Genomic DNA, 230,686 nt, shown 5'->3' on the forward strand with positions numbered 1-230,686 from the left:
ACCAACGAGGTCCACAATAAGATGGTTCGGCGAGACTTTCCCAAAGGTGAATCCCTAGACGCTGTCAGCCCACAAGCTGTCGCCGAAACTCAAGATCGGCTCAACCGCCTCCCTCGTCGCCAACTCAAATATCGCACGACCGAGGAAGTCTTCATCGCTGAGCGCGCCCGAGCTCAGCGACGAGCTGCCAAGGTAGTCGTAGCCAGCTAACTCAACTCATCAAAGATAACAGTTCATCTCACGGTGTCGTGCCATGGGGTGGCTAACTTGTTCTTGCAATTTGCGAAAATCGCTATATGGACGCTATCGCTGAGTATTATTAAGGGTACACGTTCACGAAACTTGAAACTAGTCTGTACCAAATGGAGCAGCTCGTCTGGGCCCGCTAAGTGGATTGGTGAACGTTCAAGATATTTATTCAAGAAAGTATGTGGTTAAAATGACTGTATTTGGATATGCACGAGTGTCAACGCGAGGCCAGGATTTGGGTGATCAAATTGAACAGCTCAAACGGGAGGGGGCGACCGAAATCTTCTCAGAAAAGTTCACTGGAACCAAGATGGACAGGCCCGGGTTTGATAAATTATTAAAAGCAATCCAACCTGGAGACACGTTGTTGGTGACAAAACTTGATCGTATTGCCCGTAACGTTAAAGGTGCGCTGGGTGTGCTTGATGACCTGCAAGCCAAAAAAGTAACGCTACGTATATTAAATCTTGGAACGTTTGAGACGAATTCGGATGGTTCACTTACGCCTGTTGCCAAAATGATGCGAACCATGCTTTTGAGCTTTTCGGAGTTTGAGCGTGATTTGATTGTTGAGCGCACTCAAAGTGGTAAGGCCTATGCCAAGGAACATGACCCGAATTACCGCGAGGACAGACCTAGGCGGATTATCACGCCACAGTATCGGATGGCGTACGATTACTTAATGCAAGGGCATACTTATACGGAGACGGAACGGGCGACAAAACTGTCCCGTGGGACGATCTACAATATCAAAAAACAGATTGAAGCTGAAAAACAATCTAAGACCGGTAAAAATGTTGTATGATAAAAGTGTGATTTTGTTTTGCGCGAAAGACTATGGATGCCTTCCGGATACATGGCAATCTGGTGCACGCCTATGGCTGTTCAGAGATATAACTGTACGTCCAACCATGACTGACGTTAAAAGCTGGGGGACAATTTTGGAGGAACTTGAACATGGCAAAATTGCATATTTGTTTAGTTGGCGGGGAGGAGATTCATCCCTTTAAGAGCAACACTGGGCATGTCGTCACTGCAGAAGGCGATTGGATCTGCTCAAAGCATTGGAAAGAATTGGGATTTACCGGCTTCTTAGACGCGGGCCGTTATGGTGGCAAAATTACGAACGCACAGATTGCCGAGATACAGGCAACAGGGGCAAATGGCCAGGATTACATGAAAGGCGCGGGCCAATCCAGCAGCATTGAGCCAACGCAAGAGTTCAGCAAGAACTATGAGGTTGCTCCGTACCTTTCAGCGGATACTAATGCCAAGATTGCGCGCATTGCGTCTGGGACTTTTGCTATGAAGCCAAACATTAGTTTTGCTTATGATGATCTGTTGAGCTACAAAGTTGTTGAAGACGGCGACACAATTTCAAAAACCACTGATAACGGCGTAGGTCGAGCAATCGGGGGCGGGCTTGTTTTTGGGCCAGTAGGCGCACTGGTCGGAGTGTTGACCAAAAAGTCAAAGACTAAGTCCAAGAGCTTTGTAACCGACTTGCATATTGATGTCACCTTGAAAAATCATGAGAAGCCGTTGTATAAAATCACCTTAATCGGTTCTAAAACCAAACCCGGAATGATTTTAAATGCTTCAAGAAAGTCAGCAACGGAGATTGCCGCATTTTTCGACACCATTATCGCTGACAATCAGGCGTCTGAAGTTTCTGGACCAACAGCGTCATCAACAGATGCGCCAGCCGAACAGAGTACAGCAGATCAGCTTCGTGATCTTAAAGCGCTATTAGATGAAGGAATTATCAACCAAGACGACTTTGATGCTAAGAAGAAACAAATTCTTGGCTTGTAATCTGATCAGAATGGCAATGTCTGGCTTACATTGTTCCTCGCATATTTAGTTTTATATGACGAAAAAGAAACCCACCAAGTCAATTTTGACCTGGTGGGTTTCGCGTTATACAAGAGATTTGCAGTCGTTCCAGCGCGTGATGAGATCTAAGTTAGCCTCAACAACGTTGTATGTGGTCATCCCGGACGCAGAACGAACGGATCCAAACGCGGATTCCTTGATTGCGCCAAGTTTCGTCAGTTCGGCTACGATGTTCGCTGGCACCAGGGGATCGACTGCGAGCATCGTTTCTTCTGGAAAAGCCAAGACGTACTGACTGACGGGTAGAAGCAACTCTGGGTTGGTTGAGCAGCGCAACGCAATGGCGATACCGCCGAAATATTCGTACGTGCTGACCTCGATGGTATCGTACTGATCGATTGATGCGGGTAAAAGTTTAAGCATAGATATACCTCCTTATATAGAAGAAAAAACCATCAAGGGCGTATTATCCTTGATGGTTTTGTGGGGTTTTAAGCGACGGATTCGGCTTTACGTGGACGTGCAAAAGCGCGACGAATATCGATGTACCCGTCTTTGTCGGATTCTTTGTAGTCAATGCTCCAACGCGAGCCTTGAACGAGTTGTTCGTAGTAGGCTTCTTGGGCGGGGTGATTCTTGCGGATATACGCGCTTGCGTTGAGGTAGATGGGTCTGTGATCTACGTACGTCACAACGCGGAAACGTGCTGAACGCGACCCGTCAGCGTTGTCGGTGAGATTGTATTGCCGGACAACAGTGAAGAGCCCGTTTTTGAGGCCGGATTTTTCGCGATTGGCGTCAAGCTGTGCGATGTAGGCCGTCTTTTCGATGGCGTTCATTTCTTTGTATGATTTAGTCATGATGGGGTTCCTCCTATGGAATCTGTGTGTTAGCGGGCGATCGAGACATAAATGTCGGGTTCGTCCAAAATGTCGTAATCGAGATCAAAATTTCCAGCGTCATTACGGTGTAGTTCAATACCCAGTTCGTCGATTGTCATGATGAATTCCTCCTACGGAATACTGACTTGTGTGAATCCTACACATCAGTATCTCGCGGCGTAGCCGCCCCCGCTTGCAGAGCAAGCATCGCCCTTGGGGGTCTGAGCACTTGTGATCCGTGACAAATGGTGATTTAAGATGATTTAAGCCTAGTAGCGTAATACATTTTAGAGAATTGAATGCAAACATTTGGCGATCTGCGCCCCATGGTAGGTGCTTGCGGTAACCACGGGGAGATAGGTACCGCGTGCAGTAGGTAGCTATTTACACCAAAAAAGGAACCCTCCATCATTTTCAGATGAAGGGCTGTTTGAGTTAATCGACGTACCAGACGTCCTCGTCAGCAGGGTAGTCCGGGATCGCGGTGTTGCCCAGTTCTCGGAGCCACTCACGCCACGCGCGCATAGCCGATATGGCGATTTCCAACTGATGCTTGCGTGACGCACTCTTGGTCGTTTCCCAGTCGGTATGAAGTTGTGTGACGATCTCCCAAGGGTATGAAACCCAATCGTAGCCGAGTATCTCCAGTGAGATGTTCATGGCAACCCGATAATTGTTGAAGACGTCCTGTTTGAATTGTTGATCTGTCATGAGAACACGCTCCTTCTTAGTTGTGGCGAGACGTTTCTGTGTCTTGCCGTACGGCCAAGAGCGGAGCGACAAGGACTATATTTGACGGTAGAAAAAGCCGGCCAGCGGGTTCACTGGTAGGTTGAGTGGATCACATTTTTAAGATGGTTTGTGGTTGAATTGTTATCTATCCGCGAGGCGGATTCGGTACGCATGTAGCCCCCGATAAGCCCCCGGTAGCCTCCTAACAAGTACTTTTTAACGCATGAACAACTTTATAAAACGTTGATTTAACGTGATTTAGCTATCAAACAAAAGCTAATGAAAACAAGGTTACTTCCAATATTGGGCAAGCCGCTCTGGAAAGTAGGCCTCAGAAGCGTTGATGTACCGGCGTTTGTAACGTTGAGGATTTAGAAATATCTGAATTAGTCCCCAATTCGCCCCGATGGCCAGTGCCAACAAAAGCTAGCCTCCATTGGAGAGACACCACGTCAACGGTGGCAAGCATCGTTTTATTATTAGGAAGACCTGCTGTGCTGAGGTCTTTTTTTGTTTTTGTGCTGTCAGTTTAGCCATGGATGCGATTGATTGTGTGAAGCACAAGGCAGTGCGGTCTGCACACTGAAGCAGTTGGTGAGATTTATCGAAGAACAAAATTCCCGGTGTTAGCAGCTGCTAACACCGGGAATTTTTGTCATTTAAGCGTTGGTGAATGGCAGGAGCAGAATTTCAGCAGCAACCATTCATACAAAATAATGTTGCACGGTCAACGAAACAGTTTCGGCGGTTTGAGTTATTCGGTTGCCAGCGCTTTGATTGGGTCGAGCTTTGCGGCTTGCCGGGCAGGGGCCAATGCCGCTACGATCCCGATGACCACGGACACAATGACGATGCCGACACTGTAATCCCAGGAAGGCTGGAGAATCGCGTAGTGAATCGCACTGGCAATGGCGCTGTTAACACCTAGCGAAACGCCTAAAGCAATGCCGAGACCGAGTAAGCCGGCTAGCCCGCTGATTACCAGGGCTTCGGAAAGAAAGAGATAACATTCTCGAATGAAGGTGCGAGCTAGGTTGTCTGCCGTATGTTTACTGAGATATCGGATACGGATTAGACAAACCGGCTTGCTGCTTATCGGCTTTTGCCAGTCGCAGTTCATCTTTAACCTGAGCGATTGCGTCAGGTGAGCTGTACATGTTCAGTTTATAGTCGATCTCCTGCAGATTTTGTGCCAGTTGCGCTTGCTTCGCGACGACTTTTTCGCGGTGCTTGGCAAGGAGTGCTTGACGCTGCTTAACTGTGTCGGGGCCTTGCATGACGTAGGTAATGTAGGTCCGGATATCAGCGATCTTCATATCGGTATTCTTTAGACAGCAGATTGTGTGCAGCAGCTGCAGGTCACCATCGGTAAATTCGCGATAGCCTGAAGTGTTGCGAGCAACAAACGGCAACAAGCCTGACTTATCATAAAAACGCAGGGTGTAGATACTAAGGCCGGTCTTTTCTGCGACTTCTTTGATGGTATAGGTCAATATATTTCCTCCGTTCGCTTGCCCTAGAGTAGGCTCTAGGGTTTACGCTTTGAGCATAAGTTAAAGCATCACTTAAAACAAGAGAAGAAGGTAAAATTAATGACCAAAGCAGTATTAGTCACAGGAGGTAACGGCTTCCTGGCCTTACACTTGATCGCGCAGCTACTTGCTCAAAATGTACCAGTGCGTACAAGTTTGCGCAGCTTAGACAAACAGGGGCAAGTCATGACGTCCTTAAAGAACGCGGGTGCCGCGAATCTCGACCAGCTGACCTTCGCCGCGGCTGATCTGACCCATGACGCGGGTTGGCCAGCTGCCATGGCCGGCATTGACACTGTTTTTTCTGTTGCCGCTCCGGTTTTTGTCAACGGCAAGAGTGCCAGCGATGAGGTTGCCGAAGTTGCGACACAAGGCACGTTGCGGATTCTCAAGGCCGCAGAGAAAGCTGGTGTGCGCAGAGTCGTGATGACCGCGAATTTTGGCGCGGTGGGCTTTTCCAATCTTGATCCGCGGCGGCAGACCACTGAGCAAGATTGGACCGATCCAGATCAGCCCGGTTTATCGTTGTATGAGCGTTCAAAGTTGATTGCGGAACAGCGTGCCTGGGCTTACCTCAAGGATTCCGGCAGCAAGCTTGAGTTCACCACGATTAACGCTGGTGCCATGCTAGGTACCGCGTTGGGCGACCATGTTTCCGGCAGCTTTGGTATCGTCAGAAATCTGCTTGACGGTTCCCTTAAACGTATTCCCGATATCACTGTCAGTGTGGTTGACGCGCGCGACGTGGCCGCGATGCATATTTTGGCGGCACAGACTCCTGAAGCGGCAGGACAGCGGTTCTTAGCAGTGGCCGACCAGCGGTTGTCAATGCCTGAGATGGCGGCGTTAATCCGGCACGAGCGGCCTGCGTTAGCTGGCAGAATTCCGACTCGCAAGCTGTCAAGCTGGCTGATGCGTCTCGCTGCACACTTCAACCAGGTAGCCCGCGAAGGCAACTTGATGCGCACCATTTCTCATGATGTTTCTAACCAGAAGGCGAAGACTGTTTTGGACTGGCAGCCACAATACAGCGCTGAGCAGGCGGTCCTTGCGGCGGCTGATACGCTTGTCAGGATTGGCAAGCGGCCGGTCTGAGAAGGGGTTTCAGCTGGCTGAATATTGGTAAAGCTAACTAGGTCAGACGCTTGCAGAGACGTTTTTAGGATAACAAGACCTGGCCATAGAGAAGTGCCACCAGCACCGCACCGGTGGTTTCGATATCGATCACGATTTTCATGAGCTGCCTTCTATTGTGAGTGGTTCAGTCACGAATCTATTTCCAGTATTTGGTAAGGGGAAAGATAGAGCTCGCGCATGATGACATGAGCCAGTTCGTCGCTGGTCAGATTATCGTCATTAGTCAGCCAGACCATGATGGTGCTCACAATCGTATTGGTGACCAGGTTGATGGCATAGGCTGGCGGAATTTCTCGGCAGAAAGAGGCCGACCCTTTAACCACGCGCAGTTCGTGCAAGATGGCGGTTTGCAGTTCGTTGACGACGGTTCTATAAAATGCTGCATCACCGTTAGGCCCAAGCAGGAAAGTAAGCAAGGGCCTATTTTTTGCGACCAAAGAAAGGATATCGACGATCACCGGGTAAGGTTTACCGGTCGCCAGTTCCTGCAGGTTCATGGTATCTGCCATTTCTTGGTCGAGTGTTTCTTTCAGCTTGGTCATAAATTGACTTTTGAGCTGTTCGATCAGGTCATCTTTGTCCAGGTAGTGCAGGTAGAAAGTGCCGCGGCTGATGCCGGTTGCTTTGATGAGATCGGTGACGGTGATTTGGCTGAGTGATTTTTCGCGGCCCACTTTGACCAAGGCGTCGATGATGGCCGCCTCAGTCTGGGCGTTGCGTTCTTGATGGGTTGTCATGAAGACCTCCAGAGATTTTATGAACACTTTTTTAATATTTGGCCATAGAAATTTATGGTTGAGATGGTTTAATAATCACATAGTTTGATAAACACCGTGTTCATTATTTACCAATTGGAGGAGACATGCAATGACGAGTTTTATTTCGGTCAAGAATGAGACCAAGACATACGGCACAGGCAGTCATGCGGTGACGGCAAACAAGGACATCAGCTTTGAAATCGAACCTGGTGAGCTGACGATTATCCTAGGCGCATCGGGGGCCGGCAAATCGACCCTGCTTAACGTGCTTGGTGGCATGGATCATCTGACTTCTGGTTCTGTGAACGTTAATGGTGTGGAGCTGGGCGAGTTAGACAAGCGTGGGCTCAATACCTATCGGCGCAAGCAAGTCGGGTTTGTATTCCAGTTTTACAACTTGGTTCAGAACCTGACCACCGTTGAAAACGTCGAGCTTGCCTCAGAGATCGCGCCGGACGCCGTCGATGCGGTTCAGGCCTTGACGCAGGTGGGGCTGAAAGATCGCATCGAGAATTTCCCAGCGCAGCTTTCCGGTGGTGAACAGCAGCGGGTGGCCATTGCCCGCGCTATGGCCAAGAACCCCGACCTGTTGTTGGCGGACGAACCAACTGGTGCCTTGGATTACAAGACGGGCAAGAAGATCCTGCAGCTGTTCCAAGATTTTGCCCGCGAATCCGGCAAGAATGTGATCATCGTGACCCATAATTCAATGATCCGGCCGATGGCAGATCACGTCATTGAAATCGCAGACGGCCAGGTCAAGGCAGACGAGCGCAACGATAAGCCGACGCCTGTGGCCGAGATTGAATGGTAGGCGAGCGCGATGAAGATGCTAAATAAGAATATCGCGCGTGAGTTCAAGCTTTCCATTGCCCGGTTCATTTCGGTTTCCGCACTGTTAATGCTTGGCGTGTTCGTGCTAATCGGGCTGAATGTCACCGGCCCGAACATGCGCCGCACCGCGCAGAAGTCCTATACTGCAGAGCACCTTGCCGATGCGAAAGTGACGTCGGCCGTGGCTTTAGATGCTAATGACCGGCAGACGGTGCGTCAGTTGTCCGGTATCAAGACCGCAGAGTTTGGGCATACGACCGATGTTGTGATCAAAGGCAGTCAGCACGCGATGAGGATTCAAAGCAACCCAGTAACGCTGTCGAAGCTCACAATCACGAAAGGCCGCAAAGCCAAAGCCGCTGATGAAATCGTCTTAAGCGATAAGCTGTCTGGCAAGTATCAGCTCGGGCAGCACGTCACTTTTGCTTCCGGCAAGACTGGTAGCACAACCGGTTTAAAGAAGCAGACCTATAAGATCGTCGGCTTTGCCACTTCCACCGAATTCCTGAAGAAGGACAGCCTCGGTTCTACTAGTCTCGGCAGCGGAACACTGTACGGATTTGGTTACGTGACCAAGTCGGCGTTTTCCAGCAGTAAACCGAACGTCGCCCGGTTAGCCTTTACTAATCCTATAGGCCAGGCCTACTCAACCAGCTACGAGCACCACGCCAAGACGCTGACGGACAAGCTGCAAAAGAAGCTGAATGCACGCAACAAGACGCGCGTGGCGGACCTGCGCACAGAGCTGAATGACAAGATCAGTTCTGGAGAAAGTCAGATCCAGACGAATGAAGCAGCAATCGAGACTGCCAGCACACAGCTGACTGCAGCGCAGCAGCAGCTGTCAACGCAGCTCGCCGCAGCCAAGACGGCGAACAATGCCACGGCTGTTGCCCAAATCGATGCTAAACAACAAGCACTCGATCAACAGGCCGCTGCGTTGAAGTCTAAGCAGACAGCGCTGGCAACGGCGAAGTCTGATCTGGCAGAGGCCAAGACAACGCGCAAGCAGCTGGGTGACGTGACCTTTACTGTTGAAAGCCGTAACGATTATAACGACGGCTACAATAACTACGGCGAAGACGCCCAACGGATCGACGTCTTGGGCCGCTCCTTCCCAGCATTCTTCTTCCTGATCGCGATTCTGGTCAGCTTCACGACGATGCAGCGCATGGTCGAAGAAAAGCGTATCGAGATGGGGACCATGCGTGCCCTTGGCTACAGTACCGGCGAAGTGATGCGTGAGTTCTTGGTTTACAGCGTGACTACGGCGGTCACGGGGACAGTGCTTGGCAGTGTCCTTGGGTTGGTCGTCCTGCCGCGTATCATCTTCAACGCATACACGGCTAACTTCAACTTTTCAACGCTGCTGCTGGCACCACATCTCGGTTATGTCGCGGTGAGCCTGGTATTAGCCTTGGCGTCAACAGTGCTGGCATCATGGCTGGCGGCGCGGTCTTCTTTGAAGATCATTCCGGCCGAACTGATGCTGCCGAAGCCGCCGGCAAATGGTTCGCGAATCCTTTTGGAGCGGATTAAGCCGTTGTGGCGGAAGATGAGTTTTTCCTACAAAGTGACTGCCCGCAACCTGTTCCGATATAAGGGCCGCATGTTCATGACGATCATCGGGGTCGCCGGGGCCACTGCGCTGATGATCACCGGCTTTGGGATTCGAGATTCATTGAATACCATTGTTGACCGGCAGTTTGGCAACATCAGTCAGTACGATCTCGTGACCGTGTATAATCCCAACGCCGGCACCAGTGACGTTCACAAGGCGCAAGCAGCGGTGACGGATTCAAGCCAGGTCAAGCGCAACACTGCGGCATATTTTGCCAATGTATACGCGACTGCAAGCGATTCTGATACGCGAGAAAGTATTGCTTTGATGGTACCGAAGTCTGATAGCCAGCTAGATCATTACATCAAGCTGCGTGACTATAAGACTGGTAAGAAGCTTTCACTGACCGATAATGGCGCAGTGGTGTCCCAGAAGCTCGCGAAGTTGCAAGGGGCGAGCGTCGGCGATACGATCAGTCTTAAAGACACTGATGGCACCGCGCACAAGGTCAAGATCGCAGCGATTACCACCATGTATGCCGGGCACTACGTTTACATGAACCAGACATATTACCAGAAAGTCTACGACAAAGCGGCGACGCCAAATGCCTACCTCGTCACCTTGAAGCACAACACAAGCAAGTCAGTGAACGCCTTTGCGTCAAAGTTCAACCACCACGAAGCGGCAGTTGAGATTGTGCAGTCCAGAGAAACCAAGAAGACCATTACCAACATTCTGGGCAATCTGAGCAACCTGATCCTCGTGCTGGTGGTCAGCGCATCGCTATTGTCGCTGGTCGTGCTTTACACGCTGACAAACATCAACGTGTCCGAGCGGATGCGGGAACTCTCTACCCTGAAAGTGCTTGGTTTCTATCCGCGAGAAGTGCTCATGTACATTTATCGCGAAACCAACATTTTGACCGGTGCTGGGATCGTGGTCGGCATTGGTGTTGGCTATCTGTTCCACGCCTACATCATGGATCTACTGCCGCCAGCCACAGCGATGGTGGCGCCAGGGCTGACGTGGATCAACATCTTGATTTCAGTCGTGTTGACCATTGTCTTCTCGTTGATGGTGATGTTCATGATGAACCGGAAGATTCAAAGTGTGGATATGCTAGAAGCGTTGAAGTCAGTTGATTAGAGCTTTTGCCAAAACAAAAGACCAAGCCGATATTCGGTCTGGTCTTTTGTTTTGCAGATACTTAAATCAGTTTGTTGGCTGAGTCTTTGGTTATGTCCAATCAACACTATGAAGTGGTGCGCTTTGCGCTGTTAAAGTATAGTGGTGTTGATTTTAATGCCGGGATTAGCGGTGCAGTCGGCCAACGGGTGCCTATAATTGAACCTAATGGGAGTATCGCCGCAAATTCCATAAAATGTGCAAGTATATCTCTGGATAGCGAATTTGGGACACTTGTGATTACATGGCGGTGAAAGCATCAGGAGCTGATTGATGAACCTGGAAGAGACTACCAGTTTAATACCGGTAGAATGCGCCGCCACACTACTGGGGACTTGTCGTCAATCTAGTTTTCTGAACCAGCTTGGTACCAAGAATCCACAAAAAAGTCCGACTTTCTGGTTAGATAGAATCGCGCTAATGGCGACTTTCCACCAGGTAAGTGACAGTTATTGAATTTCTTGTGCGGATTACGCTCCAAAGCACTCGGCAAAACGGGCAATGATACTAGTGGATTGTGGGTCTGGACTAAGCTTGCTTGCTCATTGTGCATGTGTGGATTCATCGAGGTGTCCAGCGGATATAACGCCGTTGCAAGCCGAGACATAAAATAGCGCCTCTTCCTGAAGCATCGGGAAGAGGCGCTTTGTGTTCGGCTAAAACCGCACTCACTTCAACCGCTGTCAGTGGGCAATAGTTATCACCGACTGGCAAAAGCAGGGTCAGCCGCGCGATTGGCATCAGGAAACGCGGCGAGTACGGTTTGGTAAGCGGCACAAACGGCTTGCGGAATGGTCACATGCGCAATGAAACCCTTGCCCAGCGGCCCATAGCCGCTGGGTGAATCACGCAGTCGGGCAATTTCACCACAAAGCAAGGCCACATATTGCCGCAGCGGCCACATCCCCAAAGGCGGGTCGATGAAAGTCAAGTTTTCCGCTACGCGCACTTGATACGCAGCATAGTTGACGATCGACGCTTCAGGCGCGAACTTCTGTAACGTCGCAGCCATGCGCCGCTGCATGGTGGCATCTTGCACGAGCAGAAACGATCGAGGCTGATAGTGGTGCGCGCCCAATAAAGCCAGCAAATTGGTGATATTATTGCCGCAATTAGTTGACTTGCGTTCACACCAATCAACTTGCAAACCGTATTGGGCTTGTAAGAAGTTGGCAAATAAGTCAGCTTCGGTTGCGGCGGCAGGAACGCTGGGATACAACGCCTGCATCTGGGCAAACAAAGCTTGCGTGGTGTGGCCAAAGCCGCCAACAATAACATAACGCTTAGCGCATTGGTGCTTGATGGCTTCGGCAAAGACAGCTCCGCCAGCGACGATCGATCCGCCAAACAAGACCGCGACGTCGACTGGTGGTTGGCTGGCGTCAGACAGGCTCGGCCAGTCGCGCGGCCCACAAAACGCCGCCAGGGTGTTGATTGCTGCTGCAAGTGACATAATCATCCCTCCATGCCGTCATTATACCGCAGATCAATACTGCTAGTGTTTGCTGGTACGCCGTTAAGCAGTGAGCGGGAGCTGATGTAACCGCTATCTAAACCGTGCAGCAAGACTTCTTGGGTAGTCAATGGACCGCAGATACCAGCAACCACGCGTGAAAGCTTATGTTTTTTCGTTCTGAGATGGTTTATGATTGAGCAAAGAGACATTGATACCGCTTACGCATCGCTGCAAACGGATCATGTTAAACAATTGGAGGCGTACGGAATGAAAATCAAGTTGGATGACGTCATCGAAAGTATCGAACTTTCTAACGAGGACATCAGTTACGTATTAGACAGCAAAACTGGCGAAACCCTGCTGTATTCAGATGACAGCGCGGTGGATGCCGATGACTTCGATATCAACGATGAACGCTACATCACCCTGCCTGGTCAGTGGGAACGCGACGACTACCGGATCATGCAGGATTTCATCGCCGCCTTGCCAGCAGGAGAGGCCCGAGATCAGCTCGCCGATGCGATTCACGGGCGCGGCGCGTTTCGGATGTTTCGGGCTACAGTTGAGCGGCAAGGGCTATTGCAACAGTGGTATGCTTTCAAAGATGAGGCATATCGGCAACTGGCGGTGGACTGGTGCCAACACCATGGTTTTGCTTACGAATGAGCAGATCCACCAAGGCTGCATTCACTAACGAACAGATGACGTTAATAACGCAGCTTGGTCAAATCAGCCAGTGCTGGTTTACACGGCGCATATCGGACCTGGTACGGCAGTTTTCAACGTCAATAAAGGCATCTCTTACCCTAACAATCAGGGTGAGGGATGCCTTTATTTTCTTCCATCAAGTGCCTGCAGACTAGGCGTCACCATCAGGCCAGTCTTCTGGGTGATCTTGGTACCAAGAATCAACGAACAGATCGATGGCTTCATCTGGCAAAATCGCACCGATTGGAATATCCGGTTGCGTCATGTAAATCGCTTCGTGCTCGAAAAACGCCACCAGGGTCAAATCCACATCAGACTCTGGTTCGTCTGTTGGTAATGGGCCGGCAATTTCGGGTTCGTGCCAAGGCTTGAAAGGGGCAAACGCCTTGCGGAATTTACGATTCGGGTCAACGGCATAAATCCTAACTGCCGCATAGTGCATCGCATAATTCCAATAGTCGGGCCTGATCCACAAATCAATGTTGCTGCGGATCGTCTCGCGATAGTCCTCAAAAGCGCCGAGATAAGTCGGCTCATCAGCCTGGGCATCGTCTGTATCTGCAGATTGTGGATCCGTGTGTTGTTGCAAGCCGACATGCGCGGCATACGCTTGCCAAAGCAGGTGATGCAACACCCGCTGCGTCGTGGCTAAATTGGCGTAGGAAATCATGTCATTAGTTTGCGCGTCGCGGATCAAATAGCGTTTGGTTACTGGCAACTTAGTCGCGCCTCCGATCTGAATTGGCTTGATTGAGAACCTTGGCCGCGTCTTGGGCTTTGCGTGCCTGTTCTTGCCGCAAGAAAGCGGCCAACACCTCTGGTTCTGGTGCCGCAACATGGTCAATATCAGTTGGGGTTAATTTAGGTTGATCTGACATGCTCTGCCTCCTGTTAGGTGCTTGTTACCGCCAATGATGACAAATTAGACCGGCGCGGCCGAATCAATCAGCACACGCGTATACAAAAACCCAGCTCGCAAGCCGGGTTCAATGCTATCGCCTCATTGGGGGAAGCGATAGCGCCATCTGCGCCATCCCCGTCGTGGTGAAGTCGGAGGTGGTTTGATACGTCCGTCGGTTGGGGCCAACGAACGTTGACACGTTGACTGACATATCAAAGAGCTGGCAGATATCCAAAAGTCAAATCCAAACAATGCCAGGGTCGGCCATGATTTTGCGCACAAAAAAACCAGTCGCTGCTCAGACGCTTAGCACTAACCAATGGATAGTGTTCCATATATGCAACTCGCATTTGTGGAATAAGCTAATCTGAAGACCGGCCGGTCATTTTTTGAAAATATTAGACATCTAGGAAATAGTATACACGCCAACAGGGGCTACAGCAATGAGAAATTGCGCAAAGACTTGACAGGTGTTGCGTCAGCGCCGCAGCTCAATCATCAGATGAACAGTCGCTGCATGTTTCGGCAACACTGTTGGCTTGGCGCAGGCGCAAGGTCGCAATTAAAGCCAGCGCGCCCATGGCGATGCCGCCAAGCGGGGTGAGCCACAATCCCCAATGCGTCAACAACTGTCCTCCGGCAAATGAGCCGATCATGATGCCGACATTAAATCCCGAAATATTCAAGGCTGACGCCAATTGCGCATCTGCAGGCAGTTCGTCTTCGGCAATTTGCATTGTTAACAACTGCAAACCTGGCACATTCATAAACGCTAACAAACCCAGCAAGATCACCAGCACCAACCCGATAACCTGATCATGAATACCCCAAGCCATTATCAACATCAGCATGGTTAACCCGCCAAACATCCCACTCAAAGCCCGCAGCGGCTGCAGGTTACTCAAGCGGCCGCCAAGGCTATTGCCAACAGCTACAGCCGCGCCATAGCCCAACAAGATCCAGACACTGGCGCGACTTGACCAGCCTTGCTTGGTCAAGATGGCCCCTAAATATGTGTAGACGGGAAAACTTGCGCCATAGCCAAGCGCAGTGATCACCAATCCGGCGCGGATGCGCGGATTACGCAACAAGCGCCCGATCCCCCCGCGTGCACTGGGCGTAGGAAGCGGTAAATCATTAGGGACTAACCAACTATTGGTGACCAATGCCACCAGTCCTAAAGCGGCAATAAACCCGAAAGCAACCCGCCAGCTGGCATGTTGGGCAATGAAGGTCCCCAACGGCACCCCGGTTACCGTGGCTACGGTCAAACCGGTGAATATTGTTGCGATTGCACTGGCACGGCGATCAACGGTGACGACATTGGCAGCGATCACTGTGGCCACCGCCATGAACAAGCCATGTGCCAGCGCGGCGATAACCCGGCCAATCAGTAACATCGCGAAACTCGGCGCGCTTGCGGTGACGAGATTACCAACCACGAAGGTGACCATCACCGCTAATAACAACTGCTTGCGCGGCAATCTCGCAGTTGCCGCCGTTAACAGCGGTGCGCCGACCATGATTCCTGCGGCATAAGCTGACACCGTCAAACCTGCGGTACTTAAATCGACACCAAACGCGTTAACGATCAAAGGCATCACGCCGACGCTGATGAACTCGGTCATCCCAATCGCAAACGCGCTTATGGCCAACGCTAGTAAAGTCAGGGAAGCACCAAAGCGAGTTCTGTTTTGTTTCATATCTTCCTCCTGCATTCGCTTGTCTTAGCAACAGAAATTGATTATACTGGCTGAGCACCAAACAACAAGCATGCACTATAATGTGCCTTACGCACCTTTTAGTGCCTATGGAGGTAATATGGCGACTTACAATATTGGCGTTGAAGCAACGATGGAAGTCATCGGTGGTAAGTGGAAAGCCATCATCTTGTGTCACTTACGCCATCAAGCCATGCGCAACGGTGAATTGCGGCGGGCGATCCCGCAAATCACGCAGAAAATGCTAACGCAACAGCTTCGTGAACTGGAACATGACGGTATCGTCAGCCGCACTGTGTTCGATCAGATCCCGCCGCATGTTGAATATGCCTTGACGGCGCGCGGCGAAAGTCTCAATGGTTTGTTGAATCAGCTGTGTAAATGGGGAGAGGAGCTGATCGATAGCCGTTGCGCCGCAGGGGAGCAAATCACCTTGCACCATCGCGATGATGTCAGTTTGATGCCGCCGCAAGTTAAGTCAGAATAGACGCTTGGCCAACGTGACGGTATGATAGGACCAGGAGGTATGCTATGAAGATCTTAACCTTATACGCCTTGCCTAAAGCCGCCAAGCCCGACTTATTGGCGGCTCATCCTGACTGGCAAATCATCGAGCGCGATCAATACCAGCCCGCGATGGGCGCAACCATCGATGTGATTTTGGGCTGGAATGCCGATGCCCAAGCCCTGATTGAAAAACCGAATCGCGTGCGCTTTGTGCAGGCGATGTCCGCCGGAGTCGATTATTTGCCGCTGGCGAGTTTGCAAGCGCAGCACATCCAATTGGCCAACACCGCAGGCATTCACGCTGAGCCGATCGCCGAATATGTGCTTGGCGGGATCTTGGCCATGGCCCGCGGCTTCTATCCGCAAGCCACCAACTGGGACGCGCAGGCCCGCTTTAAGCAAATGTGGACCTTGCGCCACAAACAAGCCGTCGTCTTTGGCACCGGCCATATCGGCCAAGCAGTGGCGCGCCACTTAAGTGAATTTGGTGCGACGGTCATTGGCGTCAATCATTCTGGGCGCAAAGTGGCAGGCTTTGTTCAAACATTAACCAAACAAGCAGCCGCGCAAGCCGTGGCGCAAGCTGACATTATCGTCAACACCATGCCATTAACCCCTGAAACCACACATTATTTTGACGCCACATTTTTTGCGCAGCTGCAGGCTAAGCCGGTATTTGTCAACGTGGGGCGCGGGGCGTCTGTGGCAACCGACGACTTGTTACAGGCTTTGAACAGCAACCAGGTAGGCAGGGCGGTGCTTGATGTCTTTGAAGACGAACCGCTGCCGGTTGACCATCCGCTGTGGCGGCGTGCTGATGTGTTGATCACGCCGCACATCAGCGGCCAAACCGAGCAATTGCGCCGACAAGTGGCCGAAATTTTCGTGCCGAACCTTGAAGCCTTGGCGGCGACTGGTCAAATTGCGACACATATTGTGGACTTAACGCTAGGGTACTGACAAGTCGCTGCATTTTGGGTATACTGTGGTTGTAATCGGTTTCACGTGCAAAAGGAGGAACTTAAATGAGCCAACGGACCACGGAGATTATCAGCCTACTTGAAGATGCCTTGCTGACCAAACGGCCGGTGAAGGTCAAGACGATCGATAAGCAACAGTTGCACGGGGTGATCGATGCCATCGCGCCTGGGACGGTCAAACCGTATCAAGAGCGCAGCACCGTGACAATCACCACCACGAAAGGGGCAAAGCGCATCCAAGAATATGCCATTGCCCACATTGCGTGGGCGTAAATCAGCATGTTACACCGTCGAAACGACCTGATCGAACCGATTACGCCCAACCTAAACCAATAAAAAGACCCCGCAACCGTGATTGGTTGCGGGGTCTTCGTGACATCAGCTGACTAACAAATCGATGATATCATCAGTGGGAATCCCGGTGAAGTATTGGTTTAAATCGAGCTTGGCTAAAGCGGCACTGACATGTGCGCGATCATATACCACACCAGTCAAGGCTTGGGCAACTTCTGCCACATCTTTGGGCCCGAAGAAATCACCATAGAAGGTGATGCTTTGGATCTTGCCGGCGTCGGTGGTCAAGCGCGCATCGATGGTACCCATGTCAAAGTGCTTGCGCTTCTTGGTGGTGTATGCCGGTGACTTGCCGAAGTTCCAGTCCCAATTGGAGAACTGCGCGGCGTTGATTTGATCGATCGCCACTTGATCTTCTTTGGTGATGTGATATTCGCGGTCTTTGATCTCAGCCACGTCTTTGACGCCAAACAGCCGCGTCAACAGCACATCGCGAAATTCCGGTACCGTGAGGGATTGAAACTTTGGAGCCAAATACGGCCGCAGGTTGGTCACGCGGCTGCGTACGCTTTGAATGCCTTTAGAAGCGATCTTATCGGCAGGCACGTTTAAGACCTTTGGCACTTGAGACATATCCACATCAAGCATCAACGTGCCATGGCAGAACGTCTTGCCGTTGCGTGAATACATGGCAGAGCCGGAGAACTTGCGGCCGTCAACGAGAATATCGTTGCGCCCGGAAACTTCGGCAGTGGTGGCGCCCATGGCATGCAAGGCGTCGACGATCGGCTGGGTGAAGGACTTGAAGTCCCCGAATTCTTCAGAATCAGAATCCACCACAAACGAGAAGCACAGATTGCCTAAATCGTGGTACACCGCACCGCCGCCGGAAGTGCGGCGGGTGACGGTAACGTTGTGTTGTTGGATATAATCGAGGTTCAGTTCTTCTTGGGCATTCTGATTGCGGCCGATGATAACACTTGGCTCTTCATAATAGAACAGTAATAGCGGCTCATCAAAATTCTTCTGGTTCATCAGGTACTGTTCAGTTGCGAGATTCTCACGAATATCGTGTTTTGGCATGATCACATAATACATTACTGGTTCCTCCAGTCTAAACAGTGAGTTGATTACTGTTACATTGTAAACGCTATTACTGTATTTGAAAACCCTTGTGGACAAAGTATTTTGTTCACAAGTGCACCGGCTGGTGGAGTGGGGTATAATTACCCCAACGAACCGCGAAAGGGGTATTTGTGTATGACGCGATATCAAGATGATCTGTATGAAGCTGTGAATGGCCAATGGGCCGAAACTGCGGTGATCCCAGACGATAAGCCAAGCACCGGAGGCTTTGCCGATTTGGCTGACGGCGTTGAAAAACAACTGATGGCTGATTTTGACGCAGTGGCTGCTGGTACCAAACCGGCACCAGACCGCTACTTCAAAGAAGCCGTTGCCTTGTACCAAATGGCCAAAGACTTTGCCAAGCGTGACGAACTGGGCATCAAGCCGGTGCTCAAGCGCCTGGAAACCTTGCAGCAAGTCAATGACTTGCAAGCGTTTAATCAACAAGCGGCCACTTTAGACAGTCAGTTGTTCCCGCTGCCATTCAGCGCCGGTGTGGAACCGGATATGAAAGATACAGCCAAGAATGCCTATACGCTGTCTGGTCCAAGCACCATTCTGCCAGACACCACCTATTATGCCGAGGACAACCCGCAAGGCAAGCAATTGTTAGGGCTGTGGGCAGATATGGCCAAGCAGATCCTGGCGCAAACCAGCCTTTCTGAAGCCGACCAAGCCGCTTACTTAGCCGACACCGAAGCGTTTGATGCGCAAATTGCCAAGCGGGTCAAGAGTTCAGAAGAATGGGCGGATTATCCAAAAGCTTACAACCCATACGACTTTGCTGACGTGGCCAAGAAGTTTGGTGAGTTTGATTTCGCCGCTTTTGTCAAAGCCACGCTGCCTGCCCATCCAGAAACTGTGATCGTCGCCGATCCGCGCTTCTTGGATGAATTCAGCACGTTGTTTAACGCTGAAACCTTCACCCAATACAAACATTGGGCTTATGTGATCGAATTATTGAGCAACACTGGCTATTTGTCTGATGAATTGCGCAAGTTAGGCGGCACTTTCTCCCGGGCCTTATCCGGTTTGCCTGCTGCGCCGACGCAAGCCAAACATGCTTATCGCTTGGCCAATTCGGTATTTTCTGAACCGATCGGGATTTATTATGGCAAGACGTACTTTGGCGAAGCCGCCAAAGCTGACGTTACCAGTTTAGTGGAGAAAATGATCGCCACTTATAAGCGCCGGCTCGCCAACTCCAGCTGGCTATCACAAGCCACCAAAGACAAGGCGATTGTCAAACTCGACACCATGGTGCTTAAAATGGGCTATCCAGAACAAGCCAAGGCTGTTTATGACCGCTTGCATGTGGATACTGACACGGATTTAATGAACGCCTGCTTACAAATTGCCGAAGCCAAGCACGCTTACAACCGCGAACAACTGACGCAGCCAGTCAACCGCGGCGACTGGGCAATGCCAGGGCATTTGGTCAACGCTTGTTACGACCCGTCGCGCAATGACATTACGTTCCCGGCAGCGATCTTGCAAGCACCATTCTATGCTTTGGATCAATCCGACAGCCAAAACCTTGGCGGCATCGGCGCTGTGATCGCCCATGAAATCTCGCATGGCTTTGACAACAATGGGGCGCAATTTGATGAATTCGGTAACCTCAGCGACTGGTGGCTGCCGGCTGACTACGATCATTTCAAAGGCTTGACCCAAGCAATGATCGATCAATTCGACGGGCTTGAAACCGAAGCCGGCAAGGTCAACGGCAAGCTGGTCGTTTCCGAAAACATCGCCGATGCCGGCGGGCTGGCAGCGGCGCTTGAAACCGCCCAGCGCTTAGATGATACCGACTTGAAGGCCTTCTTCATCAACTGGGCTATGGTTTGGCGCATGAAGGCGCGCAAAGAATATCAACAACTCTTGCTGTCCATTGACGTCCACGCCCCAGCCAAACTGCGGGCCAATGTTCAAGTCCAAAACCTCGACGCTTGGTACGACACTTTTGACGTGAAACCAGGCGATGGCATGTACTTGGCGCCTGATAAGCGCATCACGATTTGGTAATTGATTAAAATACGCCTCAGCAGGCTTCTAAGTGAAGTCAGCTGAGGCGTATTTGTGTGGGAGGGGATTGATCGGCAATTGTGGTGGCACATATTATGTTTCACGTGAAACAATTGTGTCAAATACAGATGGGCCAAGGATCACAGGTGCTGATTGCCAGCTTCGGTAAGTGATGGGTACAAACTTGTTGTTCGGATATTACGCATGCCTCCAAAGACGTGAATTTCCAAGTGGCTGGATCAGCAATTTGATAGCGCTTCGTCAGGCAAGGGGATGTGCAAATCACGAAGGAAAGGTGTGTGTCGTGCGATCAGTCATGACAGCATTTGGGCAAAGGACGCCTCAATGTTACCATGCCTTATGCGTCATTGCTCGAGTAAAAAACGGCGCACCTGATTGGCAAGCCGCCACACGCATCCACAACAAATACACGATCAGCGTATTCGCCATCGTGTAATTGTTGCAACAGGCTATGTTTCCTTATGCCTGTTGATCGTCGAGCTGCGCAAAGCAACGCGATTGCGTATAAGCCACCCCGAGTCCATGGCCAAGACCGCCATTGACTCAGGCTGTCTTATACACATCGCTAAATGCGCTTTGCTCCGCTCTGGTATATTCAGTTAAGTACTCAGCGCCGTAAGCCTACGTGCGCTGAGGTGGTGGTACGATCTGATAACGTCCTGGCATTGCCTAGGGCTTCGGACACTAGGCTTCATGGCGCACTGGCGCTTTGAACGCACGAGCCGCGGTGCATGCCGTTACACATACACCCTCAAATCAGCTCGTGTAGGGATGCCGGGTACAGACCAACTTGTACTTTGCCAGTCTCAACACCCCACTGCAGGTTGCAACGATAATATAGCACCATCGCTAAACCTGTGCAAGCACTTTACAAACTTTTTACAATTAGATTCAATGTGCCTATTGTATGCAGTTTCTTGTACGCAAACAAACCACTTTCCTCACGCGATTACTCGCGGAAGAGAGGTGGCTTACCTTGATTCAGACCGTAACTCCAATTTTGATATCGTACCGCATGCGCGAGCAGTTTAGTAACCTGATGCGAATTTCGCAGGATTGGTGAAGCGCAGGTGCGTGGGGCCAGCAAGATGGTCAGGCCGTGAAACGTGTGGTGTCAGGTGAGCCTCGCGTACTTTGCGAGGCTTGCTCGACAGCACACGCGGCAACTTTTGAGATTTGCGAGGCGAGCCGCAGGCGAGTGCAAAGCTCAAAAGTTAGGCGTAAAACACGCGTATTTTGCGTGGTTGAAGCCGGCCGCACAGCCTGCGCCATCTTGCTGGCCCCACGCGCCGGAGCTTCACCGATCCGGGCCTTGCCCAAAAACTGGAGTCCATGCTTCAAACGCTGTGGTCTTCGTTGAGCTGCGTGGCGCAACGCGGGTGCGGCTAGCTACGCCATTGCACTTGAGGCAAAGACCGCCTCATGCGCAATGGCTAGGCTACCCGACCCGCTAGAAGCGCGCCACTCCGCTCTGGTTTCGTCGAGCTGCGCAGCCCAACGCGGCGTGATATAAGTCGTGACGCCGCCAAGGCAAAGAACGCCTTTGCGTCATCCCGCCTTATATCCACCGCTAAGTGCGGGCTGCTCCGCTTTGGGTACAAAAAAACCTCCCACAACTGGGAGGTATGCAGCGGTTTAGCTGGCTAATTGCTTCAAAGCATCTGGGCGGAAGCCGGAGAAGGCATCCAAGCCTTCTGCTTCAAGCACAGGTACCGCTTGGAAGCCTTTGTTCTTTAGGTAATCGATATATTCAGGCTCGTCGTTGATGTTGTGTTCGGTGAAGCTGATCCCGTGTTGAACCAAGTAATTCTTGGTCATGCGACATTGCGGGCAGCCGTTCTTGGTGAAAAGTGTGACATTGTTATTCATGTTAATCGCCTCGTTCTACTGATCTGATAGGACCAGTATACCGAATCTGGTAGTCGACGTCAAGCGAGAATACCATATATCGTATCTTCACCGATCACCCACGACATATGGTGCCTAATCATTATACCCACCCCAAGCCAAATTGCAAGCTACAAGATCGGGGACAACAGGCGTGAGAAGTGCTGCTTGAAGTGCAGATACCAGCCTTGAGCCGCGATCGTTTCCGGGGTCACACGAACACAATGCTTTAAATCAGCGTCAAACGCTTGCGCCAGTTGGCCGGCGATTTGCGGATCGTAAATGAAAGCATTGACTTCAAAGTTCAACTTGAAGCTGCGAATATCCATGTTGGCACTGCCGACACTGGCCAAGCAATCATCTACCACCATGGTTTTGGCATGTAAGAAGCCGTTTTGGTAATGGAACACTTTGACGCCAACGCGCGTTAAGGCGTTAGCGTAATATTGCGTCGCGCGAAAGATGAAGGGGTGATCCGGCATATTAGGGATCATCACCTGCACGTCGATCCCCGCCAAAGCCGCATTCATCAACGCATCAAACACCGTATCATCAGGGATCAAATAAGGGGTTTGGATGCGCACAGATTTGGTGGCACCAGTGATCAAGCGCACATAGCCGGCTTTGATTTGCTGCGCGTTGGAATCCGGCCCGGAAGCGACGATTTGCATGGCCTTAGCCGAGCCGTTGGCCAAGCTGGCCAGCGGCCGCGTGGGATAAGGCAGCTGGCGGCCTTGGCTGACGGTGGCGTTCCAATCCATGGTAAATTGGATCTTCAATGCCATCACCGTATCGCCTTTGATCCGCAAATGGGTATCGCGCCAGAAACCAAATTTCTTGCTGCGGGACAGGTATTGATCGCCGACATTAAAGCCGCCGATATAGCCGATTTGATCATCGATCACCACCAGCTTGCGATGCAGGCGATAATTCATGCGAAAATCCAAGATCAACCAGCGTGACGAGAAATATGCTTCCGCAGCCCCGCCGGCTTGGACCAAAGGCCGCCACCAGCGCGCATTGGCACCCATGGAGCCCCATGCATCATACACGACGCGCACCTTGACGCCTTGTTTGGCTTTCTTGACCAACAAATCGCGCAGTTGCGTGCCGATGGCGTCAGGGTAAATGGTGTAATACTCCACATCAATAAAATCCTTGGCCGCGGCAATATCGGCTAACAGCGCTGCAAATTTGCTTTTGCCATCGACATAAATGCTGACATCGCTGTTGGTCAAAACCGGCGCGCGGGCGGTGTTGAGAAATAAATTGATCAACTCGCGGCCGCTTTGGGTGAGCTGATCTTCCGGCAACAAGCGGCCATGAGCATTGGCCCGCTTTTGCAGCTGCACGAAAGCGGCGATCGCCTTGGCGTATTCGGCTTGGATCAGCTGCATTTTCTTGGCGGACAAGCGGCGGCCCACAAATAAATAGATCACAAAGCCGATCACCGGCAAGAAGATCAGCACCAACAGCCATGCCCAAGTGGTGGCGATATCGCGCACTGAGCGCAACACGGTAAAAATCGCCCCTAAAGTGTTCAGCACGATCAAGGCCAACAATAGGCCGGTAAGTAGGGACATAAGGGCCTCCTTTTGAAATTAAATTAATTATTTTTCGGTATTCTATTTACTTACAAAATGTCAGTTGCTATAATAACGCCATACTTAATGATAAAGGTGGTAACCACATGAATACTGATTTATTGACATCCTTGAAAGCTCGCCGCAGCATCTATGCCTTAAACAAAGCCGTGCCGCTGAGCCAAGACGCGATCGTGAACTTGGTCGAAGATGTGATCCAAGAAACGCCAACGGCCTTCAACTCCCAAACCACGCGCGCCGTATTCTTGTTTGGCGACAAGCATGATCAACTGTGGGACATTGTGGTCAAGCGGCTTGAAACCGAAGTCCCAACTGCCGAAGCTTACGAGAAGACCAAGCAGAAGATCGCCAGCTTCAAAGCGGCTTATGGCACCATCTTATTCTTCACCGACACGGCTGTGGTCCACCAATTAGAAAAAGACTTTACATTATATGCCGATAACTTCGCCGGCTGGGCGGAACAAGCGCAAGGTTCCGGCCAATTGAACACTTGGGTGGCTTTGGCCAACAACCAAATCGGTGCTTCTTTACAACATTATAACCCGCTGGTTGACGAATTGGTTGCCCAAGCCTTCGATATCCCGGCTAACTGGACCTTACGCGCCCAGATGCCTTTTGGCGGCATTGCCGCTCCTGCAGGCGCCAAGGATTACATGGATCGCAAGGAACAATTCAAAGTTTTAGACTAAACTTGACAAGCAGTTCAAAGCTGAGCCATCAAGCGGTGTAGCTAATAACGCAAGCGTCTCTGCACGACGATTCGAACTTTGAATCGCGGTGCAGAGACTTTTGCGTTACTGGGCGTTACCCTGGGCCTTGGGACTAGGTGATCGATGGCTTGCCCACGGTTTTTGCTGCGTTGGCTTCGGCCAGGCGCAACCCTTGTTGGGCCAGTTGATGCGCGCCATGGTTGTTGCGCTCTGGGATCCATTGCCACAACACTTGCGAGAATTGCGCGATTTCTTGAAACAAAGCGTCGAGTTGCGGCTGGTAGTGTTTGGCGTAATGCTTGTCTAACGAATCGATGACCAATTTAGAATCGGCATAATAACTCACCAATCCGTCGAGGCCTAATTCGTGCACTCGTTTGAAGCCGGCTAAAGCCGCCGCAAACTCCGCTTCGTGATTGGACATTGCTGCCAGCGCCAGATGCGTCTGGTCTTGCACGCCGCCTGCGAGGATCAAGATGCCGACGCCGCCGATCCCATGATCGCCTTTGGTGGCGGCATCGGTATATAATTTGATCATAACTGGTCCTTTCTAAGCTAACCCCTAAGCTTGACGGGTAATTGCAGACGATGCCATAGGGATATGGTAGAATGTAACACGTGTCCAAACCAAGCCGCAATGCCGCAAGAAAAGGTCGTGATCACATCAAACGCTTCTACTATCAACCGTCTTGGATCGATTTTAGCATATTTTGGGGTGGCGCAGTGGCGTTGGTGGGGTTGAGTGTCATCTTACAAATGGAATTTGGTGCCTATGACAGTGTGTTCTGGCCGGCAGTGGGGCTGCTTGCAGCCACCATTGGCGGCTGCGTGATCCAAGTGCTCGGCCGTAAATTAACGCTAAAAGCACATGCGATTACCTTAGCACGCTTCACCAGACGCCATCGTTTAACCATTCCCTTGACGTCAATCCGAACAATAACCGTCAAGACACATTCGTTATGTCTTGATACAACAACTTATGGTAAAATCACTATCGTACGTTTAGTTAATTTGCAAAAGCTCTGTTCGGCTTTTGCTGATGTTGGTCTCATTGTTGTTCACAGAAAGGGGAACCACCGTGTCTGATATTGAAATCGCACAAGCTGCCGAAATCCTGCCGATCACTGAAGTTGCTGCCAAAGTCGGGTTAACTGAAGCCGACTTGGAATTATACGGCCGCGCCAAAGCCAAACTCAGCTACCCAACTTTGAAGCGCTTGGCCAACAAGCCTTTAGGCAAATTGGTGTTGGTCACGTCGATCAATCCTACGCCTGCTGGTGAAGGCAAATCTACCGTCACCATTGGCTTAGGTGATGCTTTGAATCAGCGCCATCACAATGCGGTGATCGCCTTGCGCGAACCGTCATTGGGGCCGGTAATGGGCATGAAAGGCGGCGCGACTGGCGGCGGCTATTCCCAGGTGGTGCCAATGGAAGACATCAATTTGCATTTTACCGGGGATATGCACGCTTTGACCACCGCGGTAGACACTTTGGCAGCGTTGATCGATAACCACTTGCAACAAGGGAATGCTTTAAACATCGATCCGCGGCGCATCTTGTGGAACCGGGTGCTGGACATCAACGATCGCGCCTTGCGCCACACGATCATCGGCATTGGCGGCGCCACTTCCGGGGTGCCGCGGGAGAATCAATTTGACATCACGGTGGCTTCTGAATTAATGGCCGTGTTGTGCTTGGCGGAGAACATGCATGATCTCAAAGCCCGCATCGCCAAAATCGTCATTGGCTTCACTTACGATCGCAAACCAGTGACTGTGGCCGAATTAGGCGTGACCGGCGCCATCGCCGTTTTGCTCAAAGACGCCTTAAAGCCCAACCTCGTCCAAACGCTGGCGCACACCCCGACGTTCATCCATGGCGGCCCGTTTGCCAACATCGCCCATGGCTGCAATTCTGTCTTAGCCACCAAAACCGCGCTGCAGCTCGGCGATATTGCGCTGACTGAAGCAGGCTTTGGCGCCGATCTTGGCGCGGAGAAGTTCATGGACATCAAAGCGCCGGTGCTGGGCAAAACCCCTGATGCGGTGGTGATCGTCGCCACAGTGCGGGCGTTGAAGTACAACGGCGGCCAAAGTCTCAAAGACTTGACTGTAGAAGACCTGCCGGCTTTAAAGCAGGGCTTTGTTAACTTGAAGCGCCACATTGCCAACATGCAGCAATATGGTCGGCCAGTGTTGGTCGCGATCAACCAATTCACCTCAGATACCCAAGCTGAATTACAATATTTGATCGATGCTTGTGCTGAATTAGCGGTGCCGGCTTTTGCTTCGGATGTGTGGGGCCAAGGCGGCAGCGGTGCGTTGCCGCTGGCTGACGCGTTAGTTGAGGCTTTGAACACCCCAAGCACCTTCAACCCATTGTATGATGTCAACGCATCAGTAGAAGACAAGATCCTCACCATCGTGCAAAAGATCTACGGCGGGGCAGACGTGGCCTATGATCACAAAGCAGAATTGGCGTTAAAGACCATTTATGCCAACGGCTGGGACAATTTGCCGGTTTGCATGGCCAAGACTCAATATTCGCTGTCTGACGATCCTAAGCAGCTCGGCGCACCAACCGGGTTCACCATGCATGTGCGCGACATCATGCCTAAACTTGGCGCCGGCTTCTTAGTTGTCATGACCGGTTCGGTGTTGACGATGCCTGGCTTGCCAAAACAACCAGCGGCATTGAACATGGATGTGTCTGACGACGGTGTGATCTCTGGCTTGTTCTAATGGTGAATTGGCCGCATAATCCGTTGCCTGATGCACTTTTGGCCGAGTTTGCGGCGCAGGTCTATCCGCAAACGCAAGGCTTTGTGCCAGGCTATGGCAGTTTGACGCCGCAGCTGATCTTAGTCGGTGAAGCACCAGGCGCAACGGAAGTCACCAGCCAGCGGCCTTTTACCGGCCGCGCTGGGGTGAAGTTGGACTTGATGCTTGACGCGTTAGGGGTGATGCGCGAAATGGTGTTTATTACCATGAGCTTTCATCGCCGCCCGATCCAAGTCAAAGCCAACGGCCGCATTGGCAATCGGCCGCCGACGCGCCAAGAAATGGCCCAAGAAGCCGGTTTGTTAGATCAAGAATTGGCTGCTTTGCCGCAAGTGCCGATCTTGGCAATGGGTACTGTGGCCTTGCAGCGCTTAGGCGCCGGCTTGTTGCGCGATTGGCATGGCCAAGTGCGCCCGGTGGCGGTGATGGCGCGCGCCGATGCGGCTTGGCGGCCTGGGCCGCGCCGGCTGGTGGCTGCTTGTGCCCATCCGGCGGCGCTGTTGTATCGGCGCGCCACCGAAATTCAAACCTTGGCGGATCTGGCCGCGATCCGCACTGTACTGGAGGAAATTGTTTGTTAAGTTATTTAATTTTTGCAGTGGCGATGGTCGCTGTTGATCAAGTGATCAAAGCCTGGGTCGTGGCCCATTTGGCGATCGGCCAAACCATTACCTTCATCCCCGGGGTCATGAGCCTGACCCACATTAAGAACACTGGCGCGGCATTCTCAATGCTGGAAGGCCAGCAGTGGTTCTTCTATATCATCACCATCATCGCCATTGGCGTGGTGGTGTGGTTGTGGCGCGATTCTAAAGGCCAGCGGGTGTATCGCTTGGGCTTGGCGTTCATCTTAGCCGGCGCGATCGGCAACTTTATCGACCGTCTGCGCCAAGGCTTTGTCACCGACATGTTTCAAGTGGACTTCATGAATTTTGCCATCTTCAACTTTGCCGACGCGTGTTTAACCGTCGGGGTGGTGTTGGTGTTGATCCATTTGTTGTTCTTTGATGGGAAGCAGGCCAAGCGATGACCCGCTTTACCATTACCGATCAAAGCGGCCGCATCGATAAGGTGCTGGCAGAAACTTTGCCTGATCTCACCCGCTCGCAAGCCAAAACTTGGCTGGATCACGGCCACGTTACCGTTAATGGCCAACCAGCTGCCGCCAAATACAAGGTCCATTCAGGCGATGAAGTGGTCGTGACGCCGCCTGAACCGGTGCCGCTTGAAGCCAAGCCTGAAGCGATCCCCTTAGACATCGTCTATGAAGACGACCAAGTTATTGTGGTCAACAAGCCTCAAGACATGGTCGTGCATCCTGCACCAGGGCATCCTGATCATACCTTGGTCAATGCGATCTTAGGCCACACCACATTAACTGGCATTAACGACGTCTTGCGGCCAGGGATCGTGCACCGCATCGATAAAGATACCAGCGGCTTGTTGATGGTGGCTAAGACCCAAGTGGCGCAGCTGAGCTTAAGCGCGCAGCTGAAAGCCAAAACTTCGGCTCGCAAATATCTGGCAATCGTGCATGGCACTTTCAAAACTGCCAGCGGCACCATTGATGCGCCGCTGGCCCGCGATCCCAAAGATCGCAAGCGCCAAGCCGTCGTCGCCGGCGGCAGGCAGGCGGTGACGCATTTTACCGTACTTGAGTCGCTAGGGAATTACTCACTGGTGGAATGTGTCTTAGAAACCGGGCGCACCCATCAGATCCGTGTGCATATGGCCTATATCCATCATCCGCTGGCAGGCGATCCGTTATATGGCCCTAAGCGCACCTTGCCAGGCCACGGGCAGTTTCTGCATGCGGCGTTGTTAGGCTTTGAACATCCCACCACGCATCAGTGGCTGGAATTTACCGTTGACCCACCGGCAATATTTACCGAAACTTTGCAAGATTTGCGCCAAGGCATTGACAAAACGCGCCTGATCCGATAAGCTATTCACAACTTAACAAGCACCTTTAACTAAGTCCAGTGAGGCTTAGAAGGTATCCCATCCTGCTGCGGCAGGAGTATATCCGACTGCAAGTCGCCTTCTAACTAATCTGGCTAGAAGGCGACTTTTTTCATACTCAAAGGAGAGTGTCATTATGGCAAAAACAGTAGTCGACGGCGTCACCATGCAGCGCGCCTTAACCCGGATCACTTATGAGATCATTGAGCAGAACAAAGATCTCAAAGAATTGGTGATCGTCGGCATCAAAACCCGCGGCATTTACTTGGCTAATCGCATCGCCAAGCGCTTGGAACAACTTGAAGGCCTGAAGGTGCCGGTTGGCGAATTAGACATCCGCATGTACCGCGATGACGTGCACAAGCTTGACCATTCTTTGACGCCAGATGTGGAAGGCGCCGACTTGCCAGTTTCCATCACCGACAAGCATGTGATCTTAGTTGATGATGTGATCTTCACCGGCCGCACCATTCGCGCCGCGCTTGACGCTTTGATGGATCAAGGCCGGCCTAACAAGATCAGCTTAGCCGTCTTGGTTGATCGCGGCCACCGTGAATTGCCGATTCGCCCAGACTTTGTCGGCAAGAACATCCCGACGGCTTTATCCGAAGAGATCAACGTCGAAGTCGCCGAATTAGATGGCGAAGACGGCATCTCCATTGCCAAGTTGGAGGCCTAACATGGCATATCATAACGATGACGCCATTTTGGACATTCACGACCGACCGGCCTTCGGGCATTGGCTGGGCTTATCCATTCAGCATTTATTCGCCATGTTTGGCTCAACGGTGCTGGTGCCGATCTTAGTCGGGCTTGATCCAAGTATCGCTTTGTTTTCAAGCGGTGTGGGCACCTTGATGTACATCTTGATCACCCGCGGCAAGATCCCGGCATACATGGGCTCAAGCTTCTCGTTTATCACCGTGATGCAAGCGTTGATGAAAGGCGCCGGCTATCCAGCCATTGCCCAAGGCACCATCGCCGTTGGGGTAGTGTATCTGATTGTCGCTTTGATCGTGAACTTTGCCGGCAGCGCATGGATCGATAAGGCTTTGCCGCCGATCGTAGTTGGGCCAATCGTGATGGTAATCGGCTTAAGCTTAGCCGGTACCGCCGCAACAGACGCAACGATGCGCACCTTAGCAAACGGCAACAGCGTTTATGACATCAAGTATTTCGCCGTTGCGATGGTGACTTTAGCCGCAACGATCATTTACAACATGTATCTCAAGCGGTTCATTTCGCTGCTGCCGATTTTGCTAGGGCTGATCACCGGCTATGTGCTGGCGGTGTTAGTCGGCATCGTGAACTTCGCTCCGGTGCAACAAGCTGCTTGGTTGAGCTTACCGGCTTTTCAAATTCCTGGCCTCACTTACACCCCGAAGTTCTACTGGGATGCAATCTTATCCATGGCGCCGATCGCTTTTGTCACGATGACGGAGCATATGGGCCACATCATGGTCTTAGATGAAATGACGCATCGCAACTTCTTCAAAGATCCCGGCTTGAACCACACGCTGGCCGGTGATGGTACCGCCTCGATCATTGCTGGTTTCGTCGGCGGCCCGCCAGTTACGTCTTATGGTGAAAACATTGGGGTCATGGCCATGACCAAAGTCCACTCAGTTTGGGTCATTGGCGGCGCCGCTGGCTTTGCTGTATTGTTCGCCTTTGTTGGCAAGCTTTCTGCTTTGATCCGCACCATCCCAAGTCCGGTCATCGGCGGCATCAGCTTCTTGCTGTTTGGGGTGATCGCTTCTAACGGCTTGAAGGTCTTGATCGACAACAAAGTCGACTTTGGCCGCAAGCGCAACTTGATGATCGGCTCGACGATTTTGGTCATCGGCATTGGCAACGCCGTATTGAAACTGGGCAACTTCCAGTTCTCCGGCTTGGCTTTGGCCACGGTCATTGGGATTTTTCTGAACTTTGTTTTACCGCAGCACGCTGCTAACGAGGAGGCATAACCATGTCCATCACAGATTTCGTTTCTGCTAATCAAGTCACGCCTGACTTGGCCAATCAATTGATTGCCCGCGCCGAGGCGTTCAAGAATGGGGCGCAGACAGAACTTGCTACGCCGATGTATGCGGCGAATCTGTTTTTTGAACCAAGTACCCGCACGCACACCAGCTTTGAAATGGCCGAGCGCCGCTTAGGCATGACTGTGCTGCCTTTTGATCCGCGGCAAAGCTCCGTCACCAAAGGCGAAACGCTAGCGGATACCTTGCGGACTTTGGCGGCTATCGGGGTGCAAGTGGCGGTGATCCGCCATCCGGTGAAGTCGTATTACCAAAGTCTGCTGGCAGAACACTTGCCGTTAAGGATCGTCAATGCCGGCGATGGTGCCGGCCAACATCCCAGCCAAATGATGCTGGACTTGATGACGATCCATGAAGAGTTCGGCCATTTTGACGGGTTGAACATCGGCATTGTTGGCGACTTGACCCATTCTCGCGTCGCCAAATCCGATATGCAGCTGCTGCATGCGCTAGGTGCCAACTTGACCTTCTCTGGCCCGCGCGCTTGGTACACCAAAGAATTCGAGAAATACGGCCCATATCAGCCGCTTGCTGAAATCGTGCCACAAGTTGATGTGCTGATGCTGTTGCGGGTGCAATTTGAACGCTTAAGCGAAGCAGAAAAGGCAGAATTTTCAGAAGCGACTTACCATGAGAAGTTTGGTTTAAGCGACAAGCTTTATCCCAAACTCAAGAAATCGGCGATCATCATGCATCCTGCGCCAGTCAACCGCGGCATCGAATTAGCCGATGATTTGGTGGAATGCCCGCAATCGCGGATCTTCGCCCAAATGCACAACGGTGTCTTCATGCGCATGGCGATGCTTGAACTTGTCTTATCCCAACCGATCCAAGAAGGGAGCTACCAACATGCACTTGCTCATTAAGAATGTCCATGTCGTTGCCGCAACCACTTATGATGGTGATGTGTTGACACAAGACGGCATCATCACCGCCTTAGGGCAGCACTTGGCCGCGCCGGCCAAAACCACCGTGATCGACGCCAAAGGCAAAACGCTGCTGCCTGGGTTAGTGGATGTGCATGTGCACTACCGCGAACCTGGTTTCACCGCCAAAGAAACCATCAAAACCGGCGCCTTAGCCTCAGCCCATGGCGGCTTCACCACCGTGGTGGCCATGCCGAACTTAGATCCGGTGCCGGATAACGTCGCAGACCTCAAGGCATTGATCGCCAAGAATCACCAAGACGCCAAGATCCACGTTGAACAATTCGCCGCTATCACCCAAGGCCTGCACTCCCAAAAGCCAACCGACTATGCCGGCTTGAAGCAGGCTGGGGCATTAGGCTTTTCAAACGATGGCGTCGGGGTTCAAGACGCTGCGACAATGTTTGCCGCGATGCAAGGTGCCGCAGCCGTTGATGCGCCAATCGTGGCGCACATTGAAGATGAAGGCTTCAAAGGCGACGGGGTGATGAATGCCGGGCCTTATGCTGACAAATTAGGCTTGCCAGGCATGAGCAACTTAACTGAAACCGCCCAGCTGGCACGCGACTTGGTGTTGGCGCAAGCTTCTGGCGTCCATTATCACGCTTGTCATGTTTCTTGTGCCGAGTCGGTGCAGCTGATCCGCGAAGCCAAAGCCCGCGGGGTCCATGTGACTGCCGAAGTCAGCCCGCATCATTTGGTCTTAGCCGATGCTGATATTCCTAGCGACAATGCCATGTACAAGATGAACCCGCCGCTAAGAAGCAAAGCGGATCGCGAGGCATTGTTCGCCGGGTTGCAAGATGGCACCATTGATATGATCGCCACTGATCACGCCCCGCATACCGCCGCTGAGAAAACCGGCTCGATGAAAGCTGCTGCGTTTGGCATCGTCGGCGCTGAAACGGCGCTGGCTTTGATCTATACGCATTATGTCAAAACCGGCCGCGCCAGTCTTGCACAATTAGTGGCTTGGATGAGCACCAATCCAGCGCGCGCCTTCAACTTGCCTGCTGGCCAATTAGCAGTTGGCGATGTGGCAGATTTCACCTTGGTGGATTTTGACACACCTTATGTCATCGATGGCAAAGACTGGTTATCCAAAGGTCACAACAGCCCGTTCATCGGCGACACTGTTTATGGTCAAGTCGAATTGACAGTGGCCGGCGGACGCATTGCATACAAGAAATAGGAGGGACACCGTGAAGCGATATTTGATTCTTGAAGACGGCAGCGTTTTTGCAGGTGAGGGATTCGGGGCCGAATCTGTCACCACCGGGGAGATCGTGTTCAACACCGGGATGAGCGGCTACCAAGAAACCATCACCGACCAAAGCTACAACGGCCAGATCATCACGTTTACCTACCCATTGATCGGCAACGTCGGCATCAACCGCGACGATTATGAAAGCATCAATCCCACCGCCAAAGGGGTCGTGGTGCGCGACTTAGCCCGGGTCACTGGCAACTGGCGGGCGCAAATGAGCCTGGATGAATTCTTGCAGCGCAAACACATCCCCGGCATCACCGGCATTGATACCCGCGCGTTGACCAAGCGTCTGCGCGATGCCGGGACCATGAAAGCCAGCATTGTCGACGCCGCTGACGCGCATGCGTTTGATCAACTGCGCGCTTTAGTGCTGCCTAAGAATCAAGTGCAGCAAGTCGCTACCACGCAAGCTTATCCAGCGCCTGGCACCGGCCGCAATGTAGCGGTGGTGGACTTTGGCTTAAAGCACAGCATCTTGCGTGAATTAGCCAAGCGCCAATGCAACTTAACGATTCTGCCGCCAACGGTAACCGCCGCTGAGATCTTGGACTTAGATCCTGATGGGGTGATGCTGACTAATGGCCCTGGCGATCCTAAAGACGTGCCGGAAGCCTTGGATATGATCCGCGGCGTAGAAGGCAAGATCCCGATGTTTGGTATTTGCTTAGGCCATCAGTTGTTTGCTTTGGCCAACGGCGCCAACACTTTCAAGATGAAATACGGCCATCGCGGGTTCAACCATCCGGTGCGCGAAATCGCCACCGGCCGCATCGACTTCACCAGCCAGAATCACGGCTATGCCGTTGACGCTGACTCTGTCGATCCCGATCAATTGCTGATCACGCATATTGAAATCAATGATCACACGGTAGAAGGGCTGCGCCACCGCTTGTATCCGGCATTTTCCGTGCAGTTTCACCCAGATGCGGCGCCGGGTCCGCACGACGCTGACCACTTGTTTGACGAATTCATGGAAATGATGGACGCCCACGCCCATCGCCAAGGAAAGGAACGTACTCATGCCTAAACGCCAAGATATTCACAAGATCCTCGTCATCGGCTCTGGTCCGATCATCATCGGCCAAGCCGCAGAATTCGACTATTCTGGGACCCAGGCGTGCTTGGCCTTGCGCGAAGAAGGCTATGAAGTGGTGTTGGTCAACTCTAATCCTGCCACCATCATGACCGATAAAGAAATCGCCGATCAGGTGTACATTGAGCCTTTGACCAAAGAATTCGTTTCTCAGATTCTGCGCAAAGAATTGCCTGATGCGATTTTGCCGACGATCGGTGGGCAAATCGGGTTGAACTTGGCCATGGAATTGGCCAACTCCGGCATCTTAGATGAATTAGGCATTGAGCTGCTTGGCACCAAGCTTTCAGCGATCGATCAAGCCGAAGACCGCGAATTGTTCAAGAACTTGATGCAAAGCCTCAACGAGCCGATCCCAGAATCGACCATTGCCCACAACTTCGAAGAAGCTAAGGCTTTTGCCGAACAAATCGGCTATCCGGTGATCGTGCGCCCGGCCTTCACCATGGGCGGCACCGGCGGCGGGATCGCCCGCACTGAAGAAGAACTCGCCACCATCGTTGAAAACGGCTTGAACTTAAGTCCCGTCACCCAATGCTTGATCGAACGCTCCATTGCCGGCTTCAAGGAAATCGAATTTGAAGTGATGCGCGACGCCGCAGACAACGCCATGGTTGTTTGCAACATGGAGAACTTCGATCCCGTTGGGGTACACACCGGTGATTCGGTGGTGTTTGCGCCGGTGCAGACCTTAACCGATAAAGAAGTGCAAATGCTGCGCGATGCCAGTTTGAAAATCATTCGGGCTTTGAAGATCGAAGGCGGCTGCAATGTGCAATTGGCCTTAGATCCCAACTCCTTTAAGTATTACATCATCGAAGTCAACCCGCGGGTCAGCCGCTCATCGGCCTTGGCCAGCAAAGCCACCGGTTATCCCATTGCCAAAATGGCGGCCAAAATCGCAGTCGGTTTGTCCCTTGACGAAATCAAAAACCCGATCACCGACGCGACTTATGCTGAATTTGAGCCGATGTTAGACTATGTGGTGGCCAAGATCCCGCGTTTTCCCTTTGATAAATTCGAGAACGGCGATCGCACCTTAGGCACCCAAATGAAAGCCACCGGTGAAGTGATGGCCATTGGCCGCACTGCCGAAGAAGCGCTGCTGAAAGCCGTGCGCGGCTTGGAAGTAGGGGCCATTCACTTGTGGCGGGCCGAAGATCAGAATTTGTCTGATGCAGACTTATCGGCTAAGATCATCACGCCTAATGACGAGCGGCTGTTTTACATCGCCGAAGCCTTCCGCCGCGATTACACCATTGAAGAAATCGCTGAGCTGTCCAATATCAATCCGTTCTTCTTGGACAAGATCTTGCACATTGTTGAACTCGAACGCAGCTTGCGCGCCAATGTTAACGATGAAGACTTACTGCGCATCGCCAAGCGCAACGGCTTTGCCGATGCGACGATCGCCCAGCTATGGCACAGCGACGCTGACGCGGTGCGCGACATGCGCAAGCGCTTAGGCATCGTTCCGGTATACAAAATGGTCGACACTTGTGCCGGCGAATTTGCTTCCACCACGCCTTATTTCTACAGCACCTACGAAAGTGAAACCGAATCGGTGCGCTCAAGCAAAGAAAGCGTCTTAGTGTTAGGTTCTGGTCCGATCCGCATTGGCCAAGGGGTGGAGTTTGACTATGCCACCGTGCACTCGGTCAAAGCCATTCAAAAAGCCGGTTACGAAGCCATCATCATGAATTCCAACCCGGAAACGGTATCGACTGACTTCTCAATTTCCGACAAGCTGTATTTTGAACCGCTGACCATCGAAGACGTAATGAACGTGATCGATTTGGAACAACCTAAAGGCGTTATCGTGCAATTTGGCGGCCAAACTGCGATTAACTTAGCCGCGCCGCTGGCCGCACATGGGGTGAAGATCTTAGGTACCAGCTTGGCTGACTTAGACGCTGCAGAAGATCGGGACCGCTTTGATGAGATCATCAACGATTTGAAGATCCCGCAACCAATCGGCGGCACCGCCACTGATAAAGCCGGCGCCATTAAAATCGGCAACGAAATTGGTTATCCCGTCTTGGTACGCCCAAGTTATGTCTTAGGCGGGCGGGCGATGGAAATCGTGCATTCCGAAGCCGAATTGGCCAACTATATCGACCGGGCCGTGTCAGTATCTAATGATCATCCGGTGTTAGTCGATCAATACTTGGTTGGCACCGAATGCGAAGTCGACGCCATCACCGACGGCACCACAGTGGTGATTCCAGGCATTATGGAACACATCGAACGCGCCGGGGTCCATTCAGGGGATTCCATGGCGGTATATCCGCCGCAAGATTTCTCTGATGCCGTCAAGCAGCAAATTGAAACTTACACGATTCACTTGGCCCATGCCTTGCATTGTATCGGGATCATGAACATTCAATTCATCGTCCACAATGAGCAAGTTTATGTTATCGAAGTCAACCCGCGGGCCAGCCGCACGGTACCGTTCTTAAGCAAGGTAACCGGCGTGGCCATGGCGCAAGTGGCCACCCAAGCGATCTTAGGCAAAGATTTGGCCCAAATGGGTTACACCACCGGCATTTTGCCAGTCCGCCCAGGCGTGCATGTTAAAGCCCCGGTATTCTCCTTCTCCAAGCTCAACGCCGTGGATTCCATGCTCGGCCCGGAAATGAAATCCACCGGTGAAGTGATGGGTTCCGACACCACGCTTGAAAAGGCGCTGTATAAGGCTTTCGAAGCCAGCCACACGCATCTGCCAAGCTATGGCACGGCGTTGTTCACAGTGGCTGATGCCGACAAGCAAGAAGCCGTGGCTTTGGCCAAGCGCTTCCGCGAAGTCGGTTACCAAATCGTTGCCACCAAAGGCACCGCGCAAGCCTTAGCGGCGGCGGGTATCACCGTCACGACGATCAGCAAACTGGGTGAAAGCGGCCATGACGCGATTTTAGATGCGATTGCCGACCGCAAGCTGCAATTGGTGATCAACACCACCAGTGCCGATCGCGCCGCCACCAGTGATGGCTACCGCATCCGCCAAGCGGCAATCATGCATGGGGTCCCGCTGATGACCAGCCTTGACACTGCCAGTGCCATCGCTTCGGTATTGGAATCGCGGGCCTTCACCACCCAAGCACTATAAGCTTAAATGCCAGGCGGCTTGTCTGGCATTTTTGACAGGAAAGGACTCATGATGGAACCCATTATTGCTTTAGACTTCGCCACCGGCAAGCAAGCCCTTGACTTCGTTAGCCGCTTTGATGCTGACACCCCGTTATTTGTTAAAGTCGGCATGGAATTATATTATGCCCAAGGGCCCAGCATTATCCGCCAATTACAGGCGCTGCGGCCGTTGAATATCTTCTTGGATCTGAAATTGCATGACATCCCGCACACCGTTGAACAAGCCGCTTATCAACTCGGCCGGCTTGGCGTCTCCTTGACCACCGCCCATGCAGCAGGGGGCTCGGCAATGCTTGCAGCAGCCAAGCGCGGCTTGTTGGCAGGGGCGGCGTCAGTAGGTGCCTTGCCGCCGCGCTTGCTGGCCATCACCCAACTGACCTCCACTGATGACGCCATGTTTCACGATGAACTGCAGCTCAGCGGGGCAATCAGCGCCAGTGTCAGCCACTTGGCGCAAATGGCCCAAGCCGCCGGTGCAGATGGCGTTGTCGCCAGTGCCCAAGAAGCGCAGCTGCTGCGCCAAGTCGTTGATCCGGATTTTCTGATCATCACGCCTGGCATCCGGCCAGTTGGTGCGGCAATCGGTGATCAAAAGCGCGTGGCGACACCGGCTTTGGCCAAGCAATGGGGGAGTTCTGGGATCGTGGTGGGTCGGCCGATCACCCAAGCCAGTGATCCGCTGGCGGCTTATGCACAAATCAATCAAGAATGGAGTCAAACAAATGACTGAAATTAAAACTCAAATCGCTCAAGACTTGTTGACCATCGGTGCTGTGACTTTGCGGCCCAACGCCCCATTTACTTGGGCCTCAGGGATCAAGTCACCAATTTATACCGATAATCGCATCACGATTTCCTATCCTGAAGTCCGCGACCGCATCGCTTCAGGGTTAGCCGGTGTGATCCAAGCCCAATTTCCTGACGTTGAAGCCATTGCCGGCGTTGCCACAGCCGGGATCCCGCATGCGGCTTTGGTTGCTGACCGCATGCATCTGCCAATGGCTTACGTGCGCAGCAAGCCTAAAGATCACGGGCAAGGCCGCCAAATCGAAGGCCGCTTGGTCGAAGGGGCCAAAGTCGTCTTGATCGATGATTTATTAAGCACCGGCGGCTCAGTGTTAAGCGCAGCAGCAGCAACGCGCAAAGAAGGTTTTGAGGTGATCGGCGTGGCGGCGATTTTCAGCTATCAATTACCGGCAGCCACCACCAACTTCGCGGCAGCCAAAGTACCATTTACGACGCTGACCAACTACACCGCGCTGATTGAAGCGGCTAAGGCGTTAGGGCAAATCGATGATAACGAATTGGCCTTGCTGCATGCTTGGCGCAAAGATCCTGAACACTGGCAAGCGTAAACCACAAATGGCCTCGGCCAAACACCACCAGTTGGCGTTTGACCGAGGCCATTTTGACGCAAAAACAGTCCCGCCGAAAAAGGCGAGACCAAGTGATTAATTCAGTACTTCAACCGAAGCGGACAAAATGCCGGCGCTTGGGATCTGACTGGAAGGCATTGCCACATCTAATTGACGCGGGTTGGCTTGGGCAAAGGAGCCGGTATCATTAACCGTACGATACCATACCGTGCCGTTAGACAAGGTGATCTTCAAGCGCGTGCCTTTAGGGAAAACCGACAAGTTAGCCGCCACACCGGAGTAGCCCATGTTTGAACCTAATACTGCCGGATCGTAGAAAGATAACTTGAAGGTACCGTAGCCTTTAGCAGAAGTCGTGCTTTGCGTCGCCGCTTGCGTGTTGGTTTGTGCTTGCGGCTTAGCTTGTTGCACAGTGGCAGTGCTTGGCGTTTGCGGCTTGGCTTGTTGGACAGGGGCCGTCGTCACAGGCGCTTTAGCAGAGGCTGCAGGCGTTTGAACCGGTGTCGTCTTGACTGCGGCAGGCGTCATTTGGGTGCTGCCGGTGAGCTTCAAGATATCGCCGACGTAAATGAGGTTTTGGTTGGCCAAGTGGTTATATGCCACCAAGTTGGCAACAGAAACCTGCGTAGCGCCTGCAATCTTGGACAACGTGTCACCGGACTTCACCGTGTAGGTGCTGGCAGTCGAAGTGGTGGTCGTCACAGGGGCGGCAGCATTGCCGGCGAGTTTGAGTTGTTGACCGACTAAGATCAAATGTTGGTTCTTGATGCCATTAACGGATACCAAGTTGGTCACCGAGGTGCCATGCGTTTGGGCGATGGCGGATAAGGTGTCACCGGCTTGGACCGTGTAAGTTGCAGACTGAGTGGTCGCCGCGTCTACTTGGTTGCTGTTAACGGCATATGCGCCAGCGGTGGCTGCCAGGGCCGTTGAGAATAACCATACGAGATGTGCTTTTTTGATAATGAGTCACTCCTATATTTTGTCTGGATTGCGTTTCAACAAGACCCAGTATAACGGGGCAACGTGTCAGTCAAGCGCCATTCCCGTGACAAAATCGCCGAGATCTGCAACAATGTCATCTCGTTGTTGCATAAGTTTGTTATCTCAAAGTGTTACAAGCATTGCAATTACACAACCGGAACAAGTGTTCATGTTATTATATCGCTGTCAAGCCTGACCGTGCAGGCTTGGCGGCAATAAAAAACCCTCAACTGAATGTCAGCTGAAGGCGAATGTTCCTATAGATATGACGTGCTTAGTGCACGACTTCGACAGTCGCGTATAAGATCCCTGCACTTGGGATCTGGCTGGAAGGCATGGCCACGTCTAATTGATGCGGGTTGCTTGCGGCAAAAGTCCCAGTATCATTAACGGTCCGATACCATACCGTGCCATCAGACAAGGTGATCTTCAAATGGGTGCCTTTAGGGAATACTGACAAGTTGGCAGCCACACCAGAGTAACCCATGTTTGAGCCTAACACTGCTGGATCATAGAAGGAAAGCTTGAACGTCCCATAGTTAGTGGTGTTGGTTGAAACTGTCGGCGCTGCCTTAGTTGGGGCCGTGGCGGCTTTGGTGGTGGTGCGCTGCGTCGTCGTTGCCGGTGCAGCCGTGGCGGTTTTAGCCGCAGTATTGGTGGCTTGCGCTGCGGCTTGGGCAGTGAGCTTCAACGTTTGGCCGACTAAGATCAAGTTGGCGTCTTTGATGTGGTTGTCTGCCACCAGCTTGGCCACTGTGGTGTGGTTGGCTTGCGCGATTTCAGACAAGGTGTCGCCGGCTTTAACCGTGTAGGTGTTGTCAGCAACCACTGGGGTAGCGGCTTTGACTTTAAGCTTTTGGCCAACGAGAATCAAGTTGGCGTTTTGAATGCTGTTGGTGGTTTGCAGATCTTTAACGGTCGTGGCGTTGTCCAAAGCGATTCGAGACAGCGTGTCACCGGGTTTGACCGTGTAGTCGGTATCATTGGTATTGGTGGCAGCTTTAACTTCATGTCCTTGCGCTAAGATGGCACCAGGGAGCAGCGCCAGCGCCGGGGTGAAGAGCCATGCTAATTGCGTCTTTTTGATAATACTCACTCCTCAAGTAGTTTACGTATCTAATCGTATGTATCTAAGGCCAAGTATAGCGATTTGATGTCACAACGCCACAGCAGGAACATGACAAAATATTTTATTTTCGTAACAATGTCACGAAACCATTGCATTTGCCATGTAAGGGCTTCTAAAGCGCTGATATCAGGACCACAATGCAGTTCGTGAAACGGTTTTCCGGTCATCAGTATTCTGATATGATGCACTGTTCACACCAGGCTTGTCATATTTCGCCACTGGCTGCACATTACCACGCCAAAAAGACCTGGACCAACGTCGCATCAGGCGTTGGCCCAGGTCTTTAATGCGCTACATGGTGGGCTGCTTGCGCAGGCGCGCCACTTCAGCAGCTTGTGGGGTGACGGCCACGGTGCGCTGGCCTTCATAAACCACAAAGCCGGGTTTGGCGCCATTGGGCTTGCGGATCTTCTTGACTTCGATCCAGTCCACCGGCACATTGGCGCTGGCCCGCGACTTGGAGAAGTAAGCGGCCAGCATCGCCGCTTCCAGCAAGGTTTTGTCACTAGGATGCGGGTTTGAGATGATCACATGTGAGCCAGGCACGTCTTTGGCATGCAGCCAAATGTCGGTTTTGTTGGCGGTGTGCAAGGTGAGCTGATCGTTTTGCAAGTTGTTCTTGCCGACGTAGATCTTCGTGCCGTCTGAGGCAAAGAATTCTTCAGGCTTGGCAACTTTATGGCGCTTGGCCGGCTTCTTGCCTTTCTTTTGCACCTTCAAGTAGCCGCCTGCTTGCAGCTCGGCGCGGATATCATCAAGGTCTTTAGGCGCGGCGATTTCAATTTGCGCCATGACGCCTTCCAGATAATCCAGCTCACTTTGGTTTTCAGCCATTTGTTCATGCACATAAGCCACGGCGTTGCGCAGCTTCTGATACTTGGCAAAATACTTCTGGGCGTTTTTGGAAGGCGACAATTGATTGGACAAAGTGATCTTTAACGGCTTCATGTCGTCATAGAAATTAGGCAAGGTCACTTCAGTCATGCCGCGTTCGACTTGGGCCAAATAGGTGGTTAAGATCTCGCCGCGAATGCGGTAATCGTCGGCTTTTTCAGTGGCTTTCAACGTCGCTTGCAGTTTCTTTTGTTTCTTGGCGTCTTTGGCGATCAAGTTCTTTAACGGCTGGATCAAGTTGCTGCCAAGCTGGCGCACGCGATCGTGTTCGGCTTTTTGCGCGTAATAGGCATCAAGCATCACACTGGCGGTGGGATAGGTCTGCACCGTACCTTGCAAGGTTTGATATGGGGTCGCTGAGAAGTAAACCTTCTTGCCGGTGGTAATTGTCGGCGTCGGGTGGTCGATGGCCGCTAAGAAGTCGGCAAAAGCGGCATCTGGGTCGCCGCTTTGCAAACGGGCAGCGAGTTCTTGTGCCGAATCGCTGGCTAAGCCTTGATAATGCACTTGCAACAGCTTGGCCAAAGGCACGTCTGGAGTCTTCATCAGTTCCCGATAGCCTAGCGAATCATCGCTGAAGGGATCGACTTTGTCTTGCACCGGCGGCTGGACGTAATCAGCCCCTGGCAACAACAGGCGGTAGCGGTTTTGATCAGGGGAGACGTGATGGATCAAGTCCACGATTTTGTTGGTCGCCAAGTTGACCAAAGTAATGTTGGAATGGCGCCCCATGAATTCCACGACCATGCGCAAGTTCATGTCGTCGCCTAATTCATCGCGGGTCTTGAAGTCCAAATGCATCACGCGGTCATTGGCCACTTGCACCAAGCGCAGTAATTGCGCCGACTGCAGGTACTTGCGCAAAGTCATGGCGAAGTTGCTGGGCACATCAGGGTTGGTGAAGGGGATTTGGGTGATTTGCGCGCGGGCGTATTCCGGATGCGCCGACAACAACAACGGATAATTCTTGCGGTTGGCGCGAATGGTGAGGATCACTTCGTTTTGATAAGGCTGTTGGATCTTGTTCACGCGGCCGCCGACAAGCAAGTCGGCCAATTCATGGGCCATGGCGTGAGTGAAAATTCCATCAAATGACATGTGGTTTCGTCCATTTCTTTCATTAGTCTACTATCATTGTACCAGTTTTTGGCAATCGGCGAAAATGGCGCCCTTTACCATTTCTTAAGCGACACCATGCGGGCATCATGGCGCATGAGTTCAAAAGCGGCGCGAAATATGGTAAGGTTAATCAGTGAATTTAACGATGCAGTCCCATATTCTCGGGGCTAAATAGGAGTGAACATTATGAAGATCGCCGTCGTGACCGACAGCACCGCGTATCTTTCAGAAGAACAAGTATTGGCCAACAACATCCATGTGGTACCGATCCCGGTGATCCTCGATGGCACAGTGTATGATGAAGGCAAAGATATTGAAACCACGCAATACTACGACCTGTTGCGCAACGCCAAGACTTTTCCCAACACCTCTCAGCCGCCGTTAGGGGAAGTGTTGAAGTTATATGAAGACTTGGCGCATGAAGGCTATGACACCATTATTTCCATTCACTTGGCCAGCACCATTTCCGGTTTCGTGAACACCTTGCGCGCCGCTGTCAGCGAAGTCAAAGACGCCAAAGTGGTGGTGTATGATTCGCAAATCACTGTGATCTTAATGGGTGAATTGGTACTGACTGCCGCGCGAATGGCTAAAGCCGGCGCCACCCCTGATCAAATCGTCGCTGCCATGGATGCGCTGCGCGCCACCACTGGTGAATATTTCATTGTCAATGACTTGCAAAACCTGGTGCGCGGCGGCCGCTTGTCTAACGCGGCAGGCTTTATCGGCGGGATGTTGAAAATCAAGCCGTTATTGACGTTTGACGATGAAAGCCACAAAATCGTGGCGTTTGAGAAGATCCGCTCGCTAAAGAAAGCTTATGCGCGCATTGAAACCTTGTTTACCAAAGCCTTAGCCGACGCTGATTACCCAGTCAAAGCTTGGGTGATCCACGCCAATGACCCAGAAGCGGCGGCGGCTTGGCGCAGTGAACTTGAAGCCAAGTTCCCGCAGGTCCACTTTGAAACATCGTATTTCGGCCCGGTGATCGGCACCCACTTAGGTGAGAAAGCCATCGCCTTAGGCTGGATCAAAGATACCGATCAATAAGTTGCTAACAAGTCGCCGTTGTGGCGGCTTGTTTGAGTAGAAGGAGCAAATATGTTTATTCAATCAGATACCGCCAAAGGCCAGATCAAAGACGAAACCGTTCAATATACCGGCCACATTTTCACTATTGTGCAACAACACATTGCCACTCCAGACGGCCTCACGGTGCAGCGTGACTTGATCAAACACGCCCCAGCCGTGGCGCTTTTGGCGATCACACCAGATGATGAAGTGTTGATCAACCGCGAATATCGCGTCGGCATCAACGCTGAAGCCTTCGCCTTGCCGGCAGGGTTAATGGATCCTGGCGAAACGGTGATGCAAAGCGCCAAGCGCGAATTGGAAGAAGAAACCGGCTATATCGCCCAAAGTTTGACAGAAATGTGTGCCGTGCGCTCCAGTGAAGGCATGACTGATGAAGTGGTGCACTTGATCTTGGCCCAAGTGGACAAAACCAAGCGTACCCAGCAGCACTTCGATCAAGACGAGTTCGTCACCAGCCGCTTTGTGCCGCTTGCTGAAGTCTTGGCTGCGGTGCAAGACGGGCGCATTGCCAGCGCGCAAAGCGTCTCGGCGATCAGCTATTATATGGCGTTTATGCGCAAGCATTAATGCCCGCCAATGCGCCAGGCGCGTGTTACTGGCTATAGCGCTTTCTTGATTAGAGAAAAATGGCGAAAGGGCTTGACAACTTCTCAGAAAGGATTATTATGATAGACATATTAGATAAACATTAATCAAATGAAGTTGTGATTAGAAACCGCGTGTTGTTCAGGGTGATAAGAGAGTCCCGTTGGCTGAGAAGGGATCACTACCCAATGCGTCCACATCTATGAACTTGGCTGCTGAAATCCAGTAGGCGGTCACGCAGGAATTGCGTTATCATAGCTACTTAGTGTCGATCGCCTTTGGGCTGCCGGGATTAAGCAGTGCGAGGTCGGCGTCGTAAGGCGTTGACGAACAGAGGTGGAACCGCGGTTATTAATCGTCCTCGATGAGTGTAATCACTTGTCGTGGGCGATTTTTTTGTACCACAACTGAAAGAAGGTCCAAGATGTCTAAACGAAATTTGCCAGTTGGCACGCGCGATGAATTCGGCCCGCTTGCCGATGCTAAAGCTTCACTGACCCAACAGATCCAAACCCGCTTCATGCAACAAGGCTTCCATCCGATCAAAACTCCGGTGCTGGAATATCGCGCGGTGTTTGACGCGATGGCGCCAACCCCGGAGAATGCCTACCAGTTCTTGGAAGACACCGGCGAAACGTTGGTGTTGCGGCCTGATTTGACCTTGCCGATTGCGCGGGTGATGAGCACCACTGGCATCACGCCGCCAACCAAGTGGTGTTACACCGGCGACGTGTTCCGCATCAAGAAGCGCCATTCCGGCGGCTATAACCAAATCACCCAAGCTGGCGTTGAAATCATCGGCTATAAAAGTGTCAAAGCCGAGTGGGAATGCTTATCGCTGGCCCATGATATCTGCGCGCAGTTGGCATTAAATCAAGTGACCTTGGAACTGTCTGATGCCAGTTTCGTTGATTTGGTGTTAGAAAGCCTGCCGCAAGCCAATCGTGCCGCGATCAAAGCGGCGTTGTTTGCCAAAGACCTCACCGCTTATCAGAAGCTGCTGACACAATTGCCCAAGCAGCCGCTGTCTGAGTTCTTAGCCGAGTGGCCGTGGCTGTTCGGCGACGCTCAAGCAGTGCTTGACCGCTTGCCGGCCTTGGACCAATTACAAGAAGTGGTGGCCAACCTCAAAGCGACCGTGGCCTTCTTACAAGCCAACTGTCCAGGCTTTAACTTGACGCTTGATTTGTCCAGCCCGTCACCGCAGCCGTATTACACAGGCTTGGTTTTCCACGCTTATGCCACTGATTCTGCGGATTTCCTGTTTTCCGGTGGGCGCTATGACCGGCTGTTGTCCAGCTTCCAACAAACCTTGCAGCCGGCGGTGGGCTTTAGCTTCGATGTTGATGCTTTGTCCACCAGCGTCAAGCAGCCGGCAGTGGTTAAGCCAACGCTGATTTATTTTGATCAAAGCCAATGGGCGCAGGCCCAACGCTTAGCCGCAGACACGCCTAACGCCAGCTTGTGCTTGGCCGAAAGCTTACACCAAGCCCAGCATCAAGCCCAAGTGGCAGGGGCTGAGCTGATCGATTTAACAAAGGAGGGGCAAGCATGACGTTAAACATTGCCTTGACCAAAGGCCGCACGGAACAAGACGTCTTGCCGCTGCTGGCTAAAGCCGGCATGGACATCGCGCCAGTCCAGCACAAAGGCCGCCGCTTGATCTTCAACGACGATCCCAATTACCACATTATCTTAGCCAAAGGGCCGGATGTGCTGACTTACCTCAACCGCGGCGCCATGGATATCGGCATCGTGGGTTCGGATATCTTGATCGAACAGCGCAATCCGCAATATGACATGCTGGATCTAGGCACTGGGCGCTGCCATTTCGTCTTAGCGTCAACGGCGGATTTTGACCCAGCACAAACTCGACGCAAGATCATCGCCACCAAATATCCGAATCTGACCCAAGATTATTTTGCCACGATTGGCGAAGACGTTGAGATCATCAAGATCGAAGGCTCGGTGGAACTGGCGCCGCTGGTGGGGTTGGCGGATGCGATCGTGGATATCACCGAAACCGGCACGACCTTAAGAGAAAACAACTTACAAGTCTACGCAGAGCTGCAGCCTGTTTCGACGCATTTAGTCGTCAACAAGCTGGCCTTGAAACAAAAGCGCAACGAAGTCTTGAATCTGATCACCAAATTACAACAAGCCATTCAGGAGGGCTAATCATGAAAATTCTTACAGGTAGTTTTCAAGAACTCAAGAACCAAGTCACCAAGCGCGAACAACAAGCTGCCAACAAGCCGGAAATCGAAGCCGCAGTGGCTGCGATCATCGACAATGTGCGCACCAACGGGGATGCGGCGTTAAAGGAATATTCTGAGAAATTCGACAAGGTCAAAGTTGCTGATTTCTTAGTCGACCAAGCCACCATCGATGCCGGCTATGCCAGCTGCAGTGAAGAATTGTTGGATGCGTTGAAACTGGCCAAAGCCAACATCACCAGCTATCACAAGAAGGAAGTCACCCACGGCTTCATTGATGGCGAAAAGCCTGGTGTCATTCGCGGCCAGAAGCTCACACCGCTGGCTGCCGTTGGCTTGTATGTGCCAGGCGGTACTGCTGCTTACCCATCCACGATCATGATGGCGGCCTTGCCAGCTAAGATCGCCGGCGTCAAGAACATCGTCATGGTAACGCCACCACAACCAAACGGCATCAACCCAGCGGTGTTAGCAGCCGCAAAGCTTGCCGGTGTTGACGCGATTTATCAAGTTGGCGGCGCGCAAGCCATTGCCGCTTTGGCCTTTGGTACTGAAAGCATTCCGCGCGTGGACAAGATCATGGGTCCTGGGAACATCTTCGTGGCTACGGCTAAGAAGCAAGTCTTCGGCCAAGTGGCCATCGACATGATCGCCGGGCCTTCAGAAATCGGGATCATTGCAGACGGCAATTCCAAGCCCAAGCAAGTTGCCGCAGACTTGTTGTCTCAAGCTGAACATGACAAGCTGGCGCGGCCAATGCTGGTCACTGACAGCTTAGACTTAGCCAAAGCCGTCAGCGACGCCGTTGAAGAACAACTCAAGACCTTGCCGCGTGAAGAAATCGCCCGCGCTTCGGTCAACGACGAAGGCTTCATCGCGGTGGTCGACAACTTGGATCAAGCCTTCGAATTAATGAACTTGATCGCCCCGGAACACTTGGAAGTCCAAGTCGACGAACCGATCACTTACCTTAACCAGATCCAAAACGCCGGCTCTGTCTTCTTAGGCCGCACCGCCAGCGAACCGCTGGGTGATTACTTAGCCGGTCCTAACCACATCTTGCCAACTGCCGGCACCGCGCGCTTCTTCTCCCCATTAGGCGTGGAAGACTTCGTCAAGCGCATCCAATTCATCCAATACACCCCAGAAGCTTTAGGCAAAGAAGCCAAAGCCATCACCACCTTGGCCCGCACTGAAGGCTTGGAAGGCCACGCAAGAGCCATCGAATCCAGATTCTAGAACCAGAGCGGAGCAGCCCGATTTTAGCGATGCGGGTAAGACGGGATGACGTTTGGGCGTTCTTTGCCCAAGCGGCGTCACGGCTTACCCACAATCGCGTTGGGCTGCGGAGCTCGACGAAGACCAAAGCGGAGTGAGGCGGGTTTAGCGGCTGATATAAGCTGGGATGACGTAAAGGCGATCTTTGCCTTAACGGCGTCACAGCTTATATCACTGCCGCGTTGCCTCACACAGCTCGACGAAAGACCAGAGTATAGCTCGCCGATCACTCATCCGCATTTCCCACATCACCCACCACAGGAGGCATTTATGCGTAACGCAAAAATCACCCGTACCACTAAAGAAACCCAAATTACTGTTGAATTGAATCTCGACGATTATTCTGTGATCGATATCGACACCGGTATCGGCTTCTTCGATCATATGTTGAACGCTTTTGCCAAGCATGGCCGCTTCGGCTTGGTGGTCAAAGCCAATGGTGACTTAAACGTCGACCCGCATCACACCACGGAAGATGTGGGGATCGTCTTAGGCGAATGCTTCAAAGAAGCCTTAGGCGATAAAGCCGGCATCGAGCGCTTCGGTACCGCATTCGTGCCGCTGGACGAAACGCTCAGCCGCGTGGTCATCGACTTGTCTGGCCGCGCTTATCTGGTGTTTAACGCGGAATTTGACAACCCCAAGCTTGGCGGTTACGACACCGAAGTCACGCAAGACTTCTTCCAGGCGTTCGCTTTTGCTGCTGAATTGAACTTGCACGCGGAAGTCTTGTACGGCCGCAACACCCACCACAAAATCGAGACCTTGTTTAAGGCATTAGGCCGCGCCATGCGCGCTGCTGTGACTTTGAACCCTGAAGTGCAAGGCATCCCGTCGACTAAAGGAGTGATCTAAATGCTGGCAGTGATCGATTATGACACCGGCAACGTGCGCAACGTCAAGAAAGCCTTAGACCATCTCGGCATTGCCAACACCTTAACCGCCGATCCAGCCGTGATCAAAGCCGCAGACGGCTTGATCCTGCCAGGCGTTGGTGCCTTTGCCAAGGCCATGGCAGAACTTCAAAAGCGCCATTTGGTCAAAGTCTTACAAGAACAAGCACGCGCTGGCCAGCCGATGCTGGGGATTTGCTTAGGCATGCAATTATTGTTTGACCGCAGCGAAGAATTTGGCGAAAGCCAAGGCCTGGGCTTATTGCCAGGGGCGGTGGTGGCGATTCCGGAGAAAACCGGCCTCAAAGTGCCGCACATGGGCTGGGATGAAAACCACGGCAAAGCCAACAATCGCTTCGGTCAAGTCTTTGACGGCCAAGCCACATATTTCGTGCACTCATTCTACGTGCAAACTGCCGAGCGCAACATCGCCGCTTCCTGCGACTATGGCGTGCGCATCCCCAGCGTCGTGCAACAAAACAACGTGGTGGGCATGCAGTTTCACCCAGAAAAAAGCGGCCAAGTCGGGCTCAAAGGCCTAGAAGCTTTCAAGGAGATGGTGACTGATGCAACTTTTTCCAGCAATTGATTTGATCAACGGTCAATCAGTGCGCTTATATCAAGGCGACTATCAACAAGTCTCCACCATTAACCGTGACCCGCTGGCCCAAGCAAAGGCTTATCAAGCCGCCGGGTTGAAGCACTTGCACTTAGTCGATCTGGACGGTGCCAAGGCCGGGGCACCTAAGAACCTCGCCACCATTAAGGCGCTGCGGGAAGCGACGGACTTATTCATTGAAGTGGGCGGCGGTATTCGCACCATGGCGACCATTCGTGAATACTTGGCGCTTGGCATTAACCGCGTGATCTTAGGGTCGATTGCGTTGAAGGACCCGGCGTTAGTCAAACAAGCCTTGGCCGAATTCGGTGCTGACAAAATCGTCATCGGCATCGATGCCAAAAACGACCACGTTGCCACAGAAGGCTGGCTTGAAACCAGCAGCGTCACCACCGCGCAACTAGTTGAAGCCATGGCAGAAGTGGGCGCTGAGACTTTCATCGTCACTGACATCAGCAAAGACGGCACCTTAGCCGGCCCGAATGTTGAGATGCTGGCAAACTTGCATCAACAGTTTCCTCAGTTGACCTTCGTGGCCAGTGGCGGAATGCGGGTGCCTGACGATCTGCGGGCACTCGACCAAGCCGGCATCGATCACGCCATTATCGGCAAGGCCTTGGCTGCCGGGTCGATCACTTTAGCTGATTTGAAAGAACTGGAGGATTAGCCATGATCACCAAACGTATTATTCCTTGTTTAGACGTCGATCACGGCCGCGTGAAGAAAGGTGTCAACTTCGTGGATCTCACCGATGTCGGCGATCCCACTGAAATCGCCGCGGCTTATGAGCAACAAGGCGCCGACGAATTGGTGTTCTTGGACATCACCGCCACACTTGATCACCGCAATGCCATGGTCGACACGATTGAACGCGTCGCCAGCCAAGTCTTCATGCCGCTAACCGTTGGCGGCGGCATCAATTCCGTAGACGATATGCAGGCGCTTTTAAAAGCCGGCGCTGATAAGTGTTCGTTAAACTCTGCAGCGGTGCGGCATCCTGAATTGATCACCCAAGGCGCTGAGAAATTCGGCCGCCAATGTATCGTCGTTGCCATTGATGTGCGCTGGCAAGCCAGCCAGTCGCGCTATCAAGTGGTGATCGACGGCGGCCACACGCCACGAGACCTGGATGCTATTGAATGGGCCAAAGAAGTGGTCAAGCGCGGTGCCGGCGAGTTGCTGGTCACGTCCATGGACAAAGACGGCATGAAAAACGGCTTTGATTTGCGCTTGTACAACTTGTTGACTGACGCGGTGAATGTGCCGATCATTGCCTCAGGCGGTGCCGGCTCGATTCAAGACTTCACTGATTTGTTCCAACAAACCACCGTTGATGCGGGATTGGCCGCATCAGTGTTCCATTATGGTGAATTGACGATTCCTGAAGTCAAAGCAGAATTGAAAGAAGCCGGGGTGAATGTACGATGATCGATATTGATTTTGCCAAAGCAAACGGCTTGGTCACTACCGTTGTGCAAGACGCCAAGACGCAACAAGTCTTGATGGTGGCTTACATGAACGAAACATCTTGGCATAAGACCCTGGAAACCGGCGAAACCTGGTTTTACAGCCGCAGCCGCCAAGAACTGTGGCACAAAGGCGAAACCAGCGGCAACACGCAAACCGTTGTGTCGATCAGTGTTGATTGCGACGCCGATTGCGTGTTGATCAAGGTCAACCCAGCTGGCCCGGCGTGCCACACTGGGCATACGAGTTGCTTCTATCGCGATGAGAAAGGAGTGGTGATCGATGGCTGATAAACAATCATTACGGGAACTCGCGGCGGTGATCGCTGAGCGTAAAGCCCATCCGGTGCCTGGCTCATATACGGATTACTTGTTTAGCAAAGGCTTAGACAAGATCTTGAAGAAAACCGGCGAAGAGGCCACCGAAGTGATCGTTGCGGCTAAGAACGATTCTGATCCCGACTTTATCTTGGAAGTCGCTGACTTGGCCTATAACGTCTTGGTGTTGATGGCCGAGCGCGGGATCTCCGTTGACCAAATCGAGGAAGAACTTGCCACCCGCATCCATCCCAGCGACCCTAAGAAACTGAAAGAACGGCCGGCTGTTAAGAAACTCTAGCCTCACAAGGAGGAAATATGCTTAAGAAAACCATCGCCCAATTACACCCATATGTTCCGGAAACGCCGCTGCCTGATTTGGAAAAGCAAATTGGTGTCAGCCCCATTGTGCGCTTGTCAGCTAACGAAAATCCTTTTGGCACCTCGCCGAAAGTCAAAGCTGCCATTCAAAACTTCGACTTTGCCACCACGCGCGAATATCCAGATGGTGATGCCAACCAGCTGCGCCAAGCTGTCGCCAAGCACATTGGCGTACCAGCTGACCAACTGCTGTTTGGCTGCGGACTAGACGAAGTGATCGAATTGACTGCCCGCACGTTCTTGGAGCCAGGGGATGAAATCGTGGAGCCTTGGCCGACTTTTGGCGAATACAAGATCCATTGCCAAATCGAAGACACCAAGATCGTGGATGTGCCAGTGCTTAAAGACGGCAGCTTCGACGCCGATGGGTTGATCAACGCCATCACTGACAAAACCAAGCTGTTGTGGCTGTGCAACCCCAACAACCCAACCGGCACTTATATGCCGCTGGCAGACATGCGGGCGTTGCTCAAGCGCGTGCCTAAGCATGTGTTGGTAATGATCGATGAAGCGTATTTGGAATTTGTCACCCAAGAAGCCCAACCATCAGCGATCGCGTTGCTGCCAGAATTTGACAACATCGTCGTGATGCACACTTTCTCTAAGATTTACGGTCTTGCCGCAATGCGCGTCGGCTATGCCGTGATCCCTAAGGCCTTAGTCGCCGCCATGCAAGCCGTGCGCTTGCCTTACAACTTAAATTCCGTATCGCAGCAAGCCGCCTTGGCCGCCTTGGCTGATCAAGACTTTGTCAAAGACATCCAACAACGCGTTGCGGCAGCCCGCGAAGATTGGGAAGCGTTCTTTGACGTGCATGGCTTTGAATATTACCGCACCCAAGCGAACTTCGTGTTCTTCCACGCCCCACGCGGCGCCGAGTTGCACCGCTACTTGTTGGAACACGGCTACTTGCTGCGCGACGGCTTGCGCCCAGACTGGCTGCGGTTGACCTTTGGTTCACCTGAGCAAAATGCCGCGATTCAGAAGCTCATGTTGCAGTTCTACGCATAAGGGCGGTATACTCGAGAAGAAGAATTCATCAACGGGCTGATTTCAGCCCGTTTTGTGTATAGGAGAGATGGTTGTGCAAGAGGTTAAATTGATTGCCACGGATATGGATCACACGTTATTAACAGAAGCTGGGGAGCTGCCGCCGTATTTTGGCCAAAAGCTTGATGCCTTGGCGCAGGCTGGGGTGCAGTTTGCTGTGGCCAGCGGGCGGCCGCTGTATACGCTAAAAGAGCTGTTTGCCGCGCATCAAGCTGAATTGGTGTTGATTTGCGACAACGGGGCGGTGATCGCCGATCATGGTCAAATCGTCGCCAAGCAATTGCTGCCGCATGCGGCGATCATGGCGATGGTTGAAGCCGTCACTAGCCAAACCGATGGCCACGCCATGATCTGTGCACTGGACGGTGCTGTGGCAGCAAGCGGCGATCGGCCTTATGCCAGCGTTTATCAGGAGTTCTACCATAACCTAAACTTCATGGATGACCTTAGCACTTGGCAAGGCGAAGCGGATAAGGTGACGATTTATCTGCCGAATGGGGATGCCGAACAAGTGTTTAAACAGGTCATCGCCCCTCAATTTGGCGCGCAATTCTCGGCGGCAGTGTCTGGTCCGGTGTGGATCGATATCATGCCTAAAGGCGTCAACAAAGGCACCGCGATGGCCAGAATCGGGGCGCTGCGCAACATCGCGCCTAGTGAGATGATGGCTTTTGGTGACACCTTCAACGATAAAGAAATGCTCAGTTACGTTAAATATGGCTACTTGGTGGCTAATGCCAATCCAGGCATGGCGCAATATGCAACTTACCGCACCGGCAGTAATGAGGAATACGGCGTCGTGCAAGTGATCGATCAGGTCTTAGCCGCAAAATAAGCACCACTAGACTTGTCATGCCTCAGTTACTGGGCTTGGCAAGTTTTTTTGTAGTGGCAGTCGCTAATAATTCATTAACTCGTCATGCTTTGATCACAAGTCAACCAGATTCTACCCATGCGTGCTTGCTATGCTTGATTTGTACAAACATAGAAAGCAGGTTGACCATGACATTCTTAGAATACATACCGGATGTGCCAGCAGTCCTTGGCGTGCTGTTGCTGGTGATGTTCGCCTTTATGCACCACGAAGTCACCAAGACATTGACCAAACCCGCAGGCGTTAAGCAGGCGACACTTGCCACACGGGCCCAGGCTTACAGCTTAATGGCCAACAGTGAAGCCGGTTTTGCAACAGCGGCAACGCGTTATTACACTGTAGCTTGCGCCACTGGTTTGGCTTATGCGGCAACGCTGGGCGCTTGGCTGCCAGAAGCCACCGATTGGGGCGGCTTGTTTGCCACTTGGTGGTGGCTGATACTGGCCTTGGTGTTGAATATCGCCGCGTTGGTACTGCACCAGCGCGTGTTAAGCATCCAAGCCCACGGCATTCAAAAGCTTCAAGATGCACACAAAACCGCTGCGTTAACGAATGCTCACTTATACGGTGACAGCCGCTGGTACGCGCAAAAGCAAGCCACGACCAAATACCTGATCGCTGCGCTGGTGTGTTTCATTGTGGCAGTCGGGTGTGCGTTATATTTCTGGTAAACCCATCATAGCGCGAGTGATCGCGCTTTTTGTGTGGGGTTGGCACAACGCCTCGACAAGGGTATGATGTGGCGTAAGGAGGCGGTTCCATGGCTGAACAGTTCTATCCGACGGCACTGCGCTGCATGTGTTTGGTACAATGCGGGGATGCCATCTTGATCGAACGCGAAGATGCCCCTGCGTTTGCTGAGTCCTTGTGCTTTCCTGGCGGTGCAGTTGGCCCAAGCGAAGCCGTCAACGCGGCAGCAACGCGGCTATTGCAAGCCGCATGCGGCTTAAAGGTGACCACTTGGCAACATGCCGGCTTCGTCAACCGCACGCGCTTAGACGGCCGCAAAGAATTGATTTTCTTATGCGCCGCCACTTTGCCAGCTGCGGCTTCCAGCTTGGTCAAAAGCGAAGACAACAAGGCGCGCCGCATCGACTGGCAGGCGCTAATTGATATCGACGACACGCAAATGAGTGCAGTTGGGCAAGCCGTGTTCGATGCCTGGCAAGCAGGGAACATCCAGGAGCTCACTTTCTTGTGAGTGGCAGTTGAAGCAGCTTCGAACAAACGTACGATAGTTTAAAATAGCGCACTTGATCATCAATACACCCCGTGACTGCCGGGCCGTGCAGTCACGGGGTGTATTTGTATTTGGCATGTCCGAAAGGGCTGTCGGTCGCACCTCAAACCAAATGTGACAATACTGTTCGTTGCTGGATCAGCATCGGCCAAGGTACAATGACTTTGATCAGCGCATATTAGAAATCATTATCGTCGCTTGAGTCTGGTGACGAAGTAGAATGTACTGTTAGTTCACGTCTGATCATGACTTCAAGTACCTGCAGGACACAACATTGGCTGAGCTTGCTTGATTAACCCGGCCAAGTCATCGCGTTATAGAAGAGGTGCAATATGTCAGTATTTAAGTGGGGTTTATGGGGCGTTACCGCGCTGGCCGTCGCGTTTGCGGCAGCGATCTTGCTGATTCCTGCAGACCAGTTCCAGATGGTCTTAAACTTGCGCAACGGCCACGTGGGCAATCCCGGCAAGTGGCTGGTGATCTTGCCGCTTATCTTTGTATTCTTGAACCTAGGTGCGCTGCGTGAGCGGCAACAAGATCCAACTGTGCGTGATGATTGGAAACTGCCTTTGCTTGAGGTGGTGATGATGGGCTTCTTTGTTGTTGAGCAAGTAATTGGCTAAGTTGCTATCGTGACCGCGTCGTGTGATTCGGGGATGGCGCGGACAAGTTCTTCGCAGAAAATTCATGAGAGATACTATGGCACATACATCTAAACGGCATCGCCTTGATTCGCTGATCGTCGGCTTGACGGCAATCGATATTCCGGTTGTGTCAGGCGCGGTGGTCCTTGTCAGCGCGATTGCTTTGCCGATCATCATCGTCACTAAACGCCGCCAAATCAAACGTGAATTAAACGCCATGTGGCAATTAGCTGACGAACTAGGCTATACCGCAGCGGACTTAAAACAGCTCTCAGGACAAAAGGACTATGGCACCATTGATTGGGCACTGACGCGGCCAGGCCAAGGTCAGACCGTCGTACCGTCGCTTGCGGCAATTCAGCTTGTCCATACGCGTTTGGCAATGCTCGATCAAGTCTAAGCACACAAAAACCGGCGACTGAACGATTCTCTCGGATACCGGGCTTTTTGAATTCAAGACGTCATTTGGTTGGATGCTTACACAAAAACCTCCGATATATTTGATGTACGCGCTTACTACACGCGTATCCAAAGTATATCGAAGGTTTATTGATTTCTAAATGGTAACATGCTGGCACTTGGTGGTAACTTCGGTGGCAGAAGATGGCAACATTCATGGCACAAGTGGTAACATCCAGTGACCGCCTTCATCCATGGTAGCGCGAAAAGATTTGAATACGAGATTGAAGGACTATTATGACCTATTTCTATTTGACAAAGTCCAAATCCAAAATATTGACTTTCAAACGCTTAAAGCTGCATTATTGGCGACAGCCAAACTTCGAGGAACAGAGTCATTATTGCCAAAATATGTGCTAACCATTCAAGCCCTGCGTTCAGACTCAACACTTGAAAAACTATGGTCTAAATATCAGACAGCCAACGAGTACGCACGAGGGATCGCTTACGAGCAAACATGTGATGCTGCAATAGATTTGGTTCAACGAAGCGGCATATAGCTAGTATTTATATGCCTTCTAAGGTGTAAATGACAGCCGCTATCTATCACACACTTCTGCGCGTGGCACTCGAAAATTATAGCAACAATCGTTGTACCTCAGGTAAGATGCAAGGTCACCACCACAGTCTCGATACGAGGGCTTCTGAAAAACCAGAAATACAAAACCTGTCAAAGGCTCATGGCTATACAAAACTACCGGATCACAACTCTGCCGATGCTAACAATCAATCAGAAAAGGCTTGCAAGCGACCTTGACGTCATATATAATTTACGTGTAAATGGAATGTATATTTTCCATTGGAGGTATTTGCTTGCAAAACAAGGTGAGAACACTTCGACTGGCTCGCGGCTTGACTCAAAAAGAAGTGGCTGAGGCCGTTGGCATTACCCGTCAAACACTGAGTTTGATTGAAAAGGGCGACTACAACCCTTCTTTGAAACTGTGTATTGGCATCTGTCAGCAACTTAATGAGACGCTTGATCCGGTATTTTGGGTGGGGGAAGACCATGAAGAAAATTAAAGACGAACGGCTGATCGTACGAAATCTTCGAAATATCCGTTTAGCATTTATCGCGGAAAATGTGTTTATCATTGGTGCCTTGATCCTGCAAATTGTCCGTGGCAACAATTTGATGGCAATAGTATCGTATCATAACCCGCTATTTTCAGCATTGATGGTTGGCGGTTATGTTTTGGTGGTGCTGTCAGTCAACGTTTCCGTGCCAATATATGATACACCAAAGAAGAGTTTGCAACAGCTTCTCACAGTGGCCTTACTCGTATGGCTGGCGTCCAGTGCCATATTCTTCTGGTTTATTCTGCCAGCCAGCTACTGGTGGTTGAGTCTGGTTTGTGGCGCAATAATTAGTGTCGTCGTCACAAGTATCTTGCTGTATGCCAATCACGTTCAAAATAATGGTTGACTCAAGGCGCTGACTAACATATTTTCGGAGAGCCATAGGCACTAGTTCTGTGGCTCTTACTTTGTGTCGCACGATTTGTTCAATATGATCCATTCGATTGCAATCTGTCATACAAGGACTGCAGTAAAACGAGACAAACTTGGAACTTCTTAATATGGTGTGATCATGGTGCAGAGTTCGCGAACGCGACACTGATCGACACAACATTGCGGAAATCAGCATCAAATCATTATCCATAACAAATTACACTCATGAATTGCCGTGCATGTTTCAGATCGGCTTGAACGAGAATCGCTCAAGCACCCAAACTCATACTGCTAAATGTGCTGGTGACGTCACAATGTGTTTGATGACTCAAAAGCAGAAGGGCAGTCTGATATTTTTCCTAGAAATCCATTCACCCATTCTAGTTTACATAATATATATTATGCGAAGTAAGGTAATCGGAATTAATTGAAGGCAAGATCTGCCTTCAATATCCAATTTGCCACTTTTGACCGTTGCTGCATCAGCTGACGCCGGCACAGCAAAATCCGCATCGCCAAGCTGCCACTGCTGGCCAACTGGCGATGCGGATTTGTTTTTAGTCAATGTTTTAATCGACTGAATTAAAACCTGCGATCACATCTGCATCCAAGCGTTGCAGCAACGTGTTGACTAACTTGGTGGCCGCTTGATAATCACTTAATGCGACGTAATTGTATGCAGTGTGCTCATAACGCACTGGAATGCCGACTACAATCGTCGGCACGCCATGCCAATACTCGATGGCGGCACCGTCTTGACCGCCGCCAGTGCGCACAGCCCGTGTGTATGGCAGCTGTAATTCATCGGCCAAATCAGCGGTATATTGCTGAAATTGCGGATTAGCGATATATGTCGTGTCTAAATCCCGCAGCATCGGCCCAGCCTTGAGCCTGGTTTGGCTGAGCCAATCTGGTTCAAACGTGTCATCGCAAGGCACACCTTCATACACAATCGCCAAATCGGCATTGATCTTGCGCGCCAGCACATTGGCACCGCGCAAACCGACTTCTTCTTGAGTCGACAAGCCCGCCACCACGTCCACGTTAAGTGTCTTGTCACCAAGACTTGTCATGGTATCGATCATGGCTGCCACGCCAACGCGGTCATCAAAAGCTTTGCCGAGAAACAAACCATGCTGCGCATCATATTCGCAAGTCACATCTGGGACGATTGGGCAACCAGTATCAATGGCGAAATCCTTCAGCGTTTCTTCACGGCTGGTACTGCCGACATCGACACTCATTTCGGCAATGGTTGGCACCGCATTGCGCTCTTGGGCGGTCATGAAATGCGGTGGTTTCGTCGCCACGACACCAGGCACATATTCGCCGCGCTTGTTTAAGACTTTGACCTTCATCGCCGGCACATTGGTTGGCACAAAGCCCCCTAATGTGACAAATTTCAACAAGCCGCTGGGCCGTACGGCTTGTACCAATAGCCCGACTTCATCGGCATGCGCATCCAGCTGCACCACCGGCCGCTTGCCGGTGTTTGCCGCCCGGGCGGTCACAGCGTTAAACATGCCGTCAATTGTTGTCGTCCCGTATGGCGCCATTGCATCGCGATATAAGCGCACGACTGGCTGTTCAAAGCCACTGGGCCCGAATGCATCTGAAAGCTGCTTGATCAAATCGATTTGTTGCGTTTTCTCCATATTCTCAACTCCTTATCCCCCACTGCTGCCCTGCTACACAAAAAGCCGCGCAATGCGCGGCTTCTCTAAGGCCAAATTAAGCTTCAAAAGCCTTCTGTAATGGCGGTACGACTTGCTTCTTACGGGAAACCACGCCTGGCAAAGCCAAACGATGATCAGCATCGAACTTCGCATCAAAGGCCGCTTCCAGCTTGTCCAAATCAGAACCAACGGCTAAACCAGTTGAGTTGGAGTTCAAGATGTCAGTAGCGATCAACAAGAACATGTCATAGCCGTTCTTAGCCGCTTCTGACTTCAGCGTTGCTTCAATGTCGCCTTGGCGCGCATAAATCTCTTCTAAGTCTACGACGTTAACTTGGCCGATACGAACCGTTTTGCCGCCCATATCAAAGGACTTGGCGTCGCCTTCTGCAATGTCTAAATCAGACTTGGCAGCCAGGTTAGTGCCGGCTTTAAGCATCTTCAAGCCATAATCTTCAAGATCAACGCCGGCGATCTTTGCCAATTCAGGCAAGATCTTGCGTTCCAAGTCAGTGGTGGTTGGGCTCTTAAGCAACAAAGTATCAGAAATTGCCCCAGACAACATCAAACCAGCTAACTGAGCAGATACTGTGAAGCCTTTTTCTTGGAACATCTCATAGATGATCGAAGAACATGAGCCCACTGGTTCTGCACGGATGAACAATGGTGCCGCAGTTTCGAAGTTGGCAAAACGGTGGTGATCCACCACCGATAAAATCGTGGAATCTTTGCGATCAGCCACAGATTGTTGGGCTTCGTTGTGGTCTGTCAGCATCACGTCTGCGCCATTAGCTGCGGTAATCACGCGTGGTGCAACCTTCTTGAAGTAGTCCAAGGCAAACTTGGTTTCGTCGTTTACAGGGCCTAAGGCAACCGCCTCAACGTCGGTGTTGCCAGATTGGCGCTGGAATTCTTCCCAGGCGAAGGCGCTCACGATCGCGTCGGTGTCAGGATTTTGGTGTCCAAAAATCAAAGTCGTCATTTCTTGTTGCTCCTTAGTCAAGCGCCGGCAAACCCCGCCGCTTATGGTTTTGGTAAAACTTTACTCACCTAGTTTAACACGGTTTTGGGCCACTCGCGACAAGTAATCGTCTTCGGCCAGATATTCATCGAAACTGTCCAGAAATTGCTTGATGCGCGGGATCTCATTCTTATGCTGCCGGTACACAAAAGCCAATTCAAAGTTGATCTGCGGCTCAAAAGCCACCGCATGCGCTTTGATCTGATCTTTGTGAGCCTGGTAGAAACTGTTAGGCAGCGCTGTGTTGACGCCGGTGCGGTTAGAGAATTGGGTCAGCTGATAAGGCGTGGTGAATTGGGCCACAACTTTAGGGTAATCCACGAGTTTGTTCTTGAACGCTTCACGCAGCAAACTGCTTAAGTAATAATCTTCTGGATACCCGGCCCAAGGTTCGGCAGAAGCATCTGCCATTTTGACACGCTTGCGCCCAACCAGCGCTTCGTTGTGATGCAAGAACAACAGTGATTCGTCGATGATCTTCTTGCTTTCATAGACCTTCCAGTTCTTGATCGCCGAATCTGGTAAGTACATGATCGCCAAGTCGATCAAGTTATTCTCGAGTTGTTCAAACAACTCATGGCGCGTCAGCATGCGCAAGCTGACTTCAATATCCGGATGGGCTTGATAATATTGCGCGATGAACGCACAGAAAGCCGAATCTTCCACCGATGCCAGCAAGCCGATTTGGATCTTGCCATTGGAAGATTCACTGGTGCGCTGGATCCGATCAGTGGCGGCATTGACCACTTGGTTGATTTCTTTGGTCGCATCAAGCATCGTCCGCCCGGCTTCAGACATGTATAACTTCTTACCCACCGAGTAAAACAGCGGCGCGCCCACTGTGCGCTCCAATTTCTTGATTTGTTGCGTCAGCGCCGGTTGCGTAATGCCAAGCTGTTGGGCCGCCAGCGTGTAATTCATGGTTTCGCTTAATTGAAGGAAGTATGTCAGGGTCTTCGAAGAGAAAATGCTTTCTTGCTGAGTTTTCATGGCAGAGACTCCTTTTATGATAATGATCACTAAGCTAATGATAAATGATAAAGGATATTAAAAAAAGAAGCAACCGCAAAGTTGCTTCTCGCTTATCGTTAGCCTAAGTCACTACTTGCTAGGCCGCCAAGTCTTGTAACCGGTGTAATCTGCAGTGTGTAAAAGTTTCTCGGCATTCTTGATGCGATCAGGCGTCGGTGGTTCGATGCCTTCAAGCGGATAAGCAATACCTAGTTCATGATACTTCTTCACGCCTAAAGTGTGATATGGAAGCACTTCAACTTTCTGCACATTATTCAATGTCTTGATATAATCACCGAGTTCTGCCAGATAATTATCATAATCAGTGCGTTCTGGCACCAACACGTGGCGGATCCACATGTCTTTGTGATTGGCTGACATCCACTGGATCATGTCCAAGATGTTCTCGTTGCCATAGCCGGTAAGCTTCTTGTGCTCCTCAGAGTTGATGTGCTTGATGTCGACCAAAGAAATATCGGTGACTGCCATCAACTGTTCAAACTTCGTGAACCACGGGCGCTCACGGGTGAAAGGATTACCACTGGTATCCAAGCAAGTCGAAATGCCGCGAGCTTTGGCCTTAGTGAACAAGTCTAACAGGAAGTCGATTTGAACCAACGACTCGCCACCAGAACAAGTCAAGCCGCCTTGATCACCCCAGAAATCCTTGTAACGTTCACAGTTATCAAGCAATTCATCGGCAGTCATTTCCTCACCGACCCCGATGTTCCAAGTGTCAGGGTTATGGCAGTATTGGCAGCGCATCCGACAGCCTTGTAAGAACGCCGTAAAGCGAATACCAGGGCCATCAACGGCGCCAAAGCTTTCAGTAGAATGTACATAGCCTTTAATTGGCCCATTATCAGTCGTTTCAACAGCATCTAAAACGTTGGTTGGTTTGGTCGTATCAAACAGTTTCATGGTCAATCCCCCTATTGCGATTGCGACAGCTTCGTCGCGAGATACGTGGGTTGGATGCACGACATCCTTTGCACGCATAGCTTCTGCCCAAAAGCGCGAAATTACTTTCGCGCCTTTAGGCAAAACGGGAGCCGCAAAGCGGCTCCCGCTGCATGACTGAATTAATTCAGGACTACATTTCTTCGAAGAAGGTCCGCGCGATGACATCGTCTTGTTGTTCCTTGGTCAAATCTGCGAAGTATACGCAGTAGCCGGAAACACGGACAGTCAAAGTTGGGTATTCTTCTGGGTGCTTTTGGGCATCGATCAAAGTCTCTTTGTTGAAGACGTTGATGTTCAAATGCATCCCATCGTTCTTCATGTAACCATCAACCATGTTGACCAAAGTATCCTTACGAGTTTCGTCGTCATGGCCTAACGTGTTAGGGGTGACACCAAACGTGTTGGAGATACCATCAGTTGCATAGTGATATGGAATCTTGGCAGTGGACATCAAGGATGCCAAAGCACCGTTCTTTTCAGCGCCATAAGCTGGGTTTGCACCAGGTGAGAATGGTTCGCCCTTTTGACGGCCGTTCGGCGTGGTACCAGTGTTCTTACCATAAACAACGTTAGAAGTAATGGTCAAAACAGAAGTGGACAGCTTAGCGTTGTGATACAAATGATGCGTGTTCATCTTGCCATAGAACCACTTGATGAGCCACTTGGCAATGTCGTCGGCCCGATCATCGTTGTTACCATAGCGAGGATAGTCAGGGTTTTCAGCCTTGAAGTCAACTGCAACACCGTTTTCGTCACGGATTGGGTGAACCTTGCCGTACTTGATTGCGGAGATGGAATCAACCGCATGGGAGAAGCCAGAGATCCCGGTTGCAAAGGTGTAATCGAGCTTGGTGTTCTTCAATGCCAATTGAGCAGCTTCGTAGTAGTACTTGTCGTGCATGTACTGGATAGCGTTTAAGGCGTTGACATAAACGTCAGCCAACCAGTCAGCTTGGACATTGAACTTCTTCATGAATTCATCGTAATCGATGACATCAGAAGTAATTGGTTCAGTAGCTGGGCCAACTTGCTTTTCGCCGATTTCATCAACACCACCGTTGATGGCATACAGCAAAGCCTTAGCCAAGTTAGCACGGGCGCCGAAGAATTGAACCCCACCGGCGATTGGTTGTGCGGAAACACAGCAAGCAATGCCATAGTAGTCAGTGCCCCATTCAGTCCGCATCAAGTCGTCGTTTTCATACTGGATGGTGGAACTGGTAATGGAAACTTCGGTTGCATAGCGCTTGAAGCCTTCTGGCAATACGGAAGACCAAAGCAACGTGATGTTTGGTTCAGGTGCAGCACCCATGTTGTCCAAAGTCTTCAAGAAGCGGAAGGCAGTCTTGGTGATATGGTGACGACCATCAAAGCCAACACCACCCAAGGACAAGGTTGCCCAGATTGGGTCGCCAGAGAACAAGGAGTTGTATTCTTCCGTCCGGATGAAGCGAACCATACGCAGCTTCATAACCAAATGGTCGATCAATTCTTGAGCTTGCTCTTCAGTCAATACGCCGCGCTTCATATCGCGTTCGATGAAGGCATCGATCGTGGTATCGATACGGCCAACGGACATTGCGGCACCGTTTTGGGTCTTAACAGCAGCCAAGTAGCCGAAGTAGATCCACTGGATCGCTTCTTGGGCGTTGGTAGCAGGCTTGGAGATATCATAGCCGTAAGATGCGGCCATCTTCTTCATGTCGTTCAAGGCCTTGTATTGGTCGTTGATTTGTTCACGCAGACGGATCACTTCGTCGGTCATTTCGCCGTCGCCGGTGTGTTCGAAGTCGTAGAACTTGTCAGCCATCAACTTGTCGATCCCATAAATCGCGATCCGTGGGAAGTCAGCAACGATACGGCCACGTGCATAAGCATCTGGCAAGCCAGTAACGATCTTGTAGTGACGCGCCTTACGCATGTCAGGGGTGTAAACATCAAAGACCCCTTGGTTATGCGTCTTGTGGTATTCAGTGAAGATCTTGTGCATTTCTGGATCTGGCTTAAAGCCGTAAGACTCCAGCGCATCTTCAGCCATGCGGATACCACCAAATGGCATGAACGCACGCTTGAATGGCTTGTCCGTCTGAAGGCCAACAATCTTCTCAAGGTCCTTGTTCAAGTAGCCTGGGCCGTGGCTGGTGATCGTTGCCACAACGTTAGTATCAGCGTCGAGCACACCGCCATTGGCACGTTCTTGCTTCTTCAGGTTCAAAACCTGGTTGTTCAAGATCGTGGTTGCCTCAGTCGGGCCAGCGAGGAAGGATTCATCACCGTTGTATTGAGTGAGGTTCTGTTGGATGAAATCGCGAACATCGATCTCATCTTGCCAGCGACCGCCGTTGAAACCTTCCCAGTAGTCTTTGAGCTGCTTCTTATCAAGCTGTTCCATATGGAATGCCTCCTAAAATGTGATTACCATGTCACAGATTTTACATTCTTAGTATAACACGTCACATACATTGTGCAAGCACTTTCTTTGGCTTTCTGGCAAGAAAAGTAAATCTTTTGAGAATCTATTGGGAAACCGGTTGTCCGTTTGATATTTCACAGAATTTTGCGACGATTTGACGGGCAGCGGTTCCATTTCGTTTTCTGTATCAATAATACAGTTTCGACGTTTTTGTCATGGTACAGAGAAGTCTTCAATACCATAGCAGTTCCATGAAAATCGCGATACAGCAACCAAAAAGGCGTCCATTGTCATGGACGCCAAGTTGGCTAAGCCTGCATTTTCTGTTGTGTCTTGTACTGGTTCATAATATCGATCATATCATCGTCACGCACCAAATCAGTTTGATCGGCGCAGTCTTTGAAGATCGGGAAGATCTCTTTCATCATGGCCCGATCGACGTGATAGCCCATTTGGGTGAGCTTGTTCATCACCGCATGCGACCCGGAAAGCTTGCCTAAAGGCAGCCGAGAATGCATGCCCACGGCTTCTGGCGTCAGGATCTCGTAAGTCTGCCGGTTCTTTAAAAAGCCGTCTTGATGGATGCCTGATTCATGGGAGAACGCATTGGCCCCGACAATCGGCTTGTTTGGCCCAACGGCGATGTTTGAAGCTTCTTCCACGATTTCAGAGACTTGCTTGGTCTTCTTGAGGTCAATGCTGGTGGCGGCATTGTAGTAATCACCGCGCACGGCAACTGCCGCAGCCACTTCGATCAGATCCACGTTGCCGGCGCGTTCGCCTAAGCCGTTGATCGTGCCTTGGATTTGAGTGGCCCCATTCTTGATGGCAGCCATGGCATTGGCCATGGCCATGCCCAGATCATTATGCGTGTGGGCCGCCCATTCGATCTTATCAAAGTCAGCAATGTGAGCTTTGAGATTGGCGAAAATCGCGCCGAATTCTTCCGGATCGTCGTAGCCGACAGTGTCTGGAATGTTGATGCAGTTCGCTCCGGCATCAATGGCCGCTTGCACGGCTTCCACTAAGAATTCCGGTTCCGTACGGGAGGCATCTTCTGGTGAGAATTCAATGAAGTCGACTTTGGACTTGGCATAAGCCACATCGCTGCGAATGGCGGCGATCATTTCTTCTTTGGTCATGTGCAGCTTGAATTCGCGATGGATCGGGCTGGTGGCAATGAAGGTATGCAGCATCTTATGCGGGGCCGGCGCAATGGCTTCAGCCACCGCGTCGATGTCTTTGCGCACCAGACGCGCTAAGCCGGTGACTGTGGTGTGCTTGATGGTCTTGGCGATGGCGTTAACGGCTTTGAAATCTTCTGGGCTGGCAATTGGAAAACCCGCTTCGATATAATCAACACCCCAAGCTTCCAGGGCTTGGGCGATTTGTACTTTCTGTTCTACCGAGAAGTTAACACCAATGGTTTGTTCACCGTCACGCAGCGTGGTATCGAAAAATTTAACTTGTTTCTTCATAATAATGCCCTCCAGATTGTTTGTTTATGTAATAAAAAATAGAGCCTAACTGCAGTTTGTCTGCAAGCTAGTCTCTATCATGACTAGCCACCGAATGCTTTCGATGGCATTGCAGCCATCGTTTCGTCGATGGCTGCATTTCAAATGCCGCGATCGACTACATCAACAATCGATCACGCAACAACGCAGAAGTGTTAGATTTGATCACGTTAATTCGTACATTCATCATATTCACGACCTCCAGTTGTTTGATTTGATGTGACTAACATTAAACCATTCTCATCTTTCTGTCAACACTTTAACCAAATTCTTTTTATTTAACATTACTTTCCTTGCAAAACGGCATTGTTGGGCACAAGTTACACCACAGTTTTCCCGCAGTCTCACTGCATGGTTTCTCATAATTAGGCTTAACTCGCTGCACATTGGCGCCACCGGTACCGCTTGCGCCCCGCCATTTCGCACCAGTCATTGGTGCACGATGACGACCAAACGCTCAGCTCCGCTTCACGGCCAAGATCAACTGCGCGTCGAGACGATTTCATCAATCAACTATTTCACACCACCGCCTGTTATTAGCGGCAAATCACGCCGTCATGCTGTAGCGTTATGCTTGGGCGTCACCTAGATACGGCTTGATACTCAGCCAGAGCCATCACCGGCAATCAACCGTTGATCGCCCAGTCGCACTCAACTTTCCAACGTTTACGGACAGGTGTTGCGCAGGTGCGTGGCGGCCGCAAGCCGGTCAGGCCGTGAAACGATCAGCACAAAAAGACAAGCGGGTTGGGCTTGGCTTTCTGTGCTGATCGCGGCAAGTTTAAAGACTGCGCTGAGCAAAGCGATGCGGGCTTTAAACTTAGGCGTAAAACACGCGCCTTTTGCGTGGTTGGAGCCGGCCGCACTTGCCTGCACCGGCTTGCGGCCGCCACGCACCGAAGCAATACCTGTCCGGCCTTCACGACTATGGGCTTCGTCGAGCTCCGCAAAGCAACGCGGTGGATATAAGCCGTGACGCCGCCAAGGCAAAGAACGCCTTTGCGTCATCTCGGCTTATATCCACCGCTAAATGCGCTTTGCTTTGGGAACGTAAAGAAGCCTTGCACAATAAAGTGCAAAGCTTCTGCTTTATACTATGCTTCTGCTTCCGGGATCTCCAGCAAATGCGTAACATGCACGTATTGCGGCGTTCCTTGAGTTTCGGTATCGATCACAAATGAGCCGTTGGAATACCGATCACCGTCAGGACTGGTGCTTGGATCTAGTTCAACGATCGTGTCAGAATCCGTGAGCACCTGCCAGCGGCTGTCAGTTGTCACCTCAGCCATGAAGACGATGCGATGCGGGGCTTTCTTCAGCTCGCGCAACACCAGCAAACCGCGGCGCGCACGGGTGCTGATGCCCATTTCTTTCAGGCGCATTTTCTTAAAGGCGCCGCGTTGGGTCATGATGCCAACTTCGGTAGTTTCTGGATCTTGCACCAAGATGAAGTTGACAATATGATCGCCAGCTTTGAGATCCATGCTTTTGACGCCAGTGGCCCGCGCGCCGATCACAGATACTTCACTCAACGGATATTGTAAGCCGTATGCTTGATGGGTCACGGCAAATACCGTTTGGGCGCTGTCTGGGTCAACAAAGTACGCATTGGTCACCACTGCATCTTTGCCTTTGAGCTTCATCCCCACCATTGGCCGGCTCTTGTAATTGCGTTGCGGCTGCATATCTGCCAATGCAGTTTGTTTGATATAACCATCGCTGGAACCTAACACGAAGTTGCCAGGCTGTTCTAGGTTATCAAAGCCAAATGCAGCGATCACTTGCTCATCTTGGGCAATACCCACGGTTTGGCTGAGGTGTTCGCCGGCATCTTTCCAGCGCGCATCGGTGATTTCATGTACCGGCCGGTAGATCACATTGCCAAGGTTGGTGACAATGTACAAATGCTGCAAGGTACCCATTTCCGCATCATAAATCGGGAAGTCATTGTCCTTGAGGCCGTTGTCTGCTGGCGAAACAGCTTGATAAGAGCGCATCGAGCTGCGCTTCAGGTAGCCGTCACGAGAAACTAAGACCATCACGCGCTCGTCTGCCACTGTCACCGTCGTATCAACTTCCAGCGCCTGGATCTGTGCTTCGACAGTTGACTTGCGATCATCCCCGTAAGTCTTGGCGATGGCCGACAGTTCAGATTCGATCACGGCGTCGCGCGCCTTGGGTTCATCTAAGATCTTATGGTAGCCGGCGATCGCTTTGGCCAGCTGTGCCGCTTCTGCTTCTAACGCTGTGATATCGGTGTTAGTCAAGCGATACAATTGCAAGGAGACAATGGCTTCGGCTTGGGCTTGCGAGAAGTCGTATTCAGCGACTAAGTTGGCCTTGGCATCCCCTTTGTCTTTAGACCCGCGAATGGTTTTGATCACCTGATCGAGAATCGAGATCATCTTGATCAGCCCTTGAACAATGTGTTCGCGCGCTTCGGCTTTCTTCAAGTCAAACTGGGTGCGGCGGATGATCACTTCGCGGCGATGTTTGATATACGCTTCAAGCATCGGCTTGAGCCCTAATTGCTTAGGCTTGAGATCGGCAATGGCGACCATGTTGAAGTTATAAGAGATCTGCAAGTCGGTATTCTTGAACAAATAAGTCAAAATACCTTCCGCATTGGCATCTTTCTTCAACTCGATGACGACACTTAACCCGAAGCGATCAGATTCGTCGCGGACTTCGGCGATCCCGTCGACTTTCTTGGCTACCCGGATCTCATCGATTTTCTTGACCAATTCAGCCTTGTTGACTTCATAAGGCAATTCAGTGACCACGATTTGCTGTTTGCCGCCGCGCAAGTCTTCAACATGGGTGCGCGAACGCACCACGATCTTCCCGCGGCCGGTTTCATAAGCCTTCTGGATCCCGGCTAAGCCTTGAATAATGCCGCCGGTAGGAAAATCCGGGCCTTGGACAAATTGCATCAAATCCGCCAAACTGGCATCAGGATGCTTTAACAAGTATAGCGTGGCATTGATCACTTCCCGCAAATTATGCGGCGGGATATCTGTCGCGTAACCCGCTGAGATCCCAGTGGCGCCATTGACCAACAAATTCGGAAAAGCCGCCGGCAACACCGTGGGCTCTTGCGCTGTATCATCGAAGTTCAACACCATATCCACAGTGTCTTTATCGATGTCTTTGAGCATTTCACCGGAAATCTTCGACAAGCGCGCTTCGGTATAACGCATCGCAGCCGGCGGATCGCCATCCATGGAGCCGTTGTTGCCGTGCATTTCGATCAATGGCGCGCGCAGCTTCCAGTCTTGGCTCAAGCGCACCATCGCTTCATAAATCGAGGAATCGCCATGAGGATGGTAGTTACCCATGACATTACCCACAGATTTGGCTGATTTGCGGAAACCATGGTCAAACGTGTTGCCGTCTTGATTCATGGCAAACAAGATCCGTCGCTGCACCGGCTTGAGCCCATCGCGGACGTCTGGCAAGGCCCGTTCTTGAATGATGTATTTGGAATAGCGCCCGAAGCGTTCGCCCATGACATCTTCTAAAGTTAATTCTTGAATCTGATTGGCCATGGCTACTTACCTCCTTTGTGCAATTGTTTCTTGATTTGTTGGGTGCCAAATTGCATATCGGCATGATCGACGGTTTTGGTTTCCAGAATCGAACCATCATCATCCAAGTCAAATTGAACGTTGTTTTCGATCCATTCACGACGCGGTTCCACCCGGTCGCCCATTAAGGTGGTGACGCGGCGTTCGGCCAAGGCCCCATCTTCAACACGCACCCGGATCAAAGTCCGTGTTTCTGGGTTCATCGTAGTTTCCCACAACTGATCGGCATTCATTTCCCCCAGGCCTTTAAAGCGCGTCAAGGTGTAGCCGCGGCCCATCTTCTTGATTTCTTTCTCCAGCTCGTCATCCGTCCAAGCATAGGCAATTTGGATATTGGCGCCTTTGCCTTTCTGCAAACGATACAACGGCGGCAATGCGATATACACCTTACCGGCATCCATCAAAGGCCGCATGTAGCGGTAGAAGAACGTCAATAACAAGATTTGAATATGTGCACCATCGGTATCCGCATCGGTCATGATGATGACTTTGTCGTAATTGGCCGCATCGACATCAAACTCTGCCCCAACCCCTGCGCCAATGGTGTAGATCATCGTGTTGATTTCTGCGTTTTTGGTGATGTCAGCTAATTTGGCTTTTTGCGTGTTTAAGACTTTCCCCCGCAAAGGCAAGATCGCTTGGAACTTGCGATCGCGGCCTTGTTTGGCAGAGCCGCCGGCAGAATCGCCTTCGACCAGATACAATTCGTTCTTCTTGGCGTTCTTAGATTGCGCTGGGGTAAGCTTGCCTGACAGCAAGCTGCTGTCTTTCTTCTTGCGCTTGCCGTGACGCGAATCATCCCGAGCACGCCGGGCAGCTTCGCGGGCCTCGCGGGCTTTGATGGCTTTTCTGACGAGTTCTTGAGCCCCGTCGCCGTTTTCCATCAAATAAAAGCTTAACTGCTCGTAAATGACGGCATCAACCACCGAACGGGCTTGCGGGGTGCCAAGCTTGCCTTTGGTTTGGCCTTCAAACTGCAAGATCTCTTCTGGGATCCGCACCGCCAATACCCCGGCTAAGCCTTCGCGCACATCAGAGCCTTCCAAGTTCTTATCTTTGTCTTTAAGCAAGTTGACCTTGCGGGCGAAGTCGTTAAACGCGCGCGTCATCGCCGAGCGCAGGCCGACTTCATGCGTCCCACCGTCTGTGGTGCGGACGTTATTGACAAATGAGATCAAATTCTCAGAATAGCCGTCGTTATATTGCCCGGCAAAATCCACCACGATGCCGTCTTTATCGCCTTCGAAGTTAAAGACGTCAGACAAAGTGTCGCGATCTTCGTTCAAATACTTCACGAAGCTGACCAAGCCGTCTGGGTAATGGTAAGATTCGCGGCGCTCAGTGCGCTCATCATCTAAGGTGATGGTGATGTTCTTCAACAAGAAGGCCGATTCGCGCAAGCGCTCGGCTAAGGTGTCGTATGAATACACCGTCGTTGAGAAAATCGTCGGATCCGGCTTGAAGGTGATCGTGGTGCCATTAGGTTCGTTGACCTTGCCTAACTTCACCAAGCCGCCATCTGGATGGCCGCCGTTGATAAAATGCTCCTCAAAGGCATGTTTATCGCGCACCACCCGGACGGTCAACGATTCGCTTAACGCGTTAACCACACTGGAGCCGACGCCGTGCAAGCCGCCGGAAGTCTTATAAGAATTCTGATCGAATTTCCCGCCGGCATGCAGCACCGTTAAGATCACTTCAATGGTCGGCTTGCCGCTGGGATGCATCCCTGTGGGCATGCCGCGGCCGTGATCGACGACGGTGATGCTGTTGTCTTTATGGATGGTCACGGCGATCACGTCGCCGAAGCCTGCCAGCGCCTCATCCACGGCGTTATCAACGATCTCGTAAACCAGATGATGCAACCCGCGCGCGTCGGTGGAGCCGATGTACATCCCAGGCCGCTTGCGCACCGCCTCTAAGCCGTGCAGTACCTGGATGGATGAATCAGTGTAAGCAGAAGATTCAGTAGCCATTCAATATCCTCTCCAATTTCATAATGTCACTAGTGTACACCACCCAGCCGCCTGGCGCGACGAGCACTTAAGCAGGTGATGTCGAATTCGATAGTAGCCTAAACCATTTTACGCGCCAATTCGCCCTTCGTCAAAAGCCGCCGCCAGTCGTCAAGGCCAACAAAACATGGTACAATTGCTAAGATTATCGTTTCGAAAGGAGACTCACCCTTGCAAATCGCCTTGTGTTTCATCTTGGCTTATCTCATCGGCTCGATCCCCAGCGGTGTTTGGATCGGCCGCAGCTTCTTTCATCAAGACATCCGCCAAGCCGGCAGTCACAACATCGGTACCACCAATGCTTATCGGGTGCTGGGCCCAATCGGCGGCACGATCGTATTGGTGATGGATATCTTAAAAGGCACCCTCGGCGCAGCATTGCCGATGTTATTACATATCCCAGGTCATTATTGGGTCTTGTTGGTGGGCTTAGCCGCCGTACTGGGCCATACCAAGTCGATTTTTATCCACTTCTCTGGCGGCAAAGCCGTTGCCACCAGCGCCGGGATCTGCTTGGCTTATGACTGGCACTTCTTCTTGGTGGCATGTGCGGTGTTTATCAGCTTAGTGATCTTAACCTCAATGGTGTCTATTGCCTCAACAGTCGGCATGGGTATCGTCACATTGTTAAGTATCCCCAGACACGATTTATTACTGACTGTGGTGTGCGTGTGCCTATGGGCTTTGTTCTTGGTACGCCACCGGCAGAACTTTGCCCGTATCAAAGCCGGTAAGGAAAACATGGTGCCTTTTGGCTTAGGTATTTACCTCAGGCATCGTAAAGCAAAATCATGAAACAGCCTGTGCCAGTTGGCAACAGGTTTTTTTGACGAGTTTTGGGCATACGACAACGGCGCATGAAACCTCGCTTTGAGATCTCATGCGCCGTTGGCTTTGGCACAAATTAGAAAATCGCGATACTGTAGCTGTGATCAAAGACGGCCCCAGGCTGCAAGGTGTTCATGCCTAACTTATGGGTCAATTCACCATCAGCATCCACCGGGTCGGCGATCCCCCACCAAGGTTCGATGCAAACAAAATTCCCGGTGGTGGGATACGGGCTCCATACGCCTAAGAACGGCGCGTCTGGAATTGTCACTTCTACCCCGTGGCGCGTTTTCTCAGAGCGGATCGAGAAGATCGTTTGGCCTTTAAGCGCATAGATGACCGCATCGTTTCGAAACAAGTCATGCGTCAGCGCCTGATTGACATCAGTGGCTGCCAAGGTGCGGTTGGCATAATCAATGCCTTGGCCTGCGATCAGCGGGATCTGCACTCGCGACTTGCGCGGCTTGAATTCCAAATAATAATCTTCGAACTTGGTGTCTGCAGACAACGGCACCACAAAACCAGGATGCCCGCCAATGCCAAAAATCAAATCGGCATCAGCACTAGGGTTAGTCACCACGTAATTGACGTTTAAGGCATTATTATCCAAGGTGAAGATCAGCCGTAAATTGAAGGCAAAAGGATATTGCTGGCGGGTTTGCGCGTCGTCTTTCAATTCAAACACAACGCGATTGGCACTTGATTCCACCACGGTAAAATCGCGATCTCGCGCAAAACCATGCTGCGTCATGTGATAGCTTTGACCTTGATAGGTGTAAGTGTCATCTTTCAACGCGCCCACAATGGGAAACAGCACTGGGGCGTGACGCTTCCAAACTTGAGGATCCGCTTGCCAAGTGTATTCTTGATTGGTGTGGTTGTTGATGATGCTTTGGACTTCTGCCCCGTGCTCACTGATGGTGACCGTGAGAAAATCATTCTTCAGAATTTGTGCCATAATCGGACTTCCTTTACAGTTTTCTACCCTGATTGCTTACAAGATGAAGCGAGTCATGTCTTTGTCAGCTGCGATATTGCCGATCTTGTTGTCGACATATTGCTCAGTGACGGTGATATCGCCCATTTGCATATCTGGGCCTTCATATAAAACATCTTCCAGCAGCTTCTCCAGAATCGTCGCCAGCCGCCGCGCGCCGATGTTGTCGGTGTCGCGATTGACGCGGATGGCGATTGCCGCGATTTTTTCGATAGCTTCTTTGGTGAAGGTCACATGCACGCCGTCGGTGCCGATCAGCGCAATGTATTGCTTAACCAGCGCATTATCCGGTTCCGTCAAGATCCTAACGAAATCTTCTTGGGTCAAATCATTCAATTCCACGCGAATCGGAAAGCGTCCTTGCAGCTCTGGAATCAAGTCGCTGGGCTTGGCTGTGGCAAAGGCGCCTGAGCCGATAAACAGCACGTGATCGGTGCTTAATGGACCGTATTTGGTGTTGACCTGCGAGCCTTCGACAATCGGCAAGATATCGCGCTGCACGCCTTCTCTGGAAACTTCCCCGGAAGTCTTCTTGTCTCCGGCGGCGATTTTATCGATTTCGTCGATGAAAATAATGCCGTTGTTTTCAGCCGACTGGATCGCGTCATGATAAATATCGGCATGATTAACCAATTTATCAGATTCTTCACGGATGAAGATCTCGCGGGCTTCTTTAACAGTCATGGTGCGCTGGACTTTCTTTTGCGGCATCATGTTGCCTAGCATATCGCCTAGATCAATGCCCATTTGGCCATACATATCGTTCATGCCGCTTTGTTTCTTGGCATCGGCAACAGTCACCGTGAGTTCTTGATCTTCTAAGAGCCCTTTTTCCAGTTGTTCGGCGACACTTAAGCGCTGGTTGCGCACTTCGTCAGTCACTTCGCCTTCATCTTGGGCTGGCGTTGGCACATTGCCGTTTTGCAAACCTTGCAGCATGCTCATCATGTCAGCCATCGGGTTAGTGTTCTTCTTTTCTTTCTTAATGGCTGGCACCAAGAGCTTGACTAAGCGCTTGTCGGCTTGGCGGCGGGCGCGATCACGCACTTGGGCGAATTGGCGTTCTTCTTCCATAGCTACAGCCACATCAGCCAAGTCGCGCACCATCGATTCCACATCGCGGCCGACATAGCCGACTTCGGTGAACTTGGTGGCTTCAACTTTGACGAATGGGGCGTTGACGACTTTCGCCAAACGCCGGGCAATTTCAGTTTTCCCGACCCCGGTAGGCCCGATCATCAATAAGTTCTTAGGGGTGATTTCGCGCTGCATGTCGTCTGACAATTGCATGCGGCGATAGCGGTTATATAACGCCACGGCCACGGCGCGCTTGGCGTCATCTTGACCGATGACATACGCGTCGAGTTCGGCGACGATTTCTTTAGGTGTTTTGACCATAATGTCTCCTTGTTTCTGCTCAGTCGAAGCTTTCGGTAATGATGTTGTGGTTGGTGAAAATGTCGATGGAAGCGGCGATATCAATCGCGGCATGGGCGATATCAACCGCCGCCATGTCGGTGTGTTGGATCATCGCCATCGCGGCAGCTTGCGCGTAGTTGCCGCCAGAGCCAATGGCCACCACATCGTCATCAGGATCGATCACTTCCCCAGAGCCTGAAACCAGCAGCAAGTCGTGTTCATCCATCACGATCATCATCGCTTCAAGTTTCTGCAGCGTCGGGTCTTTGCGCCAGTCTTGGGCCAAAGCGACTGCGGCGCGCCGCAAATTGCCGGCATGGGCTTCGAGTTTCTTTTCAAACCAGTCTTGTAAGGTGAAGGCGTCAGCGACGCCGCCAGCAAAGCCGATCACGACTTTGTTGTTAAAAATGCGCCGCACTTTTTGCGCATTGCCTTTCATGATCACTTTCTCGCCTAGGGTGACTTGGCCATCCCCGGCGATGGCAGTTTTGCCGTTTTTACGTACTGCTGCGATTGTTGTCATTGTGTGCTCCTTTATTCGGTTAATGGTACCAGTCTAACGTGACAAGCTGTCATATGCATCAGACTTGAGGCTTAATTGTGTTTAGGGAAGTACTTCATGTAATCGGACTTTAAGTGTTCAGTGGTCATATGCGTATAGATCTGAGTCGTTGACAGACTTTCATGGCCCAACAACAGCTGCACCGAGCGCAAATCGGCGCCGTGATCCAGCAAATGAGTGGCAAAAGAATGCCGCAGCATATGGGGATGGATGCCAGACGTCAGGCTGGTTTTTTGAATCAATTGATCCAAGATGTATTCGATACCGCGCGACGTTAAGGGCTTGCCATGTTGGTTGACAAACAAGCGGTCATGGACTTGATCAAGCTTGGCCATTAACGTCTGCCGCCCGTCAGCTAAGTAAATATGCAGCGCTTCTTGGCACTTGCTGCCAAAAGGCACGTAGCGGTCTTTGTTGCCTTTGCCATGCACCAACAACAATTCCAAATCAAAGTCGATTTGATTAAGCGTCAAGTTCGCACATTCACTCACTCGAATGCCCGTGCCATACAACACCTCAAGCAGCGCCCGATTGCGCTGATCCAACGGCGTCTTGCCGTCAACGGTGGCAAACAGCGCCGTGATTTCCGGTTCGTAGAAGAAATCCGGTAAATGATGGTGGCTCTTGCGCGTTTCGACTAATTCGAAGGGATTGGTTTTGGCCAAGTTCATGCGGATCAAGTAGCGATAGAAGCTGCGCAGCGATGACAACTTGCGTGAAACCGTGCTGCGCGCCAAGTGTCGCTCGCTAAGCGCCGTCAAATATGTGGCCACATCCAGCTGGTCAACTGAAGCGAAATTCTCAAAGCCGCCGTTGGCCGATAGAAACTGCACAAAGTCGTTAATATCTTCTTGATACGCCTTCTTGGTTTCGCCGGAATAATGCCGCTCCACCAGAAGGTATTGGAGAAATTGATCAATGACCTGCATGCGCTTACCTCCCGAAAATACCTTAACACATTTTCACAAGAACACCAAGAAACGCCTACTGATCTCAATAAAACCCTGCATAACCGCCATCGCGGCTGTGCAGGGTTAAAGTTGCGGCTTAAACTTGGGCCATAAACGCATCCAGCGTGGTCAACGCGCGCTGGGCGATTGCCGTATTGCGTTCCAGCTTGTTCTTGATGCGGCCAGGCAGCCCTGGCATGATGCCGAAGTTGGCATTCATCGGCTGGAAATGCTGCGGACTGGCATGGGTGATGTATTCAGCCATGGCGCCGATTTGGGTTTGCTTAGGAAACGTCAATAAGTCCTGACCTTGGGCCATGCGCGCAGCATTGATGCCAGCGACTAAGCCGCTGGCGGCTGATTCAACATAGCCTTCCACCCCAGTCATTTGCCCGGCAAAAAACGATTGGGGGCGCTTTTGGCTTTCGTAAGTTGGCAGCAAGACTTGCGGTGAGTTCATGTAAGTATTGCGATGCATCACGCCGTAGCGCACGATGTCTAAATGCTCAAGCCCTGGGATCAAGCTGAAGACGCGCTTTTGCTCACCCCACTTCAAATGCGTTTGAAAGCCGACAATGTTATACAACGATGCTGCCGCATTGTCTTGGCGCAATTGCACCACCGCATAAGGATCGCGCCCGGTGCGCGGATCTGCCAAGCCCACCGGCTTCAGCGGTCCAAACAGCATGGTTTGCACGCCGCGTTGGGCCATGACTTCAATGGGCATGCAGCCTTCAAACACGGTTAAATCTTCAAAGCCGTGGCCTTTTGCGACTTCGGCGTTGACGAGCGCTTGCCAGAACGTCATAAACTCATCTTTGGTCATGGGACAGTTGAGATAAGCGGCGTCGCCTTTGTCATAACGCGACTTTTTGTAAACAATGTCCATGTCGATCGAATTGGCATCAATGATCGGTGCAGCCGCATCAAAGAAATGTAAGCCTTCTGTGCCGTTAAGCGCTGCGATTTGTTCAGCCAGCGCATCGGCAGTCAGCGGCCCGGTGGCCACCACGGTGATACCTGCAGGGATCTGATTGAGTTCTTCATTGATCACGGTGATGTTTGGATGTTGACGCAATTTTTGCGTCACCGTTTGCGAGAAAGTTTCCCGATCCACCGCCAAAGCACCGCCTGCCGGTACCGCCGTGGCATCTGCAGCGGTCATGATCACTGAGTTTAAGTGGCGCATTTCTTCTTTCAACAAGCCCACGGCATTGGAGATTTGATTGGCGCGCAGCGAATTGGTGCATACCAACTCAGCAAAGTCCGCGGTATGATGCGCCGGGGTGGTGGCCACCGGCCGCATTTCATATAAGTTCACCGCCACGCCGGCTTGGGCGATTTGCCAGGCGGCTTCACTGCCGGCTAATCCGGCGCCGATCACATTAACTACAGGCATATGAGGACCTCCGTTGCGCATTAAGCGCTTTCTTTATCTGGCTAAAATCAGGGGCACGCCGCACGACGGTCCCTGATTAGAAACATTATTTCTGCATGGCTTCTGAATAGTCGCCATTCGGGCATTGCACCTGGGTGCCGGCTTTGGACTTCTTTTCGATCAAGAAGTGCCCGCACTTTGGACAATCACGGCCGACTGGCTTGTCCCATGAAACAAAATCACAAGCTGGATAGCGATCACAGCCATAAAAGACCCGGTTTTTCTTGGATTTGCGCTCCACGATTTGGCCTTTGTGACACTTCGGACAAACCACGCCGATTTCTTTAACGATTGCCTTGGTGTTGCGGCAATCTGGAAAACGCGAGCAAGCATAGAACTTGCCATAACGGCCTAATTTAACGACCATTGGCGCGCCGCAAATGTCACAGTTGAAGCCGGCTGGTTCGTCTTTGATCTGGATCTTCTGAATGCCTTCTTCAGCGTGTTCAAGTTCCTTCTTGAAGGGATGATAGAAGTCATCAATGACCTTGGTCCATTGCATCTTGCCTGCTTCAATACTATCAAGTTCTTCTTCAACAGATGCAGTGAACTTGATGTTGACGATATCTGGGAAGAATTCGGTGATCAAGTTGTCGACGATTTCGCCGAGTTCTGTCGGCTCAAAGCGCCGCGCGTTAAGCTTAACGTAATAACGCTTTTGAATGGTTTCAATGGTTGGCGCATATGTCGACGGCCGACCGACCCCGTTTTCTTCCAAGGCTTTGACTAAGTTCGCTTCAGAATAGCGTGCCGGCGGTTGGGTGAAATGCTGCGCCGGATCGGTTTTGACCAAAGTCAGCGCATCGCCGACTGCCAAATCAGGCAAAAGGTTGTCTTTTTCATCTTGTTCACGGCTGGAAACATACAGCGTGGTGAAGCCGGGGAATTTGGTTTGGCTGCCGTTAGCGCGGAAAGTGGCCCCGTTTTGTTCGATGGTCACCGCCACAGTGTCCATCACAGCCGGCGTCATTTCGCTGGCCACAAAGCGGCTCCAAATCAAGCGGTACAGCTTCATTTGGTCTTTGTCTAAGACGCTGGCTAAACTTTCCGGCGTGCGCAAGGTGCTGGTGGGCCGGATCGCTTCATGGGCGTCTTGGGCGCCTTCTTGCAACTTGCCTTGACGGATCTTCACCGCCGCGTAGGCTTCGCCATATTGGTCATGAATAAACTGCGAGGTTTCAGTTTTGGCCACATTAGACACACGCGTTGAATCAGTCCGCATATAAGTGATCAAGCCCACTGTACCAAGCTTGCCGCCTAAGTTGATCCCTTCATACAGCTGCTGGGCCAACATCATGGTTTTGCGGGTGCGGAAGTTCAACTTACGGTTGGCTTCTTGTTGCAGCGAACTGGTGGTAAATGGCGGTGCAGGATAGCGCTTGCGTTCTTTCTTGACGACTTTGGTGACATCAAAAGGCGCTTTGCGATCGATTTGCTTAAGTACCGCTTGGACAGCGTCGTTGTCTTTCAGCGCCATTTTCTTATTGTTAAGGCCATAGAAGCTGGCACCAAATTTGGCGCTGCGGCCTTTCTTGAACTCAGCGTCTAATGTCCAATATTCTTCAGGAACAAATTCACGAATGGCCTTTTCCCGGTCGATGATCAGCTTTAACGCCACCGACTGCACGCGGCCGGCAGACAGGCCTTTCTTGACCTTCTTCCACAACAGCGGCGAAATCGAATAGCCCACGACCCGATCCAACACCCGGCGGGCTTGTTGGGCATCAACTAAATTCATATCGATGCTGCGCGGGGTTTTGAAGGCATTCTTAACGGCATCTTTGGTGATTTCGTTGAACACCACACGATTCTTGCCTTTGGGATCAAGGTCCAAGATGTGGCTGACATGCCACGCAATGGCTTCCCCTTCACGATCCGGATCGGCTGCCAGGTAGATATGCTCGGCTTTCTTGGCGTTCTTCTTTAAGTCCTTGATGACATCGCCTTTGCCGCGGATGGAAATATACTTAGGTTCGTAATTATTGTCAAAATCGATACCCATTTGACTTTTCGGGAGGTCACGGATATGGCCAAGGCTGGCAACGACTTTGTAGTTGCGGCCCAGGTATTTCTCGATGGTTTTAGCTTTTGCTGGCGATTCCACGATAACCAAATTCTTGGCGGTCATGTTCGCCCTCCTTTCACTGAGCGGAATGCTCGAAAACACAAGCTATCATATTCTATGCCGCAAAGCTTTGTCAAATCAAAAATCTCCAAGCCCCGCCAAGCGCATTTGCTTAACCCGCCGCCTGCCTGCTTCAAGCGCTTGGCAAAAGTCCCTAAAGTCGGCACACTTACCAGTAATAATTAATTTCTTCCATTATATCTGCCCCGCTTGCGATCAACTTGGCCCCAGCTTGCAACAAGGCGTTGCTGCCAGCGGCTAATGGCGCGGTAATGGGCCCAGGCAAGGCAAAGACTTCGCGGTTGTTTTGTAAAGCCAAGTTGGCCGTGATCAAGCTGCCAGAATGCATCGCCGCTTCAGTCACCAACAAACCATGACACAACCCGGCAATGATGCGGTTGCGCTCAACAAAATGCCGCCGCGTCGGCGCAACCCCTGGCGGATATTCACTTAACACCAAACCGTGTTGGCTGATCCATTGTTGCAAGTCATCATGGGCCGGCGGATACACCTGATCTAATCCGGTAGCAATCACAGCAATCGTGGGAAAGTGATGGCTGATCGCAAAGCGGTGCGCCATGCTGTCGGCACCACTGGCCAGTCCAGATACCACCGTGATTTGCGCAAGTGCTGCGCCTAATTGCGTCAGCGCTTGGCTGGTATAAGCCGTGGCTTGCCTGGCCCCAACTACGGCAAGATTCAACGTGTGCAACAGCGTCAAGTCGCCTTGATAAAATAACACCGCAGGCGGTGCATAAGCTTCGGCCAAGCGCTTAGGATAGTCCGCATCCAAGCGCGTGATGAAAGGCGTCTTACCCCAAGCCGCCCGGGCTTGGGCCAAATGGGTCTCATCTTGCAAGCTGGCTTGCATGGCATCAGGCAGCAGCTGGGGCTTTAGTTGAGCATCAGGCGCTTGATGCTGTAAGATGCGCCAAGCAGCCGCGCGGGTGTTGGCGCTTGAATCATAATGTCTGACTTGCCAATAAAATAAAAAATCACGTATCAACATCATCCGACCCTCCTTGTGAGTATGCCTTCATGATAGTCATACGCGATTATTGAGGTTAATTCATGGCGGCTTCCCGCACCGGCGCAAAACTCATGCGATGGATCGGCGTGACCCCAAATTCGGCCAAACCCGCCAAGTGCTTTGGCGTGCCGTAACCCATGTTGTCTGCAAAGTCGTAGCCGGGATAAATCTGATCATACATGGTCATCAACCCGTCTCGCACCACCTTGGCCACGATGCTGGCTGCGGCAATGTTGATGCTGTTGGCATCGCCTTTGATCAACTTGCGCTGCGGCACAGCACTTGGGATCGTCATGGCATCAACCAACAAGAAGTCTGGCTGCACCCGTAAACTCGCCACCGCTCGCCCCATGGCCAATTCGGTAGCGTGGTAAATATTTTCTTGATCAATTTCGTTGTTGTCAGCGACGCCTAAGCTCACTGCCACCGCTTGTTCAATGATTTGCGGAAACAACGCTTCTCGCTGATGTTTGCTCAACTGCTTGGAGTCGTTGACATCCAAGGTGCACCCTTGCGGCAAGATCACCGCCGCTGTCACCACCGGCCCGGCCAATGGCCCGCGGCCAACTTCATCGATACCTGCAATGTGCAAGTATCGCGGCCACAGTTCACGCTCAAAGCGCGTGCGGTAATTTAAAGCTAAGGCTTCTGCTTCCAAGCGGGCTTGGCGCCGTTCATAGCTGGCCAACAAGCGCTTGGCGCCAACGCGCGGATCTGCAGCCAATTGCTCCAACAGCGCTTGATCAACTGGACTTGCAGTTAATGCTTGTTTTAATTCATTCAGTGACGCCATTTTGTGCCTCGTTTGGTGACTCTAAGGTATAACGGCCCATTTTGCCTTGCCGCGCATCGAAAATGATCCGCTCGGCCATGCGGTTGTAATCATCACCAAAGCCGTTTTTGGAAGTGAGATGCACCATCAAATCAGCATCAGACAACGCCAAATCGGCTGCGTTGAGCCCGTATGCCCGCCGAAACGCCTCGGTGTAATGGCTGCGGAAGAAGTGCAAACCAAACATCCCCACGATATCTTCTTGATAAACGGAATCGGCGATCGCACCAGTCAGCGCCAATTTCTTGCCGATTGTTTCATCTTCAAACTTCGGCCACAAGATCCCAGGGGTATCTAAGACTTGGAACGTTTCGTCAGCTTTGAGCCATTGCTGGTTCTTGGTGACCCCAGGCCGATTGCCGGTAACAGCGACGTTCTTTTTGATCAAGCGGTTTAAGATCGTGGATTTGCCGACGTTGGGGATGCCGATACACATGGCACGAATCGCCGGATTCCTGATGCCGCGCGCCTTTTGCTTGGCGATTTTGGCGGCCATTAATTCTTTGGCGAGCGCCGGGATCTGATTGAGCCGCTTGGCGTGTTGGGCATCGATGGCCAAAGCCGCAAACCCTTGGCCTTGGTAATAAGCGACCCATTGCTTGGTCAATTCCGGATCGGCGAGATCTTGTTTGTTTAACACCATGATGCGCGGCTTGTTCTTGACGATTTCGTTCATCATCGGATTGCGGCTGGCTTCAGGGGTCCGCGCGTCGGTAACTTCGATGACGACATCGACGAGTTTAAGTTTTTCTTGTACTTGGTTGCGGGCTTTGGCCATGTGCCCGGGAAACCAGTTTAAATTTGCCATGATTTAAAAACTCCTTTGATCCCTTTGCTAAAAGTGCTTAGGGATTATTGATCGCGCTGCCGCCACGCAGTTTCATTGACGCATGGCAACCGCACAAGCGGCGCAAAAATTTGCGCCGCACGCTGTTTACACTAGTGATGATTATAACGTACCAAGCCGCAGGATGCCATCACCCCCAGCTGTGCGGCCATTTTCACCTTTCTTTACATCAATGCCTTGGCGTGGCACACTGATTGCAGCAATACTTACCATGATTCAGCAAGCAACCATGCACACTGGAGGAAGATTCTGTTGAAAACAACGTTACTATTAGTCGAAGATGAAGCAGGTTTGGCGGATTCATTAACCACCGAATTCGAATTGGAAGACTTCAAGGTGCTTTGTGCCAAAGACGGCCTGGAAGCCTTGCAGATGTTTCACGAAAACGAACCGGTATTGGATCTGATCATTCTCGACTGGATGTTGCCACGCCTAGATGGCTTCAGCGTCTTGCGTAAGATCCGCAAAACCAGTCAGATCCCGATCATCATGCTCACCGCCCGCGATTACATTGGTGACAAAGTGGCTGGGTTGACTGGCGGGGCGGATGATTACGTGACCAAGCCTTTTGAAATGGAAGAGCTTCTGGCCCGTATCGAAGTCGCCTTGCGCCATAGCCAACCGGCTGCCAGTACTGCAACCACTTATACTGCCGCAGACTTGATGGTCAACACCGATACCAAGCGCGTCACGCGCGGCGGTGAGATCATTCCTTTGACCCAACGCGAGTATGAACTGTTGGTGGCGTTGATCGCCAATCAGAATCAGCCTTGTTCCAGAGAAGAATTACTGGATGAAGTGTGGGGCGTGGACTTTGACGGGCAACCCAATATTTTGGATGTTTATGTGCGCAATTTACGCAGCAAACTTGATGCCGATCGCCCTGGCGGCAAATTGATCCACACGGTGCGCGGCGTTGGCTACATGCTGTCACAACACGTTCAAGCGGAGTAAGCCATGGTTAAACACAAGCAATCCAGCGCAGCCATTATGTTGCGCAGCTTGATCATGATGATCATCGTCGTGACAGTGTCATTAGGACTTCTGATCGTGTTTGCCGTGGGTCATCAGCTGTTGGAAGAAGTCAGCATCACCACCGACCATATTACCTCCAGCCTCAAGAACGCGGTTATCGACGGCAACGACGACTGGGAAGACTGGCGGCGCAACAGCACGCTGGACACCAGTGCCAGCTACGTGATGGTCCACAACAAACGTCAAGACGCCAAGATCAAGCGCTACTTATCCCCGCATACCAAGAACATTCTTCAAGTCGCCCCGATTAAGATCCCGCTGCTTAAACACGTCTATTATCGACCAAAAATCGGCTTTTTGTACCACCGGCTTGTCCATTCCAGAGGGATCTATTACACGCTTTGGCAAAGTATGAATCCCCAATTGGCAGTGTTAGGGCGGGTGATGGAAGTCACTGGGTTGTTATTGTTGATGACATTGGTCCTGGCCCCATTATATATTCAGCGTTTGGTCAAGCGATTGACCGATCCTTTGACCGATTTATCACACACCACGCAAATGATCGCCTCTGCCAAAGAACCTGACGCCATGCAGTTGCCGGTGCCCAGCCAGCCCAGCGAAGTGAGCGAACTGGCTCAGCACTTCAATGAATTGTTAGGCATGCTTTCAGATCGCCAAGAACAACAGAAACTCTTTGTCATGAATGCGGCACATGAACTGCGCACCCCGATTGCCACCATCCGCAGTCATTCGCAATTGATCGAACGCCACGGTCAAGCGCATCCGGAAATCATTGCCAAATCGGTGCGCTATATCACCGAAGAATCCCGTCAAATGCAGCAATTGATCGATGAGCTGCTGCAATTGTCCCGCGCTGATCGACTGGCGCTGGATCTGGAAGAATTGGATCTTTCAACCAGTTTGGCTCACATCATCCAGAAGCTCGACGAGACATTTTCACAAACCGTCATCACCAAGTTCACGCCTGGGCTCAAAGCCTTGAGTAATCAAAGCGCCTTGGAACAAATCGTGTTGAACCTGCTGACCAACGCCGCCAAATATTCCCCTGCCACTAGTCAAATCACCGTCAGCTTAGCGCTAAACGAGCAAGGGGCCCCGGTGATCGCCGTGAGCGACCAAGGCGCCGGCATCCGGCAAGAAGATAAAGCGCATATTTTCGAGCGCTTCTACCGCGGCGCAGATGTGCGCGGCAGCGTGCCTGGGACTGGGCTTGGCTTGGCGATCGCTGCGCAATTGGCCAAGCTGACCAACAGCCAGTTAACCGTGGCTGACCAGCAACCGCAAGGCACGGTATTCTCATTGATTCTGCCGCCACAATAACTATCGATAAACTGAGCTCGCCGCATCTGACGCGAGGCTCAGTTATTTTTTTGCGTTAAAAATTTTTTTGTGAGCAAAAGTCAGCGTCATCTGAATATTTTTCAGAAAAGAACCCCAGTATAGCGCGGTGCAGCTTTCACTATCTGAAGAATCTTGAGTTTTGGCTTAGTTTTCATAAGTGGGCGCCTCACGGGTTGGCGCTTATGCTTAAGCCATCATCAACTCAAAGGAGGATCTGGTATGTTTGTACTCATGCTCACGACTTTGATCCCTGATCTCAGTCAGCTCTTGCCACAATGGCTCAACCAATTCGGCAACCTGATTTATATCGGCTTATTTGCCTTGATCTTCATCGAAACCGGCATCGTGATCTTGCCTTTCTTGCCTGGCGACTCGCTGCTGTTTTTATGCGGGTCATTGGCTGCGTTAAACCATCTGAATATCTGGCTGCTGCTGGTGATATTAAGCAGTGCTGCGATTCTAGGCGACGCTTTGAACTTTGAAATCGGCAAACACTTTGGGAGTTATCTGACGCGCAATCAGAAATGGCGCCGGCTGATCCGGCGGCAATACCTCACCCGTGCGCAACGCTTCTTTGCCAAATATGGGAAAGCCGCAATTTTCTTAGGCCGCTTTATGCCGATCATTCGCACCTTCGTCCCGTTTACCGCCGGCTTTAGCCGCATGCGGTATCAAGCTTTCGTGCCTTACAACGTGCTTGGTGGCTTGACTTGGGTCTTGGCGGCTTTAGGCTGCGGTTATTGTTTTGGCAACATCGCTTTAGTCAAAGCACATTTTTCTTTGATCATGTTTGCAATTGTTGCTATTTCACTCTTGCCAGCGGCAGTGGCTGTCCTAAGAAAACGCGGAGGCGTCCCTGATGAAGACTAAGATCCAACAAAGCTTAGGGCTGGGACTGTTGGTCATGTTTTTGGCTTTGGCCTTAAGCGTCCACACCCAAGCGCCTTGGCTGCATACTTTCGATGCTGCGTTTAGCCGCTTGGCCAGCAAAGCCGTCACCGCACCAAACACGGTGCTCTTTAAAGTGATTGGCACTTTGGCCAGCCCGGCGCTGGTGTTGGGACTCACGGCGCTGTTGTGCGGCTGGTTGTGGCATCGGCGTGACTTGTGTTTGGCCGTGTGGATCGGCGGCGTGCAATTAATCGGCTCAACGCTTGCAGAAGGTTTCAAACAACTCGTGGCCCGCTTGCGTCCGCTGCATCAGCTGGTGGCTGACTCAGGCTACAGCTTTCCCAGCGGCCATACATTTTGCACAGTGTTGTTGGTGGCGAGCCTGTTGATGTTGGGCTTGCCGCTGCTTGACAATCAAGAGCTGCAACTTGTCGCCGTGTTGTTAGGCATCGTTTGGACCAGCTTAGTGGCCATTTCGCGCGTGTATTTGCGCGATCACTACGCCAGTGACGTTTTAGGCAGTGTGCTGTTAGCGCTCGGCTATTGGTTGGTGATCACCCCTTATGCCACCGCAGTGCAAACTGGCTTGCGCCGGATGATTCCAGAAAGGATCCAAAGCTTATGAATACTCAGAAATTAACGATCGTAGTCCCTGCCTACAATGAAGAGCAGGTGTTGACCTCATCGATCCACAAACTCTTGGCCATTGAAGACCAAATTGCGCAAACCAACGACTTTCTGCCGCGAGCTGATCTCTTGATCGTTGACGACGGTTCTACGGACCATACCTGGGCTTTGATCGAGAAACTCCACCAAGCTAATTCTCGGGTCCATGGCTTGCGCTTCTCGCGGAATTTCGGGCACCAATTTGCCTTGATCGCCGGCATGCAAGAAGCGGTGAAAACCGCAGATATGATCGTGACCATTGATGCCGATTTGCAAGATGACCCCACCAAGATCGCTGAAATGGTGACCAAATATGCCAACGGCGCCGATATTGTTTACGGCGTGCGCAACAACCGCGATACTGACAGTTGGTTCAAGCGCACCACCGCTAACAGCTTCTATAAATTGTTAGGCCTGCTAGGCGTGCAGCTGATCCCCAACCACGCCGACTTTCGCTTGCTGTCAAAGCGCGCTGTGACGACGTTGTTGACGTATTCTGAACGCAATATTTTCCTGCGCGGCTTGATCCCGAAACTCGGCTTTCACACCGATGCGGTGTACTACAAGCGCACGCCGCGCTTGGCTGGCGAGTCCAAGTACCCGCTGAAGAAAATGCTGGCATTTGCTTGGGATGGGATCACCAGCTTGACCATCGCGCCGGTGCGCTTGATCTTACTGCTTGGAACTGTCGCGTGCTTGCTGGCTTTGGGGATGGTTGGCTATGCCGTGATCATGAAACTGTTAGGGTTAACGGTACATGGCTGGTCTTCTTTGATGGTGTCATTATGGTTTATCGGCGGTGTGCAAATGATCAGCTTAGGCGTGCTTGGTGAATATATCGGCAAGCTGACCACCGAAGCCAAACACCGGCCGCGCTATACCATTCAAACGATCTTAGAATAGGTGGTGCTTATGCTGCATAAAGCGATGCCGTCCGGCTTGGCGGTGCTGTTGGTGGTGTGTTTAGCCATCGGCATGTTAGGCAATTTGCCGCAAGCTTCCAGTGCTTTGGTGGTTATGTTCGGCACTTGACTGGCGCTGTTGGGATGTCGTTTGTTGGCCCCGCGCATCGAAGCCTTGCCGATTAAGACGCTAGGCTTTGGAATCGTCATCGGCTGCTTGGTGATGGTGATCATTCAGCTGCTCATTGTCACCATGATGCCAGTCAGTGTGTATCATGATCCGTATCGCGTCTTGGCCCAAGCCGACTTGATGGCTGCCGGCCACTACACTTGGAATACCACGTATTTCTGGCGCTACGTCAACAATGTGCCGCTGGCGTATTTCTTGTCGTTGTGGCTGCGGCTCACCCAATTGGTGGGCTTATCCACCAACGCTGCGGTGAATTTGTTAAACATGGCGCTGCTGGATGGCTTCATCGGCTTATTGTTAACTACCGTTTGGCAATTTGCCAAACGCAAAAGCTTATTGGTCGGCGTGTTTGTCTTTTGCGCTGGCACGCCTTTTGCCTACACGTATTATTTACAGGTGTTTTATTCGGATCTGCCGACGATGCTGATCTTGTTGATCATCATGCGCATATTCTGGCATTGGCCCGCCAAAACGCGGCTCAAGCGCGTCATCAGCGGCGCTGGTTTAGTCTTGGCAGTGCTGCTTGGAGCATTGATCAAGGCCAACTTGATCGTGTTGTTGCCGGCAGTGCTGATCATCGGCTTAATGCTGGCAGGCAAGCACATGCTTAAACCGCTGAAATTAACGCTGCCGATCCTGCTGGTATGCACGGGTTTTGCCTTGAGTCTGCCGGCAGCCAAGGAGATCAATCAGCTCAGCCGCTACACGCCAAATGACGCGTATGCCTTTCCGATCACCAACTGGATGCTGGTTGGGTTCAATTCTCAAACCCACGGCAAATACGCACCGCAAGATGTGCAACACGCCATTGCCTTACCCAACAAAGCCGCCCGTCAGCAATACGATCGCAAGTTGATCCGCGCGCGGATCAAACACCTCGGCTTCTTTGGCCTCATCAAGCTGTGGGTGAATAAACTCATTGTGCTGTTGAATGTGCAAGGCATTCAGAATTGGTATAACGGCGGCTTCCGCGCGGCGCCTGGCTGGTATCAAGCGCATGTCGCAACTTGGCAAGCCCTGACCAAGATCAGCTACACCATTGCCACTTGGACATTATGGGTGATGCTGGGCATGCGCTTGTTGATCTGGCGGCCAAATTGGCGCCAGCCTCAAGCCGTTTCAGCCTTGTTGGCGATTTTGCTGGCTTTAGGCTACTTGGCTTTTCATACCTTGTTATGGGAAGCTGAAGCCCGCTATGGGCAAGTGCTGTTGCCGCTGGTGTGGTTGGTTGTGGCTACCTTGCCCGCGCCAGCCAAGCGCGTTGCCGTTGTCAGAAGGACTAAACTGCTGCCGCTTGCAGCATTGGCCGGGTTATGGGCGTTTATCGCCTTGCCTGCGATGCGCCCTAAGCTGGTCAATCACGTGGTGGCTGCTCAGCGCAGTCAACTATCGACGCAATACCACGCAAAACCGACTGCGATCACCGCGCACACGGTATTGCAACAAAACGTGACGCTAAATGACCGAGCGAATTATTTTTCGGTGCAGATCCACGCCCATGCCCATGTCCAAGTCAGCTTGCTTAACCGCAACAACCATCATCAATACCACTTGGTTCAAGCCGGTGCAGTATATAAATTACACCATGATCTAACAGCTGGCAGCTATCAGATCATCGTGGTCAATACTTCACCAACTTATCAACCAGTGGATGTGGTGGCAACCAGTCACTACCAGCTCAGTGTTTCACCGCTAGTGATCAATGGCCAAATCAAACCCACTGCATCCCTGATTTATACCTGCATCGAATATTCTCAAGGCGGCTGACTCGCGGGTCAGCAAATCACGCCTCAACCGGTTAAATACGCCTGGCGCTGCGGTGTTCAACGAAATTGTCAGCGGCTTGGCGTTGTGCATGCACCCTTGTTGCTGGGGATCCGTTGAAAAATGGTTTCGGCAGACGCAGTTTCACTGAAACTAAATCAAGCGGCGAGACTTCACAAAATTTGTGAAGTCCCGCCGCTTTTGTGGTCAATGCAACAAGGCACCAAGATCGAGTTTCACGACCCGATCGGCATGAAATTCCAAATCGGCCTTGCGATACTTAGCAGACGCCGACTCAAACAGTACATACAAGTCTTCTCCATCGGCGACGATTTGTTCCATATACGGCGGCATGGTGACATTGTTAATGGTGTCATCCCCGTCAAAATCCAGCCAAGTGCGCTGCCCGTCGTTGTCAAACGCCAACAAATGCGAAGGCTTAATGCCATATGATTGAGAAAATAACAGCTGACCATGATAAAACGTCGCCCCTTGCAACCGCTTGGAAGTGCTGTAATGGCCTGGATGGTTATCCCCGCGCAACACAATGTTATGCCCGCCATGGTTAGTCGGCATACCGCGCACAGTCAAAGGCAGCGCCAAGAAATTGCCTTGGGCATTGCGGTCAAAAAAGCCCAGATATAGCGCGTTGTGGTGATAGGTAATAAACGACGCGCGTTTAACACTAGGCATCGGCAGCACGTGGTCAAATGCGGTGGCGTGATGATTTTTGGCAAAGTCTGCTTGCTGCCAGGTGCTGGCATCGTACGCTGAAAGTGAAGCGACTTTGCTGGCAGTTTCAGTGGTGACCCACAGCCGCTTGCTGACAGGATCATATGCCAAGCCGCCGGCATGTGAGCGGCCAGGCAACACCAATTGTTTGACCATGCGGCCAGTGTGTTTATTCAAGAAATACATCACCGAGTGGTATTTCTGATCACGACTGTATGCAGAAATCACCACGTATTGCGGCGTGATGGCCAAGCCTTGCGGATCCATGGTCGAACTGGTGCCAACCTGGCCGCCTTGCAAGGTCAAGGTTTTCGTGTGCAGCAATCCTGGGATCACATAGGTGTCTGGTTTGGCATCGTGATCGATCGCGGTTTTAAGTTGCGGATATTGTTTGGTAAGCTGGTGGTAAAACGTCTTTTGCGAAGTCATCGCCGCTTGCGTATTCGTGCCGTCTAAAACCTGGGTGCGGTGGTATACAAAACCGCCGGCAGCCACCGCGGCGATTCCAAGCACAACCGCAATCGGCCAATAATGCAGATGTTTCATAAAAGTCCTCCTCAAATCACCTTTCATACAATAGCACAAACCAGCCTGAGCCGTCGCCAGCAAGTGCGAGCTAACATTTTTGTAAGCTGGCTTTAAGCGACGCTTGCCTGTGCTAGAATGGCGACATAGAAAGCAGGTGATGGTAATGACCCGACCACACGGGATGGTTTGGAACGTGGGCATGTTTTGGCTGGTGTATTTGATCGCATTTGGCTGGGCGCTGGTGTCTGAGATTCCCATGGCGATCGTTGAAATTCAAGATACCGCCAGTTTGCATACACAAACGCTGATCGGCTTGTTCGGCGAAGGGGTGGCGGTGCTTGTGATGATATTGCTTTACCGCAAGCGGCCTTGGCTGACTGGACTGCGGATCACACGGCATGCACTTAGCCAATATGCAGTGGGCATCGCGACAGGAACTGGCCTATTCGCGTTGATTTGGGCGGTGGTGTGGTTCGGCGGCGACTTGGCAGTGAGCGTCGTGTTTGCGCCAACACAATGGTTGTTGATTGGGTTGTACATCCTCGCTTTTGCGGTGCAATCCCTGCTGGAAGAGTTGTTATGCCGCGGCTATATCATGGGCTTTTGGCTTAAACAGCACCGAGTCGGAGTGGCAGTGCTTGGCAACTCAGCGTTCTTCATGTTTTTACACCTGGGCAATCCGGGTTTTGACTGGCGCGCCGGCATTGGGATCTTCTTGTTTGGTCTGTTGATGTCGCTGTTTCGCCTGCTGTCTGGCGGCATCTGGCTCAGCGCCGGCATGCATATGGCTTGGAATTATGCAGAAGGGATCATATTTGGCACGTCGGTTTCGGGGATGTCAGATATCAGCTTGATCTTGCATTCGACGCCTTTAGGCAACACTTGGCTGGATGGCGGAACGTTCGGCATTGAACGCGGTTTGCCCACCACCTTGGTGCTGCTGGCGGCGATTGCAGTGGTCGGCTGGCTGATCAAATTGCGCAACCGCGCAGACTTTGCCACACTTGAGTGAAACCAAGCGCTTGCCGAATTGACTGCACGCCAAAACGACCCAGTTGTCTGATGTATGCTTGGCATACATCAGACAACTGGGTCGTTTTTCGGCAATTTAAGGTAAACCGTTACTTGTTAGCATCGTGATAATCTTGCATCATCGCGTCGATCACCTGCTGCACTGGTTCAATGGCATGCACCATTGAGATGCCGGTACCAACCGACACATAACCATGTTCAAAATCCCCATCCAGCATACCTAAGCGCATTCCGCTGGTGCCGCCCATTAACTTGCCGTTAGCTTGTTGGGCCTGCGCCTTGGGCAAGGTTTGGTCGTTATCAACCAATTGCGCAACCAGCTTTGTTGGCAAGGAGCGATAGTAAGCTGGCGTCGTGCGAAACAACGTCAGATCTTCGGCAGTCGCATCCATGATCAATTGCTTGACGTTTTGCGCGGCAGGATTTTCCACCGTGGGAATCAGCCGCGAGCCAACATACACCCCTTCGGCACCCAAGGCAAAAGCGGCATTAACCGTACGTGCATCAGCGATCCCGCCGGCCAGCAGGACTGGAAGCTTCACGGCATCTGCGATCATCGGCATGATGGCAAAAGAGCCGATTTCACCACCTGGCATGGTGCCGCCTTCGTCAAAGCCGGTGGCAACATATATGTCGGCGCCTTGTGCTTCAACGGCTTTGGCATCGGCGATCGATGGCTGCAAGGAACGGACGATGGTTTTAATATGGTGCGCTTTAAGGGTTTGCATGGTGGCCGGATCCACGCCATAAGTCGCGCTGGAGACGCCGCCAAGCGAATTCAGCAGCACGACTGGGACATGTTCTTCAATCACAACGTCCAAGATCTTCTTGGTAAAAATCGACGGATCACCGCCCGCTACGATCAAGGTCACTGCAAAAGGCTTGTCCGTCAGCTGCTGGACTTGTTTGACTTGCTGGCGCATGCGCTGAGCGGTTTCATCGGCGCTGGCAGTGACGGTGTGCTGGCCGGCGTTTGGCCCAAGAATGCCTAAGCCGCCAGCATTGCTGACGGCGGCGACGAATTTGGCGTCAGTCAGCCAAGACATGGCCCCTTGGACGAATGGATACTTGATGCCTAAAATTGACGCAACTCGATTCATGATTGATTCCTCACTTTTCATTATCTGCATCCACTATACAAAGCGCCACACCAAGCTTCAACTGGCAAAATCGACTTGTCGGTGCGTTAAGTGTCACTTAACTGGTATAATGTCCGTTAAGGAGAAATTAATGAACAAGAATGATCTGCGTTATCGCAAAACTGAAGCAAATCTCAAACAAGCCTATCTGACCTTGCTGGCAGAACATGCCTGCCAGTCGATCACGGTGCGACAATTGTGCACCGTGGCGCAATGCGCCCGCAACACTTTCTATCAGCACTATGTGGATCTATCTGCGCTGCAAGATCACATTATCGGTGAAGTTTTGGCCGCCATTGCCCATGCCTTTCGCCCGGTTGCCACGAATTTGGCGCAAATCGATACCCAAACCCAACATCAATACGTCAAAAACATCATTGAAGGCGTCACCGCACAGCGTCAAACACTGACCGTCTTATTGGCCAATGACGATGGGAGTTTCCAGAAACAATTAACCAACGTCATCGAAACCACGGTATTGGCAGGCGACCGCGCCTTGTCCAAGGTGGCCGACAGCGCAACCAACCGCTTGAACACCGCATATTTGGCCGCGGCAATCGCCGGCTTCATTGCCAGTTGGCTTGCCCAACCAGCAGTGACTGCAGCCATGGCCGAACAAACCTTGTTGGCCATTCATCAAGCCACCATGCAAACCAGCGCCGCTTATTTGGCATTAAGCCCGCTCAAACCCAAACAGGCCTCAAACATCCCTTAGTTTGGGGAGATTTGAGACCTGTTATTATTTTCTTGCGTACAGCCGACGCTTACGATTCGGTTTTGAGCTTCTTAATCAACCGCGTGAGCTGCTCGCGTTCTTTGGCTGACAATCCGCTGAGCAAATGATCTGAGCGTGCTTGTTCAAAAGCGTGCAGCCGCGGATAGATTGCTTGAGCTTTGGCAGTGGGATAAACGCGCCGCAATCGCTTGTCACTTTCGTCTTGGCGCAATTCAAACCAGCCGGCAGTAACCATTTTCTGCAAAGTCCGAAACGCGGTGGTGCGATCGATTTGTACTGAATCGGCCAACTCGCCCATGAACATTCCTGGCTGCTCACAAGCACGGATCACGTAAATGAAGGCATTATTGTCCAAACCCACCGCGCGGAATTCGGCGTTGCTTTTCGTCTGGATCAAGCGCGTGATAGCGCCAATTTCACGGATCACATCAAACATAAGCTCACCTCGCTTTGATTATACCGGCTTTATCGGCCAGATAAAAGTGGCAAAAGTCGTTGCATTTGCAATTAGTTTCGACTACACTCATGCTATTAACTCATTGCACCTGCAATGATCACCGGAGGCTGCTTATGCTGGTTTTTCTTACTTTTGTCTTGATTATGTCATTCACCCCTGGACCCAACACCATCATGGCCATGGTTTCTGGCCAAACGCGCGGCTTGTCGCGCAGCATTCGCTTAAACTTAGGGATGGCTTGCGGCATGGCGATCATCGGCATCGTCGCGGCGATTTTTGCCGATTGGCTGCAACATACCCCGACTTTCATCACCGTGATGAAAGTCATTGGCGCCGCGTACTTATTGTATCTGGCTTATCATGTGGCCATCAGTCGGCCTAACGATGAAGGTGCTGATTCAGATAGTTTCATCACCGGACTATTGCTGCAATTTACCAATATCAAGTGTTATTTGTACTTCATCACCGGCTTAGGCGCCTTCAGCCTGCCTGGGCTCATGAGCGCCTTGCCGATTCGGCTTGTGGTCATGGTTGTGATCGGCTCGCTTGGGACCTTTGCTTGGACTGGCGGCGGCCAATTGATCAACCGCTTCTATCATCAGCATTTCCGCTTGATCAATGGTGTGGTCGCTGCTTTGTTGGTGTTTTCAGCAGTTGATTTGTGGCGGTGATAACCCGTTTTCATTCGCATTTGCATGATGATTACAGGTTGTGAGAAGATAAATGAGATCAGCTGCAGGCAGGAAATGTCTGGCAGGACCCCATTTATCATTGGCTCGCGATGCGCTTTGAAAGTCCTGACGCCTTGATTGCTGTTGCTTGATCAGGGAAAGGAAGGACCGTGCTTGTGAAAACATCATTATCTAAATCTAACGTCTTATTACTAGCGGTCGCCACGGCGGTGGTGGTCGCCAATCTCAACTATATCCAGCCTTTAGAGCCGTTGATCGCCGAATCGTTTGCAGTGTCTAAGGCCACTGTTGGCGCCGTGGCAATGTTGACGCAACTAGGCTATGCCTGCGGGTTGTTGTTCTTGGTGCCTTTAGGCGATAAATTCGATCGCAATCATTTGATCAAATTCATGATCGGCTTGGCGGTATTCGCCTTGTTAGCGGCATATTTGGCCCCGAACATCACGGTGTTTGCCATCGCGTCGTTGTTGATCGGCATCACCTCAGTGGCACCGCAAATGATCATCCCCTTCACCGCCGCCTTGACACATGGCATGCGCACCGGTGCGGTATTAGGCAATGTGTTAAGCGGTTTGTTGACTGGGATCTTATTGTCTCGGGCCATTGCTGGTTTGATCGCCGGCATCATGGCTTGGCAGAATGTCTACTTGCTGGCTGCCATTGCGCAAGTCATCTTGCTAGTGGTTTTGCAAAAGCGCTTGCCGCAAGATTTCCGCGGACATGTTGATCGTTCATATCTAGCTGTATTGGCCAGCTTGCCGCATTTATTGCGCAGCCAGAAACACTTGCAAGGTGCTGCGATCAATGGCTTTGCCTTGTTTGGCACCTCGAATGTGTTATGGGCGACGTTGGCCTTCTACTTACAAGCCCAGTTTCACCTGGGCGCCACTGCCGCTGGGGCAATGGGGTTGTTAGGCATTACCGGGATCTTATTTGCCTCGGTGATTGGGCGCATGGTTGATCATTATTCGCCACGCTTGACAATTGGCATGGGTATTGGTTTTTCAACGCTGGCGTTTGTGATTTTTTGGCTGTTCGGGCATGCCTTGATCGGCTTGATCATCGGCATCATCGCCTTAGATCTAGGGACTCAATTTGGCCAAGTATCTAATCAAGCCATCGTGCAGGCTTTGGGTAAAGAAACCAACAGCCGCAACAATTCCGTCTTTATGTTCAGTTATTTTCTCGGCGGATCCTTGGCCACGCTTTGCGCGACTTGGGCCTGGAGCCATTGGGGCTGGTCTGGCGTTTGCGCAGTGGCCGTTGGCTTCTTGGCCATTGCGATCATCGGCCATTTCGGCTGGCCGGAACCCAAGCAGCTGGCCCATAGCTGATCACGTTAACCATGAAAACAATCGGCGCCTGACTGGCAAATTCACAGTCAGGCGCCGATTGTTTACTGGTTACAAATACCGTTTCTTGCGCAGCCACCACGCCACTGCCACACTCAACGTGACACTCAATGCCAACACGACCCAGAAGCCATACATCGGCTTCTCCCATGGCAGCCAAGTGTTTTGCCCCCAAATGCCGCTGATGATCGGCGGGATCGCCAAGATGATCGACACGCTGGTCAACACCTTCATGATCAAGTTCAAGTTATTGCCGATCACCGAAGAAATCGCGGTATTGTATTGATCCAAGATCTCTTCGGTTGCTTCGGCGATACTCAACACTTGATTGGTCGCCACCGTCAGCTCGGCGATGGCCACTGGCTGTTTGGCCTGCCAGCGCGAATCCGTTAACGCTTGGCTTAACCGCTGATAGGCAACCAATGCCCCGGTCAAATGCACCAGCGCCTTCTCCAAAGCCATGACTTCATACAACAAGCGGTTGTGTGACGCTTCTGCCACGCGGCCTTCCATTTGCTGCACACGCGGACTGAGATCATCTAACACATGATCATATTCGGCAATTGTCCACTGCAAAGCCGCCAAGGCGGCACTCAGCGGGTCATCACTGGCAGCAAGGGTAGTTTGCAAAGCAGGCGCTAGCGCATCATGCAAACTCACCGACGCCAGCCAGCCGCTGCCAACGACCAGCGTGATCGGCACCGTGCGATACGTACTCACGTCAGTCACACTTTCAAAAGCTTGCGGGATCCGCAACACCAGCAAAGTCATCCGCGGATCGCTGGTATCAAGGCGCGGCTGTTCGTATTCATCCTTGATGGCAGCAACGAAGTGTTCCGGCAAGGCCAAGCGTTGCGTCAAAGCGTCTAGTTCACTAGTCGTCGGTTGCGTCAAGTCGTGCCAAACAAAACCTGCAAGGGCCTGCGTTTGTTCCATGGTCTTCACCTCTCTTAATACCAGTGTACCAAACTGCCATTTGCCCTTGCACGCGCAAGCTAATACAGCAACAGGCCTGCAGCGATCCGTTATCAGGATTGCTGCAGGCCTGTTTAAATTGATTGTTGTCATAATTAAATGGTCAACGTCACTTGGCTGACCATGCGCTTAGGCTGTTTCGGCGTCGGTGCTAAGACGCGCTGCACTTCACCCACGGCTTTGGCCACACCGCGATAGATATATTGATGATGTGGGGTATATTCAAAAACATGCACCACTTTGGCTTGGCGCACCTGCTGACAAGCGGTGGCGCCGGCGCTGCAAATCAAAGCCGCGTTGTCATCCAGTTCCGCCACTGCCACCAGCGCATCGCCTGCGAGTTGGCGCACGGCGCCTCTTGCCGAAACCGCCAAGGTCGCCACTAATTCAGCGTTGCTTAAGCTGGTCCCAACTGTCACGGCAAAGCGCGGCGGTTCATGCTGGCGCTTGGCGTAAGCGGCTTGCGCACGGGCATCAAGCAAGCGGATCTCGCCGCTGGCAACGGCCTTGCTGATCGTAAACGATTTGGTCTTGCCCATCATGAAATGGACGCTGAGATAATCGCCTGTGACCTCAACTACCGTGCCTAGGCCCCAAAGACTGTGCATCACCAATGTATTCTGCAATTGTGTGTCCTCCTTGCTCATCGGCGCTTAATGATGTTCGGATCGACGGCAAGTGCTTGTTTTCTCAATGTGTTATGCATATATATTATTCCCCCCGAATACAAAAGACATTATACCAAAACTTGCGCCAGCTTTCATCATCAAGTGACGAATCCACCCACTTCATGGCCACATTTACGAGAATTCTTCACAAAGAACCACATTCCAGCGTATTTTTTGGCGGAAAATTGGGCTCAGCGCCAGTGTCGCCGCTTTTGAATGAAACCGGATTGGTATTGTAATTCTGCCCTATACCACCCTACTTTGCTTCCAATAAATCGGTATCAAATTGATTTGACTGCTTGTAAATCGCTTACAATCAGAATATACTTGGTTTGTTCAAAATATCGCATTTAGGGGGATATACACATGTCAAAAGTTGCTTTTGTTACAGGCGCTGCTCAAGGGATCGGCGCTGAAATCAGTCGTCACCTCGCCAAAGACGGGTTTGATATCGCCGTTGCCGACTTAGCCGGCCAAGCCGAAAAAGCCCAAGGCGTCATCAAAGAAGTCCAAGACTTGGGTCGCAAGGCGATCTTTGTGACAGTTGACGTCACCGACCAACAAGCGGTACAAGCCGCAGTTGATGAAGCGGCTGCCAAATTAGGCGGCTTTGACGTGATGGTCAACAACGCCGGCGTGGCTAAAGTTGACAAAATCGAAGACATCAAGCCAGCCGACTTGGAATTCAGCTACAAGATCAACGTCTTCGGCGTCGTTTACGGCATTCAAGCGGCTGCCAAGAAGTTCAAAGAACTCGGTGTGCCAGGCCGCATCATCAACGCCAGCTCAATTGCCGGCTTGCATGCCTTCCCAGTATGGGCGACATATTCCTCAACTAAAGCCGCAGTTGTTTCCTTGACCCAAGCCGCGGCCAATGAACTTGCCCCAGCACACATCAACGTCAACGCTTATGCCCCAGGCGTGGTCGGGACCACCGGCATGTGGGACGAAATCGACCGCAAGATGTCTGAAATCAACGGCAAGCCGCTTGGCCAAAACAAAGCCGATTACGTCGGCACTATTCCGCTAGGCCGCACCGTGGTGCCAAATGATATCGCCAATATGGTCAGCTTCTTGGCCAGCCCGCAAGCTGACTTCATCACCGGCCAAACCTATGCCGTTGATGGCGGCGGTTTGCTATAAAACACAACATCAACGATTTGATCACAAAGCCCCTCTTGGCAAATTGCCAAGGGGGGCCTTGTGGCTTATTTTCGCTAGTCGATGCCTAAAATCAGCTTAATGTCTTCGGTGGTTAAGCCAGCTTTATTAGCCGTACCGGCCATGATCGTATCCACCAAGTCGCGCTTTTTGGCTTGCAAGTTAACGATTTGTTCTTCGATGGTGCCTTTGGTGATCAAGCGATACACATCGACGGCGTGTTTCTGGCCGATGCGGTGCGCGCGGGCAATGGCTTGGTCTTCTACCGCCGGATTCCACCACAGATCCACTAACAACACCATATCCGCCCCAGTCAAGTTCAACCCGGTGCCGCCGGCTTTCAACGAGATCAAGAAGAAGGCCTTCTCCCCGGCATTAAAGCGCTCCACCATGGTCATGCGGTCTTTGGCTTTGGTGTCGCCTTTCAGCACATAACTCGGCAAATGCGCCGCATCTAACAAAGCTTGGATCTGGCTTAACATCGTGGTGAATTGTGAGAAGATCAAGACATGGCGGTGATTATCGGCGGCTTCTTGCAACAAATCGGCCAACAGTTCTAATTTGCCAGAGCCGCCTTTATAATCCGGCAGGTACAAGCTTGGCGTGTCACAGATTTGACGCAAGCGCGTCAATCCGGCTAAGATCTCCAGTTTGTTCTTGACCAGCGCGTCGTTGCTTAAGCCGCGCACCTTGACTTGCATTTGTTGCAGTTGGGCCAGATAAACGGTTTTTTGAGCCTTGGTCATGTCGTTGGTGAGATTGGTTTCAACCTTCGGCGGCAAGTCCTTCAATACCGCGGCTTTCTCACGCCGCAAGATGAACGGCCGCACGCGCACGGCGATTTCTTCCGGCGTCAGTTGATTAAAGGCATTCTTGCTTGGCAACAAGCCTGGCAACACCAAGGCAAAAATCGCCCACAGTTCTTCTTTGCGATTCTCAATCGGCGTCCCAGACAAGGCAAAAGTCGCTTGCGGCTGCAATTTGCGCAAGGCCTGGTTAGTTTTGGAGCCGGCGTTTTTGACATATTGGGCTTCGTCTAACACCAAATAAGTCAGTGCTTGTTGCGCATAGTCGCTGACGTCTAAGCGCGCTTGATTGTAGCTGGTGATCAGCACATCGGCATTAGCCGCTTTGATTTGTTGGCTGCGTTCGGCTTTGGTGCCGGCCACCACAGCCACATGCATGTTTGGTGCAAATTTCGTGAATTCCGCTTGCCAGTTGTACAATAAAGACGCCGGCGCCACCACCAAGGTGTGGCCGCCGCGATGATGATGCAAGAATGTGATCATCTGCAGCGTTTTGCCTAAACCCATTTCATCGGCTAAGATCCCGCCGAAACCATGGGCATCAAGCATTTCCAGCCAGCGCACGCCGACTTGTTGATACGGACGCAAGGCGGCATGGATCCCGGTTAAGGCATCACCCAGCGGATACGTTTCTGGATGGGTCAAGTCTGCGACCAGCTGCTTGAAGTGCTGGTCAAATTCAGCGGTTTCGCCAAAAGCCGCTTGTACCGCCAGACTTTGCGAAGCCGGCACCTGCACCACGCCTTGCGCATCGAACTTGGCGGCTTGACGCACCCGCGATAAAGCCTTGGCTGTGGCTTTGAGCTGATCATCGACAATCACCAAACTGCCATCCGGCCGGGTCAAATACGGCCGCGATTGATCTAACTGCGTCAGTACCGACGCCACTTCATCAGGCTTGATCCCCGCCATTGAAAAGGCGATCGACAACAACCCGGCAGCTTGTGAGACTTTGATTTGCGGCTGTTGGTCTGCGGCATCCACCACCATGGCGTCTAACGCCGGTGTCGTCGTCACCACCCCATTATGCTTGAGGTTGGGCAATTCGGCGACATAGAAGCGATACAGCGCGGCACTGTCGCCAAAAGCCTTGCGCCAGCCGCTGCGTTCATGCACAAAGCCCAGCGCCTTGAGATAATCGCGGGCTTGTTGTTCTTTGGCGTGGTTGCGCGGCATATCAGCATGCGTGGCAATCGTTGATGCCGGATAAACTTGGCCATCGTATTCAAAGCCCAGCATTAAGGTGATCGCATCCGCGTCGCGGTCCAAGTCAAAATGCGCCGTCATCGAAGCTGGCGCCAGCGTCTTTGGTGCATCCACGGTTCCGATCAGCTTAAATTGCACCAGAAAAGTCTGCAACGCTTCGACTTCGTCTTGGGCAAAGTGCAGCTGCTTGGCATCTGGCAAAGCGCGCTGGATCTGACTCATGATGCCTAACACTGGCGATTCGCATTGAATGCAGCGATTACCGCTGATCAAGAAATGCTCTGTCTCAACGGCAGTTTCAAAATGCCAGTCGACTTTCAAGGTGTAACCGGTTTCGTCTGGGGTGACTGCCGCTTCCCATAGGCCTAGATCTGGCGCAAAGGGCAAAATCGTCAATGTGTCATAAGTTTCACCACTAGCCACAGGTTGAAACTGCAAGAACTCAAGCTGGCCCCAGACGTCTTTAAGCCGTGCAAAGTCCCCTGCTGCCAACACAACATACTGGCGGTAGGTGCTGTCATACCCCATGGCATATTGATCCGGGGTCGGCGCATCGATAATGGTTTGCAACAACTCGCGCTCTGCTGGCGCAAAGGCGGCTGGGGCCAAGTCGAAGCTGCTTTTGCCGCCGGTGGCATAACGATCACGATTGATGTAATCCACAAAGAAATCTTGAATATTGCGCACCACTAAGAAGCGGTTGTTGTCTGGCCCGCCGATCCTTAACTTGACCATGAAGCGCATGGTGCGGTGGTAATGCGCATCCATATACGGATGGCACACCAAGGTCACCTCTAAGCGCAGCCGCTCTTGCGCAGCATCATCCAAGCCTTTGAAATACTGGATATCACCCAGCTCCAAGTCTTCAATGAAGCGCTTGGCATCACTGGGGTGCGCACCGGCCGGACTGTCGACGCCAAGGACTTCGTCGATGGATTCGCCATGCGCAGTGAAATACACCTCAACTGCGGCGACATGCTTGCAATACCCATGTTCTGCAAAATATGGGCATGAGCAATTGTCTTCGGCTTGGTCGATGCCTAACACCACATCATAAGCATAGGTCCCATAAACTGTGGCTTCCACCATTCCCATATCAGGATCAATGGCAATGATTTGGACCTTATCTGAAGCGACAAGCGCACGGCCGCGTTGCCACATAGTACTGGGCATGATTCGCTTTGACATTTTCGACCTCGAATTTCTAGAATACGTCTATTATAACAAAAACCAATGTCGGCGCGTTACACAACCGCAACGACGTGTTATTCTCAAGTTAAGAATTGGGGGTGTTTGTATGACCATCAAGCTCAACTTAGGCGGATCTGCCCGTGAGCTATCCGACCAAGATGCCATCAAGCTCACTTCTGGTCAGGATTTCTGGCGCAGTGAAGCCGTCGCCGGCATTGCCGCCATTCGCATGAGTGACGGGCCGCATGGGCTGCGCTACCAAGCGCAAACGGCTGATCACTTAGGCATCAACGAAGCCGTGCCAGCCACTGCCTTTCCCACCGCCAGTGCTTCGGCGTGCAGTTGGGACCTGGATTTATTGACGCAAATGGGCGCTGCGATCGCCGAAGAAGCCCGCTCGCTAAACGTCGACGTGGTGCTTGGGCCTGGTGTCAACATCAAGCGCAACCCCTTAGGCGGGCGTAATTTTGAATATTTCTCAGAAGATCCGCTGTTAGCCGGCACCTTGGCCACAGCTTGGATCCAAGGCTTGCAAGCCCACGGTGTCGGCGCGTCGCTGAAACATTATGCCGGCAACAGTCAAGAAACTGACCGGCTGCGCTCAGATTCGCTGATCGACGCTACGGCACTGCATGAATTGTACCTGGAAGCATTCCGCTTAGCTGTTACGCAAAGCCAACCAGAAACAGTGATGATCGCCTACAACTTGCTTAACGGCACGTATATGAGCGATCATGCGTACCTGCTGGATACGGTGCTGCGCGGCCAATGGGGTTTTACCGGCGCGGTGGTGTCTGACTGGGGCGCACTTAATGACAAAGTCAAAGCCCTTAACGCCGGCACCGACTTGGAAATGCCCAGCTCCGGTCATTTGTTTGACAAAGCGGCCTTGGCGGCACTCAAAAACGGCCAGCTTAACCGCACCGCCTTGACCCGCGCGGTCACCAACATCGCCGCACTTGCTCAACGCAAGCGGCCGGCTTTTGTTGGCAAGCGCGAGGCTTTGTTGCAAGCGCATATTGGCTTAGCCCAGCAAATCGAGGAAGGCTCAGCAGTACTCATGAAAAACGACGGGCTTCTGCCTTTGCAGCCAAGGCGCAAGCTTGCTGTGATCGGAGCTTTAGCCGACCAAACGCGCATTCAAGGCGCCGGCTCATCACACATCACCACCCCGCAAACCATTTCTATTCTCGCTGGTCTCAAAGCAGCTGGCCACGCCTTTACCTATGCGCCTGGTTATGCACTCGATGACGACACCCAAGACCCTGATTTGATCCAGCAGGCCAAAGCAGCGGCCGCAGCGGCAGATGATGTGATCATGGTGCTGGGCTTGCCGGCAACGGCAGAAGCGGAAGGCAGCGACCGCACTGATTTGGCGTTGCCAAAAGCGCAAATCGCGTTATTGCACGCCGTAGCACAAGTGAATGCCAACCTTGTCGTATTATTAGTGGCTGGGTCAGTGGTCAGCACCCAATGGGCCCCAGACGCTAAGGCGATCCTCAACTTATTTCTCGGTGGCGAAGCAGTCGGCGCGGCAGCTGAGCGCCTATTGTTTGGGGCAGTATCGCCATCTGGCAAGTTGGCAGAAACTTATCCGCTGCGTTATGCCGATGTGCCATCCAGTGGATTATATGGCAAACACCCATTGTCGGTACCTTATGCAGAAAGTTTGTATGTGGGCTATCGCTACTATGATAAAGCTCACCAAGCCGTGGCGTTTCCTTTTGGCTTCGGGTTAAGTTATACGACTTTTGCCTTGAGCCAAGCGCGCCTGAGCACCACGCAGCTCAGTGCAGCCGATCAAAGCTTAAGCGTGACGGTGAATGTGACCAACACCGGCAACTTGCGCGGCGCAGAAGTTATCCAAATTTATGTCAGTGCTTGCGACCAAGATCAGCTGGTTCCGCTGCAAACGCTGGCGGCCTTCAAGAAAGTATGGCTGGAGCCAGGGCAAACCCAAACCATCACCATCCCATTGGCCAAGCACGCTTTGTCACGCTGGGATGACGCTCGGCAACAATTTACGCTGGCCGGCGGCAAGTGGTACGTGAATGTTGGCACCAGCAGTCGCGATTTGATTGCCAAACTGCCGCTAACCGTTGACGCACCAGCTTTTCGCATCGAAGCGCCAACGTGGTATCGGCAACCAACCGGCTTGCCGCGCGTTGCAGACTTCACCGCCTTAAGCGGCTTGGTCCAAGCCCCGCTGCCGACTCCGCGGCCAGGAACCTTCACCAGACTAAGCGTGCCGCGTGATTTAGCTAAATTCTCGATTGTCGCGCGCTTGGTGGCCAAAGCCGTGATCGCCAACATGCAGAAAAACGACGGCACCGCCTCAGATTCGCCTGAAGGCCAATTTCTGGCAACGATCGTATGGGACACGCCGCTGGTGCGCCTGGCGCAACAAAGCGGCGGCAGTTTGAAGTTGTGGATGGTCGACTTACTGGTCGGCTTAGCCAATCATGGCAAGCACGTCGGCAAAACCTAACCACGTCACAGGAGGGATTATGATGGATCAGATCAACATTCACCGCCACCAGGCACCGGCTTGGTTTGAAGCCGCTGATTTTGGGATCTTCATTCATTGGGGACTGTACAGTGTCCCAGCGTTTGCGCCAAAACCAGTCACTGGCCCTGGCAAGCACCCGACTTTATACGAACAGTTCAAGCATCAGCCTTATGCGGAGTGGTACGCAAATTCGATGCTTTTTCCCAGCGGACCCACTGGTCAATACCACCGCGAACATTACGGCACTGCCCCATATGCGGCATTTGCTGACACCTTTAAGCAAACTGCGCGCCAAGTCGACGTTGACGCATGGGCTGACGCCTTTGCGGCAGCGCATGCCAAGTATGTGGTGGTGGTCACCAAACATCATGACGGATTTGTGATGTATGACACGCAGGTGCCAAACCCGCATCAGCCTGATTACCATTTGGGTTTTGATTTTGTTGGGGCACTGGCTAAAGCGGTGCGGGCGCGGGGAATGCGCTTTGGCGTGTACTATTCCAGTTTATTGGACTGGGCGTTCAAACACGACCGCATCCAAAGTGCCGCCACGCTGCTGTTGGGATCTGACCATTCAAAGCAATATCGTGATTATGTGTGGGAGCAGTGGCATGAACTGATCGCGCGCTACCACCCAGATATCTTGTGGAGTGATATCGGCTACCCCAAAGACGCGCGCTTGCCGCAGTTATTTGCGGATTATTACGCCGCGGTTGCTGAAGGTATGGTCGATGACCGCTGGAGCGATTATCCAAGCTGGCTGCGCCACAGATCACTGTACCCGCTATTTAACGCGGCTGGCGCTTATGTCAACTGGCACCAATCCCGCACCCACAAAAGCGCAGCACCAAAGTACTATGATTATCGAACGCTGGAATATCACACCGTTTGGACCGGGGCGCCTGATTATTACGAAATCACGCGGGGAATGGATTACTCTTTTGGCTACAACCAAGCCGCCCGTCCCAGCGATTTCATCACCGCCGCGCAGGTGCGCCAGATGATCGTCGAAGCACGCGCCAAGCGCGGGCGCTTGCTGCTGAATGTCGGGCCCAAAGCCGATGGCAGTTTGCCAGCGCCACAAGCCAAGGTCTTAGCCGAGCTGGCAAGCCAGCCATGGTGAGTAATCTGTTTGCTCAATCAGCCGTCACGTACGCGTGGCGGCTTTTTGTATTAAAAACGTGCGGCACTGGGCCGCACGTTTGCTTTCAGTATTGATGCTTCATTTGCTGCTGGGCAGCTTGGCGATCGAGCTCACCAGCATTGACCTTGGTCATTAACTGAACGTCATGGTCATTGAGCTTGTAGAACGTCAGCGGGATCACTGCCAGCAGCGCCCCAATGGCAGGCACTAAGGCGGTCACGGCCCAAAGCCCGCTTAAGGCACTGGCACTTTGACTGACATGCTCAGCTGCCAAAGCGGCAAAAGAACTTGCGCTGATACGCTTCCAACCAAACCAGCTTAACACCGCCAAGCCCAGCGGCGCATTCATCGAAGCCAGCTTGGCAGCAAAGGATTGAACGGCAAACGCAATGCCGCGTGCATCGATGTGCGTCTGGTATTGGCCATATTCAACGATGTCTGGCGTGAAGGTCAGCCCCAGCACCCCGATCAGCCCGATGGGGATCGCTCGCAGCACCACCATCACCAGATACAGCACGGGATTGGCATAGCCCACGAAATACATGGCAAATGCCAAGATCGCCAAGGCGATCATGCTGTAATAAAACAACTTGAACTTGTCGATGCGCTTGAGGATCCGCCCCATAAACGGTGAGAAAAGAATGGTCGGCACCGCCACCAGCAGCGTTGTGAGCGTCGCAAACAGCGCCGTGCCGAACAAATAATACGCCGTAAACAGCCCAACGACTTGATCAGTTTGCGTCAGGCCCCAAAACAAGTAGCCTAAATAATAAATTCCAAGAAACTTATTGGTCCGCAGGTAATGGCTGATATCTTTGAAGCGGTAATGATTCTGTGTGTCTTGCCGGACCTTGATCCGCTCTTTGCCAAACATCGATACGGGAAACATGAAAAGCACAATGAGCACTGCGATCACCGCTACCATCGCCGGAAAACTCATCCCCACTTGCTCAGACACCAAAATCGGGCCAACGACACTGACCACAAAGCTGCCTGCCAGCGCAAATAACCGCGCCAGCGCCAGGATGGAATTGCGCTCATTGACTTGCGCCGTCATGCTGGTGATCATGGCATAAATCGGCACATCGCTCATCGTGTAGCTGGTGTCCCAAACAATATAGGCAATCACAAACCACACCAGCTTCATCGTCGCAGTCAAACCGCTGGGAATCAGAAACAACACCAAGGTCGTGATCGGTACCGTGAAGCTGGCCAGCCGCAACCACGGCAGTGCTTTGTTGCCGCTTGGCCAGTGCACCTTGTCATACAAGATCCCAAACAAGGCATCGGCGAAAACATCCCACAGTTTGGCGATAAACATCGCCGTGGCTACAGCACCAACATCGACCCCGTTCATCATCAAATACGTCGTGGAAAAAGCGGTTAAAACCATGTACCCCATCGCTTGGCCGGTAAAGTACAGCCAATAAGTGAGCCGCTCACGAGGACGGGTTTGCGGCGGTGGGGCTGGTTGTAAAGGCGGCTGTTGTACTGTCATGAAAGTTTCCTTTCCCCGGCACAAAGCCGGCGACGCAGCAATCATTGTCCGTCATTATTATACCCTGCCTCGCCTTCAAACAGATGCCATGAAAGATAAAAATCACACCTGCATCTTGCCCTCACAAATCGAGGCCCGATGCAGGTGTGATCGTCAGTGGATCCCGATCAATTTATGGGTTTGCAAACTCAACAGCCACTGGCCGCCAGCTTCATTCAATGCGCCTAACACCGCAATCGTTTCAGCTAAGTTAAATTCACCGTTTGTTTCACAAGGCGACAAATAATAGCGCGTCGCCGGGATCAGCTGCTGGATCTGCACACAAAACTCGGCCATCGCGGCTGGTTCATCGACCACGATCCGCACCTCATCGGCATGTGACAAATGCCGGCGCTCATATTGCTTGGCATATAAGCGCTTGGGACTGGTGGCGATGTAATCGATATTGGCTGGGGGTTCCAGCAAGCCGTTGGTTTCAATGGCCACCAAAGCTTTAGGATAATGCTGCTTGAGGATCGCCACAAATTCGCTGAGGTGCGGCTGAATGGTTGGTTCGCCGCCGGTGATGACAAAGAAGCGGTTGGCAAGATCGGCAATCGCCGCCAAGATCGTTGGCGCATCCATGCGCGTAAATTGCGTGTAATTGGTATCACACCATGGACAATTCAAGTTGCAGCGCCCCAAGCGGATAAACGTCGCCAGCCGCCCAGTATTAAAGCCTTCGCCTTGGCGGGATTCAAAAATCTCAACAATTGGCCAATCCATCATTTCACCGCCCAACTGGCGCTGCCGCTGACCGTTTCATACACCGTCACTTGCGTCAAAGCCGGCAACTGCGGCTGGATCAAACTGGCGATTTCTTGGCACAAATGCTCGGCAGTGGACCGCGTGTCCATGGCATAGACTTTCTTACCTAACTGATGCAACAACTCAGCGATTTGCGCTTCGTTGGCATTATTGCGATCGTAGATGAAGCTGTGATCCAACTTGGCCAAGACCTGGGCTTTGACCACGCGGCTGATGTCGCCAAAATCACACACCATGCCGGCACTGGAACCGCTGGCGATCAAATCCCCGGCTAAGGTCACGGTGAAGCGATAAGAATGGCCGTGTAAGTTGTTGCACTTGCCAGCATGGCCATCCAGGCAATGGGCGGCTTCGAATTTAAACTGTTTATCAATTTGCATCGTAAATGCTCCTTTTATTTTGCAGGTGGGAGAACTGCAGGATGCGTTCATTATGCCGTAAGCGTCTCCAGTTGTACAGGTGTAAAGCCAAATCAAGCCCCAACTTGTGCAGATTGCACAAGTTGGGGCTTGATCATTACTCGGCTGTGACCGCTTTAACAGCGGCTTTGAGTTGCGGGTCATCATTGGCATATTGCTGCGTCAGCTTCGCTACCATCGCCGAAAGCGTGGCGGTATCTGCAGTCCCGCTGGCAGTCAGCTTATTTTTGGTTTGGAAGGCTTTGACCGCAGCGGCGGTTGATGGGCCATAGAAACCATTGGTCGTTCCTGGATCATTGCCCAATGCCTTAAGCAGCTGCTGCAAGGACTTCACATCACCAGATTCATCCCCTTGCTTCAAGGATGTCGCCGAGAAACCGGCAATGTTCATGTAACTTGGGTAGGCGACTTTGTCTGTTGGCGTCAAGCCTTTCTTGTTGATCCACGACCCATTTGGCGTGAGCCATTTGGCAATGGTCAATTTGATTTCAGCATCCTTGGACAAATTGGCCACGGTTTGCACGGTGCCTTTGCCATAACTTTGCTCACCAACTAACGGGGTCTTTAAGTTCTGATTCAGCGCGGCTGATAAGATCTCAGACGCCGAAGCCGAATTGCCATCGATCAAAATCGCCATCGGTTCGCTGACTTTGAAGCCGCCGTCATACTTCTTGGCTGCTTTATAGGTTTGCGTCGAGCCATCACGGGATTGGACCTTAACGATGGTTTGCCCATTCTTCAAGCACATTGACGCGATCTTCAACGCCTGATCCAACATCCCCCCAGGATTGCCGCGCAAGTCTAAGATGAAGCGCTTGGCCCCTTGCTTGCGCAGTTTCTTGACGGTTTGTTCGAATTGCTGGGCCGTTGGTTCAGAGAATGTCGCCATGGTGATAATGCCCACTTGCTTGTTGGTTTTGTCCATGGTGCCAACGACAGTATCGGTGGTGATTTTGGCCCGCTTCATGCTGAAAGTCATCGGCTTGCCGGCGCGCGTAACGGTGACTTTAACCGTAGTGCCGATTTTGCCGCGAATCTTAGCCACGGCTTTATCAACGCTTAAAGTCGACACGTCTTTGCCATCGACTTTGCTCAACACATCGCCAACTTGCAAGCCGGCTTTCTTGGCTGGCGTACCAGGCATGATGCTTTCGATGGACAATTGCTTGCTGCCTTGTTGCACCGTAGCCCCAATGCCGCCGAAGCTGGCTGACAATTGATCATCCAAGCTTGACTTGTTGGTGTCTGCAAGATAAGTCGAGAACGGATCGCCTAATGAATTCAACATCCCAGAAATCGCCCCATCAGCCAACTTGGTACTGCTGGTTGATTTATAATAATTGGCTTGGATCGTCGAATAAGTTGACAACACTTTGTCAAACCCTTGCGGTAAGTTGGCGCTGGATGCGCCGGTTGCATTGGCAGTCAAGGTGTGCAGCGCATAGCCGCCTACCCCGCCGCCGACTAAGGTGACACTCATGCCAACTGCCAACAGCCACGCCGGTACTTGTAAATGTTTTTTAGCCACGATGAACGCCTCCGATTTGTTCAGAAGCCAAGTACTCGCGCCAGACATCATCAAAGATATCCATGCTTGGCAAGTAATTGCCGTTGAGTTCCAAATAATTGCTTAACGCATCAAAGTCGGTTTCCTGCTTGGGAAAGCCGTGATCTAAGAACGCATTCTGCGCAAAATTGGCGATTTCACCGTGATCATTGGGGTTGCGTAAAGTCATGAGATACTGATAAAAAGTCTGGCGCATGCCATCCACCCTTCCTATTTGGCCCAGTTCTTGTCGATGAACGCCTGACGTTGTGCATGCTCTTGGGCATAACGGCGCGGGTTGTGTTGATAGAACTCTTGGTGTTCTTCTTCTGCTGGGTAGAATGGCTTGGCATCTTCGATCGTGGTGACGATCGGGTCCTTGAAGCGGCCACTGGCTGCCAAAGCCGCTTTAGAGGCAACTGCTGCAGCGCGCTGTTGGGCATTGGCAACGTAAATCACCGGGCGGTAGTTGTCGCCGCGGTCTTGGAATTGGCCCATGGCGTCAGTCGGATCAGTTTGCTGCCAATAAACATCCAAAAGTTGGGCATACGAGATCACCGCCGGATCGAAGGTAATTTTCACCGCTTCGGTGTGGCCGGTTTGATGCGACTTGACTTGTTCATAGGTCGGGTTGGCAACATGACCGCCAGTGTAGCCAGATACCACATTTAAGATCCCGGGTTGTTCTTCGAACGGCTGGACCATACACCAGAAGCAGCCGCCTGCAAAAATTGCCGTTTCAGACATTATCTACACTCCTTAATTTGCTCTAAAATCCCTTGCTTGGCCTGCTATTTCGGCAAATACACGCCAAAATCGATTTCGTTGCCGGCAAGGTCGAATTTTTGGGCACGCACCTGCATGCCGTTAGCGAGCTTGAATTCGCTCAATTTTAACACAACGGTTTCCTTAGTGCTATTTAAGCTCACCCACTTAGGCAGCTTGTATGAATGCCCGACATAACTTAAGACGTAGCTGATCGGCACCGGCAAGCTGCCGATGTTGAGCTTGGTGGCTTTAAGTTCGACGTCGCCGTTTGAACGTACCAGCGGATCAAACTGCAAAGCAAACTTAATCGTGGCGCCGAAGAACTTGAACGACCCGCCTAATACTGCTGAATCACCAACGGTCAAGCTGTATTTGATCTTCGAATCTTTCAAATAATCATTCAGGTAATAATCCACGATGCGATTAACTTGATTCTTGGTCAACTGCACCGAAAATGCCGGCTGATCGTCAGCTTGTTGCACCGCCGTACTGGTTGTTGGATCTTGGTAAGGCGTGACCACCTTGGCCACGAACCAAACGCCAGAGCCGATAATCAGCCCGCATAGCACCAAAGTGACCCATTTCCACCAGTTGATCGTGCGGCGCGGCGTTTTCGCCGCTTGCTGTTGCTTTCTTGTCATTATTTCTCCCATTGTTTCTTGGTTTGTTGCATCTCGTGCCATAGCTGCTTGGTCATTTGGGCATAACCGGCGTTGTTAGGATGGAAGTGGTCTTGGGTGAAAATCAGCGGATTGGCTGAAGCATCCCCGGCCACTGCCTGCTTCAACTTGGCTTTAGTTGCCTTGTCAGTGGTGGTGGTGCCGCCTTTGGTCAAGACGGAATCGATATCCACATAATACGCATGCGGCACTTCCTTTAACGTCTGCTGCGTGGCGTCATTCCAAGTCTTGACGCTGTCAGTCATCGCCGTGAGATCTGGGAAATACACGTAGAACGGGTTGTAGATGCCAAAGACATAAATCGGCGCATCAGCGTTCAATTCCCGCATGGACTTAACCAGCTTTTTTAAGCGCTTTTGAAACAAGGCGTTGCCTGATTTCACGTCTGAAGCGGTGATGTCAAAGAAGTGTTTCTGCAACACCGCCATTAAATCGTTACCGCCCACGGTCAAGGTAATGATGTCAGCTTGTTTCAACGCTTGCTGCAGCTTGGCTTGCTTATTAATGCGGCTTTGCACTTGCGGTGCAGTGTTGCCGGTGACGCCGAAGTTTGCCGTGTCAACGGTATATTGACCGGTTTGCGCTAAGTCGGCTTTGATCAGTGCAACATAGCCGCCGGAATTGGTGGCATCCCCGACGCCATGCGTCAGTGAATCGCCCACAGCCGTGACTTTAAGCGGATGGACTTTAGTGTTGACACCAGCCAGCTGCGTGCTTTGGGCTTTAGGGCCGAAAACCTGCAAGCCTGCGAAGGTCACCAAAGCCACTGCTAAGATCACGCCTAGCGCCTGCAATACCTTCTTCATGGTTGCCTCCTTGTGTTGCATTGGATGCGCAAAAGGCAGGGTATGCCCCTGCCCCTACGTCCCCTATTAATCAGTGTAACACACACCCCGCCCGTGCAGGCCACCGGGTCGGGTAAATCGGGTAAAAAGCTTGATATGACGCCATTTCTAACGTGTTAATTATACCTTAACAAATATACGTTTGCTAGTTGATATCTAGTAAAATCTGCCAATATCTGGTCAAAAAAGTCTCTCACGCATCGCAGTAAACAATACAATATCCCCCGGCTGAGGGCTATTTGTCTGAAAACAATAAGTCGAACCCACCTTAGCCAAGTGAGACAACATCGTGCTATTTGAAAATTTTTTCACGGCGTCGAGCTGGATCCATGCCACTGACAGACAGGAAGGTATATGCGTTGACCCTGGAAGTCGTGAGTGATCCATGTATGACCTTCTACCTTGATCCAGTCGTCATGGTACCAAATCCTCTGGCATGCTAAGCGACGCCTTGCCAATGCGCGAAGGTCCCAGATTCGGCTGTGACCCCCCCGGCAGACCGGATGGCTTTGACGCTGGCTTAGCAGTGAGCTTGTTGGCAAGCTTCGCGCGGGCAATGATCTTAGCCTGGCCTTGCCCGCCTTGATGTCAGCGGCAAACTGAACTTATGAGATGTCAAGACTGGCCAGGCAGCGATGGAATCCACATGATCTGATACGCCGTAGTTTTGGGCTGCACCAGTTGTACGTCTTGACGTCAGCCGTGCGGTTGCCATCATCGAGCGTCACGGGGATGTTGTATTTCTTCCTGATCTCGGTGATCAAGCTGATTTAATTGGCGCAAGCCTTGAGCGCATGCGTCCGTTCAGTGAAGTTGCAAAGCTAAACTAGACCGGTGCGTAAGAATTGGCGTTGCCAGAATTCCATATTGCATAGCCGATTTGGCTGACGGCGTATGTTCTTGTGTCATCGACAGCATAATGGACATAGGTTTCCAGCGTAGACCAGCCCACCTTTTCATTATGAGCAATTCCCGTAACGGTACTGTTTGGGAGTCGCAGTTTCATGTTCGACCAAAATGCGGCCAGATGTTTGGTGAGACGATCCTTCGCCAGCGCCAATTGTATATGTGTTGTAGATCTCAACCATTATTTATCCTCCTTTTTCGGTGCTGTGTGAGCTAAGGCTTCAGCACTGTTGCCCACTTTGTCGGTAGTCGGATCATCAAGTGATTGTATTCGTTTAACCGATGAACTAAACTCAATTCATAGAAAATAACCTAACCTCCTTACTCATAACAGTCCTCTCTCGCCAAAGTGTATAATATAAGGATCTGGTAAGTTGTTGCTCAATCACTTGATGAGCTTAGAATAAGCTATTGGCTAAATAAGCCAAGACACGTTTAGCCAATAGACTAAATTCCGGCTGTCATGTACGGGAAAAATGCCGTTATGGCACTATTAAAACGAATAAAAGAAATATCAAAGCAATACGGATTAAGTCTTCGTGCTGTCAACGAAAAAGCTGAACTGGGAACAAACGCAATTTATCGATGGGATGAAGTCACTCCAAACATGGAAAGTGTGAACAAAGTGGCTGATGTCTTACGCGTTAGCGTCGACTACCTGCTCGGCAACACTGATGACCCAAACCCAGCGCCAAAGCTGGGCAAGCCAAAGCCAGTTGACCTCGCCGACCGTGATGTACCAATGATGTTCGAGGGCAAGCCGGTGAATGAAAGTGACCGAGAGATCATCGAGGTAATTTTGCGGAGGCACAATATCCATGAATGAAGATCTCCAAGACATTGTGACCTAGCTCCGCAATTATGCTTTCGACCAACACATTCGCGCCGAGTATGTTGACGCAAATTCTCCGGAAGCATTGTCCCCGGATGAACCATCACGTGCTTATCCAAAGCAGCGGTTCATGCTCATCAATATGAATTGGCACAATCAACAACAAGTGCCCTATTCAATCGCTCATGAAATTGGTCATGTGCAAAACGGTGATGCTGGAGTCCTTTATTCCACGCCCATGAAGTCTCGCTTAGAATCCTCTGCCGACCGTTTTGAAGTTGGATTGTTGGTGCCAATTTACCACGAAAACATCGACCGAGAGTTCGTCAATACGCGCCGCTTCATGGACTCATTACATATTCCGGACTGCTTGGAAAACTACTGCAACGAAGTTATTGCGAATTTTTACTCATAGGTACGGAAAAAAGCCTCACACTTTTGTGAGAGGCTGGAGGTGGTCATCATTAAGCATTCAGACAGTAGCTTCAAATTGATATGTGAACGTGCATGCTACTGGTGCGCAGGGCTATTGCTTACAGCAATACTAGCAGCCGCTTTCCCTTTAAAAAAATGGACTGAACTCAATGGCTGGTTTACTGCATTCTGGGTATGCCTTAGTTTCGTGTTTGCTATTGCCGGTATCGCTTTTCATTTTTCAGACAGGTGTGACGATATCAGCGAACAGAAACAAAGAATCAAAGCAAAGCTCGAAAAGCAAAGTGCTCGATTGCACTCATCAACTTCAAAAGAACCTAACCCTATCGCTTCAATTGAGGAAAGTCCCATACAAGCATCCCCTATTTCTTCTTCTAATAAAAGCGATTCGAATAAAACGAGACTGGATCAATACTAGTATACAGGATAATCTTCACTTCAGGACCATTATCGAGCATCATCTTGAATAATTGTGGAATGTCAATATCATCGATATCGTCATAAGCATATTTCAGAGATTGCTTAAACGCTTCTCCACGCGTGATTTCTGGGTGCAATCCACGCTCAATCCAAGCCGCTAGATTTCTACGCTGTGAGGTGCTCAGGTTCTTTTAAAAATCTTCAAAACTAGAGTAATGATCACAATCTGGGTGCACTTTGAACATAATCATACCTCCTAAGGAGAAATACCAATGAAACAGAAAATAATTCAGTTCAATCCCGTTAGCGCAGATGGAGAAAAACCGACCTTTATCTTCAACGCAGATAAACTGCCGGGAAATTTCAACATCCCGTTTGCTTTAACCGTCGCGCCGGTTGATAAGAACAGCATAATGTTGTTCAATTTCATCGTGAAAAATGAGAATGGTGACGAAATCATTAACGATAAGCTTATCGCCACTGTGTCTAAACTGAACATTGTTGCTGACCGGGTTATTGATGCTAACCATGTTTTTCTTGGATTACGCTTAACCTCTACGCCAATTCAAGTAGCCGTCTCACAAGACAATAAGCCTGCATGGTTTACAGCTCAAATCTCGGTATTGGCCGGAGAAATAATCGTTGACACCGCTGAGACCATGTTTATGATCAGACGCCAACCACTTGAATCCTAATCGAATATGGTTGCCATTGCAACTACATCTACAAGGAATGTACGTGCAGGTTGGATTGACGTTAGAAACCGAGATTCAGTGGCTCAGGGTTAACTGAAAATCCAGACCGCTTCGTCGAGAAAACGATAAATACGTTTTCGAGTGAATGGAATGCCAAGAATAATCAGGTCAATGGTCAGAACAAGCCAATCAGCCAGCTAACCGTAAAGCCGATCAGGCAGTTGGAAGCAAACATAAATCTGATCAAGCGCATTTACCTTCACTCTCCTTCATTTTTTCACATTTATTGCTGGCATCCTGTTTTATCAGGACTTTCTGACAAGTCGTTACACGTACATTGAGCAAGTGTTATCTGGGGTCTCCAGATACATTATCGAGCATTTCAACGAGCGCAGCAAGTAAATTCAGCGTTCCTGACGTCCAGAGGCGGATTGACGTTAAAAGCTGACCGGCCATTTTCTGGGGGAATATGGTATGAAAAAAATTATCACTATTGGGGTAACACTGGCAGCTGCACTCTCACTGGCCGCCTGCGGGAGTAGCTCGTCGAGCAGCTCAAAGTCAAGCGACGCGAAGTCGTCACAATCATCTAAGGCCGCATCGTCATCCAAGGCTGACACGGCCAAGGTCACCAAGGCTGACTATGATGCAATCAAGCTAGGTGACATGACTAAGAGCGGTCAAGGTGGCGACACATTCGATGCATTGACCACTAAGTTCGGCAAGCCGGCATCCAGCACGACCAGTGAAACCAACGGCATCAAGACTGAGATGGACACCTGGGACAACGTTGACGGCAAAGCCGGTGCTCATCTCGTCATGACCTTTGTCGACAAGAACGCCGTGGGTAAGAATATCACTAACCTTGCTGTCGCGCTAAAAAAGAACGTGTCCCTCGCTGACTATAATGGCATCGCGACTGGGACAAAGTTTGCTGATGTGAATGCGAAGTTTGGCGATCCCGCCAGCTTGAATGAGTCCTTGATGGCCGGTCAGAAGACAGTCATCGCAATCTACACGAACGGCGATATGAGCAGCATGACGCTGACCTTCAGCAACGATGCACTAACGACCAAGGCTCAGTCCAACTTGAAGTAAGACATACGAAAAGCGCCTACCCCTCATCCGGCAAGATCGAAGGTAGACGCAATCTCGAAAAGCCACACCGGTGGTGCGCCTTCTGCATACACTATTTTACCACTTAAGGAGGTGATGCCCTAGCGTTAATCCAATCATGCGATGTGTGAGAGCGTCAAAGAAAGGAAACTCGCTATGCCAAAACCAAAACAATACGAACTTAAACCAAAATTCAACGCTAACGGAAAGCAACTCAAACCTGAAAAGAGATGGATGATCAAAGGTTATCTTGGGCTGGACCCCAAGACTGGCCTCGACAAGTATACAACGCTGCGCGGTTATGAAACTGCTCAAGAAGCTCGTGATGCCTTTGAAACAGCAGTATACGAATTCAAGCATGGGATGAATCAAGTTTCAGGCAAGTCGGTGCCAACCGTTCAAGAAGCTTACGACATGTGGTACCCAATACATAAGGTACAAGTTCGCGCAGCCACTCGCAAAAGCATCGATCAACAGTTCCGGCTCCATATCCTGCCAGCATTCGGGAAATACCTCATCAATCAGCTGACACTCTTAGACATTCAGCCGTGGCTCAATGACCTCACCCAGCAGTATCGCAGTGCGTCTGTCATTTTGGGCCGTTTGAAACTGCTGATGGAGTTTGCAGGCACGATGGGATGGATCACAGTCAATCCCACTCAAATGGCGCGTGTGCCCCATAATTTAATGCCTAAGACAAAGCATCCAGAGAATAACCTGTATACCACCGAGGAACTCAAAGCCTTCTCTGCCGCGCTTGATCAAGAGGCAGCCAACAATGGCCTGCTGGGAATCGAACGACGCGCGTTCTTCCGTGTACTCATTTCAACCGGCGTTCGCCGCGGTGAAGCCGAGGCCCTGACCTGGGACAACATCGACTTCGCCAACAAGACCATCTCCATCACTAAAACCGCCATTCCCAAGCTCAAAGGCGAGAACGAGGAAACGAACGAACTAACTGGCGCGCCCAAGACCAAGAATGGCTTTAGAACTCTCAGAGTTGGTGATGATGTTCTTAGTGTGCTCATGCAGTGGCGCAACGCCGGCTACAAGGCCCCCACGGGAAACTGGGTGTTCACCTCAACGCATGCGCCACACACGCGGATCTCGTACACCGTGCCTGAATTCTGGATGGGAAGGATCTGCAAAGACTACAAACTTCGCCGCATCACAGTCCACGGGCTGCGCCATACCAAAGCAACGCTCATGGCCGAGGACAACATCAACCCTGCCGACATTGCCGGGACACTTGGTCATGCCAACGCCAAGTTCACGATGGAGCACTATGTCCACAATACCCAGGCCGGAATAAATAACGCTTCGGACAAATACGACGAGCTGCTAGAAAAGACCATCTGGTCACAATCTGGTCACAAACATGAAACTGCATAAGAAAACGCGCGGCTCAAGACCGCGCGTGATTATTAATCAGTGTAACACATGATGGCAAAAGCGCCTGCGCCAGTATGCGTGGCGATCACCGGATCAGTTGGCCGTACCAAGACTGGTACATGCGGCATGACGGCTTTGATTTTGGCCCCAATTTCGTTGGCGTAATCTTCCCCGCCGGCAAAAGAGATCCCGATTTCTTGCAAGCCTTCTAAGCCTTGCATCTTCTCGATGAAGCTATCGACGAACTTGTGTAAGGTCTTCACGCCGCGGCCTTTCTGCTTGACCTTCAATTCACCGTTGGCCACTTGTAAGATCACTTTGATGTTCAAGAAGCTGCCGATGGCCCCTGCAGTCCGGCTTAAGCGGCCGCCTTTGACCAAGTTATCCAAAGTCGACACGCCCATCACCAAGGTTGTATGGGCTTTGATTTCTTCCATGCGGGCCAAGACCCCTGCCATATCAGCACCATTGCGGATGGCTTTAGCCGCTTCGATCACTTGAAAGCTCATGGCGCGATCGGTGAAGTCCGAATCGATCACCGTCACGTCGCCATCAGCCATTTCGGCCGCTTGCCGTGCTGAATTGACTGTACCGGAAATGGCTTGCAACATGTGAATCGACAACACTTGGCTGCCATCTTTGGTCAATTCATTGTAGGTTTCGATGAACGTCCCTGGCGCGGGTTGGGAAGTCTTAGGCAGCGCGGAAGCAGCTGCCATTTTATCCATGAATTCTTTGCGCGTGATCGTTTCTCCGTCAATATAAACAGTCGAATCGATCATGATCGTCAAAGGTACCACATGAATATCATATTCTGCGATTTCTTCAGGAGTCAGTTGAATGGATGAATCGGTTACCAATTTAATCTTTGCCATGTCGCGGCCACACTTTCTTATAGGTTACGTGCACACTTTGTCAGTATAACAAAGACTGGGTTCCTTGTCAGCTGTAGATTATCTGGTTTCCAATACCAGATGTGATTGTATTTACCATTCTATCATGCTATGATGTATCCGTAAACATGGTAAAGACAATGATATGGAGGGCGACTATGCAGATCTCACATTCAAACAATTACGCGATCACTAATGAAAGTCTCAGCGCCACAACGCACGCTGTGGCATTAGGGATGTCCATTGTTGGGACGGTGGCTTTGGCGTTTCGCGCCGGCAATTCCCCGCTGCGCTTAGCCACGTTCATCGGCTTTGGGGTGGCGTTGATCATCTTATACACGGCATCAACGACCTTCCATAGTCTTTATTTTACCAAAGCGCGGCATGTGTTGCAGGTGTTAGACCATTCCGGCGTGTTCATCTTGATTGCCGGCTCTTATCTGCCGTATTGTTTGGTGACGATCGGCGGCAAACTCGGCATCGGCTTGTTGATCGCGATTTGGGCACTGTGCTTAGCTGGGATCGGCTACAAATGCTTCTTCATCGGCAAGTGGAAGGTGCTTGAAACCAGCATTTATGTGATCTTAGGCTGGTTGTGCATGATCGGCATTGAACCGTTATGGCAGCACCTTGGCCCGATCGGCTTTTGGCTGCTGGTTGCCGGCGGCGTCGCTTATACTGCCGGTGCGGTGCTTTATTCGCAAAAGAAGATCCCCTACATCCACGTGATCTGGCATTTATTCGTGATGCTCGGCAGTGCTTGCATGTATGCGTCGATTTACTTGTTTGTTTAATCAATTTCAACGCAAACCCCCGCTTGGCGTATGCCAAGCGGGGGTTTTTGATTGCTGTATCAAATTTTGCGCCAAGTTTCAAAAGTGTGCGTCAATGCCGGATCGGAGTTAGTCACGGTGCGGCTGGCCACTAAAGTATAATCTTGCCAAGGCAAATCGATCATCTTCACATCCCCGGCAAAATCTCCTGCTAAGCGCGTGACCAACAGCGTATCCGGCAAATCACGCAAGCTGGCAAAAACGCCGGCGCCTCCGGTGATCAACACATCTTGATCCGGGTGCGCTGCGGCCAGCTCACACAATTGCGCTTGGGAATGCACGACTACCACCCCAGGTTCTGCGGTAAATGCCTCATCATGCGTCAACACAACATTGGTGCGCCTTGGCAGCGGTCTTTTGGGTAAGCCCAAGTAAGTCTTGCGCCCCATCACCGTTAATGTGCCTAAGGTTTGTTGTTTGAAATACGCCAAGTCATCTGGCAAATGCCACGGCAAGCGGCCTGCTTTGCCGATGACACCGTTGTTGGCTTGCGCCCATAAGAATGCGATCATCGCCTGCCTCCTAAACTGCCACCGGCGCTTTGATGGCCGGGTATGGGTCGTAGTTTTCAACTTTGATATCAGCCATGTCAAAATCAAACACCGAATGCTTATCCGGATTCAACCACAAGCTTGGTGCTTGGCGCGGGGTGCGCTGCAGTTGCGTGTGAACTTGGTCGATATGATTGGTGTAGATATGCGCATCGCCAAACGTATGGATGAACACGCCTGGCTTAAGCCCAGTTTCATGAGCGATCAGCTGGGTGAGCAAGGCATAAGAGGCGATGTTAAACGGCACGCCTAAGAACATGTCGGCAGAGCGCTGATACAGCTGCAAGGATAACTTGCCGTCGTTGACGTAGAATTGATACAAGGTGTGACAAGGCGGCAAGGCCATGCTTGGCACGTCTTCTGGGTTCCAAGCCGACACGATCAAGCGGCGTGAATTGGGGTTGGTTTTGATTTGTTCGATCACATTGCCGAGTTGATCGATATGCTCGCCGCGACTGGTGCGCCAAGCGCGCCACTGACTGCCATAAACATTGCCTAAATCACCAAAACGTGCGGCAAAATCCGCATCAGCTAAGATTCGCTGGTCAAAAAGCGCCATTTGCTCATGGTATTGCGCCGCAAAGTCGGCATCCACCAACGAACGCCGGCCGAAATCATGCATATCCGGGCCGTGATATTCGCTTGAGTTTACGAAGCGTTCAAACGCCCATTCATCCCAAATATGATTGTTGTGCTGCAGCAAGAAGCGAATGTTGGTGTCGCCATGCAGAAACCACAACAGCTCGCTTTTGATTAAGCCAAAAGGCACTTTCTTCGTCGTCAGCAGCGGAAAGCCTTGCGCCAAATCGAAGCGCAATTGCGCGCCGAAGTGGCTGTACGTGCCGGTGCCGGTGCGGTCACCTTTGAAGTCGCCTTCATCTAAGATCTGCTGGAGAAGGTCCAAATAGGGTTGTTCTAACATGCCGCCAGTCCTTTCTTAATCAACATACTCATCTAATTCGGCAAAACGATCAAACATTTCATCCAACTTGGCGTTATCCGCATCGATGGTTTGTTGCAAATCGCCGAGTTTCACATAGTCTTTGCCGTCGATTTGGGCCATTTGTGCTTTGAGCTGACTGATCTTGTCGTCTAAATCGTCCATTTGCTGCTGCAGCTTGTCGTGTTCCATGCTTTCCGCATAAGTGAGCTTGGTTTTGACCTTAGGCGCTTGCGGCGTCGTTGGTGCAGCGGCTTTGGGTTTAGCCGAAGACGCAGGTTTAGGCGCCATGGCTTTAGCCAAATAATCAGTGAATAACCCAACGTAGCGCTCGATTTTGGCATTGCCGTCGAAGATCAACAAGTGATCAGCCACCTTATCCAAGAAGTAGCGATCATGGCTGACGGTGATCACAGTCCCGGGAAAATGATCCAAATAGTCTTCCAGTACCGTTAACGTCGCCACATCCAAGTCGTTAGTCGGCTCATCTAACAACAAGACATTCGGCTGGCTCATTAAGATCCGCAGCAGGTACAAGCGCCTTTTTTCACCACCGGACAAGCGGCTGATCAACTCGCCATGCATGCTGCGAGGAAACAGGAATTGCTCCAACAATTGCGTGACGCTAATGCGCTCGCCTGAATTGGTGACCAATTCTTCTCCGGCCGCTTGCAGATACGCGATCACACGCTTGGACTCGTCTAAGTTCTGCGACAGCTGCGTGTAATAGCCTAATTTAACCGTATCGCCGATTTCCACCACGCCGGAATCGAGCTTGCGGCTGCCTGCGATCACGTTCAGCAAGGTGGACTTGCCGGCCCCATTCTCACCAGTAATGCCGATGCGCTGGCCGGGTTGCACCAGCCATGAGAAGTCTTGCAGGATGCGATGCTTGCCAATGGTCAAACTGGCATCTTTGAAGTTAATGACTTTCTTGCCTAAGCGGCTGGACGCCACTTGCATCTCCACGGTTCCAGTCGCTGCTGGCTTGTCGGCCAGTTCTTGCTTCAAGCCGTTAAAGCGATTGATGCGCGCTTGTTGTTTGGTAGTCCGCGCTTGAGCGCCAGCGTGCATCCAAGCCAGTTCTTGTTGATACAATTGCTGCTGCTTATGTGAAGCTGCCGTGTCGCGGGCAACTTGTTCGGCTTTTTGTTGGACATAAGCTTCGTAGTTGCCAGCGTAGGTGTAAAGCTGGCCGTGATCCAACTCCCAAATGCTGTTGGCCACGCGATCGAGGAAATAGCGATCATGGGTGACGACCAGCAAGGCGCCTTTATACGCGCCTAGGGTCTTTTCCAGCCAGGCAATCGAGTCAAAATCCAAGTGGTTGGTCGGCTCGTCTAAGATCAATAAATCAGGCGATTCGATCAAGACTTGCGCCAAACCGACCCGCTTTTGCTGGCCGCCGGATAAACTGCCGATGGTTTGATTGAGATCTGGCAGGTGCAATTGCGTCAAGATGGTTTTGATATCGGTATCCACACTCCAAGCATCCAGCTGCGTCATCTTCGCGTCAGCTTTCTCATAAGCGGCTTGGGCCGTTTCATCCATGGGCGCTTTGGTATATTCATTCAAGGCGTGTTGGTATTGGCGCAAGGCTTCAAACACCGGCCCTTGCCCGCCGTATACCGCGTCCATGATCAACTTGTCAGGATCCAAAGCCGGCCGCTGGGCCAAATAGGCGATGCGATAAGTCTTAGGCACTGTTACCGACCCTGAATCAAACGGATCGACATCTGCCAAGCCGTTCAGCAAGGTGGTTTTGCCAGTGCCGTTGACGCCGATCAGGCCAATACGGTCGCCTTCGTTGATGAGAAAATCAAGATTCTTGAATAATTGCTTGTCGCCGTAAGCCTTGCTTACGCCGCTTGCACTTAATGTTTGCATGTTATCCGTCCCTTTTATCCGTGTAAGAACAGTTTAACACAGCCCAGAGTGAAGTGGCGCGCTTTTAGCGGGTCAAGCCGCCTGGTCAGGTGTGGCTCCGCTTTCCCCACGCCCCTATGCAACAGCTGGCCTACCGTTTTGAAATCAGGATATGGAATCACGCAATTGGTATCGCAGCGACTATTTAAGCGCGCAGCAAACTGCAACCAAATTGCCTGCATCACGGCCTATTTTACCCAAACAAAAACAGCTGTCCTTGCGATTCAACGTAAATCGCAAAGACAGCTTTTTGCTTGGGCAAAGTCAAATATGTGGATAGTCGTCGTCGACAGTCCGTTCTGGGTCGATCACAATGTATAAGTGACCATTGGCTTGTGACACCTTGCTGGATTGATAAACATTATCCAAGCCGCTGGCATCTTTTTCCTTGAATGGGAAGTAGATCGTGATGTTCTTTTCATTGTTGAACATCAGATCCATCTTCTCAATGTCTTGGTACTTCGTAGCGCGCCCGAACATCCCCAGCTCCAGCGAACCGGTGTTGATGTCTTCGGACTTAACGTGATCGGCTTCTGGCAGAATCTCGACTTTGAAGCTCTTGCATGGATGGATCTCTTGGATCTTGCCGCCGTGGATGCGCCCATAACTGGTCGTCACGCGGCTGATCCAAATGTCAGCCATTTCCTTATGGGATACATTCCACTCATCCCCATTACGAAAATGAAAAACTAACTGCTCAAAAACATGCGCCGTCATCTCTATCATCCTCTCTGAATGTGCTTACATGTTTATTCTAACACAATCAAAGCGGCTTGCGTTATGCCAACGCGGCTAATAATGCGGCTTGCGAATTGGCCAGTGTCCCATTGACAACCGCCAATTCTAAGCGATGCAACGCTTGGCCCATGGCGCGGCCGGGTTTGATACCATGGGCCATCAAAGTTTGCCCATTGACGGCTAACTCATTACTGCGCTTGATCGGCAAGGCGGCATATGCGGCCAAAATAGCGTCCCCATCAGCTGCCGGGTCCAAATAGGCCAAGGCTGCTACTGCCACTTGCACAGCGGTTTGGCCGGTTTGATAAAGCGTCCAAGCGTCTGCATCAGGCAAACTGGCTAACAATGAAATCGCCGCTTGCACAGTTGTTTTCAAGGCGTTGCTTTGCTTCCAAGCCTTCATCGTCTGCCCCACATCCAATTGCAAACAAGCACACACCAACGTCCAAGCCACCGCTTCATCGTCAAGCTGCGTTTGCGGCAAGGCAGCCAACTGACGCAGGCCTGGCTCATGTTGCGGAAACTGCGGCACATAGCGATACAAACCGGTATCGATGAAAGTCGCCAGGCCGGCTTGCCGCTTGATGCCTGCCAGCAGCTTCACAAATTCTGTGGCAATGCGCTCAATGGAAATATGCGCAAGCAATGGCGCATTCGCCACGATGGCCTGTTGCGTTGCCGCTTCGATCGTAAAACCCAACTGACTTTGAAAGCGCACTGCGCGCATCATCCGCAAGGCGTCTTCGTGGAAACGGTCATGGGCGTTGCCGACTGCTTTAAGCACATGCTGGCGCAAGTCGTCTTCGCCGCCAAACAGATCCACCAAGCTGCCATCATGGCGCGCAGCCAAAGCGTTCACGGTGAAGTCGCGGCGCTTGAGGTCTTCTTCAAGTGAGCGCACAAACGTCACATGATCTGGCCGTCTGAAGTCTTGATAAGTCGACTCGGTACGAAAAGTGGTCACTTCATAACCGATCCCGTGGTCCAACACCATCACGGTACCATGCTGAATGCCGGTGTCGACAGTTTTGTTGAAGATCTGCTTGATTTCAGAAGGATAAGCGGAGCTGGCAATATCCACGTCATGGATCGGCAAGCCCAAGAGGCTGTCGCGCACGCAGCCGCCTACAAAATACGCCTCAAAGCCTGCTGCTTCAATGGCTTGCAGGATCGGGATCGCCGCTTGAAAATCTGGATGAGTTAAATCGATATGCATACATAAAACCTCCGTCAACCATGATACCAGATTTCAGCAGGCCTTGCCGGAAACTAAAATAACGCCTGCCAATTGGCAAGCGTCGTCAGCTTATTCTGTTTCCAATTCATCCAAACGCGCCTGCATGTCGACATCGTCTGGTACCAAGGCGACATACCGCGTTAATGCCGCTTTCAGTTCGGCAAGTGCCGCAGTGGATTGGAAGAAATCGATGATGTCATGCAAGAACGCCGGATCATCTTGAAAGGCGCCGAAAGCCAGCAGATAATTCTCGCGGGCTTTTGTCGGATCATCTTGGCGATCGTAACTTTTGGCGAGGTTCCAATAGATCTGCGGATCCACGTCGCCGGATTTGTCGATTGCCTCCAAGAAGGCAATATTGTCGGCATCATGATGCTGGGCCAACAACAGGTTCGACCAAGCCAACATGACGGCTTGGTTTTCAGGATCGATTTCGCGGGCTTTTTGCAAGTAGGTGCTGGCCAAGTCGTCATCTTCGGCTTTGATCGCCAAATCAGCACCAACGGCAAACAATTCGGCGTTGGTATCATCAACTTGAATACCTGCTTGCACCGTGGTCAAAGCAGCATCTGGCTGATGATCGGCGGATTGCGCTTGGGCCAGCGGCAAATACGCGTTGGCAAAACTGGGATCTTCTTCCACCACCGTGTTGAGTTGGTCAATGGCGCGCGGATAGTCTTTAAGTTGCAGGTACAATGAGCCTAAAGTGAAGCGGCTGTTGAAATCGATGGCATCGCCAAGTTCTTCATACACCGCCACAGCATCTTCATATTGCCCCAGATTGGCCAATACTGCCGCATAGCGGGCTTTCACTGAGACGTTGGCGATCTTATCAACGCCGTCTTGGATCAGCTTAGAATAGGCCACAGCGGCTTGAGCGTCTTTGCCCCAAGCAAAGTATAATTCCCCTAACGCAAACACCACCACCGGCTCGTCTGGCGCTTCTTGTTGCGCTTGTAAGAGCTTCTGTTCGCTGACTTCGTATAAGCCTTGCGTTTGATACACATCCGCAGTGGCTAATAACGCCTGCACATAGAAATCGCTGTCTGGCTGCACTTGGGCTAAATAATTCAACGCCTTATCCGCGTCACCATTGGATACGGCAATATCTGCCAAAGTCGCCCGGATATCATCTTGATCTGGATATTTCCCCAACAGTTCTTCATACAAGCGCTGCGCCTGGCCGATAAACCCCAAGGCGTACAATTCTTCGGCGAGGTTATATTTGGTTTCGTCATCATCATGGGCAATGACCTGCAGGAATAATTCCCGGGCTTGGTTCATTTCACCGCGCTCTAAGGCGTCTAACATTTGTTCAGAATAAGTCATGTCATCCTCCGCATCTTATCTGCTTATCACGCTCGCCATTGCGTCTGCGCCATCAGTGGGTGAACGCAACGAAAAACGGCCGAGTCGAAGACTCAGCCGCTCATGTATCATTGTCTCAGGAGACTACTTAACAGCGTCCTTGAGAGCCTTACCAGGCTTAAATGCTGGTACCTTAGATGCAGGGATCTCGATCTCTGCACCAGTTTGTGGGTTGCGGCCCTTACGAGCTGCGCGTTCGCGCACTTCGAAGTTACCGAAACCGATCAGTTGAACCTTGGCACCTGCTGCCAGGTTGTCTTGGATCGAGCTGAAGACAGCGTCTACAGCAGCAGTTGCGTCCTTCTTGGTTAAACCAGTCTTTTCCACAACGCTTTCGATCAATTCAGCTTTGTTTGCCATGAGCAATTCACCTCCGTATAGATTTAGATGGATTCCATCTAAAGTCCCAACTGTGAGTATCCTCACAGAATGAGGAAACAATGACAAAAACCGTATCACTATTTCATGCTTAAAGATAGCACACCAACGCCGGTGTAGCAAGGTTTTTTCGCTTTTTAAGCGCTTTTTTCAGGCAGATTGAAAACAATTCTTGTAAGTGTCCCACGATTCGACGGAATCGCGCAATCCCTTGTCACTTGCGGCTTCGCGCGATCACGTGGATCGGCGTGCCGTCGAAGTCAAAAGTTTGGCGTAATTGGTTGATCAAGAAGCGCTGATATGAGAAATGCAGCAAGTCCGGATCGTTGACAAAAACCACGAATGTCGGCGGCTTGACGGCCACTTGAGTCATGTAGTAAATGCGCAGCCGCTTGCCGTTGATGGTCGGCGTCGGGGTGACCGCCAAGGCATCCATCAAGACATCGTTCAAGACTGCACTTTGAATCCGGCGGTTCTGATTTTCTGAAACCGTTTGGATCATCGCCGGCAGGTTTTTAAGGCGCTGATGGGTCTTAGCAGAGACAAACACGATCGGCGCATACTCCAGGTACTGAAATTCGTCGCGAATGTGTTGTTCGAACTCTTGGATGGTGTGGTTATCCTTGTTGTGCAAGGTGTCCCATTTGTTGACGACAATGATGATGCCGCGGCCGGCTTCATGCGCATAGCCGGCGACTTTCTTGTCTTGTTCGCGAATACCGGTTTCAGCATCTAACACCACCAACACCACATCCGAGCGGTCAATGGCGCGCAAGGCCCGCATCACGGCGTATTTCTCGGTGCTTTCATAGACTTTACCGCGCTTGCGGATCCCGGCAGTGTCGATCATCGTAAATTCTTGCCCGGCGGCTTCGAACTTCGTATCAATAGCGTCGCGGGTGGTGCCTTCGATATCAGACACGATCACCCGCTCTTCGCCTAAGATCGCGTTGACCAAGCTGGACTTGCCGACATTAGGCCGGCCAATGAAGGAGAACTTGATGCTGTCATCTTCTGGTGCTTGGCCTTCTGTTGGAAAAGCGGCAAAAACCGCATCCAGTGCATCGCCTAAGCCGATGCCATGGGTCCCAGACAACGGATAAGGTTCGCCGAAGCCCAAAGAATAGAAATCATAGATCTCACTGCGCCGTTCTGGGTTGTCGACTTTATTGACTGCCAAAACCACCGGCTTGTCGGCGCGATATAAGATCTGCGCGACTTTCTCATCAGCATCGGTGATCCCGGCTTCAACGCTGGTCAAGAACATGATCACATCGGCTTCTTCAATCGCGATTTCGGCTTGTTGGGTAATTTGGGACAAGAACGGTTCGTCGCCCATGTCGATCCCACCGGTGTCGATCAAGGCGAATTCTTTGCCTAACCACTCTGCTTTGCCGTAGATCCGATCACGCGTGACGCCTGGGGTGTCTTCGACGATCGACACGCGTTCGCCTAAGATCCGGTTAAAAATCGTTGATTTGCCGACATTCGGCCGGCCAACGATCGCCAAGGTTGGTAATACCATCTATATTGTGCTCCTTTTATACATCCGAGGCACTTCACGAAATGCGCCTCTCAACTAAGATCCAACTGGTGTTACACCAGCAAAAAGCGGGACAAAAGGATCTGTCCCGCTTCATCATTACTGATTACTTATCTTTACCGAAGTCTTTCAAAGCATCGCCAAGCATGTCGCCCAAGGAGAAGCCGGAATCATCTTGCTGGTATTCAGCAGGAATGGAAGTGCGGCCTTCCGAACGGTTGTTACGACGAGGGCGGTCGTTGCCGCGATCGTTGTTGTTGCGACGAGGTTGTTGGGCACGTTCTTCTTGCGCACCTTCAGGAGCTTCTTCAAGCGCCTTGATGGACAATGCCAAACGATGGGCATCTGGGTCAACAGATAAGACCTTGACCTTGATGTCTTGACCTTCTTTAAGCACGTCTTGCGGCGTGGCAATGTGTTCGTGAGAGATCTGGCTGATGTGAACTAAACCTTCAACACCAGGGAAGACTTCAACAAAGGCCCCAAAGCTCGTCAAGCGACGCACTTTACCATCAAGCACAGCACCGGCTGGCGCTTGTTCTTCGATGTTGTCCCAAGGTTGTGGCAAAGTCGCCTTGATGGACAAGGAGATACGATCGCGGTCTTCGTCAACGGCGAGGACTTTAACGCGTACATCTTGGCCAACCTTCAAGACATCAGATGGCTTGTCAACGTGGTCAAAGGCGATTTCGGAAACATGGACCAAACCGTCCACGCCGCCAAGATCAACGAAGGCGCCGAAGTTAGTCAAACGTGCAACCTTGCCTTCAACGATGTCGCCAGCTTGCAACTTGCCAAAAATCTCCTTGCGTGCTTCAGCCTTGGAGGCTTCAACAATCGCACGGTGGCTTAAGATCAAGCGGTTATCAGATGGTTCGATTTCAACGATCTTGAATTCCAATTCTTGATTCTTGTATTGAGAAAGGTCTTCAACGAAGTGATCTTCAACCATGGATGCTGGCACGAAGCCACGCACACCGGCGTTGACAACTAAGCCGCCTTTGACCACGGAAGTAACCGGTGCGGTGATGGTTTCACCGGCATCGAACTTCGCTTGGATTTCTTTCCAGACCTTCTGTGCTTCCAAGCGGCGCTTGGAAAGCAGGTATTGGCCGTTTTCTTTATCTTTACCAATCGTGGAGATGACCACCAGGTCGATCTCATCGCCGACATTAGCAACCGTGCGAATATCATCGATTGGCTGAGTAGATAATTCTTTGAGAGGAACGACACCTTCTACACCGGTGCCTTCGATACCGACGATCAGTTGCTTATCCTCAACGGCTAATACTTCACCCTTGACGGTGTCACCGATATGAACGGTTTCGACGCTGTTTAAAGCATCCGCCATCGTTTGGGCGTTTTCGTTTACGTTTGTTTCACTCATGCCAAAAAATCCTCCTATACGACTGTCATACAATCTCTATTGTACCGAATTGAACTGAAAATTACCAACACTTTCGATGAAAATCATTCACCTTTTTTTGCGGCAACGAGATCCAAGATCTTTTGGACCTCTTCATCGATGGTCATGTTGGTGCTATCGATCTCGACGGCGTCTGGCGCCTTCTTCAACGGCGAAACCGCTCTGGTCGTGTCCTTGTGGTCGCGCGCCGCGATTTCTTCTTCCAAAGTCGCCACTGAAGTCATGATCCCTTTGGCCACGTTCTCTTTGTGCCGCCGCGCCGCTCGCGCTTGCACGCTGGCCACCATGAAAACCTTCACTTCAGCGTTAGGCAACACGGTGGTGCCAATGTCTCGCCCGTCCATTACGATGTCATGGCTTGCGGCAATGTCACGTTGGCGTGCCACTAATTCTTCGCGCACCTTAGGCAAGGCTGAGACTTGCGAGACGTTGTTCGTGGTTTCCGGCTCGCGAATGGTCAGCGTCACATCTTGATCATTCATGAAGACCTTCTGCCCATCAGGACTGGGGGCAAATTTGATCTGAAGCTTGGCCAAAGCCGCCATGATCGCAGCTTCATCGCCGTAATCAAGCCCTAATTGATGCGCCATCACCGTCACCGTGCGATACATCGCGCCTGTATCACAGTAGATGAACCCTAAGCGATTGGCCACCAACTTGGCGATGGTGCTTTTACCCGATCCGGCTGGACCGTCGATTGCGATTTGCATAGATAAACCGTTTCCTCCTCTTTGCCTGCAAGCGTTCTGCAGGAATCAAAATCCAGATATGATTTTACGGTGTTATCAGCCATTGGTCAACTTTTTGTCAACAACACAAAAGCCCTTGTCACAAATTGCTGTGTGACAAGGGCTAGTGGCATGCGTGTCGCAAATCATTGCTGCACTTTCAACACGGTGCCGGCAGAAATACTTGAGCCGGAAGACAAGCCGTTGAGCTGCAAAAGCTGCGCAAGTGTCATCCCGTGGTTAACGGCAATGCGATATAAGTTATCGCCGCGCTTAACGGTATATGTACCTGTCGCCACGCTGCTGGAACTGGCCTTGAGGCTGCTGGAACTTGATTTGATGCTGCTGGAAGTCGAATAAGTGCTGCTTGACCCGCTGCTGGATTGGGTGCTGCTGGCAGCACTGCTGCTTTGCGGCTTCTCTGAGCTTGATTTGGCAGAGGATTTGGCTGAGCTGCTGCTGGAATGCTTTGGTTTTGCCGAAGCTTTCTTGGCCGTTGAGCTCACCGCGATTTTATCATTGGTGTAATCGCCGCCAGAATTGCTTGCCGTGTTGTTATGGATCGCAAACCATGTGACCGGGATGATGATAACCAACGCCAACGCCACCCAGACGCAAATGGCCAGCACCGATCCGCCATGCTTCTTCTTGCGCGTCGCCAGCCGTGACAAGTTGCCGTCATCATCACGATCATCATCAAATTGTTTGTTCCATGGTTTGGTTTGGTCGGAAGCGTCGTGTTCGACTGATTCCTCTTTATTGGTGGTTTTCTTACGCAAACCGATCCCCCCTCACATACTGGAATCATTGTATCATAAGTCGCCGCCAAAAGGCTTTAGACTTCGTTAAATATCTGTGCAAACACTTGTTGCCAACTTTGCGCCTCGCGCAGAAGGACCGCACTTGGCGCCAGGCTTTCAAGTACTGGCTGGGTGATCAAACCACAACAAAGCGCATGATGGGCCTTGGTTGGCGCGTCAAAATACGCCAAGAAATATTGACGATGACAACTTGCAGCCAAGAAATCCCGCACGGCATTGGCTGCCGTTTGCTTCTCAGCCAAGCGCCGCGTCAATTCGGCTTGCACGCGCTTCTGGGTAAAACCGGCATGAACATACGCCAACACCAAGGCCACTTGCGGATCATCGAAGCTTTCATATGCATCAGAATGGGCAAACACCGTGGCGATCATGGCGGCATCAGGCAGGCTGCTGGCAAAAGTCGCCGCTCGGCTCATGTCCCCAGGCGCCACCAACACCACCGACGCGCTAGGCAAGCCGTCGCGACCGGCACGGCCGATGCCTTGGGCATAAGCTTCAAGCGATTCCGGCACATGCATGTAAATCACCAAACGAATGTCGGCTTTGTCCACACCCATGCCAAACGCGCTGGTGGCACACATCACCCGCAGCTGGCCGGCGAGAAACTGCGCTTGGCGCAAGGTGCGCTGGTCTTGCGGCAAGCCGGCGTGATAATACGCGGCACTGACGCCGGCTTGTTGCAGCTGTTGGGCGAAGGCTTCGCTTTGCGCTTTGCTGTCAAAATACACCACTGCTGCGCCTTGGATCGCTTGAATCAGCGCTTGGGCCCGCGCGGTTTTGGCAGCAGGTGAGGCGGCTTCTTCAACTCCCATGTAAATATTGGGCCGATCAACATCGGCGATCACAAGCTTAGGCCGCGTCAGTTGCAGCTTGGTGATAATATCTTGTTGCACCCGACTTGGTGCCGTGGCTGTCAATGCCAAGGTGCAGCGCGGATGCAAGCGCTGCTTCAAGCTGCCAAGTTGTAAATACGCCGGGCGAAAATCCGGCCCCCATTGCGAGATACAATGCGCTTCATCGATCACCAAACAAGCGATCGACTGCTGGGCCAAAGCCGCTTGCACATCAGAGCGCAGCAAAGTTTCCGGCGCGGCAAACAAGAAATGATACGCCGCTAAATGATCGCGCACCGTCGCAAAGGCCTGCGGATCCAAGCGGCTGGTCAACGCCACGGCACGTTTATCGCCGGCTTGTTGCAAACGCGCCACTTGATCATCCATCAATGCCAACAGCGGCGATACGATCACAAACAAGCCTGGCATCAACGCCGCTGGCAGCTGATAACACAGGGTTTTGCCACTGCCAGTCGGCAAGATCCCCAACGCATCGACACCGTCCAACACCGCTTGGATCAAGGCTTTCTGACCTGGGCGAAAGCTGCTGAAGCCAAAGCGCTGCTGTAATTCATTCTCCAGAGCCATCCGGCCACCTCCCTTGAATCACCAAGATCTCATATAAACGCACCAAGAAGAAATCACTGCCAGGCACTTGCGCCAACAATTCATGAAAGTCGTTGAAGCGCTGCTTAGGCAGCGCCCCAAACGCCGCCATCATCGCTGGCGAATACAACGTGTCCAGCGGCAATTTTGCCCCAAACAACGCAGCGCCTAGTAAGTGTTCGTTGACCGTTGACGGCTTCAAGCGCAATCGTTGGGCAATTTGCGGCCGCGGCATGCCGGCTTGCGCCAAGGCCAAGGCTTGGTATTGGCTCTGCGTGCCCAGCGGTTTGCGCCCGCCCCACAGCCGCGCCCAACTGCCAAGACGATTGGCGTCCAGTGCGACGACCAATTGCGCCAACGCGTCTAAGCGCTGCATGTGGCCAGCCAAACTGTCATCGCCACCGGCACCAACATAGTCATGCCCAATCAACTGCTGGCTGAGCAGATCCGATTGAGCTTGCGGCAGCGCAGCAAACAACGCCGTTAATTCTTGAATCGCTGCGGCGGGCTTGATCGCCACCCACCACTGGCGCACTGCTTGTTGGCTGGGCCAGTCCGGCGTAACTGGGCGATAGAAACGGTTGTGATACGTGTATTCAGAAAGACTTTGGATCGCCAATTGCAGCTTCAGCCAAAACGGCGCCAGATCCATCCAAGGCGCGTAATGCGCCGGCAGCGCCAAGCGCTTGGCTGCCGCTTGTTGCGCGTCAAGATTGCGCAATGATAAGTTATTCCCGTCGCGCTTGAGCACCTGGGCTTGTTCCAAACGCTTGATGGCGGCTTGATAATCACTTCTAGACAGTGTAGGGTACAATTGCAGCCACTTCAGTTGATCATGTTGCAAGGCGGCAAAAAGCACTGACTGGGTCTTCTTGCCTGTCAGCAACATGTACACGCTGATTTCGGTGCGCGGCTGTTGATCAAACAGCTGCACGATCAAATCGTCTAACACGACGCCACCTCCAGGAGTTGATGATATATTGCCAGTATACGCCCATGTGAATCAAGATGCCTGTATCGCCTGCGGCTTGTGCCAAACCTTGGCACCTGAGCTGTTTGACTATGATGCAAACGGCATTGCCCATTACGTCCCAGATGCCAACCGCGGCACAAAGGCGCTGACGCCTCAACAGCTGATCGCTTTCAAACGCGCCTTCAAGCGCTGCCCCACCGGCGCAATCGAGCGCAACACTTCGCCTTTTAGTGAGTAACCACTTAATGTTAAGGCCAATCACACAAGTACCCCCACCTGGCATTCGAATTGCGAACTGCCAGGCGGGGGTATTTGTGTGAGCACCTCAAACCACTAGTAGTTTAAGGTTTATCAACCGATTTGAATTAGTGTTGCAAGCTGCGCTGCGCTTGCGCGGCGCGCTGTTTATCCAGCCATGGCATCAAGGCCTTGGCGCATAAGAAGAAGACCACTGAGATCACGGCGCCTTTGATCAAGTTGAATGGCACCACGCCGATCAAGACGTACTTCATGGTCGACATCCCCAATTGGAAATTCATCGCCCACATGTACACTGGCATGATCGCCACCAAGTTAAGGAAACTCATGATCACCGTTAAGCTTAACGTGCCGCCTAACAGTCCGCCGACTTGGCGGCCCAAGGAATTCTTAGACTTCATCAACATCACCACCGGCCACATGAAGCCGACACTGGCGATGAATGCGGCAGTATCACCAATCAAGTTGACCACCCCGCCGCCAGTCATGACATAATGCACCAACGAACGCACAAACGCCACGGCAATGCCGCCTACTGGCCCGTATAACAAGCCGCCTAACAAGACGGTGAGATCCGATAAGTCGAGTTTCAAGAAAGGAAACATCGGCAAGATCGGAAACGCCAAGAACATTTGCAGAATAAACCCAACCGCGGCTAACAGCGCGATCCCAACTAAACGGTGAACCTTAGAACCAGACATAGAACATTCCTCCATGTGGTTGCTTCAGAGAGGCCGCAAAAAGGCCTGCTTACCCAAGGGCAAACAGGCCTTACATGAATTGTCGAATTCAAATAAGCCCCATCTTCTTTATCTAGACTATACTATCGGTCTTGGGATTCCACCAAGCCAGCCGCGCACAAGCACGGGTCGCGGACTATCACCGCCGGTCGGGAATTGCACCCTGCCCCTGAAGACGAACCATTTATTTAATTACACATAGAGCTTATCAGGTGAACGAACACTTGTCAACAGTAAGTATGTGCGTTGGTGAACACTTTATTTGTTGCCAGCGGCCAGCTTGCGCAGCGCATCAACTTCGCGCGGCTTCAACGGTCGGTATTCACCTGGCTGCAAACCTTCCAGTGTCAGCGGGCCATATTGCGGCCGCGACAATTTGATCACGGGAAAGCCAACCGCCTTGAACATCTTCTTCACTTGGTGATTGACCCCTTGGTGGATCACCAATTCAACAATCGCCGTGCGTTTGGCCTTGTCGCTGGACATAATGTTTACGCGCGCCGGGGCCAGCTTCTTGCCTTCAACGGTTACGCCTTGTTTTAACGGCAACAAGTCCAAGCGCGTGGGAATGCCTTGGACCTTGGCAATATAATGCTTTTCGATCTTAAATTTCGGGTGCATCAATTGATTGGCGAAATCACCGTCGTTGGTCATCAACAACAACCCGCTGGTGTCATAATCCAAGCGGCCCACTGGATACAAGCGTTCCGGAACGTCTTGGAAATAATCGGTGACGACTTTGCGCTTCTTGTCATCGGTGACGGCAGTGATCACCCCGCGCGGCTTGTAGAACAAATAATGCCGTGCCAGTGGTTTGCTTAACGGCACCCCATCGACTTGCACTTCATCTTTGCTGGACACTTTGACACCCATTTCAGTCACCACTGCACCGTTAACAGTCACGTGGCCTGAGGCGATCAATTCTTCAGCATGGCGTCTTGAGGCAACGCCTGCTGTGGCGATGGCCTTTTGCAGGCGCACCAGTTCTTCATTCATTGATTTTCTCCTTCTAATGTGGCATTGAAATCCGCAAACAAGTCAACTTCACTTGGCGCTTGCGCCGTTTCCAATGCCGGCAAGTCCTTCAGCGACTGCAGCCCGAAATAATCCAAGAAAAATGGCGTCGTCGCATAAAGGATCGGCCGCCCTGGCGCGTCTTTGCGCCCGGCTTCTTTGATCAATTGGCGGCTGGCCAAGGTGGTCAAGGCGCCGCTTGATTGCACGCCGCGGATCTCATCGATTTCAATGCGCGTCAGCGGCTGCTGATAAGCAATGATTGCCAAGACTTCCAGCGCCGCTTGCGACAAGCCGCTAGCCGGCGGGCCGGCAAAATATTTGCGCAGCGTTGGCGCCAAAGCCGGTTTGGTCAACAGGTAATAGCGGTCTTGGGTTTGTTGCAGCATCAAGCCGCGCTGCTCATCGGCGGCTAAAGCTTGACCATAATTTTCCAGCTGCTGGCGACAAGCCGCAGCGGTGATCCCAAGCACCCCTGCCAAGTCGCTAAGCTCGACGCCGGCACTGCCGGCAGTATACAAGACGGCTTCGATTTGCGCATGCATTAAGCTGCCTCCTTCAACGACACCGTGATCGGGGCAAAAGGCGCCTTTTGCACACAATCGATTTGGTTGGATTTCATTAATTCCAAGATCGCCAAGAAAGTCGTCACCACGCCATCGACACTGGGTTCAGCCAACAGTTCAGTAAACTGACATTGCTTGTGTACCCCCAGCGTTTGCATTACCGCGCCGATGCGCTCGGCCAAAGAAATCGGCTCCGCTTCAATATGCGCGATCGTCGCCGCCGTGGCGGCTTGTTGCGCAACGACTGATTGCATTGCCGCCACCAGATCCCGCAGCTTCACCGCACCAGGCGCCATGGGCTGTGCTAATTCAGCATCAGGCAGCGTTTCGTCTTTGCTGTAAGACAGCGCGCGCTTGGTTTCGCGCACCTGCAATTCTTTGGCGGCTTGTTGATAAACTTGATAAGTCAACAATTGCGCCACCAAGTCTGCGCGCGGATCAACATAGTCGTCTTCTTGAATCGGCGGTTCCGGCTGCGGCAACAATAACTTGCTTTTCAAAGCCATGAGGCTGGCGGCCATGACAAAATAATCACCAGCCACATCCAAGCGCAATTCCTGCATTTGATGCAGGTAATCGAGGTATTGGCTAGTGATCTCCGCGATCGGGATGTCATAGATATCGACTTCATTGGTACGGATCAAGTGCCATAACAGATCCAAGGGGCCAGAGAAGTCTTCAAGCACCAGTGTAAGTGCCATTGGTACCCTCTTTTCTCATTTGATTGAATTTCGCCACTAAGCCTGCCGTTTCAAGCGACCCCATTAATTTCTTATCAGGAAATTGCGCTTGCAAGTCACTTAACGCGGCAAATTTGGTTGCATCATCACGCGCTGCCGGTGACAGCGACAAGTGCCGCAACATCACAAAGTCTGCGCCGGTTTCAACGCCGACGACGCCTTCAAAATCTTCATCGCGGCCTTCGCGATATAAATAGAGGTTGTGCGTCGGGTCCTCTGTATAAAGCTTCAGTTCAGTTTGCAGATGATCGATGTCTTTAAGATCGGGAACAAAGGACAAGAAGCCCATCGCGATCTTTGCATAATCGTGCTTATATTTCGTCAGCATAATAGCCTCCACATTCACTACTCTCAGTGGCTACTCTAACAGAAACTGCCTGCCAGGGCAAATACTGAGATCAGTTCGCTCACCCGCGCGGATGGGCTTTGTGATAAACCGCGATCAGCTGGGTGTTATCCATATGGGTGTAGATCTGCGTGGTCGAAATATCACTGTGTCCCAATAATTCCTGCACCACCCGCAAGTCAGCGCCATTCTTAAGCAGATTGGTGGCGAAGCTGTGGCGCAAGGTGTGCGGGGTGACATTCTTTTGAATACCTAACGCATCGATATAGGCCTTGAGGTTCTTCCAGATTCCTTGACGCGTCAACTGATGGCCATGGAAGTTGACGAAAACCACCGTTTCTTGCCCTTGCTTCAACAAGCGCGGCCGCGAATCTTGCAGGTATTGCTGCACCCACTGGGTGGCTTGCGGGGAAATCGGCACAATGCGTTCCTTGTCGCCTTTGCCAGTGACTTGCAACAAGTTCAGCGTCAAATGCAACTGATCCAAGCGCAGATTAACCACTTCCGACACCCGCAGCCCAGTGGCATACATTAATTCAAAAATGGCCCGATCCCGCAGTCCCAAAGGCTTATCTGTGTTTGGTGCCGCCATTAGCCGATCGATTTCCGGACCAGATAATGTGGCCGGCAAATGCTTGGCCGGCTTGGGCGAAGCCACTAGCGCCATCGGGTCGACCACCACCACTTGTTCCCGCAGCAAATAGCGATAGAATTTGCGCATCGCACTGATCATGCGGCTCATGGAACTGGCCGCTTTAAGCGTCGTTTGCGCCGCCAAGAAGTCTTGGACCACCGCCAGTTCAGTCGGAAATTCCGCCAACTGCTGAGTTGCCAACCAGTCGGCGAATTCTCTGAGATCTTGTTGATAGCTGGTTTGCGTGGTTTTGGCTAAGCCGCGTTCCACATCAAGATAATGTACGAAATCTGCGATCAATTGCTCCATAACTTGCCTCTATTTTAATAATTCAGTAAAACCATCGCGCTCTTGGATCTTCTTGGCCTTCAACAAATTCCCCAACGCCCGCTTAAACGCGCCTTTGGAAATACCAAAGGCTTGCTTAATGGCTTCTGGGTCGCTTTTGTCGGTGAAAGCGATTTTGCCGTCTTCTGAATGTTCCAACACCGCCAAGATCATCGCCGCATCTTCGGAAATTGCCTCAAATGCGCGCGGGCGCAAACTCAGGTTCAATTCCCCATTCGGCCGCACACCGATCACGCGGGCGTGCACTTCTTCGCCTAAGCGCGGTTCGATTTCCCGTTCGCTGGGATGAATGAAGCCCAAATAATAATCATCTGTCAACACATGGGTGCCAGCCATCTTCAGCCGATATGCCCGAGCCGTCACGTTCTCATTCATGAGCTTGGGGTTGCCCAAGTTGGCCACAGCCTTGATGATGCTTTCATCAGCCAACTGGCCCCATAACCGATGCTTCTTGTCGATGGTCAACGCCACCATCAGCTTATCGCCGCGCGCCGGCCACAAGCGGGTCAGCTCCGGCAATTGATCCAAAGACACCACAATGTCTTTGTCCGGCAAGCCGATGTTCACAAACACCCCTAAGTCGTGGCGCACTTCAACCACTTCAGCGAAAGCATAATGATCATGCCCTACCGTTGGGATCTTCGTGGTCATGCGCGCATCGCCGTGTTGGTTCTCATACACGAAACCATGCACATCATCGCCGACGCTGGGCAGCGTTTCAAACTCCGTTGCGTCAATGGCAAAAGTCTCGCCTTCATATTGTGCAAACACTGCTTTGTCATTTAGATCTGAAACAGTTGCCGTTAAGATCTGTCCATTTAATTTCATTTAAAAAAATTTCCTTTCGTTAATGCTGCGGCACGAGGTTTAACACCGTCAATACCACATAAGTCATCCCACTGGCGATCACCGGACCGGCGGCGATGCCTTTAAGCAGCACGACCCCCATGATCGTGCCAAACACCAGCGCCACGGTCATTTCCGGACTATTGGCCAACAAACCCACGCCTTTGGCCGAAAGCACTGCCACCAACACACCCATGGCAATGGCGATCCAGCCAGCCGGTTCGCGCAGCACTTTCGCCAATTCTTTGAACCCGATTTCGCCAGTGGCGATCGGCACCATAATCGCCGCGGAAATCACCGTCACACCCCAATTGATGCCTTGGCTTTGCAAAGTCTTTAGAAACGGCGCAAAAGGCGGTAAGGCTTTAAGCAGCATCACGAAGCCAACGCCGATCATCAAGGACTTATTCTTGGCCAACGCCGCGATAATGAAAATCCCCAGCAGAAATAACCAACTTTCCATATCGTCCTCCTCGTAATTTGCCTTTACCCACTTTACAGGAATATTCGCATAAATCATAGTCCTTTTTCCAATTTATGTTAACTTGTTAACGCAAAATATCCAAAATGTTCTTGAACTTCACGCATTCACGGAAGGTCGACTCACGCAGAGGTGCTTGAGTGCAAACCGGCTCAGCGCATCCTGACCGAGTCCTCGCTCAGTTGCATTCTGGTATTTTCAATTTGTGCCGCCTCATACAATTGTTTATATATTGTTGTGATCTTCGCGTTAAGCCACGCCAACGTATCCACGTCACGATGTATTGATCACTGTGCTCATCTATGCGCATATAGTTGTATTTCTTCACCTGATAAGTCAGCCAGATCTTTTACTTTGCTGTGCGGCCCAAAAATTCACCACTAAATCTGGTTCAAATCGATATTCCAAAACCATTCCCGAGCCAACCATGCAGCGAATTCGATTACGGAGGCCAGGGATTGCGTAGGCACGCGGGGCCAGCCAGACGGTCAGGCCGTGAAACGATCAGCGCAGAAAGACAAGCGGGCTGTGCTTGGCTTGCTGCGCTGATCGCGGCAAGTTCAAAGACGGGCAGGTGAGCGCAGCGAGCGCCTGGCTTTGAACTTAGGCGTAAACCACGCGTACTTTGCGGGGTTGAAGCCGGCCGCACTGCCTGCGCTGTCTGGCTGGCCCCGCGCGCCGAAGCAATGCCTGGCCGGGCCACCTCCTCGATCAAGTCCCCGCTTGATACGCTGTGGTCTTCGTCGAGCTCCGCAAAGCAACGCGGCAGTGATATAAGCTGTGACGCCGCCAAGGCACAAACCGCCTTTGCGTCATCCCATCTTATATCAGCCGCTAAATGCGCTGTGCTCCGCTTTTGGTTTTCGTCGAGCTCCGCAAAGCAACGCGGCAGTGATATAAGCTGTGACGCCGCCAAGGCACAAACCGCCTTTGCGTCATCCCATCTTATATCAGCCGCTAAATGCGCTTTGCTCCGCGCTGGTTATCGTCGAGCTGCGCAGCCCAACGCGGCGTGATATAAGTCGTGACGCCACTTGGGCAAAGTACGCCCAAATGTCATCCCGCCTTATCTCCACCGCTAAGTGCGGGCTGCTCCGCTCTGGGTACAAAAAAAGCCTCAGACATATGTCTGAGACTTCTTCATTACCGAATAAGCCTAAGCTTACAGGGTGTTGGTTGCGCCTTTGTAGACGATACCGCGACGGGAATCAACGGTGATCACTTGACCATCGGTGATGGCGTCAGTGGCGCCCTTGGCACCAACGACAACCGGGATACCCATAGCGATGCCGACAACAGCAGCATGGCTAGTCAAGCCGCCGTTTTCAACGACTAAAGCAGCAGCCTTTTCGATGGCTGGCAGGTAGTCTTTGTCGGTAGTCTTAACGACCAAGATGTCACCCTTGCTCATCTTAGCAGCGGCTTCATCAGCGTCGGAAGCTAAAACAGCCTTACCAACAGTGGATTCGTCGCCGACACCAGAGCCTTCAACAAGCTTGGAGCCGATGAGTTGCGCCTTCATCACGTTGGTGGTACCAGTTTCGCCAACTGGCACACCGGCAGTGATCAAGATCAAGTCGCCTTCTTCAGCGAAGCCGAGTTCTTGAGCCTTCTTAGTGGCTAATTCGAACATGGCATCAGTTGATTCTGGCTTTTCAGCAACGATCGGGTAAACACCCCAGTTAACTGTCAAGCCACGACGAGTCTTGTCATCAAAAGTGATGGCCAAGATGTCAGCCTTAGGCCGATACTTGGAAATCATGCGGGCCGTGAAGCCGGATTCCGTCGCAGCGACGATGGTCTTAACACCAAGGTTGCGGGCGGTATAAGCAACAGATTGGCCAACAGCTTCTGTGACGTTTTCCTTGTTAGCAAAGCTCTTCAAGGCATATGTGTCAGAGTTTTGCATCGCGTTTTCGGTGTATTCATCGATCCGTGCCATTGCGGCAACAGATTCAACAGGGTAATCCCCGTTAGCGGATTCGCCGGAAAGCATCGTTGCATCAGTACCATCGTAAACGGCGTTGGCAACGTCAGAAACTTCGGCACGAGTAGGACGAGGGTTTTCTTGCATGGAATCAAGCATCTGAGTTGCAGTGATGACAGGCTTGCCAGCGGCATTAGCCTTCTTGATCATGGTCTTTTGGACAAGCGGTACTTGTTCAAAAGGAATTTCAACACCCATGTCGCCACGAGGTACCATCAAGCCATCAGAAACCTTCAAGATGGCATCGAAGTTGTCGATACCTTCTTGAGATTCGATCTTAGGGAAGATCTGAACGTTCAAGGCGTCCTTTTCTTCGAGCAATTCGCGGATGTCTAAGATATCCTGCGGCTTGCGAACGAAGGAAGCGGCGATGAAGTTGATGTCATGGTCCAAACCGAAGCGGATGTCAGAAGCATCCTTTTCAGTGATACCAGGCAAGTTGATGCCGACACCAGGGGCGTTGACACCTTTACGGGAGCCAAGCAAACCACCGTTTTCAACGCGGACAACCAATTCGCGGTTGGCTTCGTCTTTTTCGGTGATCAAAGTGTCGATCAAGCCGTCATCAAACAGCACGTGGCCGCCAACATGAGTATCATCGAACAGACCTGGATAGGTCACGGCGATCTTCTCAGGGGTCCCTTCGATGGAATCATCCATCGAAATACGCATCACGTCACCAGTGTGTAATTCGAACTTGTTGCCCTTTTGGACAGTGGTCCGGATTTCGGCACCCTTGGTATCAAGCATGATACCAACAGTCTTGCCGGTGATCTTTTCAGCTTCGTGAACCATGTTTAAACGTGCAAGATGTTCTTCATGGTCACCATGGGAGAAGTTAAACCGGAATACGTTAGCCCCCGCTTCGATCAGCTTAACGATAATATCTGTAGTGTTACTTGCTGGGCCAAGTGTGCTAACGATCTTGGTTTTTTTCATAAAAGAAATCGCTCCTTTGACAATTTTTTTAAAATGACTGGACGTCAGTTTAAACGAAAGTTAGAAAGACAAGTCATGGGCCAAATCATACAATGATAATTCAGCCTTGTGCTTGGATTCGAATAAGTCAAGCATGGAATGGGCGCTCAACTTGTTGTTCTGGATCCCGATTGCTAAGCCACCCTTGCCTTCAAGCAAGAGTTCAACCGCGTAAGCTCCCATTTGAGAAGCCAAGACGCGGTCACGAGCAGTCGGGCTGCCGCCACGAACCACGTGACCTAAAACAGTCGAACGCAGTTGGAAATCGCCATAAGCGGCAAGTTCCTTGGCGAATTCGTCAGCGTGCATCACACCTTCAGCTAACACGATGATCGCGTGCTTTTGGCCTAATTCACGAGACTTGCGCAGCTTGTCAGCTACGCGCTTCACATCGAAGTTGTGCTCTGGGATGATCACATCTTGGGCACCACCGGCAACGCCAGACCACAATGCGATATCGCCGGCGCCGCGACCCATGACCTCAACCACGAAGGTACGTTCGTGAGAAGCCGCCGTGTCACGCAGGCGATCGATAGCTTCAACAACGGTGTTGACAGAAGTGTCAAAACCGATGGTGAAGTCGGTGTAAGGGATGTCGTTATCGATCGTCCCTGGCAAGCCGATGGCGTTATAACCATGTTCAGTCAGGCGCAATGCACCATGGTAAGAACCGTCGCCACCGATGACGACCAGCGCTTCGATACCGAACTTGTTAAGCTGTTCGATCCCTTTGAGCTGGCCTTCTTCTTTGGCGAATTCTGGATAGCGAGCGGAATAAAGCATGGTGCCGCCACGCTGGATCTTATCACCAACTGAGTGCAGGTCCATCTTGAAGATGTCCCCTGCCACCAAGCCGGCATAACCGTAGTTGATCCCATAAACTTCCAAGCCTTCATGCATAGCCTTGCGGGCTACGGCACGAATAGCAGCGTTCATACCAGGAGCGTCGCCACCACTGGTCAAAATCCCGATGCGTTTCATCATTTCACCTCATGCATAATCTTATTAAGATCAACGTCTTGATCTCAAACACTCATTTAGTTTAACACTTTTCTGAAAGCATGTCGCGGTTTAATCCTTATTTTTGCGGATTTTCACGCGGGGTCTCATTAGTCTGTAATACAACATTGTCTGCCCCCATGATCTGGGCGATTGCAGCGGTGGTGGCGGCATCATCCGCCACCCAATAAGCTGGCGCCAACATCACGGTGTCTCGCGTCTTAGCCGCAACGGTGATCACCGGCAGCGGCCCGCGATGCGCTTGGAGCGTTTTCAGTAACGCAGCTTCTTGAGCTTGGGCGAAATCCTGCGGCAGCTTGATGAACAAGCGGCCTTTAGGCAAAGCCGCCACTGCCGCTTCGGCCAGCTGCACGCGGTTGGCTAAAATCGCCAAGCCGGATTTGTTTTCAACTTTGCCTTGCACCACGATCACCTGCCCGGCTTCAAACTGGCGCATTTGCGGATACACTCGGGGAAAAACAGTGACAGACACGTTGCCAGTGGCGTCTTGGCCATCGACAAAGGCCATTTCTTCGCCTTTCTTCGTGCGCAAACGCTTGATACGCCGAATCACCAACACCACTTTGACTTGCGCGTTGACAACCAATGCTTGCGCGCTGGTCAAACGTTCAAAAGGCTTCAATGCATTAACATAACGATCCACCGGATGACCGGAAAGATACACGCCTAACACCGCGGCTTCTTGATCCAAGCGGTCTGTCGCCGAAAGTTCTGGCACCTTGGTGAGTTTTGGTGCCAAGACTTCAAACAGCCCCACATCGTTGCCGGCTAAGCGAATGCTTTCGATCAACTCATCTAAATTAGCCACGGTTTGGGCGCGATTGGTATCGAAGCGGTCAAACACCCCGGCATACACCAAAGGCGCAAAAGACTCGGCTTTCAACCACTTGGGATCAATGCGGCGCAACACATCACGCAGGCTTGTGAACGGCCCGTTTTGACGGGCGTCTAACAGCGCGGTGACGAAATCGCGCCGCACCCCGCGGATCATCGCAAAGCCGAAGCGGATGCCAGAATTTTCAATGGTGAAGTTGCGCTTGGATAAGTTGATATCCGGCGCATATAGCGGCAAATGCCGCGCCTTGAGCTCTTGCACATATACGCGCAGCTTGTCGTGATTGGCCACACTGGTGTTCATCAGCGCCGCATAGAAAGCCGCTGGATAATGTGTCTTCAAATACGCCAACCAAAAGGCGATCATCGAATATGCCACCGCGTGGCTGCGGTTGAAGCCGTAATTGGCAAAGCGGTCGATATAGTCATACACCGTGGTGGCCACTTGCGTCGAATAACCAAGCTTGGCGGCGCCTTGCATGAAAGCGGCGCGCTCTTTCTCAAGCACCGCTGCTTTCTTCTTGGACATCGCTTGGCGCAACAAGTCCGCTTCGCCAAGCGAAAAGCCCCCTAAGGTGCTGGCCACTTGCATGACTTGTTCTTGATACACGAGCACCCCATAAGTCGACGCCAAGATCGGGCGCAACGCTTCTGCTGGATAAGTGATCGGCTCTTGGCCGTGTTTTCTGGCAATGAAGGTATCGATGTTTTCCATCGGCCCTGGCCGATACAAGGCGTTGACTGCCACCACGTCTTCAAAGCTGGTCGGCTTTAACGCCCTAAGCACCCGCCTGATGCCGGCAGATTCAAACTGAAACACCCCATTGGTATCCCCGCGTGCAAACAAAGCCAGCGTGGCTTGATCATCCAGCGGGATCGTCTTTGGGTCAAAAGGCTGCCCGGTTTGTTTCTCGACCCAATAGCTGGCAGTGGCCAGGATACTTAAATTGCGCAAGCCTAAGAAGTCCATCTTCAACAACCCCAGCGCTTGGACATCACCCATCGGCACTTGGGTTTGGGCAATGCCGTCGCTGCCAGTCTGCAGCGCCACAGTGTTGCTTAAGGGCTCTTGGGCCAACACCACTCCGGCAGCATGCGTGGAATCGTGCCGCGGCAAGCCTTCTAAGCGTGTCGCCAAGCCAAACATGAGGCGGTTTTGCTCAGAATCTGCCACCAAGTTCTTCAGCGGCTGAGATTTCTCATAAGCTGTTTTCAAATCGATATGAAATTGCTCTGGGATCGCAGCACTCCACTTGTTGCTGTCAAATTGACTCAAGCCAAACACCCGACACACATCGCGCAGCGCTTGTTTGGCGCCAAAAGTCCCGAAAGTGATGATTTGGGCCATGTGATCGTCGCCATAGCGTTCATGCACATATTGGATCAACTCGCCGCGGCGATTATCTGGAATGTCCAAATCGATATCCGGCATATTGGCCCGCGCGGGATTCAAGAAGCGTTCAAACAACAAATGATATTCGATCGGGTCAACTTCGGTGATCGCCAGCGCATATGACACCAGCGCCCCAGCCGCAGAACCGCGTCCTGGGCCGGTCATGATGTTAACTTCATGGGCGTGATTCATCACATCCCACACCACCAAGAAATAATCAGCAAAACCCATTTGCGTGATCACTCCCAGCTCATAGGTCAAGCGCTTGGTGTAAGCTTCTGGCACTGCTTGACCTTTAAAGCGTTTGGCCAAGCCCTTGGTAGCCAGTTCACGCAAATACGCCTCAGCAGGTTGCGCATTAGGCGTTTGGTAATGCGGCAGTTGCGGTTGCTTGAACTCAATGGTCACTTGCGCGCGCTTGGCTAAGGCTTGGGTGTTGGCCAACGCTTCATCAAGCCCCGCTTGTTCAAAAGGCAACGCAGCTTGATCTGGCGGTGTGAGCCAATGCGCGCCGGCATCCATTAACGTCGGATCACGTTGATTTAACAAACTGCCGGCTTTGATGGCTTGCATCGTTTTCTGCAAGAACGCGTCGTTGGGGTCAAGATATTGCACATCGCCTAAGGCCAACAGCGGCAGTTGCCGCGCTTGGGCAAAAGCCGCAAGCTCTGAAGCCAGTTCGCTTTGCGTCAAGCCCAAATAAGTATCGCTTGGTGCCAATTGCTGCACCACCGCCAGATAATCATCGGCACTGCCCCAAGCGTCGCGAAACGCGGTGGTCAACAAATACGCCCCAGGCACGATCGCAGCCAAGCCTTTAAAAGTCGGTAAGTCGGCGAGCTTAGGCAAAGTTTCGGCAAGTTTAATGGCGGAGCTGATCTTTAACAATTGGTGGTAGCCGGCAGTAGTTTCGGCAATCAACAACACTTCACCATCAGCCACCGCCACATGTAAGCCTAACAAGGGTTTGAGCTTGGCCTTGGTGGCTTGGCGATAGAACTCAACGACACCATACATCACGTTGGTATCTGTCAAGGCAATCGCTGAGTAACCGCGGGCTTTGGCATTATCGACGATTTCTTGGATCGTCAAGGGACTTTGCAGCAGGCTGTAGGCGCTGTGCACTTGCATATGTGTAAACCACATGAACTCACCTCTATGACGATTATACCGTAATTGAGTTGCAATCTCAGGTCGTGGTGATAAGATGTAGAATGAAAAGAGGGATCATATGCGTTATCTTGTTACTATTGTCTGGGGGGTCATCCTCGGTCAAGTCGTCGGCTTCCTAGTCGGTGCGCTTAACGGCGCCACATACGACCCGGTACTTAGCACGATCATTTCCGCGATTTTCGCGGTTATCCTGTGCATCGTGCCAGCGATCTTGAACGCTGCAGCACCTGCTGCCTCCAAAGACCACGAATAAACCCAAAATGCCTGCCGCGATTGCGACAGGCATTTTGTTTAGATAAGCACACAAATTATGGCCGCGCAAATTTAAGTTTGCGCGGCCATGATCGTTATTTGGTGATGTAAATGTACAGATCCGAAGCCGACAACCCTAAGTTGAACTTCACCCCATTGGAGGTGATCGTCTTGGTGGTGGTGGAGCCGGAATTGGCATCTTTGATTTCATCGGCAAAAGCCTTCAGCACATCTTTGGCATTAGCGCCAGCAGCAGTCGCCAACAAGGCAAACTGCGTGCCAAAAGCCGTCTTCTTGGTTTTGTCTTTCATGGCTTTCACAGACGCCACGTCAGTCAAGGCAATCAGTTGCCCATCTTGAACATTGGCGCGAATCGAGCCGCTGTCAGACTTTAAGATCTGTTTTAAGCCAGTGGCAGTCGTTGGTAATTGCTGCGCTTTGGTTGCCGTTTGGGCTTTGACCATCGCCGCTTGTAAGGCCTGTTGCTGCTTGGCATAAGCCGCCTTTTGTGCTGGCGTCATGGCGGCGATATCAGGCGCCTGACCTTTGTTCTTGCTGGCGGATTGCAACTGCTTTTGCACGTCTTTAGGCAAGGCTGTGGCGACAACCGCTTGATTGAAAGTCGTCGCAAACTGCTTGTAAGGCATGATCGCCTTAGCTGCTTTGACTTTGGTGGTTACCTTCTGCGAGCCAGCTTTGATGGTGACGGTTTGGTCTTTGGTGCTGGCTGGGACACTCACCACATAAGTGTCGCCGTTGACTTTGGCCGAGCCTTTGGTGGTGGCTGCTGTGTAATGAACCGTATCATGGCCAGCGGTTTTGCCTTTGATTACCGCCACCATGCCGCTTTGTTTGTAAGTTGCCTTGTTGACTGACAGTTGATTGCCACAAGCCGTCAGACCAATGACTGCTGCCATACTCAAGGCCAGTAATGCAATTTTTTTCATTATGATCATCCTTATATTCAAGTCTGTTCACCAGAATACGCCACTGCAGCCATGGTGACAACCATAATGTGACTGTGTGTCACATTTGCGTCTCAGCGCTTCTTGGCTGGCGCTTGTGGTGCCACCGCTTGGGCCATCATTTCCACCAGCAGTTTCTCTAACACTGCATTGATCGCCAAGTTAACCATGGCACTTTGAATATTAGTCGTGTCTGCTTTGTTGACAGCGTTAATGGTCATTTCGCCGGTAAAGTCGGAGTTAGCTTGCTGTACCGCTTTGATAAATGACAGAATGAACGCGTCAAACGCCTGGGCAGGCTCGCGGTCGATCAATTGGTAATTGATCCCAGAAGCGATGGTGTCCAGATTAAACACCGGCTTCAAAATCGCGATCACCAAAATGTTGGCCAGTTGGCTGCGTTGGTACTTCTTCTTGGTTGGCGCTTTGATGACGCCTTTTTTGACATAGTTGTTGACCATCGTGGCTGTTAAAGGATCCAGCCCCAGCGGCGTAACGATTTCATTGACGAATTGCACGACTTGATCCATATACAAGTCAAACTGCGGCAAGTCCGTCCACCGCGGCAGGCTTGCTTGCTGCAGCCGGGCCAAATAAGTCGTAAAAGCCTGTTGTTCTGCCATATTAATCACCTCACTAACATTATACCATATCATCTAGTATTTGAAACTATATCAAATGCTGGGGGGCCGGCCAGGGACTGCTGCGGGGTGTGGGGATAGCGGCGGCGCAGGTTGTGCGGCCGGCGCCAACTGTGCTGAGAAGCGCGCGTTTTACGCCTAAGCATCGGACCAGGCACTCGCTGCGCTCCCCTGCCTGCCTCAATTCCTGCTGCGATCAGCACTGTCCGACACCAGTCGTGTCAGGTAAGCAAACCCTGCAGTTAAACACTGATATCCAATACAAACAGGAACCGAACAATGTAGCGCCGATTATCCAGTCGCTCCCCCGACGCCGCCTGCGGTCCATAACTCACTCAGTATGAATCAGCTATTTCTTGATCGATCAACTTGAAGGAAACAGTTTCTGGCTGCCGATGCGCCTTCACTGCCCTCGCTCGCTCATTCCTACTGAATTTGTTTCAGGTTAGGAGAATCATGCGCCAACACACTGCAATGCTACCGAAGATGTAGGCCAGGGGTCGCGGAGCAGCGTGGGGCAAGCGGCGGTCAGGCCGTGAAACGATCAGTACCGCAAGACTTGCGGGCTGTGCAAGGCTTGCGATACTGATCGCGGCAACTTTTGAGATTTGCAAGACAAGCCACAGGCGAGTGCAAAGCTCAAAAGTTAGGCGGAAACCGCGCGCCTTTCAGCGCAGTTGCAGCCGGCCGCACCGCCTGCGCCGCCGCTTGCCTCACGCCGCGCAGCAACCCCTGGCCGGCCTCCCCAAACTTCGTTGTTGAAGGCGCGCCATTGCGCTTTTGGCACAAAAAAATACCAACCGTTGGGCTGGTATTTCTAATTAAGCGTTCGTGCTGTTCTTAACCACTTGGGCACCTTTGTAGTAACCCTTTGGAGATACGTGGTGAGAAACACGATATTCGCCGGTCGTAGCATCAAATTGTAAGTTTGGAACGTTCAACTTGATGTGGCCGCGGCGCATACGCTTCTTGGTCTTAGACGTTCTGCGTGCTGGAACTGCCATGAGCGGAAAACCCCTTTGTATTAGATTTCTTTTCTACTATACCGGACCTTGGCGAAATTGCAAGCAAAACCGCCACATCCGATGCATTGGATAGTTTGGTACTACCACAGCAACACTTATCTTACTAGAAAACGCCCGTCAAGGCAAGACCTTTACAGAAAAATTCTGCGCTTTGCCCTTAAGCTTCAGGCTGCGCGGCTTTGGCCTGGGCTTCAAAAGCGAGTTTCCCGTCTTTAACCGTTAACACCACCGTCGATTGCGGCAAGATCTCCCCGCTGATCAGCTGCTTGGCCAACGGTGTCTCCACCACATTGGTGATCAAGCGCTGCAGCGGCCGGGCGCCGTAAGCTGGTTCATAGCCTTTATCAGCCAGCCATTCTTCAGCCGCCGGGGTCACTTGCAAATCAATATCTTGCTCATGCAAGCGCACGTTGAGCTTGTCGAGATCTTTCATCACGATTTTCTCGATATCAGCCAGGCGCAACGGGTTGAACATGATGATGTCGTCGATCCGGTTCAAGAATTCCGGCTTGAAGCTGCCGCGGATCAATTTCAACACTTGATCGCGCCGTTCTTGGGTGATCTTGCCGTCTTGTTCCATGCCGTCCAGCAGGCTTTCAGAACCGAGGTTAGACGTCATGATGATGATCGTATTCTTAAAGTTGACCGTGCGGCCTTGGCTGTCAGTCAAGCGCCCATCATCTAAGACTTGCAACAAAATGTTAAAGACATCAGGATGGGCCTTTTCGATTTCGTCTAACAGCACGATCGTGTATGGGTTGCGGCGCACCGCTTCAGTTAACTGGCCGCCTTCTTCATAGCCCACATAACCTGGTGCCGCCCCGACCAAACGCGATACCGAGATCTTGTCCATATATTCAGACATATCGATGCGCACCATGTGCTTGTCAGAGTCAAATAACGCATCAGCCAGCGTTTTAGCCAGCTCGGTTTTACCGACCCCGGTAGGCCCCAGGAATAAGAAGCTGCCAAGCGGGCGGCTGGGGTCTTGCAGCCCGGCACGCGAACGCAAAACCGCATCGGCGACAGCGTTGACTGCTTCGTCTTGGCCGATCACGCGCTTGTGCAAATTATCTGCTAAATGCATGAGCTTCTGGCGATCGCCTTGTACCAGCTTGGCTACTGGAATACCGGTTTGCCGCGAAATGACGGCAGCAATTTCTTGTTCCGTGACCGATTCTTGGACTAACCATTCATCTGGCCGGTCGGCTTTTTCCATGTCAGCCAGTTCTTGTTCAAGTTGCGGGATCGTGCCGTGTTGCAAGCGCGCTGCAGTTTCCAAATCATATTTGGCTTGGGCATCTTCCAACTCGTGTTTGGCCTTGTCGATTTGGGCTTTCTTGTCGTTCACGGCAGTGATGTCTTTCTTCTCGGCATCCCATTGGGCCTTGAGGCGGTTGGTTTCTTCTTTGAGGTCTGCCAGTTCATGACGCAATTGCCCCAAGCGCTTGATCGAGGCTTGATCAGTTTCTTTGCTTAGCGCCTGTTCTTCGATTTCCAGCTGCATCTGGCGGCGTTCGGCCACGTCTAATTCAGTTGGCCGCGAATTCATTTCAACATTGATGTTGGCGCTGGCTTCGTCGACTAAATCGATGGCTTTATCCGGCAAGAAGCGATCGGTGATATAGCGATCAGCCAAAGTAGCCGCTGCCACCAGCGCCGCATCGTGAATGCGCACACCATGGAAGATCTCAAAGCGCTCTTTGAGCCCGCGCAAAATCGAAATCGTATCTTCAACACTTGGCTCTTGCACCAGCACGCGCTGGAAGCGGCGTTCCAAGGCTTTGTCTTTTTCGATGTTTTCACGATATTCATCAAGCGTCGTGGCCCCGATCAAATGCAATTCGCCGCGCGCCAGCATGGGCTTGAGCAAGTTGCCGGCATCCATGGCCCCTTCGGCTTTGCCGGCGCCGACAATGGTGTGGATCTCGTCGATAAACAAGATGATCTGGCCTTGCGATTTCTGGACTTCTTTAAGTACCGCCTTGAAGCGTTCCTCAAACTCGCCGCGGTATTTCGCCCCGGCTAACAAACTGCCCATATCCAAGCTGATAATGGTTTTGTCTTTGAGGTTGTCTGGCACGTCTTGGCGGACGATGCGCTGGGCCAAGCCTTCGACAATGGCGGTTTTGCCCACGCCGGGTTCGCCGATCAATACCGGGTTGTTCTTGGTTTTGCGACTCAAGATGCGGATTACGTCACGAATTTCATCATCGCGGCCGATGATCGGATCCATCTTGCCAGAACGCGCTTCGGCCACCAAGTCGGTGCCATATTTCTTGAGGCTTTGGTAGGTGTTTTCGGCATTCTTGGAGGTGACTTTGGCGCCATTGCGCAATTTGTCAACGACTTTGCGCAGTTTGGCTTTGGTCAGGCCTTGGCTTTTGAGGTATTCGCTGATACTCAAGTATTGTTGGTCAAACACCGCCAACAGCACCGCTTCAGTGGCAATATATTCGTCGCCGAATTGCTCGCGCACCTGATCGGCGTCTTGCAGCAAATGATAAAGATTCTGGCTCATGTTCTGGCCATATTGGGTGTTGCCTTCAACTACCGGCTCATCGTCTAAGGCCTTATCGATGGCAGCATTTAAGCCGTCGATGTTGATCTTGGCTTCTTGAAAGACCTGTGTGGCAAATTGGTTGGGCTGCACTAACGCTTTAAACAATTCAGGCACGTCAACTTCTTGATGATGGCGCACTTGCGCGATTTGTTGCGCCGCCGCCACAGCATCACTGACGGCTTGCGTGAATTTATCTGGGTTCATATTCTGGCTCCCTTCGTGGCTTGTCTACACCTCATATTATACGCAATCAGCCATTAGTCAGTAAAGGTCAAAACGCAAAAACCGCCCGGGCTTCCGGACGGTTTTAGACTCAGTCTTTAGGCGGATTCTTGCGCATGGTCAAAAGCGCGATCACCACGCCGATCAAAACCGCCACCACGATCACCACGATCAGCGGCCAATGGACCTTGGCGCCAAAGAAATTCACCGCCACCACTTGGCCGTTCAATAACGCAAACACGATCAACACCAAGCTCAACACGAGCCCGACGATCAAACGTTGTTGATTCTTCATGCTGTCTCCTATTTCTTATTGAACATGCCGCCGGCCAGCCAATCGCCTAGATGCGGCAACAGATTATACCCGACTGCTGCCACGGCCATCACACCTGGCGCATTGATTTCGCGCACCGGCTTATTGAAGGCATTGACGATGCGGGCGGCCAGCTTATCTGGGTCTAACGCCAAGGCCTTAACCGACTGCAAGTAATCACTGGCTTTTGCCACGGCAAAGAAATTGGTGTTGATCGGTCCGGGATTGACGGTGGTGACCTTAACCCCCAAAGGCTTAAGCTCCAAGCGCAAGCCGTTGGAAAAACCAACCACAGCAAATTTGGAAGCCGAATAAATCGCCGATTTTGGGGTGGCCATTTTACCAGCCATCGAGGCGATATTGATGATATGCCCGCGACCTTGCGCAATCATCGCGCGGCCAAACAAGCGCGTCATGTACATGGTGCCTAAGACATTGGTGCGAAACATCGCTTCGATCACCTTTGGCGAAGTCTCCAGCGCCGCTTCAAAATGCCCAAAGCCGGCCGCATTGACCAAGACATCAACTTGCGGCACTTGGGCAAGCACCCGCTTGGCCACCGCTTGGCACATCGTAGGATCAGCCACATCTAACGCATAAGCGTATGCAGGCTTGCCAGACAGCGCCGACACTTGCGCTTGCACGTGTTGCAACACGCCTAAGCACCGCGCCAATAACACCACTGTGGCCCCGCGTTTGGCACACGCAAAAGCGATCGCCTTGCCTAAGCCGCTGGAGGCGCCGGTGATCACCACGGTTTGATCATTCAGTTGCATGCCCATCCTCCTTCTTGAATGGTACATCGATAGCTTCCAGATCATGCACGACATGGGTATTGGCAAAGATCTTCTGCGCCGAGCGTTCCAACATCACTGCGCCTTTGCCGATGTAGCGCGCTGAAATATGGGTCAGCAACAAGCGCTTGACATGAGCGGCTTTGGCCAATTGGGCCGCTTGAATGTTGGTGGTGTGATAATACTGCCGCGCCAGCTTGGCTTCATCTGGGCCAAAAGTACTTTCATGCACCAACACATCGGCGTCTTGCGCCAAGGCTTGCGCATGCGGCGTGCGGCGGGTGTCGCCAAAAATCGCCACGGTGCGGCCGGATTGCGCCGGGCCGATGAAGTCATGGCCGTTCAAGATGCGCCCATCGGCTAAGGTGATGGTTTCACCGGCTTTAAGTTTGCCATACAAAGGCCCTGCCGGCACTTTGGCTTGGCGCACTTTATCGATCAACAACTCGCCAGGATGCGGCTTTTCTTCCACACGGAACCCGAAGGCCAAGATCCGATGCTCCAACGTGTCGAAAGTCACCTTGAACGTTTCATCTTCAAAAGCGATGCCAGGATTAGTCAAAAGCTTAAAGCTGACCTTGTAAGGCAAGCGAGTTTGGGTCACCTGCAAGCTGGTGCGCACAAAACGCTCGATGCCTTCTGGGCCATAGATCACCAGCGGCTCTTCGCCGCCTTGATTGGCGCGGCTGGCCAAAAAACCAGGCAAGCCAAAAATATGGTCCCCATGCAGGTGGGTGATGAAGATCTTGGTCACTTTGCGCGGCCGGATGGTCGTTTTGAGGATCTGATGTTGGGTGCCTTCACCGCAGTCAAACAGCCAGACCTCATTGCGTTCGTCCAACAATTTCAACGCCACGCTTGACACATTGCGCGTCTTGCTAGGCGAACCTGCGCCAGTGCCTAAGAATTCGATTTCCATAGCTTACTTCCTATTCTAAAAATAATCTCTATCCAGTGTACCACACCGCACTTTACTGCGGCGACTTTCGCTGGGGTTGAGCCAAGCAGGGATTGCTGGGTTGGGGCCGGCCAGGGATCCCTGCGCAGCGTGGGGCAAGCGGCGGTGCAGGCGGTGCGGCCGGCTCCAACCGCGCTAAGGGACGCGCGTTTTGCGCCTAAGTTCAGAGCCAGGCGCTCGCTTCGCTCACTTGCCCGTCTCTGAACTTGCCGCGATCAGCACAGCAAGCCAAGCACAACCCACTTGTCTTGTTGTGCTGATCGTTTCACGGCCTGACCGCCGCTTGCCCCACGCCACTCCGCAATCCCTGGCCTAATTCACTAATCAGGATGCAGCTTGCCCATTCACCCTCATTGACACATTCAAGCCAATCATGAAACTGTAAGAATCGGCACCTGGCAGTCACATTGCACGCCAGTCAAACGACGGCGAACAAGCAAACTTGCGCATCATGCTGCTACCAGGTGCCGTTTTTCGCTCATGATTAAGCAACACAAGCGGCCATGCACCGCGATTCGACAATGAATCGCAGCGCATAGCCGCTTGCAAGCCGGCTGCTTATTTCTGAGCAGCCAACAAAGTTTTCACAATCAAACTGATGTAATAAGGATTGCCAGTCGGGTTCATGTGCACTTGATCATCATAGAACCAATTACTGTGACCTGCAGCGGTGTGATACCAATCGATCACCGTCAGATTCGGGTATTTGCCCTTTTCACGATTCAACAAGTCATTGACTTGGTTTTGCCAAGTGCGCGTTGGTACATGCACATTGACCCAGAATACGCGCCGGTCTTTGCCAATAGCCGCCATCATCTGCGCCATGTTGTCTGGGCTAAACGGCCCATTGGTGCCTAAGCCGATCACCACATTTTGCGCCAAGGCGCCGGTGTCGGCGTAGTGCTTGACGGTGTCGATGGTGTTGACCATTTGCCGCGAAATCGCAGCATCAACGAAGGCATGCGGCATCAGTTGCTGCAAGCCAGGCTTGGCATCCAGCATCACCGAATCGCCAACCATGGTCACTTGCAGATTCTGCGCCGCTTGCAGCTGCACCTGGGTGAAGCCATACTTCTCGTATTCCGTATTCACCGGATGTGCTTTGGCCTTGGATTCTGCCGCAGCACTCATGGACTTGGCCACGCTGAGGCTGGCTGATTTGTTCTTCGCCAAGGATTCAGAAGCTGACTTGGAAGCGGCGTTGCGCTTTTGGGCAGCTTTTAACGCAGCTTGCTTGGCTTTGGCATCGGCTTTGTTGGCTTCTAAACGCTTGGCCAATGGCGATTCGTCTGCAGTGGACTTGGCCCCAGGCGCCATGCCAACGCCAACGCCGCCACAAATCAAGATTGCCGCGGCGATCAGCGGCACGACGCGCTTGGCGCCATGCGTGCGGCCGGTGAAATAATCCTTCACAAAAGCCTTGGTTTGATGGTAATCAAAATGCGCCAAAGGCTGTTCGATAAAGCGATACGACAGCTCCGAGATGATCACAATCAGCGCCACTTCGCACACCGCGTACAACAATTGATGCGCGGCAATGTTTTTGAAGCGGTTCTCCCAGAAGATCATCACTGGAAATTGGTATAAGTATAAGCCGTAAGAACGGCTGCCGACCCATGCGAAAACTCGGTTGGACAACAAGCGGTTGAAGTGCGCCCCAGGATGCGCCACCACAGCCACCAAGAATGTGCAAGCCAGCGCAAACAGGAACATCCCGCCTTGATACAGAAACGGTGATTGGGCATCTAACGTGAACACCATTGCCACAATCGCCAACAACGCCACGATCCCGATGCCATCCAAGATCCGTGCCTGCTTGGCGCCAAGATGTTTGCTTAAATGTGCAGACGGCCAAATGAACGCCAACGCCGCTCCCAGCAAAATCGCAAACGCCCGTGTGTCTGTGCCGTAATACAAGCGGCTGGGATCAGCACCTGGTGCCGTCATGGTCAAATGATACAAGACAAACATCCACCCGGCGCTGATCACAGCAAACAAGAAGACCACATTGAAAATCTTGGCCCGGTTCTTGACCAACAACACCAAACCTAAAACGATAAACGGCCAAACCAGATAGTATTGGCCTTCGATCGACAACGTCCACAAATGAGTGAACGGCGATTCATTGCTGGCAAAGCGCTGGAAATACGACTGGCCGTGCATGATCTGCCACCAGTTGTAAACATACGCGAGGTTCGTCAACACCATCATGTGCAAATTGTGCAACAGATCATGGGCAAACAAGGCAATATATGCCGCAGTGCCGAACAGCACCGCCACCAATCCCGGATACAAGCGCTTGATGCGCTTGAGAAAGAACGTCTTGAGATCCACCGTGCCAGTGGCATCGATTTGCATCAACAAGCCGTCAGTGATCAAATACCCAGACACCACCATGAAGATCGGTACCCCTAAGTACCCACCTTTAAACAAGTCTGGTCGCAGGTGGTACAAGATCACCCCGATCACCCCAAGCGTTCGCAAACCATCAAAACCGGTGATATACCGCCGGCGAATTGTTTTGGTCCCCATTGAACATACCCACCTTACGCATTTGAATTATTCGACGAATTCGAAGGTGAAATCATCGATCGCCACCAAGTCACCTTGATGCGCGCCGGCATCACGCAACGCATCATCAATGCCCAGGCTGCGCAATTGCCGCGCAAAGCGCAACACCCCGTCGTCATGATCCAAATTCGCCATGGCAAAGGTTTTCTCCAGCTTCTCGCCAGACAAGATGAACGTACCATCTTCATCACGCGTCACATGGACCTCATTGGCGTCTTGTTTGAAGACATATTCCGCTTCGCCAGACTGCTTCACGGCAAAATGCGGCGCACTAGCCAACGCCTTGGCAGTGGCATGCATCAAATTCTGCACCCCGGCATGGGTGATACTTGAGATCTCGAAAATATCCGCTTCCTTGACCCCTTCGGCTAACAATTGCGCCTTAAATGTTGCGAAGCGCTCAGCCGAACCTGGCAGATCCAACTTGGTGGCCACCACTAATTGTGGCCGCTGCAAGATCGTATCGTCATAAGTTTCCAGTTCTTTGCGGATCTGATGGTAATCTTCGATCGGCTCGCGGCCAGAATCTGGATCCATTTCCACCAAATGCAAGATGACGCGCGTGCGTTCTACGTGGCGCAGGAACTGAATGCCTAAGCCCACGCCGGTGCTGGCGCCTTCGATCAGCCCTGGCAAATCAGCCATGACAAAATCAGTCCCGTCATCCAACTGCACCATGCCCAAGTTCGGCACTAAAGTGGTGAATTGATAAGCGGCGATCTTAGGTTTAGCCGAAGTGACCACTGACAACAGCGTCGACTTACCCACAGACGGGAAGCCCACTAAGCCCACATCAGCTAAGACTTTCAATTCCAGTGTCACATAGCGATGGCCGCCTGGTTCACCATTTTCTGCGATTTCCGGAGCAGTGTTTTTCGGGGACACAAAGTGAATGTTGCCCCGCCCGCCGCGGCCGCCGCGGGCCACAACTAATTCTTCGCCAGGGTGCGTCAAATCGCCGATCACCTCATGGGTGTCAGCATCAGTCACAGTGGTCCCGGCTGGCACAGCCACCCGCAAGTCTTCGGCTTTGCGGCCGTACATTGCTTTGCCTTGGCCATTGCCGCCGGATTTGGCCTTAAAGTGGCGCTGATAGCGAAAGTCCATCAACGTCCGCAACCCTTCGTCCACGTAGAAAATGATGCTGCCGCCGCGGCCGCCATCACCGCCAGCCGGGCCGCCGAAGGGAACAAACTTTTCATGGCGAAACGCCACCATCCCGTCGCCGCCTTTGCCGGCTTGTACTTCAACTGTCACAGTATCGACAAACATATCTTCCTCCTGTTATGCGCCAAAGCGCTGTCCGATAATCAATCTATCTATCATACCAAACCCCAACGCCTATTTGCAAAGTCTCTCTCATTATACCAGCCCCAATACCCCTTGTCGTGTCGATTGGCGAAAACAAGTTTCGCTGTTTGTGCACTTGGCCAAAGCTTTGATCGTCCCGCGATCTGCATGGCTTAGGCGCTGGTTAACAAACCTCAAGCCGTCAGTTTGTTTGCCACCCAGCCTGATCCAACCAAGCTGAATGCGCGAATAATTATTTTGGTTTCATCAGTTGCATCGACACTTTGCGCACGAGTAGACGATTCTTCGCCAACATTATTCCCTGACATGAATTGATGGCTGCAAGCTGGTAACTGATCGTGCTCCTGATTAGAAGGCCAACGAACAGGATCAATACCAGCCGACTCATCGGCAAACACCGAATCACTAAGCTAATTCGATTACGGAGGACAGGCATTGCGTAGGCACGCGGGGCAAGCATCGGTCAGGCCGTGAAACGATCAGCGCAGTGAGACAAGCGGTTTGTGCCTGGCTTGCTGCGCTGATCGCGGCAACTTTTGAGATTTGCAAGGCGAGCCGCAGGCGAGCGCAAAGCTCAAAAGTTAGGCAGAAAACGCGCGCTTTTCAGCGCGGTTGGCGCCGGCCGCACCGCCTGCGCCGATGCTTGCCCCGCGCGCCGAAGCAATACCTGTCCGGGCCTGGGGGCAAGTCCCCGCTTTAGACGACTGTGGTCTTCGTCGAGCTGCATGGCGCAACGCGGCGTGATATAAGTCGTGACGCCGCCAAGGCAAAGAGCGCCTTGCGTCATCCCGCCTTATATCCACCGCTAAGTTCGGGCTGCTGCGCTCTGGGATACAAAAACGCCTGCACACGTTTGTGCAGGCGCAACTGCCGGTAAGCGGAACGGCAGTGATTTTATTTTGCCTCGGTCATTGTGAAACCACTCCACGGCCGCAGGTAATCTAATAGGAACAACTCTTCTGGATGCACATGGCCTACCACATTCACCCGGCCATCATTAGGCATGGCTTGCAAGGCGATTTGGGTTTCGCCTTTGTATTGGCCATAGCCAGCGTTGTCGATCAACACATCCCCGCGCTTGATTGCGACAGTGTGGTGCGCTGGAAAATCGCGGTCAGCATACTTCACCCGCGTTTGCGTCGAGCGCAACAAGTACTCAGACGCATCCCCGCGATAAGAATGCGGATTCTCAAACAACAACTCGCGCTCCAAGTCAGTCGCGTCAGCTTCCGGCACCACCCGCAGGCTTGGGTAATCCGCAGTGAATGCCGCTGCGGCTTGTTGCAATTCAGTTTCTGAAGCATAAGCGTTGCCGATGATCACGTCATTGATGGTGCCCAGCAGTTGATAATGCTTGACTTGCGTGGCGATCGGCAAGTTGCGATGTGCTTCAAGCGTGCACAAGCCGTCTTGCGTTGGCCAAGGGCCAAACGTCGCTGAATGCGCATTAACGAAAGCTGCCGTATTGAGATTGTGATCGGTAAACAACTTCGTGGCGTCATCAAAGAACTTCTGGCCTAAGCCCGAGAAGCGATGCGGATAGAAGTTGTGCGAACCCAACAAGTTATCGCGCTTGGGATTGAAGGCCATAATGTTATCGATATAATGCGTCCCTTGCGACATGTTGACTTCGATTTTGATGTTGTATGGGTTGCGCGTCATCGCGGCTTCTTCGGCACCGGTAAAGCCCAGATCCAACCGCACGCCCCAAGCGCCTAAATCCTTGAAGAAGCGCAAGTCGTCATATTTCACACCAAGCTGTTGGAACAAGGCCGGGTTGATATCGACCATCACTTGCATGCCTAATTCATTGGCCCGGGTGATCACCCGCTTGAAGTTGGCCACCACTTCGTCTTTGTTGCCTTTGATCTCTAACAGCGACGTGAACACGCGCTTGTAACCGTATTTTGCTGCCAATGCCAGATACGCTGCGTCTTGTTCATAGGTCGAGCGCTCCGGGTAGACAGACACACCTAATTTGCCCATGGTACATTCCCCCTTCACAGTTACTTTACCATATTTGTTCCTACAAATGAAAGGGTTTGCAGATATTTGTGGGTACAAAAACGGTAATGAACGTTTGGCTGAAATGTTTTGAATGTTTTTGAATGGAAAAGGTTGCTTTTGACTGTTTGTGGCGTATACTCATGGTTGTGAGGTGATGCAAATGCTTACAGAAGAACGTCAACACTACATCCTCGAACAGTTGCAAGCCACCCCAGTCGTGAAACTCAAGGACTTGATGCAAGCCTTAGGCGCTTCGGAATCCACGATCCGCCGCGACTTAGGGGAATTGGAACTGGCTGGCAAACTGCGCCGGATCCATGGCGGTGCAGAACGCCTAAGTACCACCACCAAAGAAGCTTCCGTCCACGAGAAGGCGGAACAGAACTTGTTGGATAAACAACTCATTGCCACTAAAGCGGCCAATATGGTACCGGATAACGCCTGCATTTTCTTAGACGCTGGCACCACCACCGCGCAAATGATCCCGCTGCTGGCTGGCAAAGCCGTCACAGTGGTTACCACCGGCGTGGATAATGCCTCGGCTTTAGCGGATGCCAACATCGACGCATACATGCTCGGCGGCAAGATCAAAGCCGCCACCAAAGCCACCGTCGGCGCTGGCACCGTCAACGGCTTGCGCCAGCGCCACTTCGACTTTGCCTTCTTAGGCACCAACGGCGTGCATCCCAAGTTCGGCTTGACCACGCCGGATGCTGAAGAAGCGTTAGTCAAACAAACTGCCATCGAGCAAAGCACGACCACGGTGGTGCTGGCCGATCCGAGTAAATTCGGCATCGTGTCAAACGCCTTGTTCGCCAAGCTGCCGCAAGTACAGATCTTGACCACCAGCTTGAAGGAAGCTTCTGCTGCGTATCGCGAATATTCCAATATTATGGAGGTATCTCATTGATTTATTCCGTCACCTTAAACCCGTCGATCGATTATGTGATCGGCTTGCCTAAGTTAAGCCTAGGGCTGGTCAATCGCTTAGCAGACGACCACAAGCTGCCAGGCGGCAAAGGCATCAACGTTTCGCGCATCTTGGGCCAACTCGGTTTGCCCAGCATCGCGCTGGGTTTTGCCGGCGGCTTCACTGGCAATTGGCTCACTGCTTGCCTCAAAGCCTTGGATCTGACCACCGACTTCACGCCGGTGGCTGGCGACACGCGTATCAACGTGAAGCTCAAAGCCGAACAAGAAACTGAGCTCAATGCCAGCGGCCCCACGATCAGCCAAGCGGAGCGCGAAGCTTTCGTTGCCAAGCTGCAACAACGCCTTGAACCTGGCGACGTGGTGGTAATGGCCGGCTCCTTGCCGAATGGTTTGCCGCAAAGTTTCTACCATGACTTGATCCAAGTGATCAAAGCAGCTGGCGCAGACTTCGTGATCGACACCACCGGCCAAGCCTTGCTGGACACTTTAGGCGATCACCCTTATGTGGTCAAACCCAATCATCATGAATTAGCCGAATTATTCCATGATGCCGAGTATCCAGACTTGCAAGCCACCGTTACTGCCGGCCGCAAATTGTTGGCGCTAGGTGCCCAACATGTCTTGGTATCAATGGCAGGCGCTGGTGCCTTGTTGATCGAACAAGATCGCGCCTATCATGGCACTGTCGCTAAAGGCCACGTGCTTAATTCTGTCGGCGCAGGTGATTCAATGCTGGCAGGTTTCACCGGCACCTTAAAGCAAACCAACGACGTCATTGAAGCCTTCAAGGTTTCGCTGGCATGCGGGTCGGCAACCGCCTTCTCCATTGATTTGGCCACCAAAGCCAAGATCGATGAAGTTTATCAAACCATCACTATCGAGGAAATTTAGGAGGGGACATCATGGATATCCGCGAATTACTACTTAAAGACGTCATGATCATGGATCTCAAAGCAACCACTAAAGAAGCTGCGATCGATGAAATGACTGCCAAGTACCACGAACAAGGCATTATCGATGACTTGGACTTATATCGCAGCGACATCTTGAAGCGCGAAGCCGAATCCACTACCGGCATCGGCGATGGCATTGCGATGCCGCATGCCAAAGACGCCGCCGTCAAGCGCGCCACAGTGCTGTTTGCCAAGTCTGATGCCGGAATCGACTTTAACGCCTTAGACGGCCAGCCGGTGCACTTGTTCTTCATGATCGCCGCTCCTGAAGGTGCCAACAACACCCACTTGCAGGCGCTGGCAGCTTTGTCTTCCTTGTTGATCAACCCCGATTTGGTAGCCGCTTTGAAGAAGGCCCAAACCCCAGACGACGTGCAACAGCTCTTCTCTGACGCACAAGCCGCCAAAGACAAGAAAGAAGCCGAAGAAGCAAAGGCTGAAGCAGCCAAAGAAGCCGCTAAAGCCCAAGCTGCCCAAGCGCAGCCGCAGCAACGTCCGTTTATCGTGGCGGTGACTGCCTGCCCAACTGGCATTGCCCACACTTATATGGCCGAAGCGGCTTTGAAAGAAACCGCCGAGAAAATGAACGTCGATATCAAAGTCGAAACCAACGGCTCTGAAGGCGTTAAGCACCTGTTGTCCAACGACGATATCAACCGCGCTGTGGGCGTCATTGTCGCAGCCGACAAGAAAGTCGAAATGAACCGCTTCAACGGCAAGCACTTGTTGAATCGGCCAGTGATCGACGGGATCAAGAAGCCTGAAGAATTGATCCAAGACACCTTGGATCAAAAAGGCGGCATTTTCCACGCTGACGGCACTGTCGCAGATTCCGGCGCCGCAGTTGAAGAAAAAAGCACCTGGAACAAGATCTACCAAGACTTAATGAATGGTGTCTCCAACATGCTGCCATTCGTGGTTGGCGGCGGGATCATCATGGCCTTGTCATTCATCTTTGAAAACTGGCTGGGCGCACATTCCATGGCCTTCACCTTCACCAACAACTTAGGCAACTACGCCTTCTCCTTCTTAGTACCAGTGTTGGCGGCTTATATCGCGGTATCCATCGGCGATCGCCCAGCGTTGATGCCAGGGTTTGTCGGCGGCTACATGGCTACGCTTGCGGCTGCATCTGTGGTTAAAGCGCAAAACCCAGCCGGCTTCATCGGCGGGTTAGCCGCCGGGTTCATTGCCGGTTGGCTGATCGTCTTGCTGAAGAAAGTCTTTGCCAGCTTGCCGCATTCCTTAGACGGCTTGAAGACGATCTTGATTTACCCAGTGATCGGCTTGGCCTTAATGGGCTTGATCATGTTCTTCATCGTCAATCCGATTTTTGCCGCTGTAAACGGCGCTTTGATCGGCTTCTTGGAAGGTATGGGTACCGGTAACGCCATCGTAGTCGGCGTGATCTTAGCGGCGATGATGTCCATCGATATGGGCGGTCCTTTCAACAAAGCCGCTTATACTTTCGCCATTGGGATTTATCAAGCCAGCAACTTCAAAGACGGACGCTGGATGGCCGCAGTCATGATCGGCGGGATGATCCCACCGTTGGCTATTGCCATCGCCTCCACCTTCTTCCCGAAGAAATTCACCGCCACGGAACGCAACTCTGGTTTAACCAACTATGTCTTGGGCCTGACCTTCATCACTGAAGGCGCGATTCCATTTGCAGCGACGGATCCCTTGCATGTCATCGGCAGTTCTGTGATCGGCTCCGCCATTGCCGGCGGCCTCACCCAATTGTGGCATGTCAACGTCCCTGCTCCGCATGGCGGCATCGTCGCTTTGGCTTTGACCAATCAGAAGTTTGGCTTCATCATGTCGCTGATCATCGGCGCGGTGATCGCCGGGTTGATCTTAGGTATCTGGCGGCCCACTGCTAAAGAAAACGCGTAACGCAAACTAAAGCCGTTTGATTCGATCATCACGATCGAATCAAACGGCTTTTTTGTGCTTGTGCACCACTGCGCAAAAGCGTATGCTCGCGCTAAAAGGTACTAACGGAGTGAGCAAATGGCAATGGCAAAACTGACCACACGTTTATCAGATCTGGCTTGGCTGCTGCTTGGGGCATGCGTATGGTGGCTGCCACAAGCAGCAATCAAAATGAGTATCCCTGGTCGCAGCGGTGACACCGCAATGGGCGGCAAAGATTTGTTGATCCTTGCGCCGGCGATGATCCTCCTGAACGAATGGCGACTTTGTGCTGCCCGTGTCTTGTCAAGTGCCCGACCCAAGCGTAGAATCAGCAGAAAAGGCTTACAAGGAGACCATAATGGCATTAGCGAAACTTACCATGCGCCTATCAGAGTTGGCATGGCTGATTTTTGGCGCGTACTTATTGTGGCTGCCGGAAGCGGCGATCAAGATGAGCGTCACCAGCCGCGGTGGGCAAACGCCAACCACTGGTAAAATGTTGCTGATCTTGGTTCCGGCAATCATTATTGGCAACGAGTGGCAGCTATGGCGCACCACCCCCCATCCACAACGCGGCTGGGGCGCCTTATCGATCGAAGCAGTTATCGAGATCATCTTGATTGGTTTGTTGTTGGCTGAACAATTTGGCTTAGCCTAAATCCAGCCGATACTGCGGCGACAGCTTACCAGTCGGCGCGTAAACCACTTTGTGCGTGTAATAGAAGCCGACTTTTTCAAGCACGTGCTTAGAAGCGAGATTCTCAGGATTGTGCCCGGCGATCAACGCCGGTGCCTGCAAGACTTGTTGGGCAAAGCGGATCACCCCGCGGGCTGCTTCAGTGGCGTAGCCTTGCTGCCAAAACTGCGGCAGCAAATGATAACCCAGCTCATAACAGCCGGCTTTGCGCGCATGCAGCCCGCACACACCGACCAGCGCCCCATCGGTTTGATAAATCGGCCAATATTGCACACCATGCGCTTGTTGTGACGCACATTCTGCAGCCAAGCGTGCTTTGATATCAGCTTGACTAAAGCCGGCTTTGCTGATCATCGCCGTCACCTGCCGATTGCCCCATAAGTAGTGGGCTTGGGCCAATTGACCAGCTTGCCAATTGCCATAATGCAAGCGGGCAGTCGGTTGCGGATGGGTCAACGGCAACACATAAGAAGGTGTGACCAAACCAGTTGGCGGATAGACTTCATGATGGGAATATTCAAAGCCTAATTTATCACACAAGATATGCTTGGATGGCCAGTTATCCGGATGGTGCCGAGCCACTAACGCCACAGCATCGGTTTTCGTGCGCGCATAAGCCACCACTGCGCGGGCAGCTTCGGTGGCATAGCCTGCGCCCCAATAGGCCGGACGCAAATGGTAGCCTAATTCATATGTCTGCCGCTCGCGTATTTGTAAGCCGCACACCCCGATCAGCTCGCCGCTTAGCGCGTACATCGGCCAGTATTGCACCCCATCAGCTTGCTGGGAAGTGATTTCTAAAGCCAAGCGGTTATCGATCATCGCTTGGGTATAACCGACATTGGGCATGGATATGTAGCGCGTCACGCGCTTATCGCCCCATAATTGTTGCGCTAAGGCGTGGTCAGTCGCTCGCCATTCACTAAAGCGAATGCGCGCGGTGGAATCTGGATGAGACATGCTATCACCAACTTTTCATAGTATTTTCATCCTAGCACCGCAAGCTTGAGCTGACAAGCGCTGCGCGGTGAATTACGCTTTAATGACAGCTCCCAGCGTGGCCAGGCACTATGCTATACTGATCCTAACGCTTTTTTTGGAGGTAAAATTAATGAATATTCGCTACGAATCAATGGACGCTTGGGCCGAGCAAGCCAAGGCCTTCTTCAAGGACCATTGGCAATCTGAAACCATGGTCGTTTCCAGTGGCGAATACCATTTGGCCGACCTCAACGGCATCGTTGCCGTCACTGACACCAATGAAGTTGTCGGCTTGGTCACTTACACCGTGCACGGCAACGCCATGGAAATCGTCTCGTTGAACTCCACGCGCCCAAACCTCGGCATCGGCACCAAGTTAATGGCCGCCGCCGAATCCCGCGCACAAGCCACTGGGTTGACCAAAATGGTGGTCACCACCACCAATGACAATCTGGATTCGATGCGCTTCTACCAGAAACACGGCTATCGCTTCGCCAAGGTGATCCGCGGTTCAGTCGATAACGACCGCCTGCTTAAACCCAGCGTGCCGGAAATCGGCGCGTATGATATTCCGATCCATGACGAATTGTTGATGAACAAAGACTTGCCGCGCAAATAAAAAACCAAGTGTTGCGACCCTCATTGGGACAACAACACCTGGTTTTTTTATTTGCGCTGGTTGTGATGCGGATCAAACCCGTTCTGGCGGCGCTGCATAAACCACCGCTGCAGCTGCGCTTGCTGCTCTGGTGTGGCGCGGCTGTATCGTTGCAACAGGCGTTGACGCTTGCGGGAATCGACATTGTGATCCAGCCAACTTGGCCGATCAGCTGCCGGCTTGCCAGTGTCAGGCGGTTGCGTCATGATCGCTTGTTGCGCCTTGCGGAAGTCTTTCAACTCACTGGTGTTGAAAGTTGCCACATCGGCCTGCTCGTCTGCAGGCAATTCTTCAACGTCATACATTTCCTGGCGCGCTTGGGCGTTCAAGAAGAACGTCAAGATCGGATAAGCCAAGTAGAACACCAATGCCACATGCGGGAAGAACCACGCTACCACGATATCCCACACCGCCAAGGCGCCTAAGATGTGATTGGCGTTGCCGTAGATCTTGGTGTAAACCTTCTGCATCGCTTGCTTATCGGTGTATTTGAGATGAATGATGGCCTTGGACAAGATGCGAAACAGCATATTCACCACAAACTGCAAGGTCCCATATAACATCACCGTGACACGGGTGGTATTGACGGTCATCATGTTGGTAAACAGCGGCATCATCGATAAGCAAGCCAAGAAGATGAAGTCGCCGATCAAGATGCGATAAGTCATGGTCTCAATTTCGTCAAAAACCGTGGCGTGCTGGTACCACATGTTGGCCACAAAGATGAAACTGATCAAGTAGATCCCAATGTGCTTGCCCATCACGCCATAATTGGTCAGTGAGTCCTTGAGCACCGGGGGGATGTCCAACACCATCACCGTGATGACCACGGCGATGATCGCGTCAGAGAAGGCATCCAAGCGATTCTTTAGTTTCTGCATAACGCTCCTGATTTCTATAGAATGACGTTATTGTACACGCCAGCTGTCTGTTGCGCAAATCAAGACAATTTATTCAGCTTGCAGCGACACTTTCACCGCTTGGGCGACGGCCTTGGAAATGCCTAGCGCTTGAATGTCTTCTAAGCTGGCTGCTTTGATGTGATTGAGCGTCTTGAATTCCTTCAACAACTTCACCCGCGTGCGCGGCCCCACGCCTTGAATGGTTTCCAGGCGGCTGGCCAGTGAATTCTTGTTGCGCAGCTGGCGATGGAAGGTAATGGCAAAGCGGTGCACTTCATCTTGAATGCGTTCCAGCAAATAGAAGCCTTGCGATTTAGGGTCAAGCTCGCGCGGCTGGTCGCTATCGCCAAACAACAACGCCGCCGTTTTGTGCTTGTTGTTCTTCACCATGCCGGCCACAGGAATATCGAGGTTCAATTCATTCTCCAAGACGTCTTTTGCCGCGTTCATTTCGATCGCGCCGCCATCCATCAAGATCAGATCCGGCAGCGCCGCATGTTCTTTAAGCAAGCGCGTGTAGCGGCGTCTGATCACTTCTCTGGTATTGGCATCTTCATTGGCAGAGTGTTCGCCTTCATCTTCAGCCAGCTTGTACTTGCGGTAGTTGGTTTTCTCCGCTTGCCCGTCGACGAATTGCACCATTGCGCTGACCGGATTGGTGCCTTGAATATGACTGTGGTCGAAAGCTTCCATCACGTGCCCATGCGGCAAGCCCAACGCGTCGAAAATCTCGTTGTTGGCACCGATGGTCGTGCGATTATCCAACTCCAACAAGCGGAATTTCTCTTCCAGCTTCAGCTGGGCGTTCTTGTGCGCCAAGTCCAGCAGTGATTTCTTCTCACCGCGCTGCGGGGTGCGCACCGGAATGCCCAAGACTTGTTCCAACAAGTCATTATCCAACCCGCCTGGTACCAGCACTTCTTTAGGATGGACGTTGTTCTTGCGCTGGTAGAACTGCAAGATGAAGGACTCGAATTCTTCATCCGCCGAATCGGTGATGGCAAACAGCCGGCTTTCGCGCTTCATCAGCCGCGCTTGGCGAATGAAGAACACCTGAATGGAGATCCAGCCTTTATCCATATAGAAGTTGAAAATGTCGCGCTGCGTCTTGTCGTTGGAAATGATCTTCTGCTTCTCGACAGTGATGTCGATGTATTTCAACTGATCACGCAACTCTGCGGCGCGTTCAAACTCCAAGTCTTGCGCCGCCTTGTTCATGCGCGCGTTCAGCTGCTTAACGACTTTGGTGGTATTGCCATCCAAGAAGCTCTTGATCTTGGCGATTTGCTTGGCGTATTCTGCTTCAGGGACTTCCCGCCAGCACGCGCCCAGGCATTGGCCCATGTGATAATACAAACACGGCCGGCCTTGATAACCGTTGCAGCGCCGCAGCGGATAAACCTTCTGGAGAAAATGCATCGTTTCTTGAGCGGCGTAGACATTCGGATACGGGCCAAAATAATACGCCCCGTCTTTCTTGATGTCGCCGGTGATTTCCATCTTCGGATCACGTTCGTTGGTGATCTTGATGTAAGGATAGCCGGTACCTTTCTTAAGCTTGATGTTGTAATAAGGCTGCCACTTCTGGATCAAGGTGATTTCAAGCAAGAACGCTTCCTTGTCGCTGGATGTGACGATATAATCGAAATCAGCGATGTTGGCCACCAACTGCGCGGTTTTACCGGTGTGCGCAGATTTAAAGTACGACCGCACCCGATTCTTCAAGTTCTTGGCCTTGCCGACATAAATGATCTTGCCGTTGAGATCTTTCATCTGGTAGCTGCCAGGCAAATCCGGCAACAGTGCGAGTTTGTGTTCAATATGTTCTGATGCCATGCGTGCCTCCGAATGTTTGTTTGCTACATATATTGTACGCAACTTGCCCCATGCGTGCAACTTATCCGCCATTGGCATAAAAATCCCAGCAAGCCTTGAGATTGCAATCAAGGTTTGCTGGAACTGATTTCGCTCGTGGGTCTTGCAGCAGACACGACAAATACACGATCAGCGTATTCGCCGTCGTGAAAATTTATCGCAACAGGCTATGTTTAGCTCTGCCTGTTGGGTTTCGTCGAGCTGCGTGACGCAACGCGGGTGCGGCTAGCTACGCCATTGCACTTGAGGCCAAGACCGCCTCACGCACAATGGCTAGGCTACCCGACCCGCTAAAAGCGCGCCACTTCGCTCTGGCCTCGTCGAGCTGCGCAAAGCAACGCGATTGCGTATAAGCCAGCCCGAGTCCATGGCCAAGACCGCCATTGACTCAGGCTGTCTTATACACATCGCTAAATGCGCTTTGCTTCGCTCTGGTTTCGTCGAGCTGCGCAGCCCACCGCGGCGTGATATAAGTCGTGACGCCGCCAAGGCAAAGAGCGCCTTTACGTCATCTCGCCTTATATCCACCGCTAAAAGCGGGCTGCTCCGCTCTGGTATATTCAATTAAGTACCCAGCGCCGTAAGCCTACGTGCGCTGGGGTGGTCGTGGTGCAATCTGATAACGTCCTGGCATTGCCCAAGACTACGGACATTGGGCTTCATGGCGCTCTGGCGCTTTGAACGCACGAGCCGCGGTGCATGCCGTTACACATGACACCCTCAGATCAGCTCGTGTAGGGATGCCGGGAACAGACCAACTTGTACTTTGCCGGTCTCAGCACCCCACTGCAGGTTGCAAGGATAATATAGCATGGTCCTGAGAATTGCACAAACTTTTTGCAATGGCAAATTTGCCCCTACGGATCACTGCAGATTTGCCGCGCCAGCTGGTTGCACACATAGGTGCTTTCCCAATGACCGGCTTGCATGTTTGTAGCCGGTACGCGGTTTGCACCGTTTGGATTGCATCCGTTGGCGAAATTTCAATTGTCGAAATGATGACTTTTTGCTTGAACATGATGATGACCTTTTTGTTGCCTGTATTCTTCCGCGTCAGCGACCATGACTTTAACCGTGCTTGCCATAGCATTAACGTAAACAATTCTTAACGCAACACGATTCTATCTAATGTATCATGAACCTAATAGACTTTTTAAGGAGTGGTGAAATGGCACAGGCGCTTGGTACACTGATTCTATTACTTGGCATCATTGTTTTCTGTATCGCGTTGGTAAGTGTTATTATGGTGATTTTACAAACTCGACGAATCAACAAATTTCGTAATCAAAAACTACATGGCGTATCTCAGCAGTTGCAAGATGAGGCGCAAGCTTATATCAATCAGCAAATCACCAAGAAGCAATCCCGGAATTTCGGTGTCTATGCCCTCATATTGCTGCTAACGTTCTTGATTGCTGGGTATGTGTTTCGGATGTTTGTGACCAGCCATTCTTCAGTTGGCGTCATGAGTGTCGTGGTGGCAGTCATTTATTTTCTTATCGCAATCTTCGCAGGCATGTCGCGCAATGTGATCAAGCGTACCCAACAAGTTTATATCAACTATCAGCGTCAAGATCATGACGTAACTTTGCCACTAGTGGTGTTGCCAGATCAATTGTTAGCGCCTTACCTTAAATATAGTACTCGCGTTTCGACACTGATGACAGTTAGCGGCTTATTTTTTCTACTTGCGGCAATATTGATGAAATGACCGTTCTTCACTCAAACGTAGGATTAAGAGCCGGTCAAGGCATTGCGCCTTGACCGGCTCTTCGGTTTGAGCTACGGATATCGCTAACGATCCGTAATGATCAATGTCCGAAAGTTTGGCGCTTGTGTCAAAAGTGTTTGACACCCGGCACACATTCTGCTATTCTGCAGATGTCAAAGATGTTTGACTTCTAGGAGGAGATCAAATGAAAAGCAACGATGAAATGTATCAAATGTTCAGCAAGCAAGGCCTGATGATCGCATATATCTATCTAATCTTTGCGCTGGCTGGCTACACACTATATCAACTCCTGATCCAGCACCAAGCGACTCCTGTTTTGACCTTTATCCTGAGTTCACAAGCCGCCGTATGGCTGATCGCCACCCAAGTGATCCAGATTCGCAAGCTTGGCCGCGCAGGCGTCAGCAGCGGCGCTTGGGTCACGCTGATTCTGGTGAGTGTCCTGTTGGGATTGATGTTAATCATGTATGGCTTACTATTGCTCGATTCGGTGCTGCACTGATGCAAAATCAAATTAACCAACGCCGCACTCAAGCAGGGCTCACGCAACAAGAATTGGCAACGACCTGTGGCGTGTCGCGCCAAACGATCAACGCAATCGAGAATGATAAATACGATCCGACTTTGAAGCTGGCTTTTGCTTTGGCCAACAGCTTGCACACGACAGTCGATGAATTGTTTAGACAATAAGGAAACGTGGCTAGCCACAGTTATCTTAATCAGTTTACTGCCTAGCTGGCGGTGATGAACGCCGACGTTTGATCATTGACAAAGCCGCAACAGTAACGTTAGGCGCCGCCTCATGATCGAAACATCCAAATGAACCCATCAGGTCAATTCTGATCTGGTGGGTTCATTTGGCTAATCGAGATGTCTCAATTCTGCAGCCAACCGATTTGGTAAAGCTGCAGCGCGACCAGGACAATCAGCACCACACCAACCAAACTTAGCAACCGCCATTCTCCGATGGTAATCATCGGGAATGTTTTCAAGTCATTGCGCTTGCGCCATGACCGAGCTACCCCATCACAGATCAACGCGATGACCAGAAGCACAACCGGCTCCAGCAATAAGCCGGCCCGACCGCTCCAGCTATCGGCGACCCCAGTGCCGTTGAAGTGCATGACGACAACCCTTGGGGCCATTGCCATAAAAATGATGGTTAACACCAGCGAAACTGCCACTGCACTGTAATTAAACATTCGAAAGCGTTTCATAGTACCGCCTCCCCCATTCACAAGCATCTTAGTCCCAGACGCCTGACGACACAATGCATACTTGTTGCTTTGCAGCGAATTTGTCACAGCGCCTGCTGTAACAGCGGATAAATCTTCAACACGTTATGCAAAGCCATCTAGCACATCTCAACAATTTGATCAGACATGTGATCTGTGATTTGCGCAATTGAAATTGTTTTCCGCCAAGAAAGGGCTTACACTTCCATTAAAGGAGTGAGTGGCGTGCAAGAAGAAAATGACGTGCTGCTTCGCCAGATCAAGGCCTTTGCCCAGGGGTTGGGCTATCTCTTAGGTAAAGGCAATGGCAGCGCCGGAAACGAAATCGTCTTTCCTCAACAAGCAACACAGAAGCTGCCAAATCAAGCGCAACTTGAGCAATTTCTCGCAGCTGATGCACTGCACGAGGCGACCAGCTTTCTGTTCAGCCGCAGATATGCCATGGCGGAAGAGAAGTTTATTGCTTTGGGGATGTGGTATTTTGGGACACTGAATAAGCTGAGTGACGAACAGCTGACTCAAGCCAATTATTCTCGTGAAGCAATCGCACTGGGATTAGCGCAGCTTGGCAGGATCCAGCGCGGTGAAGCGTAACACTTTACAGTCAGACAATTATCAAGTATTTGGCAACAAAACTCTTTCAAGTAATACCGACATCGCAGACAAGATTCGGCAAGTTTATGAACGTAATCAGCATGAGGTGGCACAGAATATGAATCTACAAAAAGATTGGGCACCTGCCATCGGACTCGTATTTATTGTTGTTGGCCTACTATGGCTGTCCATGCGTGACAGCAGTGGCTTTGTCTTTGGTGTGTCGTTTATTGTAATTGGCGCGTGCACGATTTTGATGAATTACTTGTTACCCAAAAACAAACAGTGACATAGACTAACGGCGGTGTATCTACCAACAGACCGCCTAAAAATAACAAAAAGACCTCCTATCGTGGAGATCTTCCTGAATGATATATTTATTCTTCAACACCAGTTGACACAGAGCCACTAAAACAGCCGCCGTTGATTAGTTCTGTGAACCCCTCTTGCTCTCGAAACTTCACTGGATACCGGTCAAAGGTGAGTTAGCCCTAATCCTATCTGTGCACTTCTGCCTGGGTATGTCTTTACCAACCAGCTTAGCAGCTCTACCCCTTCAGATGATAATCGTTGCTGTACTGCCAGCAGTGACAATTTCATTTTTAGTTGAGAGGCAACACGGGTGTCATCTTCATGGCTGAACAATGCGAGTTTGGCTTCTTTAAGTGCAACTTTTTCTTCGGATGATGGAGTCGTAGCATTCAGAGCTTGAGAGACTTGTTGCATAAGATCTGAGGCCGTTATCTTTGCCATTTTGAGAAATCCTTTCGGTGAGAATTATTAGTTATCCTCGTATGAGACTTGTCATACCGTTGTGGTGCATCCCCGCATGGGTACGTTTTACTTGATGTGTTGCAGATTGTCAACAGTAACAGAAGCACCGGTCTAGTATTTGTTACTTGTGGCGAAGTTGGAGAGAAGTTGAATAGAAGTTTACATAACTTAAATTATCTACAGTACTGCACAAGGCTAAAACTCTTTTGAAAGCGTATCATCTTAATTGGCCCACGTTAAGCTGTTGACAAATGGCGATACATCCCGCCACTCAACCAGCTCCTTTGATTCTCCTTTTAAGTAATGCCGATGCTTATCTTTGCCTGTCTCTGGCAATTAGGGATACAACCAGCATCAAGTCAAACACTAAGCTAACGGCTATGATGGCCCAGTTATGTTCTACAACACCAATCAACATTGTTGTTTGATAGATAACCACTTGACATGCAGTCGCCAAACCAGGGTGTCTTTTGCCCTTGCCCTTGAGCGTAAGATATAGCCCTGTCCCGCCGAGAATAAGTGTCAGCACAATAAAGCAAATCAGAAAAATCCAAAGAGCAGTTCGAAATTCCGCCATGGTATTCTTCTCCTATGGCCCATTGTTCCGTGTTTTTAATCCGGCTAATCGTTTCACCGAAGTCGTACTAGCATCTAGTAAATCACGTCGATAGAATAACGGCTAGGCAGCGGTTACACCAGCCCGTGTTGCACTTTGCTTGAGAATGCAAGCGCTCAGATAGTGGGTCCGCCACTGCCAAGCAATCGCAAGCACTTTTTCAGGTACTCTCCGAATTTATCTTCCTTGCATCACACACGCTTTCTCGATTCCCGAACGACCAGCAGAATTGCTAACCACAAATCGCCTAGCAGCCCGATTCCCATAAGGAGCCAAGCTTGTTGCATCACGCCAATCAACACAACGGCTTGAAAAGTAAATACCTGACAAGCCATCAGCAACCCTGTTCCTGAACGCTGATGTCGCTTAACGATCGCCGCAATTGCAGAAATGAATGTCATGATCTCCAAGCAAATGATCGATATCAATAATGCCGAGTGAAAAGCCATCCCAAACCTCCTATTTTGTTACGGACTGGTGAAGTCGCCAACGCTTCAACTCAATATCTGCAAAGTTGCGCAGGATGAATCTCACTGTGCACTATTGCGTAGGTCTTTTCTAACTGCAGCAATCAGTTAGTGGCCAGTCGTAAATGCCGTAAAGGTCACATAGTTCACATGGTCAAGCTTAAAGTGCAGCTCAAGCAGATAGCTTGCAACCACGTTATATTGCGTTGTCAGCTTAACCTTGGCAAATAAGTCCGTTAACCGAACTTGGTATTGACTGCCCATGGTTTTAGCTAAGTGATAGCGTTTGGTGATCACATGTGAATGGTCATCAAATTCTTTGGCCGTCAGAAGCAGTGCAGGAGCGCCTGCTGGAGTGACCTGCTGATCATTGACGGTGAACGAAAAATTCAGCGGTTGAGGCTGGCCCTTAAATTCAAGTAACGGGTTCTCGCCATCTGAACCAAGTACTGCTTGCTTGATTGCCTGCAGCTGCTTAGGTGTCTTCTCATCAAGCTCACGCTGTCGATATGTGCGAATCAAAGGGGTCCGTTTGTCATGCGGGATCGAATACGCAATCTTAACGTCTGACGAACTGCTATTCTTATCGCGACACCCTGCGCCGCCAACCAAGATCACGCCCATCCCCAGCGCAAGTGCCAACCACCGGTGTTGTTGTGTCATCAGTTGCCCCCTCCAATTGCGCTTTAGGCGTGCGCAGCATGCGTCCCCGCCTCCTTCTATCATCAGCTGCCAATCTGTGATGCCGTTAACTACTTCACAAGTATACCATATGTGAAAACGATTACAACAGGCTCTGCTGCGCTTGCTTCGAAAATATCAGCGCCATTGTCCAGGCCCAGCGCAGTCAAATCCGCTTCACACTAAAACAATAAAACAAGCCGAAATTGTGCTTGCCTTGAAGTAACTTCAAGGTTGTATGATTACAAGGAAAGGAGCGTTGGATATGAAAATCAATGAAGTGGCGGCTTACTTTCACCTGCCGCCGGAGACCCTAAGATACTGGGAAAAGGAAGGCATCATCACCAAGGTCAAGCGGAACGACTCTGGTTATCGCGAGTACGATCGATCTGACATCGATTGGATCAGATACGTCAAGTGTATCCGCGCAATTGGAATTCCCATTGCCCAAATCAAACAATACACACAACTGGCTCATGCCGGTCGGAACATCAAGCTACGCAAAGAAATCTTGATCAAACAGCGCGATCAATTGCGCGCCCAGCTTGAAGAAATTCAAAGAGCGGTCGACCTCGTGACAGACAAGATCGATCATTACGACACCTACACAAGATAGCCAAAGGAGTGCCACATGAGGAAATTTGTTTTTGACTTACACAACAACGTTGAGCGCCAAGAAACCAGCGTCGTCAACCGCTTCGGCATCAAACTCGCGGCAGATGTTTACACGCCCAAAAACATTGGCAACAAAAAGGTCCCAGGCATCGTGATCGGTGGCCCGTATGGCGCCGTGAAAGAACAAGCTTCTGGCAACTATGCCAACGAAATGGCCAGCCGCGGCTTCGTCGCTGTCGCCTTTGACGGCTCCTTCACCGGCGAAAGCGCAAGCGCTGTCCGCAACGTCTCGTCACCTGACATCAACACCGAAGACTTCATGGCAGCTGTCGATCTCATCGGCACGCAACCAAACGTTGATCGGGAAAGAATTGGAATTTTGGGCATCTGCGGCTGGGGTAGCTTCGCCTTGAATGCAGTATCAATCGATAAACGGGTGAAGGCTGTCGCCACGGTTTCAATGTTTGACGTTTCGATGCTAGCCGCCAGCGACAGCGAAGCAAGATCCACTCAGCTCGACCAACTCGCCGCTCAGCGCTGGGCGGATGTCGACGCTGGCTCCCCTGGTCTTGGCCCCGACCGCTTTCCAGACGGTTTTCCAGAGCGCGAATCCGCCCAAGGCCAAGATGTTTACGATTACTACCGGACCCCCAGAGGCTTTCACGAAAACTCGATCCTGTCTAACGGTCAGTGGAGCGCCACGGTAGCCTATCCCTACATGACCAACACTCTGATGCAACATATCGACGAAATTTCCCCGCGCCCGATCCTGTTGGTCGCAGGCGACAAAGCCGACAGCAAACCATTCAGCGAACAAGCCTACGCCAAGGCCCAAGAACCGAAAGAACTCTACATCGTGCCCAATGCGGGCCATGTCACTCTTTACGATCGCATGAGTGAAACGACACTGGAAAAACTGCGGCACTTTTTCATGAGTAATTTACGTTGACGTCTCCGGCCAGTATGTCGTCTCCTAAAAAATGATTCTTAACCTCTTGTTGAAGCAGACCAAAATAAAAAGTCCCCTATCGTGGAGACTTTCTAAAAAGATAAAAATATTCTTCAACACCAGTTGACCCAGAGCCAAACAAACGTGCCGACATGCCGACACGTTTGTTTTAGTGTGAAGCAAATGATTTAACAAATGTTTACAGTCAGGCTGAGCCACTACGCTGCGGCATGGTTGCGGCCTTTGGCAACGATGGCCACAACCATCATCAAGAAGCAGATCAGACCAAACAAGGTGAGCCACCAGCTGTGATCGGCCACGCCTAACAATAAGCTGGTTTGACTGAGCACCAGCGTACTAGCAGCTTCTAAACCAGGCAGCCGGTGATCCTGGCCGGTATGGTTAAGGTACAACAAAGCCCCACAGAAAATGACGGTCAGTGCAGAACAGCCAAGCAAGGCAAGGGCAAGAACAATTTGGAATGCTGTCATCGTTTCGTCTCCTCATCCGATAATGCAATGGTCAGCCAATTTGCCAAGCTGCAACAAGCTCTGGCAGAAGGCAACGATAGAATAGCATATTGGAAAGCGGTTACGCAACCATGATTTGCTGCGTTTTGCTTGGCAACACCGCGGCTGCGTCACACCCCTACTCAGCTGCCACCAAACAACGCATCACCGCCGTTAGCGCCGGCAAGTGGGCTGCTTGGCCAAAGTCTCGCGCATCATAAGCACTCAAGCTGGCTAGCGAATCAGCCGTGAACAACACCTGGCCAAATTTAACGCGGCGAAATTGCGCACAGGCACTCAGCGCGGCACATTCCATTTCCACCACTTCAAAGCCCGCAGCCAAAGCAGTTTGGATCTTGGCCGACGTTTCGCGATAATAAGCATCGGTCGTCCAAGTTGCCACCGCTTTGGCGCGCTGATCCAGCGTGCGCAAAAGATGATTCACCATCCCCGGCGCCAAGTCAATTTCCGCCGCTGCTGGCAAGTAATGATAAGATGTGCCTTCGTCACGCAACGCGCGAGTCACCACTAACAATTGATTCTCCGGCGTAGGCGTCAACACCCCGCATGAACCCACAGCAATGATCGTTTGGGCGCCATAGCCGATCAGGAAATCCAGCAGCTGCGTGGCCGCCGGCGCGCCTAATGGTGCTTGGCACAAGCCGATGGTTTGTCCAGCCACCGTCAATGCATACACGTCAAAATGATGTGAGATCGTATCGTATTGTGCCACGACTTGATGCGGGTATTGCGCCACAAACTGCGCGATATTGCTTGCCGAAATAAAGGCGAATAACATTTTGGCCGGCAACACAAAACCTTGATCACGAAAAGGTTCGATCACCGCTTGCGGTGTTGCATCATAATCCAAGATCGGCAAAGTCATCGCTAACACTTCCATTCACATCATTCACGGCGTCTGCCACAACGCGTCTAGTGCTTGCGGCTGGTAGTCGCCGGTTTGCAGCCAATGGATCTCCACGCCATAAGGAGCGACGACACGCTTGCCGTCTGGGCCCACGTATGGCGTCTCCAAGATCTTGGGAATATGCGCCAAGGCCGGATCATGCGCGATGGCATACAAGCAGTCAAAGCCCAGCGTCCCAGCACCGATATTGGCATGGCGATCTTTGTGGGCACCTCGGGGATTCTTGGAATCGTTAAGATGGATCACGCTGAGCTTATCCAAGCCCACGATGCGATCAAACTCTGCCAAGACACCGGCGAAGTCGTCTTTGACGTCATAGCCGGCATCTGACATGTGACAAGTGTCCATGCACACTCGCAACTTGTCTTTCAGCTTGACTTGATCGATGATCGCCGCCAATTCTTCGAAACTGCGGCCCACTTCCGTTCCTTTGCCCGCCATGGTTTCAAGCGCAATAGTCACATGCTGCTCAGGCGTCAAGATCTGATTAAGGCCAGCGGCAATTTGATTGATCGCCGCTTGCGGCCCCGCCCCAACATGCGCTCCCGGGTGAAAAGGCATGGTATACGCGTGCAAGGCATCGGCGCGGACGACTTCTTCTTGCATAAACTGCACGGCAAACGCGAAGTTCTCAGGCTTCTTGGTGTTGCCAAGGTTCACGATGTATGGTGCATGGATCACCAAATGTGATAATCCAGCCGCTTGCATCCCCGCCAAGCCGGCAGGGATCTGCATTTGATCCACCGCCTTGCGCCGCGTGTTTTGCGGCGCCCCGGTATAAAATTGCAAACTCGTCGCATGATAACCGGCCGCTTCAGCCACTGCCCCGGCAAACATATGCGGGGCTTTCATGCTGACATTAGCCCCGATCAAGAATGGTTCATTCGTCATACTCTGCCTCCTCTATTGGATCTGCGATACAGGTGATGCGCTTGGTTTGCGCCGGCGGATATGGCGCTTGCGCAGGTTGATAATACGCCATGGCAACAATCGTGCCGTAACGCTCACCAGATCCTACCGGCACCACTACCCGGTCGCCCACGGCCAGCTCAGGATCCGCCAAATAACTATATGGTCTTGCCCCATGGTGGAAGACGACTTGCGCATACAACAAGTCGCCAAACTGGGGGATGGTCCGTGAAATCAACCGATCGTCCAGCATTTGCGGCGCACGTTCTTGCAGCCACTCGCGCAACTCGGCTGCGATCGCACGCCATTGAGGAATGCACTGATCCAACTGCAAAGTGCCTTGCAAGGTTTGCGTTTGGGCATCGCGATAACGCAAGGTGACGGTCAAGTTGTGTTGCTCGCGTGGCCGAGGCGGCAACAAGTCCGTTTGCGGCAGCGGCAAATCGTCAAGCAAATCCGTAATCGTTTCGTCGGCAATCGCAATGCGGCTGCGCATTTTGCCATTGCGCTGCGTGAGTGACAACGATTGGCTGCGGCGGTCGATCACCAGCTTCTCATGCGTTTGCGGCGTTGGCTGATACTCGGCAATAAGCCGCTGCACCACATCTGGCGCCCCGTCAAACAACAACAAATGCGGAAACGGCAACAAGTCGCGAATCGTCTCGGACAAATCTGCCAATTCGATCAGCGGCCCGCGACTGGTTTGGCTGCCGCCTGCACCAACTACCGTTAACGACCATTGCCCCACATCCACCACAACAGGGTGCGGCACATCAGGATCGGCTAATGCCTCAAACTGCGGCATCAGCGGCAGAATGTTGGCGGCAGGTACCTGCACGGTTTCGCGATGCAGATACCCGCTGGCAAATTCATTATCCAGCGCCACGGTGCCATCAACTTGGATGGTGAGCACTTGGCTGATCACACGAGCCGGATCAGGTGCCAGCCCCCATGTGCAGTCATCAGAGGCAATGGTGACTTTAGTGATTTCACCCAGCGGTTGGGTCAAGCCAACCAAGCGCGCCAAAGCCGTCTCAAACCAATGCCGATTGACTGGCGCGGTCAAGGCATCATTAGTGTGCCAATAGGTAACTTGTTGCCACATTGAATAGATGCCGTTGCCCAACGCTTGCACGTCTTGCGCCGCCTGCAAGAACGCCGTGGTCGCCGCCAAATCCGATGACAGCGGCAGCTTGGTGTCACCTGGCGTCAGCGCGGCGAATTGATCTAACGCAAAGCCGGCCTTGGCACAATCTTGCCCCAGGGTTTGCGCGTACTTTTGAATTTGTCCTGTTGCAAAAAGCTGCTGCCACTTGCTGGCGAATGCATGGATCGTTGCGCGCTTGGCCATGACGATGCCTCCGTTGGTTTATTTGTCCTGCAAAAAATCCGCCACGGCCCCGCGCAAGTTGGCTTCGCCAAGATAGGCACACGGCACCAACTGCGGGGTGATCGTGCCGATTTCAACCGTTGCTTTGACTTTGGCGATGCTTTGCCGCACTTGGGCTAAGAAGTGATCATTAGCCGAAATCGCCCCACCGATCACCACCAATTCAGGATCAAAAGCATATTGCAAATTAAAAATCGCCTGGGCCAATGTGTCCACCACTTCTTGCACCGCTTGTTGGGCTGGCACATCGCCTGAATCAGCTAAATCAAACACTTCCTTGCCGCTGATCGGGTGGCCGATTTGGGCACTGAAACGCTGAGCCAGGTTGACTGGCGACACGAGATTGCTTAACGTTTGCCCATCATGCATCAGCATGTAGCCAAACTCCCCGCCGTACAAATGCGCACCATGCCAGATCTTGCCATTAAGGACTACCGCACCCCCAACGCCGGTGCCGATCACCAGAAACAACAGCGACTGTTTACCCACGCCGGCACCAGCAGCTAATTCAGCCAGCGCCGCACAATTGGCATCATTCTCCAAACTGACCGGCAGACCAAACAAGGCTTCAAGTTTGGGTTGAATGGGAAAATTGTGGATGTATTCAATCGCGCTGGCGCCTTCGATCACACCAGTTTCCTTGTTTACCGAACCAGGTGAGCTGATCGCCACCCCTGCGACTTCTTCATCCCCGCGCACTGCCACAAACCCGTCATGCAACACCGTATAAAACGCGTCAAGCGTCTTGGGTGTGGGTTGATGTTGCACATGCTGTAAGTTGCTGCCGTCCCACAACGCAAACTTAATACTGGTGCCGCCGATATCGATTGCAACTAATTTTGTCATGATGTATTCCCCCCTGAGATATGTAATCGCTGACAACGTTACTGAACCTATTGTAGCATGCCCACGACTTGAAACAATCATCCAGATGAGTTTGCCGATCTTCGCAATTGCGCCAGCACTCAGCGTCACCTCACTTGACGATCTTAAGCACATCTCATTTACACGCAACAGGCTGCGTGCACCCAAGTCCCCAACCTGATTCGACAAGCGTAGGCGCGGTGATGCGTAGGCGTGTGGTGCGGCAAACCGGTCAGGCCGTGAAACGATCAGCGCAGTGAAACAAGCGTACTTTGCTTGGTTCGCTGCGCTGATCGCGGCAAATTCAGAGACAAGCAGGCGAGCAAAGCGAGCGCCTGGCTCTGAATTTAGGCGTAAAACACGCGTATTTTGCGTGGTTGAAGCCGGCCGCACCGCCTGCACCGGCTTGCCGCACCACGTGCCGAAGCAGCACCGCGCCGGCCTTCACCAAACCAAAAAAACAACCACCCATCGCGTGATGAGTGGTTGTTCATGGTTTAATGCTTAAGCTTCTTTAACGGATTCAGTGATCACGCGGATCGCTTTCTTCACGCCAATATCATGCTTCAACATGTCTTCAGTCAAGGCTTGACGAACCGCCTTTTCATCCATGTTGTATTCGCCGGCAAGATCCTTCACTTCAGCAGTGATTTCATCTTCAGAAGCGTCGATCTTTTCAGCAGCAACGATGGCTTCAAGCACCAAGTTCGTCTTAACGCGAGTATCAGCGTCAGCGGCGAATTGCTTCTTCAAGTCTTCTTCTTTGGTGCCGGTCAGTTGATAATACATGTCAGGGTTGATGCCTTGGCTTTGCATGTTGCCCATGAATTGGTTCATTTGGTTATCAACTTCGGAATCGATCATTGCTTGTGGGATGTCACCGATCGTGGCGTTCTCAACGGCTTTGCCAATGGCTTGTTCTTCAATGGCATTGTCGGCAGCTTCGGCCTTCTTGGCTTCGAGTTCAGACTTGATCTTGGCCTTTAATTCGTCCAAAGTATCAACGTCTTCATCCAAGTCCTTGGCGAAATCGTCGTCCAAATCAGGCAATTCCTTCGTCTTGACTTCATGGATGGTGGTTGCAAATTCTGCATCCTTACCCTTTAAGTCTTCGGCTTGGTAATCTTCTGGGAAGGTCACCTTAACCGTTACATCTTCGCCAGCTTTGTGGCCAACTAATTGGTCTTCAAAGCCAGGGACGAAGGAGTTGGAGCCTAATTCCAAAGAGTAGTTCTTAGCGGAACCGCCATCGAAGGCTTTGCCGTCAACTGTGCCGGCATAGTCGATGGTCACAGTGTCGCCAGATTCTGCGGCGCCGTCTTCTTTGAGGACGAGTTCTGCTTGGCCTTCGCGGCGCTTTTGCAGCTCTTCTTCAACATCGGCTTCAGTCACGTCGCGATCTTGCTTGTCAACCGTCAGGCCCTTGTAGTCGCCTAAGGTCACTTCAGGCTTAACCGTTACAGTAGCCTTGATCACCCAAGGCTTGCCTTCGTCCATGCTGTCAACATCGATCTTAGGTTGATCAACAGGTTCGATACCGGCTTCGTTAACGGCACCTTCATAAGCGTCTGGCAACAGGATGTTCAAAGCATCTTCATACAAAGCTGCTTCGCCATACATCCGGTTGAACACCGTGCGGGACACGTGGCCCTTACGGAAACCAGGAACGTTGAGGTTCTTCTTTACCCGGTTGAACGCTTGGTCCAACCCTACTTGAATTTGATCTTGTGCGATTTCAAAAGTCAACACGCCATCGTTGGCGTCTTGCTTTTCCCATTTTGCAGCCATGCTGTACCTCCGACATAGTCATTTCGTATTACATACCTAACCATAATACCCAAAAGCAAGCGGTTTGTAAACGAAACCCGCGTGATTTACGGATTTGGGCGCGATTTTCTCACGAAACCTTCGCTTCCATCAGCCAATCGCGTTGCGGATCGCTGCCGACGACAAAAGCATGCTCGCCGACTTTATGAAAACCGCGCTTGGCATAGAAGGCTTTCGCCGGTTCATTGTGCTCCCACACGCCAAGGGCGATCGTGGTTTTATGTAAGGCTTGCGCCGTTTGCAAGGCATGGGTATAAAGCTTGCTGCCAAGGCCGTGGCGCTTGTATTGCGGCAAGATATAGATGCGCTCCAGCTCCAAGGCGTTAGCAGCATGCACGTCGGCAGTGACTGCGTCATCGACGTTAAGCTTCAAGTAGCCGGCTGGCGTACCATCAACGGTGACAAACCAGAACGTGGTGCCAAGCGTATGCAATTCTTTGCTCAGTGCAGCCGGCGAATACGCTGTCGCCAGAAACTCCGCCATGTCATCAGGGGCGGTATTGGCGTTGAAGGTGTCGGCGAAAGTCGTGCGCGCCATTTGCACCAAGGTTGGGATCTGGGCATCAGTAACTGGGATGATTTGAATTTGAGGCATAACCAATACTTCCTTATTAATAATTGCGATGGCCGCCGCTTTTGACCAGCTGCCAGTCGTGATCGACATTATCACACATCTGATTTAACAAGCGCGTGAGGGTTTGCACTTCTGAAGCGCTCATCCCTGCTAAAGCTTGCTGCAGCGAGTAGTCGTTCTCGCGGCGAATCGGCGCATATGCCTGCTGGCCAGCAGATGTGGCGTATAAGCGGCTGGCCTTGGCGTTAGTCGGGTCTGGGCGCTTTTGGACGAAGCCTTGTTGGCAAAGCTTGGCCACGCTGCGGGCGACAGTGGCGCGATCGACTTTGAGTTGATTGACCAGCTGTTCTTGAATGATGCCAGGCTGCTCCACAATGCGCACCAAGTACAGATACTGACCGCGCGTCAAGTCCAAGTCGCGAAATTCAATGTTTGAGATACTGTCTAAAGCGCGCGCCACCACACCAATGGCCCTTAAAGCGTCTAACATCACCTCACCTGCTTTCGCTAATTGAGTATACGCCAACGTATTGCAAATGCAACACATTTTGTTCTAAAAAAACAAACGTCCCTGCCTCACGATACGTAAATCGTGAGGCAGGGACGTTTGGCTTGGCACTGGGCCAATGAATTACTTGGATTTCTTCTGGGCTTGTTTCATTTGCGCCATCATTTGATTGAGCTTCTTGGTGCTAGGCTTTTGGCCCATTTGCATCATCATGCTGCGCAGCATATCTTCGTTGATCGGTGGGTTATCTTGGAAATACTTTTTCATGTAAGCACGGGCGCCGAAGAACCCGCCGATAACGCCGAGCAACGCCCCGATAATAAATACGATGACATATAACATAGTGTTGCCTCCTCTATTTAGACAATAACCATTGTACAGAATGGCATGCGGCTTTGAAAGCCCTAACCCGACAAAAGGGCGCAAAGTTTGGGTTAATCTTCACGCCAGCCGTTCTTGCGCTGGATCTCTTTGAGTTCCTCAGGGGTGATTTCGTGGCCTTGCTTGTCGAAATATTGGGTGGTGGCCAGACGCTGTTTAAACCCGGCGCGGAAATCTTTCAGATAAGCTTCGCGCAGCTTCTTGCGTTCGGCGATTTCTGCATCAGTCAAGCCGACTGATTTGGCCTTGTGGGCCAGTTCGTTGATTCGATCTAAGCGTGCTTGTGGTTGTGACATGTTAATGACCTCCTGTTAACTCAAGTGGATCTGAGTATACGTATAACCTGCCGGTGATTGCCCTGGATATGGGGCGTTGATCAACATATTGACGTACTCTTTGGTGCGCATCAATGAATGAAACGCCTTGATCACGCGTACCGGTTCATTGTTGTGCGCATAATAGACGATATAGATAACATCATTCATCATGTCCCCCTCCTTTGGGCATCAAAAAAGGCCGCGGCTGCGACCTTCTTTAGTGGATTAACGGCGCTTTTCTTTGATACGAGCAGCCTTACCACGTAATGCCCGCAGGTAGTACAACTTGGCACGACGTACTTGACCATGACGGACAACTTCGATCTTTTCAACACGAGGCGTGTTCAAAGGGAAAGTCCGTTCAACGCCAACGCCGCTTGAGATCTTACGAACAGTGTAAGTGGCACTGATGCCAGTACCGTGGCGCTTGATTACAACGCCTTCAAACAGCTGGATACGTTCGCGTTCGCCTTCAACGATCTTGGCGTAAACACGGACCGTGTCACCAGGGCGGAAGTCAGGAATGTCATCACGTAATTGGGACTTGGTGATGGCTTCGATTAATGGGTTTTGCTTAGTCATAGAGCAGTTCTCCTTATTCGACATTCATTCACCGTCTGGCGGCCAGCGGAACATCGTTACTATGTGAGTTATCACAATGTTTAAGTCTAACACAGCCAAGAATCTGCGGCAAGTCCTTTTGCTTGACAGGTTCACAAAATCGTCAGCATGGCGTAACCTAAGGCGATCACCAATGCTGCACCCCACAACAAAGCCGCCAGCCACAGCTTAGAACGCCGCGCTTGCCTTGTGACAGCCGGGGCGAGGTAGCCGACTTGGGCTTGCACGTCGACGCTGGTTTGCTCGCGCAGACGCTTAGGGCGAATCTGGTGGCGCAACAGCCAAATCAGCCCGCCCACTATCGCCACTGCCGCAACCAAGGCGATCAATAAGCCGCTGTTGCGCCCTGTGGTCAGCAGCACTTGCGGCAGCCACTTGCCAAACTCAGGCAGCAGCTTCAAGCCAGCCAGCACCACCACCAAGACGCCGCCAGTGGCCGCGCCGGTGTTACTCTTCTTCTTTGCCATGCCTTGTCCTCCAAAGTGACCTATTTCCTTCATTGTACGCGCTATCATAGTCTTGCTCAATGCAAAAAATTGACAGTTTTCGTCAACCCATGCTAACTTTAAATCAGTTGCTTGACGGGTCATCCCTTTATTGGGAGGAAACGGAGGCCGCAGTCATGAAAGTCATGATCGCATTAGAGAATGTCGTCATGGACGGCGTCAAGCGCGCGTCTACTGTACTAGGCAACGCCTTGGCCCGGCATGTGTCGCTGGTGTATTTTGCTTTGGCGGATACGCCATTGTACTTCACCTTGGATGCCCCATTGATCATCGCCGATCCACCGGCTGATCCGAACTTGTTGAACTTCTTTGGCGATCATCCGTATCAGCGCTATGAGCCGCAAATTGCCAGCTTGATCGATACCATCGATGCGCAACAAATTGACACGGTGATCTTGCCGGCTGGCTTGTTGACCAGCTTTGCGCCGCTGATCAAGAAAGCTTTGCCAAGGGTGCGCTTGATTGGTTGGATGCATAACAACTTCACCACTTACACTGAAGACTATTACGGCCACATGCGCGGCGAGTTTCGCGACGGGCTGTCGGCGGTGGACTTATTAGTGGTGTTGACTGACAGTGACTTGGCTGGCTATCAGCGCTTCAACGCCCACACCATCAAGTTATACAACCCCTTGACCTTGACCGCCACGCGCCACGCTGATTTGGCCGCGCATCGCATCGCCTTCACCGGCCGCATCGCCATCCAACACAAAGGCATCGACTTGTTGCTGCAAGCCGCCCGGCGTCTGCCGGCAGATTGGCACATCGCCATTGCCGGGTCAGGCACTGAAGCAGACATGGCCGAATTCTTTCACCTGCGGCAATTTTGGCAATTGGGTGAAAAAATCGATTATCTGGGGGCCTTGCATGATGACGGCTTGGCCGCGCATTACGCTGCCAGCAGCATTTTCGTGTCGACATCGCGTTGGGAAGGGATGCCTTTGGTGATCGGCGAAGCCATGGCGTATGGCTTGCCGATCGTTGCCATGGCCAACACCGGCAGCCGCGAGTTCATCAAAGAAGACAACACGTATGGCGTATTAACGCGCCCTGCTGACGTGGTGGACTTCTCCAAGGCCTTGGCGCGCATGATCGACTCACCTGCCTTACGCGCGCATTACGCGCGCCAGTCGCTGCGTCGTGCCCAAGACTTCCAACCGGCGCGTATCGTCGCGCAGTGGTTGCATGTGCTGCAATAGCAAAGACGCCAGGCAGGCTGCCTGGCGTCTTTTACTTGGCACTTTGGTCGGCAGCCAGCTTGGCTTCCAGTACTTTGGTGTGCTCTTCGGTTTTGACTTCGCGCAGCAATTTCTGCGCGTTGCGGTCTAATTCGACCTTCTCCAATAGCCCCGGGCGGCGCAAATAAGTGCGGCGCAGTGATTCTTTCAAGCGCCATTGCGCGATGAGCTGATGGTTGCCATTCTGCAGCACTTCAGGCACCGCCATGCCGCGATAAACAGCCGGTCGGGTGTATTCTGGGTAATTCAACAAGCCGTTCTCAAAGCTGTCAGTCGCCGCCGATTCGACGTTGCCTAACACCCCTGGCACAAAGCGCACCGTGGCGTCGATCATCATCATCGCCGGCAACTCGCCGCCGGTCAACACAAAGTCGCCTAATGAGAATTCATCGGTAACCAAGCTGCGAATGCGTTCATCATAGCCTTCATAATGGCCGCAAATAAACACCAAATGCGACTCTTGCGCCAATTCTTTAGCCGCCACATGATCAAACTGGCGCCCAGCCGGATCCAGCAAGATCACCCGCTTTGGTCCAGCATCTTGCGCATTTAAGTCGTCCATGGCTTCAAATAACGGCTCCGGCTTTAACAACATCCCGGCACCGCCACCATATGGCGTGTCATCAACGTGATTGTGCTTGTCATGGGAGTACTGGCGAAAGTCCACCACGTTAAAGTCGATTTTGCCTGAATCGACTGCTTTGCCGATCATGCTTTGCATCATCGGTGCAAACATATCCGGAAACAGACTTAACACATCAATCTTCATCGTCGATCAGCCCTTCTGGTACATCAACATGCGCCGTGCGGGTTGCCAAGTCAATGCTTAACACCACGCTTTTAAGAAAAGGCAACAGCACTTCAGACTTGCCTGGGCGCTTGATGACCCACACATCATTGGCGCCTGGGCTTAAGATCTCAGTGACTTCACCAAGCGTTTGGCCGCTTTGATCGATGACACTTAAACCGATGATGTCACGATAATAATATTCGCCTTCGTCTAAAGGCTGCTGTTCTTCTTCAGTCACATTCAACGTGTGGCCTTTGAAAACTTCGACTTGATTGATATTGTCGTAGCCGTCAAACGTCAACAAGGTGAAGTCCTTGTGCTTGCGGCTGGATGCGACGACCACTTCGGTGTTAGGCGTGGTGTCGATCACAAGCTTGGTGCCTTTCTTGAAGCGTTCTTCTGGGAAGTCGGTGGTGGCGATCACCCGCACCTCGCCGCGGATCCCGTGCGTGTTGACAATATTGCCGACGTGATAAAGCTTTGGCATTGCGTCCTCCTGATTTAACCTTTGATTCAAAAAAGGACCGGCATCTGCCGGTCACAATTTATCTACTTAGATTTAGCATCTAAGATATTTAACCGCACACGCTTAGCGTACGGCGACTTGACGGCGTAGACAATGGTACGGATCGCCTGCGCGACCCGGCCACTCTTGCCGATCACCCGGCCGACATCATCCGGGGCGACAGTCAAGTCGAATGCCATATAATCATGCGTTTCATGCGCCTGAATGTCGATGGCTTCGGGATGAGTCACTAATGGGGTCACAATTGCTCGGATAAGCGATGCGATGTCCACGACGCGACCTTATTTCTTAGCGAAACGCGCTTCGTGATACTTTTGCAGTAAGCCTTTGCTAGTAAGCAAAGTACGTACAGTATCTGAAGGTTGTGCGCCTTTTTGAAGCCAATCTAAAATTGAATCTTCATCCAGCTTTAAGTCAACTGGTTCGGTTAATGGGTTGTAGTAACCGACGGATTCAATAAACCGGCCGTCACGTGGGGAGCGAGAATCAGCAACCACGACACGGTAGAAAGGCTTACGCTTGGAACCCATCCGCTTTAAACGAATTTTAACTGCCATTAAGTCCACCTCCTGTAAATTTCTCAACTTCAAAATAATAGCAAATATTCCATGGCGTGTAAAGAGTTTTTTCTTTACAACACAAACTTGTCCCAAAACTTGCTGGAAATCAGGCGAAATCGGTCAAGATTCGCTGGAATTTGCTAAATAACCCAAGTTCGGTCATTAGTCATGATTCCAGCCGTTGTGCATCTGCTTGTGACTGTTGGCGCGCATACAGTACCGATGCTTTAGCGTTTATCCGTGACGAACTGTTGCCAGCATCTTTAATCCAACAAGAAGCGACAATTGTATGATACCAGACCGCCCTATTCACTATCCTGATTCGATTGTGTAGGACAGGGGGTGCGTAGGCGCGTGGTGCGGCGAGCCGGTCAGGCCGTGAAACGATGCGCACAGTAAGACTTGTGGGCTGTGCAAGGCTTGCTGTGCGCATCGCGGCAAGTTTAGAGACGGGCAAGTGAGCGAAGCGAGTGCCTGGCTCTAAACTTAGTCGGAAAACGCGCGTTCTTTGCGCGGTTGGAGACGGCCGCACCGCCTGCCCCGGCTTGCCGCACCACGCGCCGAAGCAGCACCTGTCCGGGCCTGGGCAGGGTCCGCGCCTTTTACGCTTTGGTCTTCGTCGAGCTCCGCAAAGCAACGCGGGTGCAATTAGCTACGCCCCCGCACTCGTGGCAAAGTGCGCCACAAGCACGAGGGCTAGGCTAATTGACCCGCTAAATGCGCTTTGCTCCGCTCTGGGGTTTCGTCGAGCTGCACAGCCCAACGCGGCGTGATATAAGTCGTGACGCCGCCAAGGCAAAGCGCGCCTTTGCGTCATCCCGCCTTATATCCACCGCTAAGTGCGGGCTGTTCCGCTCTGGGGTTTATGATTTAAAGTTCTTAGCGTGTTTCAGCCGCTTCTTCTTATTCTTTTTTTGCTTCTTGATCATCGAATTCATGGCCATTTTGCCGAGCTTACCTTTGACGCCGCCGCCCATGAGGCCTTCCATGCCTTGGAAGTTGCCTTTGTACATTTGCGACATCATCTTCTTAGACGCGTTGAATTGCTTGATCAAGCGATTAACTTCAACCACTGGGCGCGCGGAACCTGCCGCGATGCGGCGGCGGCGTGACGGATTGAGCAAGTCTGGGTTTTCACGTTCCGCAGGCGTCATTGAATAAACGATCGCCTTCATATGCGCAATGTCTTTAGGATCGACTTTGAAATTCTTCAGCGCCGGATTGTTGGCCATGCCAGGAATCATCTTCATGATGTCTTCCATCGGGCCCATGTTCTGCACTTGCGCCATTTGATCCAGGAAATCGTTGAAATCAAACGAATTCTCCTTGATCTTATCGGCCATTTCTTCGGCTTGCTTCTGATCGAAGTTCTCTTGGGCCTTGTCGATCAGCGTCAGCATGTCGCCCATGCCTAAGATCCGGTTGGCCATGCGATCTGGATAGAACACGTCCAACGCGTCCATCTTCTCGCCTTGACCCACGAACTTGATCGGCTTGCCGGTGACTTTGCGAATCGACAGTGCCGCCCCGCCACGGGTATCGCCGTCTAACTTGGTCAAAACGACCCCAGTGATGTCTAAGCGCTCGTTGAAGCCTTTGGCCACGTCAACGGCGGCTTGCCCAGTCATCGCATCGACCACCAGCAAGATTTCGTTAGGCTCAGCGATTGCTTTAATATCGGCCAGCTCGTTCATCAAGTTCTCGTCGATTTGCAAGCGCCCGGCGGTATCGATGATCACATAATCGTTATGTTGCAAATGCGCCTGCGCCAAGCCTTGGCGCACGATTTCGCGCGGATCCACATCAGTGCCCATTTCAAAAACCGGCACCCCAACGGATTCACCCACCACTTGCAACTGGTCGATGGCAGCCGGGCGATAGACATCGGCTGCCATCAATAACGGCCGCGCTTTTTCTTGATCAATCAAACGCTTGGCCAGCTTGCCGACAGTGGTCGTTTTCCCGGCCCCTTGCAAGCCGGCCATCATGATCACGGTTGGAATGTGCGGTGCCTTGTTCAACGGCACCGCCGCATCCCCCATCGTCGCCGTTAATTCATCGTTGACGATTTTGATGATCTGTTGCGCCGGCGACAGTGATTCTAAGACTTCAGCGCCAACGGCCTTTTCCCGAACGTTCTTGACGAATTCTTTGACGACGCCAAAGTTAACATCGGCTTCTAACAGTGCCAAGCGGATCTCGCGCATTGAATCGCGCACGTCCGCTTCGGTGACTTTGCCTTTGCGCCGCAAGCCGGCAAAAGCTTTCTGTAATCGTTCTGATAAACCTTCAAATGCCATTATTTTCTCCTTGTTTCAAGGCTGCGTGACAGCCTGCATTTATCTTGCTGCTTGATCAGCCACGCGCATCAAGCGCTTGGATAACTCCGCATCGTTAGGATAGTGTTCGCGCACATAGCGCACCAGGCTGTCGACGCTTTGATTCTGCGCTTGATAATTCGCCAACAAATGCAGCTTGCTCTCATATTCTTCCAAGCTGGCTTCAGTCCGGCGAATGTTGTCATACACCGCTTGGCGCGACACATCAAATTCCGTGGCGATTTCGCCTAGTGAGTAATCATCGCCATAGTACAACTCCAAATAGCTGTGTTGCTTATCGGTTAACAACGCGCCGTAAAATTCAAACAGCGAGTTCATGCGGTTATTCTTCTCAATTTCCATAATTATCCCTCATTCTACACTTCTTTCAGAATACCGGTATCACGGCGAATCGTCAATATCCCAGCGTCGGTCGTTAGAACTTTCACAAAATCTACCTATTGCGCTTACAAACATGTTAGAATGTAGGCATACTGATGCACGGGAGGGAAAGTTATGGTCGCAACGATTCTATATTGGGGTGTCGTCGCCGCCTTGTGTGGATGGTGGGCATGGACTTTAGTGTTCAGCCTGATCTATCTAGGCAATCATGAAAACGGCAATCTCTGGTTCTTTGCAATACTCAACACGCTCGGCTTAATCGCCGCTGCAGTGTTCTACTGGGTGATGAGCAACACGGCATGGCAGAAGTACTGGTTTGCCAGCACCGTCACCACCGGCAACTGGCTATTATACGTGATCATCGCCTATGTGGTGTTGATCGTACTGCAGGTCGTTTTAGGGCGCGAACGCAAGCTCCAAACTGCATAATAATTGACAAAACTCCCGCTTGCATCAGTCGCAAGCGGGAGTTTTTGTGTACCCCAAAGCGGAGCAGCCTGAATTTAGCGATGCGGGTAAGACGAGATGACGTTTGGGCGTACTTGGCCCAAGCGGCGTCACGCCTTACACACAATCGCGTTGGGTTGCGCAGCTCGACGAAAACCAAAGCGGAGCAACCCGCTTTGAAATTAATCGTCGTGTTTCGCCGGGGTATTAATCAAGCCCTTAAACAGTCCATAAGCGAACTTCGTCGGGTCAAAGATCTGCAAGTCGTCCATGCCTTCGCCTAAACCAGCCAGCTTCACCGGCACATGCAACTCGTTGCGAATGGCCAAGACGATGCCGCCTTTGCCGCTGCCGTCAAGTTTGGTCAAGACAATGCCGGAAATGTCTGTGGTTTCATTGAACTGCTTGGCTTGGCTCAACGCATTCTGGCCGGTGGTGGCGTCTAAGACCAACAAGACTTCTTGCGGCGCATCTGGCAATTCGCGCACGATCACACGCTTGATCTTGTCCAGTTCTTTCATCAAGTTGACTTTATTCTGCAGGCGGCCGGCGGTGTCGACTAATAACACGTCATACTGCTCGGCTTTGGCCTTCTTGACGGCATCAAACACCACGCTGGCCGGATCGGATCCGGCGGCGCTGGCAACCACTGGCACCCCATCGCGGCGGCCCCATTCTTGCAGCTGCTCAATGGCCCCGGCCCGAAACGTGTCACAAGCAGCTAATAACACCGAGCGGCCTTGATCTTTGAGCTGATGGGCCAATTTGCCCACCGTAGTCGTTTTGCCTGCGCCATTGACGCCGACGAACAAGAACACTGTCGGGCCGGATTCGGCATAATGCAAGGTGTTGTCTTCATCACTGCCAGCTTCGCCATATAAGTCCACAAGTTTCTGGACAATGACTTGCGCCACGTCTTCGGCTTTCTTGGCATTCTTGAGCTTCACTTCTTCGCGCAAAGAATCGGTGAGGTCAACAGCTGTTTGAAAGCCAACATCGGCGCCGATCAGCATTTCTTCCAAATCGTCGAAGAAGGCTTCGTCAACGGTGCGGAAGTTGGCGAACAAAGCATTCAGCCGCTCGGCAAAAGTCGTCCGCGACTTCTCCAAGCCGGTATCATATTTTTGTGTTTCAGGCGTTTCCGGTTCGCCGGTGAACGCCTTCTTGATTCGATCAAATAATCCCATAATTGCCTCCTAGGAGAGTTTCTTGGTGGCTTGGTCTAACGACACGGCCATCATCCGGCTGACGCCTGACTCTTGCATGGTCACCCCGTACAAGACGTTAGCCGCCAGCATCGTGCCGCGGCGGTGGGTGATCACAATAAATTGCGTGTCAGTGGCGTAATGCTTCAAGAATTCGCCGAAGCGATTCACGTTCACATCATCAAGGCTGGCTTCAACTTCATCCAAGATACTAAACGGCACCGGCCGCACCTGCAGGATCGCAAACAACAACACGATCGCCGTTAGCGCCCGTTCCCCACCAGACAGCAAGGAAAGCCGCGACAGCTTCTTGCCAGGCGGCTGTGCCGAGATCTCGATGCCAGTGTTTAACAAGTCATCCGGATCCGTCAAGCTCAAATGCGCATGCCCGCCGCCAAACATCTTCGGGAAAATGTCTTGAAAGGCCAAGTCAGTCGCATCATACATGGTCTTGAAGCGTTTGCGGACTTCTTCATCCAACTCGCCCATGGTGTCCAGCAATTGCTGCTTGGCATCCAACAAGTCGTTTTGCTGCTTGGTCAAGAAGTCGTACCGGGCTTTGACGTTGTCATATTCGGCAATCGCGTTAGGGTTGACTGGACCCAGCTCATCTAAGCCGCGCTTTAACAGTTTCAAGCGGCTTTTGAGCATCGGCAAGTCTGCATCTTCAACGGTTTTGGCCGCATACGCTGCTTCAAAGCTAAGCTGATAGTCTTCAGCCAGCGTGTTCAAGCGCGAATCCAAGTTTAACTTGATGCGGTTTAACGCCACGGCTTGCTGCTGTGCATCAGCCATGGCGGTGTTTTGCTGCCGGTTGGCGGTGTTGATCTCAGCAGAGACTTTAGACAACTCCCCGCGATTGGCCGCTTTGGTTTGGGTCAATTCTGTCAGCTTGCGCTTATGCGCAGCCAACTCAGCTTTGAGCCGTTTGATTTGCGCTTGGCGATCACTGGTGCTGGCAGTGTTGGTTTGCGCCGCTTCTTTGATCTTGGCCACGCGCTGCGTCAGGCTTTGCCGCCGGGCTGTGGCTTGATCTAAGCTGGCTTGCCATTGGGCTTGTTGGTTAGCGGTGGTTTCTTGGGCGCTTTTAAGCACGGCGACTTGCGCTTTGTGTTCGCTTAACGCCGCTTGTTGTGACGCTTGGGCGCTGGCAGCACTGGCCACGTCTGCTTTGTGCTGCTGCAGGCTTTGTTGGGCCGCTGCAAGTTTGGTGGCGATGGTTGCTGCTTGTTGTTCAAGGGCTTTGATTTGCGCATCATAGTCTTCTGGCGCAGCGGCACTTAAGCCTAATGCTTTGAGTTGGCGCTGCAGTTGTTCAAGCGTCGCGGTGGCCGTGGCCAGCTGCGCTTCTTGTGAGCTCACCGCCGCTTGCAATGACGCGGCTTGAGTAGACGCTTGGGTCAAGTCGCTTGATGCAGCGGCTGCTTGGGCTTGCAAGTCGTCAAGCTGCTGGCGCGTGGCTTGCAAGGTTTGAGTCATTTGCTTGAGCTGCGCCGCTAAGGTTTGGACTTCTTGAGTGCGCGCCAAAGGTGAGGTGCCATTTTGCTTATGCACTTGGCCGCCGGACATGGAGCCGCCGACGTTTAACAAGTCGCCGTCTAAGGTAACGATGCGATAGCGATGGTGCAGCAAATTGGCGATTGTGACGCCGTGATCAAGGTTGTCAACCACCACTAAGCTGCCGGCCAAATTGGCCATGATATCAGCCACTTGCGCCGGATAGCGCAACAAATCAACGCCTACGCCGCAAAAGCCAGCCATCTGTTGCAGCTGCGCGACGATATTGGCCGGCAGCTGCCGCGGCTTAATGACGCTGATCGGCAGAAAAGTCGCCCGCCCGGCGCGCTGGCGCTTCAGGTACGTGATCGCCTGCTTGGCAGCATGCTCGTCTTGCGTCACGATCGATTGCAGCGAGGCGCCTAAGGCAATATCAAAAGCCAATTGGTATTCTTTAGGCACCGTGAGCAATTCCGCGACTGCCCCAACTACCCCTGGCAATTGCTGCTTGTGTTGCAACACGGCTTTGACCCCGGCAAAGAAGCCTTGGTAGTCTTCTTTGAGCTCTTTAAGTGTTTCATAACGCGATTTGCTGCTTTGATAGATTCCCAGCGCTTGTTGATAGCGCTGGTTCAAATCGCTGACTGCAGTTTCGGCTGCCGTTTGCGCACTTTGCGCCTTAGCCTGAGCAGCTTGGGCTTGGGCCAAGGCGGCTTGTTGGGTCGCGACGGCTTCTTTCAACGCCGCTTGATTCTGCTTGGCCTCGCGCACTCGCGTTTGCAATTCGCGCTGGCGGCTGCTTTGTGCCAGAGATTGGTTCTGGGCCACTTGCTGGTCTTTTTTGGCAGCAGACAACTGGTTATTGGTTGTGGCTTGTTGTTGCAACAAGTCGATATACGTCGCTTGGGCAGCGTCCAATTGCGCGTTTAACGCTTCAGGCGACAAGCTGGCGGATTCAACGGCTTTCAACGCCTTTTGGGCGGCTGTGAGTTCATCGGCTTGGGTCTTTTGTTTGTCGGCTAAAGCAGCCAGTTGTTCTTGCGCTTCTGCGGCGGCTTTAGTGGCATTGTCCAATTGTTCTTGCAAGTCGGCCAGTTGGCTTTGCGCGTTGTTGGCGCGTTCTGAAGACAACTTGGTTTCACCAGTCAAGTTCTCTAAACGCATCGAGGTGCTTAACACAGTGTCATTAAGCGCCGCAACTTGGCTTTCGTACTGGCTGTCTTGCGCAGTCATTTGCTCAGAGCGCGCTTCAAGCGTGGCGATCTTGGCTTTCAAGCCGCTCAACAATTGCGCAGTGACTTTACTTTGGGCCTTGGTGGCCGCTTGTTCTTCAGCCAATTGATGGATCTCAATGGCCAACACGGCTTTATGCGCGGTTTGATAGTCTTTGGTTTGCCGCTCATAGTCGCGTGCAATCGACGCTTGTTCTTCCAGCGGCGTCAATTGCCGATGCAATTCTTGCACGATATCGTTGACGCGGTCTAAGTTGTCATCGGTTTCTTGCAGCTCTTTGTCGGCTTTGGACTTTTGCTGCTTGTACTTGAACACGCCGGCGGCTTCTTCAATGATGCCGCGGCGGTCTTCTGGTTTGGAATTAAAAATGGCTTCAACACGGCCTTGGGAAATAAAGGAGAAGCTTTCCTTCCCGAGACCGGAATCCATGAACAAATCGACGATATCTTTAAGGCGAACGGCTTGATTGTTGATCAGAAAGTCAGATTCGCCATCACGATAAAGCCGGCGACAGACAGACACCGTCGCCGGCTGATCAGGTAAATACCCATCGGAATTATCAAACGTCATCGTCACTTCGGCCCGGTTAAGCGGCGGCCGCGTGGCGGTACCGGCAAAAATCACATCGCCCATTTTCTCCCCGCGCAGGCTTTTGGCACTTTGTTCACCAAGCGCCCAGCGGATGGCTTCTGTGATGTTGCTTTTCCCACTACCGTTAGGACCAACGATTCCAGTCAGTCCAGGGACGAATTCGATCGACGTCTTATCTGCAAATGACTTGAAGCCGTTGATCGAGAGTTCTCTTAACTGCATGCGTGATACTCCTTCATCAAACGCCACAATGGCGTCGCTATGGTGCTAAGCCTTGCTTCGCGTGAGGCCAAGCAAGGACAGAAGATAAGCCGTGTTGCCGCTTGGGAACAAACCGCTCAAACGTCATCCCGCCTTATCTCAACCGCTAAACCCGCTTTGCTCCGCTCTGGTTTTCGTCGCTTTGGGTTTGTAGTTCCTCAAGGGCAGCCTGGGCTGCGGCTTGTTCTGCGGCCTTCTTATTCTTGCCGACGCCAGAGCCCAAGACTTTGCCTTCAGCTTCCACATCAACAGCGAATTCCCGCGCGTGTGCCGGGCCGGTTTCGCTGATTAAGTGATATTCAATATTCACTTCACCGTCTTGCTGTAAGAACTCCTGCAAAGCAGTCTTATGGTCCATATTGGCGTCAAACTGGCCCGCGGCGATCTTTGGAAAGATCACCTTGGACACGAAGTCGATCACGGCTTCGCGGCCTTGATCCAAGTACAACGCGCCATTGAACGCTTCAAACAAGTCTTCCAATAACGTCTTGCGCTTGCGAGCACCGGCGTTCTCTTCACCTTTGCCCAAGCGAATATATTGATCAAAGTGCGCCTCTTTGGAAAATGCCGAGAAACTCTTGGTTTGCACGATCGCTGCGCGCATCCGCGTCAATTTACCTTCTGGCAGATCCGGATATTGCCGATACAAATAATCGCTGACAGTGAGTTCCAACACCGCATCGCCCAGAAACTCAAGGCGTTCGTTATCTTTAAGGCCCAATTCCTGATGCTCGTTGACGTAAGAGGAATGCGTGAACGCTTCATCAAGGATGGTCAGGTCATGAAACTCGATCCCGTATCGATTCCTAAGTTCTGAAACAAATTCTGAAGCGACCATAAATTATATCTTCCTCCTTAGATTCTCTGTTCTATTATACAAGACCGCACTCAAAATAACACCTGCAATCGCGCTGGGATACGGATTTCCCACGCTGATGCCGCTGCTTTAAGCCACAGCACACTGCACAAGCCAAAAACGCCCGACGACGCCATATTGGTTGTACACAATTAAGTGTTTCACGTGAAACAATCGCGCCTTCGCTTGTCGTTGTAAGTGTCACGCCATTATCTTTGCGACGAATACGCTTGTGAAATTTCACAAGGCGGCTGTGTTGCAACTTTTGCGCTGCCAGAACGCTGCCAGCAATTCGTTAATCAATCAATATCTAACCTGCCACCACCATCCCAGGGCCAAGGAAGCGGTGTGACGCGGGGCTCGCGGATCGGTCAGGCCGCGAGTGGTGCGATGTCCCACAAGCCTCGCTTCGACGCAAGCGCAGCGCAGCTAGAGGCGAGGCTTGTGGGACATCGCACCCGGCAACTTTTGAGATTTGCAAACGAGCCGCAGGCGAGGCAAAGCTCAAAAGTTAGGCGTAAAACGCGCGCGCCTCAGCGCGGTTGAAGCCGGCCGCGCAGCCTGCGCCAATCCGCGACCCCCGCGGCGCGCCGCTTCCTTGGCCCGACCCCCAAGCTTACACTGTGGTCTTCGTCGAGCTGCACAAAGCAACGCGGCGTGAGATAAAACTGCTTTGCTTCGCTCTGGGGTCTTCGTCGAGCTGCGTGGCGCAACGCGGGTGCGGTTAGCTACGCCATGACACTTGGGGCCAAGCCCACGCCCCAAGTGTCATGGCTAGGCTTCCCGACCCGCTAAGAACGCGCCACTCCGCTCTGGTTTTCGTCGAGCTGCGCAGCCCAACGCGATTGTGTGTAAGCCGTGACGCCGCTTGGGCCAAGTACGCCCAACCGTCATCCCGTCTTACACACATCGCTAAGTTCGGGCTGCTCCGCTCTGGGGACAAAAAAAGTCCGGCTTTTGCCGGACGAACTGTTTATTTGGTTTGATGGGCCATGACGTAACTCACAGCGTCGCCAACAGTCACAATGTTTTCCGCATCTTCATCAGGGATCTCGGCGCCGAAAGTATCTTCAAGCTCTAATACGAACTCAACGATATCGATCGAATCAGCATCCAAGTCCTTCTTGAAGTTCAGGTCGTTGGTGATCTGGGATGCTGGGGTTTGGAAATGATCCTGGATCAAACCTGAAATCTTTGCGAATACTTCTTGCTCAGTCATGACGGTCCTCCGTTTCTTAACACGCACTCTAATATAGCGGTTTTTAACGGCTTTGTCTACGCCAACTCATCGGATTGTCGTGCAAAGTAGTCTTTCACCTTACCCACCGTATCATTGGCCACCATCGTGCGGATCTGGCGGATCGTGTAATACACCGCATCTGCGTCGGCGCCGCCATGGGCTTTGACCACTGGCGCCTGCAAGCCCAACAATACTGCACCGCCATAACTGGACACATCAAAAGTGCTGGCAATCGACTTGATGCCGTCTTTGAGCAACAAGCCGCCCAGCTTGCCTTTGATGCCAGAATCCATAATTGCCGACTTTACCAGCTTCAAGATCGTTTTGGCGGTGCCTTCAGTGGCTTTCAGTGCGGCGTTGCCGGTAAAGCCATCGGTGACCACCACATCGGCCACGCCTTGCAACAGCTTATCGGATTCGATGTTGCCGATAAAGTTGATGTCAGGCAAGGCTTCAAGCAGCTTGAAAGTCTCTTGATGCAGTGTGTCGCCTTTGTTGGGCTCGGTGCCGTTGTTTAACAACGCCACGCGCGGCTTAGCCAACCCGCGCAAGTCGCGGGCATAGAAGTCACCCATCACCGCGTAACTGACCAGCTGCTGCGGCTTGCCTTCAGCATTGGCGCCAACGTCTAACATGATGAAGCCTTTGCCGTCAACTGTTGGCAGCGTCGGCATCAAGCCTGGGCGATCGATCCCGCGAATGCGTCCGACCACAAACAAGCCGCACGCCAATAACGCACCAGTGGAGCCCATGGAGAACACCGCATCGGCTTCACCGTTTTTGACCGCTTGGGCCGCCAACACCATCGACGCTTGCTTCTTGCGGCGCACGGCACGTACTGGCTCATCGTCGCTTTCAATTTTTTCGGTGGTGTGCACGATGGTGATGTGCGCATCTGAATCGATCAGCGGGCGAAGCTTGGCTTCATCACCGAAGAGTATGAACTCAACGTCTGAATATTCGTCACGGGCCCGCAACACGCCTTGGATCACAACTTCTGGCGCGTGGTCGCCACCCATAGCATCTACAGCAATTTTCATCTATTTCTTCCCTCCAAAGTCTAATCCAAGCTGCCGACTTGCTTTTGCAAGCGGGCCAAGTAAGCGCGCAGCGGTGCCAGTTCTGGGCCGGACAAGCTGGCGTCGGCTTTAAACAGCGCCGCAGCCACTTGTTGCGCCGCAGCCAGCGTTGGAAAGTCTGCCACCGGGTCAGCCAGCTTGAATTCCGGCAGCCCCGACTGCTTGTCGCCGAAAATATCGCCTGAGCCGCGCAGTTCCAAGTCCTTCTCCGCCAGCTTGAAGCCGTCGGTAGTTGACACCATCGTTTGCATCCGCTCGACGCCCATATCATTCTTGGGGTCGGCCACTAAGATACAATACGCCGCTGCCTTACCACGCCCAACGCGCCCGCGCAGTTGATGCAATTGCGCCAAGCCGAAGCGATCAGCGTCAAAAATCACCATCACCGTGGCATTAGGCACATCCACACCAACTTCAACCACCGTCGTCGACACCAGCACATCGATTTCCCCGGCGGAAAAGGCGCGCATGATGGTGTCTTTTTCGTCTGGTTTCATTTGCCCATGCAACAAGGCCACTTGATGCTGTTGGCCAAACGCTTTATTCATGTCTTCATATAGCTGCTCGGCGTTTTGCAAGTCGATTTTCTCAGATTCGGCGATCAATGGGGTAATGGCAAACACTTGATGGCCAGCGGCTAACTCTTGGCGCATCAGTTCGACAGCCCGCCCCAGTTGATTCTTGCGCACCCAACTGGTGGTAATGGGCTTGCGGCCGGCGGGCAGTTCATCGATCACTGACACATCCATTTCGCCATAGGTGGTGATAGCCAGCGTCCGCGGAATCGGCGTGGCAGTCATCGCCAGCAGATCCGGATGCAAGCCTTTGTCTTGCAGCACTTTGCGCTGCTGCACCCCGAAGCGGTGCTGCTCGTCGATTACCACCAAGCCCAAAGCCGAGAAATCCACGCCTTTTTGGATCAAGGCATGGGTGCCAATCACCAAATCGATTTCGCCGCTGGCCAGCTCCGCTTGGCGCTGGCGCTTGTCTTTGGCCTTGGTGCTGCCCGTAAGCAGCGCCACGTTGACCGGGAAATCAGCGAATAACTTGCTGAGCTTGGCGTAGTGCTGTTCAGCCAAGACTTCCGTTGGCACCATCAAGGCGGCTTGATAACGCGCGGTGATCGCCGCGTACATCACGATTGCCGCCACGATCGTTTTACCAGAGCCGACATCCCCTTGCAACAAGCGATTCATATGCGTCGGGCGCAACATGTCTGCACAGATCTCATTGACCACCCGCTTTTGCGCATCGGTCAAGGCAAAAGGCAGCGTCTTGATCAGCGCGCGCACCTGCTGATTGTCATAGGGAATCGCCAAGCCGTTTTGCGTCATGGCATTGTCTTGGCGCAGCGCTTGGATCTGGGCTTCAAACAAGAAGAACTCGCGGAAAATCGCCGAGCGTCTGGCGGCTTTGGCTTCTTGGGCAGTGTCTGGCCAATGCATGCCATGAACGATTTGCGCGTCTGTCAATAGTTTGAAGCGGGTGCGGATCGCTTGGGGGACCACGTCGTAAATATTGTCGCCGTCGCGCTGATACGCGGCTTTGATCAACTCAACAATGGTCGACTGGCGGATGTTCTTGTTGGCTGGATAGATCCCGGCCAAAGAAGGCGCATCTTGGGTTTGAGTGGCCAACACCTTCATCCCAGTCATGGTGTGGCGCTTGGCGTCCCATTTGCCATAAATCGCCGCTTCAGTACCTTGGTCAAACTTGTCTTTAAGCCAAGGCTGGTTGAAAAACGTCACCATCACCACAGCGTGATCGACTTGCACCCGCACATTGAGGCGATTCTTGTGCGGGCCAAAGCGGCTGACTACCGGCGGGGCCACGACGACGCCTTTGATCGTCAGCTTCTCTTGATCGGCGGCTTCTGCCAAGTCTTTAACTTGCAAATCAGCATACCGAAACGGGAAATAAAACAGCAAGTCGCCTACAGTTTCCAGCCCCAAGCTGGCTAAGGCCGCTTGACGCTTGGGTCCCACGCCAGGCAACACCGTTACGGGATCGTTCAAAGACATCGTTTCGCCTCCTTTATGGTCAATGATATCGACGAAACAGGCCGCGGATCCGCGGCCTGTTAGTTTATTCGACTGAGATCAGATATGGGTAAACCGGCTGATCGCCTTGATGGATCTCGACTTCCAAGTCGTCATCTAAGGCTTGGATGTGTTCGCTGATGGTTTCGGCCTCGGCTTTAGAACCGTCTGCGCCTACGATCACCGTGATGATCTCGGAATCTTCGTCCAGCATTTGCTTGACCATTTCGACTGTGGCCGTGATGCGATCAACATTGGTGACTTTGATCGACCCGTCGATGATGCCCATCCAGTCATTGGTGTGAATGGTTAAGCCGTCGATAGTGGTGTCGCGAATCGCGCGCGTCACCGAACCGGAAACCACGTTCTGCAATTCTTCGCTCATCATTTCTTGGTTTTCGCTTAAGCTGGCTTCTGGGTTATACCCCAACATCGCCGTGAGTCCTTGGTTGATGGTGCGGGATTTGACGATCGCCACGTCAACGTCGGCGGCTTTGGCAGCTTCAGAAGCGGCCATGAAGATGTTAGAGTTGTTCGGCAACACGATCACTTGCTTGGCGTGCGCGGCAGTCACTGCTTCTAAGATGTCATTCGTCGATGGGTTCATCGTTTGCCCGCCGTTTAAGACGTAGCTGACCCCTAAGCTTTCATACAACTTTGCCAAGCCCGCACCGGCGGCAATGGCCACCACCGCAGAGTCTGCCAAAGGCGTTTCTTTAGCCGCTTCTTGATATTGTTCTTCGCGTTCGATGATGCTTTCGTGTTGCAAGCGCATGTTATCGACTTTGATCTTGGCTAAGGCCCCGAATTGCTGGCCGTACTTGAAGACGGTGCCAGGATGTTCGGTGTGGACATGGACTTTGACCACTTCGTCATCTGCCACAACCAAGGTGGAATCGCCTAAGCCGTTGAGATAGCCGCGGAACACTTCATAATCAAAAGGCTTCTTCGGGCCGTCACCGACACCAAGTTCCACCATCATTTCCGTGCAGTAGCCGTAAACGATATCGTCTGGGTTCAGCTTGGTTTGGGCGCCTTGATGATGCGTGGCGTTGACCATTTCATTCATTTCGGCTTCGTCTGGCACGTATTCGTTGTCATCTGCTTTGCCGCTTAAGCCTTCTTTGAAGCCTTCGTAGATGAAGCACAAGCCTTGGCCGCCAGAATCAACGACGCCGACTTCTTTTAACACCGGCAGCAAGTCTGGCGTCTTGGCCAAGGCGCGCTTGGCGCCTTTAACCACCGCCGTCATCACCACGACACAGTCGGTGGTGTCATTGGCGGCTTTTAAGCCGGCCTTGGCGCCTTCTCGAGCAACGGTCAAAATCGTGCCTTCCACCGGCTTCATCACAGCTTTATACGCCGTTTCCACGCCGCTGGCAAAAGCGTCGGCCAAGTCTTGAGCCGTTAAGCTTTGCTTGTTTTCGACACTTTTGGCAAAACCGCGGAACAATTGGGAGCTGATGACCCCTGAGTTGCCGCGAGCGCCCATAAGCAGGCCCTTGCCTAACTTCTTGCCCAGTTCGCCGACATGATCTGAATCAGCTTCTAACACGGCTTTGGCGCCGGTTTGAAACGTCAAATTCATGTTGGTACCAGTGTCACCATCGGGAACCGGGAACACGTTTAATGAGTTGACGAATTCAGCATTCTTGGCGATGCGATGTGCCGCAACGCGAATCATGTCTGAGAATTTCGCCGCATTGATTTCTGCTACTTCCACTACCTGATCCTCCAGTGCAAACGATTGCTTGCCAATCTCTAGTGCGCTTTAGTCGCCTAACACGCGCACACCTTGTACGATGACGGTAACAGTGTTGGCTGTCACCCCAAGCATCGATTCCAAGTTGTATTTGACTTTGTCTTGAACGTTGCGGCAGACTTCGGAAATCTTCGTGCCGTAACCTACCACGATGTTGACTTCAACTGTCACACCATTGTCTTGTTGACGCACGACCACGCCGCGCGCATAATTTTCACGATTGAGAATGTCATTGAGATTATCACGGATCTGATTGCGGCTGGCCATGCCGACGATACCATAGATATCTGTCGCGGCGCCACCCACCACCGTCGCAATGACGTTGTTGGAAATGTCGATGATCCCATATTTGGTCTTGATTTTGACCGCCATGATGTTGACCTCCTATTCAAAAGCCAGGCTTTTGCGATACTACGCAGAGTATTTCCAAACTAGTTTAGCATATGCCGTGTTCTTTGTCATTTTATCCCGGGTTTTCGCCTGTCAAGTAATTTTCCTTTGCAAAACTTCTTGCAAACCATCTGTGGTTATGATAAGTTGGTCTAGTGAAAAATTCGCAGATGGCGAATAAGCAAGGAGGTCAGCATTTTGGCAAAAGACGTAATCACCGGGCGCCACACCGTGTTTGGCAACAAGCGTTCCCACGCTTTGAATTCTAGCCGGCGCGCTTGGAAAGCAAATCTCCAAAAGGTTCGCATTTTAGTTGATGGTAAGCCGAAGCGCGTTTGGGTTTCCGCTCGCGCACTTAAATCAGGTAAAGTGACCCGGGTCTAATCCGGAGATACAAAAAAGTCCCGGCCTCGCGTCGGGGCTTTTTTTGACCAGAGCGGAGCAGCCCGCTTTTAGCGGTGGATATAAGATGGGATGACATTTGGGCGATTTATGCCCAAGTGGCGTCACGACTTATATCACGCCGCGTTGCTTTGCGCAGCTCGACGATGACCAGAGCGAAGTGGCGCGCACTTAGCGGGTCGGGTAGCCTAGCCATCGTGATTGGGGCGTACTTTGCCCCGAGTGCGATGGCGTAGCTAACCGCACCCGCGTTGCGCCACGCAGCTCGACGAAGACCACAATCGTATCATGCTCGGACTTGGTGCTTGCCCAGGCCCGGACAGGGGCTGCTTCGGGGCGCGGTGCGGCAAGACGGCGCAGGCAGTGCGGCCGGCTTCAACCGCGCTGAGAAACGCGCGTTTTACGCCTAACTTTTGAGCTTTGCGCTCGCCTGCGGCTCGCCTTGCAAATCTCAAAAGTTGCCGCGATCAGCGACGCGAGCCAAGCACAAACCACTTGTCTCACGTCGCTGATCGTTTCACGGCCTGACCGTCTTGCCGCACCGCGCCCCTACGCAACCCCTGTCCTACATCGTTCGTATCAGGATAATGAATCGCGCAATCAAACAAATTAGACTAGATGATTGGATGTCGCCTCAATCATCAAACTGCTCTAACAAATGACACAAAAGTCCCTACACTGCATGCAATGTGGGGGCTTTTGTGTCATTTGGTGTTACAAGATATTTCGCCGTCCTAACCGTTAAGCCGAGCAATCGAAATTGATCTGTTCATGTTAGAAATGACCTAATTATCCAATTTCTGCCCGCGCCGATCATGGCTGTATACGACGGCGACGATACCTTGTTGCCAAGCGATGGTCACCGGCTGCTGGCCAATAAACTCGTTTGACGCCCAACTAAACGGCGTCTGGCTGGACCAATGCGCCAAAGGATACTTCGCCCCTGAAATGTTGAGATCCGCCACAGCCGTCAGCGGCACGATACCGAGGTAATGATACGCATCTTGCACGTCAAGGGTATAAGTCCCTGGCTGGTAGAATTGCACGAAATTCTGCGCATCCAACATGGCGATGCGGTTGGTATATTCAGCAAAGCGCGGCTGGGTGGGCAAGAACAAGTTGGCCAGCAAATGATCCAGCCGCCCGCCGGTGGCCCCGACTAAGCGCACATTTGTGGCTTGATGCGTGTCAAAAGCCAAGCGCACGGCCATTTCGGTGTCGGTTTCATCTTTTTCGGCTGGCGCGGTATGCACTTCAGCCACAGCTTGGCGCACTTGCGCATACTCCGCTGAAGTCAATGAATCAAAGTCGCCGACGACAAATTTCGGCGTGATGCCGGCTTCAAGCAAGTGCAGACTGCCGCGATCGACTCCGACCCACTGGCCAGACAGCGCCTGCCAAGCAGCGGGATACAACGCTTTAGGCCCGCCGAGCAATAAATTCAGCGTACTCATTTGCCAAACGCCTTGAGCAATTCCAACTGGTGCGCCGGATCGCCTTTGAAGACAAACGAACCCGCCACGGCGATGTCTGCGCCGGCTTCGGCCACCATTTTGGCCGTGTGGTCATTGATCCCGCCATCGACTTCAATGTCAAAATGCAACCCTAACGCCTCTCGCACCTTGGCCAAGCGGGCGACTTTATCCGCCATTGCCGGCAGGAATTGCTGACCGCCAAAGCCTGGATTAACCGTCATCACCAAGACTTGATCAACTTGCGGCAATAATTCTTCTAAGCTGCTCAACGGCGTGCCTGGGTTGACCACCACGCCGGCTTTGACGCCATGTTTGTGCATCAATTGCACCATCCGCGCAATATGCGGCGTGGCTTCAACATGCACCAGCAGGGTATCGGCGCCGGCTTGGGCAAAAGGCGCGATCCATTGGCCAGGATCTGACACCATCAAGTGCACATCAAGCGGCAAATTTGTCACCGGGCGCAGCGCCGAAACAATGCCTGGGCCAAAAGTCAGATTGGGCACAAAATGGCCATCCATGATATCCACATGCAACAAATCAGCGCCGGCTTGCTCAACTTGAGCCACGTCGCGTTGTAAATTGGCATAATCCGCGCTTAAAATCGATGGGGCAATTCTCATAATATCCCTGCTTTCTGTTTATTTGCGATAAGTCGGCCGCTGCCCTGCCAGTTCGGTGTGAAACTGCACATAATCGTCATAACGGCTTTGCATGAGGTTGCCTTGGGCTAACGCCGCTTTCACCGCACAAGCCGGTTCTGAAAGATGCTGACAGCCGCGAAACTTGCACTGCGCAGCCAAAGCCTTGAATTCAGGAAAGCGATCCCGCAAATCATCCAAGGTCACATCCAACAAACCCAAAGACGAAAACCCTGGTGTATCTGCTACCAGCCCGCCATTGGCCGGATAAAGATCCGTTGAGCGCGTCGTGTGTTTCCCACGATTCAAGGCTTTGGAAATCTCGCCGGTAGCAATGGTCAACCCTGGTACCAAATGATTGATCAGCGTCGACTTGCCTGCGCCAGTTTGGCCGGTGAAAATCGTCAGCCGCTCAGCGAAAGTCTCGCGCACCGCCGCCAGTGTGCCTTCAGCAAAAGGCGGCAGCGAATAGAAGCTTTGATAACCGATTTGCGCATAACCGGCTAACGACGCCTTGATTTCAGCCAAGCGTTGGACAGACACCAAATCAGTCTTGGTCAAATAGATTTGCGCGTGGATATTTTTACCTTCCAGATAAATCAAGAAGCGATCCAACAAGTTGGTGTCAAAATCCGGCTCGGCTGCCGCCACCACTAAGATGGCCTGATCGATATTGGCCACTGGCGGGCGCACCAAAGCGTTGGTACGCGGCTTGATGCGCAATAAGTACCCGGTGTCATCTGTCCCGTCTGCTGGGGTGAATTCGGCAAAATCACCGACTAACGGGGTGATCTTCTGCTGGCGCATTTTGCCCCGACCGCGGGTGCGATATGTGGTATCACCAACTTGAATATCGTAGAATCCGCTGATGCCGCCGATGATCCGCCCGACTAATTGTTCACTCAAATAATCTTCTCCTGTTCTTGACTTCGATTACTTCATTGTACAGCGTCTTTGCACGATCCGCGAGTCTTGCCCGCAATTTGCCCGGATCCGTCAATACCAAACAAGCGTCAAGGCCGACATTGCCGGCCTTGACGCTTGTTTTGACGGTTTGGATCTTCAATCAGCGCGCATAATCTGCCAATGGCGGCAGCAGCGGCGCCAGCCAGGCTTTGAACGCTGGAGTCACGCCAGGGTGGTGCGTATTGATGAACAATTTGCGCAAGCGGTCGTTGTCCGCGACATTGCGTAAGTGGCAGCAGCGGCGTTTCACCACCATGAGTCAAGCCTACCATCACGCCATCAGTGCCTGCTAAAGCCGCAGCGACGGCAGCTTTGCCCACTGCCACCGCTTCAGCTTGGTCACGCGGGGCCTGCCAAGCAATCGAAGCACGCCCGGCTAAACCAGGCTTTTCACTGCGGGCGCGGCGATGGAGCTTGGTCATCACCAAATTGGCCAAATACGCGCTGATCGAAGCGGCGTATCGATTCTGTGGTGACACACCGACCAATTGGCCTTCAGCATCACGCAGGCCTTCAGGCACCACCACCAAGGCTCCGCCGCGTTGGGCTGCGATCGCCTCGACTTGCGCCAAGAACACCGCTTCATCAAAAGCCTGCTCTGGCAAATACAGCAGATCAGGCTGCGCCAAGCTGGCCGCAGCCGCCAGCCAACCGGCATTGCGCCCCATCACCTCGACGATCACCACATGGATCGGCAGCGCAGCCACATCAGCGGCGATTTCTTGGACAGTTGCCGCCACGAAGCGTGCGGCACTTAAATACCCCGGCGCATGATCAACGCCTACCAAATCATTGTCGATGGTCTTGGGCACCCCGATCACCGCCACCCCAGCAGCGGCTAAACGCCGCGCAGTGGCTTGCGTGCCATTGCCGCCAGTCATCAACACATGGCTAAAGCCTGCGTGATGGATACAGGCGGCAAGCTTTGGATAATCTGCATCAGTCAGCGGCGTGCGCGATGAGCCAAGCACACTGCCAGGGGTGGTCAATAGTTTGGTTGAAGGCACTTTAGGCAGCGGCTGCCAAGCGCCGCTTTGAATCCCGGCGATGCCAAACTTGGCGCCAGCCACAGCCACGCCTGCAGCCCTGGCAGCAGCCAAGATGCCGAAAAGTGAGGCATTCATCACCGCCGTTGGCCCGCCGCCGTGCACCACTAATAATTTAGTCATGCGCCGCCTCCTGGTCAGTGTAAACCAGCCCCCACACTTGCTGTTTGATTTGCAAGAACGCTTCGCTTAAGCGGGTGTCCACGCTGCGCGGATATGGCAAGTCTACGGGAATGACGGCTTTGATGTGGCCTGGGTGCGCCCCCATCACAACGATTTTTTGACCGAGGATGATGGCTTCGTCAACATCATGGGTGATGAAGAAACACGTTTTTTGTGCTTGTTGCCACAAATTCAGCAGCTCGCCTTGCAATTGCGCACGCGTTTGTGCATCCAAAGCGCCGAATGGTTCATCCATCAACAACAGCGACGGGTTGGCAGCATAAGCCCGGGCAATGGCGACGCGTTGTTTCATCCCGCCAGACAAGTCTTTAGGATAACTGTCAGCAAAGTCGGCCAAACCCACCATTTTAATGAAGCGGGTCACTTCAGCCATCACATCTGCTGAAGTCCGCCGTTGCATTTTCAAACCAAAAGCGACATTTTCTCGCACGGTCAGCCAAGGAAACAGCGCATATTGTTGGAATACCACCCCGCGCTGCGGTGCTGTGCCGGCAACTGGTTGGCCGTGATCCAATACAACGCCGCTGGTGGCAGTTTCCAAACCGGCAATAATATTCAACAAAGTAGATTTGCCACAGCCGCTGGGGCCGATGACAGTGATAAATTCATTCTGCGCCACGCTTAAGCTGATATCGTCTAATACCAATCGCTCATTGGCGTAGCGCTTGGTTAAATGTTTGATTTCAATTACTTGGCTTGCCATTGGGTCACCCTCCGTTCGATCAATCGGATCCCGTGATCGATCGCAATGCCGATCAGTCCGATCAAGATGATATACATCATCATCGGCGCCGTATCAAAAGTCTGCGATAACGACTGGATCCGCATCCCCAAACCAGCTGAAGCGCCAGTGGTTTCTGCGGCAATCAGCGTCGTCAACGCCGTCGTCGCGCCTAAGCGTACCGCGGTAATGATGTATGGCGTGGTAGCTGGGATCACGACATGTAGGAAAATGTCGCGTTCTTTGGCGCCTAGGACTCTGGCGGCTTTGATATAAATCGGATCAACGTTGCGCACCCCTTGGTAAATCGTGATGGTCATCACCAAGCTGGTAGCTAAAGTAATCACAATGATCTGCGCTTTGGCCCCGATTCCGGCAGAAATCACCACCAGCGGCACATAAGCCAGCGGCGGAATGCTGCGAATAAACTGGATCCAAGGCCCGATGATGCGCTCGATCGGCGCATACCAAGCCATCACGATCGCAAGCGGCAAGGCAATGATAAAGCCCAGCGCAAACCCACACCCCACTGAAAATAAACTGGCGCCAATATCGGTAAACAGCACCCCTTTGTTGATCATGGTGCCAACGCTTTGGGCGACCTTCAATAAGTTAGGAAAACTATCGGCAGTGGCTGGGGCAATGGCCAACAAGCTCCATACCAAGATGGCCACGCCTAACGATAGACATAAGGATAAGCCTTTGGTCCAATGATGCTTTTGCGCATGCGGCAGCATTACTTGCCGCTTGGCAACTTTTTGAATTTGCATAACAAGCCTCCGTGATTTTTTGCTCATTATGCGCAGCTTAGCTTAAAGCAGGCTTAAATTGCCCAACCAGACCAATTCGGTGAATTTTAAGCTAGGTTAAAGGTTGCGCGGCTATGCTTGGTTTCATTCAACCAACACCCCACAAAGGAGCTCCCCATTATGCGAAAACATCTCTGGACCTATTTATTATTATTGCTGTTTGCCGTTGTTGGCTTGACCGCCTGCAGCAAGCGCAGCACAAGCGATCAAACCACCGTCAAGATCGGCTACAACTACGCTGTCAATTCCGTTGGCCTAGCTGCCATCGCCCAAAAAGCCCAATATTTCAAGGATCAAGGCTTGAATGTGAAACTTGTCAAATTTAGCGACGGCGCTGCAGAACTAGCCGCCATGAAATCCGGCTCGATCGACATTGCCGAAGTCGGCCCTGGGGTCTTAGGCAGCATCACTAAAGGCCAAGCGCAAATCGTGTTCTTTGACGGCTTATCCACCTCAGATCAGGTGATCGGTGACAAGGCGCAAGGCGTCAGCGATATCAAATCGCTCAAAGGCAAGAAAGTCGCCGTGATCCAAGGCACATCAAGCCAGATGATCTTAGATGCCGCATTAAAGAAAGCTGGCATGACCGAATCCGACGTCAAGATCGTGTCGATGTCAGCGGCCACCATCAATAATGCCTTAATTTCCGGCAAAGTCGCCGCAGCAGCCACTTGGGCCCCTGGTACCAGCCAGATCACAGCTAAGCTGGGCAAACAGGCGGTGACCTTAGCCAAAGATGCCGACTTCACCAGCAACAGCCCGTTCCCTTGTTCTTGGGTCGCCACCAAGTCTTTTGTCAAACAACACAGCGCATTGGTGAAAAAATTTGACACCGCAATGTTTAAGGCCATGGACTACCGTTATCAAGGCGGCAAGGATGCCGCCAAGTGGATCGCGCAAGTGCTGGCGATGGATGAAAAAGACGTGCAGCCGATGATCACCAGTACTGAGAAGCTGTATTCAGCCAAGCAAGTCAAACAGCTGATTGCTAACGGCACTTTGGCCAAATACTACCAGCAACTGCAAACCAACTTGATCAACATCGGCTTGATCAGTGCTGACGCTGATCTGCAAAAACCCGCCGACTATGTTGAAACCAAACTGATCAAAGCTGCCGCCACTGCTGCAGCAAAATGATCGCCACCAATCAGGAGGAACTTGATATGACCCAACCACTACTATATATCCCTGTTGTCCGCCGCTTATTTGATGCCAAAACCGCTGATGAACGCTACACACAAATGCTGACTTTGCTGCAAGACGCCGCGGTGGTGACACCGCCGCACAACCTGGGCGATCTTGATGAATTGGCAGATTATTTAACTGCTGTGCACGATCAAGGTCCCTTTGCCGGGATCATTTTCCATAACACCAGCTTCACCGGGGCTGAATTCATTGAGGCGGTGCATGCGCAGTTTCCTACCACCCCGATGTTGCTGGTAGCTTCTAAAGAACCGTCGCTTGGCGGCTGGTTGCGCCTCAACGGCAGTATTGGCTTAATGTCGACTGGCAATTACTTGCATACCCATGCACATGCTTTCACCTTCGCTTATGGCGACCCCACGGACCAAGCTGTGATCAAACAAACGCAAACGTTTATCCAAGCGGCAACGTTACGGGCCAAACTGGCCGCGCTGACTATCGGCGTGGTCGGGACCTTTCCGACTGGCTTTGCATTCTCTGGTACCGATGAAGCCAAACTGGCGGCGACGTTTGGGACCCAATTGATCCATTACCGCACCCAGACTGCCTTTCAGGCGGCAGAAGCCTTGCCTCAAGCCGCTTACGCCGATGAATTGACTTACGCTGCGGCGCATTTTGACGACTTGGACCTGACTTTGCCTGAAACCACCCGCTATGTGAAGTTCGTCGCCTTGATGCGCCAATGGGCCAAGCGTGATGGCTTCAAAGCCTTGGCCTCACGGTGTTGGCCGGACTTCTTCGATGACTATCACGCAGCGCCTGGCGCCGTATGGTCACAGTTATGTGATGAAGGCTTGCCCACAGCCATGGAATGCGATATCCACGGCGCCTTGTCAGAATATATCTTGCAACAACTCGTGGCACCAAGCGCACCGGTGGACATGCTGGATCTAATTTCCAGCCTCGATCCAGTTGATAACACGATTTCGGCTTGGCATGATTACGCGGCTTTTGCGCATGCTAACTTGAAATATGGCGTGAAAGCTTCGGTGCATCCCAACCGGAAGATGCCTGTGAGCCCTCAGTTCGTCTTGAAGCCTGGCGTGGTCACAATGTTGCGCGTGTCGGTGGATGCCAAAGGCGCGTATTCGCTTGTGGCGTTGCGCGGCAAGGCGATCGACGCGCCGGCGCAATTTGATGGGGTTTCGGCCCGTATTCAATTGGAACAGCCAGTTGAAACGGTTTTTGACGCCTTGATCGATCACGGCACGGAACAACACTTCGCCTTGGTTTACGGCGACGTGATCGCCGGTATTGCGGCACTGGGCAAGCTTTTGCAGCTGCCAACCACGATTTACGCCAACCAGGAGGTGCGCTGATGTTAACCACTGCCAAAACGCTGGTCGACCACGCCGCTGCCCACGGGTATGCAGTCGGTGCGTTTAACGTGACCGATATTGCCATGGCCCGCGGCGTGGTCCAAGCAGCACAGGCACAACACTCGCCTGTGATCTTGCAACTTTCCCAAAAACACGCGCAAAATATCGTCCCTTTAAACTTAATGGCGCCAGTCCTGCTGACCCTTGCCGAGCAAGCCAGCGTGCCAGTTGCTGTACATTTGGATCACGGCTTTGATCCTGCAGTTTGTATTCAAGCCTTGCACACCGGCTTCTCGAGTGTGATGTATGACGGCTCCGCCAAGCCCTTAGCCGTCAATCGCCTGCACACCAAGCGCATCGTCGCTTGCGCCCATGCTTTAAGCGCATCAGTTGAAGCAGAGCTTGGGCCGATGCAGCGTGACAGTGTCGATACCACTGTCGATTATCAAGCTTTAAGCGCTACTTATACTGATCCTGTTGAGGCCCGGGAGTTTGTGGCCGATACCGGCGTGGACATGTTGGCGGTGGCTTTTGGCACGGTGCATGGGGTCTACAGTCAAACGCCGCACTTAAACTGGCAGCGCTTGGCCGCCTTGCATGAAGCTGTGGCGGTGCCGTTGGTGGTCCACGGCGGATCTGGCTTGAGTGATGATGACTATCGGCACATGATCAAAGGCGGTATTGCCAAAATCAATTACTTTTCAAACATGGCCTATCATGTCGCCAATCGGATCCGGGATCAATTAAATGCCACCGTCGCCCAACAGCCTTATGTCACGGCGATTACCGAATGGGAACAAGCCGCAGTCCAAGCAGAAGTCCAAGCCCGCCTGCAAATCTTCGGCTCCGCTGGTCAAGCTTAAAGGAGAATTATTCATGTATCAAAGCCGCAATCCATATACTGGCGTTGTCGCCAGTACTTACCCTGATGCTACCGCAAATGAAATCGAAGCCGTCTTAACCGCCGGGGATGCTTATTATCACAGGCATTACAACGAACCCGTTGCCAACCGCGCTGCGCAGCTCGCCCAAATCGCGCAAACCTTCGATGATCGTGCCGAACAACTCGCTGCACTTGCCACTGCCGACATGGGCAAGCGTCATCAAGAAGCCTTGGCTGAAGCCCATGCTGCCGCCAACATTGCACGCTTTTATGCCGCAAACGGCCCGCAAGCATTGGCACCGCGTCCTTATCCCTTTGCAGGCGGCAGTGCGGAATTATTGACCCAAGCAACCGGCATTGTTTTAGCCATTGAGCCTTGGAATTTTCCTTATACGCAAGTGATGCGCGTGTTTGCGCCAAACTTCTTGTTAGGCAACGCGGTGGTGTTAAAACACGCCTCAAATGTGCCTAGTTGCGCCTTGGCCTTTGCCGCTTGTGTGGCTGTTGCAGTTGAAGCCGGAGCGTTTGCCAACCTGTTTGCCACTCGCGAACAAATCAACACCATGATCGCCGATGACCGTGTTCAAGGCGTGGCCTTGACTGGTTCTCCGCAAGCCGGCCGCCAAATCGCCCAAGAAGCTGGTGCCGCTTTGACCAAAACCACCATGGAACTAGGCGGCAATGACGCTTTGGTGGTATTGGCTGATGCTGATCTTGGCCAAGCAGCTCAAGCCGCAGCCGATTCGCGATTGCGTAATGCCGGACAAGTCTGCACCAGCGCCAAACGCTTCATCGTCAACGCCGCTGTCGCAAACGACTTCTTAGCCGCCTTAAAACCGCTTTGGGCCCAATATCACCCAGGCGACCCTGCTGATTTCGCCACGACTTTGGCGCCGCTGGCTTCTGCTCAAGCTGCCGCTTCATTGCAAGCCCAAGTCGAATCTGCGGTGCACCACGGGGCCCCAGTGTTGATTGCCGGCGGTCGCGTGGCGGACAGCGAGGCCTTATTTGAACCGATTCTGCTTGGTCAAATGGCGCCGGACAATCCCCAATTTGATGCAGAGTTCTTCGGGCCAGTTGGGCAGCTGTTGATCGCGGCCAATGATAACGAAGCGATCAAGCTGGCGAATCAGAGTCAATATGGCTTAGCAGGGGCGGTTTTTGGCACGCCAGCACATGCCCGCAAGGTCGCTTCACGCATGGAAACCGGCCAAGTCTTCATCAACCAAGCCGCCAATGGTTATCCGCAGCTGCCTTTTGGCGGGGTGAAGCATTCCGGTTACGGTCGGGAAATGAGTGAATTGGCTTTAACCGAATTTGCCAACCAGAAAATCATGGCTGAATCGAAGTGACAGTCTTTAGCAACACCGCTTTGGCCACGATACGCACCAGTGCCTAGTCCCAATCATGGGGATGAGGCACTGGTATTTTTGTGCAATTGACTCATGATCAAGCAAATCGCTAAAAAAAGCCCTTCGTCAGAATCGCGAATCGCGATCCTGACGAAGGGCTATTGATCAAACGATTAGTTGCTGCTGGAGGAGCTGGCACTGCTGGAAGCACTGCTTGAAGCACTGGTGCTTGGACCACTGGACACCACGATCGTCACGGTGGCCCCGGCTTCAGCAGTTCCTGATGGGGTTTGGCTGATCACCTTGCCGGCTTCAACGGAATCAGAAGCTTGCGTGTGTGAGCTGACGCCAAAGCCGGCGTCTGACAAGGCCTTGTTGGCGGCGTCTTCTGATTGGCCCACCACCGATGGCACATCAGGATTGCTGGCAGGCTTGGCGTCTGGTTCAGGGGCGGATTCAGAGCTGCTGCTGCTTTGCGGGCGGCTGCCGCGAGAAACCACCACCGAGAAGCTGTCGCCCATTGCCATATCAGTCCCGGCCCCTGGGGTTTGGCTGATCACGGCGCCATCAGAAACCGAGTCGGAATAGTCATAATTGATCGTCGCGGTCAAGCCAACGTCTTGAGCGTATTGCTTGACGTAATCTTCCGAACGTCCACCCAGATCGGCTAAGGCAAAGGTCTGTGTCCCAGTTGACACGGTGAACGTGATGGTGGTGTCTTCTGGCACGACTTTCTTGCCGGCATCGATATCTTGTTTGATGATCGTCCCTTTGGCGGCATCTTCGCTGGCGGCTTTGACCTGGCGCACGGTGAAACCTTGCTTGCGCAGATCTTGGGCGACGTCGCTATAGTCTTTGCCGGTGTAATCCGTCAGCGTGTATTTCTTTTGGCCGCTGGATAACGTCACATCCACACTGCTGCCAGAGGCGACCTTGGTACTGCGCGTGGGGTCGCTGGCGATGATGCGGTTTTTGCTGACGGCATCGGAATGGACCTTGGTCACTTTGCCGAGTTTTAAATCAACATTCTCTAACGCCGTAGACGCTTGCGCCGTGGACATCCCGCGCAGATCAGGCACTGCCACTTCACTGTTGCCGCCAGATAACGCCACGATCACCCCGATGATGATCAACGCTGCTGCCACCGCCGCGGCAATAAACGGCCAGCGGTGGCGCAGCCAAGCCCACTTGCTGGGCTTGGCTTTGGCTTTAGGTGCCGGCTCAGTTGCCGAAGCTGGCGCTGGTTCTGCCGCAGGTGCTTTAGGCGCGGCGTCATTGAGTGTTGGCAACACCTTGGTTTCGTCTAAATCATCTGCGGCATTCGGCACAAATTTCGCTTCATGGGCGCGTTGCGGTGACAATGACGTTTTCAAGTCGCTGGCCATGGCGTCAGCTGAAGTGTAGCGTTCTGCCGGGTCTTTGCTGGTGGCTTTAAGGACCACGTTCTCTAAGGCTTGAGGAATGCGCGGGTCAAATTGACGCACGCTGGGCATCGCTTCTTGGAAGTGTTTCAAGGCGATCGATACCGCCGAATCCCCTTCAAACGGCACCGTGCCGGTCAACATCTCAAACAGAATGATCCCCAGCGCGTAAATATCGCTTTGGCGCGTGGGCATGCCGCCGCGGGCTTGTTCCGGTGATAAGTAATGCACCGAGCCTAACAGCGAATTGGTTTGCGTCATCGAATTATCTGACAACGCCACGGCAATGCCAAAATCGGAGATCTTGGCGTTGCCGTCGCGATCGATCAAGATATTCTGCGGCTTCAAATCGCGATGAATAATGTTGTGGTCATGGGCCACTTGCACCGCCGACAAAATCTGGCCCATGATCTCAATGACGCGCTGATACGGGATCGGGAAATGTTCGACGATATATTTCTTCAGATCAGATCCTGGCACATATTCCATGACCAGATATTGTTGGCCATGGGATTCACCGACGTCATAAATGGCGACGATATTGGGATGGACCAATTCGCTGGTGGCCATCGCCTCGCGTTGAAAGCGGCGCGCAGCGTCTGGGTCATTCTGCAAGTCTAAGCGTAAGACCTTCACCGCCACATCGCGGTCCAGAATCAAGTCATGGGCGAGATAGACGTTAGCCATCCCGCCTTCACCGAGGGTCTGCTTTAATTGATAGCGTTCGTTTAACGTGTAGCCTGGCTCGATCAATCCGCTTCCCTCCTGTCTTGATGGATCAATAATGCGGTGATGTTATCCGGACCACCGGCAGCGTTGGCCATGTCGATCAACTGCTGGGCCTTATCGCCAAGTGCCAGCTTTTGCGCCAAAACGGCGGCGATTTCTTGATCGGACACTTGATTGGTCAGCCCGTCGGAACACAACAGCAAATAATCATCGTATTCCATATCATAAATCGTCACATCAGCATCCACTGCGTCAGACACGCCTAAGCTTCTGGTGATCACGTTGCGCTGCGGGAAGCGCTTGGCTTCTTCAGGCGTGAGCTCACCGGTTTTGACCAGTTCGTTGACTAAGCTGTGGTCTTCGGTAATTTGCACCAAATGGCCGCCGCGATACAAGTAGCCGCGCGAATCGCCGATGTTGGCCACCACAAAGCGCGTGCCGGAAATGATCACCGCCACCAGCGTTGTGCCCATTCCTGACAAGTCAGTGTACTTTTGCGCTTTCTCCAAGATCAGGCTGTTTTCTTCTTGCAATTCAAAAACCAGCCAGCGCACGATCGTTTCAATATCGGCGCTGGTCGTTTTCTCGAAGGCATAACCGATGTGTGACACCGCCATTTCCGAGGCGACGTCGCCGCCAAGATGGCCGCCCATGCCATCGGCCACGATCGCCAAAGTGGCATGATCGTGGTTATCAAACACCCCGACATAATCTTCGTTGTTGGGCCGCTTGCGCCCGATATCTGTACGATATGCGTATTCCATGGTTTACCTCATGCGTTGAAGCACCGCGATGAAAAAGCCATCGGTGCCATAATCATCTGGATAAAGCTGTAACGCCAAGCCTTTGCGGTCAGGCGTCAAGGTCAAAGCCGCTTGGGTTTGTTGCTGCTCATATTCTGGATGCGCCGCCAAGAACGCTGAAACAACGCCTTGGTTTTCTGGTGCAACCATGGTGCAGGTACTATAAACCAAGCGCCCGCCGACTTTCACCAAGTCGGCCATGGCGTCTAGGATCGCCCCTTGCACTTCCGGCAGATGCTGTAAATCTTCAGGCGTCTTCTCATATTTGATTTCCGGCTTGCGGCGAATCAGCCCTAATCCAGAACACGGCGCATCGACTAACACCCGATCAAAAGTCTGTGGGGCAAACTGATCAGGTGCTTGGCGTGCATCCATGGGATACGCGTCGATGCGATCAGCTAAGCCTAAGCGCGCAGCATTTTGCGCGATCAATTGCACCTTATGCGGATGCAGATCCAACGCGACGACTTTGCCGCCGGCTTTGGCATCTAAGAACTGAGCGATATGGGTGGTTTTGCCACCAGGCGCAGCACAAGCGTCTAAGACTTGGGCATCAGGCGCCACGTCTAAAGCCGGCGCCACCAGCATCGAGCTTTCGTCTTGCATGGTATACCAACCAGCCGCAAACTCCGGTGTCCCGGCGAGATAGCCGCCATCGGCCACCAAGCCATATGGTGAAATCGCCGATTCGCGCAAGTCGCCGAAGCGCTCGCTTAACGCTTGTTTCAACACCGGCCGGGTGGTTTTGGTGGTGTTTACGCGCAATGACGCATTGGCAGGCTGATTAATGCCGGCTAAGATGCTTTGAGTCTTCTCTAAGCCGCATTGATCGATCAACTGATCGATCAGCCACCGCGGGGTGCTGGCTTGAATGCTCAAGCGCTCCAGCGGGTCTTCAATGCTGTCAAGGCTAGGAACGCCTTGGCGTTGAATGTTGCGCAACACGGCGGTAACGAATTTGGCGATCCCTACATGGCCTAACTTCTTGGCAATTTCAGTGGCGTCATAGAAAATCGCCCGCGCCGGCACTTTATCCAAATACGTCAGCTGATACACAGCACTTTGCAGCAGCACGCGCACCCAAGCATCGAGCTTGCGCTTGCCGACAAAAGGCGCCAAATAAAAGTCCAGCGTTAACTTGTGCTGGATCACCCCATACACAATGTTGGTTAACAAATGGGCATCACGTGCTTCAAGCTGGTGGTTGTTCAACACCGCATCAAGCGTCAAGTTCGAATAGCTGCCTTGTTTCTCGACTTTTTCGAGCACGTTCACGGCAAGCAGTCGCGGATTATTCTTATCCAATGAGTTGGTCTCCTTCTTGAATGGCCTTACCAGCACCATTCAAATACGCTGCGATTGGTTGTTTCGCTTTGCCAGCCGGCTGCAATTCGTCAATCGTATACACCGTGCCTGAGCCTGCGGCGACTTGCAGTTGTTTCTTACTGCGCAAAACGACAGTGCCTGGCGCCAAGGTGGTGGTGGCGTCAAGCGGCGTGATCGCCCATAACTTGGTGCGCACACCGTTCATTTCGACCCAACCGCCAACATCTGGGCGCAAGCCGCGCACCCAATTGTCCAACTGCGTCGCCGTTAAAGTCACATCCAAGCGTTCTTGAGCCTTCTTTAACGCCGGAGAGAAAGTGACCAAAGCCGGGTCTTGCGGGGTTTTATGCGCCGTGCCGCCAATGATATCCGGCAAAGTCGCCATCAACAAGTCGCGCCCCATCAGCGACAATTTCTTGAAAACCGTCCCGGTGTCGTCTGCCCGGGTCAAAGGCAGTTTACTTTGGGCATACATATCGCCGGCATCCATGGCTTTGACCATTTCCATAATCGTCACCCCAGTTTCTGCATCCCCGTTGATGATCGAATATTGGATCGGCGCGCCGCCGCGATACTTCGGCAGCAGCGACCCGTGCACGTTTAACGCCGCGATCTTGGCGGCGTTTAAGAATTTTGTCGGCAGAAATTGGCCATAAGCGGCGGTGATCAACAAATCAGGCGCCATGGCAATGGCTTGTTCCAGTTCGGCAGAACCGGAGAGCTTTTCTGGCTGCAACACCTCAATCCCGAGTGCTTGGGCCTTTTGCTTGACTGGGCTTTGGTGCAGTAGTTGTTTGCGCCCTACTTTGCGATCAGGTTGGGTGATCACAAGCAAAACATTGTATTGGTCATTTAATGCGTCGAGAATCGGCACCGCAAAGTCCGGCGTGCCAAGAAAAATCACAGATGTCATAAATCCCCCTGTTATTGCTGATATTGCATTCATCAGTCAATGTGCGTTCAATAACTATATCTTACCACGCGCACATAAAGCGCGGTGAAGCGTTTGTTACATGAAGTCTTGCGGCTCACGGTCAATGGCCACAGTGAAGCCGTTTTTGACACTGGCTTGGGTTTGCATCAAGATCTGGTCTAACACGGCATCAAGTTTGGGCTCATGCTTATATTTGATCACCATTTGGTAGTAATAGCGATTCTTCAAGCGCGCAATGGCCGTTGGCGTCGGACCCAGCACGCGGGCTGAAGCTGATAATGCAGCGTTTAATTGCGCCGCCAGCGAATATATCGCCTTAGCCGCTTCTTGTTCATCTTGATGGCTGACCGTCAGTTTCATGGTGAAGAAATACGGCGGATAATCGCCGCGATGGCGCACGGCCATTTCTGCATAGAAGAAGCCTTCATAATCATGATGTTTGGCGTATTGAATTGCGTAATGCTCTGGATTGAACGTTTGAATAAACACCTCACCAGGCTTGTCAGCACGCCCGGCGCGGCCAGAAACTTGCGTGAGCAATTGGAACGTGTGCTCACTGGCGCGAAAATCCGGCAGGCCTAAGCCAGTATCGGCATTGATCACGCCGACTAAAGTCACATCTGGAAAGTCCAGGCCTTTGGCGATCATTTGCGTGCCTAACAAGATATCGGCTTGATGGGCGCCAAATTGCTTCAACAACTTGGCATGCCCGCCTTTGCCGCGGGTGGTATCCACATCCATGCGCAACACCCGGGCTTGAGGCAGAAGAGAGTTCAAGCTGGCTTCAACTTTCTGCGTGCCGGTACCATAATAGCGGATCTTCTTGGAGCCGCAACTGGGACATTGCGTCGGAATGGGTTCTTCATGCCCGCAATAATGGCACTTCAAGCTATGCGTGTCCATGTGCAAGGTCAACGAAATGTCACAGTTGGGACATTGCACCTTATAGCCGCATTCGCGACACATCACAAAACTCGAAAAACCGCGCCGATTTAACAACAGGACACTTTGTTCGTGCTTGGCCAAGCGTACTTGCAAGGCATCCAGCAGCGGTTTGGAGAAATCATCGCGCCCACCTTGTTTATAGGCTTCGCGCATGTCGATCACCGATACACTAGGCAGCGGGTGATGATTGACCCGATGCGGCAGCAACAGCCGCTGATAGACGCCTTTTTCAGCGCGCGCCCGTGATTCCAGACTCGGCGTCGCAGAGCCTAACACCACCGGGGCCGACATGGTTTGTGCCCGGTGCAAAACGACATCGCGCGCATGATAGCGCGGCATGTCGGCTTGCTTATAGCTGGTTTCGTGTTCTTCATCGATAATGAACACGCCAATATTGGTCAACGGCGCAAACGCCGCCGAACGCGCACCGACAACCACTTGCGCAGCGCCTGAACGAATGCGGCGCCACTCGTCAAAACGCTCGCCATTGGATAACCCGGAATGCAGCACTGCCACTTGCGGACCAAAGCGGCCGCGCACCCGCAACACCATTTGCGGCGTTAAAGCAATTTCCGGCACCAGCATCAACGCACTGCGCCCATTGGCCAAGGCTTGCGCCATGATCTGCAAATACACCTCGGTCTTGCCTGAGCCGGTGACGCCTTCCAACAAGAAGGTTTGTGCTTGGCGCTTGGCCACCGCCGTGCACACGCGATCTACCACCGGGGCTTGTTCATCAGTCAGTGCTAAAGGCTTGGTTAACGGCTTGCCGGCCAACTCCGGATAAGGGTCACGCATCACAACTTTAGGCACCAACTGAAGCCACCCGGCGTGCTCGCCATATGTGACTTGGGCACGCGGCACTTGATCTAACACTGCTGGCATGGCCGGTTGCTGCTGGCTGATTTGCCATTGTTCAAGCAATTTCAGCAAATGCAGGCGCTGTTTGGCACTGGCGCGCTGTTCGGTACTTAATTTCTGATAATCAGCCGCAGTCAACAGCGGCTTAACATGGTTGATGGTCTTAGCCCGAGCACGGTCATTAAGGCGATATTCAACACTGAGGTCGCCGCTTTGAATGGCTTTGACGATCGGCGCCAACGCGTCTGGTGTGCTAAATTGCGTCAGCGGCGCCGCTTGGGCCAAAATGTTGGCGCCAGTGGGCGTTGCTGGGGCCACCCACTTCTCAGCGTTGGCTTTTAGCGCTGCTGGCAACATGGTTTGAATACAAGTGATCCAAAACGCGTAAGTTTGATGGGCCAGCCAAGCGGATAGATCCAATAACTCCGGCGTCAACACCGGCGTTTCATCTAACAACGCCAACAACGGCTTCAAGTCACCGGCATAATCGCTTTGATCCGCCAAATTCACGACCATGCCCATCACTTTGCGCGCACCTTTGCCAAACTGGACCCACACCCGCATGCCAGGTTGCACCAGATCAGCCAACGCTTCAGGCACCGCATAATCAAAAGGCCGATCCGTTTGCATGGTCGGCACATCAACGATCACTTCTGCAACTTGCACCGCATCACCCCATCATCTCAGTCATTGTCTTTAAAATCGTTTGCGCGATCTTGGTTTTGCTGGCATCAGGCACGGCTTGCGCCTCATGACCTGGCCGCAGAAGCCACACCGCGTTATGGTCTTGGTTGAAGCCAACACCTTGGCCCACTTGATTGGCCACTAACAGATCGGCATGTTTCTTCTGCAGTTTGACTTGCGCATTGGCCAACAAATCGTTGGTTTCTGCGGCAAACCCAACCACCAGCTGATGGGTCTTCTTGGCCCCAAGTGTCGCCAAAATATCTGGATTCTGCACCAAGTTCAAGGTCAAACCAGCGTCTGGGCTGGTTTTCTTAAGCTTGTGGTCGGCAGTTTGGGCAACATGATAATCCGCCACAGCTGCCGCCATGATCACCGCATCAGCTGACGCAAATTCGGCGTCCACAGCTGCTTGCATTGCTTGGGCAGATTGAACCGGCACCACTTTGACTTGCGGCAGCGTTGGCAATTGAGCCGTCGTCACCAAGGTCACCGCCGCTTCGGCAGCGGCCGCGACGTTAGCCAACGCCGTGCCCATTTTGCCAGAAGAATCGTTGCCGATGTAGCGCACCGGATCGATGCGTTCGCGCGTGCCGCCAGCCGTGATCACCAAGCGCTTGCCAGCCAGGTGCAAAGCAGCATCATAACTTTGCACAAAAGTCGCCACGACCTTAGGCTCTGGCATCCGGCCGATGGCTTCGTAACCTTCAGCCAAGAAACCGCGTTCCGGCGGCAATACCACCATGCCCAGGGCCTTAAGGTGCGCAATATTGGCTTGCGTTTGCGCATTGCGCCACATTTGGTCGTTCATCGCCGGCACCACCAGCTTCGGACAAGCACTGGCTAAAAGCGTCGTGGTGACGACGTTGTCGGCAAAACCTGCCGCCAGCTTCGCCAATGTGTTGGCCGTAGCCGGCACCACCAGCGCCAGATCCATCCAATGGGCCAATTCGACATGCGCAACATGCGCCGGTTGCGCAAATTCGCTGGCATCGGTCAATACCGGTTGCTTGGATACCGTTTCTAACGTTTGCGGGGTCACGAATTCACCAGCCGCTTTGGTCATCGCCACGCGTACCGTGTGCCCTTGGCGGATCAATTCGCGCACCACCAGCGGAACCTTATAGGCGGCGATCCCGCCTGTTACAAAAACGCCGATCTTAAGTGTCATCATCATGCCCCTTTCATCGTGTTGATTATACCAAACATTCGCCGTCGCGACGAATGCAGCACGCTGCGGTTAATTGCATCAAGCCCGGACCGGCAAAATGGGGCCGCAGGCGGTGTGGCCGCAACACGAACCATTCCGACCAGCAGATGATTGTTGCGAAATAAAAAGAACCCACCAATGTGAGCTCCAATTAAGTACGAATTAGTCTTGTTTGTGATCCAATGCTTCAGCATCGCGTTCCAAGTGCTTGGAATCAGGATCGATGATCACATCGCCAGCCGCAACTTCTTCAAGCGCCTTGCCGACTGTCTTCAAAGACTTGTAATCTTCCAATGTGCCAACAGCACCTGGGGCTTCTAATTCATGCGCACGCTTGGCCGCAAGCACAGCCAACGAATAACGTGACGGCACCTTGTCCAACAACTTATCGATCGATGGATAAATAATCATCTTTATTGCTCCTTTACTGACTGGGCATCTGGGGTGCTGGCAAGCATCGCCTTATAACGGTCGATGACCCGCGGTACCCGCAGATGTTCACTTTCGATAATGCGCTCAATTCGGCGCACGGCTAAGTCTACTTTATCATTAACCACGGCATAATCATAGTTGGCCATCATGTTAATTTCTTCAGCTGCCTGCTTGATGCGCTTGTCGATCACTTCAGCAGAATCAGTGCCGCGTCCAGTCAAGCGATTCTTCAACTCGCTTAAATCCGGTGGCGTCAAGAAAATAAACACGCCATCCGGACACTTCTCGCGCACTTGCATCGCGCCTTTAACTTCGATTTCCAACAGCACGTCGCGCCCAGAATCTAGTGTCTGGTTCACATACTTTAACGGTGTTCCGTAATAGTTGCCGACATATTGTGCGTATTCAAGCATCCCGCCTGTGGCGATTTCGTGCTCGAATTGCTCCTTCGTCCGGAAGTAATAATCAACGCCGTCAACTTCGCCAGGCCGTATCTTGCGGGTGGTCATCGAAATTGAATATTGGAAGTCGCGATAATCACCGGCGAGCATGGCTTGCCGAACCGTCCCCTTGCCGACCCCACTCGGGCCGGACAATACGATCAGCATTCCCCGTTCCTGCATGCTTTAACCTCTTTCATCCTTGTAGTGTTGCCTTTCATTCTGCACTTTTTTGCCATGAATTTCAACTGGTTGCGCGATTTGATAAGTATTTGCAAAATCTCTGGCCGCCTGACGCCCAGCTTGCACCAAAGCTTGGCGATTTGCCAAGGAGAAATTCAACATTAACGCATCTTTTGGCGGCGTTAACACCGGCGTTTGCCCAAGTGCTGGCGTCGGGCCTAACCCAGCTGCTGATAAAGCAATCACTTGCGTCGCACCAATATCTCGCGCAATGGCCACCGGCAGATCATTGACCACACCGCCATCCACATAATAGCGCTGATCGACTTTTACTGGCGCATACCAGCCTGGTAAAGCGGCGCTGGCACGCAGCCAAGCACGCCCAGTTGTCGCATGCAGTGTCACTACATGCGGCACGCGTTGGCCTAAAGGCGTGCACACCGCTAATGCCGGCCAGGTTTGGTGCTGAGGCAAAGCAAGCAGTTCAGCAATCAAGCCGTCAAGGGTTCGTGTTTGATAAGGCAACAAGCGGCTAGGGGCTCGGCTGAGCCACCATGCCACCAATTCTTCGCCGCTCATGCGCGTGGTGGCCCAGGCGTTGATCGCGCCAATAGAGCTGCCGATCACAAAATCCGGCTTGAGCCAGCGGCTGAGCTGGGCCCAAGCGCCGGCTTGAAACGCCCCGCGCACACCGCCACCGCCAAATACTACAGCTAAAGGCATCACATGACCTCCTCAAAAATATTTTGCATTGGGTATTGCAATCTAGAACGCTTGTTCGTATAATGAATTTATCAAAACAAACGTTCGCCTTGGAGGAATACATCATGGAAAGCAAAGCCCAAAGTTTCACCAGCGTTAAACATAATCTCATCGCCTCATATCGGCAATTCTTTGCGCTAGAAGCCCCGGCTTTGACCATGCCCCAAGCGCAGCTTCACCATTTTGTTTCGCAAAGTCTCACCCGCCACTACCGCGTTGCGGTATTCTTCACCGACAGTGAAGACGGCTTGGTTGGTACCTTCATCCGCCAGCTTGACGCTGATCGCTACTTGATCAAAGCCTATCAAAGCAATTTGTTCCGGGTCGTCAGCTTGGATCAGCTCACCTATATCAAACGTGTTTAACTTTATTATATCGCAAAGGCCTGCCCAACAATCTGGGCAGGCCTTTTTTCTGACACAACAGGATACGATATAGGTCGTGATGCCAATCGGGCAAAAACACCAACTACCATGCCGCTTGATATCCGCTGGTAAACACGCTTTGCGCCACTTTCGGATAATTATTTTGTGCTAGACATTCGTACAGCCACTTTTCCGTGGGTTTGCCTACTAATCAACAATTTCAACCAGTTTAAAACCCTCACCCATCTGCCAATATTTGTACATCGCATCGCTAACGACCCTGTTACGAATAGTGGAGGCCAGGTGTTGCGTAGGCGCGCGGGGCCAACAAGACGGTCAGGCCGTGAAACGATCAGCACAATGAGACAAGCGTACTTTGCTTGGCTTATTGTGCTGATCGCGGCAAGCAGTGAGACATGCAAGTGAGCACAGCGAGCGCTTGGCTCACTGCTTAGGCAGAAAACGCGCGTCCTTCAGCGCGGTTGGCGCCGGCCGCACCGCCTGCGCCGTCTTGTTGGCCCCGCACGCCGAAGCAACACCTGGCCGGGCCCTGGAAGTCCGAGCGGGATATGCTGTGGTCTTCGTCGAGCTGCGTGGCGCAACGCGGGTGCGCCACTGCGCTCTGGGTTAGGCTTTAGCTTTGGCCTTTTTGGCCATGGCCAGCAATTCGCTGGCGTGTTCAATGGCCAATTCAGTCACTTCCTCGCCTGCCAGCATCCGTGCGATTTCATCCACGCGCGCCGTGTGATTCAGCGGTGTGACTGAAGTTTTAGTGCGCCCGTTGGCCACGGCTTTTTCGATCAAATATTCATGGTCGCTCATTGCTGCGACTTGCGGCAAGTGCGTGATGCACAATACTTGCGACGAGCGGGAGATTTTTGAGATCTTGTTGGCAATGGCTTGAGCCACGCGTCCGGAAACCCCGGTGTCCACTTCATCAAAAATGATGCTGGTGACGCCATCGGACTTGGCAAAAATCGTCTTCAGCGCCAACATGATCCGCGATAATTCCCCGCCGCTGGCGATTTTGGCCAGCGGTTTGGCGGCTTCGCCGGGATTGGTTTGAATGAAGAACTCAACATTATCTAAGCCATATGGTCCTAAGGTGTTGTGGCCAAGCGGGGTCAACTGCACCGAAAACACGGTTTTGGCCATGTATAGCGCTGCCAGCTGCTCGTGGATCGCCGCTACCAAATTCGTCGCCGCCGTTTGCCGCGCATGAGTCAGTTTGGCGCCTAACGCCAACAGCTGCTTTTGTTGGGCAGCGACTTTCTCATCAAGGCCTTGGGAATCGGCTTCAGTGGCTTGCATCGAGGCCAACTCGGCTTCAGCGCGCTTGCCATATGCCATCACCTGCGCCAGCGAATCGCCGTATTTGCGCTCAAGGTTCAAAAACAACTCCAAGCGCTGTTCGACGGCGTCTAAGCGGCCTTCATCCCAGCTGAGGTCGTCAACGGCGCGATTCAAGTCGCCTTGCACATCTTGCAGCGAATAATACGCAGATTCCAAAACACTGGCAATATCAGCATAAGCCGGCGCCAAATCGGCGATGTCTTGCATGTTGCGCATGGCATCGGCAACTTGATCCAAAGGGTTGACATCTTCGTTGCCAAGAATCGTACTGGCTGCGTTAAGCGCATCAGAGATCCGCTGAAAATTCGCCAAGCGGTCGCGTTCAGCTTGCAATTCTTCTTCTTCGCCAGCATGCAGCTGCGCCGATTGGATCTCTTGCACTTGAAATTGCAACATGTCCAAGCGCTGCGCCCATTCTTGCGAATTCTGCTGCTTCTTCTTAAGCGCCGCGTTGGTCGCGACAAACTTGGTGAACAATTCGCGATATTGCCCCAGCAGCTTGGCCACCGGCGCGCCGCCGAATTGATCCAACAAGCCGCGGTGTGATTCCGGATGCAACAGCTGCTGGTGTTCGTTTTGACCATGGATGTCGACTAAAGTTTCACCGATTTCGCGCAAGGTGGCGGTATTGACCAAGTGGCCGTTGACGCGGCAGACATTGCGGCCGCTGGCGTAGATATCGCGCTGCAGCAGCACTGACGCGTCGTCTTCGGCCAAATCATATTTGCGCAGCAACGCCGCGGTTTTGGAATTGGCTTGCGCATCAAACAAGCCTTGCAGCTCGGCTTTGGCCGCGCCGGTGCGCACGAAATCTGCACTGCCGCGAGAGCCTGCTAACAAACTGACGGCATCGATAATGATCGACTTGCCGGCGCCGGTTTCCCCGGTCAAGGCCGTCATGCCGGTATCAAAGCTCAACTCCAAGTCTTCAATAATGGCAAAATCGCGGATCACTAACTCTTGTAACATGTTTTCACCCTACCATTGCTGTGATCATGTCTAACACACTGGAGGCATCAGCTTTAGAGCGGCACACGATCAAAATCGCGCCATCCCCGGCAATGGTGGCAAAGATCCGCTGATCTTGCAGCTGATCGATCAAGTTGCCTACCGCCGGTGCTGTGCCGGGATTCATCACCAAATGTACAAATTGGTCCATCATATCGCCGCGGCGAAATTCTGCCGCCAGCGTCCGCCGCAGCTTATCCAGCGGCGCCAGTTGTTTTTCTTCAGGCATCGAATAGCGATACCGCCCGTCATGCGTTGGCACTTTCACCAGTTGCATATCTTTGATGTCACGAGAAATCGTGGCTTGAGTCACCGGGACCCCGCGCTTTTCCAAGGCCGTCACGAAGTCGCTTTGACGTTCGATGATTTGGTCTTGGATCAATTGGCGAATATACGCCTGGCGTTCATTTTTCTGCATTTCGTCACCTGCTTAAAATATTCTCTCTAACAGCTTACCACAAAATGCATAATTTGTGAATAGATATTCAGCTAATGTT

220 protein-coding genes, 3 pseudogenes and 1 riboswitch (1 of these 224 cut by a window edge) are annotated in these 230,686 nt (G+C 52.1%); of the genes and pseudogenes, 87 read left to right on the forward strand and 136 right to left on the reverse strand.

Annotated features, from left to right (window positions below):
* The 3 genes and pseudogenes from ACGG90_RS00005 to ACGG90_RS00015 all read left to right on the forward strand — a co-directional run.
* Window positions 1-210 (forward strand): annotated as a pseudogene (locus ACGG90_RS00005) (IS30 family transposase); the annotation flags it as partial.
* Window positions 211-439: 229 nt separating this feature from the next.
* Window positions 440-1,054, forward strand: a complete 615-nt coding sequence (locus tag ACGG90_RS00010) for a recombinase family protein (RefSeq protein ID WP_390404866.1) — start codon at window positions 440-442, stop codon at window positions 1,052-1,054.
* Window positions 1,055-1,206: 152 nt separating this feature from the next.
* On the forward strand, window positions 1,207-2,064 hold the full coding sequence (locus tag ACGG90_RS00015; RefSeq protein ID WP_390404219.1) for an SHOCT domain-containing protein: 858 nt from the start codon (window positions 1,207-1,209) through the stop codon (window positions 2,062-2,064).
* 105 nt (window positions 2,065-2,169) lie between these two features.
* Here the strand turns inward: ACGG90_RS00015 and ACGG90_RS00020 are convergent, their stop codons facing one another.
* The 4 genes from ACGG90_RS00020 to ACGG90_RS00035 all read right to left on the reverse strand — a co-directional run bounded on the left by ACGG90_RS00020 (window position 2,170) and on the right by ACGG90_RS00035 (window position 5,191).
* Window positions 2,170-2,508: a hypothetical protein gene (locus tag ACGG90_RS00020; protein ID WP_390404222.1), complete on the reverse strand. Its 339-nt coding sequence runs from the start codon at window positions 2,506-2,508 to the stop codon at window positions 2,170-2,172.
* A 68-nt stretch (window positions 2,509-2,576) separates the two neighbouring features.
* Entirely contained in the window at window positions 2,577-2,945 is a 369-nt protein-coding gene (locus tag ACGG90_RS00025; RefSeq protein ID WP_390404225.1) for a hypothetical protein, read from the reverse strand.
* Window positions 2,946-3,401: 456 nt separating this feature from the next.
* Window positions 3,402-3,677: a hypothetical protein gene (locus ACGG90_RS00030; RefSeq protein ID WP_390404228.1), complete on the reverse strand. Its 276-nt coding sequence runs from the start codon at window positions 3,675-3,677 to the stop codon at window positions 3,402-3,404.
* A gap of 1,070 nt (window positions 3,678-4,747) precedes the next feature.
* Window positions 4,748-5,191, reverse strand: coding sequence for a MerR family transcriptional regulator (locus ACGG90_RS00035; RefSeq protein WP_390404230.1), 444 nt, complete (start codon window positions 5,189-5,191; stop codon window positions 4,748-4,750).
* A 99-nt stretch (window positions 5,192-5,290) separates the two neighbouring features.
* On the opposite strand from ACGG90_RS00035, the gene ACGG90_RS00040 reads away from it, so the two are divergent.
* Window positions 5,291-6,325 carry an NAD-dependent epimerase/dehydratase family protein gene (locus tag ACGG90_RS00040; protein WP_390404232.1) on the forward strand — a complete coding sequence of 345 codons (1,035 nt, stop codon included), beginning with the start codon at window positions 5,291-5,293 and terminating at the stop codon, window positions 6,323-6,325.
* Between the two features lie 170 nt (window positions 6,326-6,495).
* On the opposite strand, the gene ACGG90_RS00045 is transcribed toward ACGG90_RS00040, so the two are convergent.
* Window positions 6,496-7,104 carry a TetR/AcrR family transcriptional regulator gene (locus ACGG90_RS00045; protein ID WP_390404235.1) on the reverse strand — a complete coding sequence of 203 codons (609 nt, stop codon included), beginning with the start codon at window positions 7,102-7,104 and terminating at the stop codon, window positions 6,496-6,498.
* Between the two features lie 130 nt (window positions 7,105-7,234).
* Between ACGG90_RS00045 and ACGG90_RS00050 the strand changes: the two genes are divergently transcribed.
* Window positions 7,235-7,939: an ABC transporter ATP-binding protein gene (locus ACGG90_RS00050; protein ID WP_390404238.1), complete on the forward strand. Its 705-nt coding sequence runs from the start codon at window positions 7,235-7,237 to the stop codon at window positions 7,937-7,939.
* Between the two features lie 9 nt (window positions 7,940-7,948).
* Window positions 7,949-10,666, forward strand: a complete 2,718-nt coding sequence (locus tag ACGG90_RS00055; protein ID WP_390404240.1) for an ABC transporter permease — start codon at window positions 7,949-7,951, stop codon at window positions 10,664-10,666.
* A 739-nt stretch (window positions 10,667-11,405) separates the two neighbouring features.
* Here the strand turns inward: ACGG90_RS00055 and ACGG90_RS00060 are convergent.
* Window positions 11,406-12,158, reverse strand: coding sequence for an ElyC/SanA/YdcF family protein (locus tag ACGG90_RS00060; RefSeq protein WP_390404242.1), 753 nt, complete (start codon window positions 12,156-12,158; stop codon window positions 11,406-11,408).
* A gap of 270 nt (window positions 12,159-12,428) precedes the next feature.
* Here ACGG90_RS00060 and ACGG90_RS00065 point away from each other — a divergent pair, with 270 nt between their 5' ends.
* Window positions 12,429-12,827 carry a UPF0158 family protein gene (locus ACGG90_RS00065; protein WP_390404245.1) on the forward strand — a complete coding sequence of 133 codons (399 nt, stop codon included), beginning with the start codon at window positions 12,429-12,431 and terminating at the stop codon, window positions 12,825-12,827.
* Window positions 12,828-13,020: 193 nt separating this feature from the next.
* On the opposite strand, the gene ACGG90_RS00070 is transcribed toward ACGG90_RS00065, so the two are convergent.
* From ACGG90_RS00070 to ACGG90_RS00080, 3 genes are all read right to left on the reverse strand, one after another.
* Complete coding sequence (locus tag ACGG90_RS00070; protein ID WP_390404246.1) at window positions 13,021-13,587, reverse strand: hypothetical protein; 567 nt, start codon at window positions 13,585-13,587, stop codon at window positions 13,021-13,023.
* Window position 13,588: 1 nt separating this feature from the next.
* A complete protein-coding gene (locus ACGG90_RS00075; RefSeq protein WP_390404248.1) occupies window positions 13,589-13,747 on the reverse strand; it encodes a hypothetical protein in 159 nt (52 codons plus the stop codon).
* 514 nt (window positions 13,748-14,261) lie between these two features.
* Window positions 14,262-15,473, reverse strand: a complete 1,212-nt coding sequence (locus tag ACGG90_RS00080; RefSeq protein ID WP_390404251.1) for an MFS transporter — start codon at window positions 15,471-15,473, stop codon at window positions 14,262-14,264.
* 118 nt (window positions 15,474-15,591) lie between these two features.
* Between ACGG90_RS00080 and ACGG90_RS00085 the strand changes: the two genes are divergently transcribed.
* From ACGG90_RS00085 to ACGG90_RS00095, 3 genes are all read left to right on the forward strand, one after another.
* On the forward strand, window positions 15,592-15,978 hold the full coding sequence (locus ACGG90_RS00085) for a winged helix-turn-helix transcriptional regulator (protein WP_390404253.1): 387 nt from the start codon (window positions 15,592-15,594) through the stop codon (window positions 15,976-15,978).
* A gap of 44 nt (window positions 15,979-16,022) precedes the next feature.
* Window positions 16,023-16,958, forward strand: a complete 936-nt coding sequence (locus tag ACGG90_RS00090) for an NAD(P)-dependent oxidoreductase (RefSeq protein ID WP_390404255.1) — start codon at window positions 16,023-16,025, stop codon at window positions 16,956-16,958.
* Between the two features lie 65 nt (window positions 16,959-17,023).
* On the forward strand, window positions 17,024-17,251 hold the full coding sequence (locus tag ACGG90_RS00095; protein WP_390404258.1) for a hypothetical protein: 228 nt from the start codon (window positions 17,024-17,026) through the stop codon (window positions 17,249-17,251).
* Window positions 17,252-17,356: 105 nt separating this feature from the next.
* On the opposite strand, the gene ACGG90_RS00100 is transcribed toward ACGG90_RS00095, so the two are convergent.
* Window positions 17,357-18,370, reverse strand: a complete 1,014-nt coding sequence (locus tag ACGG90_RS00100; protein WP_390404260.1) for a lipoate--protein ligase — start codon at window positions 18,368-18,370, stop codon at window positions 17,357-17,359.
* A 162-nt stretch (window positions 18,371-18,532) separates the two neighbouring features.
* Here ACGG90_RS00100 and ACGG90_RS00105 point away from each other — a divergent pair, with 162 nt between their 5' ends.
* Window positions 18,533-20,425, forward strand: coding sequence for a M13 family metallopeptidase (locus tag ACGG90_RS00105; protein ID WP_390404262.1), 1,893 nt, complete (start codon window positions 18,533-18,535; stop codon window positions 20,423-20,425).
* Between the two features lie 1,656 nt (window positions 20,426-22,081).
* Here the strand turns inward: ACGG90_RS00105 and nrdH are convergent.
* Together nrdH and cls are read right to left on the reverse strand one after the other, a co-directional pair.
* On the reverse strand, window positions 22,082-22,315 hold the full coding sequence (nrdH, locus tag ACGG90_RS00110; protein WP_390404265.1) for a glutaredoxin-like protein NrdH: 234 nt from the start codon (window positions 22,313-22,315) through the stop codon (window positions 22,082-22,084).
* A 149-nt stretch (window positions 22,316-22,464) separates the two neighbouring features.
* Window positions 22,465-23,916: a cardiolipin synthase gene (gene cls / locus ACGG90_RS00115; protein ID WP_390404266.1), complete on the reverse strand. Its 1,452-nt coding sequence runs from the start codon at window positions 23,914-23,916 to the stop codon at window positions 22,465-22,467.
* A 107-nt stretch (window positions 23,917-24,023) separates the two neighbouring features.
* On the opposite strand from cls, the gene ACGG90_RS00120 reads away from it, so the two are divergent.
* The gene (locus ACGG90_RS00120; protein WP_390404270.1) at window positions 24,024-24,626 is read left to right on the forward strand and encodes a nitroreductase family protein; all 603 of its coding nucleotides are present in this window, start codon (window positions 24,024-24,026) and stop codon (window positions 24,624-24,626) included.
* 133 nt (window positions 24,627-24,759) lie between these two features.
* On the opposite strand, the gene ACGG90_RS00125 is transcribed toward ACGG90_RS00120, so the two are convergent.
* On the reverse strand, window positions 24,760-25,185 hold the full coding sequence (locus ACGG90_RS00125; RefSeq protein WP_390404273.1) for a ribonuclease HI family protein: 426 nt from the start codon (window positions 25,183-25,185) through the stop codon (window positions 24,760-24,762).
* Between the two features lie 80 nt (window positions 25,186-25,265).
* Here ACGG90_RS00125 and ACGG90_RS00130 point away from each other — a divergent pair, with 80 nt between their 5' ends.
* From ACGG90_RS00130 to pyrE, 13 genes are all read left to right on the forward strand, one after another.
* Window positions 25,266-25,733 carry an EbsA family protein gene (locus ACGG90_RS00130; protein WP_390404276.1) on the forward strand — a complete coding sequence of 156 codons (468 nt, stop codon included), beginning with the start codon at window positions 25,266-25,268 and terminating at the stop codon, window positions 25,731-25,733.
* Window positions 25,726-27,390, forward strand: a complete 1,665-nt coding sequence (locus ACGG90_RS00135) for a formate--tetrahydrofolate ligase (RefSeq protein ID WP_390404277.1) — start codon at window positions 25,726-25,728, stop codon at window positions 27,388-27,390. Before ACGG90_RS00130 ends, ACGG90_RS00135 begins: the two co-directional genes overlap by 8 nt.
* 23 nt (window positions 27,391-27,413) lie before the next feature.
* Complete coding sequence (locus tag ACGG90_RS00140) at window positions 27,414-28,010, forward strand: uracil-DNA glycosylase (RefSeq protein WP_390404279.1); 597 nt, start codon at window positions 27,414-27,416, stop codon at window positions 28,008-28,010.
* On the forward strand, window positions 28,004-28,459 hold the full coding sequence (gene lspA, locus ACGG90_RS00145; RefSeq protein ID WP_390404282.1) for a signal peptidase II: 456 nt from the start codon (window positions 28,004-28,006) through the stop codon (window positions 28,457-28,459). The genes ACGG90_RS00140 and lspA overlap by 7 nt, the downstream gene beginning before the upstream one ends.
* Window positions 28,456-29,373, forward strand: a complete 918-nt coding sequence (locus ACGG90_RS00150; RefSeq protein ID WP_390404284.1) for an RluA family pseudouridine synthase — start codon at window positions 28,456-28,458, stop codon at window positions 29,371-29,373. Before lspA ends, ACGG90_RS00150 begins: the two co-directional genes overlap by 4 nt.
* Window positions 29,374-29,527: 154 nt before the next feature.
* Window positions 29,528-30,070, forward strand: a complete 543-nt coding sequence (gene pyrR / locus ACGG90_RS00155; RefSeq protein WP_390404287.1) for a bifunctional pyr operon transcriptional regulator/uracil phosphoribosyltransferase PyrR — start codon at window positions 29,528-29,530, stop codon at window positions 30,068-30,070.
* 1 nt (window position 30,071) lies between these two features.
* Window positions 30,072-31,358: a solute carrier family 23 protein gene (locus tag ACGG90_RS00160; protein ID WP_390404290.1), complete on the forward strand. Its 1,287-nt coding sequence runs from the start codon at window positions 30,072-30,074 to the stop codon at window positions 31,356-31,358.
* 2 nt (window positions 31,359-31,360) lie between these two features.
* Window positions 31,361-32,299, forward strand: coding sequence for an aspartate carbamoyltransferase catalytic subunit (locus tag ACGG90_RS00165; RefSeq protein ID WP_390404293.1), 939 nt, complete (start codon window positions 31,361-31,363; stop codon window positions 32,297-32,299).
* Window positions 32,289-33,551, forward strand: a complete 1,263-nt coding sequence (locus tag ACGG90_RS00170; RefSeq protein WP_390404869.1) for a dihydroorotase — start codon at window positions 32,289-32,291, stop codon at window positions 33,549-33,551. Before ACGG90_RS00165 ends, ACGG90_RS00170 begins: the two co-directional genes overlap by 11 nt.
* 10 nt (window positions 33,552-33,561) lie before the next feature.
* Window positions 33,562-34,656 (forward strand): carbamoyl phosphate synthase small subunit, encoded by a 1,095-nt coding sequence (locus tag ACGG90_RS00175; protein WP_390404295.1) that lies wholly within the window; start codon window positions 33,562-33,564, stop codon window positions 34,654-34,656.
* Window positions 34,649-37,828: a carbamoyl-phosphate synthase large subunit gene (carB, locus tag ACGG90_RS00180; protein ID WP_390404297.1), complete on the forward strand. Its 3,180-nt coding sequence runs from the start codon at window positions 34,649-34,651 to the stop codon at window positions 37,826-37,828. The genes ACGG90_RS00175 and carB overlap by 8 nt, the downstream gene beginning before the upstream one ends.
* Window positions 37,829-37,879: 51 nt before the next feature.
* Window positions 37,880-38,599: an orotidine-5'-phosphate decarboxylase gene (pyrF, locus tag ACGG90_RS00185; protein ID WP_390404871.1), complete on the forward strand. Its 720-nt coding sequence runs from the start codon at window positions 37,880-37,882 to the stop codon at window positions 38,597-38,599.
* Window positions 38,592-39,224, forward strand: coding sequence for an orotate phosphoribosyltransferase (pyrE, locus tag ACGG90_RS00190; RefSeq protein WP_390404300.1), 633 nt, complete (start codon window positions 38,592-38,594; stop codon window positions 39,222-39,224). The genes pyrF and pyrE overlap by 8 nt, the downstream gene beginning before the upstream one ends.
* A gap of 96 nt (window positions 39,225-39,320) precedes the next feature.
* On the opposite strand, the pseudogene ACGG90_RS00195 reads toward pyrE, so the two are convergent.
* The 3 genes and pseudogenes from ACGG90_RS00195 to ACGG90_RS00210 all read right to left on the reverse strand — a co-directional run.
* Window positions 39,321-39,584, reverse strand: a pseudogene (locus tag ACGG90_RS00195) (hydrolase); the annotation flags it as partial.
* A gap of 919 nt (window positions 39,585-40,503) precedes the next feature.
* On the reverse strand, window positions 40,504-41,178 hold the full coding sequence (locus ACGG90_RS00205) for a LysM peptidoglycan-binding domain-containing protein (protein ID WP_449273598.1): 675 nt from the start codon (window positions 41,176-41,178) through the stop codon (window positions 40,504-40,506).
* 471 nt (window positions 41,179-41,649) lie between these two features.
* Window positions 41,650-43,350 carry an NFACT RNA binding domain-containing protein gene (locus ACGG90_RS00210; RefSeq protein ID WP_390404305.1) on the reverse strand — a complete coding sequence of 567 codons (1,701 nt, stop codon included), beginning with the start codon at window positions 43,348-43,350 and terminating at the stop codon, window positions 41,650-41,652.
* A 207-nt stretch (window positions 43,351-43,557) separates the two neighbouring features.
* Between ACGG90_RS00210 and ACGG90_RS00215 the strand changes: the two genes are divergently transcribed.
* From ACGG90_RS00215 to ACGG90_RS00305, 19 genes are all read left to right on the forward strand, one after another.
* Window positions 43,558-44,421, forward strand: a complete 864-nt coding sequence (locus ACGG90_RS00215) for a DegV family protein (protein ID WP_390404307.1) — start codon at window positions 43,558-43,560, stop codon at window positions 44,419-44,421.
* A gap of 51 nt (window positions 44,422-44,472) precedes the next feature.
* Window positions 44,473-45,033 (forward strand): NUDIX hydrolase, encoded by a 561-nt coding sequence (locus tag ACGG90_RS00220; protein WP_390404309.1) that lies wholly within the window; start codon window positions 44,473-44,475, stop codon window positions 45,031-45,033.
* Between the two features lie 442 nt (window positions 45,034-45,475).
* On the forward strand, window positions 45,476-46,606 hold the full coding sequence (locus tag ACGG90_RS00225) for an ATP phosphoribosyltransferase regulatory subunit (protein ID WP_390404311.1): 1,131 nt from the start codon (window positions 45,476-45,478) through the stop codon (window positions 46,604-46,606).
* A complete protein-coding gene (gene hisG, locus ACGG90_RS00230) occupies window positions 46,603-47,229 on the forward strand; it encodes an ATP phosphoribosyltransferase (protein ID WP_390404314.1) in 627 nt (208 codons plus the stop codon). The genes ACGG90_RS00225 and hisG overlap by 4 nt, the downstream gene beginning before the upstream one ends.
* A gap of 2 nt (window positions 47,230-47,231) precedes the next feature.
* Window positions 47,232-48,506, forward strand: a complete 1,275-nt coding sequence (gene hisD / locus ACGG90_RS00235; RefSeq protein WP_390404317.1) for a histidinol dehydrogenase — start codon at window positions 47,232-47,234, stop codon at window positions 48,504-48,506.
* A 309-nt stretch (window positions 48,507-48,815) separates the two neighbouring features.
* Window positions 48,816-49,400 carry an imidazoleglycerol-phosphate dehydratase HisB gene (gene hisB / locus ACGG90_RS00240; RefSeq protein ID WP_390404320.1) on the forward strand — a complete coding sequence of 195 codons (585 nt, stop codon included), beginning with the start codon at window positions 48,816-48,818 and terminating at the stop codon, window positions 49,398-49,400.
* On the forward strand, window positions 49,401-50,027 hold the full coding sequence (gene hisH, locus ACGG90_RS00245) for an imidazole glycerol phosphate synthase subunit HisH (protein WP_390404323.1): 627 nt from the start codon (window positions 49,401-49,403) through the stop codon (window positions 50,025-50,027).
* Window positions 50,005-50,724: a 1-(5-phosphoribosyl)-5-[(5-phosphoribosylamino)methylideneamino]imidazole-4-carboxamide isomerase gene (gene hisA, locus ACGG90_RS00250; protein WP_390404325.1), complete on the forward strand. Its 720-nt coding sequence runs from the start codon at window positions 50,005-50,007 to the stop codon at window positions 50,722-50,724. Before hisH ends, hisA begins: the two co-directional genes overlap by 23 nt.
* 2 nt (window positions 50,725-50,726) lie before the next feature.
* Window positions 50,727-51,485 carry an imidazole glycerol phosphate synthase subunit HisF gene (hisF, locus tag ACGG90_RS00255; protein WP_390404328.1) on the forward strand — a complete coding sequence of 253 codons (759 nt, stop codon included), beginning with the start codon at window positions 50,727-50,729 and terminating at the stop codon, window positions 51,483-51,485.
* Window positions 51,482-51,814: a phosphoribosyl-AMP cyclohydrolase gene (gene hisI, locus ACGG90_RS00260; protein WP_390404330.1), complete on the forward strand. Its 333-nt coding sequence runs from the start codon at window positions 51,482-51,484 to the stop codon at window positions 51,812-51,814. Before hisF ends, hisI begins: the two co-directional genes overlap by 4 nt.
* Window positions 51,807-52,142: a phosphoribosyl-ATP diphosphatase gene (gene hisE / locus ACGG90_RS00265; RefSeq protein ID WP_390404333.1), complete on the forward strand. Its 336-nt coding sequence runs from the start codon at window positions 51,807-51,809 to the stop codon at window positions 52,140-52,142. The genes hisI and hisE overlap by 8 nt, the downstream gene beginning before the upstream one ends.
* 17 nt (window positions 52,143-52,159) lie before the next feature.
* Window positions 52,160-53,233, forward strand: coding sequence for a histidinol-phosphate transaminase (gene hisC / locus ACGG90_RS00270; protein ID WP_390404336.1), 1,074 nt, complete (start codon window positions 52,160-52,162; stop codon window positions 53,231-53,233).
* Window positions 53,234-53,306: 73 nt separating this feature from the next.
* Window positions 53,307-54,107 (forward strand): HAD family hydrolase, encoded by an 801-nt coding sequence (locus ACGG90_RS00275; protein ID WP_390404339.1) that lies wholly within the window; start codon window positions 53,307-53,309, stop codon window positions 54,105-54,107.
* 167 nt (window positions 54,108-54,274) lie between these two features.
* The gene (locus ACGG90_RS00280; RefSeq protein ID WP_390404342.1) at window positions 54,275-54,817 is read left to right on the forward strand and encodes a hypothetical protein; all 543 of its coding nucleotides are present in this window, start codon (window positions 54,275-54,277) and stop codon (window positions 54,815-54,817) included.
* 89 nt (window positions 54,818-54,906) lie between these two features.
* Entirely contained in the window at window positions 54,907-55,347 is a 441-nt protein-coding gene (locus ACGG90_RS00285; protein WP_390404344.1) for an NUDIX domain-containing protein, read from the forward strand.
* A 371-nt stretch (window positions 55,348-55,718) separates the two neighbouring features.
* Window positions 55,719-56,009 carry a hypothetical protein gene (locus ACGG90_RS00290; RefSeq protein ID WP_390404346.1) on the forward strand — a complete coding sequence of 97 codons (291 nt, stop codon included), beginning with the start codon at window positions 55,719-55,721 and terminating at the stop codon, window positions 56,007-56,009.
* A 76-nt stretch (window positions 56,010-56,085) separates the two neighbouring features.
* Complete coding sequence (locus ACGG90_RS00295; protein WP_390404349.1) at window positions 56,086-56,430, forward strand: hypothetical protein; 345 nt, start codon at window positions 56,086-56,088, stop codon at window positions 56,428-56,430.
* Window positions 56,431-57,269: 839 nt separating this feature from the next.
* Window positions 57,270-57,512, forward strand: coding sequence for a helix-turn-helix transcriptional regulator (locus ACGG90_RS00300; RefSeq protein ID WP_390404351.1), 243 nt, complete (start codon window positions 57,270-57,272; stop codon window positions 57,510-57,512).
* A complete protein-coding gene (locus ACGG90_RS00305) occupies window positions 57,499-57,915 on the forward strand; it encodes a hypothetical protein (protein ID WP_390404354.1) in 417 nt (138 codons plus the stop codon). The genes ACGG90_RS00300 and ACGG90_RS00305 overlap by 14 nt, the downstream gene beginning before the upstream one ends.
* 595 nt (window positions 57,916-58,510) lie before the next feature.
* Here the strand turns inward: ACGG90_RS00305 and ACGG90_RS00310 are convergent.
* From ACGG90_RS00310 to parE, 9 genes are all read right to left on the reverse strand, one after another.
* Window positions 58,511-59,596 (reverse strand): M42 family metallopeptidase, encoded by a 1,086-nt coding sequence (locus ACGG90_RS00310; protein ID WP_390404356.1) that lies wholly within the window; start codon window positions 59,594-59,596, stop codon window positions 58,511-58,513.
* Between the two features lie 76 nt (window positions 59,597-59,672).
* A complete protein-coding gene (locus ACGG90_RS00315; RefSeq protein WP_390404358.1) occupies window positions 59,673-60,599 on the reverse strand; it encodes a manganese-dependent inorganic pyrophosphatase in 927 nt (308 codons plus the stop codon).
* A 60-nt stretch (window positions 60,600-60,659) separates the two neighbouring features.
* Window positions 60,660-61,628 carry a LysR family transcriptional regulator gene (locus tag ACGG90_RS00320; RefSeq protein WP_390404360.1) on the reverse strand — a complete coding sequence of 323 codons (969 nt, stop codon included), beginning with the start codon at window positions 61,626-61,628 and terminating at the stop codon, window positions 60,660-60,662.
* 111 nt (window positions 61,629-61,739) lie between these two features.
* On the reverse strand, window positions 61,740-62,570 hold the full coding sequence (pflA, locus tag ACGG90_RS00325; protein ID WP_390404362.1) for a pyruvate formate-lyase-activating protein: 831 nt from the start codon (window positions 62,568-62,570) through the stop codon (window positions 61,740-61,742).
* A 172-nt stretch (window positions 62,571-62,742) separates the two neighbouring features.
* Window positions 62,743-65,004, reverse strand: a complete 2,262-nt coding sequence (gene pflB, locus ACGG90_RS00330; protein WP_390404364.1) for a formate C-acetyltransferase — start codon at window positions 65,002-65,004, stop codon at window positions 62,743-62,745.
* Window positions 65,005-65,333: 329 nt separating this feature from the next.
* Window positions 65,334-66,503: a 2-isopropylmalate synthase gene (locus tag ACGG90_RS00335; protein ID WP_390404367.1), complete on the reverse strand. Its 1,170-nt coding sequence runs from the start codon at window positions 66,501-66,503 to the stop codon at window positions 65,334-65,336.
* 705 nt (window positions 66,504-67,208) lie between these two features.
* On the reverse strand, window positions 67,209-67,550 hold the full coding sequence (locus ACGG90_RS00340; protein WP_390404370.1) for a hypothetical protein: 342 nt from the start codon (window positions 67,548-67,550) through the stop codon (window positions 67,209-67,211).
* Window positions 67,551-67,636: 86 nt separating this feature from the next.
* Window positions 67,637-70,090 (reverse strand): DNA topoisomerase IV subunit A, encoded by a 2,454-nt coding sequence (gene parC, locus ACGG90_RS00345; protein ID WP_390404371.1) that lies wholly within the window; start codon window positions 70,088-70,090, stop codon window positions 67,637-67,639.
* 2 nt (window positions 70,091-70,092) lie between these two features.
* Window positions 70,093-72,105: a DNA topoisomerase IV subunit B gene (gene parE / locus ACGG90_RS00350; protein ID WP_390404374.1), complete on the reverse strand. Its 2,013-nt coding sequence runs from the start codon at window positions 72,103-72,105 to the stop codon at window positions 70,093-70,095.
* Window positions 72,106-72,315: 210 nt separating this feature from the next.
* Between parE and plsY the strand changes: the two genes are divergently transcribed.
* Window positions 72,316-72,939 carry a glycerol-3-phosphate 1-O-acyltransferase PlsY gene (plsY, locus tag ACGG90_RS00355; RefSeq protein WP_390404377.1) on the forward strand — a complete coding sequence of 208 codons (624 nt, stop codon included), beginning with the start codon at window positions 72,316-72,318 and terminating at the stop codon, window positions 72,937-72,939.
* 109 nt (window positions 72,940-73,048) lie between these two features.
* Here the strand turns inward: plsY and ACGG90_RS00360 are convergent, their stop codons facing one another.
* The 9 genes from ACGG90_RS00360 to ylqF form a co-directional block, all read right to left on the reverse strand.
* Complete coding sequence (locus tag ACGG90_RS00360; protein ID WP_390404379.1) at window positions 73,049-73,930, reverse strand: aldose 1-epimerase family protein; 882 nt, start codon at window positions 73,928-73,930, stop codon at window positions 73,049-73,051.
* A gap of 36 nt (window positions 73,931-73,966) precedes the next feature.
* Window positions 73,967-75,367 (reverse strand): ATP-dependent protease ATPase subunit HslU, encoded by a 1,401-nt coding sequence (hslU, locus tag ACGG90_RS00365; protein ID WP_390404382.1) that lies wholly within the window; start codon window positions 75,365-75,367, stop codon window positions 73,967-73,969.
* A 19-nt stretch (window positions 75,368-75,386) separates the two neighbouring features.
* A complete protein-coding gene (gene hslV / locus ACGG90_RS00370; protein WP_390404384.1) occupies window positions 75,387-75,911 on the reverse strand; it encodes an ATP-dependent protease subunit HslV in 525 nt (174 codons plus the stop codon).
* A 71-nt stretch (window positions 75,912-75,982) separates the two neighbouring features.
* Window positions 75,983-76,879: a tyrosine recombinase XerC gene (gene xerC, locus ACGG90_RS00375; protein WP_390404387.1), complete on the reverse strand. Its 897-nt coding sequence runs from the start codon at window positions 76,877-76,879 to the stop codon at window positions 75,983-75,985.
* Window positions 76,880-76,997: 118 nt separating this feature from the next.
* On the reverse strand, window positions 76,998-78,299 hold the full coding sequence (trmFO, locus tag ACGG90_RS00380; protein WP_390404391.1) for a methylenetetrahydrofolate--tRNA-(uracil(54)-C(5))-methyltransferase (FADH(2)-oxidizing) TrmFO: 1,302 nt from the start codon (window positions 78,297-78,299) through the stop codon (window positions 76,998-77,000).
* Between the two features lie 85 nt (window positions 78,300-78,384).
* Window positions 78,385-80,466, reverse strand: coding sequence for a type I DNA topoisomerase (gene topA / locus ACGG90_RS00385; RefSeq protein ID WP_390404394.1), 2,082 nt, complete (start codon window positions 80,464-80,466; stop codon window positions 78,385-78,387).
* Between the two features lie 166 nt (window positions 80,467-80,632).
* Entirely contained in the window at window positions 80,633-81,472 is an 840-nt protein-coding gene (gene dprA, locus ACGG90_RS00390; protein WP_390404396.1) for a DNA-processing protein DprA, read from the reverse strand.
* A 55-nt stretch (window positions 81,473-81,527) separates the two neighbouring features.
* Window positions 81,528-82,286, reverse strand: coding sequence for a ribonuclease HII (locus tag ACGG90_RS00395; RefSeq protein ID WP_390404399.1), 759 nt, complete (start codon window positions 82,284-82,286; stop codon window positions 81,528-81,530).
* Window positions 82,270-83,133, reverse strand: a complete 864-nt coding sequence (gene ylqF / locus ACGG90_RS00400; RefSeq protein ID WP_390404401.1) for a ribosome biogenesis GTPase YlqF — start codon at window positions 83,131-83,133, stop codon at window positions 82,270-82,272. Before ylqF ends, ACGG90_RS00395 begins: the two co-directional genes overlap by 17 nt.
* A gap of 291 nt (window positions 83,134-83,424) precedes the next feature.
* Here ylqF and ACGG90_RS00405 point away from each other — a divergent pair, with 291 nt between their 5' ends.
* The 6 genes from ACGG90_RS00405 to ACGG90_RS00430 all read left to right on the forward strand — a co-directional run bounded on the left by ACGG90_RS00405 (window position 83,425) and on the right by ACGG90_RS00430 (window position 89,925).
* Window positions 83,425-84,126 (forward strand): response regulator transcription factor, encoded by a 702-nt coding sequence (locus tag ACGG90_RS00405; RefSeq protein ID WP_390404403.1) that lies wholly within the window; start codon window positions 83,425-83,427, stop codon window positions 84,124-84,126.
* A 3-nt stretch (window positions 84,127-84,129) separates the two neighbouring features.
* Window positions 84,130-85,488, forward strand: coding sequence for a sensor histidine kinase (locus ACGG90_RS00410; RefSeq protein WP_390404406.1), 1,359 nt, complete (start codon window positions 84,130-84,132; stop codon window positions 85,486-85,488).
* A 240-nt stretch (window positions 85,489-85,728) separates the two neighbouring features.
* Window positions 85,729-86,379: a VTT domain-containing protein gene (locus ACGG90_RS00415; protein WP_390404409.1), complete on the forward strand. Its 651-nt coding sequence runs from the start codon at window positions 85,729-85,731 to the stop codon at window positions 86,377-86,379.
* Window positions 86,369-87,025 (forward strand): phosphatase PAP2 family protein, encoded by a 657-nt coding sequence (locus tag ACGG90_RS00420; protein ID WP_390404412.1) that lies wholly within the window; start codon window positions 86,369-86,371, stop codon window positions 87,023-87,025. Before ACGG90_RS00415 ends, ACGG90_RS00420 begins: the two co-directional genes overlap by 11 nt.
* Window positions 87,022-87,969, forward strand: coding sequence for a glycosyltransferase family 2 protein (locus ACGG90_RS00425; RefSeq protein ID WP_390404414.1), 948 nt, complete (start codon window positions 87,022-87,024; stop codon window positions 87,967-87,969). Before ACGG90_RS00420 ends, ACGG90_RS00425 begins: the two co-directional genes overlap by 4 nt.
* Window positions 87,970-88,122: 153 nt before the next feature.
* Complete coding sequence (locus ACGG90_RS00430; protein WP_390404417.1) at window positions 88,123-89,925, forward strand: hypothetical protein; 1,803 nt, start codon at window positions 88,123-88,125, stop codon at window positions 89,923-89,925.
* 204 nt (window positions 89,926-90,129) lie between these two features.
* Here ACGG90_RS00430 and ACGG90_RS00435 read toward each other — a convergent pair whose 3' ends face one another.
* The gene (locus tag ACGG90_RS00435) at window positions 90,130-91,200 is read right to left on the reverse strand and encodes a hypothetical protein (protein WP_390404420.1); all 1,071 of its coding nucleotides are present in this window, start codon (window positions 91,198-91,200) and stop codon (window positions 90,130-90,132) included.
* Between the two features lie 145 nt (window positions 91,201-91,345).
* On the opposite strand from ACGG90_RS00435, the gene ACGG90_RS00440 reads away from it, so the two are divergent.
* On the forward strand, window positions 91,346-92,194 hold the full coding sequence (locus ACGG90_RS00440) for a CPBP family intramembrane glutamic endopeptidase (protein WP_390404422.1): 849 nt from the start codon (window positions 91,346-91,348) through the stop codon (window positions 92,192-92,194).
* Window positions 92,195-92,303: 109 nt separating this feature from the next.
* Here ACGG90_RS00440 and ACGG90_RS00445 read toward each other — a convergent pair whose 3' ends face one another.
* Window positions 92,304-93,344 carry an NAD(P)H-dependent flavin oxidoreductase gene (locus ACGG90_RS00445; protein WP_390404425.1) on the reverse strand — a complete coding sequence of 347 codons (1,041 nt, stop codon included), beginning with the start codon at window positions 93,342-93,344 and terminating at the stop codon, window positions 92,304-92,306.
* A gap of 100 nt (window positions 93,345-93,444) precedes the next feature.
* Here ACGG90_RS00445 and ACGG90_RS00450 point away from each other — a divergent pair, with 100 nt between their 5' ends.
* Window positions 93,445-94,068: a hypothetical protein gene (locus ACGG90_RS00450; RefSeq protein ID WP_390404427.1), complete on the forward strand. Its 624-nt coding sequence runs from the start codon at window positions 93,445-93,447 to the stop codon at window positions 94,066-94,068.
* 49 nt (window positions 94,069-94,117) lie between these two features.
* Here the strand turns inward: ACGG90_RS00450 and ACGG90_RS00455 are convergent, their stop codons facing one another.
* Window positions 94,118-94,525 (reverse strand): MarR family winged helix-turn-helix transcriptional regulator, encoded by a 408-nt coding sequence (locus ACGG90_RS00455; protein ID WP_390404430.1) that lies wholly within the window; start codon window positions 94,523-94,525, stop codon window positions 94,118-94,120.
* A 134-nt stretch (window positions 94,526-94,659) separates the two neighbouring features.
* Here ACGG90_RS00455 and ACGG90_RS00460 point away from each other — a divergent pair, with 134 nt between their 5' ends.
* Window positions 94,660-95,217: a LysE family transporter gene (locus ACGG90_RS00460; protein ID WP_390404433.1), complete on the forward strand. Its 558-nt coding sequence runs from the start codon at window positions 94,660-94,662 to the stop codon at window positions 95,215-95,217.
* A gap of 170 nt (window positions 95,218-95,387) precedes the next feature.
* Window positions 95,388-96,572, forward strand: a complete 1,185-nt coding sequence (locus ACGG90_RS00465) for an MFS transporter (RefSeq protein ID WP_390404436.1) — start codon at window positions 95,388-95,390, stop codon at window positions 96,570-96,572.
* A 69-nt stretch (window positions 96,573-96,641) separates the two neighbouring features.
* Here the strand turns inward: ACGG90_RS00465 and ACGG90_RS00470 are convergent, their stop codons facing one another.
* Window positions 96,642-97,526, reverse strand: coding sequence for a magnesium transporter CorA family protein (locus ACGG90_RS00470; protein WP_390404438.1), 885 nt, complete (start codon window positions 97,524-97,526; stop codon window positions 96,642-96,644).
* A gap of 134 nt (window positions 97,527-97,660) precedes the next feature.
* Window positions 97,661-98,191: a hypothetical protein gene (locus tag ACGG90_RS00475; RefSeq protein ID WP_390404441.1), complete on the reverse strand. Its 531-nt coding sequence runs from the start codon at window positions 98,189-98,191 to the stop codon at window positions 97,661-97,663.
* A gap of 408 nt (window positions 98,192-98,599) precedes the next feature.
* Here ACGG90_RS00475 and ACGG90_RS00480 point away from each other — a divergent pair, with 408 nt between their 5' ends.
* Complete coding sequence (locus ACGG90_RS00480) at window positions 98,600-99,376, forward strand: acetoin reductase (protein WP_390404443.1); 777 nt, start codon at window positions 98,600-98,602, stop codon at window positions 99,374-99,376.
* A 74-nt stretch (window positions 99,377-99,450) separates the two neighbouring features.
* Here ACGG90_RS00480 and ACGG90_RS00485 read toward each other — a convergent pair whose 3' ends face one another.
* A complete protein-coding gene (locus ACGG90_RS00485) occupies window positions 99,451-102,594 on the reverse strand; it encodes a DEAD/DEAH box helicase (protein ID WP_390404445.1) in 3,144 nt (1,047 codons plus the stop codon).
* Between the two features lie 109 nt (window positions 102,595-102,703).
* Here ACGG90_RS00485 and ACGG90_RS00490 point away from each other — a divergent pair, with 109 nt between their 5' ends.
* Both ACGG90_RS00490 and ACGG90_RS00495 read left to right on the forward strand, forming a co-directional pair.
* Window positions 102,704-105,085, forward strand: coding sequence for a glycoside hydrolase family 3 C-terminal domain-containing protein (locus ACGG90_RS00490; RefSeq protein WP_390404448.1), 2,382 nt, complete (start codon window positions 102,704-102,706; stop codon window positions 105,083-105,085).
* Between the two features lie 19 nt (window positions 105,086-105,104).
* Window positions 105,105-106,229 carry an alpha-L-fucosidase gene (locus tag ACGG90_RS00495; RefSeq protein ID WP_390404450.1) on the forward strand — a complete coding sequence of 375 codons (1,125 nt, stop codon included), beginning with the start codon at window positions 105,105-105,107 and terminating at the stop codon, window positions 106,227-106,229.
* An 85-nt stretch (window positions 106,230-106,314) separates the two neighbouring features.
* Here the strand turns inward: ACGG90_RS00495 and ACGG90_RS00500 are convergent, their stop codons facing one another.
* The 8 genes from ACGG90_RS00500 to ACGG90_RS00535 all read right to left on the reverse strand — a co-directional run bounded on the left by ACGG90_RS00500 (window position 106,315) and on the right by ACGG90_RS00535 (window position 112,774).
* Complete coding sequence (locus tag ACGG90_RS00500) at window positions 106,315-107,748, reverse strand: MFS transporter (RefSeq protein WP_390404453.1); 1,434 nt, start codon at window positions 107,746-107,748, stop codon at window positions 106,315-106,317.
* A gap of 153 nt (window positions 107,749-107,901) precedes the next feature.
* Window positions 107,902-108,513 carry a 7-carboxy-7-deazaguanine synthase QueE gene (locus tag ACGG90_RS00505; RefSeq protein ID WP_390404455.1) on the reverse strand — a complete coding sequence of 204 codons (612 nt, stop codon included), beginning with the start codon at window positions 108,511-108,513 and terminating at the stop codon, window positions 107,902-107,904.
* The gene (locus ACGG90_RS00510) at window positions 108,513-108,935 is read right to left on the reverse strand and encodes a 6-pyruvoyl trahydropterin synthase family protein (RefSeq protein ID WP_390404458.1); all 423 of its coding nucleotides are present in this window, start codon (window positions 108,933-108,935) and stop codon (window positions 108,513-108,515) included. Before ACGG90_RS00510 ends, ACGG90_RS00505 begins: the two co-directional genes overlap by 1 nt.
* Before the next feature lie 136 nt (window positions 108,936-109,071).
* Window positions 109,072-110,502 carry a S41 family peptidase gene (locus ACGG90_RS00515; RefSeq protein ID WP_449273597.1) on the reverse strand — a complete coding sequence of 477 codons (1,431 nt, stop codon included), beginning with the start codon at window positions 110,500-110,502 and terminating at the stop codon, window positions 109,072-109,074.
* On the reverse strand, window positions 110,495-110,737 hold the full coding sequence (locus tag ACGG90_RS00520) for a YozE family protein (RefSeq protein ID WP_390404460.1): 243 nt from the start codon (window positions 110,735-110,737) through the stop codon (window positions 110,495-110,497). The genes ACGG90_RS00515 and ACGG90_RS00520 overlap by 8 nt, the downstream gene beginning before the upstream one ends.
* Before the next feature lie 14 nt (window positions 110,738-110,751).
* Window positions 110,752-111,270 carry a peptide-methionine (S)-S-oxide reductase MsrA gene (gene msrA, locus ACGG90_RS00525; protein ID WP_390404876.1) on the reverse strand — a complete coding sequence of 173 codons (519 nt, stop codon included), beginning with the start codon at window positions 111,268-111,270 and terminating at the stop codon, window positions 110,752-110,754.
* 41 nt (window positions 111,271-111,311) lie between these two features.
* Complete coding sequence (locus ACGG90_RS00530) at window positions 111,312-111,929, reverse strand: YpmS family protein (protein WP_390404463.1); 618 nt, start codon at window positions 111,927-111,929, stop codon at window positions 111,312-111,314.
* The gene (locus tag ACGG90_RS00535; protein WP_390404466.1) at window positions 111,929-112,774 is read right to left on the reverse strand and encodes an SGNH/GDSL hydrolase family protein; all 846 of its coding nucleotides are present in this window, start codon (window positions 112,772-112,774) and stop codon (window positions 111,929-111,931) included. Before ACGG90_RS00535 ends, ACGG90_RS00530 begins: the two co-directional genes overlap by 1 nt.
* 1,429 nt (window positions 112,775-114,203) lie before the next feature.
* Between ACGG90_RS00535 and ACGG90_RS00540 the strand changes: the two genes are divergently transcribed.
* The 6 genes from ACGG90_RS00540 (at window position 114,204) to ACGG90_RS00565 (ending at window position 118,609) form a co-directional block, all read left to right on the forward strand.
* Complete coding sequence (locus ACGG90_RS00540) at window positions 114,204-114,545, forward strand: helix-turn-helix domain-containing protein (protein WP_390404469.1); 342 nt, start codon at window positions 114,204-114,206, stop codon at window positions 114,543-114,545.
* Between the two features lie 136 nt (window positions 114,546-114,681).
* Window positions 114,682-114,966 carry an ImmA/IrrE family metallo-endopeptidase gene (locus tag ACGG90_RS00545; protein ID WP_390404471.1) on the forward strand — a complete coding sequence of 95 codons (285 nt, stop codon included), beginning with the start codon at window positions 114,682-114,684 and terminating at the stop codon, window positions 114,964-114,966.
* Between the two features lie 39 nt (window positions 114,967-115,005).
* A complete protein-coding gene (locus tag ACGG90_RS00550; protein WP_390404472.1) occupies window positions 115,006-115,404 on the forward strand; it encodes a hypothetical protein in 399 nt (132 codons plus the stop codon).
* 274 nt (window positions 115,405-115,678) lie between these two features.
* A complete protein-coding gene (locus ACGG90_RS00555) occupies window positions 115,679-116,101 on the forward strand; it encodes a hypothetical protein (RefSeq protein WP_390404475.1) in 423 nt (140 codons plus the stop codon).
* Between the two features lie 474 nt (window positions 116,102-116,575).
* Window positions 116,576-117,199 (forward strand): DUF3862 domain-containing protein, encoded by a 624-nt coding sequence (locus ACGG90_RS00560; RefSeq protein ID WP_390404477.1) that lies wholly within the window; start codon window positions 116,576-116,578, stop codon window positions 117,197-117,199.
* Window positions 117,200-117,373: 174 nt separating this feature from the next.
* The gene (locus ACGG90_RS00565) at window positions 117,374-118,609 is read left to right on the forward strand and encodes a tyrosine-type recombinase/integrase (RefSeq protein WP_390404479.1); all 1,236 of its coding nucleotides are present in this window, start codon (window positions 117,374-117,376) and stop codon (window positions 118,607-118,609) included.
* A 32-nt stretch (window positions 118,610-118,641) separates the two neighbouring features.
* Here the strand turns inward: ACGG90_RS00565 and ACGG90_RS00570 are convergent, their stop codons facing one another.
* Window positions 118,642-119,484 carry a DegV family protein gene (locus ACGG90_RS00570; RefSeq protein ID WP_390404481.1) on the reverse strand — a complete coding sequence of 281 codons (843 nt, stop codon included), beginning with the start codon at window positions 119,482-119,484 and terminating at the stop codon, window positions 118,642-118,644.
* 176 nt (window positions 119,485-119,660) lie between these two features.
* Here ACGG90_RS00570 and trhA point away from each other — a divergent pair, with 176 nt between their 5' ends.
* Window positions 119,661-120,296 carry a PAQR family membrane homeostasis protein TrhA gene (gene trhA / locus ACGG90_RS00575; protein WP_390404484.1) on the forward strand — a complete coding sequence of 212 codons (636 nt, stop codon included), beginning with the start codon at window positions 119,661-119,663 and terminating at the stop codon, window positions 120,294-120,296.
* Between the two features lie 59 nt (window positions 120,297-120,355).
* Here trhA and ACGG90_RS00580 read toward each other — a convergent pair whose 3' ends face one another.
* The 13 genes from ACGG90_RS00580 to ACGG90_RS00640 form a co-directional block, all read right to left on the reverse strand.
* On the reverse strand, window positions 120,356-120,847 hold the full coding sequence (locus ACGG90_RS00580) for a dihydrofolate reductase (protein ID WP_390404487.1): 492 nt from the start codon (window positions 120,845-120,847) through the stop codon (window positions 120,356-120,358).
* 10 nt (window positions 120,848-120,857) lie between these two features.
* A complete protein-coding gene (locus tag ACGG90_RS00585; RefSeq protein ID WP_390404489.1) occupies window positions 120,858-121,808 on the reverse strand; it encodes a thymidylate synthase in 951 nt (316 codons plus the stop codon).
* 15 nt (window positions 121,809-121,823) lie between these two features.
* Window positions 121,824-123,713 carry an ABC-F family ATP-binding cassette domain-containing protein gene (locus ACGG90_RS00590; protein ID WP_390404491.1) on the reverse strand — a complete coding sequence of 630 codons (1,890 nt, stop codon included), beginning with the start codon at window positions 123,711-123,713 and terminating at the stop codon, window positions 121,824-121,826.
* 303 nt (window positions 123,714-124,016) lie between these two features.
* Entirely contained in the window at window positions 124,017-124,469 is a 453-nt protein-coding gene (locus ACGG90_RS00595) for a hypothetical protein (protein ID WP_390404494.1), read from the reverse strand.
* Between the two features lie 61 nt (window positions 124,470-124,530).
* Window positions 124,531-125,706 carry a CCA tRNA nucleotidyltransferase gene (locus ACGG90_RS00600; RefSeq protein WP_390404497.1) on the reverse strand — a complete coding sequence of 392 codons (1,176 nt, stop codon included), beginning with the start codon at window positions 125,704-125,706 and terminating at the stop codon, window positions 124,531-124,533.
* Between the two features lie 90 nt (window positions 125,707-125,796).
* Entirely contained in the window at window positions 125,797-127,056 is a 1,260-nt protein-coding gene (locus ACGG90_RS00605; RefSeq protein WP_390404500.1) for a tetratricopeptide repeat protein, read from the reverse strand.
* A gap of 123 nt (window positions 127,057-127,179) precedes the next feature.
* Complete coding sequence (locus tag ACGG90_RS00610; protein WP_054715215.1) at window positions 127,180-127,455, reverse strand: HU family DNA-binding protein; 276 nt, start codon at window positions 127,453-127,455, stop codon at window positions 127,180-127,182.
* Between the two features lie 232 nt (window positions 127,456-127,687).
* Window positions 127,688-128,998, reverse strand: a complete 1,311-nt coding sequence (der, locus tag ACGG90_RS00615; protein WP_390404504.1) for a ribosome biogenesis GTPase Der — start codon at window positions 128,996-128,998, stop codon at window positions 127,688-127,690.
* Window positions 128,999-129,122: 124 nt separating this feature from the next.
* Complete coding sequence (gene rpsA / locus ACGG90_RS00620; RefSeq protein WP_390404507.1) at window positions 129,123-130,403, reverse strand: 30S ribosomal protein S1; 1,281 nt, start codon at window positions 130,401-130,403, stop codon at window positions 129,123-129,125.
* Window positions 130,404-130,486: 83 nt separating this feature from the next.
* Window positions 130,487-131,152, reverse strand: a complete 666-nt coding sequence (cmk, locus tag ACGG90_RS00625; RefSeq protein WP_390404509.1) for a (d)CMP kinase — start codon at window positions 131,150-131,152, stop codon at window positions 130,487-130,489.
* 164 nt (window positions 131,153-131,316) lie between these two features.
* Window positions 131,317-131,949, reverse strand: a complete 633-nt coding sequence (locus ACGG90_RS00630) for a LysM peptidoglycan-binding domain-containing protein (RefSeq protein ID WP_390404512.1) — start codon at window positions 131,947-131,949, stop codon at window positions 131,317-131,319.
* Between the two features lie 56 nt (window positions 131,950-132,005).
* Entirely contained in the window at window positions 132,006-133,412 is a 1,407-nt protein-coding gene (locus ACGG90_RS00635) for a RecQ family ATP-dependent DNA helicase (protein ID WP_390404514.1), read from the reverse strand.
* Window positions 133,396-134,382 carry a helix-turn-helix domain-containing protein gene (locus ACGG90_RS00640; RefSeq protein ID WP_390404517.1) on the reverse strand — a complete coding sequence of 329 codons (987 nt, stop codon included), beginning with the start codon at window positions 134,380-134,382 and terminating at the stop codon, window positions 133,396-133,398. Before ACGG90_RS00640 ends, ACGG90_RS00635 begins: the two co-directional genes overlap by 17 nt.
* A gap of 28 nt (window positions 134,383-134,410) precedes the next feature.
* Between ACGG90_RS00640 and ACGG90_RS00645 the strand changes: the two genes are divergently transcribed.
* Window positions 134,411-134,641 (forward strand): ferredoxin, encoded by a 231-nt coding sequence (locus ACGG90_RS00645; RefSeq protein ID WP_390404519.1) that lies wholly within the window; start codon window positions 134,411-134,413, stop codon window positions 134,639-134,641.
* A gap of 127 nt (window positions 134,642-134,768) precedes the next feature.
* Here ACGG90_RS00645 and ACGG90_RS00650 read toward each other — a convergent pair whose 3' ends face one another.
* From ACGG90_RS00650 to dnaE, 11 genes are all read right to left on the reverse strand, one after another.
* Window positions 134,769-135,362: an ECF transporter S component gene (locus ACGG90_RS00650; protein ID WP_390404521.1), complete on the reverse strand. Its 594-nt coding sequence runs from the start codon at window positions 135,360-135,362 to the stop codon at window positions 134,769-134,771.
* Window positions 135,363-135,459: 97 nt separating this feature from the next.
* A riboswitch (FMN riboswitch) is annotated at window positions 135,460-135,582 on the reverse strand.
* Between the two features lie 77 nt (window positions 135,583-135,659).
* A complete protein-coding gene (locus ACGG90_RS00655; RefSeq protein WP_390404879.1) occupies window positions 135,660-136,385 on the reverse strand; it encodes a pseudouridine synthase in 726 nt (241 codons plus the stop codon).
* Between the two features lie 8 nt (window positions 136,386-136,393).
* Entirely contained in the window at window positions 136,394-136,960 is a 567-nt protein-coding gene (gene scpB, locus ACGG90_RS00660) for an SMC-Scp complex subunit ScpB (protein ID WP_390404524.1), read from the reverse strand.
* Window positions 136,960-137,682 (reverse strand): segregation and condensation protein A, encoded by a 723-nt coding sequence (locus tag ACGG90_RS00665; RefSeq protein ID WP_390404527.1) that lies wholly within the window; start codon window positions 137,680-137,682, stop codon window positions 136,960-136,962. The genes scpB and ACGG90_RS00665 overlap by 1 nt, the downstream gene beginning before the upstream one ends.
* On the reverse strand, window positions 137,660-138,049 hold the full coding sequence (locus tag ACGG90_RS00670; protein WP_390404530.1) for an N-acetyltransferase: 390 nt from the start codon (window positions 138,047-138,049) through the stop codon (window positions 137,660-137,662). Before ACGG90_RS00670 ends, ACGG90_RS00665 begins: the two co-directional genes overlap by 23 nt.
* Window positions 138,050-138,128: 79 nt before the next feature.
* The gene (gene xerD, locus ACGG90_RS00675; protein ID WP_390404532.1) at window positions 138,129-139,010 is read right to left on the reverse strand and encodes a site-specific tyrosine recombinase XerD; all 882 of its coding nucleotides are present in this window, start codon (window positions 139,008-139,010) and stop codon (window positions 138,129-138,131) included.
* 9 nt (window positions 139,011-139,019) lie between these two features.
* Window positions 139,020-139,877: a CvfB family protein gene (locus ACGG90_RS00680; RefSeq protein ID WP_390404534.1), complete on the reverse strand. Its 858-nt coding sequence runs from the start codon at window positions 139,875-139,877 to the stop codon at window positions 139,020-139,022.
* A gap of 19 nt (window positions 139,878-139,896) precedes the next feature.
* Complete coding sequence (locus ACGG90_RS00685) at window positions 139,897-140,358, reverse strand: DUF441 domain-containing protein (protein WP_390404536.1); 462 nt, start codon at window positions 140,356-140,358, stop codon at window positions 139,897-139,899.
* Window positions 140,359-141,538: 1,180 nt separating this feature from the next.
* Window positions 141,539-143,302: a pyruvate kinase gene (gene pyk, locus ACGG90_RS00690; RefSeq protein WP_390404537.1), complete on the reverse strand. Its 1,764-nt coding sequence runs from the start codon at window positions 143,300-143,302 to the stop codon at window positions 141,539-141,541.
* 60 nt (window positions 143,303-143,362) lie between these two features.
* Entirely contained in the window at window positions 143,363-144,322 is a 960-nt protein-coding gene (gene pfkA, locus ACGG90_RS00695; RefSeq protein WP_390404881.1) for a 6-phosphofructokinase, read from the reverse strand.
* A gap of 97 nt (window positions 144,323-144,419) precedes the next feature.
* A complete protein-coding gene (gene dnaE, locus ACGG90_RS00700) occupies window positions 144,420-147,734 on the reverse strand; it encodes a DNA polymerase III subunit alpha (protein WP_390404540.1) in 3,315 nt (1,104 codons plus the stop codon).
* Between the two features lie 85 nt (window positions 147,735-147,819).
* On the opposite strand from dnaE, the gene ACGG90_RS00705 reads away from it, so the two are divergent.
* Entirely contained in the window at window positions 147,820-148,014 is a 195-nt protein-coding gene (locus ACGG90_RS00705) for a YjzD family protein (protein WP_390404543.1), read from the forward strand.
* A 94-nt stretch (window positions 148,015-148,108) separates the two neighbouring features.
* Here the strand turns inward: ACGG90_RS00705 and ACGG90_RS00710 are convergent, their stop codons facing one another.
* From ACGG90_RS00710 to ACGG90_RS00755, 10 genes and pseudogenes are all read right to left on the reverse strand, one after another.
* Entirely contained in the window at window positions 148,109-148,960 is an 852-nt protein-coding gene (locus tag ACGG90_RS00710) for a hypothetical protein (protein ID WP_390404545.1), read from the reverse strand.
* Between the two features lie 92 nt (window positions 148,961-149,052).
* A complete protein-coding gene (locus ACGG90_RS00715; protein WP_390404548.1) occupies window positions 149,053-149,601 on the reverse strand; it encodes a DUF1836 domain-containing protein in 549 nt (182 codons plus the stop codon).
* Window positions 149,602-150,440: 839 nt separating this feature from the next.
* Window positions 150,441-150,623: a 50S ribosomal protein L32 gene (rpmF, locus tag ACGG90_RS00720; RefSeq protein WP_390404550.1), complete on the reverse strand. Its 183-nt coding sequence runs from the start codon at window positions 150,621-150,623 to the stop codon at window positions 150,441-150,443.
* Window positions 150,624-150,801: 178 nt separating this feature from the next.
* Window positions 150,802-153,411: an ATP-dependent chaperone ClpB gene (gene clpB / locus ACGG90_RS00725; RefSeq protein WP_390404553.1), complete on the reverse strand. Its 2,610-nt coding sequence runs from the start codon at window positions 153,409-153,411 to the stop codon at window positions 150,802-150,804.
* Between the two features lie 139 nt (window positions 153,412-153,550).
* Window positions 153,551-153,724: pseudogene (locus ACGG90_RS00730) on the reverse strand (lipopolysaccharide assembly protein LapA domain-containing protein); the annotation flags it as partial.
* Window positions 153,725-153,732: 8 nt separating this feature from the next.
* Window positions 153,733-154,518 (reverse strand): SDR family NAD(P)-dependent oxidoreductase, encoded by a 786-nt coding sequence (locus ACGG90_RS00735; protein ID WP_390404555.1) that lies wholly within the window; start codon window positions 154,516-154,518, stop codon window positions 153,733-153,735.
* Window positions 154,505-155,455, reverse strand: coding sequence for a ribonuclease Z (gene rnz, locus ACGG90_RS00740; protein ID WP_390404557.1), 951 nt, complete (start codon window positions 155,453-155,455; stop codon window positions 154,505-154,507). Before rnz ends, ACGG90_RS00735 begins: the two co-directional genes overlap by 14 nt.
* 597 nt (window positions 155,456-156,052) lie before the next feature.
* Entirely contained in the window at window positions 156,053-158,026 is a 1,974-nt protein-coding gene (locus ACGG90_RS00745) for an acyltransferase family protein (RefSeq protein WP_390404559.1), read from the reverse strand.
* Window positions 158,027-158,053: 27 nt separating this feature from the next.
* Window positions 158,054-159,337, reverse strand: coding sequence for a GTPase ObgE (gene obgE, locus ACGG90_RS00750; protein ID WP_390404562.1), 1,284 nt, complete (start codon window positions 159,335-159,337; stop codon window positions 158,054-158,056).
* Between the two features lie 933 nt (window positions 159,338-160,270).
* A complete protein-coding gene (locus ACGG90_RS00755; protein ID WP_390404565.1) occupies window positions 160,271-161,362 on the reverse strand; it encodes a DUF871 domain-containing protein in 1,092 nt (363 codons plus the stop codon).
* Window positions 161,363-161,543: 181 nt separating this feature from the next.
* Between ACGG90_RS00755 and ACGG90_RS00760 the strand changes: the two genes are divergently transcribed.
* The 4 genes from ACGG90_RS00760 (at window position 161,544) to ACGG90_RS00775 (ending at window position 165,847) form a co-directional block, all read left to right on the forward strand.
* Window positions 161,544-162,293, forward strand: coding sequence for a DeoR/GlpR family DNA-binding transcription regulator (locus ACGG90_RS00760; RefSeq protein WP_390404567.1), 750 nt, complete (start codon window positions 161,544-161,546; stop codon window positions 162,291-162,293).
* A complete protein-coding gene (pfkB, locus tag ACGG90_RS00765) occupies window positions 162,290-163,207 on the forward strand; it encodes a 1-phosphofructokinase (protein ID WP_390404570.1) in 918 nt (305 codons plus the stop codon). The genes ACGG90_RS00760 and pfkB overlap by 4 nt, the downstream gene beginning before the upstream one ends.
* A gap of 11 nt (window positions 163,208-163,218) precedes the next feature.
* Entirely contained in the window at window positions 163,219-165,168 is a 1,950-nt protein-coding gene (locus tag ACGG90_RS00770) for a PTS fructose transporter subunit IIABC (RefSeq protein ID WP_390404572.1), read from the forward strand.
* Window positions 165,169-165,547: 379 nt separating this feature from the next.
* The gene (locus ACGG90_RS00775; RefSeq protein WP_390404574.1) at window positions 165,548-165,847 is read left to right on the forward strand and encodes a hypothetical protein; all 300 of its coding nucleotides are present in this window, start codon (window positions 165,548-165,550) and stop codon (window positions 165,845-165,847) included.
* Here the strand turns inward: ACGG90_RS00775 and ACGG90_RS00780 are convergent.
* Complete coding sequence (locus ACGG90_RS00780; protein ID WP_390404577.1) at window positions 165,839-166,846, reverse strand: GNAT family N-acetyltransferase; 1,008 nt, start codon at window positions 166,844-166,846, stop codon at window positions 165,839-165,841. The two genes, ACGG90_RS00775 and ACGG90_RS00780, sit on opposite strands and share 9 nt — an antisense overlap.
* A gap of 151 nt (window positions 166,847-166,997) precedes the next feature.
* On the opposite strand from ACGG90_RS00780, the gene ACGG90_RS00785 reads away from it, so the two are divergent.
* Complete coding sequence (locus ACGG90_RS00785) at window positions 166,998-167,486, forward strand: GNAT family N-acetyltransferase (RefSeq protein ID WP_390404579.1); 489 nt, start codon at window positions 166,998-167,000, stop codon at window positions 167,484-167,486.
* A 47-nt stretch (window positions 167,487-167,533) separates the two neighbouring features.
* Here ACGG90_RS00785 and ACGG90_RS00790 read toward each other — a convergent pair whose 3' ends face one another.
* On the reverse strand, window positions 167,534-168,406 hold the full coding sequence (locus ACGG90_RS00790) for a TMEM175 family protein (RefSeq protein ID WP_390404582.1): 873 nt from the start codon (window positions 168,404-168,406) through the stop codon (window positions 167,534-167,536).
* A gap of 69 nt (window positions 168,407-168,475) precedes the next feature.
* Entirely contained in the window at window positions 168,476-170,263 is a 1,788-nt protein-coding gene (gene uvrC / locus ACGG90_RS00795; RefSeq protein WP_390404585.1) for an excinuclease ABC subunit UvrC, read from the reverse strand.
* Between the two features lie 1,207 nt (window positions 170,264-171,470).
* On the opposite strand from uvrC, the gene ACGG90_RS00800 reads away from it, so the two are divergent.
* The 3 genes from ACGG90_RS00800 (at window position 171,471) to ACGG90_RS00810 (ending at window position 172,724) form a co-directional block, all read left to right on the forward strand.
* Entirely contained in the window at window positions 171,471-172,013 is a 543-nt protein-coding gene (locus tag ACGG90_RS00800) for a hypothetical protein (protein ID WP_390404588.1), read from the forward strand.
* Window positions 172,014-172,218: 205 nt separating this feature from the next.
* Complete coding sequence (locus tag ACGG90_RS00805) at window positions 172,219-172,536, forward strand: hypothetical protein (protein WP_390404591.1); 318 nt, start codon at window positions 172,219-172,221, stop codon at window positions 172,534-172,536.
* A complete protein-coding gene (locus tag ACGG90_RS00810; RefSeq protein ID WP_390404593.1) occupies window positions 172,536-172,724 on the forward strand; it encodes a helix-turn-helix transcriptional regulator in 189 nt (62 codons plus the stop codon). Before ACGG90_RS00805 ends, ACGG90_RS00810 begins: the two co-directional genes overlap by 1 nt.
* 185 nt (window positions 172,725-172,909) lie before the next feature.
* Here ACGG90_RS00810 and ACGG90_RS00815 read toward each other — a convergent pair whose 3' ends face one another.
* Window positions 172,910-173,251 (reverse strand): DUF1648 domain-containing protein, encoded by a 342-nt coding sequence (locus ACGG90_RS00815; RefSeq protein ID WP_390404596.1) that lies wholly within the window; start codon window positions 173,249-173,251, stop codon window positions 172,910-172,912.
* A gap of 243 nt (window positions 173,252-173,494) precedes the next feature.
* Here ACGG90_RS00815 and ACGG90_RS00820 point away from each other — a divergent pair, with 243 nt between their 5' ends.
* The gene (locus tag ACGG90_RS00820; protein ID WP_390404599.1) at window positions 173,495-173,863 is read left to right on the forward strand and encodes a DUF6483 family protein; all 369 of its coding nucleotides are present in this window, start codon (window positions 173,495-173,497) and stop codon (window positions 173,861-173,863) included.
* The gene (locus ACGG90_RS00825) at window positions 173,853-174,152 is read left to right on the forward strand and encodes a hypothetical protein (protein ID WP_390404602.1); all 300 of its coding nucleotides are present in this window, start codon (window positions 173,853-173,855) and stop codon (window positions 174,150-174,152) included. Before ACGG90_RS00820 ends, ACGG90_RS00825 begins: the two co-directional genes overlap by 11 nt.
* A 185-nt stretch (window positions 174,153-174,337) precedes the next feature.
* Here ACGG90_RS00825 and ACGG90_RS00830 read toward each other — a convergent pair whose 3' ends face one another.
* The 4 genes from ACGG90_RS00830 to ACGG90_RS00845 all read right to left on the reverse strand — a co-directional run bounded on the left by ACGG90_RS00830 (window position 174,338) and on the right by ACGG90_RS00845 (window position 176,383).
* Entirely contained in the window at window positions 174,338-174,616 is a 279-nt protein-coding gene (locus ACGG90_RS00830) for a hypothetical protein (RefSeq protein WP_390404605.1), read from the reverse strand.
* Window positions 174,617-174,950: 334 nt separating this feature from the next.
* Window positions 174,951-175,214, reverse strand: a complete 264-nt coding sequence (locus ACGG90_RS00835; protein ID WP_390404608.1) for a hypothetical protein — start codon at window positions 175,212-175,214, stop codon at window positions 174,951-174,953.
* A gap of 230 nt (window positions 175,215-175,444) precedes the next feature.
* Window positions 175,445-175,702, reverse strand: coding sequence for a hypothetical protein (locus tag ACGG90_RS00840; protein ID WP_390404611.1), 258 nt, complete (start codon window positions 175,700-175,702; stop codon window positions 175,445-175,447).
* 126 nt (window positions 175,703-175,828) lie between these two features.
* Window positions 175,829-176,383 (reverse strand): hypothetical protein, encoded by a 555-nt coding sequence (locus ACGG90_RS00845; RefSeq protein ID WP_390404613.1) that lies wholly within the window; start codon window positions 176,381-176,383, stop codon window positions 175,829-175,831.
* Between the two features lie 283 nt (window positions 176,384-176,666).
* Here ACGG90_RS00845 and ACGG90_RS00850 point away from each other — a divergent pair, with 283 nt between their 5' ends.
* Both ACGG90_RS00850 and ACGG90_RS00855 read left to right on the forward strand, forming a co-directional pair.
* Window positions 176,667-177,017 (forward strand): MerR family transcriptional regulator, encoded by a 351-nt coding sequence (locus tag ACGG90_RS00850; RefSeq protein WP_390404616.1) that lies wholly within the window; start codon window positions 176,667-176,669, stop codon window positions 177,015-177,017.
* A gap of 15 nt (window positions 177,018-177,032) precedes the next feature.
* A complete protein-coding gene (locus ACGG90_RS00855; protein ID WP_390404618.1) occupies window positions 177,033-177,965 on the forward strand; it encodes an alpha/beta hydrolase in 933 nt (310 codons plus the stop codon).
* Between the two features lie 218 nt (window positions 177,966-178,183).
* On the opposite strand, the gene ACGG90_RS00860 is transcribed toward ACGG90_RS00855, so the two are convergent.
* From ACGG90_RS00860 to ACGG90_RS00920, 13 genes are all read right to left on the reverse strand, one after another.
* Window positions 178,184-178,456: a hypothetical protein gene (locus ACGG90_RS00860; protein ID WP_390404621.1), complete on the reverse strand. Its 273-nt coding sequence runs from the start codon at window positions 178,454-178,456 to the stop codon at window positions 178,184-178,186.
* A 157-nt stretch (window positions 178,457-178,613) separates the two neighbouring features.
* Window positions 178,614-179,360, reverse strand: a complete 747-nt coding sequence (locus tag ACGG90_RS00865; protein WP_390404623.1) for a nucleoside phosphorylase — start codon at window positions 179,358-179,360, stop codon at window positions 178,614-178,616.
* A 24-nt stretch (window positions 179,361-179,384) separates the two neighbouring features.
* The gene (locus ACGG90_RS00870) at window positions 179,385-180,293 is read right to left on the reverse strand and encodes a deoxyribonuclease IV (protein WP_390404626.1); all 909 of its coding nucleotides are present in this window, start codon (window positions 180,291-180,293) and stop codon (window positions 179,385-179,387) included.
* On the reverse strand, window positions 180,283-181,662 hold the full coding sequence (locus ACGG90_RS00875) for a hypothetical protein (RefSeq protein ID WP_390404628.1): 1,380 nt from the start codon (window positions 181,660-181,662) through the stop codon (window positions 180,283-180,285). Before ACGG90_RS00875 ends, ACGG90_RS00870 begins: the two co-directional genes overlap by 11 nt.
* A gap of 18 nt (window positions 181,663-181,680) precedes the next feature.
* Window positions 181,681-182,547 carry an ROK family protein gene (locus ACGG90_RS00880; RefSeq protein ID WP_390404631.1) on the reverse strand — a complete coding sequence of 289 codons (867 nt, stop codon included), beginning with the start codon at window positions 182,545-182,547 and terminating at the stop codon, window positions 181,681-181,683.
* A gap of 522 nt (window positions 182,548-183,069) precedes the next feature.
* Window positions 183,070-184,353 carry a trigger factor gene (gene tig, locus ACGG90_RS00885; protein ID WP_390404633.1) on the reverse strand — a complete coding sequence of 428 codons (1,284 nt, stop codon included), beginning with the start codon at window positions 184,351-184,353 and terminating at the stop codon, window positions 183,070-183,072.
* 109 nt (window positions 184,354-184,462) lie between these two features.
* Window positions 184,463-184,987, reverse strand: coding sequence for a GNAT family N-acetyltransferase (locus ACGG90_RS00890; protein WP_390404635.1), 525 nt, complete (start codon window positions 184,985-184,987; stop codon window positions 184,463-184,465).
* Window positions 184,988-185,003: 16 nt separating this feature from the next.
* The gene (locus ACGG90_RS00895) at window positions 185,004-185,456 is read right to left on the reverse strand and encodes a MarR family winged helix-turn-helix transcriptional regulator (protein ID WP_390404638.1); all 453 of its coding nucleotides are present in this window, start codon (window positions 185,454-185,456) and stop codon (window positions 185,004-185,006) included.
* Between the two features lie 141 nt (window positions 185,457-185,597).
* Window positions 185,598-185,816 (reverse strand): YneF family protein, encoded by a 219-nt coding sequence (locus ACGG90_RS00900; protein ID WP_390404639.1) that lies wholly within the window; start codon window positions 185,814-185,816, stop codon window positions 185,598-185,600.
* 92 nt (window positions 185,817-185,908) lie between these two features.
* Window positions 185,909-186,151, reverse strand: coding sequence for a DUF896 domain-containing protein (locus tag ACGG90_RS00905; protein WP_390404642.1), 243 nt, complete (start codon window positions 186,149-186,151; stop codon window positions 185,909-185,911).
* A 15-nt stretch (window positions 186,152-186,166) separates the two neighbouring features.
* On the reverse strand, window positions 186,167-186,343 hold the full coding sequence (locus ACGG90_RS00910; protein ID WP_390404645.1) for a hypothetical protein: 177 nt from the start codon (window positions 186,341-186,343) through the stop codon (window positions 186,167-186,169).
* Window positions 186,344-186,397: 54 nt separating this feature from the next.
* A complete protein-coding gene (gene rplS / locus ACGG90_RS00915) occupies window positions 186,398-186,754 on the reverse strand; it encodes a 50S ribosomal protein L19 (protein ID WP_390404647.1) in 357 nt (118 codons plus the stop codon).
* A gap of 131 nt (window positions 186,755-186,885) precedes the next feature.
* A complete protein-coding gene (locus tag ACGG90_RS00920) occupies window positions 186,886-187,260 on the reverse strand; it encodes a hypothetical protein (RefSeq protein WP_390404650.1) in 375 nt (124 codons plus the stop codon).
* A 155-nt stretch (window positions 187,261-187,415) separates the two neighbouring features.
* On the opposite strand from ACGG90_RS00920, the gene ACGG90_RS00925 reads away from it, so the two are divergent.
* Entirely contained in the window at window positions 187,416-188,498 is a 1,083-nt protein-coding gene (locus ACGG90_RS00925; RefSeq protein WP_390404652.1) for a glycosyltransferase, read from the forward strand.
* A gap of 31 nt (window positions 188,499-188,529) precedes the next feature.
* Here the strand turns inward: ACGG90_RS00925 and trmD are convergent, their stop codons facing one another.
* The 6 genes from trmD to ACGG90_RS00955 all read right to left on the reverse strand — a co-directional run bounded on the left by trmD (window position 188,530) and on the right by ACGG90_RS00955 (window position 193,094).
* A complete protein-coding gene (trmD, locus tag ACGG90_RS00930; RefSeq protein ID WP_390404655.1) occupies window positions 188,530-189,306 on the reverse strand; it encodes a tRNA (guanosine(37)-N1)-methyltransferase TrmD in 777 nt (258 codons plus the stop codon).
* Window positions 189,296-189,814, reverse strand: coding sequence for a ribosome maturation factor RimM (rimM, locus tag ACGG90_RS00935; RefSeq protein WP_390404658.1), 519 nt, complete (start codon window positions 189,812-189,814; stop codon window positions 189,296-189,298). The genes trmD and rimM overlap by 11 nt, the downstream gene beginning before the upstream one ends.
* 62 nt (window positions 189,815-189,876) lie before the next feature.
* Window positions 189,877-190,125, reverse strand: coding sequence for a KH domain-containing protein (locus ACGG90_RS00940; protein WP_390404661.1), 249 nt, complete (start codon window positions 190,123-190,125; stop codon window positions 189,877-189,879).
* A 9-nt stretch (window positions 190,126-190,134) separates the two neighbouring features.
* Window positions 190,135-190,410, reverse strand: coding sequence for a 30S ribosomal protein S16 (gene rpsP, locus ACGG90_RS00945; protein WP_125750484.1), 276 nt, complete (start codon window positions 190,408-190,410; stop codon window positions 190,135-190,137).
* Window positions 190,411-191,276: 866 nt separating this feature from the next.
* Window positions 191,277-192,713: a signal recognition particle protein gene (gene ffh, locus ACGG90_RS00950; protein ID WP_390404664.1), complete on the reverse strand. Its 1,437-nt coding sequence runs from the start codon at window positions 192,711-192,713 to the stop codon at window positions 191,277-191,279.
* A 39-nt stretch (window positions 192,714-192,752) separates the two neighbouring features.
* A complete protein-coding gene (locus ACGG90_RS00955) occupies window positions 192,753-193,094 on the reverse strand; it encodes a putative DNA-binding protein (protein WP_390404667.1) in 342 nt (113 codons plus the stop codon).
* Between the two features lie 153 nt (window positions 193,095-193,247).
* On the opposite strand from ACGG90_RS00955, the gene ACGG90_RS00960 reads away from it, so the two are divergent.
* Window positions 193,248-193,562 (forward strand): hypothetical protein, encoded by a 315-nt coding sequence (locus ACGG90_RS00960; protein ID WP_390404670.1) that lies wholly within the window; start codon window positions 193,248-193,250, stop codon window positions 193,560-193,562.
* A 200-nt stretch (window positions 193,563-193,762) separates the two neighbouring features.
* Here ACGG90_RS00960 and ftsY read toward each other — a convergent pair whose 3' ends face one another.
* The 8 genes from ftsY to ACGG90_RS01000 form a co-directional block, all read right to left on the reverse strand.
* Window positions 193,763-194,767: a signal recognition particle-docking protein FtsY gene (gene ftsY / locus ACGG90_RS00965; RefSeq protein ID WP_390404672.1), complete on the reverse strand. Its 1,005-nt coding sequence runs from the start codon at window positions 194,765-194,767 to the stop codon at window positions 193,763-193,765.
* Between the two features lie 9 nt (window positions 194,768-194,776).
* The gene (gene smc / locus ACGG90_RS00970) at window positions 194,777-198,328 is read right to left on the reverse strand and encodes a chromosome segregation protein SMC (protein WP_390404674.1); all 3,552 of its coding nucleotides are present in this window, start codon (window positions 198,326-198,328) and stop codon (window positions 194,777-194,779) included.
* Between the two features lie 145 nt (window positions 198,329-198,473).
* Entirely contained in the window at window positions 198,474-199,205 is a 732-nt protein-coding gene (gene rnc / locus ACGG90_RS00975) for a ribonuclease III (RefSeq protein ID WP_390404677.1), read from the reverse strand.
* Window positions 199,206-200,196: 991 nt separating this feature from the next.
* The gene (gene acpP / locus ACGG90_RS00980; protein WP_390404680.1) at window positions 200,197-200,442 is read right to left on the reverse strand and encodes an acyl carrier protein; all 246 of its coding nucleotides are present in this window, start codon (window positions 200,440-200,442) and stop codon (window positions 200,197-200,199) included.
* 56 nt (window positions 200,443-200,498) lie between these two features.
* Entirely contained in the window at window positions 200,499-201,503 is a 1,005-nt protein-coding gene (gene plsX, locus ACGG90_RS00985) for a phosphate acyltransferase PlsX (protein WP_390404682.1), read from the reverse strand.
* A gap of 20 nt (window positions 201,504-201,523) precedes the next feature.
* A complete protein-coding gene (gene recG, locus ACGG90_RS00990; RefSeq protein WP_390404685.1) occupies window positions 201,524-203,563 on the reverse strand; it encodes an ATP-dependent DNA helicase RecG in 2,040 nt (679 codons plus the stop codon).
* A gap of 64 nt (window positions 203,564-203,627) precedes the next feature.
* Window positions 203,628-205,304 (reverse strand): DAK2 domain-containing protein, encoded by a 1,677-nt coding sequence (locus ACGG90_RS00995; RefSeq protein WP_390404688.1) that lies wholly within the window; start codon window positions 205,302-205,304, stop codon window positions 203,628-203,630.
* A gap of 48 nt (window positions 205,305-205,352) precedes the next feature.
* Entirely contained in the window at window positions 205,353-205,715 is a 363-nt protein-coding gene (locus ACGG90_RS01000; protein WP_390404691.1) for an Asp23/Gls24 family envelope stress response protein, read from the reverse strand.
* Between the two features lie 216 nt (window positions 205,716-205,931).
* On the opposite strand from ACGG90_RS01000, the gene rpmB reads away from it, so the two are divergent.
* Window positions 205,932-206,117 (forward strand): 50S ribosomal protein L28, encoded by a 186-nt coding sequence (gene rpmB / locus ACGG90_RS01005; protein WP_054713751.1) that lies wholly within the window; start codon window positions 205,932-205,934, stop codon window positions 206,115-206,117.
* An 803-nt stretch (window positions 206,118-206,920) separates the two neighbouring features.
* On the opposite strand, the gene ACGG90_RS01010 is transcribed toward rpmB, so the two are convergent.
* The 6 genes from ACGG90_RS01010 to ACGG90_RS01035 form a co-directional block, all read right to left on the reverse strand.
* Complete coding sequence (locus ACGG90_RS01010; protein ID WP_390404694.1) at window positions 206,921-207,589, reverse strand: thiamine diphosphokinase; 669 nt, start codon at window positions 207,587-207,589, stop codon at window positions 206,921-206,923.
* Entirely contained in the window at window positions 207,586-208,233 is a 648-nt protein-coding gene (gene rpe / locus ACGG90_RS01015) for a ribulose-phosphate 3-epimerase (RefSeq protein WP_390404697.1), read from the reverse strand. Before rpe ends, ACGG90_RS01010 begins: the two co-directional genes overlap by 4 nt.
* A gap of 18 nt (window positions 208,234-208,251) precedes the next feature.
* Window positions 208,252-209,157 carry a ribosome small subunit-dependent GTPase A gene (gene rsgA / locus ACGG90_RS01020; protein WP_390404700.1) on the reverse strand — a complete coding sequence of 302 codons (906 nt, stop codon included), beginning with the start codon at window positions 209,155-209,157 and terminating at the stop codon, window positions 208,252-208,254.
* 107 nt (window positions 209,158-209,264) lie between these two features.
* Complete coding sequence (locus ACGG90_RS01025) at window positions 209,265-210,386, reverse strand: 6-phosphofructokinase (RefSeq protein WP_390404703.1); 1,122 nt, start codon at window positions 210,384-210,386, stop codon at window positions 209,265-209,267.
* Complete coding sequence (locus ACGG90_RS01030) at window positions 210,379-211,149, reverse strand: ABC transporter ATP-binding protein (protein WP_390404705.1); 771 nt, start codon at window positions 211,147-211,149, stop codon at window positions 210,379-210,381. Before ACGG90_RS01030 ends, ACGG90_RS01025 begins: the two co-directional genes overlap by 8 nt.
* A complete protein-coding gene (locus tag ACGG90_RS01035) occupies window positions 211,134-211,937 on the reverse strand; it encodes an ABC transporter permease (RefSeq protein WP_390404707.1) in 804 nt (267 codons plus the stop codon). The genes ACGG90_RS01030 and ACGG90_RS01035 overlap by 16 nt, the downstream gene beginning before the upstream one ends.
* Before the next feature lie 159 nt (window positions 211,938-212,096).
* Here ACGG90_RS01035 and ACGG90_RS01040 point away from each other — a divergent pair, with 159 nt between their 5' ends.
* Genes ACGG90_RS01040 through ACGG90_RS01055 form a run of 4 tightly spaced genes read left to right on the forward strand, consistent with a single transcriptional unit; the run spans window position 212,097 to window position 216,733 of the window.
* Window positions 212,097-213,113 carry an ABC transporter substrate-binding protein gene (locus ACGG90_RS01040; RefSeq protein ID WP_390404709.1) on the forward strand — a complete coding sequence of 339 codons (1,017 nt, stop codon included), beginning with the start codon at window positions 212,097-212,099 and terminating at the stop codon, window positions 213,111-213,113.
* A gap of 26 nt (window positions 213,114-213,139) precedes the next feature.
* Window positions 213,140-214,498 (forward strand): hypothetical protein, encoded by a 1,359-nt coding sequence (locus ACGG90_RS01045; protein ID WP_390404712.1) that lies wholly within the window; start codon window positions 213,140-213,142, stop codon window positions 214,496-214,498.
* A complete protein-coding gene (locus ACGG90_RS01050; RefSeq protein WP_390404715.1) occupies window positions 214,498-215,361 on the forward strand; it encodes a class II fructose-bisphosphate aldolase in 864 nt (287 codons plus the stop codon). Before ACGG90_RS01045 ends, ACGG90_RS01050 begins: the two co-directional genes overlap by 1 nt.
* 13 nt (window positions 215,362-215,374) lie before the next feature.
* Complete coding sequence (locus ACGG90_RS01055; RefSeq protein WP_390404718.1) at window positions 215,375-216,733, forward strand: aldehyde dehydrogenase family protein; 1,359 nt, start codon at window positions 215,375-215,377, stop codon at window positions 216,731-216,733.
* 173 nt (window positions 216,734-216,906) lie between these two features.
* On the opposite strand, the gene pknB is transcribed toward ACGG90_RS01055, so the two are convergent.
* From pknB to ACGG90_RS01100, 9 genes are all read right to left on the reverse strand, one after another.
* On the reverse strand, window positions 216,907-218,907 hold the full coding sequence (pknB, locus tag ACGG90_RS01060) for a Stk1 family PASTA domain-containing Ser/Thr kinase (RefSeq protein WP_390404720.1): 2,001 nt from the start codon (window positions 218,905-218,907) through the stop codon (window positions 216,907-216,909).
* A complete protein-coding gene (locus ACGG90_RS01065; RefSeq protein WP_390404722.1) occupies window positions 218,904-219,647 on the reverse strand; it encodes a Stp1/IreP family PP2C-type Ser/Thr phosphatase in 744 nt (247 codons plus the stop codon). Before ACGG90_RS01065 ends, pknB begins: the two co-directional genes overlap by 4 nt.
* A 3-nt stretch (window positions 219,648-219,650) precedes the next feature.
* On the reverse strand, window positions 219,651-220,991 hold the full coding sequence (rsmB, locus tag ACGG90_RS01070) for a 16S rRNA (cytosine(967)-C(5))-methyltransferase RsmB (RefSeq protein WP_390404724.1): 1,341 nt from the start codon (window positions 220,989-220,991) through the stop codon (window positions 219,651-219,653).
* On the reverse strand, window positions 220,984-221,925 hold the full coding sequence (gene fmt / locus ACGG90_RS01075; protein ID WP_390404726.1) for a methionyl-tRNA formyltransferase: 942 nt from the start codon (window positions 221,923-221,925) through the stop codon (window positions 220,984-220,986). The genes rsmB and fmt overlap by 8 nt, the downstream gene beginning before the upstream one ends.
* Window positions 221,926-222,021: 96 nt before the next feature.
* Window positions 222,022-224,382 carry a primosomal protein N' gene (gene priA, locus ACGG90_RS01080; protein ID WP_390404883.1) on the reverse strand — a complete coding sequence of 787 codons (2,361 nt, stop codon included), beginning with the start codon at window positions 224,380-224,382 and terminating at the stop codon, window positions 222,022-222,024.
* A gap of 40 nt (window positions 224,383-224,422) precedes the next feature.
* Window positions 224,423-225,610 carry a bifunctional phosphopantothenoylcysteine decarboxylase/phosphopantothenate--cysteine ligase CoaBC gene (coaBC, locus tag ACGG90_RS01085; protein WP_390404729.1) on the reverse strand — a complete coding sequence of 396 codons (1,188 nt, stop codon included), beginning with the start codon at window positions 225,608-225,610 and terminating at the stop codon, window positions 224,423-224,425.
* Window positions 225,611-225,808: 198 nt separating this feature from the next.
* A complete protein-coding gene (rpoZ, locus tag ACGG90_RS01090; RefSeq protein WP_390404731.1) occupies window positions 225,809-226,057 on the reverse strand; it encodes a DNA-directed RNA polymerase subunit omega in 249 nt (82 codons plus the stop codon).
* A gap of 2 nt (window positions 226,058-226,059) precedes the next feature.
* Window positions 226,060-226,701, reverse strand: a complete 642-nt coding sequence (gmk, locus tag ACGG90_RS01095; RefSeq protein WP_390404734.1) for a guanylate kinase — start codon at window positions 226,699-226,701, stop codon at window positions 226,060-226,062.
* 3 nt (window positions 226,702-226,704) lie between these two features.
* A complete protein-coding gene (locus ACGG90_RS01100) occupies window positions 226,705-227,424 on the reverse strand; it encodes a patatin-like phospholipase family protein (protein ID WP_390404736.1) in 720 nt (239 codons plus the stop codon).
* Between the two features lie 104 nt (window positions 227,425-227,528).
* Between ACGG90_RS01100 and ACGG90_RS01105 the strand changes: the two genes are divergently transcribed.
* Complete coding sequence (locus tag ACGG90_RS01105; RefSeq protein ID WP_390404739.1) at window positions 227,529-227,828, forward strand: hypothetical protein; 300 nt, start codon at window positions 227,529-227,531, stop codon at window positions 227,826-227,828.
* Between the two features lie 627 nt (window positions 227,829-228,455).
* On the opposite strand, the gene recN is transcribed toward ACGG90_RS01105, so the two are convergent.
* From recN to ACGG90_RS01120, 3 genes are all read right to left on the reverse strand, one after another.
* Window positions 228,456-230,150 (reverse strand): DNA repair protein RecN, encoded by a 1,695-nt coding sequence (recN, locus tag ACGG90_RS01110; protein ID WP_390404742.1) that lies wholly within the window; start codon window positions 230,148-230,150, stop codon window positions 228,456-228,458.
* Window positions 230,151-230,154: 4 nt separating this feature from the next.
* Entirely contained in the window at window positions 230,155-230,607 is a 453-nt protein-coding gene (locus tag ACGG90_RS01115) for an arginine repressor (protein ID WP_390404744.1), read from the reverse strand.
* 71 nt (window positions 230,608-230,678) lie between these two features.
* Window positions 230,679-230,686 carry the final stretch of a TlyA family RNA methyltransferase gene (locus ACGG90_RS01120; protein ID WP_390404747.1) on the reverse strand. The gene runs 814 nt beyond the window's last position, so 8 of the gene's 822 nt are visible here — the last part of the coding sequence; its start codon lies off the right edge, out of view; it ends in the stop codon at window positions 230,679-230,681.

Origin of the sequence: Lacticaseibacillus jixiensis, from assembly GCF_042847315.1 — a bacterium.
Classification (GTDB): Bacteria; Bacillota; Bacilli; order Lactobacillales; family Lactobacillaceae; genus Lacticaseibacillus; species Lacticaseibacillus jixiensis.

Bases quoted from the DNA above. Each gene is read 5' to 3' on its own strand.
- ACGG90_RS00010 (WP_390404866.1), top strand. From the start codon at position 440: ATGACTGTATTTGGATATGCACGAGTGTCAACGCGAGGCCAGGATTTG.
- ACGG90_RS00015 (WP_390404219.1), top strand. From the start codon at position 1,207: ATGGCAAAATTGCATATTTGTTTAGTTGGCGGGGAGGAGATTCATCCC.
- ACGG90_RS00020 (WP_390404222.1), bottom strand. From the start codon at position 2,508: ATGCTTAAACTTTTACCCGCATCAATCGATCAGTACGATACCATCGAG.
- ACGG90_RS00025 (WP_390404225.1), bottom strand. From the start codon at position 2,945: ATGACTAAATCATACAAAGAAATGAACGCCATCGAAAAGACGGCCTAC.
- ACGG90_RS00030 (WP_390404228.1), bottom strand. From the start codon at position 3,677: ATGACAGATCAACAATTCAAACAGGACGTCTTCAACAATTATCGGGTT.
- ACGG90_RS00040 (WP_390404232.1), top strand. From the start codon at position 5,291: ATGACCAAAGCAGTATTAGTCACAGGAGGTAACGGCTTCCTGGCCTTA.
- ACGG90_RS00045 (WP_390404235.1), bottom strand. From the start codon at position 7,104: ATGACAACCCATCAAGAACGCAACGCCCAGACTGAGGCGGCCATCATC.
- ACGG90_RS00050 (WP_390404238.1), top strand. From the start codon at position 7,235: ATGACGAGTTTTATTTCGGTCAAGAATGAGACCAAGACATACGGCACA.
- ACGG90_RS00055 (WP_390404240.1), top strand. From the start codon at position 7,949: ATGAAGATGCTAAATAAGAATATCGCGCGTGAGTTCAAGCTTTCCATT.
- ACGG90_RS00060 (WP_390404242.1), bottom strand. From the start codon at position 12,158: ATGTCACTTGCAGCAGCAATCAACACCCTGGCGGCGTTTTGTGGGCCG.
- ACGG90_RS00065 (WP_390404245.1), top strand. From the start codon at position 12,429: ATGAAAATCAAGTTGGATGACGTCATCGAAAGTATCGAACTTTCTAAC.
- ACGG90_RS00075 (WP_390404248.1), bottom strand. From the start codon at position 13,747: ATGTCAGATCAACCTAAATTAACCCCAACTGATATTGACCATGTTGCG.
- ACGG90_RS00080 (WP_390404251.1), bottom strand. From the start codon at position 15,473: ATGAAACAAAACAGAACTCGCTTTGGTGCTTCCCTGACTTTACTAGCG.
- ACGG90_RS00085 (WP_390404253.1), top strand. From the start codon at position 15,592: ATGGCGACTTACAATATTGGCGTTGAAGCAACGATGGAAGTCATCGGT.
- ACGG90_RS00090 (WP_390404255.1), top strand. From the start codon at position 16,023: ATGAAGATCTTAACCTTATACGCCTTGCCTAAAGCCGCCAAGCCCGAC.
- ACGG90_RS00095 (WP_390404258.1), top strand. From the start codon at position 17,024: ATGAGCCAACGGACCACGGAGATTATCAGCCTACTTGAAGATGCCTTG.
- ACGG90_RS00100 (WP_390404260.1), bottom strand. From the start codon at position 18,370: ATGTATTATGTGATCATGCCAAAACACGATATTCGTGAGAATCTCGCA.
- ACGG90_RS00105 (WP_390404262.1), top strand. From the start codon at position 18,533: ATGACGCGATATCAAGATGATCTGTATGAAGCTGTGAATGGCCAATGG.
- nrdH (WP_390404265.1), bottom strand. From the start codon at position 22,315: ATGAATAACAATGTCACACTTTTCACCAAGAACGGCTGCCCGCAATGT.
- cls (WP_390404266.1), bottom strand. From the start codon at position 23,916: ATGTCCCTACTTACCGGCCTATTGTTGGCCTTGATCGTGCTGAACACT.
- ACGG90_RS00120 (WP_390404270.1), top strand. From the start codon at position 24,024: ATGAATACTGATTTATTGACATCCTTGAAAGCTCGCCGCAGCATCTAT.
- ACGG90_RS00125 (WP_390404273.1), bottom strand. From the start codon at position 25,185: ATGATCAAATTATATACCGATGCCGCCACCAAAGGCGATCATGGGATC.
- ACGG90_RS00150 (WP_390404284.1), top strand. From the start codon at position 28,456: ATGACCCGCTTTACCATTACCGATCAAAGCGGCCGCATCGATAAGGTG.
- pyrR (WP_390404287.1), top strand. From the start codon at position 29,528: ATGGCAAAAACAGTAGTCGACGGCGTCACCATGCAGCGCGCCTTAACC.
- ACGG90_RS00160 (WP_390404290.1), top strand. From the start codon at position 30,072: ATGGCATATCATAACGATGACGCCATTTTGGACATTCACGACCGACCG.
- ACGG90_RS00165 (WP_390404293.1), top strand. From the start codon at position 31,361: ATGTCCATCACAGATTTCGTTTCTGCTAATCAAGTCACGCCTGACTTG.
- carB (WP_390404297.1), top strand. From the start codon at position 34,649: ATGCCTAAACGCCAAGATATTCACAAGATCCTCGTCATCGGCTCTGGT.
- pyrF (WP_390404871.1), top strand. From the start codon at position 37,880: ATGGAACCCATTATTGCTTTAGACTTCGCCACCGGCAAGCAAGCCCTT.
- pyrE (WP_390404300.1), top strand. From the start codon at position 38,592: ATGACTGAAATTAAAACTCAAATCGCTCAAGACTTGTTGACCATCGGT.
- ACGG90_RS00210 (WP_390404305.1), bottom strand. From the start codon at position 43,350: ATGTCATTTGATGGAATTTTCACTCACGCCATGGCCCATGAATTGGCC.
- ACGG90_RS00215 (WP_390404307.1), top strand. From the start codon at position 43,558: ATGAAGATCGCCGTCGTGACCGACAGCACCGCGTATCTTTCAGAAGAA.
- ACGG90_RS00220 (WP_390404309.1), top strand. From the start codon at position 44,473: ATGTTTATTCAATCAGATACCGCCAAAGGCCAGATCAAAGACGAAACC.
- ACGG90_RS00225 (WP_390404311.1), top strand. From the start codon at position 45,476: ATGTCTAAACGAAATTTGCCAGTTGGCACGCGCGATGAATTCGGCCCG.
- hisG (WP_390404314.1), top strand. From the start codon at position 46,603: ATGACGTTAAACATTGCCTTGACCAAAGGCCGCACGGAACAAGACGTC.
- hisD (WP_390404317.1), top strand. From the start codon at position 47,232: ATGAAAATTCTTACAGGTAGTTTTCAAGAACTCAAGAACCAAGTCACC.
- hisB (WP_390404320.1), top strand. From the start codon at position 48,816: ATGCGTAACGCAAAAATCACCCGTACCACTAAAGAAACCCAAATTACT.
- hisH (WP_390404323.1), top strand. From the start codon at position 49,401: ATGCTGGCAGTGATCGATTATGACACCGGCAACGTGCGCAACGTCAAG.
- hisA (WP_390404325.1), top strand. From the start codon at position 50,005: ATGCAACTTTTTCCAGCAATTGATTTGATCAACGGTCAATCAGTGCGC.
- hisF (WP_390404328.1), top strand. From the start codon at position 50,727: ATGATCACCAAACGTATTATTCCTTGTTTAGACGTCGATCACGGCCGC.
- hisI (WP_390404330.1), top strand. From the start codon at position 51,482: ATGATCGATATTGATTTTGCCAAAGCAAACGGCTTGGTCACTACCGTT.
- hisE (WP_390404333.1), top strand. From the start codon at position 51,807: ATGGCTGATAAACAATCATTACGGGAACTCGCGGCGGTGATCGCTGAG.
- hisC (WP_390404336.1), top strand. From the start codon at position 52,160: ATGCTTAAGAAAACCATCGCCCAATTACACCCATATGTTCCGGAAACG.
- ACGG90_RS00280 (WP_390404342.1), top strand. From the start codon at position 54,275: ATGACATTCTTAGAATACATACCGGATGTGCCAGCAGTCCTTGGCGTG.
- ACGG90_RS00285 (WP_390404344.1), top strand. From the start codon at position 54,907: ATGGCTGAACAGTTCTATCCGACGGCACTGCGCTGCATGTGTTTGGTA.
- ACGG90_RS00290 (WP_390404346.1), top strand. From the start codon at position 55,719: ATGTCAGTATTTAAGTGGGGTTTATGGGGCGTTACCGCGCTGGCCGTC.
- ACGG90_RS00295 (WP_390404349.1), top strand. From the start codon at position 56,086: ATGGCACATACATCTAAACGGCATCGCCTTGATTCGCTGATCGTCGGC.
- ACGG90_RS00300 (WP_390404351.1), top strand. From the start codon at position 57,270: ATGGAATGTATATTTTCCATTGGAGGTATTTGCTTGCAAAACAAGGTG.
- ACGG90_RS00305 (WP_390404354.1), top strand. From the start codon at position 57,499: ATGAAGAAAATTAAAGACGAACGGCTGATCGTACGAAATCTTCGAAAT.
- ACGG90_RS00310 (WP_390404356.1), bottom strand. From the start codon at position 59,596: ATGGAGAAAACGCAACAAATCGATTTGATCAAGCAGCTTTCAGATGCA.
- ACGG90_RS00315 (WP_390404358.1), bottom strand. From the start codon at position 60,599: ATGACGACTTTGATTTTTGGACACCAAAATCCTGACACCGACGCGATC.
- ACGG90_RS00320 (WP_390404360.1), bottom strand. From the start codon at position 61,628: ATGAAAACTCAGCAAGAAAGCATTTTCTCTTCGAAGACCCTGACATAC.
- pflA (WP_390404362.1), bottom strand. From the start codon at position 62,570: ATGAAACTGTTTGATACGACCAAACCAACCAACGTTTTAGATGCTGTT.
- pflB (WP_390404364.1), bottom strand. From the start codon at position 65,004: ATGGAACAGCTTGATAAGAAGCAGCTCAAAGACTACTGGGAAGGTTTC.
- ACGG90_RS00335 (WP_390404367.1), bottom strand. From the start codon at position 66,503: ATGAAGAAACAAGTTAAATTTTTCGATACCACGCTGCGTGACGGTGAA.
- ACGG90_RS00340 (WP_390404370.1), bottom strand. From the start codon at position 67,550: ATGACGCAAAGGCGTTCTTTGCCTTGGCGGCGTCACGGCTTATATCCA.
- parC (WP_390404371.1), bottom strand. From the start codon at position 70,090: ATGGCCAATCAGATTCAAGAATTAACTTTAGAAGATGTCATGGGCGAA.
- parE (WP_390404374.1), bottom strand. From the start codon at position 72,105: ATGGCTACTGAATCTTCTGCTTACACTGATTCATCCATCCAGGTACTG.
- ACGG90_RS00360 (WP_390404379.1), bottom strand. From the start codon at position 73,930: ATGGCACAAATTCTGAAGAATGATTTTCTCACGGTCACCATCAGTGAG.
- hslU (WP_390404382.1), bottom strand. From the start codon at position 75,367: ATGGTCAAAACACCTAAAGAAATCGTCGCCGAACTCGACGCGTATGTC.
- hslV (WP_390404384.1), bottom strand. From the start codon at position 75,911: ATGACAACAATCGCAGCAGTACGTAAAAACGGCAAAACTGCCATCGCC.
- xerC (WP_390404387.1), bottom strand. From the start codon at position 76,879: ATGCAGGTCATTGATCAATTTCTCCAATACCTTCTGGTGGAGCGGCAT.
- trmFO (WP_390404391.1), bottom strand. From the start codon at position 78,299: ATGCCTGTAGTTAATGTGATCGGCGCCGGATTAGCCGGCAGTGAAGCC.
- topA (WP_390404394.1), bottom strand. From the start codon at position 80,466: ATGACCGCCAAGAATTTGGTTATCGTGGAATCGCCAGCAAAAGCTAAA.
- dprA (WP_390404396.1), bottom strand. From the start codon at position 81,472: ATGTTGATACGTGATTTTTTATTTTATTGGCAAGTCAGACATTATGAT.
- ACGG90_RS00395 (WP_390404399.1), bottom strand. From the start codon at position 82,286: ATGGCGTCACTGAATGAATTAAAACAAGCATTAACTGCAAGTCCAGTT.
- ylqF (WP_390404401.1), bottom strand. From the start codon at position 83,133: ATGGCAAATTTAAACTGGTTTCCCGGGCACATGGCCAAAGCCCGCAAC.
- ACGG90_RS00410 (WP_390404406.1), top strand. From the start codon at position 84,130: ATGGTTAAACACAAGCAATCCAGCGCAGCCATTATGTTGCGCAGCTTG.
- ACGG90_RS00415 (WP_390404409.1), top strand. From the start codon at position 85,729: ATGTTTGTACTCATGCTCACGACTTTGATCCCTGATCTCAGTCAGCTC.
- ACGG90_RS00420 (WP_390404412.1), top strand. From the start codon at position 86,369: ATGAAGACTAAGATCCAACAAAGCTTAGGGCTGGGACTGTTGGTCATG.
- ACGG90_RS00425 (WP_390404414.1), top strand. From the start codon at position 87,022: ATGAATACTCAGAAATTAACGATCGTAGTCCCTGCCTACAATGAAGAG.
- ACGG90_RS00435 (WP_390404420.1), bottom strand. From the start codon at position 91,200: ATGAAACATCTGCATTATTGGCCGATTGCGGTTGTGCTTGGAATCGCC.
- ACGG90_RS00440 (WP_390404422.1), top strand. From the start codon at position 91,346: ATGACCCGACCACACGGGATGGTTTGGAACGTGGGCATGTTTTGGCTG.
- ACGG90_RS00445 (WP_390404425.1), bottom strand. From the start codon at position 93,344: ATGCAGATAATGAAAAGTGAGGAATCAATCATGAATCGAGTTGCGTCA.
- ACGG90_RS00450 (WP_390404427.1), top strand. From the start codon at position 93,445: ATGAACAAGAATGATCTGCGTTATCGCAAAACTGAAGCAAATCTCAAA.
- ACGG90_RS00455 (WP_390404430.1), bottom strand. From the start codon at position 94,525: ATGTTTGATGTGATCCGTGAAATTGGCGCTATCACGCGCTTGATCCAG.
- ACGG90_RS00460 (WP_390404433.1), top strand. From the start codon at position 94,660: ATGCTGGTTTTTCTTACTTTTGTCTTGATTATGTCATTCACCCCTGGA.
- ACGG90_RS00470 (WP_390404438.1), bottom strand. From the start codon at position 97,526: ATGGAACAAACGCAGGCCCTTGCAGGTTTTGTTTGGCACGACTTGACG.
- ACGG90_RS00480 (WP_390404443.1), top strand. From the start codon at position 98,600: ATGTCAAAAGTTGCTTTTGTTACAGGCGCTGCTCAAGGGATCGGCGCT.
- ACGG90_RS00485 (WP_390404445.1), bottom strand. From the start codon at position 102,594: ATGTCAAAGCGAATCATGCCCAGTACTATGTGGCAACGCGGCCGTGCG.
- ACGG90_RS00490 (WP_390404448.1), top strand. From the start codon at position 102,704: ATGACCATCAAGCTCAACTTAGGCGGATCTGCCCGTGAGCTATCCGAC.
- ACGG90_RS00495 (WP_390404450.1), top strand. From the start codon at position 105,105: ATGATGGATCAGATCAACATTCACCGCCACCAGGCACCGGCTTGGTTT.
- ACGG90_RS00500 (WP_390404453.1), bottom strand. From the start codon at position 107,748: ATGACAGTACAACAGCCGCCTTTACAACCAGCCCCACCGCCGCAAACC.
- ACGG90_RS00505 (WP_390404455.1), bottom strand. From the start codon at position 108,513: ATGGATTGGCCAATTGTTGAGATTTTTGAATCCCGCCAAGGCGAAGGC.
- ACGG90_RS00510 (WP_390404458.1), bottom strand. From the start codon at position 108,935: ATGCAAATTGATAAACAGTTTAAATTCGAAGCCGCCCATTGCCTGGAT.
- ACGG90_RS00520 (WP_390404460.1), bottom strand. From the start codon at position 110,737: ATGCGCCAGACTTTTTATCAGTATCTCATGACTTTACGCAACCCCAAT.
- ACGG90_RS00530 (WP_390404463.1), bottom strand. From the start codon at position 111,929: ATGACAAGAAAGCAACAGCAAGCGGCGAAAACGCCGCGCCGCACGATC.
- ACGG90_RS00535 (WP_390404466.1), bottom strand. From the start codon at position 112,774: ATGAAGAAGGTATTGCAGGCGCTAGGCGTGATCTTAGCAGTGGCTTTG.
- ACGG90_RS00540 (WP_390404469.1), top strand. From the start codon at position 114,204: ATGGCACTATTAAAACGAATAAAAGAAATATCAAAGCAATACGGATTA.
- ACGG90_RS00545 (WP_390404471.1), top strand. From the start codon at position 114,682: ATGCTCATCAATATGAATTGGCACAATCAACAACAAGTGCCCTATTCA.
- ACGG90_RS00555 (WP_390404475.1), top strand. From the start codon at position 115,679: ATGAAACAGAAAATAATTCAGTTCAATCCCGTTAGCGCAGATGGAGAA.
- ACGG90_RS00560 (WP_390404477.1), top strand. From the start codon at position 116,576: ATGAAAAAAATTATCACTATTGGGGTAACACTGGCAGCTGCACTCTCA.
- ACGG90_RS00565 (WP_390404479.1), top strand. From the start codon at position 117,374: ATGCCAAAACCAAAACAATACGAACTTAAACCAAAATTCAACGCTAAC.
- ACGG90_RS00570 (WP_390404481.1), bottom strand. From the start codon at position 119,484: ATGGCAAAGATTAAATTGGTAACCGATTCATCCATTCAACTGACTCCT.
- trhA (WP_390404484.1), top strand. From the start codon at position 119,661: ATGCAGATCTCACATTCAAACAATTACGCGATCACTAATGAAAGTCTC.
- ACGG90_RS00580 (WP_390404487.1), bottom strand. From the start codon at position 120,847: ATGATCGCATTCTTATGGGCGCAAGCCAACAACGGTGTCATCGGCAAA.
- ACGG90_RS00585 (WP_390404489.1), bottom strand. From the start codon at position 121,808: ATGTTAGAACAACCCTATTTGGACCTTCTCCAGCAGATCTTAGATGAA.
- ACGG90_RS00590 (WP_390404491.1), bottom strand. From the start codon at position 123,713: ATGCAAACATTAAGTGCAAGCGGCGTAAGCAAGGCTTACGGCGACAAG.
- ACGG90_RS00595 (WP_390404494.1), bottom strand. From the start codon at position 124,469: ATGACGGCGCATGTTTTTGAGCAGTTAGTTTTTCATTTTCGTAATGGG.
- ACGG90_RS00600 (WP_390404497.1), bottom strand. From the start codon at position 125,706: ATGCATATCGATTTAACTCATCCAGATTTTCAAGCGGCGATCCCGATC.
- ACGG90_RS00605 (WP_390404500.1), bottom strand. From the start codon at position 127,056: ATGACTTATTCTGAACAAATGTTAGACGCCTTAGAGCGCGGTGAAATG.
- ACGG90_RS00610 (WP_054715215.1), bottom strand. From the start codon at position 127,455: ATGGCAAACAAAGCTGAATTGATCGAAAGCGTTGTGGAAAAGACTGGT.
- der (WP_390404504.1), bottom strand. From the start codon at position 128,998: ATGGTATTACCAACCTTGGCGATCGTTGGCCGGCCGAATGTCGGCAAA.
- rpsA (WP_390404507.1), bottom strand. From the start codon at position 130,403: ATGAGTGAAACAAACGTAAACGAAAACGCCCAAACGATGGCGGATGCT.
- cmk (WP_390404509.1), bottom strand. From the start codon at position 131,152: ATGCAAATCGCAATCGACGGTCCAGCCGGATCGGGTAAAAGCACCATC.
- ACGG90_RS00635 (WP_390404514.1), bottom strand. From the start codon at position 133,412: ATGGCTCTGGAGAATGAATTACAGCAGCGCTTTGGCTTCAGCAGCTTT.
- ACGG90_RS00650 (WP_390404521.1), bottom strand. From the start codon at position 135,362: ATGTCTGGTTCTAAGGTTCACCGTTTAGTTGGGATCGCGCTGTTAGCC.
- scpB (WP_390404524.1), bottom strand. From the start codon at position 136,960: ATGCATGCGCAAATCGAAGCCGTCTTGTATACTGCCGGCAGTGCCGGC.
- ACGG90_RS00665 (WP_390404527.1), bottom strand. From the start codon at position 137,682: ATGGCACTTACACTGGTGCTTGAAGACTTCTCTGGCCCCTTGGATCTG.
- ACGG90_RS00670 (WP_390404530.1), bottom strand. From the start codon at position 138,049: ATGCTGACGAAATATAAGCACGATTATGCAAAGATCGCGATGGGCTTC.
- xerD (WP_390404532.1), bottom strand. From the start codon at position 139,010: ATGGAGCAATTGATCGCAGATTTCGTACATTATCTTGATGTGGAACGC.
- ACGG90_RS00680 (WP_390404534.1), bottom strand. From the start codon at position 139,877: ATGAAATTAAATGGACAGATCTTAACGGCAACTGTTTCAGATCTAAAT.
- ACGG90_RS00685 (WP_390404536.1), bottom strand. From the start codon at position 140,358: ATGGAAAGTTGGTTATTTCTGCTGGGGATTTTCATTATCGCGGCGTTG.
- pyk (WP_390404537.1), bottom strand. From the start codon at position 143,302: ATGAAAAAAACCAAGATCGTTAGCACACTTGGCCCAGCAAGTAACACT.
- pfkA (WP_390404881.1), bottom strand. From the start codon at position 144,322: ATGAAACGCATCGGGATTTTGACCAGTGGTGGCGACGCTCCTGGTATG.
- dnaE (WP_390404540.1), bottom strand. From the start codon at position 147,734: ATGTGGTTTACACATATGCAAGTGCACAGCGCCTACAGCCTGCTGCAA.
- ACGG90_RS00705 (WP_390404543.1), top strand. From the start codon at position 147,820: ATGCGTTATCTTGTTACTATTGTCTGGGGGGTCATCCTCGGTCAAGTC.
- ACGG90_RS00710 (WP_390404545.1), bottom strand. From the start codon at position 148,960: ATGAAAAAAATTGCATTACTGGCCTTGAGTATGGCAGCAGTCATTGGT.
- ACGG90_RS00715 (WP_390404548.1), bottom strand. From the start codon at position 149,601: ATGGCAGAACAACAGGCTTTTACGACTTATTTGGCCCGGCTGCAGCAA.
- rpmF (WP_390404550.1), bottom strand. From the start codon at position 150,623: ATGGCAGTTCCAGCACGCAGAACGTCTAAGACCAAGAAGCGTATGCGC.
- clpB (WP_390404553.1), bottom strand. From the start codon at position 153,411: ATGAACCCAGATAAATTCACGCAAGCCGTCAGTGATGCTGTGGCGGCG.
- ACGG90_RS00735 (WP_390404555.1), bottom strand. From the start codon at position 154,518: ATGCAACTGAATGATCAAACCGTGGTGATCACCGGCGCCTCCAGCGGC.
- rnz (WP_390404557.1), bottom strand. From the start codon at position 155,455: ATGGAAATCGAATTCTTAGGCACTGGCGCAGGTTCGCCTAGCAAGACG.
- ACGG90_RS00745 (WP_390404559.1), bottom strand. From the start codon at position 158,026: ATGGGGACCAAAACAATTCGCCGGCGGTATATCACCGGTTTTGATGGT.
- obgE (WP_390404562.1), bottom strand. From the start codon at position 159,337: ATGTTTGTCGATACTGTGACAGTTGAAGTACAAGCCGGCAAAGGCGGC.
- ACGG90_RS00755 (WP_390404565.1), bottom strand. From the start codon at position 161,362: ATGGGCAAATTAGGTGTGTCTGTCTACCCGGAGCGCTCGACCTATGAA.
- ACGG90_RS00760 (WP_390404567.1), top strand. From the start codon at position 161,544: ATGCTTACAGAAGAACGTCAACACTACATCCTCGAACAGTTGCAAGCC.
- ACGG90_RS00770 (WP_390404572.1), top strand. From the start codon at position 163,219: ATGGATATCCGCGAATTACTACTTAAAGACGTCATGATCATGGATCTC.
- ACGG90_RS00775 (WP_390404574.1), top strand. From the start codon at position 165,548: ATGGCATTAGCGAAACTTACCATGCGCCTATCAGAGTTGGCATGGCTG.
- ACGG90_RS00780 (WP_390404577.1), bottom strand. From the start codon at position 166,846: ATGTCTCATCCAGATTCCACCGCGCGCATTCGCTTTAGTGAATGGCGA.
- ACGG90_RS00785 (WP_390404579.1), top strand. From the start codon at position 166,998: ATGAATATTCGCTACGAATCAATGGACGCTTGGGCCGAGCAAGCCAAG.
- ACGG90_RS00790 (WP_390404582.1), bottom strand. From the start codon at position 168,406: ATGCAGAAACTAAAGAATCGCTTGGATGCCTTCTCTGACGCGATCATC.
- uvrC (WP_390404585.1), bottom strand. From the start codon at position 170,263: ATGGCATCAGAACATATTGAACACAAACTCGCACTGTTGCCGGATTTG.
- ACGG90_RS00800 (WP_390404588.1), top strand. From the start codon at position 171,471: ATGGCACAGGCGCTTGGTACACTGATTCTATTACTTGGCATCATTGTT.
- ACGG90_RS00805 (WP_390404591.1), top strand. From the start codon at position 172,219: ATGAAAAGCAACGATGAAATGTATCAAATGTTCAGCAAGCAAGGCCTG.
- ACGG90_RS00810 (WP_390404593.1), top strand. From the start codon at position 172,536: ATGCAAAATCAAATTAACCAACGCCGCACTCAAGCAGGGCTCACGCAA.
- ACGG90_RS00815 (WP_390404596.1), bottom strand. From the start codon at position 173,251: ATGAAACGCTTTCGAATGTTTAATTACAGTGCAGTGGCAGTTTCGCTG.
- ACGG90_RS00830 (WP_390404605.1), bottom strand. From the start codon at position 174,616: ATGGCAAAGATAACGGCCTCAGATCTTATGCAACAAGTCTCTCAAGCT.
- ACGG90_RS00835 (WP_390404608.1), bottom strand. From the start codon at position 175,214: ATGGCGGAATTTCGAACTGCTCTTTGGATTTTTCTGATTTGCTTTATT.
- ACGG90_RS00840 (WP_390404611.1), bottom strand. From the start codon at position 175,702: ATGGCTTTTCACTCGGCATTATTGATATCGATCATTTGCTTGGAGATC.
- ACGG90_RS00845 (WP_390404613.1), bottom strand. From the start codon at position 176,383: ATGACACAACAACACCGGTGGTTGGCACTTGCGCTGGGGATGGGCGTG.
- ACGG90_RS00850 (WP_390404616.1), top strand. From the start codon at position 176,667: ATGAAAATCAATGAAGTGGCGGCTTACTTTCACCTGCCGCCGGAGACC.
- ACGG90_RS00855 (WP_390404618.1), top strand. From the start codon at position 177,033: ATGAGGAAATTTGTTTTTGACTTACACAACAACGTTGAGCGCCAAGAA.
- ACGG90_RS00860 (WP_390404621.1), bottom strand. From the start codon at position 178,456: ATGACAGCATTCCAAATTGTTCTTGCCCTTGCCTTGCTTGGCTGTTCT.
- ACGG90_RS00865 (WP_390404623.1), bottom strand. From the start codon at position 179,360: ATGACTTTGCCGATCTTGGATTATGATGCAACACCGCAAGCGGTGATC.
- ACGG90_RS00870 (WP_390404626.1), bottom strand. From the start codon at position 180,293: ATGACGAATGAACCATTCTTGATCGGGGCTAATGTCAGCATGAAAGCC.
- ACGG90_RS00875 (WP_390404628.1), bottom strand. From the start codon at position 181,662: ATGGCCAAGCGCGCAACGATCCATGCATTCGCCAGCAAGTGGCAGCAG.
- ACGG90_RS00880 (WP_390404631.1), bottom strand. From the start codon at position 182,547: ATGACAAAATTAGTTGCAATCGATATCGGCGGCACCAGTATTAAGTTT.
- tig (WP_390404633.1), bottom strand. From the start codon at position 184,353: ATGGCTGCAAAATGGGAAAAGCAAGACGCCAACGATGGCGTGTTGACT.
- ACGG90_RS00890 (WP_390404635.1), bottom strand. From the start codon at position 184,987: ATGCCTCAAATTCAAATCATCCCAGTTACTGATGCCCAGATCCCAACC.
- ACGG90_RS00895 (WP_390404638.1), bottom strand. From the start codon at position 185,456: ATGTTAGACGCTTTAAGGGCCATTGGTGTGGTGGCGCGCGCTTTAGAC.
- ACGG90_RS00900 (WP_390404639.1), bottom strand. From the start codon at position 185,816: ATGTTATATGTCATCGTATTTATTATCGGGGCGTTGCTCGGCGTTATC.
- ACGG90_RS00905 (WP_390404642.1), bottom strand. From the start codon at position 186,151: ATGTCACAACCACAAGCACGCTTAGATCGAATCAACGAACTGGCCCAC.
- ACGG90_RS00910 (WP_390404645.1), bottom strand. From the start codon at position 186,343: ATGATGAATGATGTTATCTATATCGTCTATTATGCGCACAACAATGAA.
- rplS (WP_390404647.1), bottom strand. From the start codon at position 186,754: ATGACTAAGCAAAACCCATTAATCGAAGCCATCACCAAGTCCCAATTA.
- ACGG90_RS00920 (WP_390404650.1), bottom strand. From the start codon at position 187,260: ATGGCAAAGAAGAAGAGTAACACCGGCGCGGCCACTGGCGGCGTCTTG.
- ACGG90_RS00925 (WP_390404652.1), top strand. From the start codon at position 187,416: ATGAAAGTCATGATCGCATTAGAGAATGTCGTCATGGACGGCGTCAAG.
- trmD (WP_390404655.1), bottom strand. From the start codon at position 189,306: ATGAAGATTGATGTGTTAAGTCTGTTTCCGGATATGTTTGCACCGATG.
- rimM (WP_390404658.1), bottom strand. From the start codon at position 189,814: ATGCCAAAGCTTTATCACGTCGGCAATATTGTCAACACGCACGGGATC.
- rpsP (WP_125750484.1), bottom strand. From the start codon at position 190,410: ATGGCAGTTAAAATTCGTTTAAAGCGGATGGGTTCCAAGCGTAAGCCT.
- ffh (WP_390404664.1), bottom strand. From the start codon at position 192,713: ATGGCATTTGAAGGTTTATCAGAACGATTACAGAAAGCTTTTGCCGGC.
- ACGG90_RS00955 (WP_390404667.1), bottom strand. From the start codon at position 193,094: ATGGAAATTGAGAAGAATAACCGCATGAACTCGCTGTTTGAATTTTAC.
- ACGG90_RS00960 (WP_390404670.1), top strand. From the start codon at position 193,248: ATGGTCGCAACGATTCTATATTGGGGTGTCGTCGCCGCCTTGTGTGGA.
- ftsY (WP_390404672.1), bottom strand. From the start codon at position 194,767: ATGGGATTATTTGATCGAATCAAGAAGGCGTTCACCGGCGAACCGGAA.
- smc (WP_390404674.1), bottom strand. From the start codon at position 198,328: ATGCAGTTAAGAGAACTCTCGATCAACGGCTTCAAGTCATTTGCAGAT.
- rnc (WP_390404677.1), bottom strand. From the start codon at position 199,205: ATGGTCGCTTCAGAATTTGTTTCAGAACTTAGGAATCGATACGGGATC.
- acpP (WP_390404680.1), bottom strand. From the start codon at position 200,442: ATGACTGAGCAAGAAGTATTCGCAAAGATTTCAGGTTTGATCCAGGAT.
- plsX (WP_390404682.1), bottom strand. From the start codon at position 201,503: ATGAAAATTGCTGTAGATGCTATGGGTGGCGACCACGCGCCAGAAGTT.
- recG (WP_390404685.1), bottom strand. From the start codon at position 203,563: ATGTCTTTGAACGATCCCGTAACGGTGTTGCCTGGCGTGGGACCCAAG.
- ACGG90_RS01000 (WP_390404691.1), bottom strand. From the start codon at position 205,715: ATGGCGGTCAAAATCAAGACCAAATATGGGATCATCGACATTTCCAAC.
- ACGG90_RS01010 (WP_390404694.1), bottom strand. From the start codon at position 207,589: ATGAGTACGCTGAATTTATTGCTCGGCGGGCCTAAAGCGTTGTATCCC.
- rpe (WP_390404697.1), bottom strand. From the start codon at position 208,233: ATGAGAATTGCCCCATCGATTTTAAGCGCGGATTATGCCAATTTACAA.
- ACGG90_RS01025 (WP_390404703.1), bottom strand. From the start codon at position 210,386: ATGACTAAATTATTAGTGGTGCACGGCGGCGGGCCAACGGCGGTGATG.
- ACGG90_RS01030 (WP_390404705.1), bottom strand. From the start codon at position 211,149: ATGGCAAGCCAAGTAATTGAAATCAAACATTTAACCAAGCGCTACGCC.
- ACGG90_RS01035 (WP_390404707.1), bottom strand. From the start codon at position 211,937: ATGCAAATTCAAAAAGTTGCCAAGCGGCAAGTAATGCTGCCGCATGCG.
- ACGG90_RS01040 (WP_390404709.1), top strand. From the start codon at position 212,097: ATGCGAAAACATCTCTGGACCTATTTATTATTATTGCTGTTTGCCGTT.
- ACGG90_RS01045 (WP_390404712.1), top strand. From the start codon at position 213,140: ATGACCCAACCACTACTATATATCCCTGTTGTCCGCCGCTTATTTGAT.
- ACGG90_RS01050 (WP_390404715.1), top strand. From the start codon at position 214,498: ATGTTAACCACTGCCAAAACGCTGGTCGACCACGCCGCTGCCCACGGG.
- ACGG90_RS01055 (WP_390404718.1), top strand. From the start codon at position 215,375: ATGTATCAAAGCCGCAATCCATATACTGGCGTTGTCGCCAGTACTTAC.
- ACGG90_RS01065 (WP_390404722.1), bottom strand. From the start codon at position 219,647: ATGGAATACGCATATCGTACAGATATCGGGCGCAAGCGGCCCAACAAC.
- fmt (WP_390404726.1), bottom strand. From the start codon at position 221,925: ATGACATCTGTGATTTTTCTTGGCACGCCGGACTTTGCGGTGCCGATT.
- priA (WP_390404883.1), bottom strand. From the start codon at position 224,382: ATGCAAACGGATCGGCCTTTTGATTATGCGGTGCCTGAAGCGTTGGCT.
- coaBC (WP_390404729.1), bottom strand. From the start codon at position 225,610: ATGATGACACTTAAGATCGGCGTTTTTGTAACAGGCGGGATCGCCGCC.
- rpoZ (WP_390404731.1), bottom strand. From the start codon at position 226,057: ATGATTATTTATCCATCGATCGATAAGTTGTTGGACAAGGTGCCGTCA.
- gmk (WP_390404734.1), bottom strand. From the start codon at position 226,701: ATGCAGGAACGGGGAATGCTGATCGTATTGTCCGGCCCGAGTGGGGTC.
- ACGG90_RS01100 (WP_390404736.1), bottom strand. From the start codon at position 227,424: ATGCCTTTAGCTGTAGTATTTGGCGGTGGCGGTGTGCGCGGGGCGTTT.
- ACGG90_RS01105 (WP_390404739.1), top strand. From the start codon at position 227,529: ATGGAAAGCAAAGCCCAAAGTTTCACCAGCGTTAAACATAATCTCATC.
- recN (WP_390404742.1), bottom strand. From the start codon at position 230,150: ATGTTACAAGAGTTAGTGATCCGCGATTTTGCCATTATTGAAGACTTG.
- ACGG90_RS01115 (WP_390404744.1), bottom strand. From the start codon at position 230,607: ATGCAGAAAAATGAACGCCAGGCGTATATTCGCCAATTGATCCAAGAC.